This window comes from Streptosporangium sp. NPDC001559, assembly GCF_042893955.1.
Lineage (GTDB): Bacteria > Actinomycetota > Actinomycetes > Streptosporangiales > Streptosporangiaceae > Streptosporangium.
In genome coordinates this window covers 227,506-456,253 of sequence record NZ_JBIAVG010000002.1, presented here as the reverse complement: position 1 = coordinate 456,253, position 228,748 = coordinate 227,506, and the positions used below count along the sequence as shown (strand labels likewise).

At 71.4% G+C, this 228,748-nt stretch carries 192 protein-coding genes, 2 tRNA genes and 2 riboswitches (2 of these 196 running past the window's edge); of the genes, 90 read left to right on the top strand and 104 right to left on the bottom strand.

Annotated features, from left to right (window positions below; all coding sequences use genetic code 11):
- The 6 genes from ACFYY8_RS06070 to ACFYY8_RS06045 all read right to left on the bottom strand — a co-directional run.
- Positions 1-315, bottom strand: the 5' portion of a protein-coding gene (locus ACFYY8_RS06070; protein WP_390037646.1) for an STM4011 family radical SAM protein. 582 nt of this gene lie to the left of the window's left edge; only the first 315 of its 897 coding nucleotides appear in the window; its start codon is at positions 313-315; its stop codon lies beyond the left edge, outside the window.
- Positions 316-456: 141 nt separating this feature from the next.
- Positions 457-1,776 (bottom strand): STM4012 family radical SAM protein, encoded by a 1,320-nt coding sequence (locus tag ACFYY8_RS06065; protein ID WP_390037644.1) that lies wholly within the window; start codon positions 1,774-1,776, stop codon positions 457-459.
- Positions 1,773-2,576 carry an STM4013/SEN3800 family hydrolase gene (locus tag ACFYY8_RS06060; RefSeq protein ID WP_390037642.1) on the bottom strand — a complete coding sequence of 268 codons (804 nt, stop codon included), beginning with the start codon at positions 2,574-2,576 and terminating at the stop codon, positions 1,773-1,775. The genes ACFYY8_RS06065 and ACFYY8_RS06060 overlap by 4 nt, the downstream gene beginning before the upstream one ends.
- A 1-nt stretch (position 2,577) precedes the next feature.
- Positions 2,578-3,681 (bottom strand): STM4014 family protein, encoded by a 1,104-nt coding sequence (locus ACFYY8_RS06055; protein WP_390037640.1) that lies wholly within the window; start codon positions 3,679-3,681, stop codon positions 2,578-2,580.
- Positions 3,678-4,637, bottom strand: coding sequence for an STM4015 family protein (locus ACFYY8_RS06050; RefSeq protein ID WP_390037638.1), 960 nt, complete (start codon positions 4,635-4,637; stop codon positions 3,678-3,680). The genes ACFYY8_RS06055 and ACFYY8_RS06050 overlap by 4 nt, the downstream gene beginning before the upstream one ends.
- 161 nt (positions 4,638-4,798) lie before the next feature.
- Entirely contained in the window at positions 4,799-5,755 is a 957-nt protein-coding gene (locus tag ACFYY8_RS06045) for an STM4015 family protein (protein WP_390037636.1), read from the bottom strand.
- Between the two features lie 116 nt (positions 5,756-5,871).
- Between ACFYY8_RS06045 and ACFYY8_RS06040 the strand changes: the two genes are divergently transcribed.
- A complete protein-coding gene (locus tag ACFYY8_RS06040; RefSeq protein ID WP_390037634.1) occupies positions 5,872-7,305 on the top strand; it encodes an MFS transporter in 1,434 nt (477 codons plus the stop codon).
- Positions 7,306-7,324: 19 nt separating this feature from the next.
- Here the strand turns inward: ACFYY8_RS06040 and ACFYY8_RS06035 are convergent, their stop codons facing one another.
- The 4 genes from ACFYY8_RS06035 to ACFYY8_RS06020 form a co-directional block, all read right to left on the bottom strand.
- Positions 7,325-8,554, bottom strand: coding sequence for a cytochrome P450 (locus ACFYY8_RS06035; RefSeq protein WP_390037632.1), 1,230 nt, complete (start codon positions 8,552-8,554; stop codon positions 7,325-7,327).
- 94 nt (positions 8,555-8,648) lie between these two features.
- Positions 8,649-9,158, bottom strand: a complete 510-nt coding sequence (locus ACFYY8_RS06030) for a hypothetical protein (RefSeq protein WP_390037629.1) — start codon at positions 9,156-9,158, stop codon at positions 8,649-8,651.
- Between the two features lie 41 nt (positions 9,159-9,199).
- Complete coding sequence (locus ACFYY8_RS06025; RefSeq protein ID WP_390037627.1) at positions 9,200-10,768, bottom strand: alkaline phosphatase D family protein; 1,569 nt, start codon at positions 10,766-10,768, stop codon at positions 9,200-9,202.
- Between the two features lie 142 nt (positions 10,769-10,910).
- The gene (locus ACFYY8_RS06020) at positions 10,911-11,747 is read right to left on the bottom strand and encodes a hypothetical protein (protein ID WP_390037625.1); all 837 of its coding nucleotides are present in this window, start codon (positions 11,745-11,747) and stop codon (positions 10,911-10,913) included.
- A 204-nt stretch (positions 11,748-11,951) separates the two neighbouring features.
- On the opposite strand from ACFYY8_RS06020, the gene arfB reads away from it, so the two are divergent.
- Positions 11,952-12,374: an alternative ribosome rescue aminoacyl-tRNA hydrolase ArfB gene (gene arfB / locus ACFYY8_RS06015; protein ID WP_390037623.1), complete on the top strand. Its 423-nt coding sequence runs from the start codon at positions 11,952-11,954 to the stop codon at positions 12,372-12,374.
- A 31-nt stretch (positions 12,375-12,405) separates the two neighbouring features.
- Entirely contained in the window at positions 12,406-12,855 is a 450-nt protein-coding gene (locus tag ACFYY8_RS06010; RefSeq protein WP_390037621.1) for an NUDIX domain-containing protein, read from the top strand.
- A gap of 68 nt (positions 12,856-12,923) precedes the next feature.
- Here the strand turns inward: ACFYY8_RS06010 and tsaD are convergent, their stop codons facing one another.
- Positions 12,924-13,943: a tRNA (adenosine(37)-N6)-threonylcarbamoyltransferase complex transferase subunit TsaD gene (tsaD, locus tag ACFYY8_RS06005; RefSeq protein ID WP_390037619.1), complete on the bottom strand. Its 1,020-nt coding sequence runs from the start codon at positions 13,941-13,943 to the stop codon at positions 12,924-12,926.
- Positions 13,944-14,106: 163 nt separating this feature from the next.
- Here tsaD and ACFYY8_RS06000 point away from each other — a divergent pair, with 163 nt between their 5' ends.
- Positions 14,107-15,165, top strand: a complete 1,059-nt coding sequence (locus ACFYY8_RS06000) for an enoyl-CoA hydratase/isomerase family protein (RefSeq protein WP_390037617.1) — start codon at positions 14,107-14,109, stop codon at positions 15,163-15,165.
- Positions 15,166-15,172: 7 nt separating this feature from the next.
- Here the strand turns inward: ACFYY8_RS06000 and ACFYY8_RS05995 are convergent, their stop codons facing one another.
- Positions 15,173-15,958, bottom strand: coding sequence for a (2Fe-2S)-binding protein (locus ACFYY8_RS05995; RefSeq protein WP_390037615.1), 786 nt, complete (start codon positions 15,956-15,958; stop codon positions 15,173-15,175).
- A 63-nt stretch (positions 15,959-16,021) separates the two neighbouring features.
- A riboswitch (cobalamin riboswitch) is annotated at positions 16,022-16,146 on the bottom strand.
- A 125-nt stretch (positions 16,147-16,271) separates the two neighbouring features.
- Between ACFYY8_RS05995 and cobF the strand changes: the two genes are divergently transcribed.
- Positions 16,272-17,036, top strand: coding sequence for a precorrin-6A synthase (deacetylating) (gene cobF, locus ACFYY8_RS05990; protein WP_390037613.1), 765 nt, complete (start codon positions 16,272-16,274; stop codon positions 17,034-17,036).
- Here the strand turns inward: cobF and ACFYY8_RS05985 are convergent.
- Positions 17,006-17,467 (bottom strand): hypothetical protein, encoded by a 462-nt coding sequence (locus ACFYY8_RS05985; protein WP_390037611.1) that lies wholly within the window; start codon positions 17,465-17,467, stop codon positions 17,006-17,008. The two genes, cobF and ACFYY8_RS05985, sit on opposite strands and share 31 nt — an antisense overlap.
- Positions 17,468-18,146: 679 nt before the next feature.
- On the opposite strand from ACFYY8_RS05985, the gene crcB (ACFYY8_RS05980) reads away from it, so the two are divergent.
- The 6 genes from crcB (ACFYY8_RS05980) (at position 18,147) to ACFYY8_RS05955 (ending at position 22,733) form a co-directional block, all read left to right on the top strand.
- Entirely contained in the window at positions 18,147-18,626 is a 480-nt protein-coding gene (crcB, locus tag ACFYY8_RS05980) for a fluoride efflux transporter CrcB (protein ID WP_390037609.1), read from the top strand.
- A 2-nt stretch (positions 18,627-18,628) separates the two neighbouring features.
- Positions 18,629-18,979, top strand: coding sequence for a DUF190 domain-containing protein (locus ACFYY8_RS05975; protein ID WP_390037607.1), 351 nt, complete (start codon positions 18,629-18,631; stop codon positions 18,977-18,979).
- A 48-nt stretch (positions 18,980-19,027) separates the two neighbouring features.
- Positions 19,028-19,402, top strand: a complete 375-nt coding sequence (crcB, locus tag ACFYY8_RS05970; RefSeq protein WP_390037605.1) for a fluoride efflux transporter CrcB — start codon at positions 19,028-19,030, stop codon at positions 19,400-19,402.
- A gap of 235 nt (positions 19,403-19,637) precedes the next feature.
- On the top strand, positions 19,638-19,868 hold the full coding sequence (locus ACFYY8_RS05965) for a hypothetical protein (RefSeq protein WP_390037603.1): 231 nt from the start codon (positions 19,638-19,640) through the stop codon (positions 19,866-19,868).
- Positions 19,869-19,940: 72 nt separating this feature from the next.
- Positions 19,941-20,762, top strand: a complete 822-nt coding sequence (locus ACFYY8_RS05960; RefSeq protein WP_390037601.1) for a hypothetical protein — start codon at positions 19,941-19,943, stop codon at positions 20,760-20,762.
- Positions 20,763-21,278: 516 nt separating this feature from the next.
- Complete coding sequence (locus tag ACFYY8_RS05955; protein ID WP_390037599.1) at positions 21,279-22,733, top strand: alpha/beta hydrolase family protein; 1,455 nt, start codon at positions 21,279-21,281, stop codon at positions 22,731-22,733.
- Positions 22,734-22,863: 130 nt separating this feature from the next.
- On the opposite strand, the gene ACFYY8_RS05950 is transcribed toward ACFYY8_RS05955, so the two are convergent.
- Positions 22,864-23,496 (bottom strand): CoA transferase subunit B, encoded by a 633-nt coding sequence (locus ACFYY8_RS05950; RefSeq protein WP_390037597.1) that lies wholly within the window; start codon positions 23,494-23,496, stop codon positions 22,864-22,866.
- A gap of 16 nt (positions 23,497-23,512) precedes the next feature.
- Entirely contained in the window at positions 23,513-24,262 is a 750-nt protein-coding gene (locus tag ACFYY8_RS05945; RefSeq protein ID WP_390037595.1) for a CoA transferase subunit A, read from the bottom strand.
- Between the two features lie 131 nt (positions 24,263-24,393).
- On the opposite strand from ACFYY8_RS05945, the gene ACFYY8_RS05940 reads away from it, so the two are divergent.
- On the top strand, positions 24,394-25,872 hold the full coding sequence (locus ACFYY8_RS05940; protein ID WP_390037593.1) for an IclR family transcriptional regulator C-terminal domain-containing protein: 1,479 nt from the start codon (positions 24,394-24,396) through the stop codon (positions 25,870-25,872).
- A 10-nt stretch (positions 25,873-25,882) separates the two neighbouring features.
- Here ACFYY8_RS05940 and ACFYY8_RS05935 read toward each other — a convergent pair whose 3' ends face one another.
- Both ACFYY8_RS05935 and ACFYY8_RS05930 read right to left on the bottom strand, forming a co-directional pair.
- Complete coding sequence (locus ACFYY8_RS05935; RefSeq protein WP_390037591.1) at positions 25,883-26,554, bottom strand: response regulator; 672 nt, start codon at positions 26,552-26,554, stop codon at positions 25,883-25,885.
- Positions 26,551-27,726 carry a sensor histidine kinase gene (locus ACFYY8_RS05930; RefSeq protein WP_390037589.1) on the bottom strand — a complete coding sequence of 392 codons (1,176 nt, stop codon included), beginning with the start codon at positions 27,724-27,726 and terminating at the stop codon, positions 26,551-26,553. Before ACFYY8_RS05930 ends, ACFYY8_RS05935 begins: the two co-directional genes overlap by 4 nt.
- A gap of 173 nt (positions 27,727-27,899) precedes the next feature.
- On the opposite strand from ACFYY8_RS05930, the gene ACFYY8_RS05925 reads away from it, so the two are divergent.
- The 3 genes from ACFYY8_RS05925 (at position 27,900) to ACFYY8_RS05915 (ending at position 31,281) form a co-directional block, all read left to right on the top strand.
- Positions 27,900-29,165, top strand: coding sequence for an alpha/beta hydrolase family protein (locus tag ACFYY8_RS05925; RefSeq protein ID WP_390037587.1), 1,266 nt, complete (start codon positions 27,900-27,902; stop codon positions 29,163-29,165).
- Positions 29,166-29,389: 224 nt separating this feature from the next.
- A complete protein-coding gene (locus tag ACFYY8_RS05920; protein ID WP_390037585.1) occupies positions 29,390-30,640 on the top strand; it encodes a sensor histidine kinase in 1,251 nt (416 codons plus the stop codon).
- Positions 30,628-31,281: a response regulator gene (locus ACFYY8_RS05915; protein WP_390037583.1), complete on the top strand. Its 654-nt coding sequence runs from the start codon at positions 30,628-30,630 to the stop codon at positions 31,279-31,281. Before ACFYY8_RS05920 ends, ACFYY8_RS05915 begins: the two co-directional genes overlap by 13 nt.
- A 2-nt stretch (positions 31,282-31,283) precedes the next feature.
- Here the strand turns inward: ACFYY8_RS05915 and ACFYY8_RS05910 are convergent, their stop codons facing one another.
- Positions 31,284-32,174 carry a hypothetical protein gene (locus tag ACFYY8_RS05910; protein WP_390037581.1) on the bottom strand — a complete coding sequence of 297 codons (891 nt, stop codon included), beginning with the start codon at positions 32,172-32,174 and terminating at the stop codon, positions 31,284-31,286.
- Between the two features lie 2 nt (positions 32,175-32,176).
- The gene (locus ACFYY8_RS05905) at positions 32,177-34,753 is read right to left on the bottom strand and encodes a DUF6493 family protein (protein WP_390037579.1); all 2,577 of its coding nucleotides are present in this window, start codon (positions 34,751-34,753) and stop codon (positions 32,177-32,179) included.
- A 581-nt stretch (positions 34,754-35,334) separates the two neighbouring features.
- On the opposite strand from ACFYY8_RS05905, the gene ACFYY8_RS05900 reads away from it, so the two are divergent.
- From ACFYY8_RS05900 to ACFYY8_RS05855, 10 genes are all read left to right on the top strand, one after another.
- A complete protein-coding gene (locus tag ACFYY8_RS05900; RefSeq protein WP_390037577.1) occupies positions 35,335-35,808 on the top strand; it encodes a hypothetical protein in 474 nt (157 codons plus the stop codon).
- Between the two features lie 398 nt (positions 35,809-36,206).
- The gene (locus tag ACFYY8_RS05895) at positions 36,207-36,791 is read left to right on the top strand and encodes a carbonic anhydrase (protein WP_390037575.1); all 585 of its coding nucleotides are present in this window, start codon (positions 36,207-36,209) and stop codon (positions 36,789-36,791) included.
- An 11-nt stretch (positions 36,792-36,802) separates the two neighbouring features.
- The gene (locus tag ACFYY8_RS05890) at positions 36,803-38,272 is read left to right on the top strand and encodes a SulP family inorganic anion transporter (RefSeq protein ID WP_390037573.1); all 1,470 of its coding nucleotides are present in this window, start codon (positions 36,803-36,805) and stop codon (positions 38,270-38,272) included.
- A gap of 245 nt (positions 38,273-38,517) precedes the next feature.
- Positions 38,518-39,033, top strand: coding sequence for a lytic polysaccharide monooxygenase auxiliary activity family 9 protein (locus ACFYY8_RS05885; RefSeq protein WP_390037571.1), 516 nt, complete (start codon positions 38,518-38,520; stop codon positions 39,031-39,033).
- A 291-nt stretch (positions 39,034-39,324) separates the two neighbouring features.
- Positions 39,325-43,020 carry a nitrate reductase subunit alpha gene (locus ACFYY8_RS05880; protein WP_390037569.1) on the top strand — a complete coding sequence of 1,232 codons (3,696 nt, stop codon included), beginning with the start codon at positions 39,325-39,327 and terminating at the stop codon, positions 43,018-43,020.
- Complete coding sequence (gene narH / locus ACFYY8_RS05875) at positions 43,020-44,633, top strand: nitrate reductase subunit beta (RefSeq protein WP_390037567.1); 1,614 nt, start codon at positions 43,020-43,022, stop codon at positions 44,631-44,633. Before ACFYY8_RS05880 ends, narH begins: the two co-directional genes overlap by 1 nt.
- Positions 44,630-45,259: a nitrate reductase molybdenum cofactor assembly chaperone gene (narJ, locus tag ACFYY8_RS05870; protein WP_390037565.1), complete on the top strand. Its 630-nt coding sequence runs from the start codon at positions 44,630-44,632 to the stop codon at positions 45,257-45,259. Before narH ends, narJ begins: the two co-directional genes overlap by 4 nt.
- Positions 45,256-46,008, top strand: coding sequence for a respiratory nitrate reductase subunit gamma (gene narI, locus ACFYY8_RS05865; protein WP_390037563.1), 753 nt, complete (start codon positions 45,256-45,258; stop codon positions 46,006-46,008). Before narJ ends, narI begins: the two co-directional genes overlap by 4 nt.
- A gap of 40 nt (positions 46,009-46,048) precedes the next feature.
- Entirely contained in the window at positions 46,049-47,068 is a 1,020-nt protein-coding gene (locus ACFYY8_RS05860) for a tellurite resistance/C4-dicarboxylate transporter family protein (RefSeq protein WP_390037561.1), read from the top strand.
- A gap of 261 nt (positions 47,069-47,329) precedes the next feature.
- Positions 47,330-48,820, top strand: coding sequence for an alpha/beta fold hydrolase (locus ACFYY8_RS05855; RefSeq protein ID WP_390037559.1), 1,491 nt, complete (start codon positions 47,330-47,332; stop codon positions 48,818-48,820).
- A gap of 30 nt (positions 48,821-48,850) precedes the next feature.
- On the opposite strand, the gene ACFYY8_RS05850 is transcribed toward ACFYY8_RS05855, so the two are convergent.
- Both ACFYY8_RS05850 and ACFYY8_RS05845 read right to left on the bottom strand, forming a co-directional pair.
- Positions 48,851-49,090, bottom strand: a complete 240-nt coding sequence (locus ACFYY8_RS05850; RefSeq protein WP_390037557.1) for a hypothetical protein — start codon at positions 49,088-49,090, stop codon at positions 48,851-48,853.
- 85 nt (positions 49,091-49,175) lie between these two features.
- Positions 49,176-49,730, bottom strand: coding sequence for a hypothetical protein (locus ACFYY8_RS05845; protein ID WP_390037555.1), 555 nt, complete (start codon positions 49,728-49,730; stop codon positions 49,176-49,178).
- A 229-nt stretch (positions 49,731-49,959) separates the two neighbouring features.
- Here ACFYY8_RS05845 and ACFYY8_RS05840 point away from each other — a divergent pair, with 229 nt between their 5' ends.
- Together ACFYY8_RS05840 and ftsH are read left to right on the top strand one after the other, a co-directional pair.
- On the top strand, positions 49,960-50,556 hold the full coding sequence (locus tag ACFYY8_RS05840) for a CBS domain-containing protein (protein ID WP_390038015.1): 597 nt from the start codon (positions 49,960-49,962) through the stop codon (positions 50,554-50,556).
- 81 nt (positions 50,557-50,637) lie between these two features.
- A complete protein-coding gene (gene ftsH / locus ACFYY8_RS05835; RefSeq protein ID WP_390037553.1) occupies positions 50,638-52,569 on the top strand; it encodes an ATP-dependent zinc metalloprotease FtsH in 1,932 nt (643 codons plus the stop codon).
- Between the two features lie 69 nt (positions 52,570-52,638).
- On the opposite strand, the gene ACFYY8_RS05830 is transcribed toward ftsH, so the two are convergent.
- Positions 52,639-53,076 carry an Hsp20/alpha crystallin family protein gene (locus tag ACFYY8_RS05830; protein ID WP_390037551.1) on the bottom strand — a complete coding sequence of 146 codons (438 nt, stop codon included), beginning with the start codon at positions 53,074-53,076 and terminating at the stop codon, positions 52,639-52,641.
- 105 nt (positions 53,077-53,181) lie between these two features.
- Positions 53,182-55,533 (bottom strand): phosphoketolase, encoded by a 2,352-nt coding sequence (locus tag ACFYY8_RS05825; protein WP_390037549.1) that lies wholly within the window; start codon positions 55,531-55,533, stop codon positions 53,182-53,184.
- A 182-nt stretch (positions 55,534-55,715) separates the two neighbouring features.
- Between ACFYY8_RS05825 and ACFYY8_RS05820 the strand changes: the two genes are divergently transcribed.
- Positions 55,716-56,174, top strand: coding sequence for a pyridoxamine 5'-phosphate oxidase family protein (locus tag ACFYY8_RS05820; protein ID WP_390037547.1), 459 nt, complete (start codon positions 55,716-55,718; stop codon positions 56,172-56,174).
- A gap of 44 nt (positions 56,175-56,218) precedes the next feature.
- On the opposite strand, the gene ACFYY8_RS05815 is transcribed toward ACFYY8_RS05820, so the two are convergent.
- From ACFYY8_RS05815 to ACFYY8_RS05760, 12 genes are all read right to left on the bottom strand, one after another.
- Positions 56,219-56,686 (bottom strand): PaaI family thioesterase, encoded by a 468-nt coding sequence (locus tag ACFYY8_RS05815; protein WP_390037545.1) that lies wholly within the window; start codon positions 56,684-56,686, stop codon positions 56,219-56,221.
- Positions 56,683-58,359, bottom strand: coding sequence for a polyketide synthase (locus ACFYY8_RS05810; protein WP_390037543.1), 1,677 nt, complete (start codon positions 58,357-58,359; stop codon positions 56,683-56,685). The genes ACFYY8_RS05815 and ACFYY8_RS05810 overlap by 4 nt, the downstream gene beginning before the upstream one ends.
- Before the next feature lie 2 nt (positions 58,360-58,361).
- Positions 58,362-59,447: a branched-chain amino acid aminotransferase gene (locus ACFYY8_RS05805; RefSeq protein ID WP_390037541.1), complete on the bottom strand. Its 1,086-nt coding sequence runs from the start codon at positions 59,445-59,447 to the stop codon at positions 58,362-58,364.
- 24 nt (positions 59,448-59,471) lie between these two features.
- Positions 59,472-60,716 carry a beta-ketoacyl-[acyl-carrier-protein] synthase family protein gene (locus ACFYY8_RS05800; RefSeq protein ID WP_390037539.1) on the bottom strand — a complete coding sequence of 415 codons (1,245 nt, stop codon included), beginning with the start codon at positions 60,714-60,716 and terminating at the stop codon, positions 59,472-59,474.
- On the bottom strand, positions 60,709-62,787 hold the full coding sequence (locus tag ACFYY8_RS05795) for an FAD-dependent oxidoreductase (RefSeq protein WP_390037537.1): 2,079 nt from the start codon (positions 62,785-62,787) through the stop codon (positions 60,709-60,711). Before ACFYY8_RS05795 ends, ACFYY8_RS05800 begins: the two co-directional genes overlap by 8 nt.
- Positions 62,780-63,583 (bottom strand): SDR family oxidoreductase, encoded by an 804-nt coding sequence (locus tag ACFYY8_RS05790; protein ID WP_390037535.1) that lies wholly within the window; start codon positions 63,581-63,583, stop codon positions 62,780-62,782. Before ACFYY8_RS05790 ends, ACFYY8_RS05795 begins: the two co-directional genes overlap by 8 nt.
- On the bottom strand, positions 63,580-64,725 hold the full coding sequence (locus ACFYY8_RS05785) for an acyl-CoA dehydrogenase family protein (protein ID WP_390037533.1): 1,146 nt from the start codon (positions 64,723-64,725) through the stop codon (positions 63,580-63,582). The genes ACFYY8_RS05790 and ACFYY8_RS05785 overlap by 4 nt, the downstream gene beginning before the upstream one ends.
- On the bottom strand, positions 64,725-67,697 hold the full coding sequence (aroA, locus tag ACFYY8_RS05780; protein WP_390037531.1) for a 3-phosphoshikimate 1-carboxyvinyltransferase: 2,973 nt from the start codon (positions 67,695-67,697) through the stop codon (positions 64,725-64,727). Before aroA ends, ACFYY8_RS05785 begins: the two co-directional genes overlap by 1 nt.
- Positions 67,698-67,773: 76 nt before the next feature.
- Positions 67,774-68,592: an enoyl-ACP reductase FabI gene (fabI, locus tag ACFYY8_RS05775; RefSeq protein WP_362916858.1), complete on the bottom strand. Its 819-nt coding sequence runs from the start codon at positions 68,590-68,592 to the stop codon at positions 67,774-67,776.
- 64 nt (positions 68,593-68,656) lie between these two features.
- Positions 68,657-68,932, bottom strand: a complete 276-nt coding sequence (locus ACFYY8_RS05770; RefSeq protein WP_390037528.1) for an acyl carrier protein — start codon at positions 68,930-68,932, stop codon at positions 68,657-68,659.
- Between the two features lie 36 nt (positions 68,933-68,968).
- The gene (locus ACFYY8_RS05765) at positions 68,969-70,117 is read right to left on the bottom strand and encodes a radical SAM protein (RefSeq protein ID WP_390037526.1); all 1,149 of its coding nucleotides are present in this window, start codon (positions 70,115-70,117) and stop codon (positions 68,969-68,971) included.
- 2 nt (positions 70,118-70,119) lie between these two features.
- Positions 70,120-70,767: a Phenylacetic acid catabolic protein gene (locus tag ACFYY8_RS05760; RefSeq protein ID WP_390037524.1), complete on the bottom strand. Its 648-nt coding sequence runs from the start codon at positions 70,765-70,767 to the stop codon at positions 70,120-70,122.
- A 973-nt stretch (positions 70,768-71,740) separates the two neighbouring features.
- Between ACFYY8_RS05760 and ACFYY8_RS05755 the strand changes: the two genes are divergently transcribed.
- Positions 71,741-73,627 (top strand): AMP-binding protein, encoded by a 1,887-nt coding sequence (locus tag ACFYY8_RS05755; protein WP_390037522.1) that lies wholly within the window; start codon positions 71,741-71,743, stop codon positions 73,625-73,627.
- Here the strand turns inward: ACFYY8_RS05755 and metE are convergent.
- The gene (gene metE / locus ACFYY8_RS05750) at positions 73,608-75,908 is read right to left on the bottom strand and encodes a 5-methyltetrahydropteroyltriglutamate--homocysteine S-methyltransferase (protein ID WP_390037520.1); all 2,301 of its coding nucleotides are present in this window, start codon (positions 75,906-75,908) and stop codon (positions 73,608-73,610) included. The two genes, ACFYY8_RS05755 and metE, sit on opposite strands and share 20 nt — an antisense overlap.
- A gap of 146 nt (positions 75,909-76,054) precedes the next feature.
- Positions 76,055-76,230: riboswitch (cobalamin riboswitch) on the bottom strand.
- Between the two features lie 386 nt (positions 76,231-76,616).
- Between metE and ACFYY8_RS05745 the strand changes: the two genes are divergently transcribed.
- On the top strand, positions 76,617-77,045 hold the full coding sequence (locus tag ACFYY8_RS05745; RefSeq protein ID WP_390037518.1) for a hypothetical protein: 429 nt from the start codon (positions 76,617-76,619) through the stop codon (positions 77,043-77,045).
- 143 nt (positions 77,046-77,188) lie between these two features.
- On the opposite strand, the gene ACFYY8_RS05740 is transcribed toward ACFYY8_RS05745, so the two are convergent.
- Positions 77,189-77,386, bottom strand: a complete 198-nt coding sequence (locus tag ACFYY8_RS05740) for a hypothetical protein (RefSeq protein WP_390037516.1) — start codon at positions 77,384-77,386, stop codon at positions 77,189-77,191.
- A gap of 219 nt (positions 77,387-77,605) precedes the next feature.
- Here ACFYY8_RS05740 and ACFYY8_RS05735 point away from each other — a divergent pair, with 219 nt between their 5' ends.
- The 3 genes from ACFYY8_RS05735 (at position 77,606) to ACFYY8_RS05725 (ending at position 79,836) form a co-directional block, all read left to right on the top strand.
- Positions 77,606-78,454, top strand: coding sequence for a YncE family protein (locus ACFYY8_RS05735; RefSeq protein WP_390037514.1), 849 nt, complete (start codon positions 77,606-77,608; stop codon positions 78,452-78,454).
- A 159-nt stretch (positions 78,455-78,613) separates the two neighbouring features.
- Positions 78,614-79,255 (top strand): hypothetical protein, encoded by a 642-nt coding sequence (locus ACFYY8_RS05730; protein ID WP_390037512.1) that lies wholly within the window; start codon positions 78,614-78,616, stop codon positions 79,253-79,255.
- Positions 79,256-79,578: 323 nt separating this feature from the next.
- Positions 79,579-79,836, top strand: a complete 258-nt coding sequence (locus tag ACFYY8_RS05725; protein WP_390037510.1) for a dsRBD fold-containing protein — start codon at positions 79,579-79,581, stop codon at positions 79,834-79,836.
- A 67-nt stretch (positions 79,837-79,903) separates the two neighbouring features.
- On the opposite strand, the gene ACFYY8_RS05720 is transcribed toward ACFYY8_RS05725, so the two are convergent.
- Positions 79,904-80,338, bottom strand: coding sequence for a CBS domain-containing protein (locus ACFYY8_RS05720; protein ID WP_390037508.1), 435 nt, complete (start codon positions 80,336-80,338; stop codon positions 79,904-79,906).
- A 146-nt stretch (positions 80,339-80,484) separates the two neighbouring features.
- Here ACFYY8_RS05720 and ACFYY8_RS05715 point away from each other — a divergent pair, with 146 nt between their 5' ends.
- Complete coding sequence (locus ACFYY8_RS05715) at positions 80,485-81,042, top strand: hypothetical protein (protein WP_390037506.1); 558 nt, start codon at positions 80,485-80,487, stop codon at positions 81,040-81,042.
- Positions 81,043-81,563: 521 nt separating this feature from the next.
- Entirely contained in the window at positions 81,564-82,208 is a 645-nt protein-coding gene (locus ACFYY8_RS05710) for a sigma-70 family RNA polymerase sigma factor (protein ID WP_390037504.1), read from the top strand.
- Positions 82,209-82,291: 83 nt separating this feature from the next.
- Here the strand turns inward: ACFYY8_RS05710 and ACFYY8_RS05705 are convergent, their stop codons facing one another.
- From ACFYY8_RS05705 to ACFYY8_RS05685, 5 genes are all read right to left on the bottom strand, one after another.
- Positions 82,292-82,873 (bottom strand): hypothetical protein, encoded by a 582-nt coding sequence (locus tag ACFYY8_RS05705; protein ID WP_390037502.1) that lies wholly within the window; start codon positions 82,871-82,873, stop codon positions 82,292-82,294.
- A complete protein-coding gene (locus tag ACFYY8_RS05700; RefSeq protein WP_390037500.1) occupies positions 82,870-83,475 on the bottom strand; it encodes a hypothetical protein in 606 nt (201 codons plus the stop codon). The genes ACFYY8_RS05705 and ACFYY8_RS05700 overlap by 4 nt, the downstream gene beginning before the upstream one ends.
- Before the next feature lie 511 nt (positions 83,476-83,986).
- A complete protein-coding gene (locus ACFYY8_RS05695; protein WP_390037498.1) occupies positions 83,987-85,006 on the bottom strand; it encodes a zinc-binding dehydrogenase in 1,020 nt (339 codons plus the stop codon).
- A complete protein-coding gene (locus ACFYY8_RS05690) occupies positions 85,003-86,004 on the bottom strand; it encodes a Gfo/Idh/MocA family protein (RefSeq protein WP_390037496.1) in 1,002 nt (333 codons plus the stop codon). The genes ACFYY8_RS05695 and ACFYY8_RS05690 overlap by 4 nt, the downstream gene beginning before the upstream one ends.
- Positions 86,001-86,624: a polysaccharide deacetylase family protein gene (locus tag ACFYY8_RS05685; RefSeq protein ID WP_390037494.1), complete on the bottom strand. Its 624-nt coding sequence runs from the start codon at positions 86,622-86,624 to the stop codon at positions 86,001-86,003. Before ACFYY8_RS05685 ends, ACFYY8_RS05690 begins: the two co-directional genes overlap by 4 nt.
- A 124-nt stretch (positions 86,625-86,748) precedes the next feature.
- Between ACFYY8_RS05685 and ACFYY8_RS05680 the strand changes: the two genes are divergently transcribed.
- From ACFYY8_RS05680 to ACFYY8_RS05665, 4 genes are read left to right on the top strand one after another with little or no spacing between them, the layout of a single operon-like run.
- Positions 86,749-87,507: a GntR family transcriptional regulator gene (locus ACFYY8_RS05680; protein ID WP_390037492.1), complete on the top strand. Its 759-nt coding sequence runs from the start codon at positions 86,749-86,751 to the stop codon at positions 87,505-87,507.
- A gap of 10 nt (positions 87,508-87,517) precedes the next feature.
- Positions 87,518-88,891: an ABC transporter substrate-binding protein gene (locus tag ACFYY8_RS05675; RefSeq protein WP_390037490.1), complete on the top strand. Its 1,374-nt coding sequence runs from the start codon at positions 87,518-87,520 to the stop codon at positions 88,889-88,891.
- Positions 88,888-89,814, top strand: coding sequence for a carbohydrate ABC transporter permease (locus ACFYY8_RS05670; protein WP_390037487.1), 927 nt, complete (start codon positions 88,888-88,890; stop codon positions 89,812-89,814). Before ACFYY8_RS05675 ends, ACFYY8_RS05670 begins: the two co-directional genes overlap by 4 nt.
- 4 nt (positions 89,815-89,818) lie before the next feature.
- Complete coding sequence (locus ACFYY8_RS05665; RefSeq protein ID WP_390037485.1) at positions 89,819-90,850, top strand: carbohydrate ABC transporter permease; 1,032 nt, start codon at positions 89,819-89,821, stop codon at positions 90,848-90,850.
- Here ACFYY8_RS05665 and ACFYY8_RS05660 read toward each other — a convergent pair.
- The 12 genes from ACFYY8_RS05660 to ACFYY8_RS05605 all read right to left on the bottom strand — a co-directional run bounded on the left by ACFYY8_RS05660 (position 90,742) and on the right by ACFYY8_RS05605 (position 117,374).
- Positions 90,742-91,668, bottom strand: a complete 927-nt coding sequence (locus tag ACFYY8_RS05660) for a class I SAM-dependent DNA methyltransferase (protein ID WP_390037483.1) — start codon at positions 91,666-91,668, stop codon at positions 90,742-90,744. The two genes, ACFYY8_RS05665 and ACFYY8_RS05660, sit on opposite strands and share 109 nt — an antisense overlap.
- Before the next feature lie 165 nt (positions 91,669-91,833).
- The gene (locus ACFYY8_RS05655; RefSeq protein WP_390037481.1) at positions 91,834-92,073 is read right to left on the bottom strand and encodes a zinc ribbon domain-containing protein; all 240 of its coding nucleotides are present in this window, start codon (positions 92,071-92,073) and stop codon (positions 91,834-91,836) included.
- Positions 92,064-93,014 carry an RNA-guided endonuclease InsQ/TnpB family protein gene (locus ACFYY8_RS05650; RefSeq protein ID WP_390037479.1) on the bottom strand — a complete coding sequence of 317 codons (951 nt, stop codon included), beginning with the start codon at positions 93,012-93,014 and terminating at the stop codon, positions 92,064-92,066. Before ACFYY8_RS05650 ends, ACFYY8_RS05655 begins: the two co-directional genes overlap by 10 nt.
- A 329-nt stretch (positions 93,015-93,343) precedes the next feature.
- Positions 93,344-94,399, bottom strand: coding sequence for a FecCD family ABC transporter permease (locus tag ACFYY8_RS05645; protein ID WP_390037477.1), 1,056 nt, complete (start codon positions 94,397-94,399; stop codon positions 93,344-93,346).
- Positions 94,396-95,460, bottom strand: a complete 1,065-nt coding sequence (locus ACFYY8_RS05640) for a FecCD family ABC transporter permease (protein WP_390037475.1) — start codon at positions 95,458-95,460, stop codon at positions 94,396-94,398. The genes ACFYY8_RS05645 and ACFYY8_RS05640 overlap by 4 nt, the downstream gene beginning before the upstream one ends.
- A gap of 132 nt (positions 95,461-95,592) precedes the next feature.
- Positions 95,593-96,561: an ABC transporter substrate-binding protein gene (locus ACFYY8_RS05635; RefSeq protein WP_390037473.1), complete on the bottom strand. Its 969-nt coding sequence runs from the start codon at positions 96,559-96,561 to the stop codon at positions 95,593-95,595.
- Positions 96,562-96,670: 109 nt separating this feature from the next.
- Positions 96,671-98,347, bottom strand: coding sequence for an ABC transporter ATP-binding protein (locus tag ACFYY8_RS05630; protein ID WP_390037471.1), 1,677 nt, complete (start codon positions 98,345-98,347; stop codon positions 96,671-96,673).
- Complete coding sequence (locus ACFYY8_RS05625; RefSeq protein ID WP_390037469.1) at positions 98,340-99,995, bottom strand: ABC transporter ATP-binding protein; 1,656 nt, start codon at positions 99,993-99,995, stop codon at positions 98,340-98,342. Before ACFYY8_RS05625 ends, ACFYY8_RS05630 begins: the two co-directional genes overlap by 8 nt.
- Before the next feature lie 2 nt (positions 99,996-99,997).
- The gene (locus tag ACFYY8_RS05620; RefSeq protein WP_352009151.1) at positions 99,998-100,207 is read right to left on the bottom strand and encodes an MbtH family protein; all 210 of its coding nucleotides are present in this window, start codon (positions 100,205-100,207) and stop codon (positions 99,998-100,000) included.
- Entirely contained in the window at positions 100,204-115,659 is a 15,456-nt protein-coding gene (locus tag ACFYY8_RS05615) for an amino acid adenylation domain-containing protein (RefSeq protein WP_390037467.1), read from the bottom strand. Before ACFYY8_RS05615 ends, ACFYY8_RS05620 begins: the two co-directional genes overlap by 4 nt.
- An 86-nt stretch (positions 115,660-115,745) precedes the next feature.
- Positions 115,746-115,988: a phosphopantetheine-binding protein gene (locus ACFYY8_RS05610; protein ID WP_390037465.1), complete on the bottom strand. Its 243-nt coding sequence runs from the start codon at positions 115,986-115,988 to the stop codon at positions 115,746-115,748.
- A 45-nt stretch (positions 115,989-116,033) separates the two neighbouring features.
- A complete protein-coding gene (locus ACFYY8_RS05605) occupies positions 116,034-117,374 on the bottom strand; it encodes a lysine N(6)-hydroxylase/L-ornithine N(5)-oxygenase family protein (protein ID WP_390037463.1) in 1,341 nt (446 codons plus the stop codon).
- Positions 117,375-117,630: 256 nt separating this feature from the next.
- On the opposite strand from ACFYY8_RS05605, the gene ACFYY8_RS05600 reads away from it, so the two are divergent.
- Genes ACFYY8_RS05600 through ACFYY8_RS05585 form a run of 4 tightly spaced genes read left to right on the top strand, consistent with a single transcriptional unit; the run spans position 117,631 to position 121,822 of the window.
- A complete protein-coding gene (locus tag ACFYY8_RS05600; protein WP_390037461.1) occupies positions 117,631-118,380 on the top strand; it encodes a 2,3-dihydro-2,3-dihydroxybenzoate dehydrogenase in 750 nt (249 codons plus the stop codon).
- 21 nt (positions 118,381-118,401) lie between these two features.
- Positions 118,402-119,550: an isochorismate synthase gene (locus tag ACFYY8_RS05595; protein ID WP_390037459.1), complete on the top strand. Its 1,149-nt coding sequence runs from the start codon at positions 118,402-118,404 to the stop codon at positions 119,548-119,550.
- Positions 119,551-119,561: 11 nt separating this feature from the next.
- Positions 119,562-121,142 (top strand): (2,3-dihydroxybenzoyl)adenylate synthase, encoded by a 1,581-nt coding sequence (locus tag ACFYY8_RS05590; RefSeq protein WP_390037457.1) that lies wholly within the window; start codon positions 119,562-119,564, stop codon positions 121,140-121,142.
- A gap of 20 nt (positions 121,143-121,162) precedes the next feature.
- The gene (locus tag ACFYY8_RS05585; protein ID WP_390037455.1) at positions 121,163-121,822 is read left to right on the top strand and encodes an isochorismatase family protein; all 660 of its coding nucleotides are present in this window, start codon (positions 121,163-121,165) and stop codon (positions 121,820-121,822) included.
- 75 nt (positions 121,823-121,897) lie between these two features.
- Here ACFYY8_RS05585 and ACFYY8_RS05580 read toward each other — a convergent pair whose 3' ends face one another.
- The 4 genes from ACFYY8_RS05580 to ACFYY8_RS05565 form a co-directional block, all read right to left on the bottom strand.
- On the bottom strand, positions 121,898-122,701 hold the full coding sequence (locus ACFYY8_RS05580; RefSeq protein WP_390037453.1) for a DUF1028 domain-containing protein: 804 nt from the start codon (positions 122,699-122,701) through the stop codon (positions 121,898-121,900).
- Positions 122,702-122,801: 100 nt separating this feature from the next.
- On the bottom strand, positions 122,802-123,455 hold the full coding sequence (locus ACFYY8_RS05575; protein ID WP_390037451.1) for a hypothetical protein: 654 nt from the start codon (positions 123,453-123,455) through the stop codon (positions 122,802-122,804).
- Between the two features lie 461 nt (positions 123,456-123,916).
- Entirely contained in the window at positions 123,917-124,468 is a 552-nt protein-coding gene (locus tag ACFYY8_RS05570; RefSeq protein ID WP_390037449.1) for a hypothetical protein, read from the bottom strand.
- A gap of 78 nt (positions 124,469-124,546) precedes the next feature.
- On the bottom strand, positions 124,547-125,299 hold the full coding sequence (locus tag ACFYY8_RS05565) for a lysophospholipid acyltransferase family protein (protein WP_362771649.1): 753 nt from the start codon (positions 125,297-125,299) through the stop codon (positions 124,547-124,549).
- 107 nt (positions 125,300-125,406) lie between these two features.
- Here ACFYY8_RS05565 and dhaK point away from each other — a divergent pair, with 107 nt between their 5' ends.
- The 3 genes from dhaK to ACFYY8_RS05550 are packed head-to-tail and all read left to right on the top strand — an operon-like array spanning position 125,407 to position 127,458.
- Positions 125,407-126,399: a dihydroxyacetone kinase subunit DhaK gene (dhaK, locus tag ACFYY8_RS05560; protein ID WP_390037447.1), complete on the top strand. Its 993-nt coding sequence runs from the start codon at positions 125,407-125,409 to the stop codon at positions 126,397-126,399.
- Positions 126,399-127,079: a dihydroxyacetone kinase subunit DhaL gene (gene dhaL / locus ACFYY8_RS05555; protein WP_390037445.1), complete on the top strand. Its 681-nt coding sequence runs from the start codon at positions 126,399-126,401 to the stop codon at positions 127,077-127,079. The genes dhaK and dhaL overlap by 1 nt, the downstream gene beginning before the upstream one ends.
- Before the next feature lie 7 nt (positions 127,080-127,086).
- A complete protein-coding gene (locus ACFYY8_RS05550) occupies positions 127,087-127,458 on the top strand; it encodes a PTS-dependent dihydroxyacetone kinase phosphotransferase subunit DhaM (RefSeq protein ID WP_390037443.1) in 372 nt (123 codons plus the stop codon).
- A 101-nt stretch (positions 127,459-127,559) separates the two neighbouring features.
- On the opposite strand, the gene ACFYY8_RS05545 is transcribed toward ACFYY8_RS05550, so the two are convergent.
- The 4 genes from ACFYY8_RS05545 to ACFYY8_RS05530 all read right to left on the bottom strand — a co-directional run bounded on the left by ACFYY8_RS05545 (position 127,560) and on the right by ACFYY8_RS05530 (position 129,952).
- Positions 127,560-128,051 carry a hypothetical protein gene (locus ACFYY8_RS05545; protein ID WP_390037441.1) on the bottom strand — a complete coding sequence of 164 codons (492 nt, stop codon included), beginning with the start codon at positions 128,049-128,051 and terminating at the stop codon, positions 127,560-127,562.
- A gap of 127 nt (positions 128,052-128,178) precedes the next feature.
- The gene (gene mltG, locus ACFYY8_RS05540; protein WP_390037439.1) at positions 128,179-129,123 is read right to left on the bottom strand and encodes an endolytic transglycosylase MltG; all 945 of its coding nucleotides are present in this window, start codon (positions 129,121-129,123) and stop codon (positions 128,179-128,181) included.
- Positions 129,120-129,632, bottom strand: coding sequence for a SigE family RNA polymerase sigma factor (locus ACFYY8_RS05535; RefSeq protein ID WP_390037437.1), 513 nt, complete (start codon positions 129,630-129,632; stop codon positions 129,120-129,122). The genes mltG and ACFYY8_RS05535 overlap by 4 nt, the downstream gene beginning before the upstream one ends.
- A gap of 77 nt (positions 129,633-129,709) precedes the next feature.
- Positions 129,710-129,952 (bottom strand): hypothetical protein, encoded by a 243-nt coding sequence (locus tag ACFYY8_RS05530; RefSeq protein WP_390037435.1) that lies wholly within the window; start codon positions 129,950-129,952, stop codon positions 129,710-129,712.
- Positions 129,953-130,048: 96 nt separating this feature from the next.
- Here ACFYY8_RS05530 and ACFYY8_RS05525 point away from each other — a divergent pair, with 96 nt between their 5' ends.
- From ACFYY8_RS05525 to lanL, 3 genes are all read left to right on the top strand, one after another.
- Entirely contained in the window at positions 130,049-130,621 is a 573-nt protein-coding gene (locus tag ACFYY8_RS05525) for a TetR family transcriptional regulator (RefSeq protein WP_390037433.1), read from the top strand.
- A gap of 514 nt (positions 130,622-131,135) precedes the next feature.
- Positions 131,136-133,934 carry a BTAD domain-containing putative transcriptional regulator gene (locus tag ACFYY8_RS05520; protein ID WP_390037431.1) on the top strand — a complete coding sequence of 933 codons (2,799 nt, stop codon included), beginning with the start codon at positions 131,136-131,138 and terminating at the stop codon, positions 133,932-133,934.
- Positions 133,935-134,034: 100 nt separating this feature from the next.
- The gene (lanL, locus tag ACFYY8_RS05515; RefSeq protein ID WP_390037429.1) at positions 134,035-136,656 is read left to right on the top strand and encodes a class IV lanthionine synthetase LanL; all 2,622 of its coding nucleotides are present in this window, start codon (positions 134,035-134,037) and stop codon (positions 136,654-136,656) included.
- Positions 136,657-137,028: 372 nt separating this feature from the next.
- Here lanL and ACFYY8_RS05510 read toward each other — a convergent pair.
- A tRNA-Pro gene (locus ACFYY8_RS05510) sits at positions 137,029-137,105 on the bottom strand.
- Between the two features lie 124 nt (positions 137,106-137,229).
- Between ACFYY8_RS05510 and ACFYY8_RS05505 the strand changes: the two genes are divergently transcribed.
- The gene (locus ACFYY8_RS05505) at positions 137,230-137,706 is read left to right on the top strand and encodes an RrF2 family transcriptional regulator (protein ID WP_390037427.1); all 477 of its coding nucleotides are present in this window, start codon (positions 137,230-137,232) and stop codon (positions 137,704-137,706) included.
- Between the two features lie 73 nt (positions 137,707-137,779).
- Positions 137,780-138,967: an MFS transporter gene (locus ACFYY8_RS05500; RefSeq protein WP_390037426.1), complete on the top strand. Its 1,188-nt coding sequence runs from the start codon at positions 137,780-137,782 to the stop codon at positions 138,965-138,967.
- A 233-nt stretch (positions 138,968-139,200) separates the two neighbouring features.
- On the opposite strand, the gene ACFYY8_RS05495 is transcribed toward ACFYY8_RS05500, so the two are convergent.
- The gene (locus ACFYY8_RS05495; RefSeq protein ID WP_390037424.1) at positions 139,201-141,117 is read right to left on the bottom strand and encodes a BTAD domain-containing putative transcriptional regulator; all 1,917 of its coding nucleotides are present in this window, start codon (positions 141,115-141,117) and stop codon (positions 139,201-139,203) included.
- A gap of 178 nt (positions 141,118-141,295) precedes the next feature.
- On the opposite strand from ACFYY8_RS05495, the gene ACFYY8_RS05490 reads away from it, so the two are divergent.
- From ACFYY8_RS05490 to ACFYY8_RS05410, 17 genes are all read left to right on the top strand, one after another.
- Positions 141,296-142,807 (top strand): amino acid adenylation domain-containing protein, encoded by a 1,512-nt coding sequence (locus ACFYY8_RS05490; protein ID WP_390037422.1) that lies wholly within the window; start codon positions 141,296-141,298, stop codon positions 142,805-142,807.
- A gap of 7 nt (positions 142,808-142,814) precedes the next feature.
- Positions 142,815-143,042: a phosphopantetheine-binding protein gene (locus ACFYY8_RS05485; protein WP_390037420.1), complete on the top strand. Its 228-nt coding sequence runs from the start codon at positions 142,815-142,817 to the stop codon at positions 143,040-143,042.
- Positions 143,039-144,385: a flavin monoamine oxidase family protein gene (locus ACFYY8_RS05480; RefSeq protein WP_390037418.1), complete on the top strand. Its 1,347-nt coding sequence runs from the start codon at positions 143,039-143,041 to the stop codon at positions 144,383-144,385. The genes ACFYY8_RS05485 and ACFYY8_RS05480 overlap by 4 nt, the downstream gene beginning before the upstream one ends.
- Positions 144,378-146,078 carry a class I adenylate-forming enzyme family protein gene (locus ACFYY8_RS05475; RefSeq protein ID WP_390037416.1) on the top strand — a complete coding sequence of 567 codons (1,701 nt, stop codon included), beginning with the start codon at positions 144,378-144,380 and terminating at the stop codon, positions 146,076-146,078. The genes ACFYY8_RS05480 and ACFYY8_RS05475 overlap by 8 nt, the downstream gene beginning before the upstream one ends.
- A gap of 8 nt (positions 146,079-146,086) precedes the next feature.
- Complete coding sequence (locus ACFYY8_RS05470; protein WP_390037414.1) at positions 146,087-147,457, top strand: KamA family radical SAM protein; 1,371 nt, start codon at positions 146,087-146,089, stop codon at positions 147,455-147,457.
- Positions 147,454-148,467 (top strand): RimK family alpha-L-glutamate ligase, encoded by a 1,014-nt coding sequence (locus ACFYY8_RS05465; RefSeq protein ID WP_390037412.1) that lies wholly within the window; start codon positions 147,454-147,456, stop codon positions 148,465-148,467. Before ACFYY8_RS05470 ends, ACFYY8_RS05465 begins: the two co-directional genes overlap by 4 nt.
- Positions 148,468-148,471: 4 nt before the next feature.
- Complete coding sequence (locus ACFYY8_RS05460) at positions 148,472-149,701, top strand: AMP-binding protein (protein ID WP_390037410.1); 1,230 nt, start codon at positions 148,472-148,474, stop codon at positions 149,699-149,701.
- On the top strand, positions 149,698-150,972 hold the full coding sequence (locus ACFYY8_RS05455) for an MFS transporter (protein WP_390037408.1): 1,275 nt from the start codon (positions 149,698-149,700) through the stop codon (positions 150,970-150,972). The genes ACFYY8_RS05460 and ACFYY8_RS05455 overlap by 4 nt, the downstream gene beginning before the upstream one ends.
- Entirely contained in the window at positions 150,969-151,844 is an 876-nt protein-coding gene (locus ACFYY8_RS05450) for an SDR family NAD(P)-dependent oxidoreductase (protein ID WP_390037406.1), read from the top strand. Before ACFYY8_RS05455 ends, ACFYY8_RS05450 begins: the two co-directional genes overlap by 4 nt.
- Positions 151,841-152,266, top strand: a complete 426-nt coding sequence (paaI, locus tag ACFYY8_RS05445) for a hydroxyphenylacetyl-CoA thioesterase PaaI (RefSeq protein ID WP_390037404.1) — start codon at positions 151,841-151,843, stop codon at positions 152,264-152,266. Before ACFYY8_RS05450 ends, paaI begins: the two co-directional genes overlap by 4 nt.
- On the top strand, positions 152,266-154,383 hold the full coding sequence (locus ACFYY8_RS05440; RefSeq protein ID WP_390037402.1) for a molybdopterin oxidoreductase family protein: 2,118 nt from the start codon (positions 152,266-152,268) through the stop codon (positions 154,381-154,383). Before paaI ends, ACFYY8_RS05440 begins: the two co-directional genes overlap by 1 nt.
- Entirely contained in the window at positions 154,380-155,828 is a 1,449-nt protein-coding gene (locus ACFYY8_RS05435; RefSeq protein ID WP_390037400.1) for an FAD-dependent oxidoreductase, read from the top strand. The genes ACFYY8_RS05440 and ACFYY8_RS05435 overlap by 4 nt, the downstream gene beginning before the upstream one ends.
- Positions 155,825-157,174 carry an MFS transporter gene (locus tag ACFYY8_RS05430; RefSeq protein ID WP_390037398.1) on the top strand — a complete coding sequence of 450 codons (1,350 nt, stop codon included), beginning with the start codon at positions 155,825-155,827 and terminating at the stop codon, positions 157,172-157,174. The genes ACFYY8_RS05435 and ACFYY8_RS05430 overlap by 4 nt, the downstream gene beginning before the upstream one ends.
- Before the next feature lie 25 nt (positions 157,175-157,199).
- Positions 157,200-158,456 (top strand): hypothetical protein, encoded by a 1,257-nt coding sequence (locus ACFYY8_RS05425; RefSeq protein WP_390037396.1) that lies wholly within the window; start codon positions 157,200-157,202, stop codon positions 158,454-158,456.
- 544 nt (positions 158,457-159,000) lie between these two features.
- Positions 159,001-159,498 (top strand): cupin domain-containing protein, encoded by a 498-nt coding sequence (locus tag ACFYY8_RS05420; RefSeq protein ID WP_390037394.1) that lies wholly within the window; start codon positions 159,001-159,003, stop codon positions 159,496-159,498.
- A gap of 27 nt (positions 159,499-159,525) precedes the next feature.
- The gene (locus ACFYY8_RS05415; RefSeq protein WP_390037392.1) at positions 159,526-160,344 is read left to right on the top strand and encodes an MFS transporter; all 819 of its coding nucleotides are present in this window, start codon (positions 159,526-159,528) and stop codon (positions 160,342-160,344) included.
- Positions 160,345-160,355: 11 nt separating this feature from the next.
- A complete protein-coding gene (locus ACFYY8_RS05410; RefSeq protein ID WP_390037390.1) occupies positions 160,356-160,724 on the top strand; it encodes a hypothetical protein in 369 nt (122 codons plus the stop codon).
- Between the two features lie 66 nt (positions 160,725-160,790).
- On the opposite strand, the gene ACFYY8_RS05405 is transcribed toward ACFYY8_RS05410, so the two are convergent.
- Both ACFYY8_RS05405 and ACFYY8_RS05400 read right to left on the bottom strand, forming a co-directional pair.
- Entirely contained in the window at positions 160,791-161,714 is a 924-nt protein-coding gene (locus ACFYY8_RS05405) for a PLP-dependent aminotransferase family protein (RefSeq protein ID WP_390038013.1), read from the bottom strand.
- A 43-nt stretch (positions 161,715-161,757) separates the two neighbouring features.
- Positions 161,758-162,051: a GntR family transcriptional regulator gene (locus tag ACFYY8_RS05400; RefSeq protein WP_390038011.1), complete on the bottom strand. Its 294-nt coding sequence runs from the start codon at positions 162,049-162,051 to the stop codon at positions 161,758-161,760.
- A gap of 191 nt (positions 162,052-162,242) precedes the next feature.
- On the opposite strand from ACFYY8_RS05400, the gene ACFYY8_RS05395 reads away from it, so the two are divergent.
- Positions 162,243-162,701, top strand: a complete 459-nt coding sequence (locus ACFYY8_RS05395; RefSeq protein ID WP_390037388.1) for a carboxymuconolactone decarboxylase family protein — start codon at positions 162,243-162,245, stop codon at positions 162,699-162,701.
- Positions 162,698-163,120: a VOC family protein gene (locus ACFYY8_RS05390; RefSeq protein WP_390037386.1), complete on the top strand. Its 423-nt coding sequence runs from the start codon at positions 162,698-162,700 to the stop codon at positions 163,118-163,120. The genes ACFYY8_RS05395 and ACFYY8_RS05390 overlap by 4 nt, the downstream gene beginning before the upstream one ends.
- 215 nt (positions 163,121-163,335) lie before the next feature.
- Here ACFYY8_RS05390 and ACFYY8_RS05385 read toward each other — a convergent pair whose 3' ends face one another.
- Positions 163,336-163,476 carry a hypothetical protein gene (locus ACFYY8_RS05385; RefSeq protein WP_390037384.1) on the bottom strand — a complete coding sequence of 47 codons (141 nt, stop codon included), beginning with the start codon at positions 163,474-163,476 and terminating at the stop codon, positions 163,336-163,338.
- A gap of 956 nt (positions 163,477-164,432) precedes the next feature.
- Here ACFYY8_RS05385 and ACFYY8_RS05380 point away from each other — a divergent pair.
- Entirely contained in the window at positions 164,433-165,113 is a 681-nt protein-coding gene (locus ACFYY8_RS05380) for a hypothetical protein (protein ID WP_390037382.1), read from the top strand.
- 452 nt (positions 165,114-165,565) lie between these two features.
- Here ACFYY8_RS05380 and ACFYY8_RS05375 read toward each other — a convergent pair whose 3' ends face one another.
- A complete protein-coding gene (locus tag ACFYY8_RS05375) occupies positions 165,566-166,144 on the bottom strand; it encodes a hypothetical protein (RefSeq protein WP_390037380.1) in 579 nt (192 codons plus the stop codon).
- Positions 166,145-166,928: 784 nt separating this feature from the next.
- Between ACFYY8_RS05375 and ACFYY8_RS05370 the strand changes: the two genes are divergently transcribed.
- Positions 166,929-167,159 (top strand): hypothetical protein, encoded by a 231-nt coding sequence (locus tag ACFYY8_RS05370; protein WP_390037378.1) that lies wholly within the window; start codon positions 166,929-166,931, stop codon positions 167,157-167,159.
- Positions 167,120-167,485 (top strand): hypothetical protein, encoded by a 366-nt coding sequence (locus ACFYY8_RS05365; protein WP_390037376.1) that lies wholly within the window; start codon positions 167,120-167,122, stop codon positions 167,483-167,485. The genes ACFYY8_RS05370 and ACFYY8_RS05365 overlap by 40 nt, the downstream gene beginning before the upstream one ends.
- Positions 167,486-168,470: 985 nt before the next feature.
- Here ACFYY8_RS05365 and ACFYY8_RS05360 read toward each other — a convergent pair.
- Entirely contained in the window at positions 168,471-168,725 is a 255-nt protein-coding gene (locus ACFYY8_RS05360; protein WP_184714345.1) for a Smr/MutS family protein, read from the bottom strand.
- 269 nt (positions 168,726-168,994) lie between these two features.
- Here ACFYY8_RS05360 and ACFYY8_RS05355 point away from each other — a divergent pair, with 269 nt between their 5' ends.
- The gene (locus ACFYY8_RS05355) at positions 168,995-172,339 is read left to right on the top strand and encodes a S8 family serine peptidase (RefSeq protein ID WP_390037374.1); all 3,345 of its coding nucleotides are present in this window, start codon (positions 168,995-168,997) and stop codon (positions 172,337-172,339) included.
- Between the two features lie 42 nt (positions 172,340-172,381).
- Here the strand turns inward: ACFYY8_RS05355 and ACFYY8_RS05350 are convergent, their stop codons facing one another.
- Complete coding sequence (locus ACFYY8_RS05350) at positions 172,382-172,810, bottom strand: CBS domain-containing protein (RefSeq protein WP_390037372.1); 429 nt, start codon at positions 172,808-172,810, stop codon at positions 172,382-172,384.
- A gap of 176 nt (positions 172,811-172,986) precedes the next feature.
- Here ACFYY8_RS05350 and ACFYY8_RS05345 point away from each other — a divergent pair, with 176 nt between their 5' ends.
- A complete protein-coding gene (locus ACFYY8_RS05345; protein ID WP_390037370.1) occupies positions 172,987-174,405 on the top strand; it encodes an aminopeptidase P family protein in 1,419 nt (472 codons plus the stop codon).
- A gap of 78 nt (positions 174,406-174,483) precedes the next feature.
- Positions 174,484-175,161 carry a 4'-phosphopantetheinyl transferase superfamily protein gene (locus ACFYY8_RS05340; protein WP_390037368.1) on the top strand — a complete coding sequence of 226 codons (678 nt, stop codon included), beginning with the start codon at positions 174,484-174,486 and terminating at the stop codon, positions 175,159-175,161.
- Here the strand turns inward: ACFYY8_RS05340 and ACFYY8_RS05335 are convergent.
- On the bottom strand, positions 175,078-176,043 hold the full coding sequence (locus ACFYY8_RS05335; protein ID WP_390037366.1) for a cation diffusion facilitator family transporter: 966 nt from the start codon (positions 176,041-176,043) through the stop codon (positions 175,078-175,080). The genes ACFYY8_RS05340 and ACFYY8_RS05335 overlap by 84 nt on opposite strands.
- 128 nt (positions 176,044-176,171) lie before the next feature.
- Here ACFYY8_RS05335 and ACFYY8_RS05330 point away from each other — a divergent pair, with 128 nt between their 5' ends.
- Positions 176,172-176,762, top strand: coding sequence for a malonic semialdehyde reductase (locus ACFYY8_RS05330; protein ID WP_390037364.1), 591 nt, complete (start codon positions 176,172-176,174; stop codon positions 176,760-176,762).
- 177 nt (positions 176,763-176,939) lie between these two features.
- On the opposite strand, the gene ACFYY8_RS05325 is transcribed toward ACFYY8_RS05330, so the two are convergent.
- The gene (locus ACFYY8_RS05325; RefSeq protein ID WP_390037362.1) at positions 176,940-178,040 is read right to left on the bottom strand and encodes an RNA-guided endonuclease InsQ/TnpB family protein; all 1,101 of its coding nucleotides are present in this window, start codon (positions 178,038-178,040) and stop codon (positions 176,940-176,942) included.
- Between the two features lie 86 nt (positions 178,041-178,126).
- On the opposite strand from ACFYY8_RS05325, the gene ACFYY8_RS05320 reads away from it, so the two are divergent.
- Positions 178,127-178,591, top strand: a complete 465-nt coding sequence (locus ACFYY8_RS05320; RefSeq protein WP_390037360.1) for a MarR family winged helix-turn-helix transcriptional regulator — start codon at positions 178,127-178,129, stop codon at positions 178,589-178,591.
- A gap of 41 nt (positions 178,592-178,632) precedes the next feature.
- Here the strand turns inward: ACFYY8_RS05320 and der are convergent, their stop codons facing one another.
- From der to ACFYY8_RS05265, 11 genes are all read right to left on the bottom strand, one after another.
- Positions 178,633-180,057: a ribosome biogenesis GTPase Der gene (der, locus tag ACFYY8_RS05315; protein WP_390037358.1), complete on the bottom strand. Its 1,425-nt coding sequence runs from the start codon at positions 180,055-180,057 to the stop codon at positions 178,633-178,635.
- Positions 180,054-180,689, bottom strand: coding sequence for a (d)CMP kinase (gene cmk / locus ACFYY8_RS05310; protein ID WP_390038009.1), 636 nt, complete (start codon positions 180,687-180,689; stop codon positions 180,054-180,056). Before cmk ends, der begins: the two co-directional genes overlap by 4 nt.
- 136 nt (positions 180,690-180,825) lie before the next feature.
- Complete coding sequence (locus ACFYY8_RS05305) at positions 180,826-181,914, bottom strand: prephenate dehydrogenase (protein ID WP_390037356.1); 1,089 nt, start codon at positions 181,912-181,914, stop codon at positions 180,826-180,828.
- 27 nt (positions 181,915-181,941) lie between these two features.
- On the bottom strand, positions 181,942-182,301 hold the full coding sequence (gene aroH, locus ACFYY8_RS05300; protein WP_352009101.1) for a chorismate mutase: 360 nt from the start codon (positions 182,299-182,301) through the stop codon (positions 181,942-181,944).
- A gap of 56 nt (positions 182,302-182,357) precedes the next feature.
- Entirely contained in the window at positions 182,358-183,074 is a 717-nt protein-coding gene (locus ACFYY8_RS05295) for a pseudouridine synthase (RefSeq protein WP_352009100.1), read from the bottom strand.
- 1,094 nt (positions 183,075-184,168) lie between these two features.
- Positions 184,169-184,729: an SMC-Scp complex subunit ScpB gene (gene scpB / locus ACFYY8_RS05290; protein ID WP_390037353.1), complete on the bottom strand. Its 561-nt coding sequence runs from the start codon at positions 184,727-184,729 to the stop codon at positions 184,169-184,171.
- Positions 184,719-185,546, bottom strand: coding sequence for a segregation and condensation protein A (locus ACFYY8_RS05285; RefSeq protein ID WP_390037351.1), 828 nt, complete (start codon positions 185,544-185,546; stop codon positions 184,719-184,721). The genes scpB and ACFYY8_RS05285 overlap by 11 nt, the downstream gene beginning before the upstream one ends.
- A gap of 49 nt (positions 185,547-185,595) precedes the next feature.
- Positions 185,596-186,537, bottom strand: a complete 942-nt coding sequence (locus ACFYY8_RS05280) for a ParA family protein (protein WP_390037349.1) — start codon at positions 186,535-186,537, stop codon at positions 185,596-185,598.
- Between the two features lie 99 nt (positions 186,538-186,636).
- Entirely contained in the window at positions 186,637-187,578 is a 942-nt protein-coding gene (locus ACFYY8_RS05275) for a site-specific tyrosine recombinase XerD (protein ID WP_390037347.1), read from the bottom strand.
- Entirely contained in the window at positions 187,575-188,216 is a 642-nt protein-coding gene (locus tag ACFYY8_RS05270) for an NUDIX domain-containing protein (protein WP_390037345.1), read from the bottom strand. The genes ACFYY8_RS05275 and ACFYY8_RS05270 overlap by 4 nt, the downstream gene beginning before the upstream one ends.
- On the bottom strand, positions 188,213-189,883 hold the full coding sequence (locus ACFYY8_RS05265; protein ID WP_390037343.1) for a CTP synthase: 1,671 nt from the start codon (positions 189,881-189,883) through the stop codon (positions 188,213-188,215). The genes ACFYY8_RS05270 and ACFYY8_RS05265 overlap by 4 nt, the downstream gene beginning before the upstream one ends.
- A 156-nt stretch (positions 189,884-190,039) precedes the next feature.
- Between ACFYY8_RS05265 and ACFYY8_RS05260 the strand changes: the two genes are divergently transcribed.
- The 4 genes from ACFYY8_RS05260 (at position 190,040) to ACFYY8_RS05245 (ending at position 193,651) form a co-directional block, all read left to right on the top strand.
- Positions 190,040-190,753, top strand: coding sequence for an acyltransferase (locus tag ACFYY8_RS05260; RefSeq protein WP_390037341.1), 714 nt, complete (start codon positions 190,040-190,042; stop codon positions 190,751-190,753).
- A 230-nt stretch (positions 190,754-190,983) separates the two neighbouring features.
- Positions 190,984-192,132, top strand: coding sequence for a ScyD/ScyE family protein (locus ACFYY8_RS05255; protein ID WP_390037339.1), 1,149 nt, complete (start codon positions 190,984-190,986; stop codon positions 192,130-192,132).
- A 134-nt stretch (positions 192,133-192,266) separates the two neighbouring features.
- Positions 192,267-192,857: a DUF4126 domain-containing protein gene (locus tag ACFYY8_RS05250; protein WP_390037337.1), complete on the top strand. Its 591-nt coding sequence runs from the start codon at positions 192,267-192,269 to the stop codon at positions 192,855-192,857.
- Between the two features lie 167 nt (positions 192,858-193,024).
- Complete coding sequence (locus tag ACFYY8_RS05245) at positions 193,025-193,651, top strand: hypothetical protein (protein WP_390037335.1); 627 nt, start codon at positions 193,025-193,027, stop codon at positions 193,649-193,651.
- Between the two features lie 64 nt (positions 193,652-193,715).
- Here ACFYY8_RS05245 and uvrB read toward each other — a convergent pair whose 3' ends face one another.
- Entirely contained in the window at positions 193,716-195,827 is a 2,112-nt protein-coding gene (uvrB, locus tag ACFYY8_RS05240) for an excinuclease ABC subunit UvrB (protein WP_390037333.1), read from the bottom strand.
- A gap of 189 nt (positions 195,828-196,016) precedes the next feature.
- Here uvrB and ACFYY8_RS05235 point away from each other — a divergent pair, with 189 nt between their 5' ends.
- Genes ACFYY8_RS05235 through ACFYY8_RS05225 form a run of 3 tightly spaced genes read left to right on the top strand, consistent with a single transcriptional unit; the run spans position 196,017 to position 199,725 of the window.
- Entirely contained in the window at positions 196,017-197,660 is a 1,644-nt protein-coding gene (locus ACFYY8_RS05235) for an SPFH domain-containing protein (RefSeq protein WP_390037331.1), read from the top strand.
- A gap of 2 nt (positions 197,661-197,662) precedes the next feature.
- On the top strand, positions 197,663-198,925 hold the full coding sequence (locus tag ACFYY8_RS05230; protein WP_390037329.1) for an SPFH domain-containing protein: 1,263 nt from the start codon (positions 197,663-197,665) through the stop codon (positions 198,923-198,925).
- A gap of 44 nt (positions 198,926-198,969) precedes the next feature.
- Positions 198,970-199,725: a sporulation protein gene (locus ACFYY8_RS05225; protein WP_390037327.1), complete on the top strand. Its 756-nt coding sequence runs from the start codon at positions 198,970-198,972 to the stop codon at positions 199,723-199,725.
- Positions 199,726-199,828: 103 nt separating this feature from the next.
- Here ACFYY8_RS05225 and ACFYY8_RS05220 read toward each other — a convergent pair whose 3' ends face one another.
- From ACFYY8_RS05220 to polA, 6 genes are all read right to left on the bottom strand, one after another.
- On the bottom strand, positions 199,829-200,698 hold the full coding sequence (locus ACFYY8_RS05220; protein WP_390037325.1) for a PIG-L family deacetylase: 870 nt from the start codon (positions 200,696-200,698) through the stop codon (positions 199,829-199,831).
- Positions 200,699-201,097: 399 nt separating this feature from the next.
- Positions 201,098-201,697: a dephospho-CoA kinase gene (gene coaE, locus ACFYY8_RS05215; RefSeq protein WP_390037323.1), complete on the bottom strand. Its 600-nt coding sequence runs from the start codon at positions 201,695-201,697 to the stop codon at positions 201,098-201,100.
- Positions 201,698-201,717: 20 nt separating this feature from the next.
- Positions 201,718-202,167 carry a GNAT family N-acetyltransferase gene (locus ACFYY8_RS05210; RefSeq protein WP_390038007.1) on the bottom strand — a complete coding sequence of 150 codons (450 nt, stop codon included), beginning with the start codon at positions 202,165-202,167 and terminating at the stop codon, positions 201,718-201,720.
- A gap of 168 nt (positions 202,168-202,335) precedes the next feature.
- Positions 202,336-203,817: a 30S ribosomal protein S1 gene (gene rpsA / locus ACFYY8_RS05205; RefSeq protein WP_352009083.1), complete on the bottom strand. Its 1,482-nt coding sequence runs from the start codon at positions 203,815-203,817 to the stop codon at positions 202,336-202,338.
- Between the two features lie 217 nt (positions 203,818-204,034).
- Complete coding sequence (locus ACFYY8_RS05200) at positions 204,035-205,183, bottom strand: polysaccharide deacetylase family protein (RefSeq protein WP_390037320.1); 1,149 nt, start codon at positions 205,181-205,183, stop codon at positions 204,035-204,037.
- Between the two features lie 187 nt (positions 205,184-205,370).
- A complete protein-coding gene (gene polA / locus ACFYY8_RS05195; RefSeq protein WP_390037318.1) occupies positions 205,371-208,070 on the bottom strand; it encodes a DNA polymerase I in 2,700 nt (899 codons plus the stop codon).
- A 68-nt stretch (positions 208,071-208,138) separates the two neighbouring features.
- Between polA and ACFYY8_RS05190 the strand changes: the two genes are divergently transcribed.
- On the top strand, positions 208,139-208,558 hold the full coding sequence (locus ACFYY8_RS05190; protein WP_390037316.1) for a PaaI family thioesterase: 420 nt from the start codon (positions 208,139-208,141) through the stop codon (positions 208,556-208,558).
- Positions 208,559-208,788: 230 nt separating this feature from the next.
- Here the strand turns inward: ACFYY8_RS05190 and ACFYY8_RS05185 are convergent, their stop codons facing one another.
- Genes ACFYY8_RS05185 through ACFYY8_RS05175 form a run of 3 tightly spaced genes read right to left on the bottom strand, consistent with a single transcriptional unit; the run spans position 208,789 to position 211,268 of the window.
- Complete coding sequence (locus ACFYY8_RS05185; protein ID WP_390037314.1) at positions 208,789-209,574, bottom strand: amino acid ABC transporter ATP-binding protein; 786 nt, start codon at positions 209,572-209,574, stop codon at positions 208,789-208,791.
- Positions 209,571-210,422, bottom strand: a complete 852-nt coding sequence (locus tag ACFYY8_RS05180; protein ID WP_390037312.1) for an amino acid ABC transporter permease — start codon at positions 210,420-210,422, stop codon at positions 209,571-209,573. Before ACFYY8_RS05180 ends, ACFYY8_RS05185 begins: the two co-directional genes overlap by 4 nt.
- Positions 210,423-210,425: 3 nt before the next feature.
- A complete protein-coding gene (locus ACFYY8_RS05175) occupies positions 210,426-211,268 on the bottom strand; it encodes an ABC transporter substrate-binding protein (RefSeq protein ID WP_390037310.1) in 843 nt (280 codons plus the stop codon).
- A 342-nt stretch (positions 211,269-211,610) separates the two neighbouring features.
- Between ACFYY8_RS05175 and ACFYY8_RS05170 the strand changes: the two genes are divergently transcribed.
- Positions 211,611-212,162: a DUF4352 domain-containing protein gene (locus ACFYY8_RS05170; RefSeq protein WP_390037308.1), complete on the top strand. Its 552-nt coding sequence runs from the start codon at positions 211,611-211,613 to the stop codon at positions 212,160-212,162.
- 49 nt (positions 212,163-212,211) lie between these two features.
- On the opposite strand, the gene ACFYY8_RS05165 is transcribed toward ACFYY8_RS05170, so the two are convergent.
- The 6 genes from ACFYY8_RS05165 to ACFYY8_RS05140 all read right to left on the bottom strand — a co-directional run bounded on the left by ACFYY8_RS05165 (position 212,212) and on the right by ACFYY8_RS05140 (position 218,120).
- Positions 212,212-212,931 (bottom strand): ABC transporter ATP-binding protein, encoded by a 720-nt coding sequence (locus ACFYY8_RS05165; protein ID WP_390037306.1) that lies wholly within the window; start codon positions 212,929-212,931, stop codon positions 212,212-212,214.
- A complete protein-coding gene (locus ACFYY8_RS05160; RefSeq protein WP_362771583.1) occupies positions 212,921-213,733 on the bottom strand; it encodes an ABC transporter ATP-binding protein in 813 nt (270 codons plus the stop codon). Before ACFYY8_RS05160 ends, ACFYY8_RS05165 begins: the two co-directional genes overlap by 11 nt.
- A complete protein-coding gene (locus tag ACFYY8_RS05155) occupies positions 213,730-214,875 on the bottom strand; it encodes a branched-chain amino acid ABC transporter permease (RefSeq protein ID WP_390037304.1) in 1,146 nt (381 codons plus the stop codon). Before ACFYY8_RS05155 ends, ACFYY8_RS05160 begins: the two co-directional genes overlap by 4 nt.
- A complete protein-coding gene (locus ACFYY8_RS05150) occupies positions 214,872-215,840 on the bottom strand; it encodes a branched-chain amino acid ABC transporter permease (protein ID WP_352009072.1) in 969 nt (322 codons plus the stop codon). The genes ACFYY8_RS05155 and ACFYY8_RS05150 overlap by 4 nt, the downstream gene beginning before the upstream one ends.
- 160 nt (positions 215,841-216,000) lie before the next feature.
- On the bottom strand, positions 216,001-217,164 hold the full coding sequence (locus tag ACFYY8_RS05145) for a branched-chain amino acid ABC transporter substrate-binding protein (RefSeq protein ID WP_390038005.1): 1,164 nt from the start codon (positions 217,162-217,164) through the stop codon (positions 216,001-216,003).
- Positions 217,165-217,538: 374 nt separating this feature from the next.
- Positions 217,539-218,120 carry a response regulator gene (locus ACFYY8_RS05140; protein ID WP_352009462.1) on the bottom strand — a complete coding sequence of 194 codons (582 nt, stop codon included), beginning with the start codon at positions 218,118-218,120 and terminating at the stop codon, positions 217,539-217,541.
- A 131-nt stretch (positions 218,121-218,251) separates the two neighbouring features.
- Here ACFYY8_RS05140 and ACFYY8_RS05135 point away from each other — a divergent pair.
- The 3 genes from ACFYY8_RS05135 to ACFYY8_RS05125 all read left to right on the top strand — a co-directional run bounded on the left by ACFYY8_RS05135 (position 218,252) and on the right by ACFYY8_RS05125 (position 219,822).
- A tRNA-Leu gene (locus ACFYY8_RS05135) sits at positions 218,252-218,334 on the top strand.
- A 52-nt stretch (positions 218,335-218,386) separates the two neighbouring features.
- Positions 218,387-219,070, top strand: coding sequence for a helix-turn-helix domain-containing protein (locus ACFYY8_RS05130; protein ID WP_390037302.1), 684 nt, complete (start codon positions 218,387-218,389; stop codon positions 219,068-219,070).
- Positions 219,071-219,252: 182 nt separating this feature from the next.
- Entirely contained in the window at positions 219,253-219,822 is a 570-nt protein-coding gene (locus tag ACFYY8_RS05125) for a GNAT family N-acetyltransferase (protein ID WP_390037300.1), read from the top strand.
- A gap of 71 nt (positions 219,823-219,893) precedes the next feature.
- Here ACFYY8_RS05125 and pyk read toward each other — a convergent pair whose 3' ends face one another.
- The 4 genes from pyk to gltB form a co-directional block, all read right to left on the bottom strand.
- Positions 219,894-221,324, bottom strand: a complete 1,431-nt coding sequence (gene pyk, locus ACFYY8_RS05120; protein ID WP_352009069.1) for a pyruvate kinase — start codon at positions 221,322-221,324, stop codon at positions 219,894-219,896.
- Positions 221,325-221,800: 476 nt separating this feature from the next.
- Positions 221,801-223,453: a S8 family serine peptidase gene (locus ACFYY8_RS05115; protein WP_390037298.1), complete on the bottom strand. Its 1,653-nt coding sequence runs from the start codon at positions 223,451-223,453 to the stop codon at positions 221,801-221,803.
- A 118-nt stretch (positions 223,454-223,571) separates the two neighbouring features.
- Positions 223,572-225,050: a glutamate synthase subunit beta gene (locus tag ACFYY8_RS05110; protein ID WP_390037296.1), complete on the bottom strand. Its 1,479-nt coding sequence runs from the start codon at positions 225,048-225,050 to the stop codon at positions 223,572-223,574.
- 14 nt (positions 225,051-225,064) lie between these two features.
- Positions 225,065-228,748, bottom strand: the 3' portion of a protein-coding gene (gltB, locus tag ACFYY8_RS05105; RefSeq protein WP_390037294.1) for a glutamate synthase large subunit. 822 nt of this gene lie beyond the right edge of the window; 3,684 of the gene's 4,506 nt are visible here — the last part of the coding sequence; its start codon lies beyond the right edge, outside the window; it ends in the stop codon at positions 225,065-225,067.

The window sequence follows — 228,748 nt, the reverse complement described above, 5'->3', positions numbered from 1 at the left end:
GTTGGTCTGGATGGCGACCCTGCGGACGTGCGGGAGACGGCTCAGCTCGACCATCGCCCGGCGGTACCACGAGCGGACCAGTCCCTCCCCCCAGGGGGTGAACAGCACCGAGACGGGGTGGCCGCACTCCGCCGTCCAGGCCGTGAACCGTTCGAGCGCCGCCCGGTCCTGCCGTAGCCGTTCCGGGTTGTCGCGGCGCTTGGCGAAGGGGCAGTAGGGGCAGTCGTAGTCGCAGCTGGACAGCGGTCCCCGGTACAGGATCGTCAGGTGGCCCGGCTCGTGCTCGCCGCCCGGGGGGTTCACGCTCGTGTCCACGGGGTCGTCTCCCTTCCCGCCGGGAAGGACGCGTCCGGCGCCTCCCGTGCCCACGGGTTCGTCTCTTCTTCCGTCCGGGGTCCGGTTCGGGGCCCCGGCCTGGACGACCCCGCCATAAGCGGATTTTTCATGAAAAAATCGTCATCGCTGCTCGTATTCGGACATCAGCGCACGCACCGGCGCGGAGAACAGCCACGGGCCGATCGCGTCGGAGTGGGCCAGCCCCTCCGGGGTCAGCCGCAGCCGGCGCCCCTCGGGATCGCCGAGCCAGCCTCTGCCCGCCAGGACCTCCAGCTCACCGGAGAAGTCCGCCGTCGCCTCGGTGCCGAAGCGCCCCAGGTAGGCGTCCAGGTCCAGTCCCTCCGTCCGCGGCAGCGACTGCAGGAGGTGACGGCGGCGCCGTTCCGCCTCGTCCAGGTGGAAGCCGACGTTGGCGAAGGCGAACTCCCCCGCGGGCAGCCGTACGTAGTCGTCGATGATCCCGCGCACCTGGCGGGCGGCCACCGCGTACTCGTGGGAGTAGTGCAGGCCCTCGGTGTAGGAGCGGGCCCCGCAGCCGAGGCCGACCATGCCGTCGTTCTGGCAGCTGTACTCGGTCAGGCCGCCGGAGCCGGGCAGCTGGAACATCCGCATCGACACCTGTTCGTACCCGGCGGCGAGCAGATGGTCGCGGCCCTGGCGGTAGAGGCCGAGCCGGTGGTCGTCCCAGTCGCGCGCGCGGCGGCCGAGCCCGGTCAGCGGGCGGACGTACAGCGGATACAGGTAGATCTCCTCGGGCCGCCAGGCCAGCGCCGCGTCCAGCGAGTGGCGCCAGGTCTCCTCGGTCTGCCCGTCGATCCCGTAGATCAGGTCGATGTTGAGCGCCTTGAACCCGGTGTCCCTGATCCGGCCGAGCGCCGCCTCGACCTCCGCCCGCCGCTGCGGCCTGACCGCCGCGCGGGCCTCCGCGTCGAGGAAGCTCTGCACCCCGATGGAGATCCGGGTGGTGCCCCGCTCGGCCAGGACGGCGAGCCGGTCGGCCGTGGCCGTCGCGGGCGAGGTCTCCACGGAGAGCGGCACGGCCCGCAGGTCGGCACCCGTGATCCGCTCGGTGAGGTCGAACAGCCGGGTCAGCTCGGCCGCGCTCAGGTAGGTCGGCGTGCCTCCCCCGACGGCCGCGAGCACGAACTCCGGCCCGTCCAGGGCGTCCCGTACGGCCCGCGCCTGGCGTTCCAGCGCGTCGAGGTAGGCGGTGACGAGCTCCTCGGGGGCGCCGGTCCTGGTGAACAGGTTGCAGAACCCGCAGCGCATCTCACAGAACGGGATGTGCAGATAGAGGAAGAGGCTCCCCGTCGGTTCCCGCGCCCACACCTGGCGCAGCGTGGGCCGGGGGTCCAGCGGCCGGTAGGCCGTCTTGTGCGGATACGCGTAGACGTATCCCTGGTAGGGGCCCGCCTCGAGACCCGGCTGTACGGCCGTCACCACTGTCCCCTCTCCAGGACGAACTCCCCGTAGGGCACGGTCCAGACGACCTCGTGGCCGACCCGGTGCCCGATGTGACCGTCCTCCCCGTAGGCGGTGCCGTGGTCGGAGCAGACGATCGCGAAGGCCGGGCGCCTGGCGCTCATCAGCGCGAACAGCCCGCCGATGTGCCGGTCGACGTACTCAAGCGCGGCGGCGTGGCTGCGCGGGTCGTCGCCGTGCCCGCGGGTGGCGCCGGGCAGGTGGTACCAGTTCGGCTGGTGCAGCGCGGAGACGTTGACGAACAGGAACACCGGCCCGTCCACCCGGGCGACCGCCCGCTCCGCGCACGCGATCTGCGCCTCGAACGAGGTCGGCGAGGTCACCCCGAACTCCGGCTCCCAGTGGCTCTCGGCGAACAGGCCGGGCAGCGTGGAGCCGAGCGGGGTCAGCTTGTTGAAGAAGCCGACTCCTCCGACGCAGATCGTGTGGTAGCCCGCCGCGGCCAGCCCGGTGGGCAGGTCGGGGGCGTCGAACGTCCAGGTGCCCGTCGCCGTCGTCTCACTGCCGGGGAACGTCGCGGCGAACAGCCGGGGATGCGGTCCGGGGGCCGCCGGGGTCGGCAGGAACCCGGCGAGGATCGCGGCGTGCGCGGCGTAGGTGAAGCTTCCCGGGCTGTGGCGCCGTTCCCACCGGCCGCCGGGCAGGGCCCGCGCCAGGTTCGGCAGCCGTCCCGCCGCCAGCGCCTCCCGCGCCACGTCGTATCTGAGCGTGTCGAGCGTCACCAGCAGCAGGTCGTGGCCGCCCACGATCTCGTTCATGTCACGCACCGGCGCCGACCCCCGCGGGGACGTGACGGCGCAGGACGGCCGCGACCTGGGCCTGGTAGGTGTCCAGCCCCTCGGCACCGGTGCCGGGCAGGCCGGTGAGCCCGGGCAGCAGGTCGCCGAAGGCGTTGACCTCGGCCACCGCGACGTCACTCCAGCCGGTGCCGACCATGACGTCCACCCCGGTGGACAGGCTGCCGGGGAAGCACGCCGCCGCCCGCGCGCAGACGTCCACAAGCCGTGACCAGCCCTCGGGCCCCATCCCGGCCCGCACCGCGCCGAGATCGCCGCGTTCCCCGCCGAGGTGCAGGTTCGTCATGGGCGTACGGCTGGCGCGCACCACCGCGTGGGTCGGCGTGCCGTCGACCGTGACCACCCGCAGGTCGATCGCCCTTCCGCCGAGCGTGGCCTTGGGGAACCACCTCTCGACGTGCAGGCCGTCCGGGGCCAGCAGACCGACGATCGCCGCCACGTCGCGCTCGTCGTCGTAGGAGCGCACCCGCAGCGAGTTGTACAGCGAGCCGCCGGCCAGTTCGGCCGACGTGACCGCCCTGATCCGCCCCGGGGCGACCTGCAGGGCGACGACGCCGGAGGCCGAGGAGCCGTGGGCGGGTTTGACGAACACCCGGTTCCATCCGGCCTCGGTCATCCGCTCGCGCAGTTCGGCGTAGCCGCCGACGGGTCCCGTCAGCGCGGGCGGCACCGGGACCCCGGCCGCCGACAGCCTCGCGTGGCAGAGCCGCTTGTCGAACATCACCGCGATCTCACCGGGGTCGGCGAGCAGCCCGGCGCCCGGGGTGTCCGCCACGGCCCGGCGGACGCGTTCGACCCCGGCGGTGAGGGCGGCGTACCAGGCGGCCCCGCCGCCCACCCTGGACGGTTCCCCGGGGCCGCGCAGCAGCGCGTCGGCGACGGCGTCCTCGCCGGGGGACTCGATCCGCACGAGTGTGCCCGGTTCGAACCGGATCGCCCGGTCGCTCCCGAGCACCTGGGTCCACGGCGTGACCCGGGGCTCGGGCAGGCCGTGGGCGGCGCAGGCACGCGCGAACAGGGTGACCCGGCGTTCCCCCGGGGTACCGACGACCGTCAGCGAGGTCACTCGGAGACCGCCACGTAGCGCCACTCGTCGTCGGGCTCCTCCTGCTCCGACAGGTCGACCTCGACGCCGGAGCCGGCGAAGGCCTCCTTGACCCTGGCGACCATGGGGTCGGTGAGGTAGTGGTGGTACAGGTCCAGGCGCCTCAGGTGGGTCAGCGGCTGGCCGGACAGCAGCGCCTCGGCGCCCTCGTCGCCGAGGGAGCCCATCGACAGCGCCAGCGTCTCCAGGCGGGCCACGACCGGCGCGGAGGCCACCGCCGCCGCGATCTCGTCCTGGATCTCACTGTTCTGCAGGCCGAGGTGGCGCAGGGCGGGCAGCCGTTCGCCGCTCAGGATGCCCGCCATGTCGGCCAGGGTCGCGTCCCCGCCGTACTCGTCCACGCCGAGCCAGAGCTCCAGGTGCTCCAGGGCGGGGAAGGTGCTCTCGGCGACCCCGCGGACCACTCTCGCGGGCAGGCCGCCCGACTCGACGGTGAGGTCCTTGAGGTGCTCGTGCCTGACCGGGCTCAGCCCGAGACCGGAGCCGCCGCGCACCTCCAGCCGTTCCAGCAGCGGGAAGGCGGTCAGCAGCGGGGTGACGTCGCTCTGCTGGATCCAGGAGATCTCGGCCTCCTCCCTGGAGATCGCGCCGAGGTACAGCGTACGCAGGGCGGGCAGGCGCGCGGCGTGCTCGGTCAGCAGCCGCACCGCCTCACTGGAGTCGCTCTCGTAGGCGTTCCCCCAGTTGCCGATGATGAGGACGGCGACCTTCGTCGTGTCGACCACACGGAGGAAGCGCAGGAAGAGCTCCTCGAACTTCTCGCGCCCTCCGTCCCAGTCCACGCCGATCCGCCAGGCCGCCGCCTCCGGGGCGGGCGGCTTCCGCGGCTCGTCGTCACTCTCGGGCGCGTGCACGATGGGCAGACCGGCGTAGGTGCCCTTCCCGAGCGAGTCGTCGGCGTGGTCGGGGTAGTCCATTACAGGGCTCCTGTCAGGCGAAATACGGCAGACCACTTCCTACCAGAGATCGCCGACACTTCATGTTCCGTCTCCATCCCCACGGACGGAGAGGACGCATCCCGATTTCTAGGCAAAACACCCCGAAACGGTCAAATATGTTCTCATCCGCACGAACAAGGTCACTCGGTGACCGCCACGTAGCGCCATCCCTCGTCCGGCATCAGCTGACCCGAGAGGTCGACCTCGACACCCGCCAGGGCGGCCCCGACCTTGGCGACCATGGGGTCGGTGAGGTGATGGTGGTGCAGGTCGAGACGCCTCAGATGGGTCAGTGGCTGGCCGGACAGCAACGCCTCCGCCCCGTCGTCGCCGAGGGAGCCCATCGACAGCGCCAGCGTCTCCAGGCGGGCCACGACCGGCGCGGAGGCCACCGCCGCCGCGATCTGGTCCTGGATCTCACTGTCCTGCAGGCCCAGGTGCCGCAGGGCGGGCAGCCGTTCACCGCTCAGGATCACCCTGAGGTCCGCCACGGTCGCGTCGCCGCCGTAGTTGCTCACGCCGAGCCAGAGCTCCAGGTATTCGAGCGCGGGCAGATCGCTGTCGCCGACCCCGCGGACCACGGACGCGGGAAGCCCTCCGGTCTCGAACCTGAGCACCCTGAGGTTCTCGTGCCTGACCGGCGGGAACAGCAGCCCCTCGCCGCCGCGCACCTCCAGCCGCTCCAGCAGCGGGAAGGCCGCCAGCAGCGGGGTGACGTCGCTCTGCTGGATCCAGGAGATCTCGCACTCCTCGTACGACATGGCCCCGAGGAACAGGGAGCGGAGGGCGGGGAAGCGGTCCGCGTGCTCCGTCAGCAGACCGACGATCTTGGAGGAGTCGTCCTCGTAGGACTCCCCCCAGCTGCCGACGATGAGCGCGGAGACCCCGGTCGTGTCGACGACGTCGACGAAGTGCCGGAAGTCGAGTTCGAGGTCGCCCTCGTCCCAGTCAAGGCCTATCCGCCAGGCCGCCGCCTCCGGGGCGGGCAGTCCCTGCACGTCCCCGTCGTCGCTCCCGGGCGCCTGCACGATGGGCAGACCGGCGTAAACGCCCTCCCGGAGCGCGGTGACGGCGTCGTTGAACTCGGCGTGGTCCATTCCAGGGGCTCCTGTCCGGCGAAATATGGCAGACCATTTCCTACCAGAGCTTGCCGACATTTCATGCCCTGCCAGATAAATCCTGACAAAACAGGCGGTGGTCCATCATGGAGGGTATGGACAACGGCCATATCCGGTTCGGTTCGGCCACGGGCCGCTGGGTTCTGCTCACCACCGTGCTCGGCTCGGGGATGGCCATGCTGGACGGCACGGTCGTCAACGTGGCGCTGCCCGCGCTCGGCGCCGCCCTCGGGGCCGACATGGCGGGGCTGCAGTGGACGGTCAACGCCTACACGCTGACCCTCGCGGGGCTGATCCTGCTGGGCGGCTCGCTCGGCGACCGGTACGGCAGGCGCAGGATCTTCCTGATCGGCGTCGTCTGGTTCGCCGCCGCCTCCGCCCTGTGCGGCCTCGCACCGAACATCGAGACGCTGATCGCCGCCCGCGCCCTGCAGGGGGCCGGCGGAGCGTTGCTCACCCCGGGCTCGCTGGCCATCATCCAGGCCTCCTTCGACCGTGAGGACCGGCCCAGGGCCATCGGGGCCTGGTCGGGGCTCGGCGGGGTCGCCGCGGCCGTCGGGCCGCTGCTGGGCGGCTGGCTGGTCGAGACGGCCGGGTGGCGCTGGGTGTTCCTGCTCAACCTGCCGCTGGCCGCGCTGGTGATCGCGGTCGCCGTACGGCACGTGCCGGAGAGCAGGGACACCGAGGCGACCGGCCGCTTCGACGTCGCGGGCGCCGCGCTGGCCGCCTTCTCCCTGGCCGGGATCACCTACGGGCTGATCGGCCTTCAGGTGGTGCCGCTGGTCGCGGGCGCGGTGCTCGGCGCGGTGTTCGTCTGGCTGGAGATCAGGCGCTCGCCCGCCGCGCTCGTCCCGGTCGGCCTCTTCTCCTCGAAGGAGTTCACCGCGGTGAACGTGGTCACGCTGATCATGTACGCCGCGATGGGCGTGGTGTTCTTCCTCCTGGTCGTCCAGTTGCAGGTCTCCTCGGGCTTCTCCCCGGTGCTCGCCGGATCGGCGATGATCCCGATCACCCTGCTGATGCTGCTGCTGTCGGCCGGGGCGGGTGAGCTGGCCAAACGGATCGGCCCGAGGATCCCGATGTCGGCGGGCATCCTGGTCTGCGCCGCCGCCCTGGTGCTGATGTCCCGGATCGGCGAGGGCACGCCGTACGCGACGGGGGTGCTGCTTCCCGTCTCCCTGTTCGGCCTGGGCCTGTCCGCGGCGGTCGCCCCGCTCACCGCCACGGTGCTGGCCACCGCGGACGAGCGCTACGCGGGTGTGGCCAGCGGCGTCAACAACGCCGTGGCCAGGACCGGGGGGCTGCTGGCGGTGGCCGCGATCCCACCTCTGGCCGGGCTGACCGGTGAGGCCTTCCACTCCCCCGCGGTCTTCACCGCCGGATTCCGCGTCACGATGCTGGTCGCCGCGGCGATGATGGCCGCCGCGTCCGTGACCACCTTCCTCACCATCAGACGCAACGTCCTGGCCACCGCCCCGGCCCCCCACCCGAGCTGCCCGGTCGAGGCCCCCCAGCTCGGCGACAGGTGAGAGCCCTCAAGAAGGTGCCTCAGAACGTGAAGGCCTGGGTGCGGACGCTGTTGTCGAAGTTGGAGGGGAGGAGTTCGGGCTCGCCGACGGAGCGGACGTCCGGCAGGCGGGTGAGCAGTTCGCGGAACATGGTCCTGATCTCCTGACGGGCCAGGTTGGCGCCCAGGCAGAAGTGCGGCCCCGGGCCGCCGAAGCCGACGTGGCCCTTGGTCTCGCGGGTGATGTCGAAGCGGTCGGGGTCGGGGAAGACCTCCTCGTCGCGGTTGGCCGAACCGTAGAACAGCACGACCTTGTCCCCGGCCTTCAGGTGCAGGCCGCGCAGGTCGTGGTCCTGGGTGACGGTGCGGCGGAACTGCATGATGGGCGAGACATAACGGACCATCTCCTCGATCGCCCCGCCGATGTGGGCGTCGAAGTCCTCGGTCAGCAGGCGGCGCTGCTCGGGGTTGTCGGTGAGCAGCTTGACGCCGTGCGCCATGGTGTTGCGGGCCGTCTCGTTGCCCGCGACCAGCAGCAGCGCGAAGAACGAGCCCAGCTCGCGGTCGGTGAGACGTTCCCCGTCCACGTTGGCGGTGACCAGGGCGGAGACCAGGTCGCCCTCGGGCGTCGTGGCGCGCCGCCTGCCCAGCTGGATCACCATGCGCTGCAGGGCGAGAAGCGCCAGCATGTTCTGCCCGGCCATCCTGAGCGTCTGGGGCAGGCTGGGCCGTACCCCGGTGTAGGCGGTCGAGACGTCGACGTGCCGGTGGACCCGCTCCCGCATCTCGTCGGGGATGCCCATCATGTCGCAGATGACGTGGATGGGCAGCCGGGCGGCGACCTGCCGGACGAAGTCGCCGGGGCCCTCGGAGATCACGTCGTCGACGATCCCGGCGCACGCCCTGTCGATGCCGTCCTGCAGCCCGGCGAGCATCTTGGGGCTGAACGCCCGCGAGACGATGCGGCGCAGGCGGGCGTGCCGGGGGTCGTCCATGTTCACCATGGACTCGCCGAACACGTGCTTGACCCAGCCGGGCGGCTCGGGGTTGGTCACCGCGGGCTCGCTGGAGAAGACCTTGGCGTTGCGGCTGGCCTCGACCACGTCCGCGTGCCGTACCAGGGCGTAGAAGCCCTTGCCCGAGCGCAGCAGCGGCACCCGCCGTTCCGGGAAGAACACCGGCCGGTCCAGCTCTCGCAGCCGTGCGAACGCCTCGTTGCGCTCCTTGATCGGGCGGCGCCAGAACCCCAGGTCGGCCAGATCGATGTCCATGACCCAATCCTGGCACGCCCGTGACCCGCCCCGCCCGGCGCCGCCGGATGCCGGAGATCCGCCGGTGGCGGACCTCCGGTCGGCTGTCAGGAGGTCAGAGGACCTTCGACTTCGCGTTGAGGTGGCTGCGGATCTCCTTGGCGAGCCGCTTGGCGGAGACATTCGGGTTGTCGGTCACGGCCGCGCCGAACCGCGCCACGGCAGTGCCCCTGCGTGAACCGACCCATCCCCTGAGCTTGATGGTCGTCGCGTCGCCCTTGTCGAGGGAGGAGATCAGGCACAGTACGGACCGCCGCTTGACGGAGCACTTCACGCTGCGCGGCTTCGAGATCACCCTGACCGTGCGGAAGTGCGTGGAGAAGTCACCGACGAGCGCCACGTAGTGCTGGCCCCTGACCCGCTTGTTGCGCACCTTGACGGTGTAGGTGAGGTTTCCGCCCCGGTAGGCGTACTTGGGGAAGGAGACCTCGTACCGGAAGGGGGCCGAGGCCGCGGCAGGCCGGGCCTCGGCCGCCGCCGCGGTCGAGGGCTGGACGAGAAGGGCACCGCCGAGGGCGGCGGCGAGGGCCGCGGCGGCGAGCCTCCTGGGGAGAAGATCACTCATATGCCGCATCATCTAACAACTTTCAGGAATTCCCCATATTTTTACAGCAGGGTGGAGTGTCCGGCGGGGACGGTGAACCGGGCGCCCGTCTTGGCCGGGGCGCCGCGGCGGCTGATGTAGTCCAGCGTGCGGAAGTCGGCCTGCAGCTCCTCCTGGGTGATCCGGCAGACGATGTAGCCGCGCCGCTGGTCGAGATAGGAGATGTGCGGGTTCTCCGCGATCGTCTCGGCCACCCTGGCTTTGTCCCGGTAACCGTCCCCGTCGCTGGCGATCGAGGAGGTGACCAGTTCGACCCCGACCTTGGGCGAGTCGGGATCGTCGAAGTCGAGCATGAGGTCTGCCGCGTGGTGCATGTGCATGTCACCGGTCAGCACGACCGGGTTGGCGGCGCCCGAGTCGCGGAAGCCGGTCAGCAGGCGGGTGCGCTCGGCGGCGTAGCCGTCCCAGGAGTCCATGTTGACCTCGATGCCCGGCCCGGCCCGGTAGTCGCGCTGGGCCATCAGGATCTGCTGGGCGACCAGGTTCCAGCGCGCCCGGGAGGAGGCGAGCCCGTCCAGCAGCCAGCGCCGCTGGTCCTCCCCGAGCAGGGTGCGCCGGGTCGCGAGCCGGTCGTCGCATCCGGCCCTGAGCCCGTCCTCGCACGCCTGGTCGTCGCGGAACTGCCGGGTGTCGAGCAGGTGGAAGCGGGCCAGCGGCCCCCAGTCGACCCGCCGGTGGATCCGGATCGAACCGCCGTTGGGCACACTCGTCCCGCGCAGCGGCATGTTCTCGTAGTAGGCCTGGAACGCGTTGGCCCTGCGGCGGGCGAACTCGGGGTCCCCGGTGCTGGAGACCTTCCCCGCCCAGTTGTTCTCGACCTCGTGGTCGTCGAAGGCGACCAGCCACGGCGCGACCGCGTGCGCGGCCCGCAGGTCGGCGTCGCTCTTGTACTGCGCGTGCCGCGTCCGGTAGTCGGCCAGCGTGGCGCACTTGCCCGCGGTGTGCTCGCGTACGGCGCCGCCCATCGCGGTGTAGCCCTGGGGGGCGTACTCGTACATGTAGTCGCCCAGGTGGACGACCAGGTCGGGCTCCTGCTCGGCCAACCTGCGGTAGGCCGTGTAGTAGCCGTGCTCGTAGTGGGCGCAGGCGGCCACGGCCAGCGTCAGCGGGGACGGCGCCGCCTCGGCCGCCGGGGCGGTCCGGGTACGGCCCGCGGGCGAGAGGTGTCCCTCCGCGCGGAAGCGGTAGAAGTACTCCCGGCCGGGTTCGAGCCCGTCCAGCTCGACGTGGACGCTGTGCGCCCGTTCCCGCCGGGCGGTCTCCACGCCGCTCCGCAGCACCCTGGTGAAGTTCTCGTCGGCGGCCACCTGCCACTCGACCTCGACGTCCCTGGCCGGCATCCCGCCCAGCCCCTGCGGGCCGAGCGGGTCGGGGGCGAGCCTGGTCCACAGCACGACCCCGTCCGGCGACGGGTCACCCGAGGCGATCCCCAGGGTGAACGGGTCGCGGCGGAGGGTTCGCGAGGTCGTCCGGTTCCCGGTCGGCGTCAGCCCCGCCCCGGTGAGCAACAGGCCGCCCACACCCGTGGCGGCGACGGAAAGGAACACCCTGCGTGACGGTGTCTGCTCCACGCGACCAGTGCAACCCGCCCATCTTTCCCCGCCGTGGCCTGCGGTTCACGGTGGGATGAACAACCGTTGCACAGGCAAGGGCCTTACCCACCGTCATTGAACACCCGTCTACCCCCGGGCGACGGTCCGGTGAAGGGACGGGTCACTGGAGGTAAGGCTTGAGGTGTTCGTTGAGCGCGCCGCACCCCAGGTAGTTGCGCACGCTGTGGAAGTCGATCCAGTCGAGGTTCACCAGCGTCTCCTGGTCGACGCCGGTGAACATCCTGCGCAGTTCGGCGGGGATCGCCACGATGTCGTCCTTGTCGGCGACGTTGACCCAGCGCCTGACCGACGGCGGCTTCCTGCCCTGACCGTTGATCGGGGCGGGCAGCAGGCGTTCGAAGATCACATTTTGCATGCCGAGCGGGCTGCCGAGGGTGAGCAGCAGGTCGATCTCCAGGTCGGGGTTCGACCACAGCGTCTCGTAGGCCACCACGCTGCCGAGCGAGTGGGCGATGACCACCTTCGGCTGGTTGCGCCCGATCGTCTGCGCCACCGCCGCGCGCGCCTTCTCCCTGGCCTGGCCCCCTGCCGTCATGTAGGCGGCGACCTCGGGGCAGAAGAGTCCCGCGACGTCGGCCGCGTTGGCCTGCAGGCGGTCCAGCAGCCAGCCCGTCACCGCGTGCAGCGCGCCGGTCAGCCCCTCCCCCACCGTGGCGAACTGCTTCGCCCAGGCGACGAAGACCTCCTGGGAGGGGGCGTCCATGGCGCGGACCGCGCGCACGGACGGCTCCTGGGGTCGCTCACCCAGCAGGTGCGCGTAGTAGGCGATGTCGGTGACGTAGCGCTCCTGGGCGTACGGCACGCCGCCCGTCAGCCCCTTGTGCAGGTAGCGGTCCCATTTCTCACGTACGGCCCCGGCCGCGCCCTCGGCCGAGTTACCCGCGTCGCGGTAGTAGTGGTACTTGCCTATCCCATGCACGCCGACGATCTTGTCCACGCGCCCCCGCCTCTCGTACGGATCTCCACGGTGCGGCCCCCTGGGTTTCCCCGGAGTCACTGTGGCGGAAGGCGCACCGCCCGACAAGACCGGATCACCCGGCCCTTCCCATCCGGACAGGGGGATAAATCGCTTGATCAGGGAGTTCGTGCCATGGATATCCTGGGATCACAGCCCATGAGATTCCGAAGGAGCAGTCCTCCCATGTCCGATCCGCTTGAGATCAGCGGCTCGCTCTCCATCCCCGAGGCCGAGCTCCGCTGGCGATTCTCCCGCTCCTCGGGGCCGGGCGGGCAGGGGGTCAACACCACCGACAGCCGGGTCGAGCTGAGCTTCGACCTGGCCGCGACCGAGGCTCTGCCGCCGCCGCTCAGGGAGCGCGCGCTCGACCGTCTCGGTCCCCGGCTGGTCGACGGCGTCATCACCGTCGTCGCCTCGGAGTTCCGTTCCCAGCTGCGCAACCGCGAGGCGGCGCGGGACCGGTTGGCCCGGCTGCTGCGGGAGGCCGTGGCCCCGCCGCCGAAGCGGCGCCGTCCGACCAAGCCGAGCAGGGGCTCCGTCGAGCGGCGGATCACCGCCAAGAAGCACCGCTCCGACCTCAAACGGCTACGCCGGGGCGACTTCTGAGCGCCTGAACGGGCGATGGCAGAATGGGCCGATGCCCCTCGTCCCCAGCGTCCGCGCGGTGATCCTCGACGGCGACCGGCTCGTGCTGTTCCGGCGCACGGTTCCCGGACAGGACCTCTACTGGTCGATCCCCGGCGGCCACGTCGAACCGCAGGACGCCTCCCTTGAGCACACCCTCCACCGCGAGGTGCTTGAGGAGCTGGGCGCGGTCGTCTCCGACGTCACCCCGCTGACCACCCTTGAGTGCGTGCGCGACGACGGCGTCAAGATCCAGCACGTGTACGGCTGCCGCCTGGTCTCGATGGACCTCGCCCTGCGCTGCGGCCCCGAGTTCTCCGACCCCGCCAGGGGCGTCTACGAGGTCGTACGGCTGCCGCTCGACCCCGCGGAGATCAGGGCCGTCAACATCGTCCCGCCGGAGCTCGGCGCCTATCTCGCCGCCGAGATCGCCTACCTCGCCGCCGAGATCAAAGCCCGCTGAGAGCGTGGCGATCGCTCCACCGGCCTTCGCCTGCCCGCTCCTCCCGCGCCGGGGCGGCGTCCGAAACGTCAGCCGCGTGTGTGGGCCCGGCTCAGCGGGGCCGAGGGGTCGGCCGCCAGGTGCCGTGAGGAGGGCGGGGCTCCCGCGGCGACCAGGAGGTCCCCGACGGCGGCGATCATCGCGCCGTTGTCTGTGCACAACCCCGGGGGCGGGATCCGCAGCGTGAGGCCCGCCGCGTGGCAGCGCTCCGCGGCGAGTTCGCGCAGCCTCCGGTTCGCGGCGACCCCGCCGACGATCACGAGGGTGTCCACTCCGGCGTCCAGGCAGGCCTCGACGGCCTTGCGGGTCAGCACGTCGGCCACCGCCTCCTGGAAGGAGGCCGCGACGTCGGGCACGGCGAGGGAGTCGCCCGCCCGCGCCACATGCCTGGCGACGGCGCTCTTGAGCCCGGAGAAGGAGAAGTCGTGGCCGTCGCCGAGCATCGCCCGGGGGAAGGCGACCGCCCCGGGGTCGCCGTCGCGGGCGGCCTCGGCGACGGCGGGGCCGCCGGGGTAGGCGAGCCCGAGGAGCCTGGCGACCTTGTCGAACGCCTCGCCCGCGGCGTCGTCACGGGTGTCGCCGAGGTGGACGACCGGGTCGCGGGCCAGGTCGCCGAGCAGGAGCAGCGAGGTGTGCCCGCCGGAGACGATCAGCGCGACCGAGCGCGGCGGCAGCGGGCCGTGTTCCAGGGTGTCGGCGGCCACGTGCCCGGCCAGGTGGTGCACGCCGTACAGGGGGAGGTCCCAGGCCAGCGCGTAGGCCTTGGCGGCGGCGATCCCGGTCTGCAGCGCGGTGGCCAGGCCGGGCCCCGAGGTGACCGCGACCGCGTCGATCTCGGACGGGCCGACCCCGGCCCGCTCGAAGGCGGCCCGCACGCAGGGGACGAGTGACTCCAGGTGGGCGCGGGCGGCGATCTCCGGCACCACCCCGCCGAAGCGCGCGTGCTCCTCCATCGAGGAGGACAGCGCGGCGCCGAGGAGCCTCCCGCCGGAGACGATGCCGACGCCGGTCTCGTCACACGAGGTCTCGATCCCCAGGACGACCGCCATGCCACCCCCTTATTGCAAATAATTCGCAACTACAAATAATAGGCATCAAGACTCTCCCTGGCGAACGCCGTACGCTCTGGATTTAGTAGGACGTCCGACTACATTGAGGAGCGAACGAGATCATGTGCGTCGTCGTCACCCGCGGGCTCGTGGGGGCCGCCCGATGAACCTCCAGCCGGACGCCGAGGTCGTGACCCTGGTCACCGGACGCCTCGGGCAGATCATCCTCAACCGGCCCCGCGCCCTGAACGCCCTGAACCACGACATGATCCGCCGGATCGGCACCACCCTGCGGGCCTGGGCCTGCGACGACGCCGTCTCCGCCGTGCTCGTCAGGGGGGCGGGCGAGCGTGGCCTGTGCGCCGGAGGCGACATCCGCGCCATCCACGAGGACGTCAGGACCGGGGGCGGGGCCTCGCCGGCGTTCTGGCGGGACGAGTACCGCCTCAACGCCCTCATCGCCCGGTACGGCAAGCCGTACGTGGCCCTGATGGACGGCATCGTCATGGGCGGCGGGGTGGGCGTCTCCGCGCACGGCGGTGTGCGGATCGTCACCGAACGCACCACCCTGGCCATGCCGGAGACCACGATCGGCTTCCTGACCGACGTGGGAGGCACCTACCTGCTGTCGCGGGCACCCGGCGAGCTCGGCACCCACATGGCGCTGACCTCGGCGGCGATCGGGGCGGGCGACGCCGTCGCCTGCGGGCTCGCCGACCACTTCGTCCCCTCTGCGGATCTCGACGCCCTCACCACCGAGCTGGCCTCGGGGGACGTGGCAGGGGTCGTCGCCGCCTTCGCCCGCCCGGTGCCGCCCGGGAAGCTGACCGGCGAACGCGGATGGATCGACGCCTGTTACTCCGCCGGGACGGTCGAGGAGATCGTGGAGCGGCTGCTCGGCGACGGCGCCGAGGAGGCGAAGCGGGCGGCGGAGCTGGTCTCGGCCAGGTCGCCGACCGCGCTGAAGGTCACCCTGCGCGCCCTGCGCCTGGCCCGGGGGCTGGGCTCCCTTGAGGAGGCTCTCGACCAGGAGTACCGCGTCGCCTGCGCGATGCCGTCCGCGCCCGACCTGGTCGAGGGCATCCGCGCCCAGGTGATCGACAAGGACCGCTCCCCCCGCTGGTCCCCCGCCCGTCTCGAAGAGGTGAGCGAGCAGGACGTGGACCGCTTCTTCGCGCCCCTGGGCGAACACGAACTCGGACTCTCCGCGGAACCGGGATGACGGCCGTTCAGGCGGATCGTTCCCGGCTTCCCGTACGGCTTCTCGCGCGGCCGGCGAGCAGGACGCAGTCGCCGCACTTGCCGCCGCCGGGCAGCCGGTAGTACAGGCAGCAGCTGCGCCGGGTGAAGACCGGTCGCCCGGGGACGGGTTCGGCCAGCTCACCGGTGTTCCGCAGCAGCCCCGTCCCCAGCAGTTCCCGGCCGAGCGTGACGGCCCTCGTGGCCAGATCGGGGCGCCGGCCCGCGAGGACGCACACGGCTCCCGCCAGGGCCGAGGCGGCGTTGCCCCACAGCAGGCCCGGCGCGATCCCGACGACCTCCCGTACGGCCAGCGCCAGCGGTTCGAGCAGCCCGGTCACCACGCCGCGGTACATCGGCCCGGCGGCCTCGGCCGGGCCGGGGACACGCCGCCCCGCAGGCCGTACGGCGCGCAGCGGCAGCGGCCCGGCGGGGGCCGGGTACCAGTGCAGCCGGGCGGGGGCCAGGTCGAGGAGCAGGTCGTGGGCGGCCACGGCCCCGACGACCGGCGACCACAGACGGGCCGCGAGCCCCTGGAACTGGATGGAGGCCGCCACCCGTGGCTGGTCGGTGCCCAGGCGCACGGCGACCTCGGCGACGCGCCGTTCCAGCAGGGCGCGGTCGGTGAGCAGGTCGGTGAGCGGCCGCCAGCCCGGCTCCGCCTCGCCCTCGTCGAGTTCGAAGTAGCCGCCGACCGAGGACACCTCGGCCATCGCCGCCGAGACGGCCTCCGGGGCGGCGGGCGCGATCACGGGGGCGGGCCGGACGGGGGGCATGACGAATCACCGATCCTCTCCCGGGGAGGTCCGCCCCGGCCTGGTCTGAGGAGGCGACCACGTGAGTCTCCGGCTCCCGGCCGGAGCTCGTCGTGATCCCTCCGTCCACGACTCGCTCGCCGATCGCGGTACCGATCAGGTGCCGATCACGGTGGCGGGACCGCGCCGGACTCGTACCGGCTTCCTCTGGCCGCCGTCGCCCGCGGCGGCATCATCTCACAGGGGGCGGAGACTTCTCTGTGCTCCGGGTGCCGACCTCCCGCGGACCGGCCCGGCGGGACCCGCCCACCGCGGGGAGGGCAGACTCTTCCCCGTGAAGCGAATCCTCATCATCGGCATCGGCGCGGGCGACCCCGACCATCTCACCCTCCAGGCGGTCAAGGCCATCGGCCGGGCCGACGCCTTCCTGCTGGTGGACAAGGGAGAGGTCAAACACGACCTGGCCGATCTGCGCCGGGACATGATCGAGGCGCACGGGCGGCGGCCGTACCGGGTGGTGGAGGCCCGTGACCCGGAGCGGGACAGGACCACCCCCGCCTACGCCTCGGCCGTCGAGACGTGGCGTTCGCGGCGCGCCGACCTGTACGAGGCGTTCGTCCGCGACGAGCTCGGCGAGGACGAGACCGGGGCGATCCTCGTCTGGGGCGACCCCGGCCTCTACGACAGCACGCTCGCCGGGATCGAGGAGGTCACCGAGCGGGGGACGGTCGTCTTCGACCACGAGGTCGTCCCGGGCATCACCAGCGTCTCCGCGCTGACCGCCAGGCACCGTACCAACCTGAACCGGGTCGGCCGCCCGGTGCACATCACCACCGGCCGCCGCCTGGCGCAGGAGGGGCCGACGGCCGACGACGTCCTCGTCATGCTCGACGCGCACTGCGCCTTCGCCGACCTGGGGGACCGGGCGGAGGAGTTCCACATCTACTGGGGCGCCTACCTGGGCACCCCGGACGAGATCCTGGTCTCCGGGCCGGTGACCGAGGTGACCGGGCGCATCCGTGACCTGCGCGCGCAGGCCCGCGAACGCAAGGGCTGGATCATGGACACCTACCTGCTCAGGCGCCTGCCCCCGGCGTGAGACTCAGCTCCCGGCCGCCCGCCCCGTACCCGTACGGCCCGCGCGCCACTCGTGGGCCGGCAGCCAGACGAGTTGACGCGTTCAGCCCCCTTCAGGATGGTCTCGACCTGGTCGAGCACGTCGATCGAGGTGCCGTACCGGTCGGCGGTGGCGTAGGTGACCGGCAGCACCTTGCCGTTCTTGGCGGCCTCGACCTGGGAGGGCGGCAGTTCCATCGGGTTGTTCCCGTCGATCGCGCTGGTGCCGACCGGTAGCACGCCGAAGTCGAGCAGGGCGCCGGTGGCATAGGAGATCGAGACGATGCGCTCGACGTCGCCGGGAACGGTGATCTTCCCGTTGGTCGCCTCGACGACCCGGTCCGCGGCGGCGGGGGCTCTCCCTGCCCTGAGGGATCGGACGCGACGCCGGGGGTGCCGGAGCCGGAACCGCACGCGGTCAGGGCGGCGAGCGTGAGGAAGGACAGGCTCATGGCCAGACGGCGACGCAACGGGGCCGGAAACATACCACTCCCCATTTAGGCAAGCCTTGCCTAACCGACAAATGGAACATTCGACCCATCGGATGCGAATCTTGCCGAAAAGCGCCCTAGGTTCACGATTTTTCATGACAAATGGGCCAGCGGTATGAACCAGATCACAGATCGCCACCTTGACAGGGCACGCCGAAATCCAAAAACTGAGCTTAGGCTTACCTAAGTTATGAGGCTCGCCGCCGCCCGGACGTGGGCCCCGGGCACGGCGTCCGCCGCATCGTGGTCTCGACGCTACGGGAGACCACGATGCGGTCGGGGCCCAACGTGCCGGCCCCGAGGAGTCCCGTTCGCCGCCCGGACGGGAGGCCGGACAGGGTTCGGGCACGGCGGACCTGAACCTTGGTTCGGGGCGAGGGGGCGTCCGAGGGGAGATCCGGGGCGGGTTAGGCTGTGCGGGAACCCTCGTGCCGGCTCGCCGAGCCCGGCCGGGGCGTCTCACGGCGGTGGGGCCCGCCGTACCCGAACCGCGGCGCGCGCGCCGCCAACGGTCCCTGCTCGTGACAGCTCGCGTCCTGAACCCGGGGCGCACGCCACGTGTGGGGAGGATCATGCGCCCGGATGAGGTGGGGCCCGCAACGGTGACCGAGCCCGTCGACCCAGACGTCGATCTCACCGACGTACGGCGTCGCCGCCAGGCACGCCGCTCGCAGCTGCGCGTGCTCGCCGCGGTCGCCGCCGGAGGCTCGACCGGCGCGGCGGCCCGTTACGGGGCGTCACTGCTGTGGCCGACCCCGCCCGCGGCCTTCCCGTGGACCACGCTGGGCGTCAACGCCCTCGGCTGCCTGGTGATCGGCGTCTTCCTCGTGACGCTGACCGAGGCCTGGACCGCCCCCGTCTGGGTGCGGCCGTTCTTCGCGACCGGCGTGCTCGGTGGGTTCACCACCTTCTCCACCTACTGCGTGGACATCGAACGCCTGGTCACGGCCGGACGGCCCGGTCCGGCGCTGGCCTACATGGTCGTCACGGTCGTGGTCGCCATGGCCTCGGTGACGGCCGGGGCTCGGATCACCCGCCTGCTCCTGGCGGCGGTGAGACGGAAGGCAGGGAGAACACGATGATCATGTCTGGGCGAGGGCTGAGACTGACCGTCTTCCTCGACGACACCGACACCTGGCACCACCGTCCGATGTACACCGAGATCGTGCACCGCGCCCACGCCGCCGGGCTGGCCGGGGCGTCGGTCTTCCACGGCCTTGAGGGCTTCGGCGCCACGCAGGTCGTGCACACCACCCGGCTGCTGTCGATGGCCGACGACCTGCCGGTCGCCGTGGTGATCATCGACACCGAGGAGGCCGTCCGCGCCTTCCTGCCCCAGCTCGACGACCTGCTCATCGAGGGCGTGGCCGTACTCGACCAGGTCGAGATCGTCCACCATCGCGGCGGGCGGGCCACACAGCGAGAAGCACAGTGAGGAGCACTGTGGAGGCACGGCGAGGAGCACTGCGAGGAGGGGGAAACGGTGAACTGGCTGCTGGTGCTGGCCGGCGCCGCCGTCGGCGCGCCGCTGCGTTATCTGACCGACCGGATGGTCCAGGCCCGGCATGACACGGTCTTCCCGTGGGGGACCTTCACCGTCAACGTGTCCGGTTCCCTCGTCCTCGGCCTGCTGGCCGGGGCCGCGCTGTCCGGCGCGGTGGGCACGGAGATCCAGTTGCTGGTGGGGACCGGGTTCTGCGGGGCGCTGACCACCTACTCGACGTTCTCCTACGAGACGCTGCAGCTGGCCGAGAACGGCGCGCGTTTCTACGCGGTGGCCAACGTCGTCGCCTCGGTGATCGCGGGTCTCGGCGCCGTTTTCGTCGGCATGACCCTCGCCCGGGTCCTCTTCGCCTGACGCCCGGTCCTCCCACCTCCCCTTCACCGGTCTCCGCCGGCCTTCACGGACGGACTCCCCGGCGGAGACGCCTCCGCCGTGCCACGTGTCCGCCCCCGGGCGGTCCGGCCGCGGGTAAAGAAAGAGGCCTTCTTCCTGGATTAAGGAAGAACAGCCCTTTTTCTCATCGTTACCTCTGTGAGCTGCGGGTATGACGCGGCGTATACACAAGGTTCCGACTTTTGGGGTAGTTCATATGTTCGCGGTGCTCGTCGCGGTACTCGCGGGAGCCTTCATCTCGGCCCTGCTGGTCGTGGTCGTCCTGTCGGCGACCAGGGGCAGCCGGGCCAGGCGCCCTCAGCGGTCCGTCTCCACAGGACCTCACCGGCATGCGAACCGTGTCCTCTCCCCACTTGGCCTCGCCTACCTCCTGCAGCGCGGCCACCGGCGCTCAAGGACCCGCGCGGCCGGGCCCGGCACAGGATGACGGACTCCGAGACGCGTTCGTGATCAAGGTCGGTCAAGATCTTCCTTCCACACCCCTGTGAAAGGAAGTCCTGTGAAACGACTCGTCACGGGCATCGCCGCGACCACGGTCACCGCCTCCCTGATCACCGCCCCGGCGGCCTCAGCTCAGGTGACGGCGCCCTCGGACCCGGTCAAGGCGCTGCAGAGCCGTATCGCCCCGGGCAAAGGGGTGAGGTTCACCGACGTCGCCACCCTGGTCTCCTTCGTCGGCAGGACGCCCTTCCTACGACGCACCGGCTCCTTCCGGTACGGCAAGACAGGGGTCGTCGCCTCCGACGTCACGGCCAGTCGCAGCACCGACAAGGACCTCGGGACGGCGTCCTTCCCGCTGAGCATGCTCCCCAGGCCCGAACGGACGATCAGGGTCGGCACCACCAGCTACTACTCCGGCGGCATCTGGGCCCCCTCGAAGGGCAAGGCCTGGGTCGGGTACCCACACGGTCCGAACGCGGGCTTCAGCGGCTGGTACGGCCAGCTGGTGAACGTCGCCGAACCCGCGACCCTGAAGGCCCTGCTCGCCAAGGGCGAGAAGACCGGGAACACCTACTCGGGCACGATCAGCTTCGGCGCGCTGAACAAGGTCTCCCCCTGGATTCGGTACTCCCACCTGTCCCCGATGTCCGGGGCGGAGAAGAAGGCCGTGCTGCGCTTCACCCTCACCTTGGGCCCCGACCGGCTCCCCCGGCGGCTGGTCACCGTCTACCCGAGGTCGACCCACCTCAACGACCGAGGCGACGTCCAGGACAGAAGGCTCAGCGTCGAGACCCGCTACACCGGCTGGGGAGGCCGGGTGACGGTCAAGGCTCCTCCGGCGAGCACGGTCGACAGCGTGGGCGAGCGCAAGCGCCGTTAGGTGTGATCTCCCGACTGTGTCTCTTTGCGCCGCCTTCGGCATCGCGGGCTGTGTCTCCTTGCTCCGCCTGCGGCGTCGCGGGGCTTGGGCGCCTTCGGGTCGGTGCTTTCCCTCGTCACTGTGCCTCTTTGCGCCGCCTGCGGCGTCGCGGGCCTGGGCGCCTCCGAGTCGGCGCTTTCCCTCGTCACTCCGTCGCTGCGCTCCTGCGTTCCTCAGTCCAAGCACCGACGGCGCCCAAGCCGAAACCCCTCACGCCTGACGTTCATCGCCGTATGTGAGGGGCTGGACGTCCTCTCCTGATGACTCACCTGCGCGTGCCGCCTGGAACCGGCCGGCCTTCTCCGTCACGGTGCGTGACCAATCGGTTGGCAGTGGTGCGACGTCGGCTGAGCGGCCGTTCGCCTGGTGTTTGAGACCGCGGTCGCACGGGCGAGACGCCGGGTGCGACCCCGGTCGCATGTGATGGGAGCCTTGGGGTCGATGTGGCGCCGTGTGCCCCGCTCCGAGAATGGCCGGGTGACCGAGATCATCGCGGGGCTGTACGTGTCCCCGCTGGAACTTCTTTCCCTGCTGGGCGCCGTCGCGCTGGTGGTGGCGCGCTGGCTTCCCCCCGCCGCCCGCCCACGCGTCACGATCGCCGCGGGAGCGGTCTTCGTGCTGTCCGCGATCGCACTGGGTGTGGCGGGGATCCGCTGGCAGATGCTGCCGGTGCTGGCGGGGGCCGCCGGGGCGCTTCCCTTCGCCCTCGCTCCCCTGCTGGGACGTCGTACCGGCCGGTCGGCGTGGCGGGCCCGCTGGTGGCTGGCGTTGCCGGGGTCGACGGTCTGCGCCGTCCTGATCGCCGGGGGTCCGGTGGCCGCCTGGGCCTTCCCGGTGCCCGTGTTCCCCGAGCCGTCAGGCCGTTTCGCGGTCGGCACCCGGGTGGCGCAGTGGACCGACCCGCACCGCCCCGAGAGCTTCACCGCCGATCCGAACGACCGGCGCACGGTCGTGGTCCAGCTCTGGTATCCCGCGCGGAGGAGCCCCGCGGGCGCGCGGCGGGCCCAGTACCTCGGACGCACCGAGCAGGAGGCACGCGTCGTCTCCGGCGCCCTCGCCCGCCAGGTCGGCCTGCCCGGCTTCCTGATCGACGGCGTCCCGCGTGCCCGCTCCCGGTCGGTCCTCGACGCCCCGGTGGCCGGTGGGAGCGAACGGTTCCCGGTCGTGCTGTTCTCTCCCGGGTCGGGCGGGGTGCGCACCCAGAACACCGCCTGGGCCGAGGAACTGGCCAGCCACGGCTACGTGGTCGCCACCCTCGACCACCCGTACGACTCCGCCGCCGTCGTCCTCGCCGACGGCCGGACGATTCACACCAGGACCGCCTCCACCGGGGACCGGGACAAGGACGACAGGCTGGCGGCCGACTGGACGGCCGTCCGGGCCGCCGACCTCGGCTTCGTCCTCACACAGCTGGAGCGACTGGATCGAGGTGAGATCACCGACCCGCTGGCCGGCCGCCTGGACACCGGCCGGGCCGCGGTCACCGGCCACTCCATGGGTGGTGCCGCCGCTCTGTGGGCGGCCCGGCAGGACCGCCGGTTCGACGCCGTCATCGATCTGGACGGCTACCCCCACGGCCCCACCTCCCCCGCTCTCCACCAGCCGGCTCTCGCGCTCACCCAGGCCGTCACCCCGGGAACCGATCCGCGTTACCTCCCCCGCCTCACCGAGGCCCTCAAGTCCGGCACCGTGACGAACTACCGGCTCACCGTCCCCGGCGCCGCGCACCTCACCTTCATGGACGGCCCCCTGTACCTGCCGCCTGTGCCGTCGATCGTCGGCTCCCTGGGCCGCGCCGAGAGCCCGCGCGTCGTCGCCGCGGCCACCCTCGCCTTCCTCGACACCACCCTGCGGCACGAACCCGGTGACCTGGCCCGCGACCTGTCGGCCTACGGCGACCTCAGCGTCCACCACCCGGACAGCGGCCGTTGACCACCCGAGGAACGCCCGCGCGGGCGGCCGGCCGGTCCGACACGGATCCGGCCTATGTGCCGGTCTGTCTCATCACGGCCAGGCGCTGCGGGCGCAGGCCGAGCCTCAGGACGGTCGATGACGAGCCCCGTCAGTCACCCACGATGTCGGCGTCCGTGCGGCTTCGCAGTTCTTCGACGCTCACGCCGGGGGCGGTCTCGACGAGCCCCAGTCCTTCGGGGGTGACGTCGAGGACGCCGAGGTCGGTGATGATCCGGTTGACGCACGCCCTGCCGGTGAGCGGCAGCGAGCATCGCCGTACGAGCTTCGGGGAGCCGTCCTTGGCGGTGTGATCCATGATCACGATGACCTTGCGGACGCCGTGGACCAGGTCCATCGCCCCGCCCATGCCCTTGACCAGTCTGCCGGGGACCATCCAGTTGGCCAGGTCGCCGCCTTCGGAGACCTGCATCGCCCCCAGCACCGCCACGTCGATGTGGCCGCCGCGGATCATGCCGAACGACAGCGCGGAGTCGAAGAACGACGCGCCCGGCCGTACGGTGACCGTCTCCTTGCCCGCGTTGATCAGGTCCGGGTCCACCTCGTCCTCGGCGGGGTAGGGGCCGACGCCCAGGATGCCGTTCTCCGAGTGCAGGACGACCTCGACGTCCGGCGGCAGGAAGGAGGGGATGCGGGTGGGCAGGCCGATGCCGAGGTTGACGTGGTCGCCGTCGCGCAGTTCGGCCGCCGCCCGCGCGACCATCTCGTCACGGCTCCAGCTCATCGGGACTCCTCGAAGGTCATGACGTGGTCCGCTTCTCGACGGCCTTGTCCGCCGCCTGCTCGGGGGTGAGCGCCAGCACGCGCTGGACGAACACGCCCGGCAGGTGGACCTCGTCGGGGTCGAGCTCGGTCAGCTCCTCGACCTCGGCGACGGTGACACGCCCGGCCATCGCGGCCAGCGGGTTGAAGTTCCTGGCGGCCTTGCTGAAGACCAGGTTGCCGTGCCTGTCCCCCTTCGCCGCCCTGACCAGCGCGAAGTCGGTGGTGATGCCCCGTTCGAGCACGTACGGCCTGCCGTCGAACTCACGGACCTCCTTGGGCGGCGAGGCGACGGCGACCGAGCCGTCGGGGGCGTGGCGCAGCGGCAGGCCGCCGTCCGCGACCGGGGTGCCGACGCCCGCCGGGGTGTAGAAGGCCGGGATGCCGCTGCCGCCCGCGCGCAGCCGTTCGGCCAGGCTGCCCTGCGGGGTCAGTTCGACCTCGATGTCACCGGCGAGGTACTGCCGGGCGAACTCCTTGTTCTCGCCGATGTAGGAGGCGGTCACCCGGGCGATGCGCCGGGCGGCCAGCAGGAGGCCGAGGCCGCCGCCGTCCACCCCGCAGTTGTTCGACACCACGGACACGCCGGTCACCCCGGTGTCGTAGAGGGCCTGGATCAGCACGTTCGGGATGCCGCTGAGGCCGAAGCCACCGACCGCGAACGACGCCCCGTCGCCGACCCCGGCCAGCGCGTCCGCCGCCGTGGCGACCACCTTGTCTCTCCGCACGTGTGTTCCACCCGCCCGAGATGTTCGTTGAGTGAACTTTAGTTCACTATTGTTGTGTCGAGTATGCGGTCCTGAGTAGTTCCTGTCAAAGTGCCTGCGACGGACGAGAAGGGACCGAGAAGGGACACCGAATGGAACCGGCCGGAACCCTGGAGCGGGGGCTGGGCGTGCTGCGCGCGCTCGCCACCGAGCCGTGGCGGCGGACACGCGCGACCGACCTGGTCCGCGCCACCGGCCTGGCCAGGTCGACGGTCGACCGTGTCCTGGCGACCCTCGTCCACCTGGGCTACCTCAGGGCGGAGGAGCGCGAGGTGCTGCTCGCCCCGCGCCTGATGGAGCTGGGCGAGGCCTACCTCGTCTGCGCGGGCCTGCGTGAGGTCCTCGCCCCGCACGCCGAACGGCTCGCCACCGAGCTGGACGAGTCGGTCTCGCTGGCCGTGCCCGACGGGGACGGGGTGCGTTTCTTCGGGCAGTTCACCCGGCGGCGCGCCGTCTCGGTCGCCTTCCGGGTCGGGGACCTGCTGCCCGCGGACCGCTGCGCGGCGGGCCTGGCCCTCATCGATGACGAGGGCACGCCGTGGGCCGAGGACGACCAGCTCGTCGAACCCGGTCTGATCGCGGTCGCGGTCCCCGTCAGGGACGCCGCGGGTACGGCGCTCTGCGCGCTGAGCGTGGTCAGCCACACCAGCAGGCACACCATGGCCGGGCTGCGCGCCCACGCGGTGGCCAGGCTGCGTGAGACGGCCGCCCGGATGGAGGCCGCGCTGGCCGCCGTCCCGCCGCCCGCCCGTCCCGTGCCGCCTCCCCCCGCCGTGGACGTCTCGCGCCCGGCGAAGGAGGCGCTGGGGGCGGCCTACCTGCAGTCACTCGCCCGTGGCCTGGCCGTGCTCGTGGCGCTCGGCACGGTCCCCGGCGGACTGTCCCCCGCCGACGTCGCCAGGGTGACCGGTCTGCCGAGGGCCACCGTGGGACGGGCGTTGCAGACCTTGGAGCGGCTGGGATACGCCCGCGCCGAGGGCTCCCGTTCCATCCTGCTGCCCCGGGTCCTGGAGCTCGGATACGCCCACCTCTCGGGACTCTCCTTCGGCGAGATCGTCCAGCCGCACCTGGCGGACCTGGCCGCCGGGATCCACGAGTCGACGTCGGTCGCGGTGCTCGACGGCGACGACGTCGTCTACGTGGCACGGGTGCCCACCACGAAGATCATGCGGGTGGACATCGTCGTCGGCACCCGCTTCCCCGCGTACGCCACGTCGATGGGCCGGGTGCTCCTGGCGGACCTGCCCCGGGAACGGCTGGCCTCGATCGCCCTGCGCCCGCTGACCCGGGACACGGTCACCTCCCCTGCCGAGTTCGCGGCCGCCGTACGGCGCGCGGCCGTGGACGGCTACGCCGTGGTCGACCAGGAGCTCGAGGAGGGGGTGCGGTCCATCGCCGTCCCGGTGCGCGGCCGGGACGGCCGGGTCGTCGCCGCCGTCAACGTCGCCACCCACGTCGACCGCGCCACCCCTGCCGCCCTGGTCGAGAAGGTCCTGCCCGCGCTCGTCGAGACCGCGGCCAGGATGTCGGCCGACCTGGCCTGCGCCCGGGTGACGCCGCCGGAGCGCTGACCGGTGGCCGTCAGTCGTGGAGGGTCGTGGGGCGCACGACGCCGCTCTCGTAGGCGAAGACCACGACCTGGGCGCGGCTGCGCAGCCCGAGTTTCAGCAGGACGTGGCTGAGGTGCGTCTTCACGGTGGCCTCGGCCAGATTCAGCGCCGCGGCGGCCTCGGCGTTGGACAGTCCGCGCGCCACCTGGACCAGCACCTCGTACTCGCGGGAGGTCAGCCGCGCCAGCCGCTCGTCGCGTTCGGCCACGGACGGTGTGAGCTGGGGGGCGAACCTCTCAAGCAGGCGGCGGGTGACCCTCGGGGACAGCGCGGCCTCCCCCGCCGCCACGTCGCGGATCGCGCCGAGCAGCTCGGCGGGCCGGGTGTTCTTCGGCAGGAAGCCGGCCGCCCCGGCCTTCAGTCCTGCGAAGGCGTACTCGTCCAGGTCGAAGGTGGTCAGGATGAGCACGCGTGAGCGTGGGCAGTCCCTGACGATCCTCCGGGTGGCCTCGATCCCGTCGAGGCCGGGCATGCGCACGTCCATCAGCACCACGTCGGGGCGCAGCCGCCGGGTCATCCTGACGGCCTCCTCGCCCTCGCCCGCCTCCCCGGCCACCTCCATGTCCGGCTCGGCCTCGAACACCATCCGGAAGGCCATCCGCAGCAGCGACTCGTCGTCGGCGATCAGCAACCGGATCGTCACGGTCTTCTCTCCCCTGTCAGGTTCAGCCCTGCCGCCACCCGCCAGCCGCCGCCGGGCACCGGACCCGCGTGCAGGGTCCCGTCGTAGGCGGCGACCCGTTCGCGCATCCCGGCCAGGCCCCGCCCCGGCGTCCCGTCCGCCGCCCGTCCGGGGTGGCCGTCGTCGACGATCTCCACCTCGGCGCGCCGAGGCGTCAGCCGGACGCGGACCTCGGCCGTCGCGCCGGGCGCGTGTCTGAGCGTGTTCGTCAGCGCCTCCTGGGTCAGCCGGTAGACGGTGAGCTGGGCGGCGGCGGGGATCGTCCCGGGGTCTCCGGCGACCCGCAGGCTGGTCGGCAGCCCGGCCGCGCGCATCCGGTCGGCCAGAGGGCCCAGCTGGTCGATCCCGGGCGCCGGGTGGCGCGAGGCGTCCGCCTGCTCGGCGGGGCCGGGTTCACCCGTGCCGGGTTCGCCGGCGCCGAGAGAGCGGCGCATGTCCTCAAGCGCCTGCCTTCCGATGCCGGCGATCCGCTCCATCGCGTCGGCCGCCCGCTCCGGCGCGCGGTGCCGTACGTGGGCGGCGCCGTCGGCCAGCGCCACCATGACCGACAGGTTGTGGGTGACGATGTCGTGCATGTCGCGGGTCATCCTGGCGCGTTCCTCGGCGACCGCGAGCCTGGCCCGCTGCTCACGGTCGTGTTCCAGCGAGGCGACGTACGCCCGCCGGGCCCGCGCCCACAGACCCGTGGTGACGGCGACGGCGGCCATCGCGGTCAGCGCGGCCACCGAGAACGGGAACTGGCCCGGCGGCGCCCACCGAGCCGCGGCCAGCACCACCCCGGCCTCCAGGGCGAGGGCCGCCGGGAGCGCCCACCGCCACGGACGGTGGGCGGTGACCGTGTAGAGGGCGACCAGCAATGCGACGTCGGCGGGAAGCTGCACGCCGGCGACCCACTGGATCGCGGCGGCGGCGCCGACCGCGCAGAAGACCGTCAGCGGCGCGCGGCGCCGCCACAGCAGCGGCGCCGTCAGGGCCACCTGGAGCAGCAGCGTCCCCGGCTCTCCCCGGGACAGCACCTGGCCGGGTCCGAGCGTGACGAGAAAGATCACAGCGGCCGGCAGCGCGTCGGCGGCCAGGGACGGCCATCGGATCGGCTCCGTGGCGCAGGCCACCGGGCGGTCGCCTCGTTTCATGCCGCTCACCCTACTTGTCCTGCGAGTTCGCCCCCCATCCTTCTCAGGGAGGAGCGTCCGGGCACCTCAGCCGGAAGTCGTAGGCGTGGATCAGCCGTATGCCGCTGGCCCGGGGCCGTGCCCCGCTGCCAGCCTCGTCGGCGCAGGCATCCACCGCTCGTAAGGAGTCCCACATGTCCTTCGGCACGATCACCTCGGCGGTCGCCGGTCTGGCGCTGACCGCGGTCGCCGCGGCTCCCCTCGCCGCGCCCTTCTCTGGGCCCCTCTCTGGGCCCGTCACCGCCTCCGTCGTCCCTGCCGCGCACGCCTCGGCCGGGGCCCCCGTCACGATGAGGCTGCCCGCGCCCGGCGGGCCGTACCCCGTCGGCACCTTCGCCGTGCGCCTGGTCGATCGGTCCCGCCCCGACCCGCTGGTCAGGTCGAAGCCCTACCGGGAGCTGATGGTCAGCCTGTGGTACCCGGCCAGGGACACCGGCGGGAACCCGCGCACGGCCCCGCACATGGCTCCTCTGGCCGCGGCCGACTGGGACCGGCACTCCGCGCCGCCCATGGGCGTTCCGGCGGGCGCGGTGGACTGGGCCGCCACCCCGACCCACGCCCGCCCCGGCGCGCCGGTCGACCGCGGCGCGGGCAGGCTGCCCGTCGTGCTCTTCGGTTCCGGGGACGGCGGACCGCGCACCCTCGGCACCGCCCTGGTCGAGGACCTGGCCTCCCGCGGCTATCTGGTCGTCACCGTCGACCACACCTACGAGGCCGACCAGGTGGAGTTCCCCGGCGGGCGGGTCGTGCGCGCGCTGCCGCTGCCCTCGAAGCTGACCCCGCGCGTCATCGCCAAGCTGCTCGACCGGCACTCGCGGGCCCGTCTGGCGGACATGCGGTTCGTCCTCGGCCGGATCGCCGCCCTGGGACGCGGCGACTCCCTCGGCGCGGGGGAGCCCGCCGGGCTGCGCGGCGCCCCCGACCTGTCCCGGGTGGGGGCGCTCGGCCAGTCCCTCGGCGGGTCGGTCGCGGCGCAGCTCGTCCACGACGACCCGCGCGTGGACGCGGGCGTCAACCTCGACGGCGGCTACGTCGGCGGGGTCGCGGACGACGGCGTCGCCAAACCGTTCATGCAGCTGGCGGCCGAGGCGCACACCCGGGCGAGCGAACCGAGCTGGAAGTCCTTCTGGAGCGCCTCGACCGGCTGGAAGCGGGAGCTTCGGTTCAAAGGGGCGGCGCACGGCTCGTTCACCGACCTGCAGGCACTGCTGCCGAAGATCGCGGAGACGGTGCCGAAGGTGCCCGTCGCCGACTTCGTCGGCACCATCGACCCGGTCCGGTCCGTCGCGGCCCAGCGGGCCTACGTCGCGGCCTTCTTCGACCTGCACCTGCGGAGGAAGGCGACCACCCTGTTCGAGGCCCCCGACGCCCGCTTCCCCGAGGTCTCCCTCATCCCCTGACCCGTCGTCCGGGGAACCGGTGCGACAGAGCCCCGGCCGCCGTGACGGGCTGGTTAAATCATGACATGTAGGTTCGCAAGATCCCGGTGACGGATCACCGGGCGTGGCCGAAGAGACGGGACGAGAAGGCGGACGAGGATATGACGGGCCGTGCTGGCGCCCGGTGACCCGGCGACGGCCCACCCGAGCCGTGTCCCGGCGGGCCGTGCTCCAGGAGGCGTCCCGTGACGGCCCGCCGCACGCGCCTGGAAGGTCTGATCGCCCGGTCCCGCGTCACCGTCGACGCGCTCGATCATCTCGTCGGCGGGGTGGGGACCGGGATCCTGGCGTTGACCGCGCTGCTCTGGCTCACCGTGGTCGCGCTGCTGTGCCTGGTCGGGGCCGGGCTGCCGGTGGCCCCCGTCGCGCTGCGCGGACTGCGCGTCGTCGCCGACCGGGAACGGGTCCGGCTTTCGCAGCGGGATCCCGAGCTGGTCGGTCCCGGGCCGCCGCCCCCTGGGCTGCGCGCCGCCCTGGCCGACCCGGGCGTCCGGGGAGAGCTGGGCTGGGTCGTCTGCCACTCGACGCTGGGGTTGCTGACCGGTGTGGTCGCCATGTCGCTGCCGCTCGCCGCGGTGCGCGACCTCACCTTCCCGCTGTGGTGGCGGCTGCTGCCGCCGGGCGAGGCGGAGGACGCGGCGTTGAACCTCTGGCGGGTCGACGACCAGCGCAGCGCGCTGGCGGTGTGCGGGTTCGCCGTCGGCTGGACCGCGCTCTCGTTGCTGGTCATCCCGGGCCTGGAGCGGCTGCAGTCCTGGCCCGGGCGGCGGCTGCTGAGCGCGCGTCCCGGCGGCGACCTCGCCCTGCGGGTCGCGCACCTCACCGCGACCCGGGCCGCGGCGCTGGACGCGCACGCCGCCGAGTTGCGGCGGATCGAGCGTTCCCTGCACGACGGCACCCAGAACCGGATCGTGGCCGTCACCGTCCTGCTCGGCGCCGCCCGCCGGGCGGTGGCCCGCGACCCCGCGAGCGCCGGGGAGATCCTCGAACGCGCCCAGGGCGCCGCCGAGCAGGCCCTGGCCGAGCTGCGCGCCGTGGTGCGCACCATCCTGCCGCCGGTCCTTGAGGACAGGAGCCTGGCCGACGCCCTGTCCGGGCTCGCCGCCGCCTGCCCGGTGCCCTGTACGGTCACCGCCGACCTGCCGGGCAGATGCGCTGCCTCGGTCGAGGCCACCGCCTACTTCACGGTGGCCGAGGCGCTGACCAACGTCGCCAGGCACAGCGGGGCAGGCCGTGTCTCCGTCGACCTGAGCCTGCGGCGGGACCGGCTGCTCGTCCAGATCACCGACGACGGTCACGGCGGCGCCGACGAGCACGCCGGGTCCGGGATCGTCGGCATCCGCCGCCGGGCCGAGGCCCACGACGGGACGTTCATGATGACCAGCCCCCCGGGGGGACCGACCACGCTGAAGGTGAGCCTGCCATGCGGATCGTGATCGCCGAGGACGACCCCCTGCTGCGCGAGGGCCTCGCGCTGCTGCTGCGCGCCGAGTCGCTCGACGTGGTGGCCGCCGTGGACGGCCCGAAGGCCTTCCTCGACGCCGTCGACACCCACGAGCCGGACGTGGCCGTCGTCGACGTGCGCATGCCGCCGACCCACACCGACGAGGGCATCGTCGCCGCCGTCGAGGCCAGGCGCCGCAGGCCGGACCTGGCCGTGCTGGTGCTGTCGGCCTACGTCGAGCAGGCCTTCGCCACCGACCTGCTGATCCACGGCAGCGCCCGCCTCGGCTATCTGCTCAAGGAGCGGGTGGGACGGGTCGAGGAGTTCATGGCCGCCCTGCGCCGCGTGGCGGGCGGCGGGACGGCCATCGACCCGGAGGTGGTCGCGCAGCTGCTGTCGCACACCCGCCCCGGCAGGCGGCTCGACCGGCTCAGCCCGCGTGAGCTGGACGTGCTGGCGCTCATGGCGGAGGGGCTGGGCAACACGGCCATCGCCGAGCGACTGGTGGTCACCGAGGGCGCGGTGCACAAGCACATCCGCAACATCTTCGCCAAGCTGGACCTGGCGCCGAGCGACCGCACCGACCGGCGGGTGGCCGCGGTGCTGCAGTATCTGGAGCGGGGGGCGCCCTGAGGTCACAGGCCGGTGAGCTCCGGCGCCCGGGTGACGGCCCGCAGGATGCCGGACAGGGCGGCGCGCATCTCGCCGACGGTCTCCTGGGGCAGGTCGAGGCTGATCTCGAAGACGGTCTCGGTCTCCAGGGTGTCGGCCGTCCTCGGGGACAGCTCGAACCGGAGCACCCGGCCGTCCAGCGTGACCGCGCGCAGCCCCTCGCCGCTGCCGCGCATGCCGTGGCGCGCCATCCAGAAGGTGTCCCGGTGCCGGGAGACCAGCAGGTGCCCGGCCTGCCGGTCCCCGGGACGCTCCCGGAGGAAGACCGTCGGCTGGCCGTACTCCCAGGTGTGCTCGAAGGAGCGGGCGGTCATGGTGGCCTCGGGGAGGTAGGACAGCTCTCCGGTGACCGGCAGGGAGGGCGGCGGGGGCTCACCGGGGCTCCGGCGCTCGTGGTCGCCGCCGTAGGCGACGGCGAGCCCGAGGGGCGCGGCGGTCGGCAGCGCGGCCAGCAGCCAGTCCGGCGGTTCGTCGCGGGGGAACAGGGTCAGCTCCGTCAGCGCCGCCGTCGCGGGCACCCGCTCGAACGGCCGGGTCCGGGAGTCGACGTGGCCGGTGTAGCCCCTGCCGCGCGGGGAGAAGGACAGCTCGCAGGTGAACCAGGTGCCCTCCCCCGCCCGGTGTGACAGCTCACGCAGCCGCCGGAACGGCACCGCGAGGTCTTCGGCGAGACCTTCGACGGTGATCTCGCGGCCGTCGCGCAGGACGGTGGTCCGCGTGCGCGTGCCGACCTGGGCGTGCCGGGCGGTGAGCCGCGACCAGCCGGGCTCCGCGGCGGCGCGGACGAGGTCGCCGACGGCCGCCCGCATGCCGTGCCCCTCCTCGTGACGGGAGCGCCAGTATCCGGATTCCATGATCATCCTTTCTTGGCGGTGCCGCCGGTGAGCAGGTCGTGCAGCGCGCGGACCTCGCGGAGCAGCCCGCTGCCGCCCTTGCGGGCCGCCATGTCGCGCACCTGGGGGATCTCGCCGCGCGCGCCGCACCACCCGGCGACCGTGGCGGCGAGCATGACGAACCCGGCCAGCCCGTTGCGCGGACGCTCGCCGGGGGCGGGGAGCAGCGTGGGCAGCGCGGCGGCGGCGATCCGCCACACGCTCTCGTGGGCGCCCCGCCTGGCCGCCGTGTCGAGCGCGGCGGCCACGTCGGTCACCCTGACCTCGCCCACGGCCACCAGGAACCCGATCTGACGGCCGATCTCACCGGTGGGCAGCCCGTCCCGGGCGGCGGCCTCGACGAGCGCGTCGACCGCCTCCGGCGCCCGTGGGTCGGCGAGGAAGCGGGCGAGCACCGCGGAGAACGCCGCCCCGGCGGGCCCCTCCGCCCTGACGAGGTCGCGGATCTGCTCCGGTCCTGCGGCCGGGACGCCCCAGGAGCGCCTGAGCGTGTAGGGCACGAGGTGCGCGGCGGCCACCTCGCGGTGCGAGGGCAGGGTCGAGGGCCACCAGCCGGAGTGCCCGGCACCGGCGCCGTGCCTGGGGGCGCGGAACATCAGGTCGACCAGCGGCAGGCCGGTCGGCGGGGCGGTGATCACCGGGACCGGGCGCGTGCCGTCCCGCCCGACCTCGTTCTCCGTCGTCCAGCCGAGGTCGACCTCGACCTCGGCGACGGCCCCGGAGCCGGCCCCGGGGCGGATCCACTCGGCGAGGATCGCGCCCGCGGCCGACGTCAGCCGGGCCGCCCGCTCCGCCGCCTCGGGATCGGGGACGCGCGGCAGCCGCAGCAGCGCCTGTTGCAGGTCGGCGGCGAGCGGCCTCGCCCCTGCCGCCTCGACGACCTCCATCCGCCTGACCAGCTCGGCCGCCGCCACGTGCCCGGTTTCGTGGGTCGGCGTGGCCAGCAGCGCCGGCGGCAGGGTGTCCTCCTCAACCGCGCGCAGGACCTCGGCCGCGCGGTGCAGCAGGAGAACGTACGGGGCGGCCAGATCCTTCGGCGGCATGAGGGTCCGCCAGACGCCCCGGCCCGAGCCGGACGTGCTCAGCGAACGGACGGCGCCCCAGAACCACTGGTCCGTCCGCTCCCAGGTCTCCTCCCGGTACGGCCAGGCGGGCTCGCCGAGCAGCCAGGGGCGCAGCGCGGCCGTCAGCCCCGCCCGGTCGCGGACGGCGAGGGTGACGAACCCGGCCAGCAGCCGTTCCCATGACTGCCAGGAGTCGTCCCGCCGCTCCAGCAGCTCGGCCAGCTCATCGGCCGAGGCGGGCGGGGGCGGCAGGGTGTGGGAACGTTCCCCGGGCTCGGGCAGCGGCGGCGGAGCGAACACGGGCCCGGGGCGCGGAGCCGTACCGGTGCCGTGGCCTTCCTCGAAGGCGGCGGCGGCCCGGTCGGCGAGGTGGGGGGCGAGCAGGGCCGCCGACTCGCGCACGCGGGCGCGCCCCTCCTCGCCCATGGCGTCCGCGTGCGCGAGGGCCAGCTCGACGGCCCTGGCCTGGAGCTCCACGGACTCCGCGGCGAAGGCCCGGGCCAGTGGCGCGGCCGCCACCCCGGCCAGGGCGGGGTCGCGCCGCACGGAACGGTCGAGCCATGACAGTCCGGCGCGCACCAGGACGCGTTCCTGGCGGAACAGCAGGCAGTCCCACGCCTCGGCGAGGTCGTCCGCGGTGAGATCGTGTCCGCGCAGGCGCCGTACGGCCAGCGTGGCGACCGGGCCCGGGGAGACGGCCAGCAGGCGCAGGTAGTCGCGCGCGCGGGAGGCGACCTCCTCGGGCGAGGGGTCGAGCGCCTCGTGCAGGTGGACGAAGAAGCGCAGGTCGGTGGCGGTTCCGCCGAGCAGGAAGCGGCGCAGGCAGCCCTCGACCAGGGTCTCGCGCCGCACCCGGCCCGTCTCCGCCAGCCCGGACAGGGCGGCCAGCCAGCCCCTGTCCGGCTCCTTCTCGCCCCGCAGGGCCCGGCCTGCCCCCTGGGCCTCGAACAGCCGGGGCAGCAGGTGGCCGAGCAGCGGGTCGGCGGCCAGGCGCGAGGGCCTGCGGCTCACCCAGCCCGCGACCAGCGGGTCGTGCGGCGGAGGCTCGACGCCGGTCTCGCGCAACAGGGTCAGGGCGAGTGTCATGCCCCGGTCGTCGGGGGTGCGGGTGCGCGACGCGAGCCGCCGGGCCAGGTCGGCGCGCCAGGCGGCGGGGCGGTCGGCGATCACCGCCAGGACGAGGTGCACGTCGTTGTCGGGACCCGCCCACTGCGGGGCGAAGTCGCGCCGGTACAGCCAGGACGCGACGGCCGCGGCGCCGCCGAGGGTGCCCGCGCCCGCGACCCGCAGCGCGGTGCCGTGGCGGACCAGGGAGTCGTCCCACCGGTCGGAGCGGCCCCGCAGTTCCTTCAGCAGGCCGGGCAGCCGGGCCGCGACCTCCTTGCGGGCCTCGGCACCCAGCGTCGTGATCCGCCCGGCGAGCCGGTCGGCGCGTCTTTCCTCGATCAGTTTCCTGACCTCGTCCCAGTGCTCCACGGCTGGGGACACTAGCCAGCGCCGCCGACACTTTCGACCCTCACCGGCACGCCGGGAACGGCCCCGGCCCGCGGGGTGTCCCGGGAAGCGTCTGACAAAAACACCAAATACCCCTTTACACGCTTCCCCCTTGATAGGGACCTAAAAGGCCATAAGTGCTGGTTAATCGCTATATACCTGCGCCTTTTTGGGGTGGTATATCGTGTGATTTCCGTCACACGACACCCGCCGCACCGAGGAAAGAGGCGCCGGACGGCGGGAAACGCCATGGAAATGGGCGACGGCAAAGAGGGAACGGCCGTCACCCACCGGGGAAACATGGCATCCTCCCGGCGGGGCCCGAACCCCGGAGAGGCCGTATAGATGAGCAGACCTCGTCTTTTATCCCGGACAGCCCTTCGCTTCTCCACCCTGATCCCGCTTTGCGCGCACATCCCGGACATTCATAGTTATGCCCAGCGTAACCAGCCGGTCACGGAATTATGCCCACGATGAATCGTGGGAACGGCCCGTTCTTTCGATTAGCATTTGTGGTGAAAGTCGTCTCAGCGGCGATAACGCTAATGTCATGGAGGTTTGTCGTGGCGCGTCACGTGCCGGCCTGGATCATGGCCGTGGTGACCGCCTTCCTGTTGACGAACGTCGTCGTCGCTCCTGACGGCGACCGCAGGACGGCGCCGCCGAGCGCCGTCTCCGCCTTCATGACGATCTTCACCTCGGGCGGCACGGGTGGCACGGCGCGGACCGTCAGGGCCGCCTCCGCCTCCGCCCCCGGAGCCTCGGCGACTCCGAGAGGCCCGGGCCGGGAGGCGGAGCCGAACCCCGACCACGGCGGCACCGACCTGCCCACCCGTGGCTGCCGCCACCAGGCGCCCGCGCGGTGGGCGGGCGGGCCGCAGTGCCTGTCCCCGCTGCGCGGCCCGGGTCAGCACACGACGACGGCGCTCCCTTCCGCGGAGACGTCGGCGCGGTCTCTCTCACGTCCCGGAGCCGGGCGGCGCGAAACGGCCGTCGCGGCTCCCTCACAGTCCCGGCTGCAGGTGTTCCGCTGCTGACAGGGCCCGCCGTCTCCCAGGCGCCCGCCTCGACCTCCTTCCCCGCCACCGCCCCGCTGGACGGGCGGACATGTGAGGTGCGAGCCGGGGCCGCGTGAGACGGCGCCGCGGTGCGACGCGCACCGCTCAATCCCCCCTGCGAGGAAGGCGGTAACCGCCCCTCGCCCGTCCTCCCCCGCCGCCCTCCGCGCCTGACCGGCCGGAGCGCGTCGCGGGAGCGAGCCCGGCCCTCCCCCAGGCCGGGCGAGTGAGCCGGCCCACGGGCCCGCGCCGCCGGTCGCGAGCACCGGACGTCCGCGTGTCCCGCGTGCCTTCGGGCACGCCCGGCTCCCCGGTCCTCACGACCACCTCCGCTTCACCGACGTGTCCGAAGCAACGACTGTCCGAAGGGCTTTCGCATGCACGCATTCATCGAGCACGCCCGTTCCTTCCCCGCCCGCGCCGCCGTCGCCGGGGAGCGGCTCGACCGGCACGCCGCCGGTCAGGCCCCGCTCGCGCTCTTCATCACCTGCTCCGACTCCCGTGTCGTCCCGTCCCTGATCACCGGCGCGCGCCCGGGTGAGCTGTTCGAGCTGCGCACCGCGGGCGGCATCGTGCCCCGCTATGACCTCGACCGCCCCTCCGGCGAGGCCGCCACCGTCGAGTTCGCGGTCGAGGCCCTGGACATCGGCGACATCGTGGTCTGCGGTCACTCGCACTGCGCCGCGGTCGGCGCCGTGGTCCGCCGCGACGACCTGGCCGCCGTCCCCGCCATGGGCGGCTGGCTGGCCCACGCCGCCGACTCCCTCGGCGACGAGCGGACCGACCTCGGGTCGGCGACGAAGCAGCACATCCTGACCCAGCTGGACCGGCTGCACGCCTACCCCGCCGTGCGGCGGCGGATCGAGGAGGGCCGGATGCGGCTGCACGGCTGGTTCTACGAGGTGCACACGGGCATGGTGTTCGCCCACCGTCCCGGCCACGACACGTTCCTGCCCCTGTGACGGTGACCACCATGCTGAGAACCTCGACCCTGCGTGGCGACGTCGCCGCCTCCGTCGTCGTCTTCCTCGTCGCCCTGCCGCTGTGCGTCGGCGTCGCCGTCGCCTCGGGCGTGCCCGCCGAGCTCGGGCTGATCACCGGCATCGTCGGCGGCCTGGTCACCGGACTGCTGCCCGGCAGCAGTCTGCAGGTCAGCGGCCCGGCCGCGGGCCTGACCGTCCTGGTCTTCGAGGCCGTACGGCTCTACGGCCTGCCCGCCCTCGGCACGCTCGTCCTGGCGGCAGGGCTCCTGCAGCTGCTGCTCGGGGCGCTGCGGTTCGGCCGCTGGTTCCGCGCCATCTCCATCGCCGTCGTCGAGGGGATGCTCGCCGGGATCGGGCTGACCATCATCGCCGGGCAGCTGTACGCGATGGCCGGCGTCTCCGCCCCCGGCTCCGGTCTCGGCAAGCTGGCGGGCCTGCCCGCGCTGGCCGCGAGTTCCCTCACCTCACCGAATGTCCTGGCCGCCGTCGCCGTCGGCACGGGCACCGTCTTACTGCTGGCGCTGTGGCCGCGGCTGCCCGCGCGGGCCCGGATGGTCCCCGCGCCGCTCGCCGCGGTCGCGCTGGCCACCGCCGCCGTCGCGTTCCTCGGCCTGCCGGTGGCCAGGCTGGAGGTGAACGGCCTGCTCGGCGCGATCAGGCCACCCGGCCTCGACGATCTGGCACCGCTCGCCGAGATCGGCTTCCTCGGCACCGTCGTGGCGTTCACCCTGATCTCCTCGGCCGAGAGCCTGTTCAGCGCGGCGGCCGTCGACCGCATGCACGACGGCCCCCGCACCGACTACGACAAGGAGCTCATGGCCCAGGGAGTGGGCAACACCGTCTGCGGGGCGCTCGGCGCGCTGCCGATGACGGCGGTGATCGTGCGCAGTTCGGCCAACGTGCGGGCGGGCGCGCGGACCAAGGTGTCCCGCGTGCTGCACGGGCTGTGGCTGCTGCTGTTCGCCGCCCTGCTGCCCGCGGCGCTTGAGGTCATCCCGCTGGCCGCGCTCGCGGGCGTCCTGGTGCACACCGGCTGGAAGCTCATCCCGACCGCGCAGCTGCTCTCGCTGTGGCGGCGGCACCGGGGCGAGGCGGTGATCCTGGTGTGCACCGCGGTCGCGGTCGTCGCCCTCAACCTGTTCGAGGGGGTGCTGATCGGGTTGCTCATGGCGGTGGTCAAGACCGCCTGGGAGACCTCGCACATCCATCTGGAGGTGGACGAGGAGACCCAGGACGGGCCGATCAGGGTCACGCTCAGCGGCAACGCCACCTTCCTGCGGCTGCCCAAGATGCTCGACACCCTGGAGGCGCTGCCTCGCGACCGGCACATCGAGCTGGAACTGTCCGGGTTGCGGCATCTGGACCACGCCTGCCGTACGGCGCTGACCTCGTGGGCCGCCGGGCACAACCGGGAGGGAACCCCCGCGGTCTCGGTGCCCCCGGTCCTGACCGGCACCTGACAGGACGACGCGCGGAATGGTGCCGGACGCCGGCTCAACGGGTCGGGCACCATTCCCGAATCGGCCGCCGGAAGGTCCGGCGGATACGCAACAAGCAAAATTAACTGACAAGAATCTTAACAGTTAGGTACGGATCGAGTTATGCTGCCGACGACGTCACCGCCCCTGGTGACGCCGTACACCCCCCAACGGCACCGACGGCGCGCGCCACAACCCCCCGGGCGCGTCGGCTGAAAGGAGCCCCCATGAGCATCAGGCAGCGCCTGATCACCGCCCTGTCCGTGCTGCTGGCCGTACCGCTGACGGTGGTCCTCACCACCGCGGCCCCGGCCAGCGCCCACGGCTGGATCACCTCCCCGCCCAGCAGGCAGGACATGTGCGCCAGCAGGCGCGTCAGCGGATGCGGCGGACTCGAGTACGAGCCGCAGAGCGTCGAGGCCCCCAAGGGTTCGAGGCTGTGCAGCGGCGGCAGCGGATGGCGTGTCCTTGACAACGAGGGCAAGGGCTGGCCCACGACGGCCGTCTCCAGCACGGTCACCTTCCAGTGGCGGCTGACCGCCGCGCACCGCACCAGCACCTGGCAGTACTACGTCGACGGCGCCCTGTTCAAGACCTTCAACCAGGGCAACACCCAGCCGCCGTCGAACATCTCGCACACCATCAGCGGGCTTCCCGGCGGCCGCCACAAGATCCTGGCCGTCTGGAACGTCGCCGACACCGTGAACGCCTTCTACAACTGCGTCGACGTCCAGGTCCGCTAGCCCGGATCCGGCCCGTGGGAGGGCGTGCGCCCCGCCCTCCCGTTTCCCCGATCGCGTTCTCCACACCCGGTTCTCCTCAACGAGGCCGCCAATTCTCCCGACGGAGAACGCAAAACACTGCCACGGGAATCAGCCGGGGAGCTCCCCGGAGAACCGGCGTTTCCCCTGGTCAACAGCCACAATCCAAACATTTCCCCTTAAATCCATTAAAGCAATTTAATCGCCATATTTCACCCAAAGAATCAAGCGGTATTGCCTTTCCGGCATACCGTATTAAATCGGGGTGATCTTATGGCAGAACCGGCGGCTTCCTCGCCTCCACCGCCCGGCGGCAAGCCCGCCGAGGCGCTGCTGCGCGCCGCGCAGTTCTTCACCACGGGCACGCCCTCGCGGGATCGGCACGACCTGTACCACGTCGACGGGCGGGGCGCCGAGGAGTTCTACCGCGAGCGCTGGCGCCACGACAAGGTGGTGCGCTCGACCCACGGGGTGAACTGCACCGGATCGTGCTCCTGGAAGGTCTACGTCAAGGACGGGATCATCACCTGGGAGACCCAGCAGACCGACTACCCCTCGACCGGGACGGACTCCCCCGAGTACGAGCCACGCGGCTGCCCGAGGGGCGCGGCGTTCTCCTGGTACACCTACTCCCCCTCCCGGGTGCGCCACCCGTACGTGCGGGGGCCCCTGCTGGAGATGTGGCGGCAGGAGCGTGAGCGGCTCGGCGACCCGGTCCTGGCCTGGGCGGAGATCACCGGCGACCCCGAACGGGCCGCCCGGTACAAGCAGGCGCGGGGCAAGGGCGGGTTCGTCCGCTCGACCTGGCCCGAGGTGAGCGAGCTGATCGCCGCCGCCCACGTGCACACCATCAAGGAGTACGGCCCTGACCGGGTGGCGGGCTTCTCCCCCATCCCGGGGATGTCGCTGGTGTCCTACACGGCCGGGACGCGCTTCCTCTCGCTGATCGGCGGCACCATCCTGTCGTTCTACGACTGGTACGCCGACCTGCCGATCGCCTCACCACAGGTCTTCGGCGACCAGACGGACGTGCCCGAGTCCGGCGACTGGTGGAACTCCTCCTACCTGATGGTCTGGGGGACGAACCTGCCCATCACCCGCACCCCGGACGCGCACTTCATGACCGAGGCGCGTTACCGGGGGCAGAAGGTCGTCGTGGTCTCCCCCGACTACTCCGACCACACCAAGTTCGCCGACGACTGGCTGGCGGCCCGTCCCGGCACCGACGGCGCGCTGGCCATGGCCATGGGGCACGTCGTGCTCTCGGAGTTCTTCCGCGACCGCCAGGTGCCCTACTTCACCGACTACGTCAAGTCCTACACCGACCTGCCGCTGCTGGTGACGCTGACCGAACGCGGTGACGCCCACGTGCCCGGCCGTTTCCTGACCGCGGCCGACATCGGCGAGACCGGTGAGGGCGCCGCGCACAAGCAGGTGCTGCTCGACGCGGCGGACGGCGCGCCGAAGGTGCCCAACGGCTCGCTCGGCTTCCGCTTCGGCGAGGCGGGCAAGGGCCGCTGGAACCTCGGCCTGGACGGGGTCGACCCCCTGCTGACCCTGTACGGCAGGCACACCGACGCGCTCGCCGTCGACCTGCCCCGCTTCGACGCCGGGGCGACCGAGGGCGGCACGAGCGTGCGCCGGGGGGTTCCGGTGACGCGGGTCGGCGGCCACCTGGTCACGACGGTCTTCGACCTGGTGATGGCGCACTACGCCGTACGACGCGACGGCCTGCCCGGTCGGTGGCCCACGGGCTACGACGACCCCGAGCCGTTCACCCCCGCCTGGCAGGAGGCGATCACCTCGGTGCCCGCCGTCGCGGCGACCCGGGTGGCCAGGGAGTTCGCCCGCAACGCCGAGGTCTCCCGGGGCCGGTCGATGATCTGCATGGGCGGTGGCACCAACCAGTGGTGCAACTCCGACCAGACCTACCGGGCCTTCCTCACGCTGATCATGCTGTGCGGCTGCCAGGGGGTCAACGGCGGCGGCTGGGCCCACTACGTCGGGCAGGAGAAGATCCGCCCGCTCACCGGCTGGTCGCAGCTCGCCTTCGCGCTCGACTGGCAGCGGCCCGCCCGGCAGACGGCCGCGACGCCGTACTGGTACCTGCACACCGACCAGTGGCGCTACGAGCTGTTCGGCGCGGGAGAGCTGTCCAGCCCGCTCGGGCCCGGGCTGTTCGAGGGCCGCTCCTTCGCCGACTGCGTCGTGCAGGCCCAGCGGCTCGGCTGGACCTCCGCGGCCCCCGCCTTCGACCGCAACCCGCTCGACCTCGCCGACGAGGCCGTACGGGCGGGACGACCCGTCGCCGACCACGTCGTGGCGGAACTGAAGGCGGGACGGCTGCGCTTCGCCGCCGAGGACCCCGACGACCCGCGCAACTTCCCGCGTGTCCTGATCGCCTGGCGGGCCAACCTGTTCGGCTCCTCGGGCAAGGGCATGGAGTACTTCATGCGGCACCTGCTCGGCACCGTCGACGCGGTCAGGGCGGAGGAGTCGCCGCCCGCCGTACGGCCCGCGGAGGTGACCTGGCGCGCGGAGGCGCCGCGCGGCAAGCTCGACCTGCTCGTCACGATCGACTTCCGGATGACCGGCACCTGCACCTACTCGGACGTGGTGCTGCCCGCGGCGACCTGGTACGAGAAGTACGACCTGTCCACCACGGACATGCATCCGTTCATCCACTCCTTCAACCCGGCCATCGCCCCGCCCTGGGAGGCGCGCAGCGACTTCGAGGCGTTCATGACGATCGCCGAGGAGGTGTCCCGGCTCGGTGCCGTGCACCTGGGCACCCGCACCGACGTGGTGGCCTCGCCGCTGACCCATGACACCCCGGACGAGCTGGCCCAGCCCGGCGGCAGGGTGCTCGACTGGAAGGCGGGGCAGTGCGAGCCCGTGCCGGGTATGACGATGCCGAAGCTGGTCACGATCGAACGGGACTACGGCGCCATAGCCGGCAAGATGGCGGCGCTCGGCCCGCTCGTCGACACCCTCGGCACCGCGTGCAAGGGCATCTCCTGGGTGCCCTCGGCCGCCGTCGGTCAGCTCGGGCGCGACAACGGCCTGGTGCGCGGCGGGCCCGGCGACGGCCGTCCCTCGCTGGCACGCGACGTGAACATGGCCGAGGCCATCATGGCGCTCTCCTGCAGCACCAACGGGCAGGTCGGCGTCCAGGGGTGGCGGGCGCTGGGCGAGCGCACCGGGGTGAGCTTCGCCGACCTGGCCGAGGAGAACGCGGGCCGGCGGATCAGCTTCACCGACACCCAGGTCCAGCCCAGGACCGTGTTCGCCTCCCCCGAGTGGTCCGGCCTGGAGAACGGCGGGCGGCGCTACTCGCCGTTCACGATGAACGTCGAGCGCCGCAAACCGTGGCACACGCTGACCGGGCGCATGCACTTCCTCCTCGACCACGACTGGCTCGCCGAGTACGGCGAGATGCTGCCGAACTACCGTCCGCCGCTCAACTACGCCCGGCTGTTCGGCTCCCAGGGGCTGGGCGAGGACGGCCGCCCCGAGGTGACGGTGCGCTACCTCACCCCGCACTCCAAGTGGTCGATCCACTCCGAGTACCAGGACAACCTGCACATGCTGCGGCTGTTCCGCGGCGGCCCGGTCATCTGGATGAGCCGTCAGGACGCCGAGCGGATCGGGGTCGCCGACAACGACTGGATCGAGGCCTACAACCGCAACGGCGTGGTCGCCTGCCGCGCCGTGGTCACCCACCGGATGCCGGAGGGGACGGTCTTCATGTACCACGCCAAGGACCGCAACCTGATGACCCCCCACTCGGAGATCTCCGGCGAGCCCGGAGGCGCGGACAACTCGCTGACCAGGGTGATCGTCAAGCCCACCCACATGATCGGCGGGTACGGCCAGCTCACGTTCGCCTTCAACTACTACGGCCCGTCGGGGTTCCAGCGGGACGAGTTCGTCGTCATTCGCAGGCGGTCACAGGAGGTGCGGTTCTGATGCGCGTCATGGCGCAGGTCGCGATGGTGATGAACCTCGACAAGTGCATCGGCTGTCACACCTGCTCGGTCACCTGCAAGCAGGTCTGGACCAACCGGCCGGGCCTGGAGTACGTCTACTTCAACAACGTCGAGACCAAGCCGGGGGTCGGCTACCCCAGACGTTACGAGGACCAGCGGCAGTGGCGGGGCGGCTGGAAACTGGACGGCAGGGGGCGGCTCACGCTCAGGGCGGGCGGCAGGCTGCGCCGCCTGCTGGAGATGTTCTACAACCCCGACCTGCCCTCGATCGACGACTACGGCGAGCCGTGGACCTACGACTACCGCACCGTCATCGACGCGCCGCTGGGCACGGTCAACCCCAGCGCGCACTCCGTCTCCACCCTCACCGGCGAGGACATGCGCATCCGGTGGGGCAGCAACTTCGACGACGACCTGGCGGGCGCGCCCGAGCACGCTCCGGGGGACCCGGACCTCGAAGGGCTCCAGGAGCGGGTGCGGATGGAGTTCGAGCAGGTCTTCATGTTCTACCTGCCGCGCATCTGCGAGCACTGCCTGAACCCCTCGTGCGTGGCCTCGTGCCCGTCGGGGGCGATGTACAAGCGGCAGGAGGACGGCATCGTCCTGGTCGACCAGAACCGGTGCCGGGGCTGGCGGTTCTGCGTCTCCGGCTGCCCGTACAAGAAGGTGTACTTCAACTACAAGACCGGCAAGGCCGAGAAGTGCACGTTCTGCTTCCCCAGGATCGAGTCGGGCCAGCCCACGATCTGCTCGGAGACGTGCGTGGGACGGCTGCGCTATCTCGGGCTGCTGCTCTACGACGCCGACGCGGTGCTCGCCGCGGCCTCGACACCGGACCCGCAGGACCTCTACGAGGCGCAGCTGTCGGTGTTCCTCGACCCGGGTGACCCGCACGTCAGGGCGGAGGCCGCGCGCTGCGGCATCCCGGACGACTGGATCGAGGCGGCCGTGCGCTCCCCGGTGCACGCGCTGGCCGTCCGGCACCGGGTGGCGCTGCCGCTGCATCCGGAGTTCCGCACGCTGCCCATGGTCTGGTACATCCCGCCGTTGTCGCCGGTCGCCGACGTCGCGCACGCCGAGGGCTACGACCCGGCCGACCCCGACCGGGTCTTCGCCGCCATCGACGCGCTGCGGGTGCCCGTCGAGTATCTGGCCAACCTCTTCACCGCCGGCAGGACGGAGACCGTGCGCCTGGTGCTGCGCAGGCTCGCCGCGGTCAGGGCGGTCATGCGGGCCGTACAGCTCGGCAGGGACCCCGGGGAGGAGGTGCCGCACTCGGTCGGCATGACCCCCGACGACGTGGACGACCTGTACCGGCTGCTGGCGATCGCCAAGTACGAGGACCGCTACGTCATCCCGCAGGTCCACGCCGAGGAGGCCGGGGCGCTGACCGCCCAGCACCAGGAGCTGTTCTGCAGCCTCGACGGTGAGGGCGGGCCCGGCATGGGCGGCCACGGACCGCCTTCCGCCCCGGCCGGGGAACCGCCCGTCTTCCGCGGGCAGGACGGCCGGATGCACGCCAACCTGCTCGGCTGGGACGGCACCGGCGACCCGTCGCGGCTGTTCCCCGGGGCTCAGGGGGAGGCGACGTGAACGCGGCCGAGACGGCGTGCAAGCTGGCCTCGGTGCTGCTGCAGTACCCGCGACCGGCCCTGTTCGAGGGGGCCGACCGGCTCGACGAGGCCGCCCGTGCCACGCCGAGGGCCGCGCGGGCGGGGTTCGCCGCCTTCCTGGCCTGGCTGCGGACCGAACCGCCCGGTGAGGTGGTCGGGCACTACGTGGAGACCTTCGACCTGCGTCACCGCTGCGCCCTCTACCTGAGTTACCACCGGCACGGCGACACGCGCGGGCGCGGGATGGCGATGCTCGCCTACAAGGCCGCCTACCGGCGGGCGGGGCTGCTGCCCTGCGAGGAGGAACTGCCCGACTTCCTGCCGCTCGTGCTCGAGTTCGCCGCCCTCCACCCGGAGGGGATGGAGTTGCTGCGCCGCCGCCGCACCGACCTCGACCTGCTCAGGCGGTCGCTCGAGGCGGCGGGCACGCCGTACACGCATGTCGTCGAGGCGGTCTGCGCGCTGCTTCCCGGGCTGCGGCGCGCGGAGCTGAGGGCGGTGCGGGCGCTGTGGGAGAGCGGCCCGCCCAGTGAGGAGGTCGGGCTCGAACCGTTCGCGCCCCCGGAGTACCTCTCCGGCCTGGCCGGTGGACAGGAGGGCCGTTGAACGGCGTCGGCGCCCTGGACGTGTTCTGGTGGGTCGTGCTGCCCTACGTGGCGATGACCGTCTTCGTGGTCGGCCACGTGTGGCGGTGGCGCTACGACAGGTTCGGCTGGGACTGCTACTCGACCGAGCTCCTTGAGCACCGGCTGCTCAAATGGGGGGCGCCGCTGTTCCACTACGGGGCGTTCGCCGCGATCCTCGGGCACGTCATGGGCATTCTCGTCCCGGCCTCCTTCACCCAGGCCCTCGGGATCCCGGAGGAGGTCTACCGGTGGTTCTCCGCGGTCGGCGGCGGGCTGGCCGCGGTCGTGGTGGTGGTCGGCATCGTGATCCTCGCCAGTCGCAGGATGCTCGTCCGGCGGGTCAGGGCCACGACGGCGAAGGTCGACTACGTCGCCCTGGTGCTGCTGCTGGTCATCGTGATCACCGGGGTCGTGCCCACCATCTGGTGGAACCTGCTGGGGCCGGGATACAACTACCGGCTCACCGTGGCCCCGTGGTTCCGCGGCCTGTTCACCGGCTCGCCCGACGTCGCCGCCGTGGCGAACGCGCCCGCGGTCTACCGGCTGCACGCGACGGCCGCCTGGGTCCTGTGGGCGGTCTGGCCGTTCAGCCGCCTGGTCCACGCCTGGAGCTTCCCGTTGTGGTACCTGTGGCGGCCGTTCGTGGTCTACCGCAGCCGCGGGGTCATCCTGCCGCCCGAGCCCGGTACGGCGGGCCGCAGATGGCGCAGGATCGGCGGACCCACCTGAGATGCGCCTGCCGTCCCCGGGGGACGTACGGTGGGCCGCGGTGCGAAACCTGGAGCCCGCCTACTTCGCCATGGTGATGGCGACGGGCATCATCTCGGTCGACACGCGCGCCATGGGACTGAAGGCGCTCTCGGCCGTCCTGCTCTGGGTGGGGATCGCGGGTTACGCCGTGCTGCTGGTCCTGTCAGGGTGGCGGCTGCTCGGCTGCCGGGCGGAGACGGCCCGCGACCTGGGCGACCCGGCGAAGGCCTTCGGTTTCTTCACCTTCGTCGCCGCGACCGACCTGCTCGGCACCCGGATCGCGATGGACGGCCGTCTCGGGGTCGCGACGGTGTTCCTCGTCGTCGGCGCGCTCAGCTGGCTCGTCCTGGCCTATCTCGTTCCCTGGGCGAGCGTGCTGCGGCACGAGAGCGTCAAGGCCCTGGCGCGGGCCAACGGGACCTGGTTCGTCTGGGTCGTCGGCGGGCAGTCCGTCGCGATCCTCGCCGCGACGCTCGAACGCGCCGGGGCCGGTCCCCGGGACGCCCTGGCGCTGTTCGCCGTGGTGGTCTGGTCGATCTCCATGTGGCTCTATCTGCTGGTCGGCGTCGTCGTGTGCTTCCGGCTGATGCTGTTCGAGATGGACGCCGACGAGCTGAACCCGCCCTACTGGGTCGCGATGGGCGCCAACGCGATCAGCGTCGTCGCGGCGGCGAAGATCGCGGGCATGCGGGAGGCGCCCGCCGCCGAGGTGGTCCGCGACTTCGCCCTGCACGTGGGCGTGGTCTTCTGGGGGTTCGCGACCTGGGTCTTCCTCGCCCTGCTCCTGGCGGGCTGGTGGCGGCACGTACGGCGCGGCGTCCCGCTGCGCTACGGGCCAGGGTTGTGGAGCCTGGTCTTCCCCCTGGGCACCTACGCCGCCGCCTCCCACGGTCTGGGAGAGGCGACCGGTCTCGGCCTCGTGGCGGCCTTCGGCGACGTCGAGGTGTGGTTCGGGCTGCTGGCCTGGGTTCTCACGTTCTGCGCGATGGCGGTCCACCTGGCCCGCGCCGCCCGCTCGCTGACCCGTTCCTCCGGTTGACCTGAGAGCCACCCGACGACCACCCATTGTGTGGATATATCACCTTCAAATGCGATTTATCGCGCATGGCGGTAATGGTCGGTAACATGCCAGAAGATCAACAAGAGACAGCTGTCAACGGCCCCGCTGCGGCCCGGGATCGCCCCCACGGTCCGGGGGCCGGCATCCGGTGAGCCTCCGATGCGGCCACGCGCGGCACGGCCAAGACCGATCCCCCGCCGCGCGAACGGCTTGATCTGCCAATCGACGATTGGAGCAACGTTGCGGAGAGGACTCTCCAAACTCGCCGTCGTCCTCGTGGCGGTGGCGGCCCTGTGCCCCGCCATGACGGCCCTGTGCCCCCTCACGACGGCCGAGGCGGCCGACACCACCGGAAGGAACGGCATCACCTGGGGTCCGTGCGAGGAGGACCCGGCCGTCGAGTGCGGCACGCTGACCGTCCCGATCGACTGGTCGAAACCGTACGGAGACACACTCGACCTGGCCCTCGCCCGGCGCAGGGCCACCGACCCCTCGGCCAGGATCGGCTCCCTGCTGACCAACCCCGGCGGACCCGGCGGGTCGGGCGTGAGCGACGTCCTGCGCGCCCCCAGCTTCAGCGAGGAGATCCGGCGGCGCTTCGACGTCGTCGGCTACGACCCCCGAGGCGTCGCCCGCAGCAACGCGGTGGTCTGCTCGGCGTCGGTGTACAACCGGATGCCGGACCCGATCATGAAGAGCCAGGCCGACTACGACAGGTGGATCGCCTACAACAGGACGCTGCGCGCGGACTGCAGGCAGCGCACCGGCCCCGTGTACGACCACGTCGACTCGGCCGACGTGGCGCGTGACATGGACGCCATCCGCGCCGCCCTCGGGGAGAGCAAGCTCACCTCCTACGGGGTCTCCTACGGCACGCTCGCCCAGCAGATGTACGCCGAGCTCTTCCCGCGGCGGGTCCGGGCCATGGTGCTGGACAGCAACATGGACCACAGTCTCGGCGTCAGGGCGTTCCAGGAGACCGAGGCGGCCGGCGTCGAGGACGCCTTCGACGAGTTCGTCGCCTGGTGCGACCGGGACACCTCCTGCGCGCTGAACGGACGCGACGTCCGGCAGGTGTGGCAGGGGCTGATCGCCAAGGCCCAGCGCGGGGAGCTCTACTACCCCGGCGTCACCGACCGCCCGCTGAGCGCCCACAACCTCCTCTGGCTCGGTGTGGTGCTCAACGAGGGACCCGCCTGGCAGCTGCTGGCCCAGGTGATCCTCGCCCTGGACGGCGGCCCCGTGCCGTCCGACCTGCCGCCGCCGCCCGGCAACGGGCCCGTGGGCGGGGAACTCGCCGAACTGCCGACCGCGATCCTCTGTGAGGACTACGACCTGTCGGTGCGGAGCTACGCGGAGTACGAGCGGGTGCTGCGCGGCGCCAACCGTCTCGCCCCCGACATGCGCTACAACCCGATGCCGATGGGGGACATGCCCATCTGCCAGGGCCATCCCGTCAACAACCCGCAGCACCGGCTCCGGTACACGGGCACCGCGCCGCTGCTGCTCGCCAACTCCCTGCACGACCCCGACACGCCGTACACGTGGTCGGCCAACGCGGCCCGCCAGCTCGGCCCCAAGGCCGTGCTGCTCACCTACGAGGGCTGGGGGCACGGCGTCTACGGCATGACCGAGTGCACCACGAAGGCCATGGACGACTACCTGATCTCACTGACCGTGCCGTCGCGGGGCCTGCGCTGCCCCGCGACGGACGACGGCGAACGACAGTAGGAACGGGCCGCGGGAGGAGGACCCGGCCGCTCAGGCCCCGTGGTTCCTCCTCCTGCGGCCGAGCAGGAGATAGAGCAGCGGACCGAACGGCTGCACGAGCAGGACCGGCCACCACAGCCGCCTGTCGCCCCTGACCCGCTCGGCGGGCGACCACCACAGGTGTGCGGCGGCGGTCGCGGTGAGGGACAGCTCGGCCGACGCCAGGACCAGGATCGCGGCGCGCCGCCGCTTCGTCAGGTCCCGCCACCGCTTCCGCTGGACGCGCTTCATCACGGACTCCTCACATGGCAGGGCGCCCACCCCCGATGGGCGGGCGCCGTATCGTCAACAAGACGTTCTCACCTCGGAAACGGGCTCACCTCAGCAGGGGCAGGGCGCGAACCAGCGGCGTACGGCCCCACCACGCGCCGATGCCCAGGGTGTCGCCCGCGTCGGCCAGGGCCAGGGCGACCAGGACGACCGAGTAGACCAGATGGTCGTCCACGAACGGGTTGGTGGCCAGGGGCAGCTCCGCCGCCCACATCAGCGTCAGCATCAGTGTGCCCGCGACCGCGGCGACGCGGACGCCCGCTCCGAGGATCAGGGCGGCGCCGACGCCGAGCAGGCCCAGCATGAACAGCCAGTCGACCCAGCCCTGACCGGCCAGGCCGGAGAACAGGCCGCCGAGGGCGTTGTCCCCGGTGCCCTTGAGGAAGCCCGTCGTGGGGCTGCCGCCGGAGACCCAGGCGTTCTTGGCCGGGGTGGCGAGGCCCCAGCCGAAGGCCTTGTCCAGGAAGGCCCACAGGAAGATCCAGCCGATGGCGATCCGCGCGACGGCCAGGGCGTAACCGGCCGCCGGGCGCCCGCCGGGCGCGGCTGCGGGGACGGGGACGGGGACGGGGGTGACGCGCCGTCCTTCGGTGATGGCCATGGCCGTTCCTCTCTCGGGGGTGTCTCCATCACACCGGTTCCCGCCCCCGCCGAGCAGAGCCGTACGGCTCGCGACCGGCGGGACCTTCGGCCTCCGTTCCGCCGCACTCGGCCCCTCCCCGGGCGGAGGCCCGGGTGAGGACCTCCGCCTCTACCGTCCCGCCGGTGCGCGGGCTGGGATGGCGGTGAGGACACATGACCGCGGGAGCGACGAGAGGCGGGTGACGACCATGCTGGTCCGGGAGGTGATGACCACGGACGTGGTCACGGTCGGCCCCTCCGATCCGGTACGGCGGGCGGTGCGCGTCCTGTACGGGCACGACGTCACCGCGGCGCCCGTGCTGGACGGCGACGGCCGCCTGGCAGGGGTCGTCAGCGAGATGGACCTGCTGCGCGGTGAGTTCGAGCGCGACCCCCGCTCCAGCGCCAGGATCGTGCTCGGGCACTCGGCGCCCGCGCCGTACACGGTCGCCGACGTCATGACCTCCGAGGTCACGACCGTGACGGAGACGACCGACGTCACCACGGCGATCGACCTGATGATCTGCAGGCGGGTCAAGAGCCTGCCGGTGACCAGGGGGGATCGGGTGGTCGGCATGCTCAGCCGCCGGGACCTGCTCGCCCTGCTGGCCCGCCCCGACGAGGACATCCGCGCCGACGTGCTGACCGCGCTGCGCGAACGATACCCCGATGGGCCGTCCTGGGAGGTCACGGTGCGTGACGGGATGGTCGAGCTGCGCGGCCGTCACGCCGCGAGCGCGGACGACGTCGCCGACCTGCTCGCCCGTACCGTCCCCGGGGTGGTCAGGGTCAGGCACCTGGGCTGATTCGGGTCTTTCGGCCCTGCCGGGACCTGTCTCGCGGCCGGAGACTGACCCTAAGGGGGGAGCCGACATGGAGGCCTGCGGATGATCACCCCGATGCGGCTGTTCGGCCGGCACCTGACGGGCAAGGCGAACCCGGGTCCCTCGAAGGACCCGCCGCCTCCCGCGACGCCGCCCTCCGGTGGCTGGCGGAGCTGGCTGCTGCCGATCGGCACACTGATCGTTCTGGTCTGGCTGCTGGTCCCGCTGCTGCTCGGGGGGAACCCGCCCACGCCGTACTCCTACAGCGACCTGCTGACCAGGGTGGACGCCGGGCAGGTCAAGACCGTCTCGATCGACGACCAGGGCGCGGTCACCGGCGCCCTGAAGGACGGCACGAGGTTCACCAGCCAGATCCCCACCGCGCCCAACTCCGCCCAGCTGGAGAACCGGCTGCGCGCCAAGGACGTCCAGACCACGGCGACCCAGTCGGGAGGCTCCCTCTGGTCGGCCCTGATCGGATTCCTGCCGCTGCTGCTGCTCATCGGCCTGTTCGCCTGGACGGGACGGCAGGCGCAGCAGTCCCTCTCCGGCGGCATCGGCGGGTTCGGCGGCTTCGGCCGCTCCAAGGCGAAGATCATCGAGGCGGAGCGCCCGACCACCAGGTTCTCCGACGTCGCCGGGTACGACGGCGTCAAGCAGGAGATCAGCGAGATGATCGACTTCCTGCGGGCCCCCGAGCGGTACGCCGCCGCGGGCGCCAAGCCGCCCCGGGGCGTGATCATGGTCGGACCGCCGGGAACCGGCAAGACGCTCATCGCCAGGGCCGTCGCCGGTGAGGCGGAGGTGCCGTTCCTGTCGGTCACCGGTTCGGGGTTCGTGGAGATGTTCGTCGGCGTCGGCGCCTCCCGGGTCCGCGACCTGTTCGACGAGGCGCGCAAGCGCGCCCCCTCGATCGTGTTCATCGACGAGATCGACGCGATCGGGGGCCGCCGGGGCTCGGGGACGGTGACCGGGGGCAACGACGAGCGTGAGCAGACCCTCAACCAGCTGCTCGCGGAGATGGACGGCTTCGACCAGGGCAGCGGGATCGTCGTCCTGGCCGCGACCAACCGGCCGGAGACCCTCGACCCGGCCCTGCTGCGGCCGGGGCGCTTCGACCGACAGGTGACCGTGCCGTTGCCCAACCAGGCCGAGCGGGCGGCGATCCTGACCGTCCACTCGACGGGCAAGCACCTCGCCCCGGACGCCGACCTCGGGGTCGTCGCCCGCGCCACCCCCGGCTTCTCCGGCGCCGACCTGGCCAACCTCGTCAACGAGGCCGCGATCAACGCGGTCAGGGCGGGCCGTACCACCATCACCCCCGGCGACCTCGGCGCGGCGCGTGACCGGGTGCTGCTCGGCCGCAGGGACACCTCCAACGCCCTGCTGCCCCAGGAGCGGCACGCGGTCGCCGTCCACGAGTCGGGGCACGCCCTGCTCGCGGCGCTGTGCGAGCACGCCGACCCGGTCGCCAAGGTGACGATCCTGCCCGCGGGCATGACCCTCGGTGTCACCGAGCAGCTTCCCGAGGCCGAACGGCACCTCTACGGCGAGAGCTACCTGGCCGACCTGCTGGCCGTACGGCTCGGCGGCAGGGCGGCCGAACTGGTCGTCTTCGGTGAGGGTTCGACCGGCGCGGCCAACGACCTGGCGGGCGCGACCCAGATCGCCACCCGCATGGTGCGCGACTTCGGCCTCTCCCCGGCCCTCGGCCCCGTCGGCTACTCCTCGTCGAGCCCCCAGTACCTGGGTGAGGAGGCCGAGGTCCTGGCGCGCAGGCCGTACTCGGAGCGGACCCAGCAGGTCATCGACGAGGAGGTGGCCCGCCTGCTCGCCGGGGCGGAGCGGCGCGCGGTCGGCCTGCTGCGCACCCACCGCGGTGCCCTTGACCGGCTGGCGGCGATACTGCTCGAACAGGAGACCGTCGACGGCGAGGTCGTCGGGGGTGTGCTGCGCGCGGAGCGCGTGGCGGGCCCGCACGCCCGGGCCTCGTGAAACCCGCCCGGGTCCCGCCGCGCCCGGCGGAGGTGAGGCGTCCGGTGCCCTCCCCCGCCTCTCGCGCGGTCAGCTCTTCTTCTGCTGCCGTGTCTGGGACTCGACGGGGATGCGCTTGCCCTCCCGCTCGCGCCCGGCGCGTCTGACGCTGACCTCCAGGATCCCCTTGTCGTAGGTGGCCTTGATGTCGTTCTCGTCGGCCCCCGGCGGCAGGCTCACCGAGCGGGTGAAGGAGCCGTAGCTGAACTCCGACCTGTGCTGGTCGCGGTGCTCGTCGCGCCGTTCCGCGTGTACGGTCAGGACCCCGTTCGACACCGTGATCTCCACGTCCTTGCCCGGGTCGATCCCCGGCAGCTCGGCCCGCAGGACGTAGCGGTCGTCCTTGACGTAGTCCTCGAACTTGATGGGCTGTGCCGCGGGCGGCCGCAGCGCCGCGAAGGGAAGCTCAAGCCAGTCGAACAGCTCCGGAACGAGGCCTCTCTGCTCACGACGCATCGGTGCGCTCATGGGTTCCTCCCTGTTGTGGGTTCCATCCCCCTTTCTCATTTCCCGACATAGGTGGACACAGCGGAAAAAATCCCTAAAGCAATGGTCTTTCTGGATATTTACGGCTCAGTACGGCCAGGCCCAGTCACGCACCTCCGGCAGGTCCTCCCCGTACTCCCGCGTGTGGGCCCGCGCCCGCAGCCGGGTGTCGGCCATCCGCTGGCGCAGCCACGCGGCCCTGACCGCCAGCCCGGGGACCCGGTCGATCACGTCCATCACCAGGTGGTAGCGGTCGATGTCGTTGAGCATCGCCATGTCGAACGGAGTGGTCGTCGTGCCCTCCTCCTTGTAGCCCCGCACGTGCAGTCCGGCGTGGTTGGTACGCCGGTAGGTGAGCCGGTGGATCAGCCAGGGGTAACCGTGGAAGTTGAAGATCACCGGTTTGTCCGGGGTGAACAGCGCGTCGAACTCCGCGTCCGGCATCCCGTGCGGGTGCTCCGACGGCTGCTGCAGGCGCATCAGGTCGACCACGTTGACCACCCGGACCCTCAGCTCGGGCAGGTGCTCGCGCAGCAGCGCCGCCGCGGCCAGCGTCTCCAGGGTCGGCACGTCCCCGGCGCAGGCCAGCACCACGTCCGGCCCGGCCTCGACGGCCGTGTCCTGCTGGGGCCGGTGCTCCGTGCCCGCCCACTCCAGGATGCCCAGCCCCCTGGTGCAGTGCGCGACCGCCTCGTCCATGGGGAACAGGTCGAGCACCGGCTGTTTGCCCGCCACGACCACGTTCACGTAGTCCCGCGAGCGCAGGCAGTGGTCGGCGACCGACAGCAGCGTGTTGGCGTCCGGCGGCAGATAGACCCGCACCACCTCGGCCTTCTTGTTCACCACCACGTCGAGGAAGCCCGGGTCCTGGTGGCTGAACCCGTTGTGGTCCTGACGCCACACGTGCGAGGACAGCAGGTAGTTCAGCGACGCGACCGGCGCCCGCCAGCCGATCTTCCTGGACGACTCAAGCCACTTGGCGTGCTGGTTGAACATGGCGTCCACGATGTGGATGAACGCCTCGTAGCAGTTGAAGAGGCCGTGCCTGCCGGTCAGCAGATACCCTTCGAGCCAGCCCTGGCACAGGTGCTCGCTGAGCACCTCCATCACGCGTCCGCCGGGGGCCAGGTGCTCGTCCGTCGGCAGGATCTCGGCCTCCCAGGCCTTGGCCGTGGTCTCGAACACCGCCGACAGCCGGTTGGAGGCGGTCTCGTCCGGCCCGAGCAGCCGGAAGTTCTCCGGGTTGGCGGCGATCACGTCGCGCAGCCACCCGCCGAGCACCCGGGTCGGCTCGGACGACTCGACGGCCGGGGACTTGACCTGCGCCGCGTAGTCACGGAAGTCGGGCAGCGTCAGCGGGCGCAGCAGCACACCGCCGTTGGCGTGCGGGCTGGCGCTCATCCGCCGCTCGCCCTCCGGCACGGTGACGGTGATCTCGGCCACCGGACGGCCCAGCTCGTCGAACAGCTCCTCCGGCCGGTAGGAGCGCATCCACTCCTCAAGCATCGCCCGGTGCCCGGCGTCGTCGCGGACCGCGGCCAGCGGCACCTGGTGCGCCCGCCACGTGCCCTCGACCGGCAGGCCGTCCACGACCGCGGGCCCGGTCCATCCCTTCGGGGAGCGCAGCACGATCATCGGCAGCCTGCCGCCCCGGTCCTCCTTGTAGGCGGCGATCTCGTCGAACACCGTCTCCATGGTCACGGCCATCAGCTCGTGCATGGCGGCCGGGTCGTCCCCGGAGACCAGGTGCGGGCGGTAGCCGTACCCCTCGAGCAGCTTGACCAGGTCGCTCTCGGGGATCCTGGCCAGGACCGTGGGGTTGGCGATCTTGTAGCCGTTCAGGTGCAGGATCGGCAGCACCACCCCGTCACGGACGGGATCGGTGAACTTGTTGGAGTGCCAGCTCGCGGCGAGCGGGCCGGTCTCGGCCTCGCCGTCCCCGATCACACAGGCCACCACCAGGTCCGGGTTGTCGAACGCCGCGCCGTGGGCGTGGGCCAGGCTGTAGCCGAGCTCACCGCCCTCGTGGATCGAGCCGGGGGTCTCCGGGGCGACGTGGCTGGGGATGCCGCCGGGGAAGGAGAACTGGCGGAACAGCCGCCGCATCCCGGCCTCGTCACGGGTGACGGCCGGGTAGCGCTCGGTGTAGGCGCCCTCAAGCCAGGCGTGGGCCACCGCCGCCGGCCCCCCGTGCCCGGGACCGGCGATGTAGATCATGTCCTGGTCCCTGCCGGTGATGATCCGGTTGAGGTGGGCGAAGCAGAAGTTCAGGCCGGGGGTCGTGCCCCAGTGCCCGAGCAGCCGGGGTTTGATGTGCTCCGGAGCCAGTGGCTCGGTCAGCAGGGGGTTGTCCAGCAGGTAGATCTGCCCGACCGACAGATAGTTCGCCGCCCGCCAGTACATGTCGACTTCCCGCAGCGTGTCCATGTCCATGAGCATTTCCGTCCTTCACGTGGTCGGCCAGGGACCTTGGTCCCCTCTTGCGCCCTCTTCCGTACCGCGCCCCTACCCCGTCATCCGGGCCGTACGGCACCGTTCCCGGGACCTTCGGCCCTCGTACCGTCCCGGCCCCCACGGTGCGATGGGTTCGGACACCGTCCGCCTCTCACCGGGAGACCCCCATGACCGAACGCACGACGACACCGGACGACCTGGACCGCGGGCCGGACAGGCGGCGTGAGGAGCCGGACAGGCTCGGCCCCGAGGAGTGCATGCGGCTGATCGCCCCCGGCGGCGTCGGCAGGGTGGCCTTCGACGAGCCCGAGGGACCGGCCGTCCTGCCGGTCAACTACGCGGTGCACAACGGCGTGGTCGTCTTCCGCACCGCCTTCGGCGGCCCGCTCGACGACGGGCTGCGCACCGGTGTGCGGGGCGCCGAGTTCAAGGTGGCCTTCGAGGTCGACCGGATCGACGAGACGGCCAGGGAGGGCTGGAGCGTGCTCATCCGGGGCGCCGCCCACCACGTCGAGGCCGGTGAGGAGCCCTCCTCGGACGTCGAGCCCTGGGCGGGCGGCGACCGCGGGCTGTACGTCACGATCACCCCGGCCGAGATCAGCGGGCGCCGCGTCCGGCACGGCTGACCCGGCCCGCCTTCCACGTCAGGGGCCGCCGCGGCGGCCGCACCTCAGGGGCCGGGGCTGAGCACCTGGCGGGAGGGCAGTGCGAACTGCATGGTCGTCACGGCGACCAGCCCGCCCTCGGCGTCGCTGATCCGCCCGTTCGCCACCGCCGTCCGGCGGCCCAGTCTGACCACCTCGACGACGACCGTGAGCGGACCGGGCTCCGCCGCTTCGAGCAGGCTGACGCTGCCGTGCGTCAGCACCCCGGTCAGCACCCTGCCCGCGTAGGCGTTTATCGCCAGGAAGGACGACAGGTCGGCCGCCTTGAAGATCGCCGGGCCGGACAGGGTGCCGCCCGGCCTGCACTCCAGTCCCTCCGGTCCCGCCGTGACGACCACCCGGTACGGCGAGACCTCGCTCACCCACAGCCCGGAGTCCGGCCAGAACTCCGTGACCAGCCCGCGCACCTCGTCGAGTGAGAGACGCGGGCTCAGGGGCGCGTGCTCCCCCACTCGTTCCTGTGACGGTGTCATGCCTGTCCCCTGTCCCTCTCGACGACGTGCCGGACGTGCTGCCAGGGATAGGACGGCAGCGACGCGACGACGCGCGCGGCGTCCGGGGCGGGCCACGGCGGCGGCTCGTCCTCGGCGAGCGGGCGCACGGCCGGATGGTCGAGGCCGTGCGCGAGCGCCTCGGCGGCCTCGCACGCCGCCGCCGCCGAGTCCGCGCCGATCCACACCGTGCGGGCGTGGCGTGTCCTGCCGTGGGTCGCGGTGTGGGCGAAGGCCGGGTAGCCGTCCTCCGCGAGCCCCGCCAGGTGCTTGCCGTACCGTCCGGCGAGTTCCCCGAGCGCGGCCGGGGTGCGGGCGGAGATCGTGAACCCGGGCACGGGACCGGTGTCCCGGGCGGGGACCGGTTCGGGGGCGGGTGCCGCGGAGAGCACCGCGTAGGCGTTGGTTCCGCTCATGCCGTACGAGCAGACCGAGGCCCGCCCGCCCGCCTCGGGGCCCCAGGGCAGGGCCCGTCCCGGGATGACCACGCCGGTCCCCGCCAGGTCGATGCGCGGGTTGAGCGTCTCGAAGCCCGCCTGCGGGGGGATCAGCCGGTTCTCCAGGCACAGGACGGCCTTGACCAGCCCCATCACTCCGGCGGCGGACTCGGTGTGGCCGAGGTTGGCCTTGACCGAGCCGACGTGGAGGACTCCTCCGCCGGTGCGCAGCGCGGTGGTCACGGCCCGCATCTCGACCGGGTCGCCGAGCTGGGTTCCGGTGCCGTGCGCCTCGTGGTAGCCGATGTCCGCGCCGGTCAGGCCGATCCTGGCCAGCAGCGACCCGATGAGCCTGGCCTGGGAGTCGCCGTTGGGGGCGGTGAAGGTGGCCGAGCGGCCGTCCTGGTTGATCGCGCTGCCGTCGATCACCGCGTGGACGCGGTCACGGTCGCGGAGCGCGTCGTCCAGCCGTTTGAGGACGACCGCCCCGCACGCCTCACCGCGCACGAACCCGTTCGCGGCCGCGTCGAACGGCCGGGAGACACCGTCCGGGGACAGCGCCCCGGTCCTGCCGACCTCCCGGGTCGTGCGGGGGGACAGGACCAGGTTGACCCCGGCGGCGACGGCCAGGTCGCAGTCGCCCGCGGTGAGGGCCCGGCAGGCGGTGTGGATCGCGACGAGGGAGGAGGAGCAGGCGGTGTCCATGGCGACGGCGGGGCCGCCCAGGCCCAGCGTGTGCGCGATCCGCCCGGCGGAGAAGCTGTGCCCGTTGCCGACCGTCCAGTACGAGTTGGGCTCCCCTGACAGCCAGTGCCGGTAGTCCTGGCCGGTTATGCCCACGAACACACCGGTCGCCTCCGCCCCGGCGCCCGGCGGTGTGCCCGCGTCCTCGAACGCCTCCCAGACGACTTCGAGCAACAGCCTGTGCTGGGGGTCCACCGTGCGGGCCTCACGCGGCGACATGCCGAAGAACCGTGCGTCGAAATCGAAGGGATTGTCCAGGTAACCACCCCGGGTCACCACGTCATCCCATTCGGTGCCGAAGGCCTCGCGACGGTCGGCCGGTAAGTCACCGGTCAGGTCGCGGGCCCGAACAATGGCGTCCCAATATGACGCGGTGTCCGTCACCCCACCCGGCGCGCGTATTCCGATCCCGATGACGGCGACACGCCCTGACGGCGTATTCTCCGTTTCCCGGTCCGATAAGGCGGACGCCACCGTTAAATCACCCGGCGAAGCCAGTTGCGGGTGTCGGGGGCCAGGCCGTACTGAATGTTCAGAATGTGATTCCTCATACTCGTCGTCACTTCACCGGGAACGCCGCCGCCGACGGTCTGCTCGTATTCTCTTCCCTTGAATCCGAGAATCGGATTGATGACCGCGGCGGTTCCCGAGGCGAACAGCTCGGTGATCGCCCCGCTCGCGCAGCCCTCACGCAGCTCGGCCAGGCTGACCTGCCGCTGCGTCGGCTTCAGGCCGTGCTCGTCGGCCAGTTCGAGCACGCTGTTCCTGGTGACGCCGTCGAGGATCGTGCCCAGGCCCGGCGTGACCAGCTCCCCGTCCGCGGTGACCAGGAAGAGGTTCATCGTGCCCGACTCCTCCAGGTAGCGCTCCTCGTCGTCACTGAGGTAGAGCACCTGGTCGCAGCCCTGCTCCTGGGCCTCGACCTGGGCGGCGAGGCTGGAGGCGTAGTTGCCGCCGCACTTGGCGGCGCCGGTGCCGCCCTTGCCCGCCCGCGCGTAGTTCTCGCTGACCCACAGCTTGACGCCGCTGAGACCGGAGGAGAAGTAGGAGGCGGCGGGGCAGGCGATGACACCGTAGGTGACGTGCGCGGCCGGGCGCACCCCGAGGAAGGCCTCGGAGCCGAACATGAACGGCCGGAGGTACAGGCTCCGCCCGCCCTCGTACGGCGGCACCCACGCCTCGTCCGCGCGCACCAGCGCCTCGACGCTCGCCACGAAGAGCTCCTCGGACAGCACGGGGAGGGCCAGTCTCCTGGCCGAGTTCACGAAACGGCGCGCGTTCAGGTCGGGCCGGAAGAGCCAGATGCTCCCGTCGTCGTGCCTGAATGCCTTTAGGCCCTCGAAAATCTCCTGTGCGTAATGCAGGACGGCCGCGCCCGGGTGCATTGGAATTGGTTCGAGAGCGGTTACCCGAAAGTCATGCCAGCCGGTCTCCCTCGTCCACGTCGCGGAGGCCATGTGGTCGGTGAAGAAACGGCCGAAACCCGGAGCAGCGAGGATTTCCTCCCGCTCGGCCGCGGGAAGGGGATGTGTTGTGCGAAGGAGCTGGAAACCATCGTTCATGAATGCCTCCTGTCGGGTGTCGACTTATTCTAGGCCGCTGAACACGGCCACGCAGTTCTGCCCCCCGAACCCGAAGGCGTTGGTGGCCGCGACGCGGACCGGTGTCCGCCGCGCGGCGCCTGGCACGTAGTCGAGGTCGCAGGCGGGGTCGGGCACCTCCAGGTTGATGGTCGGCGGCACGACCCCGTCGCGGATCGCCATCGCGCACACCATCGCCCCCAGGGAACCCGCCGCCCCGATGAGGTGGCCGACCATCGACTTGGGGGCGCTGACGGCGACCCGGTCCGCGGCCGAGCCGAGTGCCGTACGGATGGCCCTGGTCTCGGTCGCGTCGTTGGCCGCGGTCGAGGTGCCGTGCGCGCAGACGTAGTCGAGGTCCCCCGGCTGGACCCCCGCGCGCCGCAGCGCCTGGCCGATCGCCTCCGCCGCGTGCCCGCCGTACGGGTCGGGCGCGCTGATGTGGAAGGCGTCGCAGGTCAGCGCCCCGCCCGCGACGGCGGCGTACGGTGTGACCCCGCGTCCGGCGGCGTGCTCGGCCGACTCGACGACCATGATCACCGCCCCCTCCCCGAACACGAACCCGTCCCGGTCGGCGGAGAAGGGCCTGCTGGCGCCCCGAGGGTCGTCGTTGCGCTCCGACATCGCGCCCATGCCGACCAGGCCCGCGAACATCACCGGGGTGATCGCGGCGTCCGTCCCCCCGCAGACGACCGCGTCCGCCTCACCGGAGAGGATGAGGCGCCGCGCGTCGAGCAGGGCGTACAGGCCGCTGGCGCAGGCCAGCGCGCTGGCGTTGACCGGGCCGTGCGCGCCGAGGTCGATGGCCGTCTCGCAGGCGGGCATGTTCGTCAGCGAGGACGGGACGAAGTAGCTGTTGGGCGTGACCGGCGAGGAGGACAGCAACCCCCTGGTCGCCGTCTCGACCGTGTCGAACCCGGCGACGGCGGCGTTGACCACCACCCCGACCCTGGCGGCGTTGTCCTGGCCGATCTCCAGTTTCGCGTCGGCGACGGCCTCGCGCGCCGCGGCGACCGCGAACTGGGAGAAGCGGGCCGAGCGGCGAACCCGTTTGGCGTCGAGGTAGGCGGCCGGGTCGAAGCCCTTGACCTCCGCCGCGATCCTGGTCGGCAGCCCGCTCGCGTCGAACGCGGTGACGGGACCGACGCCGGAGCGCCCGGCCAGCAGGTTGCGCCAGGTCTCCTCCCTGCCGATGCCGACCGGGGTGACCGCGCCGATCCCGGTTATCACCACCTCGTGCCCGTTACCCATTGACAGTCCCTCCACGGTTTCCCGGACCGGCGGGCTCAAGCGCGCCCGGTCCCCGCTCGTCGAACTCGGCCGCGGCGGCGAACCCCTCGGCGAAGGCCCGCACCGCGTCGAGCCCTTCGGCGTCTCTCGCCCCACCGGCGAGGCGGTGCCACACCCCGGCGTCCCCGGCGAGCGCGGGGACCGCCCGGTCGGCGACCTGGCCCGCGGCGACGACGACCGTCTCGGCCTCGACGAGCCGTTCGGCGGCGTCCGGCCCGGCGATCCACACCCCGGCCCGGGTGATCCGCAGACAGGCCGTCTCGCGCAGGACGCGCACGCCCTGTTCGCGCAGCTCCGCCAGCACCGTCCACCGGGTCGACCTGCCGGTGCGCCCGGCGGTGCGGGCGCCGCGCTGCACGAGGGTGACCTCGGTCCGCGCGGTGACCGGCACGGGACCGGCGGCCAGGCCGTGACGGCGCAGGAAGCGCTCGTCCTCCCCCAGCGGGCCGTGGCCTCTGCTGAGGAGGTGGGCCAGGTCGGCGGCGACGCCGCCACCGCCGATGATCGCGACCCGCCCTTCCAGGCCCTCCCGGGAAAGGCGGGCGAACGCCTCGGGGTAGGTGAGCACGTTCGGCAGGTCGGCGCCGGGGACGTCCACCCGGCGGGGGCGGGTGCCGCTGGCGACGATCACGCCGTCGTGGGAGCGCAGCAGGCCGAGGTCGGCGGCGCCGATCGCGTGGCCGAGGTGGACGCGGACGCCGAGCCGGGCCAGTTCCGCGGCGAAGTAGGCGATCGTCTCGCCGTAGTCGGCCTTGCCCGGCACCTCACGCGCCATGCGGAACTGACCGCCGAGGGCGTCTGCCGCCTCGTAGAGCTCGACCCGGTGCCCGGCCAGCGCCGCCCTCCTGGCCGCCTGCAGCCCGGCGGGCCCGCCGCCGACGACCGCGACGGCGCGGGACCGTACCGGGCGGACGGACCACCGGGGGACGGACTCCCGGCCCGCCCTGGGGTTGACCATGCACGACACCTCACGCTCGGTCAGCGAGTGGTCGATGCACGCCTGGTTGCAGGCCAGGCAGACGTTCACCGGCCGGCCCCGCCGCGCGGCGGCGACCAGACCGGCGTCGGCGAGGAAGGGTCGGGCCATGGAGACCAGGTCGACGGGGGTCCCCGCGAGGATCGCCTCCGCGGTCTCCAGACGGTTCACCCGGTTGCCCGCGATGACCGGAAGGTCGCCGACGGCCTCCTTCACCCGGACGGCGAACGGCGTCCACACCCCGGGCGGCACGACGGCCTGCACACTGGGCACCGGCGACTCGTGCCAGCCGACGCCGACGTTGAGCGCGTCCGCCCCGGCCGCGGCGAGCGCTCGGGCGAAGGCCAGGACGTCCTCCTGCGGGGTGCCGCCGTCCATCAGGTCGATCCCGGTGAAGCGGACGACGACCGGGAAGTCCTCCCCCACTGCCGTGCGGACCGCCCGGGTCACCTCGGCACCGAAACGCCCGCGCCGTACGGCGTCGCCGCCCCACTCGTCGTCGCGGAGGTTGGTGAGCGGCGAGAGGAACTGGTCGACCAGGTACCCCTCGGACCCCATCACCTCGACGGCGTCGAACCCGAGGTCACGCGCGAGGGCGGCGCCGCGTGCGAAGTCCTCGACGGCCCCGAGGACCCGCTCCGGGGTCATGGCGTACGGCTCGCGCCCCGAGAAGCGGCTGTGCACGGCGGACGGCGCGACCGGCGGCGGCCCGGAGGGCGCGGGCCGCGCGTAACGGCCCGCGTGGAACAGCTGCAGCGCGATCAGGCCGCCCTCCTGGTGCACCCGCCGGGTGACCCGCCGCAGCCGGACGTGGAAGGCGGCGTCGCCGAGCACGCCGTACCCGGGGCCTCCCGCGCCCTCGGCGCTCACCGCCGCGCCGCCGGTGACCATCAGTCCGGCGCCGCCCCTGGCCCGTTCGGCGTAGAACGCGGCCAGCGCGGCGCCGCCGTCGTCGCGCGCCTCGAAGCCGAGGTGCATCGCGCCCATGACGACGCGGTGCGGGAGTTCGAGCCGCCCGATCCGCCCCGGGGACAGGACGTGCCGCAGGTCAGTCATCCCAGGCCAGCGGGGGCGTCAGGTCCTCGTGGAAGGGCGGCGCGATCACCGACAGGCCGCCGTCGACCACGAGGGTCTGCCCGGTGACGTACTCGGAGGCGGGCGAGAGCAGGAACGCGACGCAGTCGGCGACCTCCCGCGCGGTTCCCATCCGCGCCTTGGGGATCTTGGACAGCACTCCGGGCAGCGGCGCCATACCGGGGATGTTGTAGAAGTACTCCGAGGAGTCGGACTCGATGATGCCGCCGTTGACCGCGTTGACGTTGACGCCCTTCGGCGCGAACTCCACCGCCATGTAGCGCACCCACGCCTCGATCGCCGCCTTGGCCGCGCCGAGGTTGGCGTAGGTCGGGTAGGCGCGGATGCTGCCGTAGCTGGACAGCGCGACGATCCGCCCGCCGCCGGTCATCAGCCGTACGGCGTGCTGCGCGCCGAGCACGAAGGAGCGCACGTTCATCGCGTAGGAGCGGTCGAGGTGGTGCTGCCTGAGGTCGGCGATGTTCTTGAACGCGCTGGCCGCCGCGTTGCACACGAAGTGGTCCAGCCTGCCGAAGGTCTCGCCGACCGTGCCGAAGAGCCTGTCGATCTCCTCCGGCTGCTCGACGTCGGCCCGCACGGCCAGCGCCCTGCCGCCCGCCTGCTCGATCTCCTTGCAGGTCTGCTCGGCCAGGGCGGTGTTCTTCTTGTAGTTGACCACGACGGTCGCGCCGCCGGCGGCGAGCGTGAGCGCCAGGGCCCTCCCGATGCCGCGCGAGCTTCCCGTGATCACAGCGATCTTGTCCTGATAAATGCTCAATTTCCCGCCTTCAGCACGTCCCTGGCGATCACGGTCTTCTGGATCTCGTTGGTGCCCTCCTCGAACCGCTGGGCCCGGGCGTCCCGGTAGACCCGTTCGATGGGGCTCGACTCCCAGTACCCGATGCCGCCGTGCACCTGCAGCGCCTTGTCGGTGACCCTGGTCAGCATGTCGACCGCGGTGAGCTTGGCCATCGACGACAGCGTGCCCGCCCGTTCGTCGCCGTCCTCCCACCGGCGGGCCGCGTACAGGGTGAGCTGGCGGGCCGCCTCGATGTCGGCGGCGTTCTCGGCGAGGGCGAACGCGATCGCCTGCCGGGCGGCGAGGGGTTTGCCGAAGGTATGACGTTCCCGCGCGTGCTCGGCCGCCAGTTCCTGCGCCCTCCTCGCCAGCCCGACGCAGGTCGTCGCGACCGCGATCCTGCTGGGGGTGAGGAATCCGCCGAGCGCGACCTCCAGGCCCTGGCCCTCCTCGCCGAGCCGGTTGGCGACCGGGACCGGCGTGCGGTCGAAGGTCAGCCTGGCGTGGTCGGTGCCGCGCACGCCCATGGTGTCCGGCATGGCCTCGACCGTCACGCCCGGCGCCCCGCGCTCGACCAGCAGCGCGACCGTGCCCTCCTTGCCCGCGGTGCCCTCAAGGCGCGCGAACAGCAGCCAGTAGTCGCAGCTCACCCCGAAGGTGATCAGATGCTTCCTGCCGGACAGGAAGTAGGTGTCCCCCTGCCTGGTCACACCGGCGCGCAGGTCGGCTCCGGTTCCCGCGTCCGGTTCGGTCAGCGTGAAGGCGACCCTGATGTCCCCGGCGATCTGCGGCAGCACGAACTCCTTGCGCTGCTCGTCGGTGGCGAAACGGTCCATGGACCGCCACACGCCGTTGCACACGTGCACGATCATCCGCACCGAGGCGTGCGACATGGAGATCAGTTCGAGGACCTCCAGGTAGCGGGAGAAGGGGACGCCGTGCCCGCCGTACTCCACCGGCGCGGCCAGGCGCAGGAAGCCGCGTTCGCGCAGGTCCTCCCAGAGCCGCGCGGGGACGGCGCGGGTCCGTTCGATCTCGGCCGCGTACTCCTCGCCCGGGCCGCGGACGAACGCCTCGGCCTCCCTGAGCAACGCCGGGAAGGCGCTCTCACCGCTCCACATCACCCATGCACCTCACTGTCGACACCGTCCAGCTGTCTCGCCCGTTCGCGCAGCAGGAACTTCTGCACCTTGCCCGCGGGGTTGCGGGGCAGTTCCCCGACGAGTTCAAGGCGTTCCGGCCAGTACTGCTTGGCCACCCGGCGTTCGTCGAGGAAGCGCCGCATCTCGTCGAGGTCCATCTCGCCGGTCGCCACGACGTAGGCGCAGGCCCGTTCGCCGAGCCGTTCGTCGGGCATCGCGACGATCGCCACGTCGCCGATCGCCGGGTGGGTGTGCAGCAGCTGCTCGATCTCGGCGACGGGCACCTTCTCCCCGCCCCGGTTGATCACGTCCTTGACCCGCCCGGTGATCCGGACGAACCCGGCCTCGTCGATCACGGCGAGGTCGCCGCTGCGGTACCACCCGTCGGGGGTCATGGCCTGCGCGGTCTGCTCCGGCTCGTCGAGGTAACCCTCGAACAGGCATCTGCCGGTGACCTCGAAGTTGCCCTCCTGGCCGGGGCCGAGGACCTCGCCCGCGTCGTCGGTGACCCGGACGCGCACCCCGGTCAGGGCCCGTCCGTCGGTCCCCCACACCAGGGCCTCCTCGTCACCGGGCGCCGACAGGGTGCCCAGACCGGTCTCGGTCGTGCCCCACGCGCCGCACACCGCGGCGCCCAGCGCCCGGGTGGCCCGCTCCGCCAGCGCGCGCGGGACCGCGGCGCCGGTCGCCACGAAGATCCGCAGTGCCTCCGGGCGTCGTCCGGTCTCCTCGACCGCGCCCAGCAGGTCGCCGAGGAACGGGGTCGCCGCCTGGGTGAAGGTGCACTCCCAGCGGCGCAGCGCGTCCAGCGCGGCCCGGCCGTCCCAGACGGGTTGCAGGACCTGCGGGACGCCCAGCGCCATCGCCAGCCACATGCCGTAGAGGAACCCGGTCTGGTGGGCCAGCGGGGAGGGGACGAAGACCCGGTCCTGCCGGGTGAGGCCCAGGTGCCTGACCTCCATCATGGCGGCCCTGGTCAGCGCGTCCATCCGGTGCAGCACCCCCTTGGGCGTGCCGGAGGTGCCCGAGGTGAACAGCAGCTGTGCCAGCGCGGTCGGCGCGGGCCCGCGCGCGTCGATCGCGGCGCGGTCCGGGGAACGCCCGGCCGTCGCCTCCTCGAAGCGGTGCCACCCGGTCGTGCCCGTGCCGTACGGCAGGGGCCCCTCGCCACCGGCCACCACGACGTGGTCGAGCCGTGGCGCGTCCGGCAGCGCGAGCAGCCCGGCGACCTCGGCGGCGTGGTCGCGCCCCCGGAACCGCTCCGCGACGACGAGGACCCTCGCCCGGGAGGCGCCCAGCATGAAGGACATCTCCCGCTCGCGGAAGATCGGCATGAGCGGGCAGCACAGCGCCCCGACGCGGGCCGTCGCCAGGGCCAGGACGGGGAACTCCGCCCAGTTCGGCAGCTGCCAGGCGACCGGCTCGCCCGGTTCGACACCGAGGTCGAGCAGCAGCGCGGCGGCGGCGTCGGCGCGCTCGTCGAGCTCCCGCCAGGTGAGGACGCGCTCCCCGCGACCCTCCGAGGCGGTCTCGACCACGGCGACGTCGTCCGGCCGCTCCCCTGCCCTGCGGCGCACGAGCGCGCCGACGGTCGTGGCGGCCGTCCTGCCGGGATCGACCCGCGGAGTCCGTGTCTCCCGGGGCCCCCGATCCGGGGCCTGCACCGACATGGACATGCCGATCGTGTTCATCTCGTTGAGGAAGCGGGGGTAGGAGATCCGGTAGGCGTTGGGGTAGGTCAGCCTGCTCTCCCCGTCGGCCCTCGACGCGGCCACCGCCAGCGCCATCAGCACCCGGTGGTCGTTGAAGGAGGACAGGTCGGCCGCGGCGAGGCCCTCCACCCCGTGGCAGACCAGCCGTTCGCCGCGCAGCCCGAGCCGCGCCCCCATCCGGTTGAGCTGCAGCATCGCGGTCACCCGGTCGGACTCCTTGAGCCGCACGTGGGCCACGTTCTCCAGCACCGAGGTGCCCTCGGCGTGGCAGGCGAGGGCGCTCAGCACCGGCAGCGCGTCCGGGACCGTGCGGCAGTCGACCGTGACGGGGGAAAGGCGCAGCCCGTCGTGGCGCACCCGCACGAAGCCGCTGTCCGGGTCGCGGAGCAACGGCACCCCCATGCGGGTGAGGATGTCCAGCAGGTCCGCCTCCGGGTGGTCGGTCTCCGCGGCGCTCGTCGTGCGCAGGCCGCGCAGCAGCACGTCCGACGGGTGCAGCGCGGTGGCCGCGATCCCGAAGGCGGCCGAGCCGATGTCCGGCGGCAGGGTGACCGTCGCGGGACGAGCCCGCTGGCCCGGTTCGACGGCGAAGGCGCGGCCGTCGTCGCCGACCTCGACGGTCAGGCCGAAGGTCCGCATCATCGACACGGTCAGGTCCACGTAGGAGCGTTCGTTGAACGGCCCGGTGACCTCGATGAGGCTGGGGCCCGTCGCGAAGGGCGCCAGGAGCAGCAGGCCGGAGATCCACTGCGACAGCGTGCCCGGAACGCTCACCCGCCCTCCCGAGGGGCGGTGCGGCAGGACCGAGATGGGCGGGCAGCCCGTCGGCGCCTCGACGGTCACGCCGAGCGCGGCGAGCGCGTCGAGCAGCGGCCTGATCGGCCTGCGCCGGAAGTAGCGCTGTCCGGTGATCGTGACGGGCGCCTCGGCCAGGCAGGCCAGCGGGGTCAGGAAGTACAGGGTGGTGCCCGAGCTGCCGACCGAGACCACGCCGTCCCTCGGCCGGTACGGCCCGCCCTCGACGACGAAGGTGTCCCCCTCCGCCCTGATGGACGTGCCGAGGCTCCGCAGCGCGGCGACGGTGTGCCGGACGTGCCCGGCGTCGGTCAGGCCGTGGATGCGGCTGGTCCCCGGCGCCAGGGAGGCCAGGATGAGGGCGCGGTGCGCGTGGTACTTCGAGACCGGGATGTCCAGCTCCCCGGTGAGCGGTCCGGCCGTTCCCTTGACGAGGAGACGCATGCCGACCTCCTTCAACCAGTCGTGGCGGCCGACGCCCCGCGACCGGTCGTCGGTGGCTTCGGCCCGTGCGCGGCGCTCACCGCCGTCCAGAGGGGGCCGCGGGGTCGGGGACGCCGACGCCGCCGGTCACCGCGTGCATGCCGCCGTCGGCGTACAGCACCTGGCCGGTCGTGTACCTGGCGAGGTCGGAGAGCAGGAACAGCACCGCGCCGACCACCCGCGACGGGTCGTTGCGGTCCCAGCCGAGCGGCGCCCACCGCTCGTAGTGGTCGGCCAGCCGCCCGAAGCTGCTCACCCCCGAGGCCGAGACGGTCTCGACCGGGCCCGCGGCGACCAGGTTCACCCGGATTCCCGACGGGCCGAGATAGAGGGCCAGATACTGGGCGACGGACTCAAGGGCCGTCTTGTAGACGCCCATCCAGTCGTAGCCGGGCAGCGCCCTGCCGGTGTCCACGGTCATCCCGGCGATCGCGCCGCCGTTCTCCGCCCGCGCGAGCACGGGGGCCAGGGCCTGGGCGAGCTGCTGCAGGGAGTAGGCGGAGACGCGGAAACCGTCGAGCGCGCTGGCCGCCGGGGTGGTCAGGAAACCGGAGCCGAGCGCGTCGGCGGGCGCGTGGGCGACGCTGTGCAGCACACCGTCGAGGCGGTCCCACTCCGCGGCCTCCTCGGCGACCGCCTGGAAGTGCGTGTCGTCGGTCATGTCCAGTTCGAGGACGTCCGCGGGCGACGGCAGCAGGGCCGCCGCCTTGCGGGTGACGCGCAGGGCACGCCCGAAGGAGGTGAGCACGACGTCCGCGCCCTGCGCCTGCAGCGCGGCGGCGACGTGCCAGGCGATGGACTCCTCGTTGAGCACTCCGGTGATGAGGTACTTCCTGCCCGTGAAAAGTCCGGACACCTGCATGTCTCCGTTCGGGGTTCTCGTTCTCCTGCGCGCCGCCGGTGTCCTCACCCGGTGACGGTCACCCCGCCTCGGCGGCCTCCTGTACGGCCGCGGCCCGCTCGGAGACGACGCGGTCGACCAGCTGGCCGAGCGTGATCCCGACCAGGTCGCGGCGCGGGATCACGACGCCGTAGTCGCGTTTGATCGACGTCATCAGGTCGGCGACGTCCAGGGAGTCGATGTCCAGCTCGTCGAACCTGGCGTCGGCGTTGAGCGCGTCCTCCTCGACCCCGAGGTCGACGAGCTCCTTGTTGATGAAGTCCCGGATGGCGGACGGGGCGGCCTCACTCGTCATGCCTGTCTTTCCCTTCTGTCTCTCACTGGGCCTGTCTCACTCGGCGGATGCGGATGCGGTACGGCGCGCGAAGTTCGGCGAGTGACGCTGCGACCAGTACCACTGCCGCCAGTAGGCCTCGGCCAGGCCGATCCACGTCTCCAGCCGCTCGGGGCTGTCCAGGAACCGGTTGAGGCTGACGACCAGCCAGGTGTAGACGGCCTGGCTGTCGCGGCAGCCGCCGCAGTCTCCCGAGGTGCAGCAGAACTGCAGCGTCTTGTAGTCGGCGCCGTAGACCGCGAACCCGTCGATGACCGGGTGGCCGTTGCCGACCCGCGCGGCGTGCTCGGGCAGTTCGACGCTGATGCTCGGGCAGACGTCGTAGCCGAACCGGCCTCCCCAGTGGGTGCGTCCGGTGATGAGGGTCTCGATGAAGTAGGGGTGGGAGACCACGGTCTCCGGGAACAGCTCCTTGACCCGCAGCGCCTCGGCCAGGGTTCTCTTCTCGTTCTCGATGCGCAGCGGATGGTCCGTGCCGTGCGCGCTGTAGAAGTTGAAGGTGACCTGGTTGCCGTTGTCGGCGATGGCCCGCACGGTCGGTTCGACGTAGCTCAGACCGTCCTCCGACAGCGCGAAGACGAACGTCACACGCGGGTCGTCCCGGTAGTGCCCGAGCGCCTTGTCGAAGAGGCCGGTGAACGTCGAGCCGTTGGGCCGGTGCGCGCGCAGGTCGTCGTCGAGCGGACCGCCGCCGAAGAGACTGATCGCGACGGCGACGTTCTCGAAGCCCTCCCTCGGCAGCGGGCGCAGCCCGTTGGTCGAGATGGTGATGTACGGCAGCAGCTCGACGAACGGCTGGACCCGGTTCAGCACCAGGGTCGGCTCGCCGCCGATCAGCGTGGCCTGGGTCACCCCCGAGGCGTCGAGCCGTTCGACGAACGCCCTGATCAGGCCGATGTCGGAGGTCTCGGGCACGGCGGCGTCGAAGCCGCCCTCGAAGTACCAGCACCCCTTGCAGCGGATGTTGCAGGTGGTGGTCAGGTGGACCTCGCAGGCGCGGACCCGGCGTCCCATCTCACGGATGGCCTGGACGCGTTCCGCGAGGTCCGGCCGGCCGGCGAGCAGTTCGCGCAGCCGTACCTTGGCGGCGCGCCGTTCCGGCTCCGGAGGGTTGTAGGGGGCGAGGGTGAGCGGAACCGTGGCCATGGTCAGCCCGCCTGGGTCGTCGGTACGCGCAACCCGAGGTTGATCGCGCGGGCCGAGACGGTCTTGACCCACTGGTCACGGGCCTCGGCGTTCGTGGTCTGACGCAGGCCGTACCTGATGGCCAGTTCGGCGCGTTTGGAGTTGGGGTTGCCGAAGACGCCGATGAAGGTGGGCCACAGCCGGTCGAGCGCGACCTGCAGCTGCTGTCTGCCCTCCTCGGTGGTGGCGAGGTTCCTGCACACCCGGGCGCCGTGGGCGATGTGCACCTTCTCGTCGAGGATGATGGTGCGCACCGCCTCCGCCCACGGTTTGTAGCTGCTCTCGGCGAACTCGCGGATCATCAGCAGCGCCGCCTCCTCGCCGATGTAGGAGAACACGCCCCGCTCGGCCCAGGTGGTGCAGGTGTGCAGTCCCTGGTCGGCGAACAGGTTGCGCTCGTCGAGCGACTGCTGCTCCATGTAGGTGGTGTCGACGCCGATCTCGGCGAGGATCCGCTTTCCGATCTTGTAGTGGTCGTACTCCTCGACCGCGCGTTCGGCGCAGACCTGGCGTTCCTCCGCGTTCGGCGCCAGCGGGAGGAAGACCATGGTGTAGTCGTCGCCGCCGGACAGCTCACCCTCTGTGTTGATCATGACCTGGCTGATCAGCATCTTCTGATAGTCGTCCGGCGCACGATGGAATTCTTCGGGTGTTCGCACCACAAGCAATTCGTCGTCCAGAACCGCGACTTTCCGGGTCACCGTCACCCTCCAATGCCGAAACAGGCCTGATGCTTTCTCCAGAAAAAGTACGCGAGCGGTAATTCTTATGACGCAGGAAACCGAACCGGCCAGCCGGTGTCCTCGCGGTCAACGGCCATAAAATTCTCTTACAGGCCTTTAGTCGGAGGAATGCTAACACACGGTCAAGACCGATACCAGGGAGCATCCATAACCGTCGCACGGTGCTCGATCCGTCACGGAATTCCGAATTCCATCCGGCCACTCTGGTAACACACGTTTCACAGGTAACACAAAAAAGTGCGGGATTCCGGGCCCCCTGGTTTCGGACGGTTTTTTATTCCAATATTCGGCTCCACCGTTTCCGGTTCGCCCGGGACCGGAATTCCCGCCCTGCGGATCCGGGCCCGGCGGGCGTCGGGTACGGCGGGGCGTCAGGCGCAGCGGCAGGCGCGCGATCGGGTTCGCCGGAACGGAGGAGGCCGGCGCAGGCGGGATAAGGATCCGCCATGATCTCCTGTGAGAGGGGGTCGAAATCGCCGTCGAGCGGCGCCGTGGTCATTACCCCTCCCTCCAGGACGGAAATGGTCCCCGTACCGACCGGCGCCCCTGCTCTCCGGGTGTCCCCGACCCGGCGGATTCCCTGCGGGCAGAAAGAAACGACAACCCGAATCGGCGCCGCGGGAACCGTTCCGTCGTTGACAGCAGGCTGTTTCGGGCGCATTCTCCGAGGGCGGTGCGACACCGCCGCGAAGAACCGCCGCGCATGATCCCGGTTATCCGCGGATCATCGCGACGCCGCTTCTGACCGTCCGTGGGGCGACGGATGAATATCACCGCGGGAGAGAAAAGGGGACCGGCGCGGCGGCAGAACGGTCCGTGAATTGAACGGAGGCGTTCTTCGGTGACCACGACCGATCTTGAGACGCGGGTGACCTCCATCTGCGCCGAGGCCCTGGACCGTTCCCGTCTCGGTCCCGACGACGACCTCATGGAAGCCGGGATGGACTCACTGATCGCCGTGGAGATCGTGACGCGCCTCGAACGGTCCTTCGGCGCGGACGTCGTCGACGTCATCTTCGAGACGCCCACGGTCAGCCACCTGTGCGCCGCCGTACGGCGTGCCCTGCGGGAGGGGCCACGGAGCGTCACCCTGCCCGGGCCCGCCCCACCGGCCGCGGCCGGGCCGCCGCCCCCCACGGCGACGACCCTGCTCGGCCTCGTCACCTCGGCCGCCGCCAGGTACGGCGAGCGCCCCTACCTGCTGCCCGTCGAGCCGGAGAGCCGCGTCTTCTCCTTCGCGGACGTCCTGACCTTCACCAGGGGATGCACGACCCTGTTCGAGGAGCGCGGCGTCCCCGCCGGGGCGCGGGTGGCGACGGTCATGCACAACTCGTCGCTGGCGGCGCTGCTTTTCCTCGGCGTCGTCGCCTCGGGGCGGGTGCTGGTGCCGCTGAACCCGAAGGCGGGCGCCGCCGAACTCGAAACGCTCCTGGCGCACTGCGGGCCCGCGCTCGTCTTCGGCCGGGAGGCCACGGCCGTGAAGCTGCGGCGGCGCCCGGAGTGGGTCGGCACCGACGACGAGGAGTCCCTGCTGACCGGCCTGCTCGCGCGGGGTGAGGCATACGGCAGGCGGCCGATCCTCTCCGGCGGCGACGGCGCGGCCGACGCCGAGATCGTCTACACCTCCGGCTCCGCGGGCACCCCGAAGGGGGTCGTCCTGTCGCACCGGAGCCTGCTGTCGGGCTCCCGGTCCCTGGCCGGGTGGGCACGGGCGGGCCAGGACGACGTCTTCCTCAACGTGGGCCCGCTCTTCCACGCCGGCGGGCAGGTCTTCCCGACGCTGACCCCGCTGTGGTGCGGCGGCCGTACCGTGTGCGTGCGCTCGGAGGCGGCGATGGCGCGGTTCTGGACCTACGTCGACCGCTACGAGCCAACGTGGACGCTTGTGGTCAACGCCTACCTCGCCCACCTGGTCGAACGGCCGGAACGACCGGTCACCGGCCGGTTGAAGGGAGTCCTGGCCGGAGGCTCTCCCCTCGCCGTCGAGCTGATCCGCCGCTTCGAGGCCACCTTCGGCCTGCCCGTCCACCAGGTGTACGGCATGACCGAGACGGCCTCGATCACCACGGTCGAACCACGCGGGAGAAAGAGCGGCGACCCCAGGAGCGCCGGGCTGCCCCTGGACTGCTCCCGGGTCCGCGTGGTCGGCAGGGACGGGCAGGACGTCGCGACCGGTGAGAGCGGCGAGGTGCTGCTGAGCGGGGACAACGTGTTCACCCGCTACCAGGACTCCCCCGGCCTCACCGGGGAGCGGATCGACGACGGCTGGATACGCACCGGCGACCTGGGGCGCCTCGACGAGCGCGGGGAGCTGTCGATCGTCGACCGCCTCGACAGCATGGTCATCGTCAACGGCGAGAACCTCTACCCCGCCGAGGTCGAGAGCGTCGTCCCGCACCTCGAAGGCGTCGAGGACGCCGTCCTGGTGGCGCTGCCGCACCCGGTGACGGGGGTCGAGCCGGTGCTCGTCTACACGCTGCTGCCCGGTGCCGTCGCCCGCGTCGACGGCTGGCGCGCGACGTTGCTGAGGTTCGTCAGCACCTTCAAGGTGCCGCGCAGGTTCGTCCCCGTCGAGGACCTGGGCCTGGACGCCTTCCCGCGGACCCCGCTGGGCAAGATCGTGCGGCCTGAGGTGCGGCGGCTCGCGGCCGAACGCCTGTCGTGGCCGGGGAGCCTCCGGGCCCGGCGCACCGGGCCCGGAGGAGGGGTCAGCCCGCCTCCGCCCTGACCACCCGGGCCGCGGCGACCATGTTGTCCAGGGAGACACGGACCTCGCCCCAGCCACGGGTCTTCAGGCCGCAGTCGGGGTTGACCCACAGCCGCCCGGCCGGAATGCCGCCGAGTCCCTTGCGCAGCAGGGCGGCGACCTCCTCGGCGTCCGGCACCCTCGGGGAGTGGATGTCGTAGACGCCCGGCCCCACCTCGCGGGGATACCCGGCCCCGGCCAGCTCGTCGGCGACCCGCATGTGGGAGCGGGCGGCCTCCAGGCTGATCACGTCGGCGTCGAGGTCGTCGATGGCGGCCAGGATCTCACCGAACTCGGCGTAGCACATGTGGGTGTGGATCTGGGTGTCCGCCCGCACCCCGCTCGTGGCCAGGCGGAAGGCCTCCGTCGCCCAGGCCAGGTAGGCGGGCCGGTCGGCCGCGCGCAGCGGCAGTGTCTCCCGCAGCGCGGGCTCGTCCACCTGGATGACGGCGATGCCCGAGGCCTCCAGGTCGGCGACCTCGTCGCGCAGGGCGAGGGCGACCTGGCGGGCGGTCTCGGCCTGCGGCTGGTCGTCGCGGACGAAGGACCAGGCGAGCATGGTGACCGGGCCGGTCAGCATGCCCTTGACCGGGCGCCCCGTCTGGGACTGGGCGTAGGTCGTCCAGCGCAGTGTCATCGGCCCGGGGCGGGAGACGTCCCCGGCCAGGATCGGCGGGCGCACGTAGCGGGTGCCGTACGACTGCACCCAGCCGTGCTGGGTGGCCAGGTAGCCGTTGAGCCGCTCGGCGAAGTACTGGACCATGTCGTTGCGTTCCGGCTCGCCGTGCACCAGGACGTCGATGCCCGCCCGTTCCTGGAAGACCAGGACCGAGCGGATCTCCGAGGCGATCAGCTCGTCGTAGGCGTCCTGGTCGATCCGCCCGGCGCGCAGGTCGGCGCGGGCCGCCCGCAGCTGTCCGGTCTGCGGGAAGGAGCCGATGGTGGTCGTGGGCAGGTCCGGCAGGCCGAGGCGGGCGCGCTGGGCCGCCGCCCGCTCGCCGTACGGCTGGGGCCTGCGGGTGTCGGCGGGGACGACGGCGGCGGCGCGGGCCCTGACCTCGGGGTCGTGGGTGAGCGCGGAGGCCTCGCGTGAGGCCAGGTCGTCCCGGTTGGCGGCCAGCCGCCCGGCGATGGCGCCGGTTCCCTCGCTGAGCCCGGTGGCCAGGGTGACGACCTCGGCGACCTTCTGCCTGGCGAAGGCGAGCCAGCGGCCGACCCGCGGGTCGAGCCCGTGTTCGAGACCGAGGTCGATGGGGACGTGCAGCAGCGAGCAGGAGGGGGCGACGTCCACCCGGCCGGCCAGGCCGAGCAGGGTGGCCAGGGTCGCCAGCGACCCGCCCAGGTCGTTGATCCACACGTTGCGGCCGTCCACGACACCGGCGATCAGACGCTTGCCGGGCAGGCCGCCCGCGCGGGCCAGGTCCTCCAGGTTGGCCGCGGCCGGGCCGGTGAAGTCGAGCCCCAGGCCCTCGATCGGCGCCCTGGCCAGGACCGGCAGCGCGTCGCCGAGCCGGTCGAAGTAACCGGCGACGAGAACCTTCGGCCGGTCGGTCAGGGCGCCGAGCTCACGGTAGGCGTGGGCTGCGGCGTCGAGCACCGCCCGGTCGCGGTCCTGCGCCAGCGCGGGCTCGTCGAACTGCACCCACTCGGCACCGGCCGCGCGCAGGGCGGCGAGCACCTCGGCGTAGACGGGCAGCAGCCGGTCGAGCAGACCGATCGGTTCGAAGGCCGGGTCGGCGCCGGGGGCGGGCTTGGCCAGCAGCAGGTAGGTGACGGGGCCGACGAGCACGGGGCGCGCGGTGTGCCCGAGCGCGACGGCCTCGCGCAGTTCGCCGACCTGTTTGGCCGGGTCCGCGGCGAAGACGGTGTCAGGCCCCAGCTCCGGCACCAGGTAGTGGTAGTTGGTGTCGAACCACTTGGTCATCTCCAGCGGGGCGACGTCCTGGGTGCCCCGGGCCATGGCGAAGTATCCCGCCAGGGGGCCTTCTGCCGCCACGACGGCGCGATGGCGCGGGGGGACGGCGCCGACCATGACGGTGGTGTCGAGGACGTGGTCGTACAGCGAGAAGTCGCCGGTCGGCACCTCCCGCACCCCCGCCTCCGTCAGGTGCCGCCAGTTGCCGGCGCGCAGCCCGGCCGCGACGTCCAGCAGGTCACGCTCGGTCACCCGGCCCGCCCAGTGGCCCTCGATCGCCTTCTTCAGCTCACGGTCCGGCCCCTGACGGGGGTAGCCGTACACGGTGGGGGAGGAAGTCTCGGTCACGGAACTCTCCTTCGCGAGTCACGAAAGGACGCCGGTGCCCCGAGGAGAGAAGCGAAGGAGAAGCGGGCGCACCAGGCCCGTCCCATGCCGCCGACCCACCCGCGAGGTCACCGAGGTCACCGCGTGCGTGGTCGCACGCGGGCAGTGGCAGGTCTTCGGACTCGCGGGCACGTCCGGGCCGTTGTCTCGCCCTGACACCTAGTGGCCGTCGCTTCCCTGACCCGATCTGCCGGATCCAGTGCGTTTGACGGCGGTCGTTCCCACTCACCGCTGCGGGGCAGTCCCGGAGTCACACCGGGTTCCCTCTTACGACGCGTCTGCCTGGCGGGCAGGGCGAACCGACTGCGTCCCCAACCCTACGCGCATCCGGTGGCGGAGCGACAACCATATTCGGGCCCGCCGGCGGGTTCGCGGGATCGTTCTCCTGTCGCCCCGGGCCGCCTGAAACCGTACGGGGGAATTCGCGGGTCACGGGAAAATCTCCGCCCCCCGCTTTCGCGACTCAACAACCGTGACCTAAGGCCCCATTTCCTACAATTTCCGAAAGAAAAGGGCAGGCTATATTAGACCCGGCAAACCCCCCAGCCATCGGAGTTAACCATGTATCGGACTAAAGGGTCACATCTCCATCAAGGGCGTATACCAAGCTCCCTAACCGATGTCAAGTCGCGAGTCGCCGCCATTCTCCGCCGTCGTTTCCCGGTCATCATGCGAGGAACACTTGGCCTGGTGTTCCTGTGGTTCGGCGTGCTGAAGGTGGCGAACGTCAGCCCGGTCAGCGCCCTGGTCGCCGACACCCTGTCCTTCGTGCCGCTGCCCGCGTCGTTCGTGGTGCCCGCCCTGGGCGTGTTCGAGGTCGCGGTGGCCCTGGCGCTGTTCACCGGCCGGTGGCTGCGCCCGTTCCTGCCCGTGCTCCTGCTCCATCTCGTCGGCACGTTCCTGGTCCTGGCGCTCCATCCGGGTGTCGCGTTCAAGGACGGAAACCCGCTCATGCTCACCATGGAGGGCGAGTTCGTCGTCAAGAACATCGTCCTGATCGCCGGGACATTGGTCGTCGCCGCGACCCTTCCCCGGCGTGAGGGCCACGAGGAACAGCGGGAGGAGCCCCGCCTGCCGGTTTCCACCACCTCACGTTAGAGAGCTCACGGCGGCCCCATCGCGGGCTCGCGGAGAACGAATGCCGGGAAACGGGAAACGGGATCGCCCCGTTTCCCGTTTTCACAAGGGCACGACGCCCCGCCTGGTACTCCGGTGACACTTCGGGATCTTGAGGGGTCGGGTCACACCCCGGCGAGGAGTCCGGCAGGCACCGGCAGCCCGTTCGGCATCCATGACTCCACGGTGGCGCGGCACTCCTTTTCGTGCCCGTCCAGGTGCTCAAGCAGCGCCGCGAACCGCTCACCGACCGGGCTGGACCGCACGGCCCTGGGCACGGACGCCGGCGGCCGGCCGCCGGTCTTCCTGCAGCGCAGGGTCATCCCGTCCAGCGCCTGGCTCGTGGCCGCGGACGGCGCGGACTCACGCGAGGGGAATCGTCATGGCGACGACCATGTCGGCGGGCACCGACAATCGTCCCGGTCTCCAACCCCGGAGGGTGCTTGATCACGGTTTGGTGTCGCGCGACCGAATGATCTTGACGCGAGAGCACCCATGAGACGTTATTAGAACATATTTTCCCATCCCGGCAGGAGGCTCTCGTGCCCCCATCCCTGGTTCGCCGATTAGCCGCTTACTGCGGCGCCGCCGGCCTGATCACCGGCCTGCTCACCGTCACGGCCCCCGCCGCCTCGGCGGCCGGCACCACCACCGACCTCGGGGTCACCGACTCCTCCGCCGCCGACCTGGCCGTCGGCGGCGGCCGGGTGTTCGTTCCGGCCGGCGACCGCGTCATCGTGGCCGGCACTGACGGAAACCTCACCGGCGGTGTCGTCACCGGCCTGCCCGGCGTCCAAGAACTGGCCGTGAACGCGGACGGCACCCGCCTGTACGCGGCTCTCACCGGCTCGAACGAGGTCGCCGAGATCGACACCGCGAGCCTCGCCGTCACCCGCCGGATCGACCTGTCGGCCCACCCCTGCCCGTCCACCCTGGCGTTGCTGGGCGAGCGGTTGTGGGTGGGGCACGGATGCGACAACGGCCCCGGCGGCGTCGTCGGCCTGGATCTCAGCGCGAGCGCCCCGGCGCCCGTGGCGGTCGGGGGCGAGCACCCGCGGCCTCCCGTGCTCGCGGCCGCCGGCGACACGCTCGTGGTCGGCCAGACCGCCCTGCACCACGCCGACATGCTGGTCTACGACCTCGGCGACGGCGCCCCCGCGCTGCGCGGCACGATCGACGGCGAGGAGTGGCGCCTCGACTCCCTGCGCGACCTCACCCTGAGCTCCGACGGCGGCACCCTGTTCAGCGCGGCCGACACCCCCGGTCACTTCACCAGGTACGACACCAGGACCCTGGCGGCGACCGGCACCTACGGCGACGGCTGGGACGGGTACCCGTCCGCCGTGGCGCTCGGCTCGGGCGGCGCGTACGTCGCGGCCGGACGCCAGTGAGGCAGCACCGACCTCACCCTCTACGACGCGGCGACGGGCGCGGAGCTGTTCGCGGCCGACCAGCCGGACGCCGAACTGCTCCCGGACGGCGTCGCGTTCTCCGGCACGGACGTCTTCGCACTGCTGCGCAGCTCCACGGACCGGCTGCTGCTGTGGCGGGTGACGGGCGTCGCGCTACCGGCCACCAAGCTCACGGTGGCGGCCCCCGCGGACGCGTACGCCGGCTCGCCGATCACCGTCGAGGGACGGCTCACCCGCGCCGACGGCGAGGCGCTCGGGCTCAAGCCGCTCACGGTGATCCAGTACCTGCCCGGCTGGAGGAAACTGCCGATCACCGGCGTGACGACGCGGCAGGACGGCACGTTCACCTTCCAGGACACGCCCGTCTTCGAGCTGCCGCCGTACATCGGCGAGGTGATCTACTGGGTGTTCTGGGACGGCGACGACGGCCACCGCAGCAGCAGCGCCTCCGTCACCGTGACGGTCAAGCGCGAAGCCACGCTCACCCTGACAGGGCCGCAGTCCGGCGTCGCCGGCACGGCCGTGGACCTGAGCGGCGTCCTGGCGGCGGGCGACAGGCCGCCCTCTCCGGGGTCCACGCTCACCGTGCAGCGCACCCTGTACGTCAAGGGCACCAGCGGTAAGACCGTCAAGCTCCCGCCGGTGAGGGTGAACGCCGACGGCACGTACACGTTCACCGACACGCCCGCCAACGCCGGCAGGTACAGCTACCTCGCGAGCTATGCGGGGGACGGCGGGACCGGACCGGCCCAGGCCACCCATCAGATCATCGTCAAGTGACCCGACGACCCCATCCCTTTGACCTTGCCCGAGATCCGCCGACCGCTGACGGCACTCGTCCTGACCACGCGCCGCTCCATCACGAACATCCTGCGCCGGCCGGATTGGCGCCGCCGGCACCGGGCCACTGCCCGACGCTGCCACTACCAGCGCGGATCCGAGCAACGATCGCGAAGCGCCACTGGAGTACTAGGGGAGCCCGTCCCCCAAGGGCGGGACCTTCGTCCCTGATGGTCACGCCGTACGGCTCCGACAATGGAGGTGACGGCTTCGCGCCCGGAGGGCGGGCGCCGCCACCGTCACGAAGAACGGGGGTTCAGATCATGCGATCCAAGCAGTGGGACGTACGGGTCTCCATCACCGAGGACGGCGACGAGACCTTCGCCAGGGCGGTCCTGCCCGTCGCGGGCGCCGGGGAACTGGCCGGGATCGGCCGGGCGCGCCGCAACCCGTCCGACGATCCGGTGGCCGAGATCGGTGACGAGCTCGCCGCCGCCAGGGCGCTGGCCGACCTGTCCGGCAGGCTGATGAGCGTCACCTCGGCGGACATCGCCCAGCTGACCGGCCCGACCTCGTGGTGAGGGAGCCCGGCGCACGGACCGGCCCGCCCGCCGTCACCCTCACGGGCTCCGGCGGGCGGGCCCCGGTTCACCGCCGTCCGTAGACCTGGTGGACGAACTCGGCGAGCCTGTCGTCGGGCAGGCCCTTGGCCAGGTCGGCCTCACTGATCATGCCGACGATGCGGTGGTTCTCGATCACGGGCAGACGCTTGATCCGGTGCCGTTCCATCATGGTCAGCGCCTCGTCGACGCTGCCTTCGACGTCGATCCAGATCAGCCCCTGGGCGAGCTCGCTCGCCGTCGTCTCGTCGAGGTTCCCGCCCTCTGCGCAGCACTTGATCACGATGTCGCGGTCGGTGATGATCCCCTTGAGCCGGTCGTCGTCCCCGCAGACCGGCAGCGCGCCCACGTCCAGGTCGCGCATCATCCGCGCGGCCGTACGCAGACTGTCGTGTTCACCGACGCACCGTGCGTCCGGGTGCATCAGGTCCCGGACCGTCCTGCCTGTCTCCGTTCTCGTCATCGTCACCCCTCCTGACGGTAGGTTTGTGGGCCTCTATAGCCCTATGCCCGATAAATCTGGATTCAGTGGGGCGATTCCGGAGAGAAAGGCTGTGATCCACGATCACGGCCTTCTCGGCGGGCCACCCGGATGTCAGGATGTCGGGTGTGACCCTCGCGGCGTCGGCGCTTCGCGTGCCACGTGCCATCGTCTTCGCGACGCTGTGCACCGTGGTCTCCGCGGGCGGCCACGCCCTGGCCGGAGGCGGTCTCGTCCCTCCGTTCCTGGGGGTCCTCGGCGTCGTCGTCTCCTTCTGCGTCGCCTACCCGCTCGGCGGTCGTGAACGCGGTCCCGAGGTGGTGCTCACGGCCACGGGCGGCGTGCAGCTCCTGCTGCACGAGCTGTTCAGCCGGGCCGCGCACGGGCCGCACACCACGATCCTCGGCGACCACGGCCATCCCACCTCCGGCATGACCGCGGTCCACCTGGCCGTCGCGCTGGGCACCGGCTGGTGGCTGTACCGCGGTGAGAGCGCGGTGTGGCTGATGATCCGCCTGTACGGCCGCCGCCTGCCGGTGATCCGGCTGCTCCTCACCGTCCCCGCCGAGGTGGTCGCCCCTGTCCGGCGGCCGGTGACCACCCACGAGGCCACGCCGTACGGCGGGCGGGACGTCCTTCCCGCGGTACGGCGCCGCGGCCCGCCCCTGCCCGCCCTCGCCGGCTGAGCCCCCACGGCCCCGGGCGTCCTCCCCGCCCTCACAACCGGAGGTCCTCCCGCCCTTCCATGACCGGCGCGCTCCCCGCTCCTGCGTGATCGGGCGTTTCCCGACCTTCCGGGGCCGGACGGCCTCCTGGGTCCTCCGTGGTCAGGTGCTCTCCCCGGTCGCCTTCCCCGGCCCCGTGACCAAGTGGCCCCGCTTCCCTCACCCGAGCCGGGGTACCGACGCCGCCGCCGAGCCCGTCCACGGCCCGGCCCGCGCGTCACAGCCGGGTGCGGGGCGCCCCGCGCGTCACGCCCGGGCGTGTTCCGGCTCCTCGTAGCCGGGCGCACGCCCCGCCCCCGCGTCCGGGGTGCTTCCCGCCGCGCCTGGACGTGTCCGGGCGGCTCACCGTGCCCGGACCCGTCCGCCCCCGCCTCTGGCATGCCCTTTCACCCGGCCGGATCCCCCTCAAGCCGTCGATCGACCCGCCCGGCGAGCACGTCCTGACGCCCGCGGCCCGTCTCGACCAGCATCGAAGGAACCCCATGCCTCCTGCCGTACCCGCCGCCTCCCCCGCCCCCCTCGGCTTGTCCGAGTCCTCCGCCGCCTCCGGCCCTTCTGTCGCCTCCGTTTCCTCCGGGCTCCCCGACGAGCAGGTGACGGCGCTCGCGCTGGCCGCCCGTGCGGGGACGCCCGACACCGTCGAGGCCTTCGCCCGCGCCGTCTACCCGGACGTCCTGCGGTTCGTCGCCCATCTGGCCGGGACGCACGCGGCCGAGGACCTGACGCAGGAGACCTTCGTACGGGCCCTGCTCGCCCTGCCCCGTTTCGCGGGTCGCTCCTCCGCCCGGACCTGGCTGCTGTCCATCGCCCGGCGGGTCGTCATCGACCGCTTCCGGTCCGCGGCCCGCCGCCCGCTCCTCGCCGACCTCACGGACTGGCAGTCGGCGGCCGAGCGCCGTCAGCCCCTCGGGCTCCCCGGACGTGAGGACGGAGTCGCCCTGGCCGACCTGCTGTCCAGGGTGCCGCGTGAACGCCGCGAGGCCTTCGTGCTGACCCAGCTGGTCGGGGTGCCGTACGGCGAGGCCGCCGAACTGATCGGCTGCCCGGTCGGCACCGTACGCTCCCGCGTCGCCCGCGCCAGATCCCAGCTGATCGCCTCCCTGACCGCCGCCGACCGGGCCGCCTGACCCCGGCCCCGAACGCAGGCCGACCTCACCGACCCGGCCGGAACCCGTACCATCCGGGCGCCACCGGGATCGGTTCGTCGAATTCAGTCCGTCAGAGGGAGCTGAACCAGCAGCCCTCGCGAGGAGAAGAGGTCACGGTCGAGAAAACGGCCGGCGACTCTTCCCATGATGGTCAGATACTCCTCCAGCCGCCCATCCGTAGAATCGAGGTCATACAGCAGGTCGTCCCAGTGGACGCGGTATTCCTCCTCGTCGTAGACGGTGCCCGTGCTCACCCCGTCACGCGTGTAGAAGAGCTCTTCGATTTCTTCTATGCCGCTGATGCACGAGACGTCGAAAACACGCTGTCCGTCAAGGCTGAGCGGATCCGAATCCGGCATCCAACCGTCCAGATAAACGACCAGGGACCAGCCGGGGGCGAGCCGGACGATCCAGGCTCGCCGCGGCTTCCTGCCCCCGGGGTCGGGCGAGCTCACGGCGGCCCGCACGTCGCACGCGACTGTCGTCTCCGTTGCGACTCGCAGCCGCCGGGCCACCTCGTGAACGTCCTCGACGCTGACCCAGTTGGCCATGAAGGAGTCATGGAGTCCGTATTCCTTCAGGACGCGCAGTTGGTTTTCGGCGGGGAGGGGGTTCATGGAGGGTTTCCGGTTCGGGAGCGTCACCGGGATTCCTCCCAGGTCCCCTCGGGAATGCGGTAGAGGGTCCGGATCGACGTGAACCATTCCCGGTCGACGAACCGCCCTGTTATCCGTCCCATCATGCACAGACAGCGGTCAAATACCTCGGCGTCGCTCATGGCACCGTGGAGCTCCAGTCCGCTCGTGTACGCCTCGAATTCAGGGACCTCTGTCCATCCTCCCCGCGAGGAGGGAGGGAACACCTCTCCGATGTATTCACCATCGCGGGTGTAGAGCAATTTACCCGGGTCGGCCACTTCTACGAAGAACGCTTCGAGAACGCGGCGTCTCCCCGCGCTCAGCGCTTCCATCGCCTTCGGCGGCACCGTCACACCACTCAGAGTGAGAACGGTGGACCAGCCCGGCGAGTGCTCTCCCACCCAGACGATCAATGTGTTCGGGTCGGTTTCATATGATCGCATGGCCGTTTCGAAGTCACACGGCGTGCCCGAATCCGGATCGACGCGCAGGCGCCGGGCGATCTCATCGACGTCTTCGGTGTCCACCCATTGGCAGCTGAACCACTCACCCAGCTCATGCTCGACCAGCAGGTCCCACTGGCTTTTCTCAGGGAAGGCGTGAAGCATGTCATGCATTATTTCCGGATTCACCAGCGCCCCGACCCGGAGACCTGAGGTACGGCCGGACCGATCCGCCGGTCGGCACGGCGGTGCGACCGCAGACGGATGCCGGGGAAGAGTCCGCGGACCGGGGCGTCCTGGACGGCGGACCACACATATGCCGGCGTGTTCTGCTCTGTCGTCACGCAGCCGGCCTGACGGCCGTGATCGCCGGGCCGAGTGTTCCGCGGCGACCAGAGGGCCCGGTGCGCCGCGCGCGTCGCCCGGACCATGGTCATGCCGCCCCACCGCGAGGGCGGGCAGCTGCAGTACTCGGCGCCGCCGCACCCCGAGCAGATCGACGGCACGCTCGCGCCGTTGCCGGACTCCGGTTCCTCACCGCGAGAGGAGCCGGAGCCTTCCTGGAGAGCCCGCCGACGATCTCCAGCCGTTCCCGATCGGCCGGCTGCCGTGCCGTGCGGCGAAGCCTCGATCGGCTGCGGCGTCTACGTGCCGCCGACGACCGCGATCTCGACGGTCACCGTTCCTCCTTGACGTCGGTCCAGTCGAAGCAGAGCGCCCCGGCCGGAGCTCCGCCGTCTCGCAGGCGCGCGTAGACGGACTCCGCGTCCACGGGGGACACCCGCTCGGAGATCATTCCGGCGGTCCTGAACGTTCCCGAGGCGAGGCGGCGGAAGTACAGCTCGGTCACCGCGTCACGGTTGAGCGGACCCGCCGACGGGTCGTCGGAGACGAGGTCGGCGTGCGCCCCGAGAATGGTCAGCGAGTTGCTGACCACACCGGGACCGAGCATCTGCCGGGACGGCGTGGGCGTGTCACCGAGCAGGACGACCCGGCCCAGTGTGCGAGCCAGCCGTACCGCCTGGGAGAGCACGGCGGGGTTGCCGGTGACGTCGAAGACCACGTCGGCGAACCGGCCACCGGTCAGATCGGCGACGGCGGCGAGAGCACCGGCCGCAGTGGCCGCGAGCAGGTCGCTCGCCCCGCTCGTCCGCGCCAGGTCGAGCCGCCTGGCGTCGGTGTCGACGGCGACGACGCGGGAGGCTCCGTGCGCGACCGCGTACTGGACGACCAGCTGACCCACCGGGCCGAGCCCCAGGACCACGACGGTCTCGCCCAGGGTGATCGCGGCTCTGGCGGCGCCCGCCGCCGCGGTGACGACGAGGGGGACCCACACCGCCTCCTCGTCCGTCACGCCACCGGGCAGCGGCCGGGCCTCACGCTCGGTGAGGGTGACCAACTCCTGGTGGGGCGCGTAGCTCTGCACACGGTCGCCGGGCCGCAGCGTCGTGACGCCCTCGCCGACCGCCTCCACGACCCCGGCCATGCTGTACCCGGGCCGGAACGGGTGACGCACCCACTCCTCCCAGTTGGTGCCCGGGTCGAACTCCCCGCGCAGGCAGGCCAGTTCGGTGCCGGGGCTGATCAGCGACAGCGTGGTACGGCACAGCACCTCGCCGGGGCCCGGAGGGGCGACGTCCTCATGCGCCACCCGCACCTCGCCCGGACCCGGGAACTCCACGAACAACGACCTCATCGGTCCCTCCCAAGATGTACGGTCCGCCCGTGGGCGGCGCTCTGGTACGCCGCTTCGATGATCCGCATCGAGGTGACGCCGTGCGGTGCGCCGGGCACGGGGTCGGCCCCGGCCAGAGTGTCCAGGAACGCACGCATCTGGGCGTCGTATCTGCGCTGGAGTGCCGCCTCGGTGAGCTCGCCGGGAAACGTCTCCGCGCTCGGCTCCCCGGCCCGTACCAGCGTGCCGGGGAAGGTCTGCGCGTACGCCTCGGTGCCGGACACGCGCACGCTCCCCGTCGGGCCCGGCGTGTGCGGATGCCACCAGCCCGCCTCCACGCCGGAGGTGACCCCGTTGTCCCAGACGATCGTGAGGATCGCGGTGTCGTCGACCGGCAAGTCACGGTAGTGCGTCCCGCAGTGCGCGCTCACGCTGACGGGCTGGGGGTCGCCGAGGATGTGGCGGGTGACGTCGACGGCGTGGACGCCGAGGTCCATGAGCGCGCCGCCGCCCGCCAGCGCCGGGTCGGTGAACCAGCCCTCGGGGCCGAACCCGGCGTGGACGGCGTAGGCGGTGGTGTGGACGGGCCTGCCGAGCGTCCCGTCGCGCACCAGGTCGCGCAGCCAGCCGACCTGCTCGTCGAAACGCAGGCAGTGGGCGAGCATCACCCGGGCACGCGGACTTTCCGCGGCGGCGACGGCGAGGGATTCGGCGACGCTCAGCGCCATCGGCTTCTCCAGCAGCACCGAGACCCCGGCCCGCAGCGCCTTGACCGCCTGCTCTGCGTGCAGGGAGTTGGGCGTGGCCACGATGAGGCCGTCCACGTCGCCGTCCGCCAGGAGACGGTCGAGGTCGAGGTAGCGGCGGGCGATGCCGTACCGCTGTGCCAGGGCGTCGAGGGACTCCGGCCGGTGGTTGACCGCGGCGACCAGGTCGGCGCCGGCACCGGCGACGGCGCGTGCGTGATAGTCGGCGATGTAGCCGGTCCCGGCGATGGCCAGGCGCGGTGGGCGGTTCATGCGAGTTCGTCCATGCGAACGAGGCGGGCACCGGCCGCGCGCAGACCGTCGATGACCAGCGGCAGGGCGCGGCCGGTGGCCTTGGTCCACGGATGGAGCAGCACCACGGCGCCGTCGCCGTGCGCGACGGCCTCCTCGACGACCAGGCGGGCGACGCCCGGCCCGGTGGCCTTGCCGCGCCAGTCGAACGGGTCCACGTGCCAGCTCGTCTCCCGGTAGCCGAGCCGGTCCAGCGCGGACCGGATCGCCGGGTCCTCGCTGCCGTCGCCGAACGGGCAGCGGAACCAGGGGCTCGGGTCGTGGCCGGTGGCGCGGCGGATGGCGCGTTCGGCGAGCCGTACGTCCTGGTCGAAGGCCTTGGGCGACAGCCAGCTCATCGGCGCGTGGTGGTGGGAGTGGTTGCCGATCAGGTGACCGTGGGCGGCCAGATCCTTGGCCAGCGCGGGGTTCGCCTGGGCCCAGCGTCCCTGGATGAACATGGTCCCCACGGCCTCGCGCTCGGTGAGCGTTTCGAGCACGTGGCGGGTGCCGTCCGGGTGGGCGGGATGGTCGCCGTGCTCGACGTCGAAGGTCAGCGCCACTCGCCAGGGCGCCGGTTGGGTTCGGGGTGACTCCGTCACGCCTTCTACCTGCCTCTGATTCGGGGGGTGCCGCCTTGACAGAGGTAGCGGCCGTGATCAGTATTGCTGACAACATTATAAGCAATCAACCGCTCGGCAGATTTCGGAAGGAAGCGAACTCCCGATGGCCCGCTATCGGCTCGAGGCCGGTCCGATCCCCCTCCACCACCAGGTCTACCTGGACCTGAGCGCCGCGCTCGACGAGGGGGAATGGCAGGCGGGAGACCGTCTGCCGCCGGAGAGAGAGCTGGCCCGCCGCTACGGATGCAGCCTCATCCCGGTACGGCGGGCCCTGGCCGAACTGGCCCGCGAGGGCCGTCTGGAGCGCACCCGCGGGCGCGGCACGTTCGTCCAGCACTCCCGGCTCGAGGTCGACCTGGGCACCAGCCAGAGCTTCGCCGACCTGATGAACATGCACGGCCTGGACCCGGACACCAGACTGGTCGCCTCCGGGATCGAGATGCCGGGAGAGATGGTCGCCGCCGCGCTGGCCCTGGCCCCCGGCGCGCAGGTCATCTACCTCGAACGTCTGCGCATCGCCAACGGTGAGCCGCTCATCCTGGAGCAGGTCTACCTACCGGCCGGCCGCTTCGCCGGGCTGCTCGACCACGATCTTGAGCGCAACTCCCTCTACAGCCTGCTCGGCGCGCACTACGGCGCCAGGATCGTGCGCGCCCGCGAGGTCATCGAGCCGGTACGGCTGCGCGCCCACGAGGCCCGGCTGCTCGACCAGCCCGTGGAGCGCCCCGCCATGCTCGTCGAGGGGGTCGCCTTCGGCCCCGGCGACGAGCCCATCGAGTTCACCCGCAGTTACGTGAGAGGCGACAGAGCCCGCCTCTCTTTTGAGCTCTCCATCACCCGCCCCCCGGACCCCCCAGCCTAGGGAGAGACACATGAATCGGTTATGGCACACCCTGGCCGCGATCTTATTGGCCACGACGCTGGCCGCCTGCGGAGCGGACGCCCCTCCCGGCGGTGACGACGCCGCCGTCGAACTGCGTTGGTACTGCTGCCTCGGCACCGGTGAGCAGGCCGAACAGGTCAAGGCCCAGCAGAAGGTGATCGAGAGGTTCAACGCCTCCCAGCGCCGGATCAAGGTCAAGCTCGAGGTCGTCACCTACGACTCCGCCCGCGACACACTCGCCACCCAGCTCGCCTCGGGCAACGTACCCGACCTCGCCGGTCCCGTGGGGGTCGGCGGCGCCGCCGCCTTCCACGGCCAGTGGCTCGACCTGGCCCCGCTCATCAAGTCCAGCGGCTTCGACCTCAGCCCGTACGCCAAGGGCAGCGCCGACCTCTACCGGATCGGCTCCGTGCAGGAGGGCATCCCGTTCGCGATCTACCCCTCGACCCTGTACTACAAGGCCGACATGTTCGAGGAGGCCGGCCTGGCCGAGCCGCCGCACAAGTACGGCGAGAAGTACACCTGGCCCGACGGCCGCCAGAGCGAGTGGAACTACGACACGCTCAGGGAGCTGGCCCTCAAGCTCACCGTCGACAAGAACGGCAAGGACGCGACCCAGGAGGGCTTCGACCCCGGCCAGATCGTGCAGTACGGCTTCGAACCGGCCCGTGACGACCTGCGCTACCAGGGCGCCGCCTTCGCCGCCGGATCACTGGACACGGGCGACGGCAAGACCGTGAAGATCCCCGACGCCTGGGCCGACTCCTGGCGCTTCTTCTACGACGGCATGTGGAAGGACCGGTTCATCATGACCGGCCCCGTCTTCCAGACCGAGCAGTTCAACGGGGACGGTGCCGCCTTCTTCTCCGGGCACGTCGCGATGAGCGTCAACTTCCTGTGGTCCACCTACGGCGTGGCGGGCGCGGGCGACGACTGGGACCTGGCCGCGATGCCCTCCTACAAGGGCAGGACCACCTCACCCACCAGCGCGGACACCTTCCGGATCCTGGCCGGCAGCAAGCACCCCGCCGAGGCCTTCGAGTTCCTGAGCTACCTGGTCGGCCCGGCCTCCCAGGAACTGCTCTCCTCGTACGGCGCGATGCCCGCCCGCACCGCCGACCAGGACGCCTTCTTCGCCAAGCTGGCCGGGCAGTTCCCCAACAAGGTCGACTGGCAGGTCGCCAAGGACAGCGTGGCGTTCGCCGACAACCCCCACTCGGAGTCGTACACGCCCAAGTACAACCAGACGCTCACCATCCTCGGCACCTACAGGAGCCGCTGGATGACCCAGGGCGGGCTCGACATGGACGCCCAGCTCAAGGCGATGCGCGAGGAGATCCAGGACGTGTGGAACCGCTCATGAGGGGCGAGACCGCATCCTGGGTGACGTCCCGGGTGGCCCGCAGGGAGGCCCGGTACGGACTCCTGTTCGTCCTTCCGTGGATCATCGGGTTCCTCGCGTTCACGGCGGTTCCGATGGCGGCCACGTTCGTCTTCACCTTCCTCAACATCTCGCTGTCCGAGCGGGAGCCGCTCATGTTCGTCGGCCTGGCGAACTACCAGCGGCTCTTCGCCGACCAGCAGGCGTGGGCCTCGCTGTGGGTGACCGCCCGCTTCGCCCTGCTCTGGCTGCCGCTGGTCGTCGTCCTGCCGTTCCTGCTCGCGGTCGCGGTCAACAGCAGGTACGTGCGCGGCACCGGGCTGTTGCGGGTGCTGTTGTTCATGCCGTACGTGGTGCCGTTCGTGGCCAGCGCGCTGATCTGGCAGAACATGCTGGTCGACGACGGATGGATCAACACCGCGCTGCGCCGGCTCGGCGTCGGCGGCGCGCCGAGCTGGCTGAGCGACCCCACCTGGGTGATCCCCGGGCTCGTCATGATCGGCCTGTGGGGGCTCGGCTCGGGCATCATCATCAACCTGGCGGGGCTGCGCGGCATCCCCACCGAGTTGTACGACGCCGCCCGGCTCGACGGCGCCGGATGGTGGCGCCAGCTGTGGCACGTGACGGTCCCGATGATGTCGCCGGTGATCTTCTACACGATGATCCTCGCGGTCGTCGAGGTCATGCAGTACTTCCTCATCCCGCTGGTGCTCTTCGACGGCAGCGGCGACCCCGGCGGCGCGACCCGCTTCTTCAATCTCTACCTGTACCAGACCTTCTTCACCTATCAGGAGATGTCCTACGGCTCGACGCTGGCGTGGCTGCTGTTCGTCATCACCCTTGTCGTGACCCTGGTGCTGTTCCGGCTGTCCAGGCACTGGGTCCACTACACGAGTGAGAGGTGACCCGGTGACCCCGTACGCCGCCCGCCGCATCCGGACGGCGCTGATGACGATCGTGATGTTCGGCATCGTCGTGGCGTTCCTGTCGCCTCTCGTCCAGATGACGCTGTCGTCGCTGAAGAGCGAGCGGCAGGTCAGCCAGGCGCACGCGCCGCTGCTGCCGTCCGACCCGCGCACCTTCACCCACGAGGGCCGGCAGTACGACGTGTACCGGGTGCCGGTCGACGGCGCGGTCCGCGAACTCGCCCTGGTGAAGAAGGGGCGCGCCGAGAGCGAGTTCCTCGACCCGGCGGCTCCCGAGAAGGGAACCGTCGTCTGGCGCGGCTCCTGGCGCACCCTCGAACCCAGCTGGGTCCTGGCGCCGCAGTGGTCGAACTACGCCGCGGTCTGGAGGCTGATCGACTTCCCCCGGCTGCTGCTCAACACCATCACGCTGGCGGTGATCAGCACGATCGGGACCGTTCTGTCGTGCACGCTGGTCGCCTACGGCTTCGCCCGGTTCCGCTTCCCCGGCCGCGGACCGCTGTTCACCCTGCTCATCGCCACGATCTTCCTGCCCACGGCGGTGACGCTGATCCCGACGTACACCATCTTCGTGCAGATCGGCTGGGTCGGCACCTGGCTGCCGCTGCTCGTGCCGACCTTCTTCGCCAACGCCTACAGCGTCTTCCTGCTGAGGCAGTACTTCCTGACCATCCCGCGTGAGATGGACGAGGCGGCCTCGATCGACGGTGCCGGACCGCTGCGCACGTTGCGTTCGGTGATCGTGCCGCAGGCGTGGCCGGCGATCACCGCCGTCATCCTGTTCAACTTCGTCTACACCTGGAACGACTACTTCACCCCGCTCGTCTACCTTTCCGGACGACCCGAGCTCCAGCCGCTGCAGGTGGGCCTGGCCGCCTTCAACGGCCTGTACTCGACGAAACCCGCCTACATCCAGGCCGGCGCCATGATGACGATCGCCGTTCCGGTGATCCTCTTCATCTGTTTCCAGCGCACGTTCGTGCGCGGCATCATGAGCACCGGGGTGGAGAAGTGACCGTGGCGGCCGAGGGCCGGACAGGCGGACCGGCGGGGTTCAGCCGAGGCGGCGGGCCACGTACAGGATCCGGTCGTGGCCTTCCTCGTCGGCCGGTTCCCACGCCGAGGTCTCCACCAGCCCTCGGGTGGCGACGACGCGCAGTCCGGCCCGTTCGGCCGCCCGGCGTACCGTCCGGTCGGAGTGGTGCCGCTGCACGTGCCGCATCGAGACCCGCCGCCAGGTCGTGCCCGACCGCTCGAACAGGTCGAACCGGGTGACCACCACCGCGTCGGCCTCGATGGGCGGGGACTCCGCGAACCACGCCACGTACCGGTCCCCCGGTCGACGACCGTGGGGGCGCCGAACACACGCCGGTAGTAACCGACGGTGTTCATGTCGAAGACCAGCACCCCGCCCTCGGTGAGCTGGTCGCGCGCGGCCGCCATCGCCTGGCACAGCTGGTCCTCGGAGGTCAGGTAGGTCATCGACACGTCCACGCAGGTGACCGCGTCGAAGCCGGTCAGTCCCGGCGGGGGTCGCTGCAGCCGTCCCACCAGGAACCGGATCCCCTCGGCTCCGGGGCGGCGCCGGGCCGCGGCCACCATCGCCGGGGACAGGTCGTAGCCGGTCACCTCGAAGCCCCGCTCGCGGAAGGCCACACTGCTGCGACCGGTTCCGCAGCCCGCGTCCAGCAGCCGCCGTCCGCCGGGGCCGTACCGGTCCACCATCTCGACGTAGCGCGCCACCAGCCCGGCGGTGTCCGTCCGCGCGTTCAGCTCGTCGTAGCGGGGCGCGATGCCCTCGTACGCCGACAGCGTCTCGTCCACGTGCGGCACGCGCGCGCCTCCTGTGAGCCGGGGACCGCACCGGACCGTCGGGCCCGGCGCGGCCGGTGGGGGATCTACCAAACACGCCACGCCTGCCGGTTGACCCGGCGTCCGGTAACCCGGCGCATCAGCTTCCTCGTGACTCCTCCGTTCCCTGAAGGGAGCGGCTTCTCGCTAAACCGCTCGCGCGGCCCGGCGAAGGGCAAGCCCTGCCCTCAAGATGTTGACCGCCGCGTTCACGTCGGCGTGCGCGGTGTGACCGCACGCCGTACAGGCGAACTCGGCCTGGGTGAGGCGGTTCTCCTTCGCGCGGTGCCCGCAGGCGGCGCAGGTGCGGGAGGTGTGGGCGGGGTTCACCGCGATCAGCTCTCGACCGGCACTTTCAGCCTTGTACGACAGAATCGTCAGGAACACCCCCCCGCGTCCAGAATGCTCCGGTTCAACCCGGACTTGGCCGCGACGTTCCGGCCGGGCCTCTCAACTGTGCCCGCGGCCGAGCGGGTCATGTTCGCGATCCGCAGGTCCTCGTGCACGATCACGTCGTAAGTGCGGACCAGGGCGAGCGCGGCCTTGTGCCCGTGGTCGAGGCGCTGACGGCGGACCTTGCCGTGCAGGGCGGCGACACGGGCGACCGCCTTATGGCGCCGCCGCGAGCCGCGCTTCTTACGGGCCAGGGCCCGCTGCGCGTCCGCGAGACGATCGGCGGTCGCGGCCAGATGGCGCGGGTTGGCGACGTGCTCGCCGCCGGAGGTGGTCACCAGCGACGCGACGCCCAAATCGATGCCGACCGCCGCACCTGTGGCGGGAAGCGGTTCGGCGGGCACGTCGTCGCACGACAGCACCACATACCAGCGGCCGCCCTCCCGTTTGACGCCGATCGTCTTCACCCGGCCCTTGACCGGCCGGTGCCGGTGCGCCCGGACATGCCCGACACCCTGAAGGCGCACGAACGCCGCGGTGGGGTGCTCGGGCTGGGAGCCCCACCGGCAGCCGTCACCGTCCCTGGGCCACTCCACCGTGTCGAACCGGCCCCGACCCTTGAACCGCGGGAAACCGGGCGTGCGGCCCGCTTTGACGCGGTCGAAGAACGCGGCGAACGCCCTGTCGAGCCGTCGAAGGGTAGCCTGCTGGGAGGAGAACGACCACCGGCCCTGCCCACCGGTGTCGTCGGCCCGGATGTGCTTCAGATCGGCCGACTGCTCGCCGTAGCGGATCGTGACGCCCGCCTTGCGGTAAGCGGTGCGGCGGTGCTCCAGAGCGGCGTTGTACAGCGTGCGGTGGTCTTCCAGGCACGCCGCCGGCGCGATCTCCTGGTGACGAGTGGGGCGCAACAGGAACTTAAACGACCTGCGCACACCCCACCCCCATCACGTTCGGCAACGACACCGTCACGGTATCGACCGGCACCGACAAAACCAGGAAACAGACCAGGCGGGTCGATGCACGCTCGGGCCTTGCCGGCCCTCCCGCTCCCGATTCCCCCGTCACCTGAAGGCGACGGCCCCTCGGGAGAATCTGATGAAGTCGCGGAGCGGCCACATTTCCCATCCGCCCCCGGAAAACACCGGAAAATGTCGGAAAGCGCCGGGGAACCGGCCGCGCGGGTGACTTCTGTGAAGGAACCTGTACGGCCCGCGCGGCGGACCCCCAGCCCTGGCGCGGGCCGTACAGGAGACCCGGCCGGTCAGCGTTTGCGCCAGCCGGAGACGAGGACCCAGACCAGGTAGACACCGCCGAGGGAGCCGGTCATCACCCCGACGGGAAGCTGGGTCGGGGCCAGCAGGCGCTGGGCGGCCATGTCCCCGGCGACCAGCAGCAGTGCGCCCATGAGGCCCGACAGGACCAGGACGGGGGCGGCGGACCTGGCGAGCCTGCGGGCCAGCTGGGGGGCGGCGAGCGCGACGAACGGGATGGGCCCCGAGGCGACCGTCGCCACGGCGGTGAGGGCGACCCCGAGCAGCATGAGCCAGAGCCGGGAGCTCTCCACCCGCACGCCCAGGGCGGTCGCCAGTTCGTCGCCGAGCTCCATCAGCTTCAGCCGCCTGCCGACGGCCAGCGTGACGGGGACGAGGACCAGGAGCGTGCCGACCAGCAGGTTCACATGGCCCCAGCCGCGCCCGTTGAGGTTGCCGGTCATCCAGGTCGCCGCGACGTGGGCGTCGGCGAACTCGGCGCGGGCGATCAGATAGATGTTGGTCGCCACCAGTCCCCCGTTGACGGCGATGCCGACCAGGATCAGCCGGTAGCCCTGCACCCCGTCCCTGAAGGCGAGGAGGTACACGACGAGGGAGGTCAGCAGGCCCCCGGCCAGGGCGCCGCCCGCGACGGCGACCATCCCCCCGCCGAGCACGATGATCTGGATGAGCGCGCCGGTCGCGGCGCCCGTGGTGAAACCGACGATGTCGGGGCTGCCCAGCGGGTTGCGGGTGAGGCTCTGGAAGACCGCGCCCGCCAGGCCGAGGGCCGCGCCGACGAGCAGTCCGGTCAGCACGCGCGGCAGCCTGAGCGTCTCGACGACGAACATGTGGGCGCGCTGGCCGTTGCCCGCCAGGGCGCGCAGCACGTCCGCGGGGGCGATCGGGTACTGCCCGGTCCCGATGGCCAGGACGGTCAGCGTGATCACGGCCGCCGCGAGCACGACCCCGATCAGCAGGACCCGGAGGCCGACGCGGAAGGAGGCGCGACGCCCGGGGAGGGTGACCGTGAATCCGGGGCGCCTCGTGGTGTTGAGCGCGTTCACAGCTGGGCGATCCTCCTGCGGCGGACGAGGGCGAGAAAGACCGGCATGCCGACGAAGGCGGTGACCACCCCGGCCTCCAGCTCCGCGGGCCACAGCACCAGACGGCCCACGATGTCGGACACCAGCAGCAGCACGGGGCCGAGCAGCACCGAGTACAGCAGCACCCAGCGGTTGTCCTGGCCGACCGCCAGCCGGGCGGCCTGCGCCACGACCAGGCCGACGAACCCGATGGGCCCGACGGCCGCGGTCGCCGCGCCGCACAGCAGGGTGACGGCGATGACACCGAGCACCCGGGTACGGCCCGGCCGTACTCCCAGGGCGCGCCCCGCGTCGTCGCCGAGCGCGAGCGCGTTCAGGGAGTTGCCCAGCGACATCGCCACGATCAGGCCGACGACCATGAAGGGGACCGTCCTGGTCACGACCGTCATGTCGTGGCCGCTGAGGGCTCCGGTCCCCCAGTAGCGGTACTGCTTGAAGGCCTCGGGGTCGGTCAGCGCGATCGCCTGGGTCGCCGAGGCCAGGGCGGCGCTGACCGCCGTCCCGGCCAGGGCGAGCCGTACGGGGGTGGCGCCGGAGCGCCCGCTTGAGCCGATGAGGTAGACGACGACCGCGGCGGCGGCCGAGCCCGCGAAGGAGAACCAGACGAGGCCCCCCAGGTCCTGCAGCCCGAACAGGCCGATGGCCGCCGCGATGGCGATGACCGCGCCCGCCTCGACGCCCAGGATGCCGGGGTCGGCCAGCGGGTTGCGGGTCAGCGCCTGCATGAGCGCGCCCGCCAGGGCCAGGGAGGCGCCCACCCCGATCCCGAGCAGGGTCCTGGGGACGCGCAGGTCGTGGATGACGTGGGCCGCGTCCGAGTTGTCCGGGTGCAGCAGGAGCCTGACGACGTCTCCGGCCGGAATGGCCTTCGAGCCGATGGCCAGGCTCGCGAGCACCGCCAGGCCCAGCAGCAGGAAGGCCAGCAGCGCGCCCGCGGAGCGCAGCGCCGTGCCGCGCGCCCGGCCTCCCTTCGGCCTGACCGGCGGGGGTGCCAGGAGTCCGACGCCCTCCCCGGCGGTCATGACGGCGCCTTCCCCGATCGCGGCGGACGGGCGGCCGTCGCGGTGCGGGTCACCGATGGTAAGGGGAGGTCCACTCGGTCCTCTTCCTCCTTGTGAACGCTCCGGTGAACGTCCTCGTGAACTGACGGTCGCCTAGGCGAGCTTGGCGAGGATGGCCTCAAGCTGGCCGACGATCTCCAGGACGCCCTTGTAGCTGTACTGGTAGCCGTACTTGATCGGGTAGACGTGCCCCTCCTTCGCGGCGGGCAGCAGCTTCCACGAGCCCTGGTCGAGCAGCTTCTGTGTCGCGGGGTCGACGCCGCCGTCGGGCTGCGCGCCGTACAGCAGGACGGAGGTGTCCTTGAAGCGGGAGATCTGCTCGTAGGAGAGCCGGACGCCGCGGTTGGCGCGCTCGTCGGTCGCGACCTTGGAGAACTTCAGGCCGGTCTCCTCCATGAACAGGCCGGGCCAGGAGACCGGGGAGTTGGCGACGAAGCCCTCGGGGCCGCCCTCGACGTAGTCCCAGGTGGTCTTCTCCAGGACGGCGGAGTACTTGGACTTGATCTCGGCGATCTTCGCCTCGTACTCGGCGATCTTCCCGGCCATCGCGTCCTTCTTGCCCAGCGCGTCGGCGATCTCGGGCAGGGCCTTGCGGACGTCGGCCGGGTTCTCCGTCACGAAGAAGGCGGTCGGCGCGATGGCGCTGAGCTTGTCGTAGCCGAAGTCCTCCTCCCTTCGCTGGGTGCTGACGATGAGGTCGGGCTGGAGCTGGGCGAGCTGCTCGTAGTTGATCGACGTCTCGTCGGTCCCGATGACGGGGATGGCCTTGACCTTCGCCCAGTCCTCGGGCGAGTAGTCGCTCTCGGCCTCCTGGAGGACCGCGATGGGGGTGATGCCCAGTTCGAGGACGGCCGCGGTGGTGTTGAGCAGGGAGACGACCCGCTTGGGCTCCGCGGGGACCTGGACGGCACCGTGGACGGTCTGGACGGTCCTGGTGGCGGCGGGCGCCCCCGAGGGGTCGCTCGCCGAGCCCGCGGAGGGGGCAGAGGAGGGACCGCACGCGGTGGTCACGGCGACCAGCCCGGCGGTGAGGAGGCCGAGAACGGCCCTGGTGAGATGCATCCCGCGTCTCCTGGATCACTATTGTTAGGTAAGGCAAACCTAAGTAAAGAGTCAGGTTTCCTTCACGTCAAGTCGGGGCCGCCCGTCACCCGGGCACGGGCGGCCCCGGTCAGTTCTCGTACCGGGGGTCGAGCGCGCCCGCGCGCAGCCCGACCAGCCGTGGCAGCAGCTCGATGGTCGCGGGACGGTGGGCGATGACGATGAGCGCGCGCTCGTCGCGCAGCCGGGCGAGCGCCGTCTCCAGGCTGCGGGCGGTGACCGGGTCGACGTCCGCGGTCGCCTCGTCGAGGATGAGCACGGCCGGGTCGGCGAGCACGGCCCTGACCAGCCCGAGGATCTGCCTCTCCCCCGCCGACAGGTCCCCGGCGGGGGTGTCCAGCCCTCGGGGCAGCCCGCGGAGGAACGCGCCGATCCCCAGGGTCTCGAAGGCCGCCTCCATCTCGGCGCGTCCCGGCTCGCCCCTGGCGAGGGCGAGGTTGTCGGCGACCGAGCCGGAGACCATGTGGACCTCCTGCGGCACGAGCGCGATGCGTCTGCGCACCTCCTCCGGCGAGGCCTCGCCGAGATCGACGCCGCCGAAGGTGACCCGCCCAGAGTCAGGGCGGTAGAGGCCGCTGAGGAGTTTGGACAGGGTCGTCTTGCCCGATCCGGTCTCCCCGACGAGCCCGGCGTGGGCGTTCTCGGCGAAACGCACCGAGACCCCGCGCAGCACCTCGGTCTCGTCCTCGTAGCGGAAGGTGACCTCCTCGGCCAGCAGCTCCCCCCTGGCGGGCAGCGGCCGGTTCCCGCCCGGCTCGGGGGCGCCCGCGGACAGCAGGTCGAGCAGGCGGGCCAGCCCGGCCCTCACGGTCTGCATCTCCCCCGCGAGCTGGGACAGGTCGCCGAACCCCTCGAACAGGTTGCGTCCGGCCAGCACGAAGACGACCGCGGTGGAGACGCTCAGATGCCCTCCGGCGGCCAGCCAGGCGCCGAAGGCGAGGAGCACGGCCATCGCCGCCCCCTCGACCAGGGTGATCGCGCCGATCCGGTTCTCCACCACGACCGTGCGGCGCTGGGTGAGGAGGGCGGCCAGGTTGTCCCGGTCGAAACGGGCCATCCAGGCGGGCATGCCGCCCGCGGAGCGCAGCTCCTCACGCGCGTCGAGGGTCTCGGCGAAGGTGCCCGCCATGGTCGCCTCCGCCCCGGCGTGCGCGCCGAACGCCGGACCGGCGTCCTTGGCGAACCAGCGGGTGATCAGCAGCGCCGGAGGCAGGAAGACCGCGACGACCACGAGGGTCAGCGGCCAGGAGTAACCGAGCAGCACGACGGCGGTGAAGGCCAGCGTCGCGGTGACGCCGAGCAGGTTCGGCAGCGCGGTGCGGACGAACATGGCCAGCTCGGCGATCTCCCCGGTGGCGCGCTGCAGCAGCGAGCCGTCGCGGTGCGCCTCGATGAAGCGCAGCGGCGCCCCGGCGAGCCGTTCCGCGGCGCGCTCGCGCAGTTCCCTGGCGACCCGCTCTCCCGCGTCGGCCAGGGTGGTCGCGGCGAACCTGGCCAGCAGCGCCTGCGCGACGACGAGCCCGGCCAGCAGCGCGACGGCCGTGAGCAGCCGGTCGCGGTCGCCTTCGGTCAGCGCCTCGACGGCCAGGCCGATGAACGGCGCCAGGGCGACCAGCGCGGCGCTCTCGGCCAGGCTGAGCAGCAGCGCGAGCAGGATCCTGCCCGAGTGCGGCCGCAGGTACGGCCAGGCGCGGCGCAGCAGCCTCCTGGTGGACGGCTCGTCGGACAGCATGACGACCTCAGCCATGGGAGACCTCCGCTCCGGTGAGGTCGAGCACGCGGTCGGCGGCGTCCGCGACCGCGGCCCTGTGGGTCACGAAGACGACGGCGGTCCGCGGCGACCAGCGGCGCAGCCGATCCAGGACGTGCGCCTCCGTCGTCTCGTCGAGGGCGGAGGTGACGTCGTCGAGCAGCAGCACGGCCGGGCGGCCGAGCAGGGCGCGGGCGAGGGCGAGCCGTTTCACCTGGCCGCCGGACAGGGCCCCGCCGCGCTCGCCGACCTCCGCGTCGAGGGGCAGGTCGATGGCCGCGGTGTGGCAGGCGGCGCGCAGGTCGTCCTCGTCCAGGTCACGGCCGAGCCGCAGGTTGTCGGCGACGGTCCCGGAGACCAGCACGGGCCGCTGGGAGACCAGGACCAGACTCGCGGCCACCTCGTCGGGGTCGGCGGCGCGCAGGTCGAGGCCGCCGTAGGAGACGGTCCCCTCCGAGGGGTCGGCGCGACGGCACAGCAGCCGCAGCAGCGTCGACTTGCCCGAGCCGCTCGGCCCGGTCACGGCCAGCAGTTCCCCCGGCTTCACCGAAAGCGACAGCGGGCCGAGCACCCGCCGCCCGTCGCGGACGACCGTCACGTCCTCGCAGGCGAGAACGGCGTCCGCGGGCAGCGGGAGGGGGTCGGCCGGCCGGTCGAGCGCCGGGCGCAGCGCGAGGACCTCGGCGATGCGGCGGGCGGCGACGACGGCCTGGCCCCGGTCGGCGAAGCGTTCGACGGCCACGCCGACGGCCAGGGTGAGCGTGACCATCCACGTGGTGAACGCGACGAGGCCGCCGACGGTGAGGTCTCCGGAGAGCACCGCCATGCCGCCGAAGCCGATTCCGGCGACCACCGCCAGGCGGGGGATCATCGGCCCGAGCGCCGACCAGGTCGCCGAGATCCGGGCGGCGCGCATGGTCGTCTCCGTGACGCGGGCGCTGTGCGCGCGGTGCCTGCCGAGCAGGACGTCGGCGCCGCCGAGGCCGCGCAGCGCGCCGCCGACGGTCAGCAGGTCCGCGACGGCGTCGGCGCGGGAGGCGTGCGCGTCGGACAACTCGGCGAGCGCGGGCTCGAACCTGCGGGAGAACACCACGTTGACCAGGATCAACGGCGGGATCATGGCGAGCGTCACGTAGAGCAGGACGGGTTCGAGCGTGGCCAGTGCGGGCAGCACGACCGCGAACGTGGTGGCGATGACCGCCCAGGTGGTCAGGCCGTGCACCCAGATGCGCACCAGGTCCACGTCCCGGGTCACGCTCATGGCCAGGTCGCCCCGGCCGCCCCGCCCGGCCAGGTCGTCGTCGCCGAGCGCGGCGACGTGCCGGACCAGGCGGTGCCGCAGGGTGACGCCCGCCCGGGCGTCCGCCAGGTTCGCCCACCACTGCCAGCCCGCGAGCCCGGCCCACTGGACCGCGGCGGCGACCAGGACGGCCAGCGCCCAGGTGATCGTGGTACCGACGTCGGAGCGGGAGATGCCGTCGTCGACGGCGCGCTGCACGCACCAGGGGATGGCCAGCAGCGCGACCTGCCTGACGACGGCCGAGACGACGGCGGCGGCCAGGGTGCGCCGCTGCGCCAGCAGGCACTGGCGCAGCAGCGAGGAAGGCCGGGGTGGCCGGGGTGAGGAGGGATCGGAGAGCGGCAAGCTCAGCCGCCCATCTCGGCGACGAGGCTCTTCGGGCGCATGTCGGTCCAGTTGGCCTCGACGTAGGCCAGGCAGTCGGCGCGGGAGGCCGGGCCGTGGACGCTCTCCCAGCCGCCGGGCACGTCGGCGAAGGCGGGCCACAGCGAGTGCTGCCCCTCGGCGTTCACCAGCACCAGGTAGCGGGCGTCGGCGTCTTCGAAGGGATTGGTCATCGGGGGTTCTCCTGTGCTGGTCTCGTGGTCTGGATCTCGTTGAGCGCGCGGTTCACGATGGGGCCGATCACGGTGAGCGCCCTGGGGGTGAGCAGTTCCGCGTGGGTGAAGTCCACGTCGTGGTTGACGATCGTCCCGTCCACGTGGGCGGCCCACTGCAGGTGGTCACCGGTCTCCACCCGGTCCTTGGTCGCGGTGACGACGAGCAGGTCGCCGTCGTAGCGGGCGTAGTCCGCGCCGAGCAGCAGGTCCATGCAGGCGCGGTGGACGGTCGCGATGGCCCGTACCGTGGCGTCGTCGAAGTCGGCGAGCACGCCCGCCGACTCGCGCAGCCCCTGCAGGAACTCCTCGGTCTCGGCCCGGCTGAGCTCGTCCAGCTCCTGCGGGGTACGGCTCGGCTCCTCCTCTGCGTCCATCGGGAAGGTGTCGAGCACACCGAGGAAGGCGACCTCCTGCCCCCGCTCGCGCAACGCCGTGGCGATCGCGTAGGCGACCTGCCCGCCGAAGGACCAGCCGAACAGGTGGTACGGCCCGGCGGGCTGGACGGCGGCGATCCGGTCGGCGTAGGCCCGGCCCAGGTCGCGGATGGTCTCCGGGGCGAAGTCCTCCCCGGTCAGCTGGGGCGCCTGGATGCCGTACAGGGGCCTGCGCGGGTCGAGGTGGGGCAGCAGCCCGCCGTACAGCCAGGCGAACCCGGCGGGCGGGTGCGCGCAGAACAGCGGCGGCAGGTCGCCCGAGGCGCGCAGCGGCAGGATCACGTCGAATCCGCCCGGCGCTCCCCCGGCCAGCCGTACGGCCAGCTCCGCCGGGGTCGGGGCGGCCATGACGGTGGCCAGCTTGAGCGGCGTGCCGAGCTCCGCCCTGATCCTGGCGGCCAGCCGCATGGCCAGCAGCGAGTGGCCGCCGAGTTCGAAGAAGCTGTCGTCGACGCCGACCCTGGGCAGGCCGAGCACCTCGGCGAAGACCCGGCACAGGGCGGCCTCGCGTTCGTCGCGCGGCTCGCGGGAGGAGACGGCGGCGGCGAAGTCCGGGGCGGGCAGCGCCTTGCGGTCGAGCTTGCCGTTGATGGTCAGCGGCAGCTCGTCGAGGGTGACGAACGCCGAGGGCACCATGTAGCCGGGCAGCAGTTCCCGCAGGGACGCCGCCAGGTCGCCGGGGCCGTCCCCCGAGGGCACGACGTAGGCGACCAGGCGGGTGACCGGGCCCGGCTGGGCGACGACCGCCACCTGGCCGACTCCGGGTTCGGCGGCGATGACGGCCTCGATCTCGCCGGGTTCGACCCGGAAGCCGCGGATCTTCAGCTGGTCGTCGGCCCTGCCGAGGAAGTCGAGGTTGCCGTCGCCGCGCCAGCGCACGACGTCGCCGGTGCGGTACATGCGCTCGCCGTCCTGGAAGGGGTCGGCGACGAAGCGCTCCGCGGTGAGGCCGGGCCGGTTCAGGTAACCGCGGGCCAGGCCGATCCCGGAGACGTACAGCTCGCCCGCGACGCCGACGGGGACCGGGCGCAGCCGGTCGTCCAGCACGTAGACGCGGGTGTTCCAGATCGGGCGGCCGACGATGGGGGTGACGCTGTCTCCGGTGCCGCCGCCGAGGGTGTTGATGGTGTACTCGGTCGGACCGTACAGGTTGTAGCCGAGTGTCCCCTCCGTGGCGCGCAGCGTCTCCCACAGGGCGTGGCCGACGGCCTCGCCGCCGAGCAGCACCAGCGGCGGGACGTGCCCTTCGAGCAGGCCGTGTTCGACGAGCTGCTGGGCGTAGGACGGGGTGACGTTGACGACATCGACGAGGTGCTCGGCGCAGTAGGCGGTGAGCGACTGCGCGTCGCGGCGCATCTCCTCGTCCAGGACGTGCACCTCGTGCCCCTCGACGAGCCACAGCAGTTCCTCCCACGACATGTCGAAGGAGAAGGAGACGGTGTGCGCGATCCGCAGCCGCCGTCCCGCCGAGGCCACGACCGGGTCGAAGATCTCGCTGCGGTGGTTGAACTGCATGTTGGTCAGGCCCGCGTACGGCACGACGACGCCCTTCGGCCTCCCGGTCGAGCCCGAGGTGTAGATGACGTACGCCGGGTGGCTCAGCGGGAACTCCAGGCCCAGGTCGTCACCGGGCAGCCCGTCCAGGCCGTCCAGGTCCCCGGGGCGCAGCACGCACACCGGCCCGGCGTCGTCGATCATGTGCTCGATCCGGTCGGCCGGGTAGTCCAGGTCGAGCGGCAGGTAGGCGGCACCGGTCTTGAGCACCGCGAACAGCGCGGCGACCATGTCGGCCGAACGCGGCAGCGCGAGCCCGACGATCCGCTCCGGCCCGGCGCCCCGCCCGACCAGCATCCTGGCGATGCGGTTGGCGCGGGCGTTGAGCTCGGCGTAGGTGTGGCGTTCCCTGCCGAAGACCAGCGCGACGGCGCCGGGGGTGCGCGCGGCCTGTTCCTCCAGGAGGCGGGCCACGGTCTTGTCCGGCAGCGGGTGATCCGTGGCGTTCCATTCCTGGAGCACCAGCCGGCGTTCGTCCGGCCCGAGCGGGTCGAGGCGGCCGACGGGCGTCGTCAGGTCCCCGGCGATCTGTTCGAGCAGGCGGGTGAAGCGGGCGAGCATCGCCTCGGCGAGCGGCCGGTCGAACACGTCGGGCCGGTAGGCCAGCGACACCTTGAGCCGTTCGTCCGGGGTGACGACGAGGGTCAGCGGGTAGTGGGTGCCGTCCACGCTGTCCATCTCGGCGATGCCGTACGAGGCGGTGACGCGCAGGCGTTCCTCCTCGTCGTCGCCGAAGTTGCGCAGCACGTACAGGGTGTCGAAGAGCTGACCGAGTCCCGCCGCCCGCTGGATCTCGCCGAGCCCGAGGTGTTCGTGGGCCAGTACGGCGGAGCGGCCGCGCTGCAGGCGGGTGAGCAGGTCCAGGAGGGTCTCGTCGGCGTCGAGGGTGATCCGCACGGGGACGGTGTTGAGGAACAGGCCGATGGTCGACTCGACGCCGGGGATCTCGGCGGGCCGTCCTGAGACGGTGCTGCCGAACACGACGTCGGAGCGGCCGGTGACCCCGGCCAGGACCATGCCCCAGGCGGCGGTCAGCAGGGTGCTGAGCGTCAGGCCGTGCCGTCTGGCCTGGGCGACCAGGCTAGGCCCGAACCCGTCGGGCAGTTCGGCCAGCACGGCGTCGGGCACGACCGCGGTCAGCTCGCCCCCGGTGGGGGCCAGCAGCGTCGGCTCGGCGAGCCCGGCCAGGGCCTGCTTCCAGGCCTCGAACGCGGCGCCGGTGTCCTGCCGCGACAGCCAGGCCAGGTAGTCCCGGTAGGGGGTGACCCGTTCGGGCTCGCGGCCGTCGTACAGGTCGAACAGCTCCCGCAGGAACAGCCCCTCCGACCAGCCGTCCCACAGGATGTGGTGGTGGATCATGACCAGCAGGTGGTGGTCGGGGGCCAGCCTGACCAGGGTGAAGCGCACCAGCGGCGGCCTGGTCAGGTCGAAGCGCCTGGCGCGGTCCTCGGTCAGGATCCGCGCGACCGCGTCCCGCTGCGCCGGGTCGGTGAGGAAGCCGAGGTCGATGCCCTCCGCCCGCGCCTCCTGCCCGGTGAGGGGCCGCCCGGTGAGACCGGTCAGGTCGATCTCGGTCAGCGGCAGCTCGGCCGTCCTAGGCACGAACTGGACGGCCCGGTCGAGGCCGTCGTATCTGAATCCGGCCAGCAGGTTGGGGTGGCGGGCGGTCAGCCGCCGCCAGGCCTCGCGCAGCCGTCCGGCGTCCATCGGGCGGCGCAGTTCGAGGAAGTTCTGCACGGTGTAGACGTCGAGCGCGCCCTCGTCCACGGTGGCGTGGAAGAGCAGGCCCTCCTGCAGCGGCGCGAGCGGCAGCACCTCGGCCGTACCGGGGGGCAGTTCGTCGATCTGCGCCTGGGTGAGGGAGACCAGCGGCAGGTCGGAGGGGGTCAGCGCGTCGTCGAGGGCGCCGGGGGCGCCGAGTTCGGCCAGCGCCGCCTCCCAGCGACCGGCCAGACCGGCCAGTTGCGCGCCGTCGAGGACGGCCGAGGTCCAGGTGACCCGCAACGTCGGCCCCTCGGGCCTGTCCTGGGTGACGGCGTCCACCTCGAGCCCGTACGGCGAGGCGCCGGTCCCGATCTCGGGGAGCGTCTCGTCGGCGATGCCCCAGTCCTCGGCGCCGCCGACGCCGAACCTGCCCAGGTAGTTGAACAGGATCTCCGGGCGGGGCGCGGCGGCGAGCACGGCGGCCGTCTGCGGGTTGAGGTGGCGCAGCAGGCCGTAGCCGAGGCCGCCGTCGGGCACCGCCGCCAGCTGTTCCCTGACCCGCTTGAACGCCGCGACCGTGCCGGCTGGGCTCCCGGGGTTCCCGGAGGTCCCGGCGTCGAGACGCACCGGGTGGACGGCGGTGAGCCAGCCCGCGGTGCGCGACAGGTCGAGTTCGGCGTGTTCGCGGCCGTGGCCCTCCAGTTCGACCAGGGCCGGGCCGTCGCCGGGCAGGGCCAGGGCGAGCGCGGTGAGCAGCAGCGCGTTCATCCCGCCCCTGGCCGAAAGCAGGCTCCGGGTGAGCGCGGTGTCCAGGACGGTCTCGTGCGTGGCGGGCTCCGTACCGGACACCCGGGACACCGGGGGCACCTGGGACGCCGCCGCGAGGCGGGTGGCGCCGGGGGCGACGGCAGCCAGCCAGTGGTCGAGTTCGGCGAGCCGCCCGGGGGTGTGCGCCTCCTCACTCAGCCGCCGTGACCAGCGGCGCAGGGAGACGGGGACGGGGGCGGGGTCGCGGCCCTCGACGGCGGCGGCCAGGTCGGGCAGCAGGAGGCGCCAGGAGACGCCGTCGACGACGAGGTGGTGGGCGACGACGAGCAGGCGTCCCGGTTCCTCGCCGAGGTCGAACCAGACGACCTGGACGACCGCGCCGGTCGCCGGGTCGAGCCGTCCGACGGCGGCGCGGTACTCGGCTTCGAGGCCGGCCAGTCCGGTGACCCGGCGCACCTCGAAGGGGGCCGCCTCCGGGGTGATCTCCGCCGACCAGATCGCGGGGTGCGGCCTGGTCAGGCGCAGCCGCAGCGCGTCGTGGCGGCGGGCGAGGGCGTCGAAGGCTGCGGTGATCCGCTCGACGCCGAGCGCGGGCGGCACCCGCAGCAGCCTGGCCTGGTGCACGTCCTCGATCGGGACGCCCTGTTCGCGCAGCCAGTGCATGACGGGCAGCAGCGGCAGCGGGCCGCCCGCGTCCTCCTCGGGTTCCGCGGGCGTCACGGCGGCGGGCTCCGCCGCCGTGGCGACGGCCGCGAGCCCGGCGACGGTCGGGTGTTCGAAGACGTCCTTGGCGGTGATCGTCAGCCCGGCGGCGCGGGCCCTGGCGACCAGGGTGATGGACATGATGCTGTCGCCGCCGAGGCCGAAGAAGTCCTCGTCGACGCCGACCGCGCCCAGGCCGAGCACCTCGGCGAAGGCGGCGGCCATGGCCTCCTCGCCCGGCCTGGCGGGCTTCGCGGCGGCGGGCGCCTCGGGCGCGGCGGGGACGGGCAGCGCGCGGCGGTCGAGCTTGCCGTTGACGGAAAGCGGCAGCGCGTCGATCGGCACGATCACCGAGGGCACGAGCTGGCCGGGGACACACGAGGCCAGTTCGGCGCGGAGCGCGGCCGGGTCGAGCGCGCCGTCTGGGGCACCGTTCGGGGCACCTTCTGAGGCGCCTTCCGGGGCGCCGACGACGTAGCCGATCAGACGGCCCTCGACGGCGGCCGCGGCGGCCTGCCGTACGCCGGGAAGGGCGCGCAGCGCGGCCTCGACCTCGCCCAGCTCGATCCGCTGCCCGCGGATCTTCACCTGGTCGTCGGTGCGGCCGAGGAACTCGACGGTGCCGTCGGGGCGCCGGCGGGCCAGGTCCCCGGTGCGGTACATGCGCTCGCCGTGCCCGGACGGGTCGGCGACGAACCGTTCCGCGGTCAGGCCCGGCCGGTTGAGGTAGCCGCGGGCGAGCTGGACGCCCGACAGGTACAGCTCGCCGGGGACGCCGACCGGCACCGGGCGCAGCGCGGCGTCGAGCACGTGGACGCCGGTGTTCCACACCGGGCGGCCGATCGGGACCGTGGCGGCGCCGGGGTCGCCGGTGTACTCCTGGTAGGTGACGTCCACGGCGGCCTCGGTCGGGCCGTACAGGTTGTGCAGCCCGGCGCCGAGCGCCCTCCTGAAGTCGGCGGCCAGGTCGGCGGGCAGCGCCTCGCCGGAGCAGACGACGTGGCGCAGGCTCACGCAGCCGGGCACGCCGGGGTCGGTCAGGAAGGCCCGCAGCATGGACGGCACGAAGTGGGCGACCGTGACGGACCGCTCCCGGATGAGCCGGACGAGCCTGGCGGGGTCGCGGTGGTCGCCGGGCGCGGCCAGGACCACGGCGGCGCCCTCGCAGAGCGCCCAGAAGAACTCCCACACCGACACGTCGAACCCGGCGGGGGTCTTCTGCAGCACCCGGTCGTCCGGGGTGAGGCCGTACTCGGCCTGCATCCAGGCCAGGCGGTTGACGATCGCCCGGTGCTCGACCACCACGCCCTTCGGCCGTCCCGTCGAGCCGGAGGTGTAGATCACGTAGGCCGGGCCGCCGGGGGCCGAGGCGTCGGGGAAGGGCCGGTCCCCGCCCTCACGGGGAACGTCCTCCAAGGTCAGCAACCGGACGGGGCGGGCGTCGTCGAGCATCAGCTCACGCCGCCGCGCCGGGTAGTCGGGGTCGATCGGCAGGTAGGCCGCCCCGGTCTTCAGCACGGCCAGCAGCGCGACCATCAGCTCCGCCGAGCGGGGGACGGAGATCGCGACGATCGTCTCGGGCCCGGCGCCGTCCTCGGCGAGTTCCCAGGCCAGCCGGTCGGCGCGCCGCTCCAGCTCGGCGTAGCTCACGGACTCCTCGGGGGCGGCCACGGCCAGGGCGTCCGGGGTACGGCGGGCCTGGGCCGTGATGCGGCGGCTGAGCGTGCCGGAGGGCACCTCGCGGGCGGTGTCGTTCCACTCGCCGGTGATCCGGCCGCGTTCCGCGGGGGACAGCACGTCGACCGCGCCGACGGTCAGCGCCGGGTCGGCCAGCACCTGGCGCAGCACGTGGACGAGCCGGTCGCCGAGCAGTCCGGCGGTCGCGTCGTCGAACAGGTCGCGGGCGTAGATGATCGACAGGTGTGTGGTCTCGCCGTCGTCCACGGCGTTGAAGGCCAGGTCGAAGCGGGCGTGGACGCTCAGGTCTGGTTCGAGCTCGCCGAGGGCGACGGCGGGTTCCGCCCGGTGGTACTGGGTCATGACCTGGAACAGCGGGTGCCTGGCCAGTGACCTGGTGGGGGCGACGATGTCGACGAGCCGCTCGAACGGCAGGTCCTGGTGGGCGAGCGCGGCCAGTTCCGTCTGGCGCACCCGGCCGAGCAGCGTGTCGAACGACGGGTCTCCCGACAGGTCGGCGCGCAGCACGAGCGTGTTGACGAACAGGCCCATGACGTCGTCGAGGGCCTCGTCGGGGCGGCCCGCCACGGGTACGCCGAGCGGGATGTCGTCCCCGCCGCCGAGCCTGCCCAGCAGGAGGGCGACGGCGGCCTGCAGCACCATGAAGGGGGTCGCGCCGCCGCGCCCGGCCAGCGCCGCGACGCCCCGGTGGACGTCGTCGGGCAGGCGAAGCCGTACGGTCGCGCCCCGGTGGGTCGGGGTGTGCGGCCTGGGCCGGTCGTAGGGCAGCGCCAGCTCGTCGGGGATGCCCGCCAGCGCCTCCCGCCAGTGGCGTTCGTCCTCCTCGGTGGGGACGTCCCGGCGCCAGAGGGTGTGGTCGGCGTACTGCAGGACGTCGGGCCACTCCGGTTCCCGCCCGGCCAGTCTGGCCTCGTAGGCGCTCGCCAGGTCACGCAGGAACACCCCCTCCGACCACTGGTCGCTGGCGATGTGGTGGAAGACGGCCGACAGGACGAGCCGTCCGTCGCCGAGGGTGAACAGCGTCCCGCGCAGCGGTGGCTCGGCGGGCAGGTCGAAGCCGTACTCCTCGGCCTCGGCGAGGTCGTCCGCCAGCCGTTCCGCCGTGCTCGCCACGGTCGTCAGCGGCGGCCGGACGTCCAGGACCACCTGGTACGGCGTGCCTTCGGCGTCCGGGTATACGGTGCGCAGGATCTCGTGGCGGCCGGTCACGTCGTGCCAGGCGGCGCGCAGCGCGGCGGCGTCGGCGCCCAGCGTCAGGTGCAGGCGCAGCGGGATGTTGTAGACCGGGCTCGGGCCTTCGAGGTGGTGCAGGAACCACAGGCGGCGCTGGGCGGCCGAGAGCGGCACCCGTTCCGGGCGCGGCATGCGGGTGAGCGGCGCGCGGGCGGCGCCGCCGAGCCTGGGCATGAGCCTGGCGACGGTGCGCGCCTCGAACAGGTCCCTGATCGCCAGGCCGGTGTCCAGGGCGCGCCGGATGCGGTTGACGGCGCGGGCGGCCAGCAGCGAGTGGCCACCGAGGGCGAAGAAGTCGTCGTCGGCGCCGATCGCGGGCACACCGAGCAGGTCGGCGAGCACGCCGCGGACGAGTTCCTCCCGTTCGTCCCTGGCCGCGCGTCCCGCCGTACGGCTCACCCCGGGGGCGGGCAGGGCTGCGCGGTCGAGTTTGCCGTGGACGTTCATCGGCAGCGCGTCGAGGGGGACGACGGCGGGGACCATGTAGGCGGGCAGGCCGAGCGCGCCGGGGTCGACCGGCCCGTCGGCGACGACGTAGGCGACGAGCCGGTCGTCCCTGACGATCACGGCGGCGCGGGAGACCCCGGGCTGCGCGGTGAGCGCGGCCTCGACCTCGCCCAGCTCGATCCGGTAGCCGCGTACCTTCACCTGGTCGTCGGTGCGGCCGAGGAACTCCAGGGTGCCGTCGGCCCGCCAGCGGGCCAGATCCCCGGTGCGGTACATGCGCTCGCCGTACCTGAGGGGGTCGGCGACGAACCGTTCCGCGGTCAGGCCCGGCCGGTTCAGGTAGCCGCGGGCCAGACCGGCCCCGGCGATGTACAGCTCGCCGGCGACACCCGGCGGCACCGGGCGCAGCCTGCGGTCGAGCACGTAGACGCGGGTGTTGGCGATGGGCCGTCCGACGACCGGGGTGGGGCTCTCGGCGAGGTCGGCGCCGAGGGTGTCCACGGTGTCCTCGGTCGGGCCGTAGTAGTTGTGCGCGAGCACGCCGGGGGTCTCACGCAGGCGGCGCCACAGCGCGTCGGGCACGGCCTCGCCGCCGAGCAGCACGAGCACGGGCCGGTGCTCACCGTCGAGCAGACCGCAGTCGAGCAGCTGCTCGGCGAAGGTCGGGGTGACGTCGAGGGTGTCGATGCGCCGTTCGGCGACCAGCGCGACGGTCGCCTCGGCGTCGCGGCGGGTCTCCTCGTCGAAGACGTGCAGCTCGTGGCCGCACAGCAGCCACAGCAGCTGCTCCCAGGAGGAGTCGAAGGAGAAGGACGCGGTGTGCGCGGCGCGCAGCCTCCGCCCGCCCGCCGCCTCGACCGCCCTGGCGAAGACGGTGTCACGGTGGTCGCGGTAGAGGTTCATCAGGCCGTGGTGGGCGATCTGCACGCCCTTGGGGCGTCCGGTCGAGCCGGAGGTGTAGATGACGAAGGCCTGCTGCGCGGGATCGCGTTCGACGACGGGGTCGGTCTCCGGGCCGTCGTCGGTCTCCGGGAGCTTGGTCAGGACCAGCACGGGGCGGGCGTCGGCGAGCATGAGCCGCCGCCGTTCCTCCGGGTAGTCGAGGTCGATCGGCAGGTAGGCGGCCCCGGTCTTCAGTACGGCGAGCAGCGCGACGACCAGGTCGGCCGAGCGGGGCAGCGCGAGCGCGACCAGTGTCTCCCGCCCGGCGCCGAGCCCGGTCAGGGCGTGCGCGAGCCGGTTGACGCGCCGGTTGAGCTGGTCGAAGGTCAGGACGGTCGTGCCGGAGACCACCGCGGTCGCGTCCGGGGTCGCGGCGACCTGCGCCTCGAAGACGTCCACGACGGTTCCCGCGGGGATCTCCGCCTCGGTGGCGATCCAGTCGCCGAGGACGCTCTCGCGTTCGATCAGCACGTCGATCTCGCCGACGGCGACCTCCGCGGTGAGCTGCGCGAGCACCCGGGCGAAACGGGCGGCCACGGCCTGGGCCTCGTCGTCGCCGAACGCGTCCGGCCGGTACTCCAGGACGAACCGGGGGCCGCCGCCGTCGGGGCCGAGCACCGGGTTTCCCGAGGGCAGCACGAGCAGCGTCAGCGGGTAGTGCGTGTGGCCCCGGTTGCCGGCGCCGGTCACGGTGACCTCGCCGCCGGGCACGCCCTGCCCGGCCGGGTAGTTCTCGAAGACGAGCAGCGTGTCGAAGAGCGTCCCGGCTCCGGCGAGGGCCTGGATCTCGGCCAGGCCGAGGTACTGGTGGTCGAGCAGCCTGGCCTGTTCCGCCTGGAGTCTGGTGAGCGCGGCGAGCGCCGCCTCCTCCGGATCGAGCCGCACCCGGACGGGGACGGTGTTGCTGAACAGGCCGATCATGTTCTCCACGCCGTCGAGGTCGGCGGGACGGCCGGAGACGGTCGCGCCGAAGACGACGTCGTCGCGTCCGGTGAGCACGCCGAGCAGGATCGCCCAGGCCCCCTGGACGACGGTGTTGAGGGTCAGGCCGTGCCGCCTGGCGAACACGCCGAGCCGCTCACCCGCGGCGGCGGGCAGCTCGACGGCCACCTCACGCGGCGGGACGGGGGTTCGCGCGGGTTCGGCGCCTCCGACCAGGGTCGGTTCGACCGGCCCGGCCAGCGCCTCGCGCCAGGCCGCGGCGTCGGCCTCGGTGTCCCTGCGGCCCAGCCAGGCCAGGTAGTCCCGGTACGGCGGTGCCGGCTCGGCGGTGCCCGAGACCAGTTCGCGCACGATGAGCGGGGTCGACCAGCCGTCGGCGACGATGTGGTGGCCGGTCAGCAGCAGCCGGTGGCGGTCCTGGCCGAGCCGTACGAGCAGGCAGCGCAGCAGCGGCGAGCGGGTGAGGTCGAAGCGGTGGGCCAGTTCGGCGCGTTCGACCTCGTCGAGGCGTTCCGGCTCGCCGGACAGGTCGAGCTCCCGCCAGGACAGCTCCGCCCGGGCCGGGATGACCTGGACGGGCCGGTCGAAGCCGTCGGACAGGAAGACCGCGCGCAGGCTGTCGTGCCGGGCGAGCAGCCGTTCCATCCGCCCGCGCAGCCCGTCGACCGGCCCTTCGAGGTCGAGGTGGGTCAGCGAGGTGTAGACGTCGAGTTCGTCGGCGCTGGCGTGGAAGAGCAGGCCCTCCTGCAGCGGTGAGAGCGGCAGCACGTCGGCGGCGTCCCCGGGCAGGCGGTCGACCTCCCGCTGGGTGAGGGCGACCAGCGGCAGGTCGGACGGGACGAGCGCGTCGGGCGTCGCGGCCAGTTCGTCGAGGGCGGCGTCCCAGCGCGCGCCGAGGTCGTCCAGGTCGAGCACGCCGGGCGGGCTCGACAGGTGGACGGCCAGCGAGGGCCCCTGCGGTGTCTCGTGCAGGAAGGCGTTGACCTCAAGGGCGTACGGCGTGGGCATGGCGGGGTCGTCGGAGGCGGTGAAGGCGGCGCCCGCGGCGAAACGGCCGAGGTAGTTGAACAGGATCTGCGGCTGCGGCAGCCCGTCGAGCAGTCCGCGCAGGTGGCGCAGGACGCCGTAGCCGAGTCCGCCGCCGGGCACCGACCTGACGGCCTCCTTCACCCTCCTGAGGGTGTCGGCCGGGGTCCCGGCTCCGTCGAGACGGACGCGGACGGGGTGTTCGACGGTGAACCAGCCGACGGTGCGCGACAGGTCGAGGTCGTCGATCAGGTCACGGCCGTGTCCCTCGGTCTGCACCAACAGTTCGTCCCCGCCGACGGCCCTGGCCAGGACGGCCAGCAGCAGTTCGTCCACCCCTGCGCGGCAGCGGGCCGCGGCGGCCAGCAGCGGCGCCGTACGGCCCGGCGGCACGGTGACGACGGAGCGCGCGGCGGTGCCGACGGTGTCACCGGGTCCCGGCCTGCGCGCGCCGAGCCTCGGTCCCGGCCGGTCGAGAACCCCGGTCCAATAAGGCAGTTCGCCGGAGACGTCCAGGCCTGCCACGGTGGCCGCCCAGGTGCGCAGCGAGGTGCCGACCGGTTCGAGCGGCCGTCCTTCGAGGGCGGCCCGCAGGTCGGGCAGCAGGACACGCCAGGAGACGCCGTCCACGACGAGGTGGTGGACGGCGACGGTGAGCCGTCCCGGTTCGTGGGTGAAGGCGACCATGCGGCCCGCCTCCGGGTCGAGGTCGTCCCCGGGGTCGGCGGCCGTACCGACGACGTCGGCGGCGGCGACCGCGCCGGGGGGCCGGACGTCGAGGGTCCAGTCGGGGTTGAGGCGGGCGCGCAGCGCGTCGTGGTGGTCGAGCAGGGTCTGCACCGCCTGAAGCACCCGCTCGCCGGTGACCCCCTCGGGAAGGTCCACGGAGGCCGTGTGCCTGAACGCCGTGACCGAGCCGCCGAGGTCGCGCAGCCAGGCGACGATGGGCGTGAGCGGGACGGTCCCCACACCGTCGTCGGGACGGGCCTGCCGTACGGCTCCCGCGACGGCGGCCAGACCGGCGACGGTCCTCAGTTCGAAGACCTGGCGGGGCGTCACCGCGAGCCCGGCCTTGCGGGCGCGCCCGCAGACCTGGATGGAGGTGATGCTGTCGCCGCCCAGCTCGAAGAAGTTGTCGTCGATGCCGATCTCGGGCAGGCCGAGGACCTCGGCGAAGATCCCGCAGAGCGTCTCCTCCGTCGCGTCGCGCGGCGGGCGGCCCGTGGCGGTGAACTCGGGGGCGGGCAGGGCGCGCCGGTCGAGCTTGCCGTGCCCGGTCAGCGGCAGGGCGGCGAGCACGACGACGGCGGCGGGCACCATGTAGCCGGGCAGCCGGGCGGCCAGCGTGCCCCGCACCCGGGCGGCCTCAAGGCCGTCGCCGACGACGTAGCCGGTCAGCAGCCCGCCGCGCACGGCGGCCGCGGCCTGGGTGACGCCGGGCACGGCCGCCAGCGCGGCCTCCACCTCGCCCAGCTCGACCCGGTGGCCGCGGATCTTGATCTGGTCATCGGTACGGCCGTGGAACTCCAGGGTGCCGTCGGGGCGCCAGCGGGCCATGTCGCCAGTGCGGTACATCCGCCCGCCCTGCTGGAAGGGGTCGGCGACGAACCGTTCCGCGGTCAGGCCGGGCCGGTTCAGGTAGCCGCGGGCCAGGCCGCCGCCCGCGACGTACAGCTCCCCGGTCACGCCGGGCGGCACCGGGACGAGGCGGGCGTCGAGCACGTAGGCCCTGGCTCCGCCGACGGGACGGCCGACGACCGGTTCCTCACTGTCGTCGAGCCAGGCCCACAGGGCGTCCACGGTGAACTCGGTCGGGCCGTACAGGTTGTGCGCGCGCACGCCGGGGGCCTCGCGCAGCCGCCGCCACAGCGCGGGCGGCACGGCCTCCCCGCCGAGCAGCACGAGCCCGGGGTGTCCCGGCCGGTCGAGCGTGCCGGCGTCGGCCAGTTGCAGGCAGAACGACGGGGAGACGTCGATGACGTCGACCCCGGTGAAGGAGGCGGGGTCACGCCGTTCGTGCTCGTCGAGGACGACCAGTTCGTGCCCGGAGACCATCCACAGGAACGGCCCCCACGCCGAGTCGAAGGAGAAGGCGTAGGAGTGCGCGACCTTCCTGCGGGGTCCGGCGTGCAGGGTGACGCGGTGGTGTTCCCACAGGTTGGCGAGGGTGGCGTGGGTGACGGCGACGGCCTTGGGCAGGCCGGTCGAGCCGGAGGTGTAGAGCACGTACGCCAGCGAGGCGGGCCGTACGGTCACCTCGGGGAGGGTCCCCGCCCCTGCTTCCGTCTCGGCTTCGGCGAGCGTCTCCGGGGTGACCACGAGCACCGGGTCGGCGTCGGCCAGCAGGAAGGCGCGCCGTTCCTCCGGCAGGTCGGTGGGGAGCACCAGGTGGGCGGCGCCGGACTTGAGGGCGGCGAGCTGGGCGACGATCATGCCGGTGCCACGGGGCAGTTCGAGGGCGACGGTCCGCTCGGGGGCCGCTCCCCCGCCGAGCAGCAGCGCGGCCAGCCGGTCGGAGCGGGCGTCGAGCTCGGCGAAGCTGAGACCGTTCCCGGAGCCGGACAGGTCGCGGACCGCGACCGCCTCCGGCGTCCTGCGGGCCTGGGCGCGGAACGCCTCGGCGAGGGTCGCGCCGGTGACGGGCGTTCCTGTGGCGTTCCAGCCGTCGACGACGAGGTCGCGTTCCGCCGGGGTGATCAGCGGCAGTTCCGCGACCGGCGTTCCCGGCGCCGCGGCCAGGGCGTCGGCGAAGGCGAGGAAGCGCCGCAGGTGCGCCCTGAGGGTCTCGGGCGTGCACCTGCCGGGGTTGCCGTCGAGTTCGACGACCAGGACGTCGTCGGGGGTCTTGTAGAAGGAGAACTCCAGGTCGTCGACGGGGCCCGCGGCGAGGTTGCGGGTGACGCCGTCGACCCCGGCGAAGGAGAGCTCGTAGTCGAAGGCCTTGACGTTGACCGAGGGGCCGTACAGCCTGCGTCCCGAGCCGACCAGGTCGAGGTCGCGCTGCAGGTCCTCGCCCCGGTAGTGCTGGTGGGCCCGGACGGCGACGATCTCGGCGGCGGCCTGGCGGACGAGGCCGGTGAGCGTCGTCTCCGCCTCGTGGACGAGCCTGACCGGCAGGACGTTGACCGTCATGCCCGGCACGCGCATCGACGCCACGCCGAACCGTCCGGCGAACGGCATGCCCAGGACGACGTCCGCGGCTCCGGTCATCCGCCAGGTGTAGGCGGCGGCGACGGCGGTCACCGCGTCGGCCCAGGTCCCGCCCGCCTCCTTGGCGACGGCGAGCAGGGCCTGGCCGGGGAACTCGGCCCGCTCGCGCAGGAAGCCGTACGTGGAGGTCCCCGAGGTGATCTCCGCGACCTCCGGCCGGTCGGCGAGGTGTTCGCGCCACCAGTCGCGGTCCTGTTCGCGCCCGCCTGAGGTCCGGTAGTCGACCTCCTGGCCGACGACCGCCCCCAGCCGCCCGAACGGGCTGTCCCCGTACGGCCTGCCTGCGGCCAGCGCCGTGTAGATCTGCGCGACCCGCCCGGCCAGCAGGGCGAAGCTGTAGCCGTCCATGAGGATGTGGTGGAAACGCTGGTACCAGAGGTAACGCTGCGGGCCGACCTCGTAGAGGGTCTCGGCGACCAGCGGCCCGGTCAGGATGTCGACCGGGGCCGCGAGGTCGGCCCGCATGGCGCGCAGCGCCTCCTCGGGGTCGCAGCGGACGACGCCGAAGTCCCAGTCCGCGGCCTCGCCGATCACCTGCCACGGCCCGTCGGGGCCGTCCACGATCCGCACGTTCAGGGCCTGCGTCTCGCCGACCCCGATCCGTACGGCCTCGCCGAACAGGTCCAGGTCGAGGGGTCCGCACAGCTCGACGTACTGGCCGACGTTGAAGCTCGGGTCGGCGGGGTCGAGGCGCTGGGCGTACCAGACGCCCAGCTGCGCGCCGGTCAGCGCGAGCACGTCCGCGGGCAAGGGGAACCTCTTTCTCGGATCTCGTCTTTCCATGGCGGATCCCGGGCGCCTTCGGCCCGGCCCGCCGAACGTGGTTCAGGCCCGGCTCACCGGCCGCCGTCCTCCATGCGGTCGCTGATGAGCCGCCACCAGGCGGCGACGGTCGGCTGTTCGGCCAGTTCGATGAAGGTGGTGCTGACGCCCGCCGCGCGCCAGCGTTCGACGAGGCTCATCACGCGGATCGAGTCGAGTCCTCGGTCGAGGAGGTTCTCGTCGTCGGAGATCTCGGCCGACTGCTCGGACAGGACGTCGGCGACGTCCTCCCGGACGCGCTCGTGGCTCAGCGGCATGGGGTGACCGTTGCTTTCTCGTCGGGTGGTCGGGGGGCGGACTGTCTAGCCGAGGGCGGCCACGGACGCGGAGTCCACGCCGGGCAGGCCGCTCGCGCGGGGACCGCCCGCGATCGAGCGGACGATGTCCCCCGCCCTGACGGCCACGTTGGACAGCAGGGAGGACGACAGGCCGTGGGCGTACTCGGTGCCGCCCTGCAGGTAGATCCCGGCCTTGACGGACGGGTCGGTGAACACGCGGTAGTCGGCGCCGACCAGCAGCCGCCCCTGGTCGTCGAGGCGGCAGTGCCCGGCCAGGTCGCCGAGCAGTTCGGCCGGGTCGACGGGGCGGTAGCCGGTGGCGAAGACCACGGCGTCGCAGTCGAGAACGGTGCTCGTGCCGGTCGCCAGGTGGTCGACGTGCACGCGTACGCCGTCGGTGACCTCGTCCAAGCCCGCGACGCGGGAGACGTTGAGGATGCGCAGCCGTTCCCTGCCGACGACCTTCTCCTGGTAGGCGCGCCGGTAGAGCTCCTCGATGAGTTCGAGGTCGACGACCGAGTAGTTGGTGTTGGCGTGGTAGTCCAGCAGGGATCGCCTGACGTCCTCGGGGGCGGCGTGGAACTCGTCCACGGCCTCGGCGTCGAAGATCCGGTTGGCGAACGGGCTGTCGTCCGCGGGGCTGTAGCCGTACCGGGTGAAGATCGAGCAGACCTCGGCCTCCGGGTAGGTCCGGTGCAGGTGGTCGGTGACCTCCGCGGCGCTCTGTCCCGCGCCGACGACGGCGAAGCGCCGCCGGGTGAGCGGAGGCAGCCCGGCCAGCCGGGTCAGCAGGTCGGCGTTGTGCCAGACGCGCTCGGACAGGCGCACGCCCTTGGGCAGCCGGGGCCGCAGGCCCGGGGCGAGCACCAGGTTGCGGGTGCGGCCGAGGACCTCGCCGTCGTCACCGAGGACCTCGATCCGTCCGGCGTCGCCGTGGGCGTCCCACACGGGCCGGGCACCGCGCACCGTGGTGCCGTAGGTGACCTGGTGGGCGAACAGCGCGGCGACCCACTCCAGGTAGTCGTTGAACTCGACGCGGGTCGGGAACAGCGTCTTGTGGTTGACGAAGTCGGCCAGCCTGCCCTTGGCGTGCAGGTAGAACAGGAAGCCGTACTCGCTGGCGGGGTTGCGGAGGGTCGCGAGGTCCTTGAGGAAGGAGACCTGCAGCGTCGCCCCTTCGATGAGCATTCCCGGGTGCCAGCCGAAGCGCTCACGGCGTTCGAAGAACGCCGCCTCCAGAGCCGTTCCCGTCGTGCCGTGCTCTCGCAACGCCACGGCCAGGGCGAGGTTGGCCGGACCGAATCCGACGCCGACCAGGTCGAGTGGCCGCCGAGACCGTGATCTCTCCGCGGGGGATTCCGACATTCCGCTCCTCGTGTCTGGGCATGGCTGAGCCCCCCTCAGAAAAAGGGCATGCGTAATGGAAGGGCCCAAAATCCACCTAAAGTACTTAGGTAAGTCTTACCTAAGATCTATCCAGTCAAGACGGACGTCAAGGGGCAATCCAGTGTGAACCAGATCACACCAGTCGATCTCTTGACAGATCTTGTCGAGACGTGGAAGGTAAAGTTAGGCTTACCTAAGTTTAGGCTTACCTAAGTTGACCAGTGAGGGCAGAGCGATGAACGAGCCCGGCCTCTCGGGTGCCGTAGCACTCGTGACGGGTGCCGCACGAGGTATCGGAGCGGCCGTGACGACCGCGCTCGCCCGCGCGGGGGCCGTCGTCGCCGGGGTCGACCTCCTTCCCGAACCCTGGGAGGACCGGGACGAGAAGGTGACCCGGCTGGTCGCCGACGTCACCGACCCCGCACGGATGGAGACGGTCGTCGATGAGGTCGAGGACCTCCTCGGCCCGATCGGCGTCCTGGTCAACGTGGCGGGCATCCTGCGCACCGGCGCGGTGACGGACTTCGGCGAGGACGACTGGAACCGGGTGTTCGCGGTGAACGCCTCGGGCGTCTTCCACGTCTCCAGGGCCGTCGCACGCAGGATGGTCCCCCGCCGTTCCGGAACGATCATCACCGTGGCGTCGAACGCGGGCGGCGTGCCCCGGATGGGGATGGCGGCCTACGCGGCCTCCAAGGCCGCCTCCGCCATGTTCACCCGCTGCCTCGGGCTCGAACTCGCCGAGCACGGCATCCGCTGCAACGTGGTCTCCCCCGGTTCGACGGAGACCGTGATGCAGGCCGGGCTCGACCGGCGCTCCGTGCTCGAGGGCGATCCCGCCACCTTCAGGGTCGGCATCCCGCTCGGCCGGGTCGCCGACCCCGCCGACATCGCGGACGCCGTGACCTTCCTCGCCTCCGACCGCGCGCGGCACATCACCATGCAGGACCTGTACGTGGACGGCGGCGCCACGCTGCGAGCCTGACTTCTGTAGGAAAGGCTAGTTTTGAGCATCGCATACGAGGCGGTCACCGCCTCCGAGCTGCTGCGCGGGTACCGTCCCGGGCTCTCCTCCCTCTTCTCCTCCCCTCAGCACACGCTGCTGGGCCAGGGGTGCGCCGACGTGGTGCCCCCCGCGGCGACGCTGCGCGAGCTGGCGGGCCGCGTGCGGGAGCGGGCGGGCCTCGTCATGGGCGCCATCCCGTTCGACGAGCCGGGTGCGGCGCACCTCGTCGCGCCGGAGCGGGCCCGGTGGGCCGACCCCTTCGTCCCCTGTGACCCGCCGGAGGCCGAACCGGGGCAGCCGTGGCGGATCGTCGCGGTCCCCAGCCCGGCCGACCACCGCAAGGGGGTACGGCGTGCCTTGGACCTGCTGGAGCGGGGCGCCCTGGAAAAGATCGTCCTGGCCCGGTCCCTGGAGCTGACCCGCCCCGAGCCGGTGGACGTCGTGACGATGGTGCGCCGCCTGGCGGGCCGCGACCCGCACGGCCACATCTTCGCGGTGCCGCTGCCCGGTGACAGGACCCTGGTCGGCGCGAGCCCCGAGCTGCTGGTCTCCCGTACCGGACCGGCCGTGGTGGCCAACCCCCTGGCGGGGTCGGCGCCGCGCAGCGCCGACCCGCAGGAGGACCGCCGCCGCGCGGCGGCCCTGCTCTGCTCGGCCAAGGACCAGCGGGAGCACGCCGTCGTCGTCGAGGCGGTCGCCGACGCGCTCGCTCCGCACTGCCGCGCGCTCAGCGTGCCCGCCGAGCCCTCACTCGTCTGCACGGCCACCATGTGGCACCTGTCGACCAGGGTCACCGGCCGCCTGACCGACCCGGCGACGACCTCACTCGACCTGGCCGTCGCGCTGCACCCCACCCCGGCCGTCTGCGGCACGCCCACCGGGGCGGCCCGCGCCGCCATCGCCGACATCGAGCCGTTCGACCGCGGCTTCTACACCGGCATGGTCGGCTGGTGCGACGCCTCGGGCGACGGCGAGTGGGCCGTCACCATCCGCTGCGCCGAGGTGTCGCGGACCGGGGTCCGCCTGTTCGCGGGCGGCGGCATCGTCGCGGGCTCGGTCCCCGAGGCCGAACTCGACGAGACCTCCGCGAAGTTCCGCACCCTCCTGCACGCCCTCGGTCTCGGCGCGCAGGCCTCAACCCACGATTGACGGGAACCACGATGAGCGTTGTGCCGTACCCGCCGGAGTTCGCCGAGCGGTACCGCGCCGCCGGATACTGGCGCGGCGAGACATTCGGCGGTCTGCTCCGCGAACGGGCCGCGGCGCACGGCGACCGCGTCGCCCTGGTCGGCGGTGGCGAGCGGGTGACCTACCGCGAACTGGACGAGCGCGCCGACGGGCTGACGACGGGCCTGCTCGGCCTCGGGATCGGCCCCGGTGACCGGGTCGTCGTCCAGCTCCCCAACCGGATCTCCTTCTACGAGGTCTGCTTCGCGCTGTTCCGGATCGGGGCACTGCCGGTGTTCGCGCTCCCGGCCCACCGGTCCTCGGAGATCTCCTACTTCTGCGAGTTCACCGAGGCCGCGGCGTACGTCATCCCCGACGTCCACGACGGCTTCGACCACCGGCGGCTCGCCGAGGGGCTGAAGGTGCCGCACGTGATCGTGGACGGCGACCCCGGTGGGCACGTCGCCCTGGACTCCCTGCGCGCGGACCCCGCGGACGGCGCGGACCCCGCGGACGTCCCCGGCCCCGCCCCCTCCGACGTGGCCTTCCTGCAGCTGTCCGGCGGCAGCACCGGGCTGCCCAAGCTCATCCCCCGCACCCACGACGACTACGTCTACAGCTTCCGCGCCAGCGCCGAGATCTGCGGGCTCGACGAGACGAGCGTCTACCTGTGCGCGCTGCCCGCCGGGCACAACTTTCCGATGAGCTCCCCCGGGGTCTTCGGCACCCTGTACGCCGGGGGACGCGCGGTGCTGGCCCCCCATCCGGGGCCGGACACCTGTTTCCCGCTGATCGAGGCGGAGGGTGTGACGATCACCGGGCTGGTGCCGCCGCTGGCGCTGCTGTGGGTCGAGGCCGCCCGCCGCGCCGAGCACGACCTGTCGAGCCTGCGCGTACTGCAGGTCGGCGGGGCGAAGCTGAGTGAGGAGGCGGCGCGCAGGGTGAGCCCCGCCCTCGGCTGCGCCCTGCAGCAGGTCTTCGGGATGGCCGAGGGACTGGTCAACTACACCCGCTTCGACGACCCCGAGGAGGTCGTCGTCACCACGCAGGGCAGGCCGATCTCACCCGACGACGAGATCCTGATCGTCGACGACTCCGGCTCCCCGGTCGCCCCCGGGGAGACCGGTCACCTGCTCACCCGCGGGCCGTACACGATCCGCGGCTACTACCGCGCCGAGGAGCACAACGCGACCGCCTTCACCCCTGACGGCTTCTACCGGACCGGCGACATCGTACGGCGGACGCCGACCGGCCACCTCGTCGTCGAGGGGCGGGCGAAGGACCAGATCAACCGGGGCGGCGAGAAGATCGCGGCCGAGGAGGTCGAGAACCACCTGCTCGCCCACCCGGCCGTGCACGACGTGTCGGTCGTGGCGATCCCCGACGCCTACCTCGGCGAACGGTCCTGCGCCCACGTCGTGACCCGCTCCCCCGTCGGCGTGCCCGAGCTGAAGGCCTTCCTGCGGGAGCGGGGCCTCGCCGACTACAAGATCCCCGACCGGATCGAGTTCACCGAGACGCTGCCGACGACCGCCGTCGGCAAGGTCAGCAAGGTCAGGCTCAGAACCCGTTGACGACCGAAGAAAGGAACGACGTGGCCATTCCCGCCATCGCCCCCTATCCCATGCCGGGAGAGGAGGGGCTGCCCGAGAACCGGGTGGAGTGGACGCCGGACCCACGGCGTGCGCTACTGCTCGTGCACGACATGCAGAACTACTTCGTCAGCGCGTTCACCCAGGGGGCGTCGCCGATGTCCGACCTGGTGGCGAACGTCTCCGCGCTCCGCGAGACCGCCGGGCGGCTCGGTGTCCCCGTCGTCTACTCGGCCCAGCCCGGCGGGCAGACCCGCACGCAGCGCGGCCTGCTGCAGGACTTCTGGGGGGCGGGGATCGGCCCCGAGCCCGGCGCCCAGGAGATCATCCCGGCCCTGGCCCCGGGTCCCGACGACGTCCACCTCGTGAAGTGGCGCTACAGCGCCTTCCACCGCACCCGCCTGCGCGAGCTGATGGCGGAGACCGGCAGGGACCAGCTCGTCGTCACCGGGATCTACGCCCACATCGGCTGCCTGATGACCGCCTGCGACGCGTTCATGAGCGACACGCAGGTCTTCTTCGTCGCCGACGCCGTCGCCGACTTCTCCGCCGAGCACCACGGGATGGCCCTGACCTACGCCGCCGAGCGGTGCGCGATGGTCCTGACCACCCGGAGTCTGAACGAGCGGCTCACCGCCGCGGCCACCATGGTGGCCCGCTGATCCCGTACGGCACCGCCGTCAGGGTGTCCCGGCGTGGGACGCCCTGACGGTCTCGTCCTCAGCGGGCCGGGCGTCTCAGGCCTCTCCCCTGAGGCGGGCCAGGACGATCGGGTCGATCCTGCCCTCGACCAGCCTGCCCTCCAGGTTCTCGACCCCGGCCCACTGGTCGAGGGTGTCGTGTCCCAGCTCCTTCAGGCGGGCCTCGATCTCCTCGGCCAGCTCTCCCCGGATCTCCAGCAGGCTCTCCGGGTCGGGCCTGCCGAACAGCAGTTCGTGGACGTCCAGCAGCCTGCGCAGCTCGGTCACCGGGTCGGGGTGGTCGTCGACGCGCAGGTCGCAGGCGACGTCGCCCGAGCCCGCGTAGCCCGCGCCCGCCTCGACCACGTAGACCGCCGCGCTCTGCCTGCCCCTGCTGTCGCCGCCGGCGGCGTCGCCCGCGGCCAGCGCGGCCACCAGCCGTTCGGCGAGGGGCAGTTCCGCGGCGGCCAGCCAGGCCGCCTCCATCTCCCGGACCACCTCGGGGCCGGTGAGGATGTTGCCCTGGATGGCGTAGCCGTCACCGCTGACCCCGCCCGCCCAGGCGGGGCACTCCTCCCCGGTGAAGGTGGCGCCGGGGCCGTCGGCTCCGACCACGCCGAGCTGACGCTGGTCCCGCCCGGGGTCGGAGGCGACCAGTCCGGCCACCGCGTCCTCGGCCCGCACGCCGGTGCGCAGCAGCGCCAGTCCCTGCGTCCGGAAGGCGACGTTGGCCCACGCCTGGGTCGCCAGCGCTCCGGCGCCCGCCTCCGCGGCGGGCACGATCGCCCCGGCCGCCAGGAACTTGCTCGCCACGGCGACCCCGTAGGCGTCACCGGCCCTTGCCACGATCGAAAACGTCACGCGCCGACCGTACCGGGACAAAACGGCGAGGTCCATATCACCCCTGTACGGCCCCGCCTCCATGGAAGGGCCGCCGTCCTGGCACGGTCCATCCGCGAACTCAACGCTTGATCGCGATCAGGGCCTTCACCAGACCGGCCATCCACTCGTAGTGGATCTCCGAGTCCGGGAAGTAGTGCCGCATCTCGGTCTTGCTGAGCAGTTCGATCTCGGCCACCGAGCGCACCGCGCTCGCCCGGTCCGCCGGGCGGGTGTGCACCAGGGGCCAGCGTCGTACGGTCGCCGCCCGCACCGCCATCGGCATGAACTGCAGCCCCGGGAAGACGTAGTGCGGCTCGACGGGGAAGTAGCGGTAGGGCGTCTGCACCCAGTGCCGGTCGGCCAGGTCGTAGACGGCCTCGGCGAAGCTCTCCCGCCTGGCGTGGCCGCCGACGTGCTCGATGACCGCGTTCGAGAAGACCAGGTCGTAGCGGCCGTGGGTGGCGGCGCGCAGATCACAGGCGTCGCCGTTCTCCACGGTCACCCACGGGGGCAGCTCGGCGGGCGGGGTGGAGAGGTTGACGATGTGCACACGCGCGGGCTTGACCGGCGAGCGGAGCCAGGCGCTGGCCGTACCGCCCAGGTCGATGACCGTCATGTCGCTCACATCGGGGAAGACCCGCGCCAGCCACTGCCAGCGGCGCGCGCGGGCCTTGGCGCCCAGGGAATCGGGAGCGTCCACGAACCTGCTACGCAGGGCGGTCAAACGGCTCATCGGGCATCCATTCTCGGAGTCGAGCAATACACCGGACAGCAGAGTCAGATTTCCTGAACGTTCGCGATGTCTCGCCGTCGTCAGCCGACGGCCCCCGATTCCCCGTTCGCGAGACAGCAGGGAGATACCCCTTGATTCTCATGAACTTCAGGAAGTTTTCCATAGAGGGGATATCCGTCGTTAGTGCATCGTTATAGTGCGCGATCAAGTGACACGCGTGACTCATGAGGCATATAGCGAAATATCACATTTGACCGGATGTATCGGCTGGACATCTCGCCCAAAAATGCCAATCACCCCCTCCTTGCCATCCCGAACAGAAACCTCCCTCCAGGCGCCACCCCTGCTCTCAAGTCGCAAAATTTACGACTATTCGGCCGGTTCTTAATGAGAAACCAGGAACGGTCCAAACATCGTGGCCAATGCCATACGGATCAGGCCCCTCGTAATACCTCGAAGCATCACGAATAGGCAGCGACCACGCCGACGACGAGACCGGCCAGAGAGACGGCCGTGAGCAGGCATCCAACGGCCACGGCCGGGCGCCGGCCACGCCGTACCCGCAGGACGTACAGCAGCGCGTACGGCAGGAAGCCCAGTACCCCGACGCCGAGGAAGGGCAGGGTGAGGGCGGCCAGGACACCCGAGGTGCCGGCCGGAACCGCGCGGTCGCCCTCCGGGGTGAGCCGGGCGCGCCTGACGTCACCGACCGTCGAGTCGGGCGAGGCGGCGACCCGCACCGTCTCACCGGTACGGTCCAGGACGAAGTCGCCCCGGCAGTCGTAACGCCCCTTCCCCAGGGGCGCGCACGAGACGACCGTCAGGGTTCCCGGGGAGCCGATCCTCCCCGTGGCGAGCTTGAGATCCTCGACCGCGAAGACGAAGGGCGCCAGGCCGAGCGCCGCCCAGAGGATCATCAGCACGGCCATCCCCACCGGCCCGGGAGTACGGCCCGGCCCCGGCGAGGGGGCGGGCTGGAAGGCTTCGGCGAGGTTGTCGAACACGTCATTCATGGGATCAGCGTGGACCACACCGCTTGTGGCCCACCTGACACCGGCTTGCGGGCTTCCCCGGGCTCGCGGGGCGGGCCTTCAGGACAGGTCGTCGCCCTGCCTCGCCTGCGCCTCCGCGGCGTCCAGCTTGGCGGCCTCCTCCGGGGTCGGGGCACCGCCACCGAGGTGGCTGGGCTGCCACCACGCGCCCGGCGGGATCTCCGGATAGGTCCGCTGCGCCCGGTCGAGCAGCTCGGCCATCCGCCTGCGCAGCTCGGCGGTGACCGCGTCGTAGTCGTCGCCGCGCTTGGGCTCCAGCGGTTCGCCGACCAGGACCGTGATCGGCACGTGCCGCTGCAGCAGCCTCCTGGGCCGCCCCTTGGTCCACAGCCGCTGGGTGCCCCACAGGGCCATCGGGATCAGCGGCACCTTCGCGCCGACGGCCATCCTGACCGCGCCGTTCTTGATCTCCTTGACCGTGAAGGACCGGCTGATCGTGGCCTCGGCGAACACCCCGACGACCTCCCCCGACTTGAGCGCCTTCAGCGACGCGCCGAACGCGGCGGCGCCCGCGGCCCTGTCCACCGGGATGTGGTGCATGCCGCGCATCAGCGGACCCGAGATTCGGTGGTCGAAGACATCCTTCTTCGCCATGAAGCGAACCAGACGCTCGGCGGGCAGGGCCGCCAGGCCCGCGAAGATGAAGTCCAGATAGCTGATGTGGTTGCTGGCGAGCACCGCGCCGCCGGTCCGCGGAATCCGCTCCGCGCCCTCAACATGGATCTTGAGGTCCAGCGCGCGGAACAGGGTCTTCGCCAGCGCGATGACCGGGGGGTACACGATCTCAGCCATGGCTGAACCGTACCTCAGTCCTCCCCCTCCCCCGGTACCCCCGGCCCCGCCGAGAGCTTCGCCCCGCCGCGCTTGCCACGACACGGGAGCGGGAAGAGCTAAGGAATGTGAAGAAGCTCATCAACAGCGCCGAAACGGTCGTCACGGACGCGCTGCGCGGGCTGGCGGCCGCCCACCCCGACCTGAGGGTCGACCCCGGCGGCCGGATCGTCTCCCGTGCCTGCGGTCCCACCCCGGGCAAGGTCGGGCTGATCTCCGGCGGCGGCTCCGGCCACGAGCCGCTGCACGCGGGCTTCGTCGGGTACGGCATGCTCGACGCGGCCTGTCCCGGTGAGATCTTCACCTCCCCGGTGCCCGACCAGATGGTCACCGCGACCGCCGCGGCGAACGGCGGCGCGGGTGTGCTCTACGTCGTGAAGAACTACACCGGCGACGTCCTGAACTTCGAACTGGCCGCCGACCTGTGCGCCGAGGAGGGCGTCGAGATCGCCCGCGTGCTCGTCGACGACGACGTGGCCGTGCGCGACTCCCCGAACACCGCGGGCCGCAGGGGCACCGGCGCGACCGTCTTCGTGGAGAAGATCGCCGGAGCCGCCGCGGAGGGCGGCGCGCCGTTGGCCGAGGTCGCACGGGTGGCCCAGGAGGTCAACGCCAGGAGCCGCTCCTTCGGCATCGCGCTGGACGCCTGCACGACCCCCGCCTCGGGCAGACCGACCTTCGAACTGGGCGAGACCGAGATCGAGCTGGGCGTCGGCATCCACGGCGAGCCCGGACGCTCACGCGCCGCCATGGGCGACGCCCGGGAACTGGCGGCCGTGGCACTCGACGCCGTCGACGAGGACATGCCGCTCTCCGGCGACGTCCTGGTCATGGTGAACGGCCTGGGCGGCACGCCGCTCATCGAGCTCCACATCGTCTTCGCTGAGATCGCCGAGCGGTTGTCCGGCAGGGGCGCCCGGGTGGCGCGCAGCCTGGTCGGCGACTACGTCACCAGCCTCGACATGCGGGGCTTCTCCGTCACGGCCTGTCTGCTGAGCGAGGACCTCACCCGCCTGTGGGACGCCCCGGTCCAGACCCCCGCCCTGCGCTGGGGCCGCTGATGGACACCGCCCTCCTCACCCGGTGGATCACCGGGATCGCCGAGACGGTGCACGCGAACCGGGAACGGCTCACCGAGCTGGACGCCGCGATCGGCGACGCAGACCACGGCGTCAACCTCGACCGGGGCTTCGGCGCCGCCGTACAGGCGCTGGCCGAGGAGCCACCGGCCAGCCCCGGCGCCCTGCTCCGCCTGGTGGGCGGCACGCTGATCCGCAGGGTCGGCGGCGCCTCCGGCCCCCTGTACGGCACGGCGTTCCGGGAGGCGGGCAGGCACCTCGGCTCTCTCGGCGACTCCCCCGAGGTGTCCCCCGCCGAACTGGCCCGCGCGCTCAGGGCCGGACTCGACGGCGTCACGCGGCTGGGGTCGGCGGCGGAGGGCGACAAGACCATGGTGGACGCGCTCGCCCCGGCCGTCAGGGCACTTGAGTCGGCCACCACATCGGCCACCGAATCGGCCGTCGCCGGAACCGTCGCCGGGGCCGGAGGGCGGAAGGCGTTCGAGGCGGCGGCCTCGGCCGCCCTCGCGGGAGCGGAGGCCACGGTCCCGATGGTGGCCCGCAAGGGCAGGGCCAGCTATCTCGGCTCTCGCAGCGCGGGCCACGAGGACCCCGGCGCCGCCTCCTGCGCGCTCGTGTTCGCCGCCCTGCTCTCGGCCGTGAACGATCCCGGGCAGAGGTAGGGCGCCGATGGTGGGCATCGTCCTCGTCTCCCACAGCGGGCCGCTCGCCTCGGAGGTCGCGGCGCTGGCCGCCCAGATCTGCGGCGTCGCCGTACCCCTGGCTCCCGCGGGGGGAACGTCCGACGGCGGCCTGGGCAACAGCGCCGACCTGGTGGCCGCGGCGATCTCCCGGGTCGACCAGGGGGACGGGGTGATCCTGATCCCCGACCTCGGCGGCTCGGTCCTGACCGCCCGCCTCTTCGAGGCCCCGGGCGTCGTGGTCGCCGACGTGCCGTTCGTCGAGGGCGCCGTCGCGGCGGTCGTCTCAGCGAGCACGGGGGCGTCCCTGCGGACCGTGCTGGCCTCGGCGGAGGAGTCCAGAACCTTCCGCAAGCTCTGAGGCCGGGCGACGGCCCGCCCGGGACGTCGGGCTCGGCCGTCCGGTGAGGTCCCAGGTGGGGGGTCGGGACCTCACCGGACGCGCCTCGCGAGTCCGCCGGGCTACTTGACGAGCTTGCCGAGCGCCCCTTCGTACTCCTGGGCGTCCATCGGCATCAGCTCCTTCGAGACCCGCACCACGACCGGGCCCTTCACGTAGCTGTACTCGGCGAGTGTCGGGACCTTCGCCGCGCTCTCCTTCAGCAGGTTGGCGCGCACCTCCGCGTCTCCGGCCGTGGCGAAGACCTCGACGCTGCCGCCGAGGCCCACGTCACCCTGCTTGGCCCCGGGGACCTTGGCGGCGTCGACCCGCTGGTCGGTGAAGGAGGCCTTGGAGGTGTAACCGTTCGGCTTCCCGAGCAACTTGTTCGGGTCGTTGGAGGCGGTGTAGGTCACCGTGAGGGACACGGGCAGTCCCTGTTTGGCCAGCGCCTCGACCATCTGGGTGGCGTCCATGGTGGTGGTCGGGGCGCTCACGCAACCCGCGAGGGTGAAGATCAGCAACCCGGCGGAGATCGCCGTACCCGTTCGTCGCTTCTGGGGGGTTTTGAACATACCCCTTTCTTCGTTTGGAGCGCTCTCCTCATTACACGAACGACATCATCGGTTCCATACCGTGTCCTTCCCCGGGAGAGGGCCCCGCCCTGGAGCCCCTCGGGAGAGCGCTCCCCCGGCCTGTGGCTCACCCGGCCCTCCTGAGGTTCCTGCGGTACTCCTCGGCCAGTTTGAGGAACTCGGCTTCGGAGGAGGCGAACTTCGTGACGCCTCTCTTCGGGTCGGTCGTCACGAAGTAGAGCCAGGGCCCCGCGGCCGGCTTCAGGGCGGCCGCCATGGCGTCGGCGCCCGGGTTGCAGATGGGACCGGGCGGCAGGCCCCGGCGCGCGTAGGTGTTGTACGGCGAACGGCTCCTGAGATCCTCCTGCGAGGCCTTGGCGCCGTACTTGCCCAGGCCGTACAGAACCGTGCTGTCCAGCTGCAGCCTCAGCCCGGGCGTGTGGTTCAGCCGGTTGTGGACGACCCGCGCGATCTTCGGCATGTCGCGTTTGTCGGCCGACTCGGCCTGGACGATGCTGGCGATGATCAGGATCTCCAGCGGCGTACGGCCGGCGCGCCTGGCCCCGTCCACCAGATCGCTGTCCCCGGCCACGCGGTCGAAGCGCGTCACCATCGCGGCGAGGATCTCGCCGGGGCCCGACGTGGGCGAGACCTCGTAGGTTCCGGGGAAGGCGAATCCCTCCAGCGCGCCCCTGGCGTAGGACGGCAGGCCGAGCGCCCCGCCGTCCTTGGCCGCCCGCTCGAACTCCGCCCGCGGTCTGCCGGTGGCGGCCGACAGCCGCTCCAGGACCTGCGAGAGCCGTAGCCCCTCCCGCACGGTCAGGGTGATCCGTCCCCGCCCGGCCTCCACGGACGCCGTGCCCTGCCCTGCGACGCCCCGGGAGGAGGACAGGCCCTGGGCCGCGAGCGCGGATCCGACCGCCATCACGGTCACGGCCGCCGCCGCCACCAGGGCGAGTCCGCGCCGGCGGGGTCGCCCCCGCCCGGCCTGGACGAACCGGCCCGGTGGGGGCGGCTGCTCCTCGTGGGCCATGTCGGAAAGGGTCTCGCGCAGCAGATCCTCGATGTTCATCCGAACTCCCTCACCGTGCTCAGTTCAGGCGCGGCCGCCTTCAGACGCTCCAGCGACCGGTAGATCTGGCTGCGCACCGACCCCACCCTGACGCCGAGCAGCCGTGCGATCTCGGTCTCGGACAGGTCCTCGAAGTAGCGCAGCACGAGTATGGTCCGCTGCCGGGGGGTCAGCCGGGCGAGAGCCTCGCGCATCACCAGGCGGAGATCCGCCGCCTCCGCGTGCCCGTCGCCGATCCGTTCGGGCAGCCACCCGGTGGGCACCTCCGCGATGCGGGAACGGCGCCGCCACCGGCTCACCTGCTCGTGGTACATGACGCGGCGGACATAACCCTCGATGGCCGCGGTGTCCCGCAGGCCGCGCCATCTCGCCGCCGTCTTCGCCAGCGCCGACTGCACCAGGTCCTCAGCGGCGTGCCGGTCGCCGGTCAGCAGGTAGGCGGTACGGAACAGCGCCCCCGATCGATCGACGACGAACTCCCTGAAGTTCGCCTCAAATCCTGGATCCACCCGTCCTCCTCGCGATGTCACCGGACAAGGACGCGGGCGGGGCGCCGATCTATGCCGGCGGGGCCGGATCGCCCGGTCTAGGCGTCGTCCGAGGCGGTCAGGCGGTGGCTCCGGCGAAGGCGGGCGTGGACGCGCAGGAGATTGGGGACGAGGGCGTACACCACGGCGGGGACCACGATCGCGGTGAGCACCAGGGTGCGCAACGGCAGCGGCAACGGCGCGAGGACGGGTCCGATCACGACCTGGACCAGCATGATCATCGCGTAGACCGACAGCCAGGTGATCGCGGCGCGGTGGTGCACGGAGGGGACAGCGGACATGACGGTGCCTTTCGCTACACATTTCCAACTCGCTGGTTGGATATTGCCACGACCAACTCCAACTGTCCAGTTGGAGTTTCGGCTATGCTGGTCACCATGGCGTGGAACACGGAGAGGACGCGGCAGCTCCTGCTGGACGCGGCCGTACAGGAGTTCGCCCAGCACGGCCCCGAGGCCGCCCGGCTGGATCGGGTCGCCGCCGCCGCGGGCGTCAACAAGGAACGCATCTACCAGTACTTCGGCAACAAGGAGCAGTTGTTCGCCGCCGTGCTGACCTCGGCGCTGGAACGGCTGGCCGAGGCGGTGCCACTGGACGAGCACCTGGCAGGCGACCTGCCGGAGTACGCCGGGCGCGTCTACGACTACCACCGTGAGCATCCACAGCTCATCCGCCTGCTGCACTGGGAGGGCCTGCACCGCGGCGACGGACCCATCGCGGCCGAGGAACAGCGCGGTGCCCACTACGCCGCGAAACTGGCCGCGCTGACCGCCGGCCAGAAGGCGGGCGCCCTGAACCCGGACCTCGCGGCCAGGGAACTGCTCTACGCCGTGGTCGCCCTGGCCGGCTGGTGGTACGCCACCCCGCAGCTCGCCCGCATGATCATGGCGGAGGGCACGGAGACCGCCCGGGACACCCTCGTCCGCCTGGTCGCCAAGCTGGCCGGCTGAGGCGGACGTCGTCCTCCCGGTCTCCGAGTCGTTCGCGGGTGCGGCAGGGACTCCTCCCGCACGACGAGGGGTCCCGTCCCGGGCACCGCGGCCGCCGTGCGGGCCATTTCATGTCTCCAGGCGCCGACGCGAAAGCGGGTCGGTCCACACCGCCCTTCGCCGTCGTCCCAGACAGAGGATCGGCCCTCTCACAGAGACCTTGTCGCCCTTAACAACCCGCCGCGAATCGGCCTCACCGGTTTCCTTGCGCGAGAGACCTGTCACCTACAGCGATGACCAACGGTTCGCTGAAACCCACAGGGAGCCGATTCACCGGACTCGTTACGCCGAATATCCCAAATCTCGACGCCGTACGGCGCCTTCCTGACAGGTCGCGGACTCACCGCCCGGGAATCCGGAGGCACCGGCGGCAGGTCAAATCCAGAAGACGCGCGCCGCCCCCATCCGAAGAGACCCTGCCGGTTAAAAAGGGATTTACCCCTTTAATCCCCAGCTGAGCTGCTATATGGGAGGAATGCGTTTTCAGCTGCTCGGCCCTGTTCGCGGCTGGGACGGTGAGTGCGAGCTCGACCTCGGCTCCCCCCAGCAGCGTCTGACGCTCGCGGCCCTGCTCATGGCGGAGGGGCGGGGGCTGACCGCCGAACGGCTGGTGGAGATCCTCTGGGGGGAGGAGCCGCCCAAGACCTCCGTGGAGACGGTGCGCACCTACCTGTCACGGCTGCGCACGGTGCTGGGCAAGGACGTGATCCGGTCCTCACCCGGTGGTTACGCCTGCGCCGTACCCCACGATCTGGAGACGTTCTCCACACTGACCGGGCGGGCGGCGGACGCCTCGCCTGAGCAGGCGCGTGAGCTGCTGGCGCGGGCTCTTGGCCTGTGGCGCGGGGAACCGCTGGCCGGACTGCCGGGGACCTGGGCCACAGGGCAGCGTGTCCGGCTGACCGAGCTGCGGCTGTCGGCGCTGGGCTCCTACGCCGAGGCGGGACTGGCCCTGGGCGAGGACCAGGCCGTGGTGCGCGAGCTCACCGAGGCGGTGGCGGCGCACCCGGCCCAGGAGGGGCTCGCCGCCCTGCTCATGCGGGCCCTGTACCGGTCGGGGCGGCAGGCGGAGGCCATCGGCGTCTACACCGGTCTGCGAACCTTTCTGGCCGAGCAGTTCGGCGTCGGCCCGACTCCCGAGCTCGCGGCGCTGTACCAGCGGATCATCTCCGGTGACCCGGCCCTCGTCCCGCCCAGCGCGACTCCCGCCCAGCGCGGGGCCTGCCCGACGCCCCGCCAGCTCCCGCCCGACCTGGCCGACTTCACCGGGCGCCGTGAGCAGATCGAGACCATGCTCCGGTGTCTGTCCTCGCAGGCGGAGGCCGCGACGGCCGTGCTCACGCTGTCAGGGCAGGGCGGTGTCGGCAAGACCGCGCTGGCCCTGCACGTGGCCCACGCCGTCCACGATCTCTTCCCGGACGGGCAGCTCTTCGTGAACCTGCGGGGCGCCGGGGCCGATCCGGTCGCCCCCGAGGCCGCGCTCGGCGGGTTCCTTCGCGCGCTCGGGCAGAACGATCCGCCGAGCGGGCCGGGCGAGCAGAGCGCGCTCTACCGGTCGCTGCTGGCGGACCGGCGGGTCCTGGTGGTGCTGGACGACGCCTCCGACGCCGCCCAGATCCGGCCGCTGCTGCCGGGCGGAAAGGGATGCGCCGTGCTGGTGACCAGCCGTACGGTCCTGACCGACGTGTCCGGCGCGTGCCACCTGCACCTGGACCCCCTGGCCCCCGGCGAGGCGCTGGCGCTGTTCACCGGCATCGTGGGCGCGTCGCGCGTGGAACCGGAACGTGACAGCGCCGCCGAGGTCGTGACCGCCTGCGGTTACCTGCCGCTGGCCGTACGCATCGCCGCCGCCCGGCTGACGGCGCGCTCGGCATGGACGGTCACCTCCCTGTGGGCCCGGCTCATGGACCACCGGCGGCGGTTACGCGAACTGCGCGCGGGCGGGCTGGACGTCGAGGCGGCCTTCGACCTGTCGTACATGGGACTCACCGACGACCAGGCCAGGGCGTTCCGCCTGCTGGCCGGGCTCAACATCCCCTGCTTCCCGCTGGAGACCGCGGCGGCGGTCCTCGGTGTTCCCGGGCCGGACGCCGAGGAGATCCTGGAGAGCCTGGTCGATCTGAACATGCTCACCTCCGGCGAGCTGGGCCGCTACCGCTACCACGACCTGCTGCGCCTGTACGGCAGGCAGCGCGCCAGTCCGGAGGAGGCCGCGCGGGCGCTGACCCGCTGCCTGGGCCACCTGCTCGCCTCCGCCACGAACGCCGCCGGGGTCCTCACCCCGGGCGACGGGCCGGGAGCCCGTCCCGGGATGTTCGACGTGCCGGGCGTCGTCTTCGGCTCTCCGGCCGAGGCGCAGGCGTGGCAACGCCGGGAGGCGGCCGCCGTGGCCGGTGTGCTGACGCAGGCGGCGGTCCAGGGTGAGGCGTGGCAGATCAGGCTCGCCTCCGACGTCGCCGTCCTGCTGGGCGACCTGGTCGACTCCCGGCGCCTCGTCAGTGAGTTCCAGTCGGCCTTCACCGCACTGGCGCGGGCGGCGTCGGCGGCGGGCGACCGCTGGGCCGAGGGCCGCGCCAGGGCGATGCTGTCGCGCATGCACCGGGGAAGCGAGGCGGACGCCGAAGTACGGGCCGCCATCGGACTGGCCAGGAAGGTGGGGGACGTCCACACCCTCGCCGACGCGCTGGCGGGCGCGGCGGCCAGCGCGCTCGTCCACGGCCGGGGCGACGAGGCGGTCGGGCTCGCCGGGGAGGCTGCCGTCATCGCCCGCCGCCACGGGCTGCGTTCCCTCGAGGCGGACGCCCTGGAGATCCTGGCCGTCGCCCACCGGCGCACGGGCGCGCTCGATGAGGCGCTGACCTCGGCGTCGGAGTCGCTGCGGCTCCACCGGGAGCTGGGCAACCGGCGGGGAGCGGGCGTCGCGATGCGGACGCTGGGCATGGCCTACCGCGCGCTCGGCCGGTTGGCCGAGTCGATCGACGTTCTCGACCAGGCGGTCGCCGAGCTGGACGGGACCCACTGGCCCGAGCAGATCCTGCTGGCCCACCTGTCGCTGGCCGAGTCGCTGCGGCTGGCCGGGCGGCTCGCCGAGGCCCGCGGGCGCGCCGGGTACGCCCTGCGCCTGGCGACGGAGGCCGAGCTGGACTACCAGCGCGCCCAGTGCCTGGACGTCATCGCCCGCGTCCTGCTGGACATGGGCGAGCGCGAGGCCGCGGACGTCCGCGCCGCCGAGAGCCTGGCCATCAAGGAGCGGCTGGGGCTGCCCACCGGATGACCCCGTCGATCGTGGCGCGTATACGTTCTGTCTATCTTTCGTCGACGGCCGCCTGAGACATTCCTCATCGTGAACACGGGGTGCGGAGGGGGACGCGACGATGACGGGGACAGGCGATGACGGTCTTCTGGCGATTCTGCGGGCCGAGTTGGGGACCGGGGCCGAGGCGGCGTCGTGGGAGACCAGGGCTGGGGATTTCTGGTTCCACGTCGAGCCTCTCGCCTGCCGTCACCGCGTGCAGGGCTGGAAGCTGCACCTGTCCGCGGTGCCCGGCAACGCGGAGGAGGTCCTGCGGCGCGCGGCCCGGGTGCTGCTGCCTCTGCGGGTGCCGTTCAAGTTCGTAGGCACCGTCGAGCGGTTGCGGCGCTCCCTCTCCCGCGACCACCGGCGGGCCGAAGGAGGCAAGTTCCTCACCGTCTACCCGGCCGGCGACGAACAGTGCGCCGAACTCGCCGAGGCGCTCCACCTGGCGACCGAGGGACTGTCCGGTCCCGGCATCCTGTCCGACCGTCCGTACCGTGAGGGCGGCCTGGTCCACTACCGTTACGGCGGTTTCGCCGCCCTGCGCGACCTGGACGACCACGGTCTGTGGCGGGACGTGCTGGTCGCCCCTGACGGCTCCCTGACTCCCGACGACCGCCTGCCCTGGTTCGCGCCTCCGCCGTGGGCGCGGGACCCGTTCCCGCCCTCCGAACAGGAACAGGAACAGACGGGTGACGGTGAACTGCTGCTCGCGGGCCGCTACCGGGTGACGGGGGCGGTACGGCACTCCAACAAGGGCGGCGTCTACCGCGCCGAGGACACCCGGCGCGACGGGGCGCCCGTGGTGATCAAGCAGGGGCGCCCCTGGTTCGAAGCCGATGAGGACGGCAGGGACGTGCGTGACCTGCTGCGCAACGAGGAGGCCGTCCTTCGGCACCTCGCTCCGACCGGGGTGGTGCCCGGCCTCGTCGGCACCTACGAGGTGGACGGCCACCTGTTCCTGGTCCAGGAGGAGGTGGCGGGCACCAGCCTGCGCGCGCTCGCCGCCCCCGCCGACCTCGCCGACTCCTCGGCACCGCCGCCGCTGGACCGCGAGCGGGTGCTGGAGCTGGCGGGAAGCCTGCTGGACCTGGTGTCCGTCGTGCACAAGGCGGGAGTGGTCGTGCGCGACCTGTCCCCGGCCAACGTCATCGTGCGGCCCGACGGGCGGATGGCCCTCGTCGACCTGGAGGCCGCGGTGCTGCCCGGCGGGGTGGCGGGCAGGCTCGCCACCCCCGGCTACGCCGCGCCCGAACAGCGCGCCTCGGCCGCCGATCCCGCCGCCGACCGCTACGGCGTGGGCGCGCTCATCGCCCTGCTGTGCCTGCGGCAGGAGCCCCTGGTGCCGCCCGGCGGCGACGTGACGGTCTGGGTCAGATACGCCGCCCGGCACTTCCCCGTGGCCGGGGAACTCGCCGAAGCCGTCGAGGGGCTGATGCGCGAGCGGCCGGAGGAGCGGTGGGAACTGGAGCGGGCCCGCGCGTTCCTCGACGGGCTTCCCGCCACGCCCTGCCACGCGGCCTCCCTGTTTCCCGCGGCCGGCCGTGACGGCCTCATCCAGGGGTCGCTCGCCTTCCTGCTGGACTCGATGGACCCCGACGGCACCGCCCTGTGGCCGGCGAACGTCATCTCGGGCGGCCTCGACCCGTGCACCGTCCAGTTCGGGGCCGCCGGAGGCACCGGTGTCCTGGTCCAGGTCTGGGAGCGCGCCGAGCGGAGCGAGCGGCTCGACACCGCGCTGTGGGAGGCCTCGCGCTGGTACGACAGGAATCTGGACACCCGGCCCGGCCGCAGGGTGCTGCCCGGCCTGTACGCGGGGCACGCGGGACCGTGCCTGGCCGCCTACGAGACCGCGCTGGCGGTCAACGACGACGTGACCGCCCGCCGGGCCCTCGCCATGGCGCGCCGGCTGCCGGTGCGCTGGGCCACACCCGACGTCTTCCACGGTACGGCGGGGGCGGGGCTCGCCCTGGTGCGCCTGCACGAGTTGAGCGGCGCCGAGGACCTCGCCGAACGGTGGCGGGCCTGCGCCGACGGCGTCCTCCTCCAGGCTCGGGAGGCCGAGGGTGGCGGGTTGTGGTGGCCGGATGCGGGGTCGGACTCCATCGGCCCGTACTACGGTTTCGCCCACGGCTGCGCCGGAATCGGCACCTTCCTCCTCGCGGCGGGCGTCGCCTCCGGAGAGGACGCCTACACGGACGCGGCCCGTCGTACCGGCGACCTGTTGGTGCGCGCGGCCGTACGTGAGGACGGGGCGGCCTGGTGGGGCGAGGGGCCGGGACGCGCGGAGCGGCGGCTGGCGCACTGGTGCCACGGCTCGTCGGGGATCGGCACGTTCCTGCTGCGGCTGTGGCTGGCCACCGATCACGTCCCGTACCGCGAGCTGGCCGAGGAGGCCGCCGCCGCGGTGCATACGGCGGCGCCCATCGCTCCGCTGGGGGCCTGTCACGGCATCAGCGGGGACGGGCAGTTCCTGCTCGACCTCGCCGACGCCCTGTTCGACCCGATCTATTACAGATGGGCCGGTGAGCTGGCCGACATGCTGACCGTACGGGCCGGTCTGGCCGGCGGCCTGCCGGTGGCCGTCGGCGACTGCTGGGAGCGTCCTTACGCCGACCACGCCACCGGGGTCGCCGGGGCGCTGTCCTTCCTCGTCCGGCAGCGGTACGGCGGGCCGCGCCCCTGGCTTCCGGCCCGCTGAGCCGTCCCGCCCCATGAACTCCCGCGCGCCGACCGGCCGTGGGCCTCTCCCGCCGCCCGGCGGGGGCTTCGCCAGAACCACAGAGGGGATTCACATGACCAACTCCCAGCTGCTCGACGCCCTGAACCGCCTGCCCCAGGAGAAGAGTGCGGTGCTGTGCCGATTCATCCCGCCCACCCGCCCGTGGACCATCTGACCCACCCGAACACCTGAACCGGCGCCAGGGCGCGGCACCCGTCCCAGGGAGCCGCGCCCTGCGCGCATGCGCGGGAGCACGGCCTTCTTGCGGAGTGCCGGTCCCTCAGTTAGTGCCTCAGCACGCGAAAAAGGTGCCTCTCATATGAGAGACACCCTCGCTGACCAGCGAAAACCTGGTCGGGACGACAGGATTTGAACCTGCGACCCCTTGACCCCCAGTCAAGTGCGCTACCAAGCTGCGCTACGTCCCGGCTGTCGGCCCTACGGCTAGACATCAGGTAGCTTACCGTAGATCAAGAGCGCGTACGCCCGAGCCTCCCGACGGACGGCCAGTGCGGAATCGGGAGATTAATCGGTACATGTAATATCCCGATTATGTTGATGGGTGAGGGCGTCGAGTGGGGTCTGCACTGCTGCCTGGCCCTGGCGTGGCTGGGAGATCAGGCGCCGGTGTCGACGGGGCGGCTGGCCGAGGTGTTCGAGCTGCCACCCGAGTATCTGAAGAAGCGTCTCCAGCCGCTGGTGCGCGCGGGGATCCTGGCCTCCTCGCCGGGGCCGCGCGGCGGCTACTCGCTGGCGCGGGCACCTGAGGAGATCAGCCTCATGGACGTGGTGGCCGCGATCGAGGAACGGCAGGACGCGTTCCGTTGCACCGAGATCCGGCGGCGCGGCGCCGGAGCGGAGGCCCCGGCTTCCGAGTTCGCCCGCCCGTGCGGGGTCGCGCAGGCGATGCGCAGGGCGGAGCTCGCGTGGCGGCGGGAGCTGGCCGCGCAGACCCTGGCGGACCTCATCGCGGTGAGTCCCGCGGCGGCCCCGGCGCGGGTGCGCCGGTTCTGCCAGACCCTTTCCTGACCCCGGCCCTGCCGCACGAGGAGATCCATCGCGCCCGGCCGGTCGGCCGGGCTTCATTGAAAGGTGAATCGGGATGTCCAATGTCTCGATATCGCGACCGGCCGCCCTCGGCGGCCTGGGCCGGACGTGGGTGCTGGCTCTGGGGACGTTCGCGGTGGGCACGGACGCGTTCGTCCTGGCCGGGTTCCTGCCGGACGTCGCCGCCTCGCTGCGCGTGTCGACGGAGGGCGCGGGGCAGGCGGTGACGGTGTTCGCCGCGGCCTACGCGCTCTCGGCGCCGGTGGTCGCGACCGTGACCGCGCGGCTGCCGCGCCGGGCGCTGCTGGTGGCGGCGCTGGTGCTGCTGGCGGTGGCGAACTCGGGTTCCGCGCTGGCGCCGGACCTGCCGTCGCTGCTGGTCACCCGGGTGCTCGCGGCGGTCGGCGCGGCGGCCTACACCCCGACCGCAGGGGCGGTCTCGGCGGCGTTGGTCCGTCCCGAGCTGAGGGCCAGGGCGCTGGCCGTGGTCGTCGGCGGCCTGACGGTGGCGACCGCGCTGGGCGTGCCGCTCGGCGGCGCGATCGGCGCGGTGATGGGCTGGCGGGCCGCCCTGGGCCTGGTGGCGGCGTTGTGCCTGGTGACCGCGCTGGCCGCGGGCGCGCTGACGCCGTCCCTTCCCGGAGGTGTCCCGGTGCCGCTGCGGACCAGGCTGGCGGCGCTGCGCCGGCCGGGGGTCGCCACGGTGCTGCCGCTGACCGCCCTGGGCATGGCCGCCGCCTACACCGCCTACGCCTTCGCCGTCCCGGCACTGGGCGCCCTGGGCGTCACCGGCCCCGGCGCCGTGTGGACACTGTCCGCCTACGGCCTCGGCGCCGTCGCGGGGAACCTGGCCGCCGGTTTCGCCGCCGACCGGATCGGCCCGGTCAGGACGCTGACCACCGGCTACGCGCTGATGGCCGTGACCATGGCCGCCTTCGCGCTGCTGGCCGTGGCGGGCGTGCGGGCACCCGTCGCGGTCACCCTGCTGGCCGTCACGTGGGGCGCGGCGAGCTGGTGCCAGACCCCGCCGCAGCAGTACCGGCTGATCGAGGCCGCGACGGCTCAGGCGCCGCTGCTGGTGGCGCTGAACTCCTCGGCGATCTATCTCGGCATCAGCGTGGGAACGGCGGTCGGCGGGCTGACGATGCCGGCCGGGACGGGGACGACGTTCGTCGTCGCGACGGCGCTGGCGCTGACCGCGCTCGCCTGGCTGGCCGTGACCGCCGGGCTCACCCGTCGATGAGGAACGCGACCCGCTCCGGGGGCCGCCCCTCTCGCCGTCGTGTCTCGCCGTCGTGAACAGGACGCGTGACCGACGCCCGCCGGCACCGGTGATCGGTCACGGACACAGAGGGATCGGTCTCTTCGACCGCCACGAGATCGACGCGCTCGCGACGCCCCCTGGCTCCAAGGACTCCGTCGCCCGCTGGTACGAACTTCTCGACCGCACCCGAACGACGACGCCCGGCCCGGCTCTCAGGGGACGGCGGCCATGGGTATCGGTACGGCCTCCGTGAGGCAGGCCTCCTCGCCCGCCTCACGGACGGCGCGCAGATACCAGGTCAGCAGGGCGTCCAGGGCGCGGGCGCGCTCGGGTTCGGGGTCCTCGGCCCAGGCACGTTCGAGGGCGTACTCGCGGACCAGGTCGTGGAGGGCGTAGCGGCCCGGTTCGGTCTCCTCGACGAGCCCCGCGGCGGCGAGGCCGTACAGCAGGCGGTCGGCCTCGCCGGGGCGCGTGCCCGCGAGCGCGGCGGCCGCCTCGGCGGTGAAGACGGGCCCCGGGACCATGCCGAGCAGCCGGAACAGGCGCCGGGCGGGTGGGTCGAGGTGGCGGTAGGAGCTGTCGAGCGCGCCGCGCGCGATCTCACGCGCCTCCCCGCCGGCGGGCACGGACAGCCTGGCGCCGGCGAGCCTGCGGGCCCGGCCCGCCGTCTCCCCCACGGGCCCGCCCGCGACGTCGGCCGCGGCGACGCGCAGCGCCAGCGGCAGGTAGCCGCAGGCCCTGGCCAGTTCCCCGGCCGCCTCCGGTTCGGCGGACAGCCGTTCGCCGCCCGGGAGTTTGCCGAACAGGGTGACCGCCTCGTCCGAAGCGAGCACGCCGAGCGGGACCGGGACCGCGCCGTCCCTGGCGACGAGGCCCGCCAGGTGTTCCCTGCTGGTGACCAGTGTCGCGCAGCGCCTGCCGCCGGGCAGGAGGGGACGGACCTGCTCCACGCTGTCCGCGTTGTCCAGCACGACCAGCACCCTGCGGTCGGCGAGCAGGCTGCGGTAGACCGCGCCCGCCTCCTCCACGGTGCCGGGGACCCGCTCGGCGGGAACGCCCAGCGCGCGCAGGAACCGTCCGAGGACCTCGATCGGACGCAGCGGCCGTCGCGGTGAGTGACCGTGCAGGTCGACGTAGAGCTGCCCGTCGGGGAAACGGGAGCGGGTCCGGTGCGCCCAGTGGACGGCCAGGGCGGTCTTCCCGACACCGCCCGTACCGGTCACCAGCGAGATCGCCACCGTGTCGCCACCGGTCACGACCGAGTCCAGCAGGGTCAGTTCGGCGGCGCGGCCGGTGAACTGGCCGGGTTCCGCGGGCAGCTGGGCGGGGACCGCGTCCGCCTCGACGGACGGGAGAAGAACGGTCCCGGCCCCGCGTACGGTGCCGCGCAGGATCGTCTGGTGTAGTTGCCGCAGCTCGGGGCCGGGGTCGAGGCCGAGTTCCTCGACGAGACGGCGCCTGGTGCGTTCGTATCGCTCCAAGGCGTCGGCCCTGCGGCCCGCCCGGCACAGCGCCAGCATGAGCAGGCCGACCAGGCCCTCCCTGAAGGGGTGCTCGGCCACGAGCGCGATCAGTTCGGGGATCAGCACCGTGGCACGGCCCGCTCGCGCCTCGGCGTTCAGGCACTCCTCGGTGGCGGCCAGCCGTTCCTCGGTGAGGGTCTCGCGCAGCCCGTCGAGCAGTTCGCCTCCGGAGACCCCGGCCAGAGGCTCCCCCCGCCACAGCGCGATGGCGCGCCGCAGGGCGACGGCCTGCGCCTCGTCGGTGTCGAGAGAGCGTGCCCTGGTGACCGAAATCCGGAACTCGTGGACGTCCACCTGTTCGGCCGCGAGTTCGAGCAGGTAGCCCTGCGGCGCGTAGGCGATCGTGACACCCATCCCGGCGAGGGCCGGCCGCAGCCGTGAGACGTATCCCTGGACCAGTCCCCGCGCCCCCGCCGGCACCCGCTCCCCCCATAAACCTCTGATCAGCCGTTCCATCGGGACCGTACGGCCCGCCTCCAGTGCGAGCAGGGCCAGCACCGCCCGCTGCCGCGGCGGGCCGAGGGGGACCTCCCGGCATTCGCAGCGCGCCCGGACCGCTCCGAGCAGCCCGATTTTCAGAACGTGCCCCAGGCACCTTTCTGACATTTCGCTCTCCGTCTGTCACATCGTTGTCACAGGCAGCCATGCGAGAAACACGAGATGTAGTCCAGCCGAAATCCAGGCCGCATCAAGTCCACATCCAGTGCTCCTCGACAGCATGAACGCGATCCCCCGAATTCACTGCAAAACACCATTTGGCGTGTTAACTCAGAAAGAGGCAAGAGTGCCTTATTCGCATCCCGACGTGATAAGGGCGTTCGCGGACGCGGCCGAACGGTATCCGGAACGGCTCGCGACGGCGGACAACGGCCACCCCCTCACCTACGCCGAGTTCGCCGCGTGGGTCCGCGCGACGGCCGGGCGGCTCGGTCCCCGCCCCGGGACGGTCGGGGTGGTCGCCTCGCACTCGGCGGCGACCGTGGCCGCCCTGCTCGGCGTCCTGGCCGCGGGCGGCACATACTGCCCCGTCGACCCGGCGCACCCGGAGCCAAGACGGCGGGCGCTGCTGGCGGCGAGCGGATGCCGCCTGCTGCTCACCCCCGACCCCGACGCGCCCACACCGCCGGGAGTGCGCGCGCTCGCCCTTCCCTCCCCCGGCGAGGCCGTACCCGGGGCCGTGCCCGAGACGGGAGACGCCGACGACCCGGCGTACGTCCTGTTCACCTCCGGCTCAACGGGGGCGCCGAAGCCCGTGGTGACCCCGCGCGGGGCCGTCTCCACCGTGACCGGTGAGCTGCGGACCCTGTTCGGACTGACCCCCGAGGACCGGGTGCTGCAGTTCGCGTCGCCGAACTGGGACACCTGCCTGGAGGAGATCCTGCCCGCGCTCACCACGGGGGCGGCGCTGGTCTTCGACGAGCGGGCCCACTCGGGCTCCTTCCCCCGGCTGCTACGGATGATCGAGACCGAGCGGATCACCCTGCTCGACCTCCCCTCGGCGTTCTGGCACGAACTGGTGCGCCACCTGACCGAGGAGCGGGCCGTGCTGCCGGCCTCCGTGCGGACGGTCGTCATCGGCGGGGAGGCCGTCAGCCCCGTACGGCTGGCCGACTGGTGCGCGCTCGGCACCGATGGGATCCGGCTGGTCAACACCTACGGGTGCACGGAGACCACGCTCATCACCCATGCCGTCGACCTGCACGGCCCGCTCGCGCCCCGCAGGGACCGGCCGTGGACGGCGGGGGAACGGGTCCCGATCGGGCGCCCCCTGCCCCACGTCCGCCAGCACGTCACCGGGGACGGCGAGCTGCTCGTCGGCGGCCCCTCGCTGGCACTCGGCTACCGCGACCTGCCCGAGGCGACCGCGGAGCGGTTCGCCGAGGCGGACCTGGGCGAGGGCCCCGAGCGCTGCTTCCACACCGGCGACCGGGTGAGCCGGGCCGAGGACGGGGCGCTCGTCCACGAGGGACGGCTCGACCACGAGCTCAAGGTCCGTGGCGTCCGGGTCGATCCGGGCGAGGTGGAGGCCCAGATCTCCGGCCACCCGAGGGTGGGCGCGGTGGCGGTCGCGGGCGCGACCGTCGCCGACCACACGACGCTCGCCGCCTACGTCGTGCCCCGCTCGCCCGCCGACGCCCCGACTCTCGCCGGGGACGTCCTGAACTATCTGCGCGACCGGGTGCCCGGTCATCTGGTGCCCAGCCGGATCACCGTCGTTCCCGAACTCGCCTATACGGCCAGCGGAAAGGTCGATCGAGCGGGTTCGCACCGGCGATACGCGTCCTCAGCCAATTGAAGGAGCAATGCATTCCATGAACGTAGACGCCGTCTCCGACATATTCCGGCGCGTGCTGGAAAATGATGATGTAAGGGCCGATTCTGACTTTTTCGTCATGGGCGGAGACTCACTACTCGCCACCCGTGTGCTGAGCGCGGTCGCCCGGTCCTGGGGGGTCGAGCTGGACTTCGACGACTTCATGACCGCCCCGACGCCGGACGCCCTGGCCAAGAAGATCGCGAGCATGGCGTGAGCGTCGTCGTGGTCGGGGCGGGCCTGGCCGGGCTCACCGCCGCGACCGACCTGGCCGCGCGGGGCGTCGAGGTCACCGTGGTCGAGGCGCGCGAACGGGTCGGCGGCCGTGTCCACGGCGTCGAGGCCGCCCCCGGCAGCTGGGTCGACGCGGGCGCCGCCTACCTGGGTGAACGGCACACCGCGCTGACCGCCCTGATGGCGGAGGTGGGCCTTCGGACCACGCCGACCGCCATGACCGGCGACAGCCGCTTCGCGCTCGGCGACGACGGCGACGGCCGTACCAGACCCGGACGGTTCCCTCCGTTGTCGGCGGTCGCGCTCGGCGAGCTGTTCGACGCGCTGGACGAGCTGACCCGCGCGGTGCGCGCCGACGCGCCCTGGCTGTCGGCGGACGCCGTACGGCTGGACGCGACGACCGCGGACGAGTGGGCGCGTGAGCACCTGCGCCACCCCGACGCGCGGCTGTTCTTCCCGCTGTTCCTCGGGGAGATGATGGCCGCCGACCCTCGGGACGTCTCGGTCCTGCACATGGGGTTCTACCTGTGCTCGGGCGGCGGGGTCCGCTATCTCAACGCCTTCGCCGGCGGCGCGCAGGAGGACCGCGTCGCCGGTGGCGCGCACCGGCTGTGCGAACTGCTGGCCGGACGGCTCGGCGACCGGGTACGGCTCGGCGAGCCGGTGCGCGCCGTCCACCAGGACGACGAGGGCGTGACCGTGACGACCGCGGCCGGTTCGCTGCGGGCCCGCGCCGTGGTGGTCGCGGTGCCGCCGTCGCTCGCCGACGCCGTCGACCACCACCCCGCGCTGCCGGTCCCCCGCTCCGGCGGGCGTACGGCGCCCGGCTGCGCGGTCAAGGTGCACCTGGTCTATCCAAGCCCGGCCTGGCGCGAACGGGGCCTGTCCGGCTGGTCGGTCAACGCGCGCGGGCCGCTGCTGTCCACGGTCGACGACTCGCCGCCCGACGGCGCGATCGGCGTGCTGACCGGGTTCGTGACCGGCAGGGAGGCGCACGACTTCGCCCGGCTGTCCCCCGGTGAGCAGCGTGCGCGGACGTTCGAGCAGGCCGCGCGGCTGTTCCCCGGGCTGCCGGAGCCGACCGGCTTCCACGTGACCGACTGGGTCAACGAGGACTACAGCCGGGGGTGCTACGCGGCCCTGTTCGGCCCCGGGGACTGGACACGGCTCGGCCCGCACCTGGTCACCCCGCACGGACGGGTGCACTGGGCCGGCACCGAGACGAGCACGGAGTTCTTCGGCCTGATGGAGGGCGCCATCCGGTCGGGTCACCGCGTCGCCGCGGAAGTGATCACGACTTACGAGAGGAGAGACGAGCATGTCTGAGACCACCTCGATCACCCCCCTGGAGGTCCGGCGGAGGCTGATGACCGAGCCGGGACTCGGCGCGGGCAACTTCCTGGACCACGCCCTGGCCGCCAACCCCAACCGGGACGTCCCCTTCGTCTACAGCCACCACGACGACCACCTCGGCCGGGTCGTGCTGCGCGGTCACAGCCTGACCGACCTGGCGGCGCTGCGGGACCGCTACGCCGGGTGGTACCGGGCCAACGGCGTACGGCCCGGCGAGCCGGTCGGCGTCGTGGTCGGCGAGGGGCTCGAACCCCTCATCCACTTCCTGGCGCTCACCTCCCTCGGCGCCGTCCCGGCGATGGTCAACGACGCCATGCGGCCCGACATCATGGCCGGCTACCTCAGTCGTGTGGGGGCCGTCGGCGTCGTCGCCGACGACACGACCCGGCTGCAGGCCTCCTACCGGAACAACCCGCGGGAGCGGCCCCGGTTCGTCGCGCCGTCCTCCGAGGTGCGAGCCCACGACGCGAGCCTTGACACGTCGGACGGCGAGCCCTACCGGCACGCCCCGGACGACGTCGTCGGGCTGATCCACTCCTCCGGCACCACCGGCGTCCCCAAGTCGACGATCCTGGGTCACCTGCAGTTCTGGGACGGCAAACAGCCGAGGATGGTGCGTTTCCCCGCCGAGCCGTACGACAGGCTGATGTCGCTCATGCCGCACACCCACGCGGGCGGGCTGAGCTACTTCCTCACCGCGGTGCTGCTCGGGCTGCCGACCGTCGTCATGTCGGACTGGCGGCGCGTGGCCGTCGAACCGGTCATGGAGGCCTTCCAGCCGACCATGCTGGCCTCCTTCCCCAGGACCTTCGTCGAACTGGCCACCGGCGACCTGCCGGTCAAGGGCGCCGCCAAGGTGCACTCCTGGTTCAACACCGGCGACAGCGCGCACCACGGGCACATCAGGCGCCTGGTACGGCTCGGCGAACGGCCCGCGGGCCTGATCAAGCCGTGGCTGCTGCCCGGCGGGGCCGCCTCCGACGGGCCGCTGCCCGGTTCCCAGTTCGTCGACGGCCTCGGCTCCTCGGAGATGGGGATGGCGCTGTTCGGCCAGGTCACCACGCCGGAGACCCCGAGGAACGACCGCTGCGTCGGCAAGGCGCAGGAGGCCGTGACCCGCGCGGCGGTGCTGGACGAGGACGGCGAGGAGGTGCCCGACGGCACCGTCGGCCTGCTGGCGGTCATCACCCCCTCCAGGACCCCCGGCTACTGGAACGACCCGAAGCTGACCGGAAGCTTCGAGCTCAACGGCTACTGGCTGACCGGGGACGTGGCCCGCAGGGACGGCGAGGGCAACTTCTACCACCTCGACCGGACCATGGACGTCATCGACACCGTGGACGGCCCCGTCTACAGCCTGCCGGTCGAGGAGATCCTCATCGCCGACTGCGCCGACCTCGTCCAGGACTGCTCGGTCATCGGCGTGCCGGGACGGCCAGGCGAGGGGCAGCGCCCGATCGCCGTGGTCGTCCCCCAGGCCGAGGCCGGGAACGTCACCGCCGACGAGGTGCGGGAACGCGCCAACAAGGCCCTCGCGGAGGCGGGCCTGGCCACGCTCGCCGCGGTGGTCGTCGCACGGGACGAGGCGGACGTACCGCTCGGCCCGACCGGCAAGGTGCTCAAGCGCGAACTGCGCACCCGGCACGCGACGCTGCTGGCCGGGTGATCCTCCGCATGAACGGCGAGGCCTCCCCCGGGCCGTACGTCTACACGCGGCGGCCCCTCGTGGAACCCGACTGGCGGCGGCTGCCCGGCTGGCGCGGCGTCGGCGACGACCTGTGGCGCGACGCCCAGTGGCAGCGCGCCCACTGCGTGAAGAACGCCGCGCAGCTGCGCGCGGTCGTCGGCGACCTGCTCCAGGAGTCCTTCTACGCCGACCTGGCCGCCGACGCGCAACGGTTCGCGACCATGTCGACGCTGCTCACACCGCAGCTGCTCAACGTGATGGCTCCGGACGCCGTGGCCGGCCCCGCCTCCTTCACCGAGGCGTTCCTGGCCGACCCGGTCCGCCGCTACATGCTGCCGGTCTGCTCCGACCGCCACCCCGAGTGGCCGAGCCACCCGCTCGCGCGGCGCGACTCGCTGCACGAGGCGGAGATGTGGGCCGTGGAGGGCCTGACCCACCGCTACCCGACCAAGGTGCTGGCCGAGTTGCTGTCCACCTGCCCGCAGTACTGCGGGCACTGCACCCGGATGGACCTGGTCGGCACCTCGACCCCGCAGGTCGTCAAGGCCAGCCTCTCCCTCAGGCCGGTCGACCGGCAGGAGCTGATGCTGGACTACCTCAAGCGCACCCCCGGTGTGCGGGACGTGGTGGTCTCCGGCGGTGACGTGGCCAACGTGCCCTGGCCCCGGCTTGAGGCGTTCCTGCTGCGGCTGCTCGAACTGGAGTCCGTACGGGACATCCGGCTGGCGACCAAGGCACTGGTCGGCCTGCCACAGCACTGGCTGCGGCCGGACGTGGTCGAGGGAGTCGGCCGGGTGTCCGCCGTCGCCCGCGCCCGCGGGGTGAACCTGGCCGTGCACACCCACGCCAACCACGTGCGCTCGGTGACGCCGCTGGTGGCCGAGGCGGCCCGCGCCCTCCTCGACGCGGGCGTGCGGGACGTGCGCAACCAGGGCGTGCTGCTGCGCGGGGTGAACGCCACCCAGGCCGACCTGCTCGACCTGTGCTTCGCCCTGCAGGGCGAGGCGGGCATCCTGCCGTACTACTTCTACCTCTGCGACATGATCCCCAACGCCGAGCACTGGCGGACGCCGCTGCACCAGGCGCAGCGGCTCCAGGAGTCCCTCATGGGCTACCTGCCCGGCTACGCGACGCCGCGGATCGTGTGCGACGTGCCGTACGTCGGCAAACGCTGGGTGCACCAGGCCGCCGAGTACGACCGGGAACGCGGCGTCTCCCACTGGACCGGCAACCACGGGGTCGGCCCCGGCCGGGACGAACCCTCCGGCCCGGGGGACCGCTTCCCCTTCTACGACCCGATCGACACCTTGCCCGAGCCGGGCCGCCTCTGGTGGACCCGAGGAGAGGGACGACGATGACCCCGCCCCCCGAGAGCACGCTGCGCCGTATGTGCTGGATCTTCCCCGACCGGGAGTCGTCCAGGACCGGCGCCATGTGGCGCCACTACTTCTGGGACATGTACGCCGAGGTGGCCGAGGAGCTCGGCCTGACCTGGACCAGGCACTCCCCCGAGGCGGTGACCGTGGACGGCCTCGAACCCGGCAAGCCGCGTGTCTACGTGGACGACGAGCTCGTCACCCCGCAGGACACGCTCTTCATCACCGCGCTGTACTCGCTGCCCTACCAGGACATGGACGTGTTCAACCAGTACGGCCTGTACGCCGTGCTCGAACAGGCCGGCTTCTACCTGCCGTTCCCGCCGTGGCTGTCCCCGATCGCCAACGACAAGCTGGCCACCGTCCTGCACCTGCACGACTCCCCCATCCCGCCGATCCCCACGATCCGCGTCGGCAGCGGACGGGACGTGGGCAAACACCTGTACGAGGTGGCGCTGGACGGCCTCACCTACCCGGCCATCGTCAAGCCCGCCGGGTGGTGCGGCGGCGGCGGGGTCAACCTGGCCCGCGGCCCCGAGGACGTCAGGGGCCTGGCCAGCCTGGCGCAGGGCGGCGACACCACCCTCGTGCTCCAGCCCTACCTCGGCGACGGCACCGTCGACTACCGGGTCTACGTCGTGGACGGCAGGCCGTACGCGGTGCTGAAGCGGACCCCGGAGGCCGGGTCGCCGGTCGCCAACGCCAGCCGGGGCGGCGCGATGGAGTTCGCGCCCGTCCCGCCCGAACTGGCGGAGGCGACGGCCTACTTCCACCGCAAACTGCCCATCCCGTTCTTCTGCGTCGACTTCCTCCACGACGGTGAGCGGTTCTGGTTCTCCGAGCTCGAACCCGACGGGGTGATCGCCCCCGACTTCGGCGACCCGGGCCGGGCGGTGCAGCGGGACGTCACCCGGGCGCGCTGGACGGCCTACCGGGACGCCCACGCCCGCTGGATGACGCGGGACTCCTCGACGACCCACGAAAGCCGGTGACGACATGACCGAATCGTTCTCCCTGCCGCCGGAGGCCGCCGAGCCCCGCCTCGACGTCGCGCGGCGCTCCCTGGAACGGCTCAGGGACGTGCCCGCGCTGGCGCCGCGCTACGCCGGCCACGGCAAGGTGCTCACCCTCGACGACCTCGCCGCGCTGCCCCCGCTGGTCAAGGACGACCTCAACGTGGCCCTGGCGCACCTGAGGCCCCGGGCGGAGCACGGCGCGACCTGGCTCTTCCAGAGCGGCGGCAGCACCGGAGAGCCCAAGGTCGGCCACGCCCCGACCGGGTTCTACATGCGCGGCGTCCACGAGCAGTGGCGACCGCTCGGGCGTGACGACGTCTTCGTCAACGGCTGGGGCGCGGGCCGGATGTGGGGCGCCCACTTCCTGGCCGCCGCCTTCGCCGACCTGTCCGGCTGCGAGGTCATCGCGCTCGGCTCGGTCTCCGCGCCGGAGTACGGCGACTGGCTGTCGTTCTTCGCCGCCAGGGGCGTGACCGCGTTCGGCGGCACCCCGAGTGTGCTGCGGCTGTGGTTCGCGCACGCCAGGCAGGCCGGAATCCGCCTGCCCGCGCTGCGCAAGGTGCTCTGGCTCGGCGAGGCCTGGCACCCGCAGCTCGACGAGGACCTCGCCGAGGTCGCTCCGGACGCGCGCCGCTGGGGCATGTTCGGCAGCACCGAGACCTGGGTCGCGGGCACCAACACCCCCGACTGCCCGGCGGACGTCTTCCACCTGCTGCCCGAACAGCTCGTCCACGTGGACCAGGACGAACTGCTGGACTTCACCACCCTCGACCCGGACATGCTCAACCCGGTGCTGCGCTACCGGACCGGCGACGCCGGACGGTTCACGACGTGCGAGTGCGGCAGGCCCGACCGGGCGCTGCGCATCCTGGGCCGCCGCGACTCGGTGGTCCAGGTGCGCGGACTCGGGCTCCACGTGGACGACGTCGTCGCGCGGGCGGAACGGGAGCCCGGCGTCCTGCGGGCGCAGGTCCTGGTCAACGAGCGGCGGGGCCGCGTCGCCTCCGTCGAGGTGCTGCTGCTCACCGCCCCGAACGCGCCCGAAGGCCTGGCCGTACGGCTGCGCGAGGACCTCATGTCCTCGACCTTCACCATCAGCACCGCCTTCCAGCACGACCCGGGGTCCTTCCGGGTCACGGTCGCCGACACGCTGGTCGGCAACGAACGCACCGGCAAGACCGCCTCCTTCGTGGTGCGGGAGGAGCCGTGAGGTCGAAGACCTCCCTCGGCCGGGAGTTCAACCTGTTCTGGGGCGGCCAGACGATCAGCCTTGTCGGTGACCGCATCACGGTGTTCGTCGTGCCCACCCTGATGATCTTCGCGTTGCACGCCTCGCCGTTCGAGGTCGGCGTGGTCGCCATGGCGCAGTACCTCGGCATCCCCCTGCTCGGGCCGGTCGCGGGCGTGCTCGTCGACCGCTGGGACCGGCGCCTGACCCTGCTGGCCTGCGACATCGTACGGCTGGCCGCCGTGGCGGCCATGCCCATCACCTACTGGCTCGGAGTGCTGTCCACCCCGGTGCTGTTCGTCTGCGTGGCGCTGGTCAGCGGGGCGACGATCTTCTTCAACGTCGGCTACCTCGTCGCGGTGCCCACCACCGTCCCCGAGGACAAGCTGGTCAGGGCCTACTCCCGGCTTGAGGGCAGCAGGACCGTCTCCGAGGTCGCGGGCCCGTCGATCGCCGCCGGCCTCTACCACGCGCTCGGGGTGGCCGCGCTGCTCGTCGACGCCGCCAGCTACCTGGTCTCGGCCGCCTGCTTCCGCGCCATGCGGCCCTGGGGGACCGGAACCGTCCAGCACGGCTCCATCCGGTCACGGCTGGTCCTGGGATTCCGGCTCAACTGGACCGACCCGGTGCTGCGCCGGGTGGTGATCGCCGCGGTGACGCTGAACTCGGGCGGCCCCATCTTCGTCACGGTGCTGCCGGTACTGGCCTACCAGGGCCTCGGCGTCCCGGTCGGCGTGTTCGGGGCGGCGATGTCGGCCGCGGCGGTGGGCGCGGTCCTCGGCGCGCTCGTCGCCCCCAGGATCGGCGCCCGGCTCGGCCTCGGCCGTACGCTGGCCTGGGCGCTCCTGCTGCACTGCCTGGTCGGCCTGGGCATCCTCGCCACACCCGCGCTGCCCGCCGCACCCGTCATCGGGGTGACGTTCGGCTGCTACGGCTTCTTCATGTCGTGCATCAACGTCTGCAGCGCCCCGATCCGTCAGTCACGGATGACGGCCGACAACCAGGGCGTCACACACGCGGCCTTCCGCACCGCGACGTGGGGGGTCATCCCGCTGGCCGCGCTCGTGGGCGGCCTGGCGGTCACCCTGCTCACCGGCGACCTGGGCGTGCTCAACGCGGCCAAGGCCGTCATGGTCGGCGGCACGCTGCTGGCCGCGCTCTCCTTCGTGCCCGCCTCCGGCGTCCAGGCGCTGCTCGACCGGGCCGCCGCCGAACAGCAGGAGGAGCCTCAGCTGTCCGGGAGCGCGTCGTGACGCCCCGGCGCGGAGTCCTGCTGGTCACGGGAACCTCCTCGGGCATCGGCCTTGCGACCGCGGTGACCGCGGCGCGGGCCGGGTTCACCGTGGTCGCCACGATGCGCGACCCCGGCCGGGCGGACGAGCTGCGCGAGGCGGCGGACCAGGCCGGGGTCACCCTGGACGTGCGGCGCCTCGACGTCACCGACGCCGGCTCCGTCGACACCTGCCTGCGGGAGGTACGGCTGGCCCACGGGCGCCTCGACGCGCTGGTCAACAACGCCGGGATCTCCAACTTCGACCCCACCATGGAGATGTCCACCCTGGATGCGCTGCGGGCCAACCTGGAGGTGAACTTCTTCGGCGTCGTCGCCGTCAGCCGGGTCGCGATGCCGCTGCTGCGCGCCAGCCGGGGCCGCCTGCTGACCGTCGGCAGCGTGCACGGCGTCGTCGGACAGCCCTTCAACGAGGCCTACGCGGCGGCCAAGGCGGCCGTCGAGGGCTTCATGGAGAGCCTGGCCCCGGTCGCCGCCCGGCACGGGGTCCACGTCGGCGTGGTCGTGCCCGGCTTCGTGCCCGGCACCCGGTTCGGGATCTTCCCCGGCGTCAACAGGGAGACCGTCCGCGCCGCCTCGGGACCGTACGCGGAGACCTTCTCCGACTATCTGGCCTGGGTGACCGGCCAGGGGTGGGAGGGGGCGGGCCAGTCCCGCTGGGAGGTGGCCGAGGTCGTGGTGCGTGCGCTGACCGCCGAGGCGCCGCCGTTCCGCATCCCCACCAGCGACTGGGTCACCGCCTACCTGTCGCACAAACTCGCCGACCCGGACGGCTCCGCCGTACGGAAACTGGCCGGGACCTGGGTCTCCGGCTCCGACGGGGAGGCCCGGTGAACGGCGGGGCCAACGGTGGGGACGACGGCGAGGGCCGTACCGGAGACGCCGTGTGCCGCTCCCTGGGCGTCACCGTCGAGGAGGTCGCCGTGGGAAGGGCCCGGCTGCGGATGCGGATCTCCGAGGACATGCTGAACGGCCACGGCCTGGCCCACGGCGGCTACCTGTTCCTGCTGGCCGACGCCGCCTTCGCCTACGCGGGCAACGCCCGCGGCCCGGTCACGCTGGCGCAGAGCGCGCAGATCACGTTCCTGCGCCCGGCCGAGGCCGGTGAGGAACTGCTCGCCGAGGCCGTCGAACGCGCCAGGTACGGCAGGCAGGGCGTCTACGACGTGACCGTGCGGCGCCCCTGCGGCGAGATCGTCGCGGAGTTCCGCGGCCAGAGCGTGACGGTCTCCGGCAGGCCCGGTGGAGTGTCGTGATGAGCGCGAGCACCGGGACGCACTGCCCCTACTGCGCGTTGCAGTGCGGGATGGCCCTGACCCCTCGCCCGCCGGCGGGCGCGCGGGTCGGCCCCAGGGACTTCCCGGTGAACGAGGGTGCCCTGTGCCAGAAGGGGTGGACGGCGGCGGCGCTGCTCGACACCCCCGACCGGCTCACCCACCCGCTCGTCCGCCTCCGCAGGGACGAGCCGCTCCGGCCCGCGACCTGGCCGGAGGCCCTCGACCTGATCGCCGGACGGCTGCGGGAACTGCGTGAACGGCACGGGCCGGACGCGGTCGCCGTCTTCGGCGGTGGCGGCCTCACCAACGAGAAGGCCTACCTGCTCGGCAAGTTCGCCAGGGTCGCCCTGCGCACCTCGCAGATCGACTACAACGGCCGGTTCTGCATGTCGTCGGCCGCGGCGGCGGGCATCCGGGCCTTCGGCCTCGACCGGGGGCTGCCGTTCCCGGTCGCCGACCTGCGGGAGGCGGAGGCGGTCATGCTGGTCGGGGCCAACGTCGCCGAGACGATGCCGCCGTTCCTCCGGCATCTGCGCCGGGCCAGGGACCATGGCGGTCTCGTCGTGGTCGACCCCCGGCGCACCGCGACGGCCGAACTGGCCTCGCTACACCTGGCGCCCAGGCCGGGCACGGACCTGGCGCTGGCGCTCGGCATGCTGCACGCGGCGGTCACCGGGGGGCACCTGCGGCACGACTACGTCGGCGCGCGGACCGGCGGGTTCGCCGAGGCGTGGCGCGTCGCCGCGCGCTGGCGTCCCGAGGAGGCCGAACGGGTCACCGGGGTCGCGGGCGCCGACCAGCGGGCCGCCGTCGAACTGCTCGCCGGAGCTCGTAACGCCTACGTTCTGACCGGCAGGGGAACCGAACAGCACTCCAACGGCGTGGACGCCGTCTCCGGCTGGATCAACCTGGCACTCGCCCTCGGGCTGCCGGGCCGTACGGGCTCCGGCTACGGCTGCCTGACCGGGCAGGGCAACGGGCAGGGTGGCCGTGAGCACGGGCAGAAGGCCGACCAGCTGCCGGGTTACCGGCGCCTCGACGACGAGGCGGCGCGGCGGCACGTGGCCTCCGTGTGGGGCGTCGCCCCCGAGGAGCTTCCCGGTCCCGGCCGCTCCGCCTACGAGCTGCTGGACGCGCTGGGCACCTCGACCGGGCCGAGGGCTCTGCTGCTGTTCGGCAGCAACCCCGTGGTCTCGGCGCCCCACGCCGCGCACGTGACACGCAGGCTCGCCGCCCTCGACCTGCTGGTCGTCGCCGACGTCGTCCCGTCGGAGACCGCGCTGCTGGCCGACGTGGTGCTGCCGGTCACCCAGTGGGCCGAGGAGGAGGGCACGATGACGAACCTGGAGGGGCGGGTACTGCTGCGGCGCAGGGCCGTACCTCCCCCCGAGGGGGTCCGCGGAGACCTGACCGTCCTGCGGGAGCTCGCCGTACGGCTCGGGCAGCCCGCCGAGCGCTTCCCCGACGATCCCGAGGAGGTGTTCGCGGAACTCGCCCTGGCCTCCCGCGGCGGCGCGGCGGACTACTCGGGGCTCAGCCACCGGCGGCTGCGAGCCGGCGAGACGCCGCACTGGCCCTGCCCGAAACCCGGCCATCCGGGAACGCCCCGCCTGTTCCTGGACGGCTTCGCCCACCCCGACCACCGGGCGCGCTTCACGCCCGTCGAGCACCGGGAACCCGCCGAGTCCCCCGACGCCGTCTACCCGCTGGTCGCCACGACCGGCCGGACGCTCGCGCACTACCAGTCCGGCGCGCAGACCCGCCGGGTCGCCGAACTGGTCAGGGCGGCGCCCGCGCCGTATGTGGAGGTGCATCCCGACACGGCCCGGCGGGCCGGGCTGGCCGACGGCGACCTGGCCCGTGTCGTCTCACGGCGGGGCGCGGTCGAGGCCGAGGTGCGCTGCACGCCGGGGATCAGGCCGGACACGGTGTTCGTGCCGTTCCACTTCCCCGGCGCGGGCCGGGCCAACCTGATCAGCAACCCGGCGCTCGACCCGGTCAGCGGGATGCCGGAGTTCAAGGCGTGCGCGGTACGGCTCGCCCCCGCCCGTGAATCCTCCGCCCGTGAGACCCCCGCCCACGAGGAGGGGTCGTGAGTCCCCGCAGGGTGGTGGTCATCGGTTACGGCATGGCCGGAGCGCGCCTGGCCGAGCTGGTCAGGGAACGCGACCCACGGGGCGAGCTGGTCGAGCTGACCGTCGTGGGTGCCGAGTCCCATCCCGCCTACAACCGGGTGCTGCTGCCCGGCGTGCTGGACGGCACGATGACCGCCGACGGCATCGCCCTGCACGGACGGAAGTGGGCACGGGACAACCGGGTCCGGCTGCTGCTCGGGGCCGTCGCCGTACGGCTGGACCGGGCGGCGCGCGTGGTCCACCTCGCGGACGGCCGTCCGATCGGCTACGACGCCCTGGTGCTGGCGACCGGCAGCAGGCCGTGGCTGCCGCCGGTCGGCGGGCTGACCGGCGAGCGAGGTGAGCCCGCGCGGGGCGTGGCCACCCTGCGCGGCCTGGACGACTGCGCGCGAATCGCGGCCGGGACCGGCCCCGGAGTCTCCGTCGCCGTGCTCGGCGGCGGGGTGCTCGGCGTGGAGACCGCGCTCGCGCTGGGCAGGCGCGGCGCCGGGGTCACGCTGATCCATCCCGCGCCCCACCTGATGGAACGCCACCTGGACCCGACAGCCGGGATGATCCTGGCCCGGCTGTGCCACGCGGCGGGAGTACGGGTCGTGACCGGCCTGGCCGCGGTCAGGCACTACCCGGACGAGGGCGTCAAGCTGGAGGACGGCGCGTTCGTCCCCGCCGCGCTGACGGTGGTGACCACCGGGGTGCGCCCCGAGACGGACCTGGCCGTCGCCGCCGGGCTGGGCTCGGCGGAGGGCGTTCCGGTCGACGACCGGCTGCGCACCGCCGACCCGTACGTCCACGCCGTCGGCGACTGCGCCCGGACCGGTGACGCGCCGTCCGGCCTGCTGCGGCCCGCCTGGGATCAGGCGGCGGTGCTGGCCGACCTGCTCACCGGCGCCGGCCCCACGGCACGCTACCGCGCGAGCCCTCCGGTCACCCGGCTACGCGCCGGGAACGTCGACCTCACCGTCTTCGGCACCTCGCACCTCGGGCTGGACAGCCGGGAGGCCGAGGTGCTCGGCTACGCCGACCCCGCCAGAGGGACCTACGCCAAGCTGACGCTCGACGGCGACCGGGTGACCGGGGCGATCGTGCTCGGGCTGCCCGGCGTCGGGGCGACGCTGACCCAGCTGTACGACACCGGGCGGCCCGCACCCGCCGACCGGCTCGCCCTGCTGCTCGGACGAACGCCGCCACCGGCCGTCGATGACGACCCCGCCCGCCTGCCCGGCTCCACGGTGATCTGCCGGTGCAACTCGGTGACCAAGGACGACCTGACCCGCGCGGCCCGCGCCACAGGCGGCGGCGTGACCGCGCTGGTCCGCGCGACCAGGGCGGGCACGGGGTGCGGTGACTGCCTGCCAAAAGTACGACGCCTCGCCGATCCACACGAGACAACAGGAACCCCGACATGAACGACAGACGCCCCAAGACCCGCAGAACCGGACGCTGGATCGACCACTGGGAACCGGAGGACCCCGGCTTCTGGGCGGCGACCGGACGCCGCATCGCCACCAGGAACCTCCTGTTCTCCATCGTCGTCGAGCACCTCGGCTTCACGGTGTGGCTGCTGTGGAGCGCCGTCGTCGTCCTGCTGCCCGCCGCGGGCTTCCCCTTCGACGTCGACCAGCTCTTCTGGCTGGTCGCGGTGCCCAACCTGGTGGGCTCCGCACTGCGACTGCCGTACACCTTCGCGGTCTCGGCCTTCGGCGGGCGCAACTGGAACGTGGCCAGCGCGCTACTGCTGCTCGTCCCCGCCGGGCTGCTGACCTGGATGGTCTCCGACCCGCGCACGCCGTACTGGATGTTCCTCGTGGCCGCGGCCACGGCCGGGCTCGGCGGCGGGAACTTCGCCTCCTCCATGGCCAACGTCTCCTACTTCTACCCGGAACGGAGTAAGGGCTTCGCGCTGGGCGTGAACGCGGCGGGCGGCAACCTCGGGGTGGCCGTGGTGCAGCTGACGGTCCCGCTCGTCGCGGCCTTCGGCCTGGCCAACGCCGGTGCGGTGTGGGTGGTGCCGATCCTGGCGGCGGCCCTGTGCGCCTACCTGTTCATGGACAACCTGGCCGTGGTGAGGGCCGACTTCGCCTCGCAGAGCAGTGCCTTCCGCCGTGGACACACATGGGTCATGTCCTTCCTCTACATCGGCACCTTCGGCTCCTTCATCGGCTACTCGGCGGCGTTCCCACTGCTGGTCAAGGCGACCTTCCCCGAGGCCGCGGCCACCTACTCCGCCTTCCTCGGCGCCCTGGTCGGCTCACTGGCCCGCCCCCTCGGCGGCTGGCTGGCCGACCGTCACGGCGGGGCCAGGGTCACCGCGTGGTCCTTCACCGCCATGGCCGCCGGCGCCGCCGGTGCCCTCGCCGGACTCGGCACGCGCAGCTTCCCGCTCTTCCTCGGCGCGTTCATGGTGCTCTTCGTCGCCTCGGGGACGGGCAACGGCTCCACCTACCGCATGATCCCGGCGATCTTCACCGCCCAGGCGGAACGTGACGTCGCCGACGGCGTGGAACGCGAGCAGGCCCGGCTGCGCGCCAAGCGGGAGGCCGCGGCCGCCATCGGCATCGCCTCCGCGGTCGGCGCCTTCGGCGGCTTCCTCATCCCGCGCGGTTTCGCCGTCTCCCTCTCACGGACCGGCTCCGTGGACGTCGCGCTCTACCTGTTCCTGGCCGCCTACGGCGTGTTCCTGGCCACGAACTGGTGGTTCTACCGTCGCCGGGTGCTGGCCGGGATCCCCAGCCTGGCCCACGCCCTGATCTGAACCCCTCTCCCGGAAGGAGCGGCACATGCCCGCCAAACCACTGCGAGACCTGATCGACTTCGCCCGGCGCAACTCCCCCTTCTACGCCGACCTCTACCGTGACGTACCGCACGGCACCGAGGACCTCAGCCTGCTGCCGATCATCGACCAGACGGCCTTCTGGGCCGCGAACACCTGGCCGGACAACCGGCTGCTGACCGGGCCGCTGACCGACGCCGGGGTCTACACCTCCGGCGGCACGACCGGCGCGCCGAAGTTCTCCCCGTGGACCCGTACCGAGCACACCGACTCGGTCAGCTCCTTCGGGGCGGGCATGGTCAGGTCGGGTCTGAGACCCGGCCACCGGGTGGCGAACCTGTTCTTCGCCGGCGAACTGTACGGAGGGTTCCTCTACATCGACAACGCCCTCTACCACGCCCCGGTCGAGAACGTCCGGCTGCCCGTCGCGGGCTCCGCGCCGGACGACTACATCGCCGACCTGATCGCGGCCTTCGACGTCGAGGTGCTGGCGGGCCCGCCGATGAAGCTCAGCGGGGTCGCCGACGCGATGAACGCCAGGGGGCTGACGGCCGAGTCGGTCGAACTGCTGCTGTTCGGCGGCGACCTCCTCTTCGACGACCTGCGCCCGCACCTGGCCAAGGCCTTCCCCCGGGCGGTGATCGCCTCGCTCGGGTACGCCTCCGTCGACGCCGGGCTGGTCGGCGCCCCGGTCATCGGTGACGACGTGCGGGTGCACGAGGCCTTTCCCAACAGGACGCTGGTCGAGCTGGTCGACGAGGTGACCGGCGAGCCGATCACCACCCCCGGCGTGCCCGGCCGGGTGCTCGTCACCAACCTGTTCCGGACCCTGATGCCGATCATCCGCTACCCGGTCGGCGACCGGGCCGAGTGGATCGACGACGAGTGCCGCCGATTCCGGCTGGTCGGCAGGACGACGGAGGGCGCCAGGGTGGCGATGGTGACGATGCGCACCGAGGACGTCCGCGAGGTGGTCGTCGCGGCCGACACCGACCGGGTGCTGGCCGGGATGCAGCTGGTACAGCGCCGCTGGGACAACAAGGACGGCCTGGTGCTCCGTCTGGCCTACACCGAGGAACCGTCCGAGGCCCTGACCAGGCACTTCATCGAGGCCGTGCACGAGGCCCGCCCGATGTACCCCGAGTACGCGGCCAAGGGGTTCGTCCACCCTCTGAGCATCGAGTGGGTACGGCCCGCGGACCTGGCCACCAACCCCAGAACCGGCAAGCTGATCCCCCTGGTCGACGAACGTCCCCACGCCTGACGATCTCCGATCGGGCCCCGGTGTCTCCGACGCCGGGGCCTCCCCTTTACAACGTAGATCAAAAATTGAGGACCCGGGACCGCACAGGCCGGGACAGGGCCACCGTACGAGGCGTCCGGCACGGAATCTTCCCGCCGGCCGTACGACGAAGATCACCTGGCCGTGGACGCCTCGGCCCCCGCCACCCGACGTCCCCGCGAGGCGGACCGGGTCCGCTTGCGCCCGAAGTGACACCCCGCCTCGATCACCTCCGCCCCGTACGCCGGACCCGCTGTTCGACCGTCGTCACCGGTCCGCAGACGGCCCGGCGTCCGAGAAGGACGTCCCCGCACGGGGGTGGTCCCGGCGTGTTCGTGCCCGACCCGCGCCCAGAACGGCTCCGTCGAGCTCCCCCTCCGCAGGGTCCGCACAGAGAGACCGGATGTAGATTGACCCATGTTTTCATAGCCAAAATGAACCATGTGATGGGTCTTTTCGGGTCCTAGATTCGGTTGTGCCGCCACGGAGAAACGTTCCTGCGGCATCACCGAACATCGGAGAGATCATGACCTTCGCCACCGCTGACCAGCCCGTTCTCGTCCGGTCCCTTGAGGCCGAGGCCCTGCGGGACGGCGCGAGCAGCCTGATCACCCTGCTCGCCGACTCCGGGGGAACCGGCGGTGCGCTGACCGCCAACAAGGCGACGTTCCTGAAGGGGTCGCCGGGTGCGCCCGCGCATTTCCACACCCGGGCCACGGAGATGTTCCACGTCCTGCGCGGTTCGATGCGGATCCTGCTGAACGACACGGTCGTGACCCTCGGCCAGGGCGACTTCCTCACCGTTCCGCCGACCGTCCCGCACGCGTTCGCCCCGTCGGTGGGGTCCGAGGCCGAGATGCTCGTCGTCTTCACGCCCGGGATGGACCGGTTCGACTACTACCGGCTGCTTGAGCGCGTCCACCGCGGCGAAGCCTCCGTCCAGGAGATCCGCGACAGCTCCGAGCGCTTCGACAACCACTACTTCGACAGCCCCGTCTGGCAGCGGGAACTCGCCCAGCGCTGAAGTCCCTCCGCGAAGAAGGACTCCATCATGACCGCTCTGACCGCACCCGGTGTCGCGGCCCGCCGACGACCGGGCCTCACCCTGGCACTGCTGGCGTTCGCACAGCTGATCATCTCGATCGACTACAACGTCGTGTACGTGGCGCTGCCCGAGATCGGCTCGGGTCTCGGCTTCTCCACCCAGAGCCTGCAGTGGGTGATCAGCGCCTACGCGGTGGCCTTCGGCGGCTTCCTCCTGCTCGGTGGGGGGGGGAGCGACCTGTTCGGGCCACGCCGGATGTTCGCGTCGGGGCTCTGGCCGTACGCCGTGGCGTCCCTGCTCGGTGGCCTCGCCACCGGGCCGGGCCTGCTCATCACCGCCCGTGCCGTCCAGGGCGTCGGAGGGGCGCTGCTGTTCCCCGCGACGCTGACGCTGGTTTCGACCTGCTTCCCCGAGGGGCCGGAGCGCAACCGGGCGTTCGCCGTCTGGGGCACCGCGGGCGGCAGCGGCATGATCCTCGGCTCGCTGCTCGGCGGCGTGCTGACCCAGACGTTCGGCTGGACCTCGGTCTTCTTCGTGAACGTTCCGCCGGCGGTGGTCGCAGCCGTGCTGGCCCTCCCGCTCGTCGCGCCCGACGCCACCCGCATGACGAGCCGGTCGTTCGACCTGGCGGGCGCCCTGACCTCCACCGCCGGCATCACCGCGATCGTCTTCGCTCTCGTCCAGGGACCGGAGTCGGGTGGACCTCGTGGGAGGTCCTGGGCGCTGCGCTCGTCGGCGCCCTGCTGCTGCCGGCGTTCGCCGTCGTCGAACGCCGCAGCGCCGACCCGCTGCTGCCGCACCGCCTGCTGCGCGACCGCGACCTGACGACCGGCACCGTGATCGCGTTCCTGTACATGGCGGCGTTCGGGACCCTGTTGTACTTCCTGACGGTCTACTTCCAAAGCGTCCACGGCTACGGCGCGATGCGCACCGGCCTCGCCTTTCTCGTCCCGATGCTCGCCATCGCCGCGGGTTCCCAGGCAGCGGGCCGCCTCGCCACCCGCCACGGCCTGCGCCCGGTCCTTCTCGGCTCCCTCGCCATAGGCGCCGCGATCGTCGCCATCGTCGCCGTCGCCAACTCGGGTCTTCCCGCAGCCCCCTCCCCCGGTGCCGTCATCGACGGCCTCCAGGCCGCCATCGCCATCGCCGTCGCGGGCATCGCCCTCACCGCCCTCGTGGCTCTCCGTCTCCGCAGACCTCGCTGAGATCCCGGCCGCCGCCCTGTCCTCGGACGGGGCCTTCGCCGTTCCGCACGGGCGGGACCCGGCGGGTCAGGGGGCGGGTGGAAGGATCTCGCAGAGGGCGGCGAGGGCGGCGGCGTAGGCGTGGTCGGACGGGGTCGCGTAGCCGACGACGAGGCCCTCGAGGTGGACGGGGGTGTCGGGGTGACGGAATCCGGCCAGGCCGTCCAGGGATACGCCGCGCCAGGCGGCGGCCCTCAAGGTGGAGGCCTCGGTGCCGTGCGGCAGGCGCAGGACCGCGTGCAGGCCCGCGGCGATGCCGGCCACCTCGATGTGCGGAGCCTGGCCGGCGAGGGCCTCCACCAGACGGTTACGGCGTTCGCGGTAACGCTGGCGCATGTGGCGGATGTGCCGGTCATAGGCGCCGGAGACGATCAGGTCGGCGAACGTGAGCTGGTCCACGACGCTGGTCCAGCGTTCGCGCTGGCCCTTCACCGCCAGGACCGGGTCGACCAGGCGTTCGGGGAGCACCATCCAGCCGAGCCGGAGGGCGGGCGAGATGCTCTTGCTCGTCGAGCCGACGTACAGGACGTGCTCGGGATCGAGTGCCTGGACCGCGCCCACCGGTTCCCGGTCGTACCGGAACTCGCCGTCGTAGTCGTCCTCGATCATGACGCCGCCGCGCTCGCGCGCCCAGTCGACGGCGGCGTTGCGACGTGCCGGGGTGAGCGGACCACCGATGGGGAACTGGTGGGCGGGGGTGAGCAGCACGGAGCGGACGCCCCGCTGCCCGGCCAGATCCTCGGTTCTGGTGCCGTGGTCGTCCAAGCCGAGCGGCACCGTCCGGACCCTGTCGGCGGCCAGCAGGAAACGGTGGAACGCCAGCCCGTACGCTTCGACGGCCAGCGGGCCGCGCAGCACGCCGCCACCGAACAGCAGGCGTAGCGCGTCGGCGAAACCGGCGCAGATCACGATGCGTTCCGGGACGGCCCGCACCCCACGGGCACGGGCCAGATAGTCGACGAGCGCGGTGCGCAGCTCGATCCGCCCCTGGGGATCACCCGGCCCGAACGCGTCGTTCGGCGCGGCGGGTCGAGGCGGACCAGGCGTTCCGGGGGAACGACGACGCGTCCGGCTGCCCCTGCGACAGGTTGTGCGCCGGAGCGGCGGGCACAGCCCGCGGCCTCCTCGGCACCCGCGCCGCCTTCGCGGGAGCCGCGCGTTCGGCGACCCGGGTGCCCGAGCCCTGCCGCGCGGTCAGCCAGCCCTCGGCGACCAGTTCGGCGTAGGTGTCGGCGACCGTGTTCCTGGCGATTCCGAGATCGGCCGCGAGCGACCGATAAGGAGGCAGCCGCGCCCCCGGGGCGAGCCGCCCGTCCTGGATCGCCGCCCGCAGCGCCCGCCCGAGAGCGGCTCGCCGCGATCCGGTTCCATCCAGCTCAAGATGCAGGTCAGAACCGATGCGCTCCGCAGAATTGACCCATGATTCCGACAGTGGAATGCACCTCCTGAGCGGTCTATCAACTCCCTAGGTTAGTGCGCATGACGGACACCGCGCCCCGCCTCAACTTCGCCGCCGCCCCGAAGGCGTTCAGATCCCTGATCGGCTTCGACGCCGCCGCCCGCGACGGCCTCGACCCCGCCCTGGTCGAGCTGATCCAGATCCGTTCCTCCCAGCTCAACGGCTGCGCCTACTGCCTGCGCATGCACGTCACCGACGCCCGCAAGGCCGGTGAGGACGACCTTCGTCTCCACATGATCGGGGTCTGGCGCGAGGCGAAGCACTTCTTCTCCTCCAGGGAACAGGCCGCGCTGGCCCTGACCGAAGCGGTCACCCTGATCGCCGACGCCGGCGTCCCCGACGAGGTCTACGCCGAAGCCGCCGCCCAGTTCGAAGAGGCCGAGCTGGCCCACGTGCTCGCCGTCGTCTTCGCCGTCAACACCTGGAACCGCGTCGCCATCACCACCGCCAAGATCGCCGGAACGGACGTGCGCCGATGACGATCGACGCCTCCATCCGGATCCGCATCGCGCGCCCCTCCCGCGACCTGGCCGCCGCCGAGACCTTCTACGTCCAAGGCCTGGGCCTGACCGTCCTGTGGCGTACCGTCGAACACGTCCCCGGCGAACACGACCTTCTCATGGTCGGACCCGCGGGCGGCGCCTGGCACCTCGAACTCACCCGCGACCCCGACGTCCCGCTGGAGCCCACCCCCACGGTCGACGACCTCCTCGTCCTCTACCTGGCCGCCTCCGTCGACCAGGCCCTGCTCGACCGGCTCCTGTCCGCGGGAGGCGTCCGCGTTCCCGCCCACAACCCCTACTGGGACGCCCACGGCGTCACCCTCACCGACCCTGACGGCTACCGCCTCGTCCTCAGCACCCGCTCCTGGAACCCCGGCACGGTCTCGCGACGGTGAACCCTTTTCGTCCTCGGGTGGTCCGCGCGCCTCCGTGCCTTTGGAGGACGGCGACGGCCTCGCGGAGGTGACCGGTCTTGCCGGGGCCGCGGCGTAGCTTGAGAATCCTCCAGCTCTTCAGCCGGGCGTCCGCGTCTTCGCCGAGTCCGCGTAGGCGGGCACGGCGATGCCTGCCGGAGAGGTACGGCCGGTCGGCGGCGATCCGGCCGATGTGGTCAGATGCCGTCCAGCCCGAGGTGGCGCAGACCGTCCTGCCTGGCCCGGCGCAGCGCCCGGCCAGGCACGGCCCAGCGCCCGAGGAGAATCATCCCCTCGTGTTCGGGGATCGCGAGACGGCTCTGCGAGACATACCGCATCCGGCGGGACCGCCCCCGCGTGTGGGGGACATTGCTGACCTGCGACTCCATCCCTCAGACCTGCCGAATTCATCCAGTTGAAGCGGAAGCGAAACGTCTCCGGCAAGGAGTGCAGAACACCAACCGACTATGTCCCTGACCAGCATGAATGCGTAAACGTCCCCGTTCATCGCCCCGCTTGGTCCACAACTGGTCCACGGATGAGGACGGTTCAGTGAGCACCGCGTGCGATCCCGACAAGTTGCGCCCCTTTTCGGTGTGAAGCAACTACGCCTCATCGCCCTCACCCTTGATAGCCTGATCGGCTGGTCTCTTACTCCGCCGTCCAGTCTTAGCTGGACGCCCCACGTACCCGAGGAGTGTGCGCTGATGCCACCCAAGGTTGCCATCAGCTATCTGGGGCCAATGCCCTCACAGAGGCTTGATCTACGTGATCGCCACTCGTTCATCCCCTGCTTCAGGGTGGAGATAGCAGGCGAGCAAGTGTTTCGGGTACACACCGAACTGTCGGGTCAGGGATCCGACCTAGCTATCACACGCTTGGAAGCGACAGGCGTAGTGCCCCTAACACCTGATCAGGCGCACGACACCTTGAACGATGCGTTGCTTCTGTATACCGTACGCCGCCTAGAGCCTCTGGCAGCTGAGTGGGCCAGCACCGGCACAAGACCACCACAGCCAGGCGACGTTTGGCACCTAAATTCCGAAGACGTGCCGCAGCTCCTGGCGTTGGCTAGAGATAAAAGCTGCCACTATCAAGTACGGTTGAAGCGCGATCTCTTCTGCATAGCCGCTAGCAGCAAAGATTCCACACTTACAAACATCATTATTAACAACCGCCAGGCAGCACCAACGAGCAAGCCGCTATGTCAGGATGCAACCTCCCCGAAACAGATTACATCTGCTCGCACTTAATGCACCCAAGAGTATCGGGCAAGAGCACTATGGGCGGAATCATGGAACGTCGAGCCATGACCGCTATGTGTGACGAAGGGCATACAGACAGGGTTAACATCATCAGCAAGTGTCATGCCGGTGGTCACGACTGCTGGCAGCGCCTCGTGGAAATCGAAGAGCCTGCCGTTATCCTTGTGCCACCGTTGGAGCTTGCCGAAGCATTCGATGTGCTAGATGCGGCTTGGCGGCTGGCATTCGACCAGAAGAAGAAGTCGCTGCTGGCACTGAGTACAGTGGCGACGCCAGCTGCTTTGTCGCTTCCCTGCGCTACACGTGCCGAGTTCGAGGCGCGCATCAGTGACTTGGCTGACCTGATCGATCGCATCAAGGTAGATGACGCACTGCTGCGGCCACGGTCGAAGGACGAAGAAGAGCGGGACGAAGATCTACTAAAGGGAAGCCTCAACCGCATGCTTGACTGCTTGCACTACAGACTGCCCGCTCTGCAACATGCAGCCATAAATAGGGCTATACGAACGCTGCGTACTGTCCGTCAGGCCCGCAATGCGGAACAGCATGGCATCACCGAAGGCGGCGGGTTGACGGCCAAGCTGCGTGATCTCGGTATTTATGACGCGCCGCCAAATTGGAGCGGCGCGTGGGATGTAGTACGGGCCCGGACGGCCGAGGCCCTGACCACCCTTCGGCACGAGTTGATGGCGTATGTCAACACACCGTAAGTCAGACCGGAGATTATGAGACACGGATAAAAATGCCTGTGATCATGCCTTCCGCCTGTGAGGATGCTCACATTTGGACGTTACCGAAGGAGACTTTGGCACGTATTCGGCACAGCGACGCTCCCTGGCGCTTCCCATTCGCTAGGGGATCCGTACCGCAGGGCCGCCAGGCCCGAGGAACGGAAGCCGCGCAGCAGCGCTTGAACTGTGAGTGTCTCGTTCGGTAGGCCACGACAAAAGACAAGATGTGGATCGCAAGCGGGCTGGTCGCGCTCGGAGCATGGGGCAGTAGCCAACTTGCATACGGCTGGCAAGATCGCCAGTGTGTGCTGGGGTAGCCGGGCCGGGCAATGTCCAGATTCGGGATCTACGATCCGGCGAGGCATAGGCACGAAGGGGTAGCGCCCTATCAGTGAGTGGAGCGCCGCCCCTTCATGTGTTGGGCGAGCCGTTCAGGGTGCCTTCGCCAGAAGGGTCAGCCACACGGCGATGCCGAAGTCACCACGCACCGTCGACCGGTTCCCTGCCTCGGCGGCGAACCCGTACTTCTGGGCGAGGCTGTGGACCGAGGATCCGTCCACGCTCCCGCCGAAGACCCGGATTGCGTCAGCAAAGGTCGCAGCCGGAAAATAGATCCGACCGAACCAGGAAGACCGAGCCTCGGCGATCTCTAGCACAGCGGCTTCGTGCTCTGCAACGATGCCATCGATGGTTTCAGTGGTGACGGAGCCGAGCCCAGTGTCGAGGTCCTTACCCCGCAGCGCCAGCAGGGTTGCCCCCACAATATGGTTGGTGATCTGACCGGTACGATCCGTACGCCGAAACGTCGAGAACGACGTGCCGCGCTGGTAGATGAGGTGCGCCACCTCGGGCGCGATATCGAGCGCACTTGCTACTGCGGTGAGATCCGACCGATTAACCGGGAAAATGAAGCCGCAGTAGGCATCGCGTGTGGCATCGACCTTGTGATGCAGTTGGTCGGCACGTCCGTCGAACAAGGCATCGACCGCAGAACGATCAATAGTGGTCAAGTCGTTGTTTCCTCTCACGACGGGCCGCCTGGCATGCGCGGATCGAGACAGGAGCTCGTCGGTTCGAACCTTCGGCAAGCCGGGCGTTCACCCGTGCTATGACGCGCGTTCACGGATCGACATAGATCTTGCCGAGGACGGCGCCCCCAAGGGAACGTCCTCGAACGGCTCGGCCTCGACAATGAGGGTGGCCATCGGAGATCGCGATCCGCGAGCTATGCCCGGAATCTTCTTCGATCAGCATTCCGGTCGTAGCGACATGGCGCCGTCCGCGATTCCGAGCACATCCACCACTCCCCAGCCGCTTCACACCCAAAGCGACGGTCTGAGTTGTTGTCATTACTTTCCGTAGTCTAGGTGCTGATAGTGCGCCCGGGTCCGATCGACTCGGTAAAACTCATGTACTGCTTAAGGAAACAGAATCGCTATGCGGTCCGTTCGCACGCGAACTGACGATTTCTTTCCGAGCTTAGAAAAGATCTCTGGGTCTGAAAGCTATCGGCTTGCCTGGCGCCGGCAAGGCAGCGTCGTCAAGCTCCTGGTGACCCGATCGACATGGGTTAGTCGGCCGCACCCGAGACGGGAGCGGCACAGCGCGGCGGTGAAGACTATCGGGTCATGCCAGACGCGATCTTGTCATCACTGGTTCACCCTGAACGACTCACAGACGGCCCAGTTCCTAAAAAGGATCATCCCCACGTGCACGGGGAGCAGGCTGGCCTGCGACTCTATCGCCCAGATCTACCAAATTCATTCGGTTGAAGCGAAAGGATAACGTCAAATCATGACGGAGAGCCGAACGGTCGCGTCGACCGCGCACACCAAAGCCTCCCTTCACCGCCGCAAGCACCTTGACCACGCTCACGAAGGCGTGCAGCGCGATCAACCTCAGCGCGTCGAAGGCGAACTGATCCGGCTCGAAGAGGATGCGGTCTACCGGCTGGCCTCGCCGGTCGTGGTACGCATCGGCCGGCGGTGGCGTACGCCGACGATGCCCGGAAAGAAGTCGCTGTAGCCCGCTGGCTGACTGAGGAAACTTCCCAACTACTCGTGCGCTCCTCTTCGATCAGCCCGTCATCCGTGGATGGGCGGGTCGTCACCTTCTGGAAGTCCATCTCCGACAAGGAGGACTACGGGACCCCCATCGAAGTGGGGAGGCTACTCTCCCGACTCCATGCGATGGAGGCGCCAACAGATCTACGCCTTCCTCCTCTCCGCCCCTTCGCCCGAGCGGAGCGCCGGATCGCGGAAAACGACTGGTTCAGCCCCGAGGACTCCGCCTTCATGCGCGCACAGCTGGTGAAGCTTCAAGAGGACTACGCAGCCCTGGCGTTTGGCTGAGCGAGTTGGAGAGTGCTCTCCTACCGTCGCCTCATCTTCGCGAGCGTGTCCGCCGTTTTCACCGCGGCCGTCGATGACGGCTTGCTACCTAAGAATCCGTGCAGCGCACGCTCGGTGCGAGCACCCTCTCCCGCACGTGGTCGCATTCGGCCTTGGACGGCGGAGCGTGTCTTCACTGTCCGGACGAACCTGTCTGAGCGCTACCAGGCCGTGGCCGACCTTGGCGGAGGTTGCGGGCTGCGGCAAGGAGAGATCTTCGGCCTTCCTCTTGAGGCGGTGGATTTCGACGCAGGCTGGGTGCACGTGGGTCGCCAGGTGAAGTTCATCAACGGCCGTCTGATCTTCGCTCCTCCCAAACGGAGAAGGAGCGTGACGTACCCCTCTCAGAGAGGGTGACTGACGCGCTCAAGGCCACATGGATCGTTTTCCACCCATCGCCGTCACGTTGCCTTGGCGCACTCTCGGCGGCCCGGCCGTCACGAAGACGCTGTTCCTCTCCCGGGAGAACGGCGGTCGGGAGAACGGCGGTGCGGTCAGGCGGAACAACTTCGACGCCTACGTTTGGAAGCCCGCTCTCGTGGCCGCTGGCGTCATCCCGGAGCCGAAGAAGGGGGGAATGACACCAGGCGACCCGAGAGCACGGTATGCCTGCCCTGAGGCACTTCTACGCTTCAGTGCCGCTGGATGGCGGGGAGAACATCAAGGCTCTGAGCCAGTACCTCGGTCACAGCGATCCGGGCTTCGCCCTCAGGGTCCACACACCTGCTGCCGAGCGGTGAGGGACGGACCGGGCCGTCGCGCTGCGGTCCGACGGCCCGCAGACGGCCCAGGGTCGGTAGGAGTACCTCGGGCCAGCGGTTCGACGCCACCGGCCCGCGCTCTCCGCTGTTGGGAAAAGCCCTTCTGAGCCGGGCTTACGACGCCGAACATCGACAGCTCAGCTCGAACGTGCCAGCCCGGCGACGTTCACAGCCCACTGTCCGGTCTACTTGTGGCGGAAGTAGACGAACAGGCGGCCGTGGTTCTTGGAGTCCTTGTCGATGCGGTGGTAGAGGGCCTTGATCTCCTTCTGCTCGAGGAAACGCAGGACCTTCTTCTTGAGCTGACCTGACCCCTTGCCGGGGATGATCTCGACCTCGGTCGCCCGCTTCCTGATGGCCTCGTCGATGATGTCCCGCAGTGCCCGGTCGATCTCGCCGCCGCGGTTGAAGATCGGGTGGAGGTCCAGCTTCAGTTTCACGGTTCCAGCCTCTCATCGCACGTGCTCGCGGACGAGCCCACCCGGGACCGGGCCAGCTATCCCGATGATTGCCGAAATTTCCGTATCTAGGCAAACAAAGGGGCTCTAGCTAGGCTCCCATTCATGATCAGCCGCCCATATCGGGCGGTAGTTCCCTCGTCACCCAGCGGGGAGAGCCGAGGCCTCCTCAACCGCGCCCGGACGCGGCGGGTGACCGAGCGCCTCCTGGCGGTGTGACACGCTCACGCGTCCCCCAAGGAGGTCCCCAGTTGTCAAGCACGTCCCCCTCGCCACGGACCCGGCGCCTGGTCGCGGCCGTCGCGGGCGCCGGGCTCGTCGCGATCATGATTCCGCCCGCCCACGCGGACCCGGCTCCCTCCCCTGCCGGCCAGGGGAAGTGGACGGTGACCCCGCTGACCGGCGGCGAGCCGATGCAGGGTGCCAGGTCCGAGACCGGCAGGATCGCCAGGAGCGACCAGGCGCTGCTGCGCTCCACCTCCGACGCGACCGTCAACGTGATGGTCAAGCTCGACTACGACTCCTACGCCGCCTACCGGGGCGGGCTCGACGGCCTGCCCGCGACGAGCCCCGCCGAGACGGGAAGGGCCCTCGACGTCCGCGGCGCCGAGGCCAGGAAGTACACCGGGCACATCGAGCGGGTCGAGGACGACTTCCTGACCGCGCTGGCCAGGGAGGTCCCCGGCGCCGAGGCCGGACAGCGGCTGCGGACCGTCTACGGCGGGATCGCGCTGCGCATCCCGGCCGGCAAGGCGGCCCTGGTCGCCCGGCTCCCCGGGGTCGCCGCCGTGCAGGAGGACAAACCGGAGCGGCTCCTGACCGACTCGAGCGCCTCCTTCATCGGGGCGCCCACGGTCTACGGCAGGCTCGGCGGCGTCTCCTCCTCGGGCAAGGGCGTCGTCGTCGGCGTCCTCGACTCCGGCGCCTGGCCGGAACACCCCCAGTTCGCCGACCCCGGCACGCTGCCCGCGGTGCCCCCGACCAAGGACGGGACCCCGCGTGTCTGCGCCTTCGGCGACAACCCGCTGACCCCGCGGACCGACCCGTTCGCCTGCAACCGCAAGCTGATCGGCGGCGCGCCCTTCCTGGAGACCTACAACTCCGCCTATCCGGGGGAGACGTACCCGGACAGTGCCCGTGACTCCAACGGCCACGGCACGCACACCGCGACCACCGCCGCGGGCGGCCCGGTCTCCGGCGCCACCCTGCTCGGTGTCGACCGGGGCCCGCTGCACGGCGTCGCCCCCGCCGCGCACGTGTCGGTCTACAAGGTCTGCGGGCAGCAGGGCTGCTTCCCCTCCGACGCCGCTCAGGCCGTCGGCCGGGCGATCCTCGACGGCGTCCAGGTGATCAACTACTCCGTCTCGGGCGGCGCCTCCCCCTACAGCGACCCGGTCGAGCTGGCCTTCCTCGACGCCTACGCGGCGGGAGTTTTCGTCGCGGCCTCCGCGGGCAACACGGGGCCGAAGGCGGGGACCGTCAACCACGCCGGCCCGTGGGTGACCACGGTCGCGGCCTCGACGCAGAACCGTACGTTCCAGTCGGCGATCACGCTGGCGGGCGCGAGCGGGGCGAGCGCGACGCTGAAGGGCCTGTCCGTCACGACGGGCGTCGCCTCCCCGCTGCCGGTGGTGCTCGCCTCCGCGGCGCCGTACTCGAACGCCTCCTGCTCGGCGCCCGCGCCCGCGGGCCTGTTCACCGGGAAGATCGTCGCCTGTGACAGCGCGGGTGACCGGATTCTCAAGGGCCACAACGTACGGCAGGGCGGCGCCGCGGGCCTGATCGTCTACGACGCCAGGCCGCTTGACCCGATGGTCGACAACCACTGGCTCCCGGCGATCCACCTCGGCAAGCCGGAGGCCGACACGATGCTGACCTTCCTGTCCGCGAACCCGGGCGCGACCGCGACGTTCACCCAGGGCGCCAAGGCCGCCGCGCAGGGCGACGTGACGACCTCCTTCTCCTCGCGCGGCCCCGGCGGCGACTTCCTCAAGCCCGACGTCGGCGCGCCCGGCCTGCACATCCTGGCCGGGCAGACGCCGGTCCTGGAAAGCCCGTCCGGCGGCCCGCCCGGCAACCTGTACCAGGTCATGTCGGGCTCCTCGATGGCGGCACCGCACGTGGCGGGCGCGGCGGCCCTGCTGTTCGCGCTGCACCCGGACTGGACTCCGGGACAGGTCAAGTCGGCCCTGGTGACCACGGCGAAGACCACGGTCACCAAGCAGGACCGCCTCACCCCGGCCGACCCCTTCGACGTCGGCGGCGGCCGTGTCGACCTGACCAGGGCGGGCGATCCCGGCCTGACCCTGAGCGAGAGCGCACGGAACTTCGCCGCCTCGGCGGCCGACGAGCTGAACCGCGTCGACCTGAACCTGCCCTCGGTGAACGCCCCGGTCATGCCGGGTGTCCTCACGGTCAGGCGGACGGTCACCAACGTCACGAACAGGACCCTCCTCTACCGGGCCACCGGCACGACGGTGAACGGGGCGAGCGTCACGGTGCTGCCGCCGATCCTCAGCGTCGGGCCGGGCAGGAGCGCGAAGATCAGCGTCGTGATCGCCGCGCCCGAGCTGCCGGACGGGCAGTACTTCGGCCGGGTGGACCTCAAGGAGATCGGCGGCAGCCGTGACCTGCACCTTCCCGTGGCGTTCCTCCGCAGGCAGGGGGCCGTCCCGGTCGAGCAGAACTGCGCGCCCTCGGTCATCCGGCGTGGCACCGAGGAGGCGACCTGCACGGTCACCGTGCGCAACGACACCTTCGAGAAGACCGAGGTGACGGCGGTCAGCACGCTGGACGGCAAACTCAGGCTGAACGGCGTGACCGGCGCCGTCAAGATCGGTTCGCAGCTGGCGACGACCAGGGCGACCCTGGCCCCCAGGAAGCCCGACAGGCCGGACGTCGCGCCCGGCACCGGGCCCGCGCCGTACCTCCCGCTGGACGCCTTCGGGGTCAAGCCGACGCCGATCGGCGACGAGCAGGCGCTGAACTTCACCGTCCCGGCGTTCACCTACGCGGGCAGGACCTACACCAGGATCGGCGTCGTCTCCAACGGCTACACGGTCGCGGGCGGCACCTCGGATCCGGCCGACATCAGTCCCGTCCCGCAGTCGCCGCCCGACCCGGCGGCGCCGAACAACGTGATCGCCCCCTACTGGACCGATCTGGACGGCACCGACGCGCCCGGCGTCTACGTCGGCACGCTGGCCGACGGCCCCAGCAAGTGGCTGGTGATCGAGTGGCGGCTCAAGGTCCGCGGAACCTCGGACACCAAGGTGTTCCAGCAGTGGGTCGGGCTCAACGGCACCGAGGACATCACCTACACCTACGATCCGGACAGGCTGCCCGGCACCCCGTCCGGGGACCTGGGCCTGACCGTGGGCGCGGAGAACGCCGACGGTACGGCGGGCGGCCGGATCTCGGGACCGCCCACCGGGGATCTGCGGGTCACCAGTGTGCCCGGGGCCCCGGGCGGAAGCCTGACCTACACGTTGAAGGTCAGGGGGGTCAGCCCGGGAACCGGGACGGTGACGACGGGCACCTCGACGCCGCAGGTCAAGGGCCTGACCGTCGAGACCGGCAAGGTGACCGTGCGATAGCGGTCCGGGTGGGGTCCGCACGGGGACCCCACCCGGAGAGGGTCAGCGGTGGAGGTAGTCGACGAGGTGGGCCCGCTCGGTCTCCAGCGTCTCGATGGAGCTCTTGACCACGTCGCCGATGCTGACGATTCCGATGAGCCGCCTGTCGGTGACCACCGGGACGTGCCGGATGCGGTGTGTCGTCATGGTCTGGCGCAGGTCGTCGGCGTTGGCGTCCGGCGAGCAGGTGCGGACCTCGGTGGTCATGATGGAGGAGACCGGGGCTCCCAGCACACCGGGCCCGTGCTCGTGCAGCCGCCGTACGATGTCACGTTCGGACACGATGCCGACGATCGAGAAACCGTCCTCGGACACCACCGCGGCGCCGATGTTGTGCTCGGCGAGCAGCCCGAGCAGGTCTGTTACCGTCGCGTCGGGACGGATGGTCGTCACCACGGAGCCCTTGGCCTGCAGAATCTTCCCAATCAGCATGGAAACCACCTCGGTTCGGCGTGGCTGGGGTATCCCTGGGTTTTGCCCTGGCCGAGCGCGCCCTAAGCATGGGCCGGGCGGCTCTCGCGACCGTTATGTCACACACGGTGGTGAGATGCGCGCCCCGCCACAGATTAGTAACGTGTGAAATACCACAATCTCACCACGGGGAAACGATGACCGACAAGCTCAACACCGGCAGCCACGACCTACCGGTCTCCGAGGCCCTCGCCGCGTTCATGGGCACGGGCTGGGCCGACACCCACCGGGACGACCTGGCCGCGCTGCCGCAGGCCGCCTACACCGCCAAGCGCCGTGCCGCACTGGCCACGCGCTTCCCGGGCGAGCGGCTGGTCATCCCGTCCGGCACGCTCAAGGTACGCAGCAACGACACCGACTACCGGTTCAGGGCGCACAGCGCCTTCGCCTACCTGACCGGGGACCAGGAGCCGGACGACGTCCTGGTCGTCGAGCCCTCGGGGGCCGCGACCCTGTTCCTGCGTCCTCGTTCGCCGCGCTCGGCCCCGGGACGGGCCGGGCAGGAGTTCTACCGCGACCGCCGCTACGGCGAGTTCTGGGTCGGCAGGCGCCCCGACCTGGCGGAGGCCGAGTCGCTCTACCTGATCGACTGCGCGCCGATCGATCGCCTCGGCGAAGCGCTCGCCGGGCCCGCCAGGGTGCTGCGCGGGGTCGACGCCTCCGTCGACACCCTGGTCTTCCCGCACGAGGGCGACGCGGAGCTTGAGACGTTCCTGTCCGAGATGCGGCTGATCAAGGACGAGTGGGAGGTCGCCGAGCTCCAGTTCTCCGTCGAGGCGACCGTCCGCGGCTTCGAGGACGTGGTCAGGGCGCTCCCCCAGGCGATGCGGCACCGGCGCGGCGAGCGCTACCTGGAGGGGGTCTTCGGGCTCCGCTCCCGTCTCGAGGGCAACGCCGTCGGCTACGACAGCATCGTGGCCTCCGGCGCGCACGCGTGCGTCCTGCACTGGATCCGCAACGACGGCGCCCTGAACGGCGACGACCTGCTCCTGCTGGACGCCGGCGTCGAGACCGACGCCCTCTACACCGCCGACATCACCAGGACTCTGCCGCTCTCCGGACGCTTCAGCCCGGTTCAGCGGCAGGTCTACGAGCTGGTCCTCCAGGCGCAGGACGCGGCGATCTCCACCCTGCGCCCCGGCGCCAGGTTCCGTGACTTCCACATGGCGGCCATGCGGGTCATCGCCGAGGGGCTGCACGACTGGGGAGTGCTGAAGATCGGCGCCGACGAGGCCCTGGAACCCGACAGCGGCCTGTACCGCCGTTACACGCTGTGCAGCAGCGGCCACATGCTCGGTATCGATCTGCACGACTGCGCCAAGGCCCGTGCCGAGACCTACCTGGACGGCGTGCTCGCGGAGGGGCAGGTGCTCACCGTCGAGCCGGGCCTCTACCTCCAGCCCGACGACCTGACCCTGCCTCCCGAGCTGCGCGGCATCGGTGTGCGCATCGAGGACGACCTCGTCATCACCGCCGACGGCGCCCGCCTGATGTCCTCCGGGCTGCCCCGCCGTCCGGACGAGATCGAGGAGTGGATGGCCGGACTCCTCCCCTGACCCACGGCACCCACGGCCCACCGTCCGGGCGACCGCGGTAGGCGTGAAGATCCACAAAACAGGCTCTACTCTGGGCGGATGTCCGATTGCCTGGTGCTGGCCGGTCCGACCGACGAGATCTACTCCCCCGCCGCGCTGGACCTGCTCACCGAGGTGGAGCGGGAGCGTGCGGCGCGCTTCCTCAAGGAGGCCCACCGCCGCGACTTCGTGGCCGCCCACCTCCTGGTACGGCGCTGCGCCGCCCGGGTGACCGGTGTGCCCGAGGAGGGGCTGACGCTGCTGCAGCACTGCGACCGCTGCGGCCCGGGGCACGGCAGGCCGTCCCTGGCGGAGTTCCCCGAGCTCGGCGTCAGCCTCTCCCACACCGAGGGATACGTGTGCGCGGCGGCGGGCCCGGGGCGGATCGGCGTCGACGCCGAACGGGTGCCCGACGGCCCGTTCGAGGAGGCCCTGGCGGCACAGGCGCTGTCCCCCGCAGAAAGGGTCCTGGTCGCCGACAACGAGGCGCTGATCCGCCTGTGGGTCCGCAAGGAGGCCCTCATCAAGCGCGGGGAGCTCGCCCTTGACGGCCTGCGCTCGGCCGACCTCTCCGCGCTTCCCCTCGACGACGTCGGGGACGGGCGACGGCGCCTGGAGTGGGAGGGCAGGCACCTGCTGGAGTGGCGCACCGCCTCAGGCGTCGCGGTCAGCGTCGTCACCGACCGCCCGGCCACGCTTGGCCTGTTCTCCGGGGGTCGGGTCGAGGAAGACCTGTGAGATGGCCGGGAAGCGTTCGGCCAGCGTGCGCTCGACCCGGTCCGCGGCGCGTTCGAGCGCGCCCGCCGTGCTCTCGTCGACGAAGTCCACCCGGGCGGCGACCATGATCTCGTCGGGACCCAGCATCATGGTCAGCAGCTCGACCACCGCCTCGACCTCTGGCATCGCGAGCAGTTCGGCCCTGATCTCCCGCTCGATCCGCGCCGGTGCCGCCTGGCCGATCAGCAGGGAGGCGTTGGCGCGGATGAGGTTGAGCGCCACGCCCAGGAGCAGCAGGCCGATCACCACGGAGGCGGCGCCGTCCCACAGGGAGGATCCGGTCACCTGGTAGCCGAGCAGCCCGGCGGCGGCGATCAGCAGGCCGACCAGTGCGGCGGCGTCCTCGAAGACGACGGCCTTGAGCGCGGTGTCCGGGGTCCTGGCGACGTAGCGCCCCGGACTGACCCGCAGCCTCCTGGCCTGCCCGCGCACCTGTGACAGGGCCTTGAGCAGGGAGATCCCCTCGACGAGGAACGCGATCGCCAGGACCAGGTAGGAGAGCCTCAGGTCGGCCAGTTCCTCGCCGTGGGCGATCTCGTGAACGCCATGGGTGATCGAGAACCCGGCGCCGCCGATGAGGGTGGCGAAGGCGGCCATGAGCGCCCAGAAGAAGCCCGCCATGCCGTACCCGAAGGGGTGGCGGACGTCCGCGGGGCGTCCGGCCCTGCGTACCGCGATGAACAGCAGGACCTCGGTGACCGTGTCCGCGGCCGAGTGCGCGGCCTCGGACAGCATCGCCGAGGAGCCGCTGACCAGACCCGCGACCAGTTTGGCCAGGGCGATGGCGAGGTTGGCCAGCCCCGCGACGATCACCGTGCCGAGGCTCTCCTGCTTGTCCTCCACGCTTCGCCTCCTCCCCGCCGTCCGGCCGTGACGCACGTCTCCTGCCCACCTCGGAATAGTTGAATCTTCACCTATGTTGTCGGCAGAGAACGCTAGAAACCGTGCATATAACCCATAAGGGGTGAAACATGTCGCTCGTGCTCTCTCCCGAGGCCCAGGACCTGCTCTTCCGTGAGGCCCGTACGGCCAACACCTTCACCACGGAACCGGTGAGCGAAGAACAGGTGCGAGCGATCTACGACCTGGTCAAGTACGCCCCGACCGCGATGAACCAGCAGCCGCTGCGAGTCGTCCTGGTCCGCTCACCGCAGGCCCGGGAACGCCTGGTCCGCCTGATGGCGCCGGGCAACCAGGCCAAGACCGCCGCCGCCCCGCTGGTCGCCATCCTGGCCGCCGACCTCGACTTCCACGAGGAACTGCCCAAGGTCTTCCCGCACCGGCCGCAGGCCAGGGACGTCTTCGCCGCCGACGAGGCGCTGCGCTCCCGCACCGCGACGTTCAACGCGGCGCTGCAGGTCGGCTACTTCATCCTGGGGGTGCGCGCGGCAGGTCTCGCCGCGGGCCCGATGGCGGGCTACGACGCCGCCGGCGTCGACAAGGAGTTCCTCGACGAGGCCCACACCGTGCTGGCGGTCGTCAACATCGGCAGGCCCGGCCCGGACGCCTGGTTCGACCGCCTTCCCCGCCTGACCTACGAGGAGGTCGTAACCACCGTCTGAGGTAAGTTCTGCTCTATGAGCCAGGAGCGATCACGGCACGGCGGGCGAAACGGCCAACCCGTGGCGGCCTCCAGCACGACGAGCGAGGAACGGGTGATAGCAGCAGTCAGCTTCTCGGCCTTGAAGGGTCGAGCTTGCAGTTCCTTACCGCGCATGGGGTGCACAGGTCAGGCCGCGTTAGGCAGCGTGACTCACTGCCCGGCCGTCAGCACCGCGCGAGGCGATGTTGATGGCCGCGTTGTGGTCGGCGGGGCCGGCGAACCCGCAGCCGACACACCGGAAATCGTCCCGGGTGGGGCGGTTCCGCTTGTCGAGGTGACCGCACCGGTGGCAGGTCCACGACCTGTTACGCGGGTCTACCAGCCGGAGGGGAACCCCGGCGATGGCGGCCTTGTAGGTGATGAACGCACGGAGCTGGTGGAAGCCCCACGAGTGCAGGTCGGCACGCCGCGCCTTCGTAACCGTGACCTGGTCGCGGATGCCTTCAAGGTCTTCGAGGGCGATACCCGCGCGGGTGTCTTCGGCTTTGCCGACCAGATGCTTGGAGATCACATGGTTGACGTCCCGGGCGAACCGGGCTTCCTTACGCCGTCGCGCCTTGAGCAGGCGTTTCGCGGACTTGGTGCCCCTGGCCTGGAGACGTGCGCGAAGCCGGGCCTCGCGCCGCCGTACCGCGCGCACGCCCTTGCCCGTGTGGGCTTCGCCGGTGGAATCGGTGGCCAGGTTCACGATCCCGAGGTCCACGCCCAGCCAGGAGTCGGGCTCCTCGCCACACGGGGGTTCGGGGACGTCGATCACCACGGCGAGGAAGAACATCCCGTCGCGGTGGAGCAGGTCGGCCTGGCCGCGCATGGTCGTCCCCGTGGTGGCCGGCCATCGACCCTGGTAGATCACGGGGACGATGATCCGGCCGGTCAGGGTGAGGATGCTGACGCGGTCGCGGCCTTTCCACGACAAGATGCGCTGGTCGTAGGCGACCGCCCCCAACTCCCGGAACACGGGCTTGACGGCCTTGTCCCGCTTGTACGCCTCGCACGCCTTGGCGATCGATCGGATGGCCATCTGCGCCGACAGGCCGAACTCGTGCCGCAAGCCGGCGTAGACGAGCTTCTGTACCGCCATTTTGTTCGCGGTGCGGCGGGCGAAGGCGACCTCGGCGGCCCGGCCGGCGGCGGCGTTGCATGCCCGCATCGTCGCCAGCAGCGCCTCGGCCTGTCCGGCGCTCGGCGCGAGCTTCAACATCTCCGTCACCAACAAACCATTGACGGTATCACTCAATGTCTACGGAAGGATCAAAACGTGCGGGACCGCTCCGTGCTTCCTCTTGGCTCTAAAGGGCCGGGCTTCCGCGCTGTAGGCGTTCGGTGAACGACGAAGAGCCCCGCTGGCTCTCCACGATGGAACAGCGGGCCTGGCGTGCTCATCTGGCCGCGCACAAACTACTTGAGCACCGCCTCGATCGTGACCTGCAGACCTTCGGGCTCTCGGTGAACGACTACGAGATCCTGGTCAACCTCTCGGAGAGCCCGGGCCACCGGATGCGCATGAGCGACCTCGCCGACGCCACGATCCAGTCCCGCAGCCGCCTGTCCCATCAGATCTCCCGGATGGAGGCGGCCGGACTGGTGGCCAGGGAGACCTGCGTCGACGACAGGCGCGGCACCTTCGCGGTGCTCACCGAGCACGGCTGGGCCACGATCCAGCAGGTCGCCCCGCATCACGTGGCCAGCGTACGGCAGCATTTCATCGACCTGCTGACCGACGACCAGTTGCGGGAGCTCGAAGCCGCCTACAGCCCGGTCGTGACCCACCTCAAGAGCCTGCGCTGAGTTCGTTCACCGGGTACGGCGCGCCGTACCCGGTGAACGGGTCACTTCTTCTTCTGGCCCTGCCGCTTCTCTCTGATCTTCATCGTGACCTCGATCGGGGAGCCCGCGAAGCCGAACTCCTCACGGATCCTGCGCTCGATGAACCGGCGGTAGGTCTCCTCAAGGAAGCCGGAGGTGAACAGCACGAACCTGGGCGGCTCGGTCGTCGCCTGGGTGGCGAAGAGGATCTTGGGCTGCTTGCCGCCCCTGACCGGGGGCGGGGTCGCCGCGACCAGCTCGGTGAGGAAGGCGTTGAGGCGGGCGGTCGGCACCCGGGTCGACCAGGACTCCAGCGCCTTCTCCAGGACGGGGACGAGCCTGTCCACGTGCCAGCCGGTCTTGGCGGAGATGTTGACCCGCAGCGCCCACGGAACGCGGACGAGCTGACGGTCGATCTCCTTCTCCAGGTAGTAGCGGCGGTCCTCGTCGAGCAGGTCCCATTTGTTGAACGCCACGACCATGGCCCGCCCCGACTCGATCACCAGGGAGATGATCCGCAGGTCCTGCTCGGTCAGCGTCTCACTGGCGTCGATGAGCACGACCGCGATCTCGGAGCGCTCCAGGGCCGACCTGGTGCGCATGCTGGCGTAGAAGTCGGCGCCCTTCAGCTCGCGGTCACGCCTGCGGATGCCCGCGGTGTCCACGAAGCGCCAGGTCTTGCCGCCCAGCTGGATCAGCTCGTCGACCGGGTCACGGGTGGTGCCCGCCATCGGGTCGACCAGGACGCGCTCCTCCCCCGCCAGCTTGTTCAGCAGCGAGGACTTGCCCACGTTCGGCTTGCCGAGCAGGGCCACCCTGCGCGGCCCGCGCTCCTCGCCGAAACGCTGCGGCGGCGTCTCGGGCAGGCTGTCGAGGACCACGTCGAGCAGGTCACCGCTCGACCGGCCGTGCAGGGCCGAGACCGGATAGGGCTCGCCCAGGCCGAGGGACCACAGTCCGGCGGCCTCAAGCTCCATCTGCTGGTTGTCGACCTTGTTCGCGGCGAGGATCACCGGCTTGCCCGAGGAGCGCAGCACGTGCCCGACGATCTCGTCGGCGTCGGTCACGCCGACCGTCGCGTCGACCACGAACAGGATCACGTCGGCCAGCTCCGCGGCCACCTGCGCCTGCTCGGCGATCCTCAGCGCCATGCCGGTCGCGTCCGGGTCCCAGCCGCCGGTGTCGACGACCGTGAAGCGCCGTCCACGCCAGGTGGCGTCGTAGGTGACCCGGTCCCGGGTCACGCCCGGCACGTCCTCCACGACCGCCTCACGGCGGCCGATGATCCGGTTGACCAGCGTGGACTTGCCCACATTGGGACGACCGACCACGGCGACGACCGGCTGAGGACCGGCGTCCCGCCAGTCCTCCTCTGAGCCTTCCCCGGTACCTGAATCGACCGGCCCCGCGTCGATCCAGCCGCTGTCTTCTTCGAATTCCCCTGTCACGTCTTTTCCTTAATCAAACGCAGGATCTCGGCGACGACCTCGTCGAGGTTGAGCGCCGTTGTGTCGAGTTCGACGGCGTCGGCCGCCATCGCGAGCGGGTCCGCCTTGCGTGTGGAGTCCAGGTTGTCGCGCCTGGCCATCGCGGCCTTCTGGGCCTGCACCGTGGTGCCCGCCAGCTCCGCCGTACGGCGCAGCGCCCTGGCGTCGGCGCTCGCGGTCAGATAGATCTTGACCGGGGCGTCCGGGGCGACGACCGTGCCGATGTCACGGCCCTCGACGACGATGCCGCCCTCGCCGATGATCTCGCGCTGCTCGGCCACCAGCCTGCGCCGCACCTCGGGCACCGCGCTGACCGCGGAGACAGCCGCGGTGACCTCGGAGGTGCGGATGGGAGCCGCCACGTCGGCGCCGTCCACGGCGACCGAGGGGGCGTCCGGGTCGGTACCGAGCGTCAGCACCGGGCCGAGCGCCCTGGCGGCGATCGCCTCCTGGTCGGAGAGATCGACGCCCTGCTGGAGCATCCACCATGTGATCGCCCGGTACATCGCCCCGGTGTCGAGATAACGCAGCCCGAGCGCCCGCGCGACCCCGCGCGACGCGCTCGACTTGCCCGACCCCGAAGGACCGTCCATCGCGACGACCAGTCCGGTCACGACGCCTCTCCCTTGCAGCCCGCTTCAGTTGTCCGTACGAGGCTACCGGGAACGGCGAGGTGATCGCGCATCGGACGGCTCACGGCCCGCCGTGAACGGGCCGTGAGGACCGGTTCTAGGGGAGCTGCCAGCCGCCGGCCCGCAGCGCCTCCGACAGGGCCGGTACGGCCTCCGGCTGGACCTGCAGTTCGGCGGCGCCCAGGGGCAGCCCCGGGGTGTGCTCAAGACGGACGTCCTCGATGTTGACACCCGCCGCCTCGGCCACCTGGAACAGCCGGGCCAGCTCTCCGGGACGGTCGCCGATGACGACCTGGACGCTCGCGTAGGAACGCGCGGGACCGCCGTGCTTGCCGGGAATCCTGGTCGTGCCCACCACACCGCGGCGCAGCAGGCCGGTGACGCCGTCCATGCCGGCGTTCCCGTCCGCCGGGGCGGCGGCGGCGCGCAGCGCGGCGGCCGCGGTGGCCAGGTCGTCCGCGATCGCCTCGAGCACATCGGCGACCGGTAGCGCGTTGCCCGACAGGATGCCGGTCCACAGCGCCGGGTCCCCCGCCGCGATGCGGGTGACGTCACGGACCCCCTGACCGGCCAGGCCAAGCGCGGTCCCGGAGGCCTCGGCGAGCCTGGCGGCCACCGCGGAGGCGGCCACGTGCGGGGCGTGCGAGACGACCGCGACGGCCCTGTCGTGCTCGTCCGCGCCGACCTCGACGGCCTCGCCGCCGCAGAGCTTGATCAGGCCGCGCAGGACCTCGACCGCGTCGGGTGAGGTCTCCTCCGTCGGGCACAGCGCCCACGGCCTCCCCAGGAACAGGTCGGCCCTGGCCGCCGCCGGGCCCGAGCGCTCCCTGCCCGCCAGGGGGTGCCCCGGCGCGTAGGTGCTCAGGTCGCAGCCGAGCGCCGCCGCCCCCTCGATCGGCAGCCGCTTGACACTGGCCACGTCGGTGTAGAAGCGTGCCGCGCCCTCCCGCTGCAGACGGGCGATCTGGTCGGCGACGAGGTGCGGCGGGACCGCGACGACCGCGAGCCCGACCCGCCGCCCGTCCCACTCGACGCCCGCGCCGAGCTCCCGCGCCAGCCGTACGGCTCCCGCGTCGCGGTCGGCCAGGTGGACGGGGACGTCGTGGCCGCGCAGGGCGAGGGCGACCGAGGTACCGATCAGGCCCGTGCCGACGACGAGGACGCTCTCAAGGCCGTTCACACGCATTCCTCCGGCGTGATGCTTGGACAGGGGTCACTGGGCGATGTCGACCCGCAGGGCCGCCGCGCCGTGCAGGTAGACATGGTGGATCTCCTGACGCGGCCGGTCGGTCTCCACGTGCGCCATCAGCCGTACGACACGGGGCAGCGCGCCCGGGACGTCGATCTCCGAGGCGCAGATCAACGGGACGTCGTGAAAGCCGAGCTTGCGTGCCGCCAGGGCGGGGAACTCGGCGTTCAGGTCGGGCGTCGCGGTGAAGATCACACTGATCACGTCGTCGGTGGTGAGCCTGTTGCGTCCCATCACCTCCGTGACCAGCTCGGTCACCCCGGCCAGGATCGCGTCCCTGTCGTTCGCGTCGACCTGGACCGCCCCGCGGATCGCCCGCACCATCGTCGCTCCTTCGTGTCCTGAACGTGTACGTGTCGGGGAAGGTTACCGGCCTCGGGTCACAGACCCACGGCGGCGTAGAGTTCCCCGACCTCCTTGAGGGTCAGCGCGCGGATCGTCCCCGGCTTGAGCCTGCCGAGCTTGACCGGGCCGAACTCGATGCGGGCCAGGTCGATGACCGGGTGCCCGACCTCCTCCAGCATGCGGCGGACGATGTGCTTGCGTCCCTCGTGCAGGACGATCTCCACCAGGGCCTGCTGGCCGTGCTCCTGGACGATGCTGAAGGAGTCGGCCTTGGCGATGCCGTCCTCAAGCTCCACGCCCTTCTTCAGGCGGTGGCCCAGGTCGCGCTCGATCCTGCCCGGCACCTTCGCCCAGTACTTCTTCTGCACGCCGTAGCTGGGGTGGGTGAGCCGGTTGGCCAGTTCCCCGTCGTTGGTGAGCAGGATGAGGCCCTCGGTCTCGGTGTCGAGACGGCCCACGTGGAACAGCCGCTCGGTGCGGTCGGCCACGTAGTCGGCCAGCGAGGGGCGGCCGTCGGGGTCGGACATGGTGCTGACGACGCCGAGCGGCTTGTTGATGGCGAGGTAGACGAGGTCGGGCATCGTCGGCAGACGCTTGCCGTCCACGTGGATGACCTGCTTGGCGGGGTCGACCCTGGCGCCGAAGCGGCGGACGGTCTGGCCGTCGACCGTCACCCTGCCCGCGCCGATCATCTCCTCGCACGCCCTGCGGCTGGCGACGCCCGCCTGGGCGAGGACCTTCTGCAGCCGCACTCCGCCGGGGACCTCGGTGGTGTCGCGCTCGTCGACGTAGTCGGAGTCGTAGAAGTCGAAGTCGCGCTTGGGCTGGCGGGCGGTCTTGAACCGGTCGTTCTCGATCCCTCCGGGCCGCAGAGCGGGCTTCTGGCCCTGCCGGTCCTTCGCCGAGGCGCCTCGGGCGGGCGCGGGACGGCGCTCGCCGTAGGAGTCGGCCCGGCCGCCGCCGATCGTACGGACCTCCGCGCCACGGCCGGTCTTGCCGTAACGGCCTCGGGAGCCGCCACCGCGGTTCTCCCTCGGGCCGCCCTCCGGCCTGCCGTACCGGCCGCGCGAGCCACCGCGCTCGTCGGACTGGAACCCGCCACGGTCATCACCGCGCGGACCCTCAGAGCGGAAGCCACCCCGATCGTCACGACGCGGCCTGTCGGCACGGAATCCGCCACGGTCCTCGGAACGGAACCCGCCACGGTCATCACGACGCGGACCCTCGGAACGGAAGCCACTCCGATCATCGCGACGCGGACCCTCGGAACGGAACCCACCCCGGTCATCACGACGCGGACCCTCAGAGCGGAACCCGCCACGGTCATCACGACGCGGACCCTCAGAGCGGAAGCCACCCCGGTCATCACGACGCGGCCTGTCGGCACGGAATCCGCCACGGTCCTCGGAACGGAACCCGCCACGATCATCACGACGCGGACCCTCGGAACGGAAGCCACTCCGATCGTCACGACGCGGACCCTCAGAGCGGAACCCACCCCGGTCGTCACGACGCGGGGAATCCTGCCGGAAACCGCCCTCCGGCCTGCCGTACCCGCCACGTGACCCGCCGCGCTCCGCGCGGAAGCCGCCACGGTCCTCGGAGCGGAAGCCACCCCGATCGTCACGACGCGGGCCCTCGGAACGGGACCCGCCGCGATCGGCGCGGAAACCGCCGCGATCGTCGCTCCGGGGGCCGCCTCGGGAGGCTCCTCGGGAGGCGTCCGGGCGGAAGCCGCCCTGCGATCCGCCTCTGGAGTCGCCGCTCCCGCGGTAGCCGCCACCGCGCGGGGCGCCGCCACGGCCTCGACCGCGTCCATCACCGGACGGGGTACCACGCCTGCTGTTCACTGCTTCTGCTCCTCTAGGTTTTCCACGTCGTCTGGCAGGAAGGGCGCGAGTTCCGGAAGCTCTTCGAGCTCCCGGAGGCCCATCCGCTCAAGGAAATATGAAGTCGTCCGGTAGAGCAACGCCTGCCCCTCCGGATCGGTGCCGGCCTCCTCGACCAGCCCCCTGGCCACCAGCGTGCGCATGACGCCGTCGCTGTTGACCCCTCGGATGGCCGCCACCCTGGCCCGGCTGACCGGCTGGCGGTAGGCGACCACGGCCAGCGTCTCAAGCGCCGCCTGGGTGAGCCGCGCCTGCTGGCCGTCACGAACGAACCGTTCGACGAGGGCCGCGCATCCGGCCCGCGTGTAGAACCGCCAGCCGCCCGCGACCTCTCTCAGGTCAAAACCCCGGCCCTGGGCCGTGTATTCCGCCGCCAGCGCCTGAAGCGCGGCGGAGACCTCGGGAACGGGCCGTTCCAGCACCTGTGCGAGGGTCGTCTCGGCGACCGGTTCGTCGACCACGAGCAGGATCGCCTCAAGCCCGGCGCGCAGGCCGGGGCCGGACGCCTCATCGGTCATCGGAGGGCTCCTTACCCGCGCTCGCGTCGTAGTCGTCGGCGACGGTCACGTCACCGTCGTCACTGCCGGTCCAGGTCACATGCAGCTCACCGAGGGGCTCGACCTGCTCGAAGGAGACCGCCGCCTCCCGGTAGAGCTCCAGGACGGCCAGGAAACGAGCGACAACCTCGAAGGTGCCCGTGCAGTCGGAGGTGAGAGCGCGGAAGGTCGCCCGGCGCATGCGCCGCAGCCGCTGGACAAGGATAGCCGCCTGTTCGCGGACATTGGCGAGCGGTTGGTAGATGTGGGCGACGGAGACCGAGGGGGGAACCCTGGGTGCGAAGGCGCGCCGGGCCAGCTCCGCCAGCCGTTCCGGGCCGACTCCGAGGACCAGCGTGGGCAGCAGGTTGGCGAACCTCGCCTCCATCGGCACGATCCTGGGGAAGCGCAGGGCCTCCTCCGCCATCCGGGAGGAGAAGACCTTCACGACCTCCTTGTAGGCGCGGTACTGCAGGAGGCGGGCGAACAGCAGGTCCCTGGCCTCGAGGAGCGCGAGGTCCTCCTCGTCGTCGACCTCTCCCGAGGGCAGCAGCCTCGCCGCCTTGAGGTCGAGCAGGGTCGCGGCGACGAGCAGAAAGTGACTCGTCTGGTCGAGGTCCCATTCGGGGCCCCTGGCCCGGATGTGGGCGATGAACTCGTCGGTGACCTTGCTGAGCGAGACCTCGGTGATGTCCAGCTTGTGCTTGGAGATCAGGCCGAGCAGCAGGTCGAAGGGACCCTCGAAGACCTCCAGGTGCACTCTGAAGGTGTCGTCGGCCGTCTGTGACTGCTCGGTCATCCCGACATTGTCCCGCACCGGGATCCCGGTCACCGCGGGTGAGGGGTGGTTACTCGGCGTTCCACCTGGCGAGGACCTCGCGGGCCAGCTCCCGGTAGGCGCTCGCGCCGAGCGAGGAGGGGTCGAAGCTGGTGATGGGCTCTCCGGCGACGGTGGCGTCGGGGAAGCGGACCGTCCGGTTGATCACCGTGTGGTAGACCTTCTCGTCGAACGCCTCGACCACCCGGGCGAGCACCTCACGGCCGTGCAGGGTGCGCGCGTCGTACATGGTGGCGAGCAGGCCCTCGATGACCAGGTCCTCGTTGATGCGCTGCTGGACCTTGATGATGGTGTCCATCAGCAGTGCGACACCGCGCAGGGCGAAGAACTCGCACTCCAGCGGCACCATGACGCCGTGCGCGCAGGCCAGCGCGTTGATCGTGAGCAGGCCCAGGGACGGCTGGCAGTCGATCAGGCAGACGTCGTACTCGGGCAGCAGGGGCTTGATCACCCTGCCGAGCACCTGCTCGCGGGCGACCTCGGTGACGAGCTGGACCTCGGCCGCCGACAGGTCGATGTTGCTCGGCAGCAGGTCCATGCCCTCGACGCCGGTCTCCATCAGCACTTCCCTGGCGGTGATCTGCGGCTCCATGAGGAGGTTGTAGACCGTCAGGTCGAGCTGGTGGGGGTTGATGCCGAGGCCTACGGACAGGGCGCCCTGCGGGTCGAAGTCGACCAGCAGCACCCTCAGCCCGGCCTCGGCCAGCGCCGCGCCCAGGTTGATGGTCGTGGTCGTCTTGCCGACGCCGCCCTTCTGGTTGACCATGGCCACGACGCGCGCCGGTCCGTGCACCGTACGAGGGGATGGGTCGGGGAACACCGGGCGGGGCCGCCCGGTGGGGCCGAGAACGCCTCCGCTCCGAGGGGTGCCGGTGGTCTTGGTGTCCCCCCATGGATTCTCGGGGTTTCCGGGGGCCGTCCCCCGGCCAGAACCGTCGGTGGTCACAGTCACCAGTCGAACCTCCCTGACGGCCTCGAACCGGACCGTCCGGACGGACACTATGGCGTCAACACGTATGCGGCAAGGCGGCACGCCCGGACACGACAAAGGTCAATGCCGCACGCGCGGATGCGCGGCGGCACAGGCCTCACGGAGTTTGTCGACCGTGACCAGGGTGTACACCTGGGTGGTGGTCACCGAGGCGTGGCCGAGTAGTTCCTGAACCACCCTAACGTCCGCGCCCCCGTCCAGGAGGTGTGTTGCGAACGAATGTCGCAAGATATGGGGTGAGATTCCCGCCAGCCCTCCGCGTTCGGCCGCCGCCTGCAACACCTCCCAGGCTCCCTGCCGGGTGAGCCTTCCGCCTCTGGCGTTGAGGAAGAGCCCCGAACCGCCCCTGCCGTGGGCGGCGATGCCGGGACGGGCGCGGGTGAGGTAGACCCTGAGCGCCTCCCTGGCGAAACGGCCGAGTGGCACCAAACGGGAGTGCCCGCCCTTGCCCCGCAACCTCACCCGCTGGCTGGCCGGGCTCAGGTCGACGTCCTCGACCGCGAGCCCGACCGCCTCGGAGATGCGGGCGCCCGTGCCGTACAGCAGTTCGAGCAGCGCCCGGTTGCGCATGGTGAGCGGCGCCCCCTCCGGGCCCGAGGCGGCGATCAGGCGCTCGACCTCGTCCACGCTGATCGCCTTGGGCAGGCGCCTGAGCTGGCGTGGCGGACGCACCCTGCGGGTGGGGTCGTGGTCGCAGACTCCCTGACGCAGGGCGAAGCGGTGCAGACCCCGCACCGAGGAGACCGCGCGCGCCGTCGAGCTGGCCACGAGCGCCCGATGCTCCTCGTCGCCCTCCCGCAGCGCGGTGAGGAAGGCGGCGACGTCGGCCTCCGCGACCTCGCCGAAGGTGGCGCGGCCGCGGTTCCTCAGGTGCTCCAGGTATCGAAGGAGGTCACGACGATAGGAGGTCAGGGTGTTGGCCGCCAGGCCCCGTTCCATCGCCAGATGGGCGAGGTAGCTGGCCAGGACGACCTCCGTCTCGCTCAGGGCTCCTCCTGTCATGCCTCCGGTGCGTCGGCGGGCCGCAGCGAGGCGAAAGCATCCGCCGAAGCGGCGTATGCGGCGAGAATACCGGCCACGGCTTGGGAATTGTGGATCATTCCCGCCAGGGCACGGCGAACCGCGTCGGACAGGGGGATCCAGACCACCGGCATGTCGGACTCCTCGTGTCGTCCGACGAAGTCGAGCTCCCCCTCGGGGATGAGGCTGAGGTCTCTGGCCAGGAAGATCCTGGTCCGCTCCCCCGTCATCCCGGGCGAGGTGAAGGCGTCGACCAGAGTGTGCCAGGTCCGCGCCCGGTAGCCCGCCTCCTCGGCCAGTTCCCTGGCCGCCGCCTCCCGCAGCGGCTCGTCCTCGACGTCCCGCAGTCCCGCGGGCAGCTCCCACAGCAGGTGCCCGGCCGCGTGGCGGTACTGCCTGAGCAGCAGCACACGGTCCTGGTCGTCGAGCGCGAGCACCGCGACGGAGCCGGGATGGAGCGCGTAGTCGCGGTTGACGACCTCTCCGTCCGGCATGACGACGGCGTCGGTCACCACGGTGATGACGCGCCCGCTGAAGTGCCTGACCGAGGAGACGACCTTCCACTCCTCGGGGACGTCCACGACATCCCCGGGGTTCAGGGCCTTGACGGTGCCGCTCACTTGCTCCTGCCCGCCTTGGCCGCGGTGCCGCGGATGTCGGCGTAGGTCAGGGCCGCCCCGATCAGGCCCTTAAACAGCGGGTGTGGGCGGGTGGGGCGGGAACGGAACTCGGGGTGCGCCTGGGTGCCGATGAAGAACGGGTGCACGTCGACGGGAAGCTCGGCGTACTCCACGAGGCGGCCGTCCGGCGAGAGACCGGAGAAGACCATGCCGATCTTCTCAAGCTGCTCGCGGTAGGAGTTGTTGACCTCGTAGCGGTGCCGGTGGCGCTCCTCGACCTTGGCCATGCCGTACAGCTGGCGGGCCAGGGAGCCCTCGGAGAGCTTGGCGGGGTACAGGCCGAGGCGCATGGTGCCGCCCATGTCGCGCTCGCCGGAGACGACGTCCTCCTGGTCGGCCATGGTCGAGATGACCGGGTGGGTGGTCTCGGGGTCGAACTCGGTGCTGCCCGCGTCCTCGACGTCCGCGAGGTTGCGGGCGGCCTCGATGACCATGCACTGCATGCCCAGGCAGATGCCGAGCAGCGGGATCTTGGTCTCCCTCGCGTGCCGTACGGCGCCCAGCTTGCCCTCGATGCCGCGCACGCCGAATCCGCCGGGGATCAGCACGCCGTCGACGCCGTCGAGCTCACGGGCCGCGCCCTCGGGGGTCTCGCAGTCGTCGCTCTTGACCCAGCGGATGTTGACGCGGGCGTCGTTGGCGAAGCCGCCCGCGCGCAGCGCCTCGGTGACCGACAGGTAGGCGTCCGGCAGGTCGATGTACTTGCCGACGAGGGCGATCGTGACCTCCTTCGCCGGGCGGTGCACCCGGCGAAGGAGCTGCTCCCACTCCTTCCAGTCGACGTCGCGGAAGGGCAGGCCGAGGCGGCGCACCACGTAGGCGTCCAGACCCTCGGAGTGCAGCACCCTGGGGATGTCGTAGATGCTCGACGCGTCGACGGCGGAGACGACCGCGTCCTCGTCGACGTCGCACATGAGGCTGATCTTGCGCTTGAGGGAGTTGGTGATCGGCCGGTCGGAGCGGCACACGATCGCGTCGGGCTGGATGCCGATGCTGCGCAGCGCGGCGACCGAGTGCTGCGTCGGCTTGGTCTTCAGCTCGCCGCTCGGCCCGATGTACGGCAGCAGCGACACGTGCAGGAAGAAGACGTTGTCCCGGCCCACCTCGTGGCGGACCTGGCGGACCGCCTCAAGGAAGGGCAGCGACTCGATGTCGCCGACGGTGCCGCCGACCTCGGTGATGACCACGTCGACGTCGGGGCCCGCCATGGCCCGGATGCGGTCCTTGATCTCGTTGGTGATGTGCGGAATGACCTGGACGGTGTCGCCGAGGTACTCGCCGCGGCGCTCCTTGGCGATGACGTTGGAGTAGACCTGGCCGGTGGTGACGTTGGCGGAGCCGTGCAGCTCGGTGTCGAGGAAGCGCTCGTAGTGGCCGACGTCGAGGTCGGTCTCGGCACCGTCGTCGGTCACGAAGACCTCGCCGTGCTGGAACGGGTTCATCGTCCCGGGGTCCACGTTGAGGTAGGGGTCGAGCTTCTGCATGGTGACCCGCAGGCCCCGCAGCTTCAGGAGGCGGCCGAGGCTGGAGGCCGTCAGTCCCTTGCCGAGGCTGGAGGCGACGCCGCCGGTGACGAACAGATGCTTGGTGTGTGCGGCGCTGCGCAAGGAGTCTCCCGTGGTCGTCATAGATCAGTCGGCGCGTCCTGCTGACGGCCTACATGTCCACGGGCTCTCAGAATATCAAACGGTTCCCGTGATCGGCCCGTACATCCCCTGACCCGCATTTCGCCGTCATATGACCTGACGGTACCTTGGGCCGCTATGTCACTTCGTGGTGTGGTACGGCGTGCCATGGGCAGCCTTGTGCACCGTGTCTGGTCCGCGGTCCGCGCCGTGGGCGCGGTGAGCGCCGCCAGCCCCGCGGGCTACCGCTTCCGCCACATCGGTGAGGGCGCGTGCCTGGCCTTCCCCATGGGGGCCGTCTTCGGCGAGGCCTGGATCGAGATCGGCGCCCGCACCCTGGTCGGCGAGCGGGTGTCGATCTCCGCGGGCATGGGCCCCGGGGTCGACCTCGGCCCCGCCTCGATCGTGCGGATCGGCGAGAACTGCTCGATCGGCAGGGGCGGCCACATCGTGGGGCACCAGTCGATCGACATCGGCGACCACGTCTTCACCGGCCCCTACGTGTACATCACCGACCAGAACCACGTCTACGACGACCCGGAGACGCCGATCGGCCGTCAGTGGCCGCGCAACAACCCGGTGGTCATCGGTTCGGGCTCCTGGCTCGGCACCGGCGTGATCATCCTGCCGGGGACCAGGATCGGCAGGCAGTGCGTGGTCGCGGGCGGTGCCGTGGTCCGCGGCGAGTTCCCCGACCACAGTGTGATCGCCGGGGTGCCCGCGCGGGTCGTGCGCCACCACGTGCCGGGGCGGGGGTGGTTGCCGCCCCATCCGGACGGCGCCTCGGGTGGCCGTACCGAGACCGCGCCCGCGGACCGGGTCCTCGGCGCGCCGGCCGCGCCGGCGGGCTAGACACCGCCGTGACCCCCGCGCCCGAGGCCGGTCCGTCGGCCGTCGGCTGAGAAGCATCGGCGGGGTCGTCCGCCGGGAGACGGAGAGACGGTCACCCGCCCGGGGGAAATCGCCGCGGAGCAGGGTGGATTGTGGCGGTTTTTCCTTGTGAGCGGTCTGAAGAAGCTCATAGCTTTCCGGGTGTTCGCCCCCGCTTGACGGATATGGCGGGGATCGTGGAGGGGATTGCGTTGAGCGGAGTTCGTATCGGCCGCAGGCTGCTCGCTGCTGCCACAGGAGGAGTCGCGGCGTTGGCCGTGACGGCCGGTCCGGTGACGGCGGCACGGGCGGACGGCGGCGCGCCCGAGGTCGTCGCCAAGGGCCTCGACAGCCCGCGCGGAATCTCCTTCGGTCCCGGCGGTGCCCTCTACATCGCCGAGTCCGGCCACGGCGGCAAGGTCAAGTGCGCCATGACTCCCGCCAAGAAGGCGGAGAAGATGTGCTTCGGCCTGACCGGGCGGATCAGCGTCCTGAAGGACGGCAAGACCTCCGTACTGGTCGACGGCCTGCCCTCTGCCGCCAGCGGCCCGTTCGCCCTCGGCCCGCACGACGTGGCGTTCACCCCCAAGGGCGACCTGCTGGTGACCATCGGTTTCTCCGGCGACACCGCCTTCCGTGCCAAGCTCGGCCCCAAGGCCAGGACCCTGGGCACGCTGCTGACCCTCTCCACCAAGGGCAGGCGGCTGTCCTTCGCCGACCTGGCCGCCCACGAGACCAGGCACAACCCGGACCGCAAGGACAAGGGCAGCGCCGTGGACTCCTACCCCTTCGGCCTCGCCCCGCTGCCCGGCGGCGGCGCGCTGGTCACGGACACCGGCGGCAACTCCGTGCTGCGGGTCGACCGCAAGGGCAGGGTCAGCACCGAGGCGGTCCTGCACGCCAGGTCCGTCGCCGCTCCCCCGGCGCTCAAGATGCCCAAGGGCAGCAAGATCCCGATGCAGTCGGTGCCGATGGGCATCGCCAAGGGCCCCGACGGCGCCTACTACGTCGCCGAGCACGGCGGATTCCCCAACCCCGAGGGGGCGGCCCGGGTCCTCCGTCTCAAGGACGGCAAGGTCACCACCGCCGCACGCGGCTTCACCACGGTCGCCGACGTGACCTTCGACGCCAAGGGGCGGCTGATCGTCCTGGGATCCGCCGGACCGCTTCCCGCCAACGGCATGAGCAAGACCACCGTCTACCGCGTCGAGGGTGACGGCACCCGTACCGAGCTTCTCAAGCCCGGCACGCTGACCACCCCCCTCGGCGTGGCCGTAGGCCCCGACGGCGCCGTCTACGTGGCCGACAAGGCCATGGCGCCCGGCAAGGGCGAAATCCTCCGGATCCCCGTTTCGGAGTAGCCCGCGGGAACAGGCGGGGGCGTGTCCATCACGGGCGCGCCCCCGCCGCCGTTTCGCCCGGCGCCGTGACCCGGCGGGATCCACCGGTGCCCCGAGGACGTTGAATGGGAGGACCGAGACACCACGGAGGCACGATGCTCGCGGCACTGACAGGCCTTGGACTCTCCACCGCGGCGGGGCTGAACGCCTACATACCGCTGCTGGTCGTCGGCCTGCTCGCCAACCTCACCGACCAGGTGCGGTTGCAGCCGGAGTTCGCCTGGCTGGCCAACGGCTGGGTGCTCGCGATCGTCGGCGTGCTGCTGGTCGCCGAGTTCGTCCTCGACAAGGTCCCGGTGGTCGACAGCGTCAACGACATGATCCAGACCGTGGTCCGCCCGCTGTCCGGCGGCGTGGTCTTCAGCGCGACCGAGGCCGCGGCCCGGCTCGACGGCTCCGACTGGATGGCCCACAACCCCTGGGCAGGCTGGGTGCTCGGTATCGGCGTCGCGCTCGCGGTGCACGTGATGAAGGCGACCGCCAGGCCGGTGGTCAACGCCACGACCGCCGGGGTCGGGGCACCGGTGGTGAGCACGATGGAGGACGCGGGGTCTCTCGCCGTGTCCCTGGTCGCGATCTTCCTCCCGATCCTGGTCGTGGTCGCGGTGGCCGTGCTCGCGGTGTTCGCCTGGTGGACCGTCCGCCGGGTACGGCGCCGCCGCGCCCTGCGGCGAAGTCCCGCCTGAACCCCGGCTCCCCGGGACGGACACCGGCGGGGAGCGCGGCGAGGCCCCGTCCGGCCTCGCCCATTCGGCGGCCCGCGCTCATGGGCACCGAGCCCCGCGCACGTCGCGAACCCCCGTGTACACGGGCAGGCGGGCTATGCTCGAAACACCTGTTCCCCCGCCGGGAGGTGATCAAGATCACCACTTTCCTCACCATCGTGCTGGTGCTCATGGTGCTGTTCCTTCTCGCCGGGGGTGTGGGCGTCTACCTCCTGGTCAAGCTCGGCAAGAAGGCCACGAAGAAGGCCAGGAAGGTGACCGAGCGGGTGGCCTCCCAGGTGGCGGCGATGGACCCGGGCCAGGCCGGTGAGACCGAGCGGATGCGCCTGGACCTGCGCAAGGAGGTCTCCCTGACCCGGCAGGCCGTCGACCAGGCGCTCCAGGCCGGATGGGGGCTGGGTGACCTGCCGCGGCTGGTGGCCGAGATCGGCGTGCACGCCGACCAGCTGGACGGCCAGCTCGCGCTCTACGCCCGGCACAGCCGGAGCTCCGCCTACGTCGACCACGCCTCCCTCGGCCGCCTGCGCGAGCACCACGCCAAGCTGACCACGTCGTGCGCCAGAATCCGCGCGGACCTGCTCAACGACCAGATGACGCACTCCGCGAACGGCATCGACGACATCCGGGACCGGACCGACCTGGAGATCGAGGCGCGCCGCCGCGCTCCCGACCCCCTGGACGAGATCGACGAGCTCTACCGGCGCACCGCGGTGCCCCGTTTCCCCGACGACGACCGCCGCTCAGATCACCGCTGAGAGGGTCCGCCCAGGCGGGCGGGGCCGTACGCGCCGGCACCCGCCCGTGTTCCGGCGGGCCGGGTCAGGAGACCCCCGCCTCGCGCATGTCGCGGACCTCCCGCTTGAGCTCCTTGATCTCGTCACGCAGCCTGGCGGCCACCTCGAACTGCAGGTCGGCCGCCGCCTGGTGCATCTGCTCGGTGAGCGACTCGACCAGGGCCTCAAGCTGCGCCCTGGGCATCTCCCCCGCGATCGCCCTGGCGTGCTGACCGGCCTGCTTGACCGCGAAGCCGGGGACCGGGGCCTTGCCGCGCGACTGCTGACGACCGCTGCCCCCGAGGAGCTGGGCGGTGTCGGCGTCCTCCCGGTTGAGGGAGTCGAGGATGTCGGCGATCTTCTTGCGGAGCGGCTGGGGGTCGATGCCGTTGGCCTCGTTGTAGGCCGTCTGCTTGGCCCTGCGCCGGTTGGTCTCCTCGATCGCCCGCTCCATGGAGGGGGTGATCCGGTCGGCGTACATGTGGACCTGACCGGAGACGTTACGGGCCGCGCGGCCGATGGTCTGGATCAGCGAGGTCTCCGAGCGCAGGAAGCCCTCCTTGTCGGCGTCGAGGATGGCCACCAGGGAGACCTCCGGCAGGTCCAGGCCCTCACGGAGCAGGTTGATGCCGACCAGCACGTCGTACTCGCCCAGCCGCAGCTCGCGCAGCAGCTCGATGCGGCGCAGCGTGTCGACCTCGCTGTGCAGGTAGCGGACCCTGATGCCCAGCTCGAGCAGGTAGTCGGTGAGGTCCTCCGACATCTTCTTGGTCAGCGTGGTGACCAGGACGCGCTCGTCCTTCTCCGCGCGGGTTCTGATCTCGTGGACCAGGTCGTCGATCTGCGACTTCGTGGGCTTGACGACCACCTCGGGGTCCACCAGGCCGGTCGGCCTGATCACCTGCTCGACGACGTCGCCGCCGGAGCGGCCCAGCTCGTAGGAGCCGGGCGTCGCCGAGAGGTAGACCGTCTGGTCGATCCGCTCAAGGAACTCCTCCCACTTCAGCGGGCGGTTGTCCAGGGCGGAGGGCAGCCGGAAGCCGTGCTCGACGAGCGTGCGCTTACGGGAGGCGTCCCCCTCGTACATGGCGCCGATCTGCGGGACCGTCTGGTGCGACTCGTCCAGCACCAGCAGGAAGTCCTCGGGGAAGTAGTCGAGCAGGGTGTTCGGCGCGCTGCCCGGGGAGCGGCCGTCCATGTGCCGCGAGTAGTTCTCGATGCCGGAGCAGGTGCCGATCTGGCGCATCATCTCCAGGTCGTAGGTGGTGCGCATGCGCAGCCGCTGGGCCTCAAGGAGCTTGCCCTGTCGCTCCATCCGCTGCAGGCTCTCGGCCAGTTCGGCCTCGATGTCCCGCACGGCCCGTTCCATCCGCTCGGGACCCGCCACGTAGTGGGAGGCGGGGAAGATGTAGAGCTCCTCGTCCTCGGTGATCACCTCACCCGTCAGCGGGTGCATGGTGGAGAGCTTCTCGATCTCGTCGCCGAACATCTCGATCCGTACGGCGAGCTCCTCGTACTTCGGGATGATCTCGATCGTGTCGCCCCGCACCCGGAAGGTGCCGCGGGTGAAGGCCAGGTCGTTGCGGGTGTAGTGCATGTCGACCAGGCGCCGCAGCAGCGTGTCGCGCTCGATCTCCTGGCCGACCTTCAGCGCGGTCATCCGGTCGACGTACTCCTGGGGGGTGCCCAGGCCGTAGATGCACGAGACCGAGGCGACCACGACCGTGTCGCGGCGGGTCAGCAGCGAGTTGGTCGCGGAGTGGCGCAGCCGTTCGACCTCCTCGTTGATGGAGGAGTCCTTCTCGATGTAGGTGTCGCTCTGCGGGACGTACGCCTCCGGCTGGTAGTAGTCGTAGTAGGAGACGAAGTACTCGACCGCGTTGTTGGGCAGCATCCCCCGCAGCTCGTTGGCGAACTGCGCGGCGAGCGTCTTGTTGGGCTGGATGACCAGGGTCGGCCGCTGCAGCCGCTCGATCAGCCAGGCGACCGTGGCCGTCTTGCCCGTGCCCGTCGCGCCCAGCAGGACGGTGTCCTTGTCACCCGCCCTCACCCGCCGCTCAAGCTCGGCGATCGCGGTCGGCTGGTCGCCGGATGGGGTCATGTCGGTGACGACCTCGAAGGGGGCCACCTTGCGCTGCAAATCTGTTACCGGCCTCACCTCACCCACTGTAGGACGCCCCACCGACATTCCCGCCTCCTCTCCGGGAGCCCCGTACGGCACGGCGTTCAGCATCCGTTCAATCGGCTGTCAAGCCATCCGCAAGCCACATGTTCTTTACTGGCATCCCTGCAGGCAATCACAAAGCGTGATATATCGGGCTTTCGAACAAGGACCCACGGAGGTGTGATGTCGCGGCCAAAAGAGGCCATCCAGGCGGCGGTCGCGGCCGCCCAGGCGTACGGCCAGGGCGGAGACCTGCGCCAGATCGCCGGGCAGGTCGCAGGCCAGCTCACCGGGCAGGTGACGGGACAGGCCGGGGAACGGGGCTTCACGCTCAACCCCACCGACTTCCTCGCCGCGCGTGAACAGGGCGCGTCCGTCGGCACGCTGATCGAAGCCCGCAGCGCCTCGCTGAACGAGGCAGGGGAGATCGTCAACCGCAGCTTCAGCGGCAGCGGCCAGAACGGCGAGACGGTCCACGTGATCTCCCCCGTGGTGATCCCCAAGAGCACCACGGCACGGGTCGTCGTCCCTCTGGTCGTCCTGGCGGGACTCGGCCTGATCGGCCTGATCGCCAACGGCCTGCCCGAGGGCGCGCGGGTGCTGTTCGGCCCGCACTACTGGGCCGTCCTGGTGCTGGCCGCGGCGTTCCTGTGGTGGCGGCGCAGCGTCGTCATGGTCCCCGAGGGCTGCAAGGCGCTGATCACCAAGTTCGGCAAGCTCGTCCAGATCGCCGAACCCGGGCGGGTGACGCTGTTCAACCCGTGGAAGCGGGTCAGCTACATCGTCAACACCACCCGTGAGTACCCCTTCAACGCCCCCATCCGCGAGGCCCCGACCCAGCAGGGCGTCAAGGCGAGCGTCGACCTCTTCCTGCAGTTCCGGATCGAGGACCCGGCCGAGTTCATCTTCGTCCTCGGCTCGGTCGGCGGCTTCCAGGCCAAGCTGCAGAACGCGATCAGCGAGGTGACCCGCTCCCTCATCTACGCCCAGCGCGCCGAGGACATCTACGACCTGGTCGGCGAGAGCACCCTGGGCATGCTGGACAACCTCAACCAGCAGTTCCTGCCCGCCGTACGGCTCACCGACGTGAACATCACCCACGCCGAGCCCTCCAGCCAGGAGTACCGGATGGACCTGGCGGCGCCGGAGATGATCAGGGTCGCCAAGGAGGCCTACACCTACGAGTACGAACTGCAGCTGCGCAAGGAGCAGAACGAGGGCGACCTGGTCAAGGAGCTCGCCGGGCTGCAGGAGCAGCTCTCGGCCATCCACGCGGAGATCGCGGGCTACCAGGCCAGGATGGACACCGCGCTCGAACGCGCCTCGAACCAGGCCAAGGCCCAGGCGGGCCAGCGGCTGGTCGAGGCCGAGTCGACGGCGAAGGCCAACGCGGCGCTGCTTGAGGCCCAGGCGCTGGACATCAGGGCGCTGAGCGCGGCGCAGGCGCCGGAGATCCTGGACCACCGCTTCCAGCAGGACCTGCTCGACAGGCTCGAATCCGTCGCCGCCCACCTGCCCCGCGTGGTGCAGGTCGGTGAGACGACGGACATCGACCTGCTCGCCCTGGCCGGCCAGCTCGTCGGCGGCGGGGAGGCCCGGCTGTTCTCCGAGGCGGACACCGCCGCGATCCGGGCACGGATCACCGAGATCAGCCGCCGTGTCGAGGACCGCGAGGCCGAGATCACCGCCCTGCTCAGCCAGGACGCGGGCCAGGAGACCGGTCAGAGCGCCGACCAGGCCGCCGGCCGGGAGACCGCCCAGGTCGCCGATGGGGAGCCCGCGCACGCCCCGCACGCCGTACCGCCCGCCGCGCAGGAAGACGCCTGAAGATGAGCAGAGAGTTCTCCAAGATCAAGGAATCGCTGGCCTCCTGGTCGGAGATCCGCCAGCTGCTGCGCGGCGGCGAGTCCGGCCAGATCGTCCCAGTGGTGATCCCCAAGGACCGCAGGGGCTTCGCCTGGGTCGCGCTGCTGATGTTCGCGCTCTACCTCGTGGGCACCGCGCTGCTCGGCGGTGGCGGCGTCCTGTCCGCCCTGGCCGCCCTGGGCGCGGTGTTCTTCCTGCTGACCGCCCTGGTCTGGCTGTGGCGCAGGGCCATCGTCGAGATCGAGGAGGGCACGACCGGCGTGCGCAGCCGGTGGGGGGCCATCGTCGGCACCCTGCCCCCCGGCCGTCACTACCTGTGGCTGCCCTGGGACCGGGTCGACGCGGTCGTGGACACCTCGACCGAGATCCCCTACTCGGCGCCGATCGCGGCCTGCCCGACCGCGGAGAACGTGCCGCTGAAGTCGATCGAGTTCTTCCTGAAGTTCCGCATCGTCGATCCGGTCGCCTTCGTCAGGACGATCGGGGCGGGCAACTTCGACCTCGTGCTCAGCAGCGCCGTGCAGGACGCCATCCGCCAGCGCAGCCGCAAGGTCCACACCGAGCGGGCCTACGACCTGCGCGGCTCCGACGTGGGAGACATGCAGGAGCTGTTGACCCGCCAGCTCGGCAGGTACGGCGTGCGCATCACCGGCGCGAACATCCCCGACGTGCAGCTGCCCGACCAGTACCAGCAGCACCTGGCGACCCGGGAGAAGGTCGCCAAGGAGCTGTCGGCCTTCGAGCGCGAGTGGGAGCTGACCCGCAAGCGCCGCATCGACACCCTGCTCATGGAGATCGAGCGGGCCAAGAAGACCAGGGACGCCCGTATCGTCGAGGTCAGGGCCGCCGCCAACACCGCCCGCAAGGACGTCGCCCGCATGCTGGAGGAGCACGAGACGCAGGCCCAGCGGGTGCGCTGGGAGATCGAGGCCAGGGGCAGGGCCGAGCTGACCTCGGCGGAGAACGAGGCCAAGGGGCTGCGCAGGCTCGCCGACTCCTACCGCGACAACCGCGCCGTGCTCCAGTACGAGCTGGCCCGCCGCCGTCTCGACGTGGGCGCCAAGCTCGCCGAGAACGCCCCCCGCCCGATCGTCGTGCGCACCGGCGGCGCCTCAGGCGAGACCTCCCCACTGGCCACCCTGCTCCTCGCCCAGCTCCTGCCGCAGCTCAGTGCGGACGGCGGCGCGGGGAACGGCCAGGTCAAACCGTCCGTTGAACCCAACTGAAACATCTCAACCCCGGGAGTCCCCCAATGGTGTTCCGTAAACTCATGGCTGCCTTCGGCGCCGGCGTCGAGGTCGACACGGTGCTGCTGAACTCCAACGTCCGCCCCGGCGAGACCCTGCGCGGACAGGTCAACTTCCGCGGCGGCGGCTCCGACTACCGGGTGGAGGGCATCTTCATCGACTTCACCGCGGTCGTCGAGGTCGAGAGCGGCGACAACGAGTACAAGACCACCTACAGCTTCCTGCGCCAGCAGATCACCGGTTCCTTCCACCTGGCCGCGGGCGCGCCGCAGTCGGCCCCGTTCGAGATCCCCGTCCCGTGGGAGACCCCGATCAGCGCCATCGGCGGCCACCCGCTGCGCGGCATGCAGCTCGGCGTCTCCACCGAGCTGTCCCTGGCCGGGGCGCTGGACAAGGGCGACCTCGACGCGCTGTTCGTCAACCCGCTGCCCGCCCAGGACCACGTGCTCGGCGCGCTCGACAACATGGGCTTCCGCTTCAAGAAGGCCGACCTGGAGCGCGGCACGCTGCACGGCTCCCGGATGCCGTTCTTCCAGGAGATCGAGTACTACGTCGGCCCCGAGTACTCCCGGCACTTCAGCGAGCTCGAACTGACCTTCATCGCGGGCCCGCGGGCGGTGGACGTCATCCTGGAGGCCGACAAGCGCGGCGGCTTCCTGACCTCGAGCCACGACACCTACAACCGGTTCACGGTCCACTACGACGACCACCCCGGCCAGGTGGAGCAGTCGCTGCGCGCGGGCCTGCACTCGATGGCCCAGCGCCGCGGCTGGTTCTGACCCGCCGCTCACGGCTGCGCCCCGGCGGCCGCCTCCCGCCGACCGGGGCCGCTCCCCCGTCCCCCACGCCCCCCGGGCGCGCGACCCCTCGCCGTGACGTCCCTCACGGCGAGGCCGCGCCGGGACCGCGGTACATCCGCCGGAGCCAGGCGTCGTAGCGGCGGCCCGAGCCCGCCCGGTAGTCGTGTCCCCGGTAGACGGCGAAGGCCTCGCGTTTGATCTCGTGCTCGGCGGGGGTGAGGTTGGGGGGCAGGGGCAGCGTGGTGTAGCCCCGGTAGGCGACCACCCTGACGCCCGGCGGGGCGGCCGCCGCCGCGAACCTCGCGGCGGCGATGTGGTCGGGATGGTCGGCGACACCCGGCGGCGGGTCCGGATCGAGGGTGTTCAGCACCGACGGCCGGAAGACCCGCATCAGCCCGCGGAGCGCCTCCAGGACGTCGGAGCGGGACAGGCAGACGGCGGGCCTGGTGAAGGGGCGCACGCAGCTCAGGTCCCCTGAGGCGGCCCACAGGCGGCTCAGGGCGCCACTCCCGCCGTCCGCCCTGGGGTCGCCGCCGTCGGGCAGTCCGGCGAAGACGAGCCGGACCTGCGGCCGGTCCGCCAGCGTGTCCACCTCGGCCCGGATCCCGCCCACGGTCATCAGGTTTCGCCGCCACCGGTCACGGACCCCGGCGATCCAGGCGTAGGCGGCCCTGACCCCCCGTTGCCTGTCGATGCTGTACCGCCTGGGCGGGTGCCCGTCGCTCACCCCCGCCACTCCCTCCCCCGCCGTGAGATAGACGGTGACGGTGCTCGCGCCACGCGCGACCAGCCTCAGCAGGTCGGGGCTCATGAAGAGCAGGTCGTCGTCCGGGTGGGCGGCGATCTGGAGGTGGAGGCCTTCGGGTGTCCCGCCGGACATCAGGCTTCCCGGCCCGGGCGGGCCGGGGCTCGGCGACAGCAACGGCGCGAGGAGAAGAACGACGGCCGTCACGGCCGCCATGATCCCGCCCACGCCTCGAACGCCCCGCACGTCGCCCCCCGCCGCCGATGAAAGTAACTCGACGGTAGAGGAGCGGATCCCTCGGCCACCTGAGCCGATTGGACGATTTACGGCATGGCGTCCTCATCCAAGAGGCTCGTCCCTTCTCGTCCCATAGGCGGAGCCCAGCCGTACGGTTTCAGGACCTGTTCCGCGGATCTTCGCCGTGGCGGGGATCGTCCAGGTGGATGCCCCGCGAGGCGGAGGAGCTATGACGGGGTCATGAGCGACAGGTTCTCCCCCGGGGCCCCGCGGCGAACGCGGAGCGTTTTCGTGGGACGGGCGACAACGCGGCGAGGGGCCGCCTGAACGACCGCGGCAGGCGGCAAGACCCACAAAACAGGTCCTGGCTCAGGCCTTCGCGCGTGCGGCCAGATCGGCCCAGAGAGCCTCCACCCGGGCCTCCAACTCCTCCAGGGACCCCTCGTTGGGCACCACGATGTCGGCGGCCCTCAACCGCTCCTCACGGCTCGCCTGGGCGGCGATCCTGGCCCTGACGTCGGCCTCGGTCATGCCGCGCAGCGTGAGCAGCCGTCCGGCGCGTGTCTCGTCGGCCGCGTCGACGACCACGACCACGTCGTACATCGGGGCGAGGTCGTTCTCGACCAGCAGCGGCACGTCGTAGACGACGATGGCGTCCTCGTCCGCCTGGCTCTGCAATTCGGCGACCCGCTCCCCGACCAGCGGGTGCACGACGGCGTTGAGGGAGGCCAGTTTCTCGGAGTCGGCGAAGACGATCGAGCCGAGCCGTCCCCGGTCGAGCGAGCCGTCCTCGCGCAGGACGTCGGGCCCGAAGATCGCGACGATCCGTTCCAGCCCCTCGGTTCCCGGCTCGACCACCTCACGGGCGATCATGTCGGCGTCGATCACCATGGCGCCCCTGGCGGCCAGGCGCCGTGACACCTCGCTCTTGCCGGAACCGATCCCTCCGGTGAGCCCCACCTTCAACATGGTCCGCAGAATACGCGCCGCTACCGCTGCCTGCGCAGGTGGACCAGGGTCAGATGGTCGCTCATCCGCTCCCGGTGGGTCTCACGGTAGCCGCGCCGGCGGTAGAGCCGCAGGTTGCCCTCCGACAGGTGCCCGGTGAACAGGTCGAACGCCAGGGCGGAGTCCATCTCCCCGTGAAGGGCGTCCAGCAGGGCGCCGCCGACGCCGCCGCCCTGCAGGTCGGGCGCGACCACCAGGCGGCCGACCAGACAGGTGGTGCCGGACATCCGCCCGCGAACCGCCCCGGCGATCCGTCCTTCCCGCCTGGCGACGAGCACGACACCCGCCCGTATCGCCCGCTCGACCTGCTCTGCCGACTCGACCAGAGGCGGGATGAACGGGTCGCCGTAGAGCTGGGCCTCGCTCACGTACGCGGCCCGCTGGACCGTGAGGATCTCTCCCGCGTCCGCGGGGACCGCCCGCCCGATCATGGTCACCCGCCAACCCTAGCGTGGCCGGCGACGGGCGAACCCGGCCCCCGGCACGGGACGGGACGGGAGCGTGCCCTGGGCGGACCGGCGACGGGCACGAAAAAGGGCCCCGCCTGAGCGGGGCCCTTCCTCGGATCTTCAGATCGCCACATCAACCACTGGAAGAGGTCAGCTCTGACCGCCCGCGAGCTTCTCCCGCAGGGCGGCGAGAGCCTCGTCGGAGGCAAGAGCGCCCGCCGCCGGAGCGGAGGAGCTCGAACCGGAGGCCGGGGTCTCGCCCGAGTAGGAGGTGGGGGCTGCCTCGCCCGCCTCCGCCTCGGCCTTGCGGGCCTCCTCGATCTGACGCTTGTGCGCCTCGAAGCGGGTCTGGGCCTCGGCGTACTGCCGCTCCCACTCCTCGCGCTGACGGTCGAAGCCCTCGAGCCACTCGCCGGTCTCGGAGTCGAAGCCCTCGGGGTAGATGTAGTTGCCCGAGTCGTCGTAGGTCGCCGCCATGCCGTACAGCGTGGGGTCGAACTCGACGTCGGCGCCCAGCGCGCTCTCGTTGGCCTGCTTGAGCGACAGCGAGATCCTGCGGCGGTCGAGGTCGATGTCGATGATCTTCACGAAGATCTCGTCGCCGACCTGGACGACCTGCTCGGGGATCTCGACGTGGCGCTCGGCCAGCTCGGAGATGTGGACCAGGCCCTCGATGCCCTCCTCGACGCGGACGAACGCGCCGAACGGCACCAGCTTGGTGACGCGGCCCGGCACGACCTGGCCGATCTGGTGGGTGCGGGCGAACTGCTGCCAGGGGTCCTCCTGCGTCGCCTTGAGCGACAGCGAGACCCGCTCGCGCTCCATGTCGACGTCGAGAACCTCGACGGTGACCTCCTGGCCGACCTCGACGACCTCGGAGGGGTGGTCGATGTGCTTCCAGGACAGCTCGGAGACGTGAACCAGTCCGTCGACGCCACCGAGGTCCACGAAGGCACCGAAGTTGACGATCGAGGACACGACGCCCTTGCGGACCTGGCCCTTCTGGAGGGTGTTGAGGAACGTCTGGCGAACCTCGGACTGGGTCTGCTCCAGCCAGGCACGGCGGGACAGGACCACGTTGTTGCGGTTCTTGTCCAGCTCGATGATCTTGGCCTCGAGCTCACGGCCCACGTAGGGCTGCAGGTCGCGGACCCGGCGCATCTCGACCAGCGAGGCGGGAAGGAAGCCCCGCAGGCCGATGTCGAGGATCAGGCCGCCCTTGACGACCTCGATGACGGTGCCGGTGACGATGCCGTCCTCGTCCTTGATCTTCTCGATCGTGCCCCAGGCGCGCTCGTACTGGGCGCGCTTCTTGGACAGGATGAGACGGCCTTCCTTGTCCTCCTTCTGGAGAACAAGGGCCTCGACGTGCTCGCCAACCTCGACGACGTCCGCCGGGTCGACATCATGCTTGATCGAGAGCTCACGCGAGGGGATGACGCCCTCGGTCTTGTAGCCGATGTCGAGCAAAACTTCGTCTCGATCGACCTTGACGACGGTGCCCTCGACGATGTCGCCGTCGTTGAAGTACTTGATGGTCAGGTCGATCGCTGCGAGGAACTCTTCCTCGGAGCCGATGTCGTTGACCGCTACCTGCGGGGTGCTCGAGGTGGCCTCAGTGCTGCTCGTCATGTGTGGAATTGCTCCGAACGCGGACAGATGTCGATGTGGCGAACACGCGGCAGGCCTCTTATCGTTCAGCCGGGAATCCACCGGCCTGATCGAGCGCGAGCCCACTCGGTCCGAGACACACGCGAGCCCACAGCGCAGCGATCAGCATATGAGAACAGACGAGCCTGGTCAATCCGGTAGCACGACACACCTATGGCGAAGCCATGGCTCGACGCCGTCAGTAGGCATTGATCCGCTGCTTCCACTGCGGGCTGATATTACCCCGAAGTTCCCGTGGAACGGAGATGCGTTCGGGATCTCCATCGGCCGTGTACCGCTTGCCCGGGTGCTTGTTGAGCCACTCCAGCCAGTACTGCGAACACCACTTACGGCATTCGCCCTTCTTGCCGTTGCTCTGGACCCGCTGGATCGCCCGCCAGTCGTAGTCCTTGGTGAACGGCGACACCGACGGCTGCGCGCCGGCCAGGAAGACGCCCTTGAAGGCGAAGGAGGTGCCGTCCCACTTGCCCTTCTGGACGGTCGACCGCTTGCGCGGCATGGCGCCGAACGGCAGCGCCAGGGTGTCCGGGGTGCCCGCGCCGTACTTGGCCAGCATCCGCTGGACGCGGACGATCTGCTCGGCGGCCCGCTTCTTCGACAGGCCCGGCAGGTAGGGGTGGTCCCAGGTGTGGTTGGCCACCTCGAAGCCGTGCGAGGTCAGCCACCGCACCGCGTTCTCCTGGGCATGCGCGTCCCGCAACCCGAAGGGCTGATGATTTACCCAAAATGTCGCGACAGGCCGGAAATCTGGGTATTTCTTAGCCACCTGATAGATGATTCCGACCGCGGTGTCCTTGAGCGGCACGCCCGCCTTGTCGAGCGCGAAGTGGCTCGGGTGACCGTCGTCGAAGGTCAGCACGACCGGGTGCTTGCCCGCCGGAACACGGATGTCACCGGTGACGAACTCATGCGCGGTGATCGGCACGTAGCCGTCCCTGGCCAGCCGCTCCATCTCCTGGCGCACCTGGGCCGGGGTCCGGTCGATGGAGGCCAGCCGCTTCTTCAGGATGCGGTGGTACATCAGCACCGGGACCATTCCCGCCTCGTTGGCCTTGACCTGCCGGGCGAACTCCGGCGAGGCCACCACCGGCGGCGGCAGCTCGGCGGAGGGCAGAGCGACCGCGGGCGAGGGACCGGGCGACGGCGGCGGGGAGGGGGTCTGGGCGGGTGGCGTCGTCGGCGGTGTGCTGAGCGGCGTCGCCGTACCCGCCAGTGAGACGGAGGTCGGCGCCGCCTCAGGGCGCACCAGGAGCACCACCACCGCGGTGATCACAACCACCACGTTGGCGAGCATGATGATCTGCGTCAGTGGCGCTGAACTCCGCACAAAACTCCCGTACCCATCGAGATCTCGACTGGATTACCACCCTAGAACAGACTCGGGCAGGCCGGGCAAACAACCAATGATCTACCTGGTCACCACTGGGTGTCCGCACGGGAACCACATCGTGACGGCACCCGCCCCGCGGAACGTCGCGGGGCGGGTGCGGAGGATCGAGCCGGGAAGGCGGCCCTCAGTGGCCCGCGTCCTCCCAGGTGCGGCCGACCCCGACGGAGACCTCGAGGGGGACGCGCAGCGAGTAGGCCGCGTTCATCCGGTCGACGACCAGCTCACGCAGGGTCTCCAGCTCTCCCGGCGCCACCTCGAACACCAGCTCGTCGTGGACCTGGAGCAGCATCCGCGAACGCAGAGCGGCCTCCTTGACCGCGTCGTGCACACCGAGCATCGCGACCTTGATGATGTCGGCCGCCGACCCCTGGATCGGCGCGTTGAGCGCCATCCGCTCGGCCATCTCCCTGCGCTGCCTGTTGTCGCTGTTGAGGTCGGGCAGGTAGCGGCGGCGGCCCATGATGGTCTCGGTGTAACCGTCCTGCCTGGCCTGGACGACGATCGCGTTGAGGAAGTCGCGGACGCCGCCGAACTCCTCGAAGTACTCGTCCTTGAGGGCCCTGGCCTCCTGCACCGGGATGCCGAGCTGCCCGGAGAGCCCGAAGTCGGACAGTCCGTAGGCGAGGCCGTAGTTCATCGCCTTGATCTTGGCCCGCATCTCACCGGTGACCTGCTGGGGCTCGATGTCGAAGACCCGCGCGGCGGTCGCCTGGTGGAAGTCGTGCCCGGACTCGAAGGCCGCGATCAGCGACGCGTCGCCGGACAGGTGGGCCATGATCCGCAGCTCGATCTGGCTGTAGTCGGCGGTCAGCAGGGTCTCGTAGCCCTGGCCGACCACGAAGCCCTGCCGGATCCTGCGGCCCTCGGCGGTGCGGATCGGGATGTTCTGCAGGTTGGGCTTCTCCGAGCTGAGCCGCCCGGTGGCCGCCATGATCTGGTTGAACGTGGTGTGGATCCGGCCGTCGTCGGCGATCTCCTTGATCAGTCCCTCGACCGTGACGCGCAGCTTGGCCTGGTCGCGGTGCCTGAGCATGATGGCCGGCAGCTCGTGGTCGGTCTGCGTGGCCAGCCAGGCCAGCTGCTCGGCGTCCGTGCTGTAGCCGGTCTTGATCTTCTTGGTCTTGGGCAGCCCGAGCTTGACGAACAGGATCTCCTGGAGCTGCTTGGGCGAGCCCAGGTTGAACTGCTCCCCGACGGCGGCGTGCGCGGCGTCGACGGCCTGCTTGACCGCGGCGCCGAACTCGGCCTCCAGCCCGCTGAGGTAGGGACCGTCCGCGGCGATCCCGGCTCGTTCGAGCTCGGCCAGGACCGTCACCAGGGGCAGCTCGACGTCGCCCATCAGGTGGGTGCCGCCCCGTGGTTCGAGGAAGTCCTCAAGGGCGTCGGCCAGCTCCCGCACGGCCATGGCCCGCAGCCCGAGGTCGTGGGCGGCGTCGGTCTCCTGGTCGTCGAATAGGCTGGCCTGGCCGCTGTTGTCCTCTTCCCCGCGCAACTCCCGGCTCAGGTAGACCCGGACGAGGTCCTCAAGCGGGAACGAGCGCTGGCCGGGCATCGCCAGGTAGGCCGCCAGCGCCGTGTCACTGGTCAGCCCGCGCAGGTCCATCCCCTGGGCCCACAGCGCCAGGATCAGCCCCTTGGCGTCGTGCACCGCCTTCGGCCGCGACTCGTCGCACAGCCACTCGCGCAGCGCCGCCTCGTCGGCCTCGGTGAGCGTCGTCTGGTCGATGAAGGCCGCGCCGCGCCCGCCGTCGCCGGGCGCGGCGATCGCGACGCTGTCGACCCGTCCGGTGCCACTGCCGTGGGAGCCCCGGAAGGCCAGGCCCGCCCTGCCCTCCGGCATGGCCCGCAGCCACGGCCCGACCTCGTCCGGCCCGAGCACGACCGTCTCGACCTCGAAGCCCTCGCCCGGCTCCGGCTCGGCCGAGGAGAGGGTCTTGAACAGCCGGTCGCGCAGCTCGCCCCTGAACTCCAGCGTGTCGAGGATCTTGTCGATCTCGGCGCGCTCGCCCTGGCCGACCGTCAGCGCCGTGACCTCGGCTTCGAGCGGGACGTCCCGGGTGAGCTGGGTGAGACGGCGGTTCAGCAGGACCTGGTCGAGGTGGTCGCGCAGTTTGTCCCCGACCTTGCCCTTGACCTCGTCGACCCGGTTGACCAGTTCCTCCAGCGAGCCGAACTCGCGGATCCACTTGGCCGCGGTCTTCTCGCCGACACCGGGGATGTTCCTGAGGTTGTCGCTGCTGTCGCCCCTGATGGCCGCGAAGTCGGGATACTGGGTGGGGGTGAGCTCGTACTTCTCCAGCACGGCCTCGGGCGTGAACCTGGTCATGTTGCTGATGCCGACCCTGGTCATCAGCACCGTGATGCGCTCGTCGACCAGCTGGAGCGCGTCGCGGTCACCGGTGACGACCAGCACGTTCATGTCCTGCGCGGCGGCGCGGGTGGCGAGCGTGGCGATCAGGTCGTCGGCCTCGTATCCGGCCAGCGACAGGTACGGCACGCGCAGGGCGTCGAGCATCTCGTGGATCAGGCTCATCTGGCTGCGGAAGCTGTCCGGGGCCGCGCTGCGGTTGGCCTTGTACTCCGGGTACTCCGTATGCCGGAACGTCGGCTCTGACCGGTCGAAGCAGACCGCCACGTGCGTGGGCCGCTCGTCACGGAGCACGTTGACCAGCATCGAGGTGAACCCGAAGACGGCGTTGGTCGTCTGCCCCGTCGTGGTGGAGAAGTTCTCCTCGGGCAGGGCGTAGAAAGCCCGGTATGCCAGGGAGTGTCCATCCAGCAGCAGCAGACACGGACGCGAGGGGGTCGCTTCGTTCTTCGGCACAGGGGAAGCCTAGTCTCCTGATACGACAGAAAACGCTGGTCCCGCGACAAGGAGACGCCCCCTTGACCATGACAGACCCACAGGAAGTCGCCCGGATCCTCGAGGAGACCCTCGGCGGCACCGGTGGCGCGCTCGTCGAGCGGATGGGCATCGAGCTGACCGGGGCCTCTCCCGAGCGGGTCACGGGCCGCATGCCCGTCGAGGGCAACACCCAGCCGTACGGCCTGCTGCACGGCGGCGCCTCATGTGTGCTGGCCGAGACCCTGGGCTCGATCGGGGCGGCCCTGCACGCGGGCCAGGGGCGTGTCGCGGTCGGCATCGAGATCAGCGCCACCCACCACCGCGCCGTCAGCTCCGGCCACGTCACCGGCGTCGCGACCAGGGTGCACGGCGGCAGGAGCGTGGCGACCTACGAGATCGAGATCACCGACGAGCGGGGCCGCAGGGTGTGCAGCTCACGCCTGACCTGCATGCTGCGCGACGCCTGAACGGGAACTCACCGGTTTTCGATCATTACCCGACCTCCCCTTTTTGCACTCTTGCCACAGGAGTCGCTACGGTGGGTGACATCGATGCCCGTGGGGGAGCCGAGTAGAAAACGCGCAGGGTCGGGGAAGTCCTGCGCGGCGCCAAAGGCTCTCCCCGGGCTCGTGTTCGCTCGGCCCCGTACGGCCCGCCCCGGGCCCTTCCGGGGGCTCGGGCCGTACGGGAACGAGGGTCACACGTCGGTGTGCGTGGGGTCGAGCACCCGGCGCAGGAAGCTCCTGGTCCGTTCGTACCGGGGTGAGCCGATCACCTGGTCCGGGGGGCCGTCCTCGACGATCACGCCTCCGTCCATGAAGACCACGCGGTCGGCCACGTCCCTGGCGAAGGCCATCTCGTGGGTGACCACGAGCATCGTCATGCCCTCCTCGGCCAGCTTGCGCATGACCGTGAGCACGTCGCCGACCAGCTCCGGGTCGAGCGCGGAGGTCGGCTCGTCGAAGAGCATCAGCGCGGGGTTCATGGCCAGCGCCCTGGCGATGGCCACCCGCTGCTGCTGCCCGCCGGACAGCTGGGCCGGGTAGAAGGCCGCCTTCTCCAGGACCCCGACCTTCGCCAGGTGCTCCCTGGCGATCCGCTCGGCCTCGGCCGCGCCCCGCCTGAGCACCCGCCGCTGGGCGATCATCACGTTCTGCAGCACGGTCATGTGCGGGAAGAGGTTGAACTGCTGGAAGACCATGCCGACACGGCGGCGGGCCGCGTCGATGTCGACGTCGGGGTCGGTCAGTTCGACGCCTTCGAGCACGACCCTGCCCGAGGTCGGCTGCTCCAGCAGGTTCACGCAGCGCAGCAGCGTCGACTTGCCCGACCCGGAGGGGCCGATGACGCACACCACCTGGCCGGGGTCGACGGCGAAGTCGATCCCCCTGAGCACCTCCAGCCTGCCGAAGCGCTTGTGCAGGTCCCTGATCTCGACCGCGTGCGCCACGGAGGCGGCCGCCTGGGTCGTCGGCTCGGTCATCGCCGTCCCCTCCCCTGCCGCCTCTCCAGCCGGTTCGCGAGGTAACCCAGCGGGATCGTGACGAACAGATACGTGATGCCGACGACCAGGATGGGCGTGGCGTTGGCGTGTGTGGAGGCCAGGTCGTTGCCGAACTTGGTGAGCTCGACGTACTCGCTGGTCACGCCGAGGAACAGAACCAGTGAGGAGTCCTTGAGCAGGGACACGAACTGGTTGGTCGTCGGCGGGATGACGATCCGCACGGCCTGCGGGATGACGATGCTGACCGTGGCGCGGGTGTGGGACATGCCCAGCGAGCGCGCCGCCTCCATCTGTCCCTTGGGGACGGCCTGCAGGCCCGCGCGCAGCGTCTCGGCCATGTAGGCGGACCCGACGACCGTCAGGCCCAGGATGCCCTGCCCGTAGGTGTCGCCGGGCACCTGGAAGCCGGGCAGCGCCTGTGGCAGGAACAGGATGAGCAGGAAGATGAGCAGCGCGGGCAGGCCCCGGAAGACCTCGATGTAGGCGATCGCGAGCCATCGGTACGGCAGCACCGACGACATCCTCATCAGGGCCAGCAGCAGACCGAACAGGAAGGCGAAGACGAAACCGCCGACCGAGTAGATGATCGTGTTCTTCAGCGCGACCGTGATCACCCCGGGCCACGCCTCGGCGGCGATCTCCGGCTTGGCGAAGTTCTGCGCCAGACTGTTCCAGTCGATGCGCAGGACGAGGAACACGGCCACGGCGACCAGCACGGCGTACTGGACGGCCCGGCTGACGCGCTGTCTCTTTCGCGGACTGAGCCGGGTCCTGCGGGCGCGCCCCGCCGGACCCGGTTTCTCAGCCGTCGTTGACTGGTCGGTCATGGATCAGCCGAGCTCTCCGGGCTTCTTACCGAACCACTTGACGTAGAGCTTCTCGTAGGTTCCGTCCGCCTTGGCCGTGGTGATCGCCTCGTCGATGGCCTTGAGCAGCGCCGGGTCGGCGCCCTTCTTCAGGCCGATGCCGTACTGCTCACCGGTGTCCAGGCTGGCGAGCAGCTCGAACTTGTCGGCGATCTCCGGCTTCTTCAGCCAGGCCAGCACGACCGGCAGGTCCTGGACGATCACGTCGACCTGGCCGGACTGCAGGCCGAGCAGCTCCTTGGGCGAGTCCGCGAACTCCTTGGGGTCGAAGCCGTTCTTCCTGACGTACTCCAGGCCCGTGGTGGAGGCCTGCGCGCCCAGGCGCAGGTTCTTCGCCTTGACCTCGTCGAGGGTCTTGATGCCGACGCCCTTCTTGCCGAGCAGCGCCTGGGTCGCGTCGAAGTACGGAACGGAGAAGTCGATGTTGGCCTTGCGCTCGGGCGTGATGGTCATGCCCGCCGCCGCCACGTCGCACTTGCCCGCGGCCATCGCCGCGCCGCTCTTGATGACGGCGAAGTCGATGTCGACGACGTCCTGGGTCAGGCCGAGCTTCTTGGCCGCCAGGTCGACGATGTCGATGTCGAAGCCGACGGTCTTGTCCCCTTCCTTGAACTCGAAGGGCTCGTAGGGAAGGTTCGTGCAGGTGGTCAGCTTGCCCGGGTGGACCACCTTCACGCCGCCCTCGGAGGGGGCGCTCGCGGAGGAACCTCCAGTGCTCTCGGTACCGCAGGCCGCGAGGCCGAACGTGCCGGCGACCACCACCGCTCCCGCCGCGAGCACGCGACGGGAAACAAAACTCAGGCCCACAAGGCCTCCTTCGGTCAGAGTCACATCGTGGACAGTTACCTCCGGGTAATACTGCCCACCCGTACGGACGTATGGATCACCGCTACAACACGATTCGGACAACAACCCCTTTCGGCGCCACCATGATCGGTATCATGCCCCACCAGGCCCTTGACGCCTTCGGACGCCGAGTGGTCAACACTGCCACCCAACACGGTCCGGGACCGGAAATCATCCAGCCCCAAAACGGTGCAAATATTCTATCTTCGCACTTCAGGTGGGGTAAAGGCCGTTACGGAACTCCCCGAATCCACGGGGAAAGGGCATTGAGGAACGGCCCACGCCTCGGTTACCTTGCCCGGTGTGCGCAACCTCCCAAAGCCGTTGACCGGTGCCGTCCTGGCCACCGCGCTCCTCACCGCGTGCTCGGGGCAGCCCTCCGCGGCCCCCTCTCCCTCACCTACCCCCACCTACCAGCTGACGCCCCGCCCGGTACGGCCCGGCGAGCGCCCGATCACCGCCGCGCCCGTGACGGACGGCGACACCCGCTTCCAGGTGATCGGCCTGCAGACCGGCCTGAGCGAGTTCGTCGGCAGCCACGGCGAATGGCAGGCCAAGGGCCAGTACGTGGTCGTGCGGATCGTCGCCGAGAACCCGGGCCGCACCAACTCCCGCTTCGTCGCCGGCCGCCAGCGGCTCCTCACCGCCGACGGCACGGCCCACGCCGTCGACAGGTTCGCCCAGGCCATCAAACGCCAGCCGGACACCCTCCCGCTCGGCGCCGAGGTCAGGATCGAGATGGACCTGTGGTTCGACGTCCCCAAGGACGCGAAGGTCACCGGCGTCCGCCTGCACGGCGACCCGCCCCTCGGCGTCGGAGGCACCACCCAGGGCGCGACCGTCCCCCTGGGCTAGGCCGGGCACGTCCTCGCCGCACGCGTGCGGCGAGGACGTGAACCCCTTCCTAGGCCTCGTGCCCGAGACCACCGCCCAGATAGGCGGCCTGCACGTCGGGGTCGTTGAGCAGGTCGGCGGCGAGCGCGCTCTTGACCACCTTGCCGGTCTCCAGGACGTAGGCCCGGTGCGCCAGCTTCAGCGCCTGCTGGGCGTTCTGCTCGACCAGCAGCACCGTGGTCCCGCGGCGGTTGATCTCCTCGATGATCGAGAAGATCTGCTGCACCATCAGCGGCGCCAGCCCCATCGACGGCTCGTCGAGCAGCAGCACCTTCGGCTTGGCCATCAGCGCGCGCCCGATGGCCAGCATCTGCTGCTCGCCGCCGGACATCGTGCCGCCCATCTGCGTCCTGCGCTCGGCGAGCCTCGGGAACAGCTCGTAGACCTCGGCCAGGTCCGCGTCGAAGTCACCGGAACGGGTGTAGGCGCCCATGAGCAGGTTGTCGTGCACCGTCATACCGGGGAAGACCCCCCGGCCCTCAGGCGCCTGCCCCAGGCCCGCCAGGACCCTCTTGTGACCCGGCATCTTGCTGATGTCCCGGCCGTCGAAGACGACGCTCCCCGACGTCAGGCCGCGCAGACCGGAGATCGTCTTCAGGGTCGTGGTCTTGCCCGCCCCGTTCGCGCCGATGAGCGTGACGATCTCGCCCTCGTTCACCTCGACGGAGATGCCCTTGAGCGCCGCGATCTTTCCGTAGTGGACGTGGATGTCCTTGACCTCAAGAAGCATCTGCGGGAGCCCCCAAATACGCCTCGATGACCCGGGGGTCGCTCCGCACCTCGTCCGGCAGGCCGTCGGCGATCTTCTGGCCGAAGTCCAGCACCGCGATACGGTCGCTGATGCCCATGATGAGGCTCATGTCGTGTTCGATGATGAGAATCGTCCGCCCCGCGTCACGGATGTCGCGGATCAGCTGCTGCAGGGCGACCTTCTCCGCCGGGTTCATACCGGCGGCGGGCTCGTCGAGCAGCAACAACTTCGGGTTGGTCGCCAGCGCGCGGGCGATCTCCAGCCTGCGCTGGTCACCGTAGGGCAGGTTCTTGGCGTGGTCGTTCGCCCGGTGCGAGATGCCGACGAAGTCGAGCAGCTCCATCGCCAGCGCGCGCCCCTCACGCTCCGCCCTGCGGTGCGCGGGAAGCCCGAGCGCCACGCTCAGCATGCCCGAACGATGGTGCGCGTCCGCGCCCACCATGACGTTCTCCACAGCCGTCATGTTGTGGAACAGCCGGATGTTCTGGAACGTACGGGCGACGCCCCGCTTGGTGATCCTGAAGCGCTTGACACCGCTGATCCGCTCGCCCTGGAAGAGGACCTGCCCCTCCGTCGGCTGGTAGACCCCGGTCACCACGTTGAAGACCGTGGTCTTGCCCGCGCCGTTCGGACCGATGAGAGCGAAGATCTCCCCCTCGCCGATGGTCAGATCGACCTCGCGCAGCGCCGTGACGCCGCCGAACCGCATGACAAGACCCTGCAGCTCCAGCATCGCTCGGCCACCGCGCCCACCGGCCGTCCCGCTCACCTCGGTGCTCATCGGGAGGCCACCTCCTCACCATGCGACTCGGGACCGGACACCTCTGCGCCGAGGCTTCCCATCCCGCCCGATCCCTCTTGCAGCTCCGCCTTGCGTTGACGCGAGGGCAGCAACCCCTCCGGCCGGAAGATCATCAGAGCGACCAGCACCGCGCCGAAGATCAGCATGCGGTAGTCCTGCAGGCCACGGAAGCGCTCGGGCAGCCACGCCACGACGAACGCGCCGAGGATGACACCCGGCAGGTTGCCCGCGCCGCCCATGACCACCGCGGCCAGGATCGTCGCGGACAGCAGGAACTGGAAGTCGTTCGGGTTGATCGAAATGGCCTTGGCCGCCCACAGCACGCCCATCGCGCCGCCGATCGAGGCGCCGATCGCGAAGGCGAGCATCTTGAAGCGGAACGTCGGCACACCCATGACCTCGGCCGCGTCCTCGTCCTCACGGATCGCCGCCCAGGCCCGTCCGACCCGGCTCTTCTCCCAGCGCTTCACCAGGATGATCACGACGACCGCGAGCGCGACCAGCAGGTAGTAGTAGGGCCGCGGGTCGAGCACGCCGTACTTGAAGATCGCCACGTCACCGATCATGATGTCGGGGAAGCTCGGCGGGTGCGGGATGCCGCGGACGCCGTTCGGGCCGCCGATCGCGTCGGTGTTACGCGCCGTGATCCGGATGATCTCACCGAAACCCAGCGTGACGATCGCGAGATAGTCGCCGCGAAGCCGCAGCGTCGGAGCGCCCAGCGTGATGCCCGACAGCGCGCACAGCCCGATGCCGACCACCAGGATCAGCCAGAAGTTCCAGCCGAGCCTGGTGCCGATCAACGCCATCGCGTAACCGCCGACCGCGTAGAACGCGACGAACCCCAGGTCGAGCAGGCCCGCCTGACCGACGACCACGTTGAGCCCGATGGCCAGCACCACATAGGTGCCGATCGGGAAGAACAGGATGCTCGCCCAGTCCGTGTAGGGCGACATGAACGAGCCGATGCTCTCCGAGGGCAACAGCAGCGCCCCGACGATCAGGAGAACGTAGACGACCCAGCGCTGCCAGCCCGGCGTGTTCAGCCAGCGCTCGTGTACGGCGTCGCCGTACTGGCTGAGCCTATGACGGAAGTCTGCCAGTGAATTCTTCTGGTTCATGCGCGCGCCTGCTGGAGTGATTCACCGAGGATTCCGGTGGGGCGGAACATCAGGACCAAGACGAGGATGCTGAAGGAGATCACGTGCTTCCAGTCGGAGCCCGCGAAGATCGCCCCGTAGTTCTCCACGAGGCCGAGCACCACACCGCCCACCAGAGCACCGCGCAGGTTGCCGATGCCACCCAGGACCGCCGCGGTGAACGCCTTGATCCCGAAGAGGAAGCCGATGTAGTAGTACGTGTTCTCGTACGAGATCAGATACAGCGCCCCGGCCACACCGGCCATGCCGCCGCCGATCAGGAACGTCATCCGGACGATCTTGTTGATGTCGACGCCCATGAGGACCGCCGCCTCCGGATCCTGCGCGGTGGCGCGGATACCACGGCCGATCTTCGTACGGTTGACGAGGGCGTCAAGGGCGATCATCATGCCGACCGCCGCCACGATCACCAGCACCTGGTCCGCCCGGACCGAGTGACCGAAGATCGAGAAAAGCTCGTTCCGCTCCATCAACCGGGGAAGGCCCATCTGAATGCGGCCTTGCTGCGGGCGGTTGAAGACGTTCGGAATCACCAGGAGCGCGAACAGCTCCTGCAGGAAGATCGAGGCACCGATGGCCGAGATGAGCGCCGCGAGGCGGGAGGCCCCACGCTTGCGCAGCGGCCGGTACGCGATCCGCTCCAGCGCCACCGCGGTTCCCGCGGAGGCGAGCATCCCGGCCACGACCATCAGCAGGATCACCCCGGCCAGCGCGATGCCGGTCAGAGGTGAACTTATGCCGAACACGAACGGGACGAACATCGCGCCGAAGGTCCCGATCATGAACACTTCCGAGTGCGCGAAGTTGATCAGACGCAGCACGCCGTACACCATGGTGTAACCGAGCGCTATCAGGGCGTAGATCGAACCGAAGGCCAGGCCGTCGATTGTGGCCGGCCAGAACTGATTGATGAAGTCATTGAGCACTAGGGTTTACCACTTCTAGCGGGGGTCGCCTGCACTGCCGGTAGCACACCGCTTCCAGCAGAACCTCGTGGACTCTGGTGGAAGTACACAGAAAGCGGGACCGCGCTTCGGCGATCCCGCTCCCCGTGCGCCAACTACCTTCTCTTCTCGCGGTCCGTCCCTAGCCCAGCTTGGCCTCGGTGGCCTTGCCCAGCAGCGTGATGGCGCCGCCCTTGACCTGGTAGATGTAGATGTCCTTGGCGACGACCTCACCGTTGTCGCCGAACTTCACCTGCTTGGAGACACCGGCCAGGTCAACGGTCTTGATGAACTCGTTGATCTTGTCGGTGGTGGTGTTGCCCGCCTTGACCGCCTCGACGAAGACGGACGCGGCGTCGTAACCCTCAGAGGCGTAGATCGCCGGGTCGGCGTTGAACTTCGCCTTGTAAGAGTCGGCGAAGCTCTTCACCTTCGGGTCGGTGACGTCGGGGGTGGCGATGTAGCAGGGGCAGCCGACGAGGGCGCCCTCGGCGTTCTGCGCGCCGGCGCCGTCGATGAGGCCCTTGTCCAGCGAACCGTCGCCGGAGAAGAACTTCGCGTCCTTCACGCCCTTGTCACGAAGCTGCTTGAGCAGGTTGCCGCCCGCGGCGTAGTAACCGCCGAAGAAGATCGCGTCAGGCTTGGCCGCCGCGACCTTGTTCACCACCGAGGAGAAGTCACTCTCGGCCGGGTCGAGCGAGTCGTTGGTCAGCTTCACGCCCTTGGTGCCGAGCTGCGTACGGACCGCGTCGGCCAGCGGCTTGCCGTACTCCGACTTGTCGTCGATGACGAAGACGTTCTTCGCACCCGCCGCACCCGCGATGAAGTCCGCGATACCGGGACCCTGAACACCGTCGTTCGGCAGCACACGGTGCCAGAACTTCCAGCCGTTCTCCGCGAGCTTGGCGTTCGTCGCCGAGGCCGTGATGCTCGGAATACCCGCCTCTTCGAGCACCGGCGCGACCTGCGCGGACTCACCGGAGAACGCCGGGCCGATCAGGCCGGCGACCTTGTCGCTCTTGATGGCCTGCTGCGCCAGCGCGACGGCCTTGGAGGCGTCACCCTGGCTGTCGTACTTGACCAGCTCGATCTTCACAGCCGGGTTCGTCTTGTTGTACTCGTCGACGACGAGGTTCGCGCCGTTCCACGGCGGAATGACGATACCCGCGTTGGCGCCGGTCAGGTCACCCATGAAACCGATTTTGACGGTCCCGGCAGCGGGGGCGGCGGAACTGGAGCCACCGTCCGACTGCGGGGTCCCAGAGCCACTGTTACCACAAGCAGCGAGACCGAGGGTGAGCGCCACACCGGCAGCGAGCACTCCACCGAGGCGAGCAGTCTTGGGCCGCAAGGTTGCCTTCCTTTCGCCCGACCCCTCATAGGGAGCGGGTTCACAGATGCCCTCCCTGACGGAGTGGCCAGGGGGTTGTGTCGGTTAGTACAGCCAGCGGATGTCACGGGTCGATACAGGACAGGCCACCGTAACTATTTCGTTATTACACCGATTCTTTTCAGCTATAACTGACAAAAGTCATGGTCACCACGCGCATCACCACCCTCACATAGATCACTTCGAAGATGCAAAAGCCCGCGTCAGACCGGGGTCACCGGAGCCGCGCGGGCTTAACAAACAGGAAACCTTCCTAAAGGAAGCGGGGCCTCCCCACCGGGCCCAACCCCTCACTCCCCCGGCGCACCCCCGGCCCCGGACACCCCGTCGACCACGATCTGCGCCACCTGACGCATGCTCAACCGGCGATCCATCGACGCCTTCTGAATCCACCGGAACGCCTGCGGCTCACTCCACCCGTGCTCCGACATCAACAGGCCCTTCGCCCGCTCCACCAGCTTGCGCGTCTCCAGCCGATCAGAGAGCGACCCCACCTCCCGCTCGAGCGCCACGATCTCCTCGTGCCTGCTGACCGCCATCTCGATCGCGGGCACCAGATCCGACTTCGTGAACGGCTTCACCAAATACGCCATGGCCCCGGCATCCCGCGCCCGCTCCACCAGATCACGCTGAGAGAAGGCCGTGAGAATCAGACACGGGGCGATCCGCCGCGACACGATCTGCTCGGCGGCCGAGATGCCGTCCAGGATGGGCATCTTCACATCCAGGATCACCAGATCGGGCCGGTGCTCGGCGGCCAGCGCGACCGCGGCCTCCCCGTCTCCGGCCTCCGCGACGACGGCGTACCCGTCCTCCTCCAGCATCTCCTTCAGGTCGAGGCGGATCAGAGCCTCGTCTTCCGCGATCACCACTCGCCGCTGCGTACTCACGAGCAAGAGAGTACCGATGTCCGCTAGATTAGAACCACGCCGGTGTCCACAGCTGATCCAGTTCTGGGTAAGCTCACCACCGGCACACAATCCGGACAAGTCCGGAAATATAAGCCGGAATGGTGAAATGGCATACACGGACGCCTCAAAAGCGTCTGCTCGAAAGGGCGTGCGGGTTCGAGTCCCGCTTCCGGCACACATTCAGTGACCGACCTGAAACTGTCGGTGCCCGATGGCATGGTCGTCCCATGCACTCCCGTGAAACCGTTGAGCGCGCTCTGCGGCTCTCCTCCCAAGGGCTCATCGACCGCGAAGTGGCCCGGCTCTGCGGCGTGTCGCTCGGCGCTGTCCAGAAGTGGCGCACCGGAGCACGCAGATCCCAACCCGAAGGAGATCTGCGCCACTTCCACTCCTGCCCCCTGTGCCACGGACGGGCGCTGGACCACCGTGCCTACGCCCACCTGCTCGGGCTCTACCTCGGCGACGGTCACATCCTGTTGTGCGGAAGAGGCGTCTACCAACTCTCACTGGCATGTTGCGACGACTGGCCAGGCCTGACCGAGGAGGCCGCGTCCGTCATGGCGGAGGTCATACCGACCTCATCGGTCAGCCGTCGCCGGCTCAGAGGGTGCACAGAGGTCAAGAGTTACTCCAAGCACTGGGTCTGTCTGTTTCCCCAGCATGGTCCCGGCCGAAAACACGACCGCGAAATCGTCCTGGACGAGTGGCAACGCAAGATCGTCGAAGAGTGCCCGGGCCTCTTCGTCCGGGGACTGATGCACTCCGACGGTTATCGCGGAACGAACCGGATACGTCGTCACTTCAACGGCGCCGACCACTGGTATGAGTACCCCCGTTACCTTTTCAAGAACGAGTCGCATGACATCCTCAACCTGTGCGGCCAGGCCCTCGACATGCTCGGGGTCGCCTGATGCTCGGGGTCGCCTGGAGTCGTCCCAAGCGGAACACCGTTTCCATCGCCCGCCGGGAGGCCGTCGAGCGGCTGGACGAGTTCGTCGGCCCGAAGCACTGACGGTCCGCGTGGGCGACTTGCCGCTGAGGGGAGGCATCGGGAAGAGTCGGCGGTTCCGGCCCTTCGATCTGAGAGGCAGACATGACTGGTGGTGTCGTCCCGGGGGAGCTCCGCCTGAGCGGGCACGGCCTGGTGTTGCGGGAGTGGGAGGACGATGACCTGGAGACGATGGTCGGCCTGTTCGACGATCCCGAGGTGGCCTACTGGACGCCCCTGGTCTCCCCGTTCGACCTGGAGGCCGCCCGGCTCTATCTGAAGCGCGCGCGGGAGCGTCGGGCGGCGGGGCAGGCCGTCCAGCTGGCCATCACAGAGGGCTCGGGGGGCTCGGGGGGCTCGGGGGGCTCGGGGGCGGCGCTGGGTGAGGTGCTGCTGATGTGGAGCGAGCCCGGTTCGGGGGTCGCGGAGATCGGTTACAGCGTGGGTGCGGCCCATCGGGGGCGTGGGCTGGCGGTGCGGGCGGTGCGGGTCATGACGGAGTTCGCCCGGGGCACGTTGGGGATCGACCGGTTGCTGCTGGAGATCGAGAAGGAGAACGCGGCGAGCGCGGCGGTGGCGGGCGCGGCGGGTTACTCCCTGACGGAGGCGCCGCCGATTCCCGGTGAGGAGAAGGGCAGGAGGTTGTTCCTGCGGACGTGGGAGTACGACGGTTGACCCACCGTCGGCTCACGACGCCGGTACGGCGGGCGTCGAGGCGCCGGCCGTACCGGGTGGGTGTGGGTTGGTCAGGCGGGGTGGGAGACGGCCGCGCCGATGGTGTGGACGCGCAGGGCGTTGGTCGAGCCCGCGGTGCCGGGAGGGGACCCGGCGACGATGACGACCTTGTCGCCCTTCTCCAGGCGGGCGTTGGCGAGCAGGGAGGCCTCGACCTGGCGGACCATGTCGTCGGTGTGGTGGACGAAGGGCACCTCGAAGGTCTCCACGCCCCAGGTGAGAGCCAGCTGGTTGCGGACGTGGGGGGCGGAGGTGAAGGCGAGCAGCGGGATGGGCGAGCGGTAGCGGGCCAGGCGGCGGGCGGTCTCGCCGGACATGGTGAAGGCGACGAGGGCCTTGGCTCCGACGATGGCGCCGACCTCGGCCGCGGCGCGGGCGATGGCGCCTCCGGTGGTCTCGGGCAGCCGGTCGAGGCTGTGCGTGGCGTGCAGGGAGGTCTTCTCCGCGGCGACCGCGATGCGGCTCATGGTCTGGACGGTCTCGATGGGGTAGTTGCCGACGGAGGTCTCGCCGGAGAGCATGACGGCGTCGGCTCCCTCCATGACGGCGTAGGCGACGTCGGAGGCCTCCGCGCGGGTCGGGCGGGGGGCGGAGATCATGGAGTCGAGCATCTGGGTGGCGACGATGACCGGCCGGGCCTTCTCGTGGCAGAGCTGGATGGCGCGTTTCTGGACGATCGGCACCTCTTCGAGGGGTAGTTCGACGCCGAGGTCGCCGCGGGCGACCATGATGCCGTCGAAGGCCTCGATGATCTCGGGGAGCCGTTCGACCGCCTGGGGCTTCTCGATCTTGGCGAGCAGCGGGAGGCGGACGGCTTCCTGTTCCATGATGTTGCGGACGACGTCGGCGTCCGAGGGGCGCCGGACGAAGGACAGGGCGATGAGGTCGAAGCCGGTGCGCAGGGCCCAGCGGAGGTCGGCCTCGTCCTTGTCGGTGAGGGCGGGGGCGCTGACGTTGACGCCGGGCAGGTTGAGGCCCTTGTTGTCGGAGATCATGCCGCCGATGATCACGCGGGTGGTCACGCGGGGGCCGTCGATGCGGGTGACCTCCAGGTGGACGCGTCCGTCGTCGACGAGGATGCTGTCACCGGGGCGGACGTCCTTGTGGAGGCCGAGGTAGGTGGTCGAGACCTGTTCGCGGTCGCCGGGGACGTCCTCGGTGGTGATGGTGAAGACGTCTCCGAAGCCGAGGCGGACGGGGCCCTCCTCGAACTTTCCGACGCGGATCTTGGGGCCCTGCAGGTCGGCGAGCACGCCCACGCCGCGGCCGAGTTCGGCGGCGGCCTCCCTCACCCTGTCGTATACCTCTTTGTGCAGTTCCTGGCTGCCGTGGCTGAGGTTGAAACGAGCCACGTCCATGCCTGCGGCGATGAGTTCGCGGAGGCGTTCCGGGGAGGAGGTGGCGGGGCCGAGGGTACAGACGATTTTTGCGCGACGAGTCACGGGTCCCACCCTAATTGGTACAGACCACTTGGTCGTTACGTTGACCGGAGCGGGGGTGAAAAACTCGATGACATCGTGTCACCGATGCGAACCCGGATGTTCCCGTTGAACGCCTGTGGGATGCCGGGGGGTGTTGAGGCGGCGGCCCGGAGTCGTGGCCTGTGAACGCGGGTGAGGACGACGGTGGCCGAGGGGTCTCCGGGCGCGGCGGTGTCGTACGGCCGGGCGTTGGGCCGGCCGGGCGTGGCGGTCTCCGTCCGGTCGGCGGGATGAGCCCGTCAGGCTTCTTCGGGGCGTCCGATCGGTGGTGGGGCGGTCCGGCCGGGGCGCGGGCGGTGCCGTACGTCGTCGTGATGGCCGGTGACAACGCCGTGGGTCAGGCAGCCGGCCTCACGGGCTGGGGCGGGCGCCGCTCCGCCCCAGACCAGGCGTCCTTGCGGGCGTCACCGGCCTGTGCGGGTGCGACGCCCGGAACGTCAGGGGGCGATGGCCGCGGCCTTGGCGGCGTCGACGATGCCGTGGCCGTAGAAGCCGTTGCGGGCCTTGGAGCCCTGGCAGGTGTGGGCGGCCTCGTCGCCGAAGCCCTGGTAGACGTAGCGGCGGGGTTTCGGGCAGGAGGTGCGGGTCGCGCTGGCGTAGAGCAGCCGTTCGACGTCGGCGGGGCGCATGGTGACGCCGTCCTTGGACGGCTTGCCGAAGCGGCTGATGATCACGGCGGCGACGCCGGTGGCGTGCGGGGCGGCCATGGAGCTGCCGGCGAGGTACTGGTAGTAGGCGCAGGTTCCCGCCTTGCAGTCACGTACGACGGAGCCGCTGCGCGGCTTGCCGTCGGCGTCGATGAGGTGTTCGGCGCGGAGCACGTGTTCCGGGGCCGCCGCCAGGACGGTCCTGGTGATGTCCTGGCCGCTCTCACCGTCGGCGGCGTCACCGCCGGGGGCCGCCAGGTCGGTCTGTTCGAGGCCGTAGTCGGAGTAGGAGGCCTTGCGCTTGGTCGGGCCGACGGCGGAGACCGAGATGACGCCCTTGGACTCGGCGGGGACGCTGAGGCAGGAGTTGTCGATCTTACGGGTGCGCTGCGTGTCGAGGGGGTAGTCGGGGCTGATGAGGTCGGTCTTCGGGTTTCCGAGGTCGGTGGCCTCGTTGCCGATGGCGCTGATCAGGGTGACGCCGTGTGCGCGGGCGTAGTCGAGGGCGCGTTGCATGCCGGTGATGACGCCGCGCTGTTCGAGTTGTTCCGCTTTGGAGTCGCGGGGGTTGGCGGTGCAGTTGAACAGCCACGGGTCGATGTAGTAGCTCATGTTGACCACGTCGATGCCGTTGTCCGCGGCGTAGGTGAGGGCGTCGATGCTGGGTTTGAGGAAGAACACCCCGGAGTCCTGGCCCGCGCGGAGGTTGACGAGGGAGACACCGGGGGCGACGCCCGCGACGCCCAGGCCGTTGATCGGGGAGGCGATGGTGCCGGCCACGTGGGTTCCGTGGCCGTCGTCGTCCCAGTCGACGGGGTCCTTGCAGCCCTTGAACTCGCAGGGGCCGTCGAGTTCCTTCCCGTTGGGGTCCTTGGGGATGTCGGTGACGAAGTTGCGGCTGAGGTCGCGGTTGAAGTTCGGGGCGATGTCGGGGTGTTTGCCGTCGATGCCGGTGTCGATGACGCCGACCAGCACCCGCTTGTCGCCGGGGGCGGTGGCGTGCGATCCGGTGGCGGTCGCGCCGATCATCCCCATGTCCCACTGCCGTCCGGCGAGGGGTTCGCCGCCGCTGAGGGCGATGGTCCTGATGTCGGAGACGTCGGCTCCGGTCGCCGTGGCGGGGACGGAGGCGGCGTGGCCGATCCTGCGGTCGCCGGAGACTCCGGCGACGGAGGGGTCACCGGCGAGGCTCTCCACGAAGCGGGCGGCGGGGCCTCTGGCGACGACGTAGCCGAGTTTGGGTTCGGTGGAGAGCGGGGTTCCCCCGGCCGCCTCGATGGCCTTGACCGCTCCGGTCCGTGCGCCGTCGGCGTAGAAGACGAGGTAGTCGCGCAACGCCCCGCCGCCGGCCGTGGCCTGGTTCGCAGGGGCGGCCGCGGTGAGACTCGCGACCACGGCGACGACGGCTGCCGCCCCGGTCAGGCGTGCGCGCCAGCGGTTCATCGATCCTCCACATCCGTCGGAGCCAGGAGAATCATCCTCAAGCCATCCGACCTGCAAAGCAAACCGATGTTCCCGGTACGGCGGGCGGAGAGCCGTACCGGGAACGCCGGGCCCGTGTTCAGACCAGGGGTCTGGCGGTCGGTGGGATCGCCGTCGGCAGGGCGGTCTGGCCGGTGAGGTAGCGGTCGACGGCCGCGGCGGCGGAGCGGCCCTCGGCGATCGCCCAGACGATCAGCGACTGGCCGCGTCCCATGTCTCCGGCGACGAAGACGCCCTCGGCGGAGGTCATGTAGCCCTTGTCCCTGGCGACGTTGCCTCGGGCGTCGAAGAACTCGCCGTCGGCGGAGTCCGCGAGGTCCTGGAGCAGGCCCGCCTTCTCCGGGCCGACGAAGCCCATGGAGAGGGTGACGAGGTCCGCGGGGATCTCCCGCTCGGTGCCGGGGATCGGCTTGAAGCCGTTCGCGGGGCCTTCGACCTGGACGAGACGCAGTGCCCTGACGTTGCCGTCGGCGTCGCCGACGAACTCGGTGGTCGAGACGGCGTAGACGCGGTCGCCGCCGCCGTCGGCCAGTTCCTCGTGGGCGCTCTCCATCTTGAACAGGATGGGGAAGGTGGGCCAGGGCTGGCTGCCCGGGCGCTCGGCGGGGGGCTGGGGCATGATCTCCAGCTGGGTGACGGAGGCCGCCCCCTGGCGGATCGCGGTGCCGATGCAGTCGGCTCCGGTGTCGCCGCCGCCGATGACCACGACGTGCTTGTCCTTGGCGTCGATCGCCGGGACGGTGTGGTCGCCCTCCTGGACCTTGTTGGCCAGGGGGAGGTACTCCATCGCCTGGTGGACGCCCTTGAGGTCGCGTCCGGCGACCGGCAGGTCCCGCCACAGGGTGGCGCCTCCGGCCAGGACGACGGCGTCGAACTCCGCGCGGAGCTGGGCGGCGGTGACGTCGACGCCGACGTTGACGCCGGTGCGGAACTCGGTGCCCTCGGCCCGCATCTGGGCGAGCCTGCGGTCGATGTGCCGCTTCTCCATCTTGAACTCGGGGATGCCGTAGCGCAGCAGGCCGCCGACGCGGTCGGCGCGTTCGAACACCACCACGTCGTGCCCGGCCCTGGTGAGCTGCTGGGCGGCGGCCAGGCCTGCGGGCCCTGAGCCGACGACGGCGATCTTCCTGCCGGTCCTGGCCGTGGGGGTCTGGGGGGTGACCCAGCCCTCGTCGAAGGCGCGGTCGATGATCTCGACCTCGACGCGCTTGATCGCCACCGGGTCCGAGTTGATGCCGAGCACGCAGGCGGCCTCGCAGGGCGCGGGGCACAGGCGGCCGGTGAACTCGGGGAAGTTGTTGGTGGCGTGCAGGCGTTCGACGGCCTCGCGCCAGTCGTCGCGGTAGACCAGGTCGTTCCACTCGGGGATGAGGTTGCCCAGGGGGCAGCCGTTGTGGCAGAACGGGATGCCGCAGTCCATGCAGCGGGACGCCTGCTTGGTCAGGGCGGGCCTGGGGAAGTCCTGGTAGACCTCCTTCCAGTCGCGGATGCGCACGTCGACCGGGCGGCGGGCGGGCAGCTCGCGTCCGTGAGTGAGGAAACCCTTCGGGTCAGCCATCGGTGTGTACCCCCTTATCCCTGCACCGCGGCCGTCATGACCGCCTCGTCGATGTCTCTGCCCTCGCGCCTGGCGGCCTCGGCCGCGCGCAGCACCCGCTTGTAGTCGGTCGGCATGATCTTGCGGAAGCGGGCCGGGTCCCAGTCGGCCAGGAGTTCCTTGGCGACGGGCGAGCCGGTCTCCGCCAGGTGGGTCTCGACGATCTCCCGCAGTGTGTCGGCGTCGGTCTCGTCCAGGTCCTCGATCTCGACCATCTCGCGGTTGATCCGCGTGGTTTCCGGGTCGAGGAGGTAGGCGACGCCGCCGGACATGCCCGCGGCGAAGTTGCGGCCGGTGGGGCCGAGGACGACGACCCTGCCGCCCGTCATGTACTCGCAGCCGTGGTCGCCGACGCCCTCGACGACGGCGGTCGCCCCGGAGTTCCGTACGCAGAAGCGTTCGCCGACGACGCCGCGGATGTGGGCCTCGCCGGAGGTCGCGCCGTACAGGCCGACGTTTCCGGCGATGATGTGGCCGTCGAGGGGGGCCTCCTCGTGCGGCCTCACGGTGATCCGGCCGCCGGACAGGCCCTTGCCGAGGTAGTCGTTGGCGTCGCCGGTCAGGCGCAGGGTGACGCCCCTGGGCACGAAGGCGCCGAAGGAGTTGCCCGCGGAGCCGGTGAAGCGGACGTCGATGGTGTCGTCGGGCAGGCCCGCTCCGCCGTACCGCTTGGTCACCTCGTGGCCGAGCATGGTGCCGACCGTACGGTTGACGTTGCGGATGGGCAGGTCGAGCGTGACCGGGTCGCCGTTGGCCAGGGCGCCTTCGGCGAGCTGGATCAGGGTGTGGTCGAGGGCTCGTTCCAGGCCGTGGTCCTGTTCGGTGACGCGGCGCAGCGCGGTTCCCTCGGGGAGTTCCGGGCGGTGCAGGATCGGCGTGAGGTCCAGGCCTGAGGCCTTCCAGTGCTGTTCGGCGGGGGCGGTGTCCAGCAGTTCGGCGTGTCCGACGGCTTCGTCGAGGGTTCGGAAGCCGAGGGCGGCGAGGTATTCGCGGATCTCCTCGGCGATGAACTCGAAGAAGTTGACGACGAACTCGGGCTTTCCGCTGAAGCGCTTGCGCAGCTCGGGGTTCTGGGTCGCGACGCCGACCGGGCAGGTGTCCAGGTGGCACACGCGCATCATCACGCAGCCGGAGACGACCAGCGGGGCGGTGGCGAAGCCGTACTCCTCGGCGCCGAGCAGCGCGGCGATGATCACGTCGCGGCCGGTCTTGAGCTGGCCGTCGACCTGCACGACGATGCGGTCGCGCAGCCCGTTGAGCAGCAGCGTCTGCTGGGTCTCGGCCAGGCCGAGCTCCCAGGGGGCGCCCGCGTGCTTGAGGGAGGTGAGCGGGGAGGCGCCGGTGCCGCCGTCGTGGCCGGAGATGAGCACGACGTCGGCGTGGGCCTTGGACACGCCCGCCGCGACCGTGCCGACGCCGACCTCCGCCACGAGCTTGACGTGCACGCGGGCGGCCGGGTTGGCGTTCTTCAGGTCGTGGATGAGCTGGGCGAGGTCCTCGATGGAGTAGATGTCGTGGTGCGGCGGCGGCGAGATGAGGCCGACGCCGGGGGTGGAGTGCCTGGTCTTGGCGATCCAGGGGTAGACCTTGTGGCCGGGCAGCTGGCCGCCCTCGCCGGGCTTGGCGCCCTGGGCCATCTTGATCTGCAGGTCGTCGGCGTTGACGAGGTACTCGGAGGTGACGCCGAAGCGGCCGGAGGCCACCTGCTTGATGGCCGAACGGCGGGCGGGGTCGTGGAGCCGGTCGGGGTCCTCGCCGCCCTCGCCGGTGTTGGACTTGGCGCCGAGGCGGTTCATCGCGACGGCGAGGGTCTCGTGCGCCTCCCTGGAGATGGAGCCGTAGGACATGGCGCCGGTCGAGAAGCGCTTGACGATCTCGCTGACCGGTTCGACCTCGTCGATCGGGACCGGTTCGCGGACTCCCTCGCGGAGGGTGAACAGGCCGCGCAGGGTCATCAGCCGCTCGGCCTGGGAGTCGACGAGGGAGGTGTACTCCTTGAAGATCTCGTAGCGGCGTGAGCGGGTGGCGTGCTGCAGCTTGAAGACGGTCTCGGGGTTGAACAGGTGGGGTTCGCCCTCGCGGCGCCACTGGTACTCGCCGCCGACCTCGAGCCTGCGGTGGGCGTTCTCCGCCCTGGGGTAGGCGCGGGTGTGGCGCAGCGCGGACTCCCTGGCCAGGACGTCGAAGCCGACGCCGCCGAGGCGGGAGGTGGTGCCGGTGAAGCAGGTGCCGATGACGTTCTCGTCGAGGCCGAGCGCCTCGAAGATCTGCGCGCCGGTGTAGGAGGCGACGGTGGACACGCCCATCTTGGACATGACCTTCAGGACGCCCTTGCCGTACGCCTTGATGAGGTTGCGCACGGCCTTGTCGCGCTCGACCTTCAGGACGCCGGAGGCGATCATGTCCTCGACGGTCTCGATGGCGAGGTAGGGGTTGACGGCGCCCGCGCCGTAGCCGATGAGCAGGGCCATGTGGTGGGCCTCACGCGCCTCGCCGGTCTCGATGACCAGGCCGACCCGGGTGCGGGTCTTCTCGGCGATGAGGTGGTGGTGCACCGCGCCGGTGAGCATCAGCGACGGGACGGGCGCGAGGGCGTCGGAGGAGCCCCGGTCGGACAGCACGATGATCCGTGCGCCGCCCTGGATCGCCGCGGAGACCTCGGTGCGGATCTCCTCGATGCGGTGGAGCATGGCCTCGCCGCCGCCGTGGACCTCGTAGAGGCCGGAGACGACGTGCGGGCGGAAGCCGGGCAGCGCGCCTTCGTCGTTGATGTGGATGATCTTGGCGAGCTCGTCGTTGTCGATCACCGGGTAGGGCAGCACGAGCTGGCGGCAGGAGGAGGGCTCGGGGGCGAGCAGGTTGCCCTCGGGGCCGAGCGTGCTGGCCAGGGAGGTGACGAGTTCCTCGCGGATGGCGTCCAGCGGCGGGTTGGTGACCTGTGCGAACAGCTGGCTGAAGTAGTCGAACAGCAGCCTGGGCCGGTCGCTCAGGACCGCCACGGGGGTGTCGGTTCCCATGGAGCCGATGGGCTCGGCGCCTGTGGTCGCCATGGGCGCCAGGATGATCCGCAGCTCCTCCTCGGTGTAGCCGAAGGTCTGCTGCCGCTTGATGAGCGCCTCGTGGGTGGGGATCTCCCGCGAGCGGGCGGGCAGTTCCTCGAAGCGGACCAGGCCCGCGTGCAGCCAGTCGCCGTAGGGCAGTTCGGCGGCGAGCCGGGCCTTGATCTCGTCGTCCTCGATGATCTTTCCGCGGGCGGTGTCGACCAGGAACATCCTGCCGGGCTGCAGGCGGCCCTTGCGGACCACGTCCTGCGCGGGGATGTCCAGGACGCCCGCCTCCGAGGCGAGGACGACGAGGCCGTCGGTGGTCACCCAGAACCGGCCGGGGCGCAGGCCGTTGCGGTCGAGGACCGCGCCGACGAGGGTGCCGTCGGAGAAGGTGATCGAGGCGGGGCCGTCCCAGGCCTCCATGAGGGTGGAGTGGAACTCGTAGAAGGCCCGCCGTGCGGGGTCCATCTCGGTGTTGTTCTCCCACGCCTCGGGGATCATCATCAGCACGGCGTGGGGCAGTTCGCGTCCGGCGAGGTGGAGCAGTTCGAGCGTCTCGTCGAAGGAGGCGGTGTCGGAGCCGTCGGGGTCGCAGACCGGGAACAGCCGTGA

What these genes read in the sequence shown, in the direction of transcription:
- ACFYY8_RS05505 (WP_390037427.1), top strand. Translation starts at nt 137,230, where the DNA reads ATGTTGATGGGTGAGGGCGTCGAGTGGGGTCTGCACTGCTGCCTGGCC.
- ACFYY8_RS05975 (WP_390037607.1), top strand. Translation starts at nt 18,629, where the DNA reads ATGTCTGGGCGAGGGCTGAGACTGACCGTCTTCCTCGACGACACCGAC.
- ACFYY8_RS05795 (WP_390037537.1), bottom strand. Translation starts at nt 62,787, where the DNA reads ATGACTGACCTGCGGCACGTCCTGTCCCCGGGGCGGATCGGGCGGCTC.
- ACFYY8_RS05565 (WP_362771649.1), bottom strand. Translation starts at nt 125,299, where the DNA reads ATGGCTGAGATCGTGTACCCCCCGGTCATCGCGCTGGCGAAGACCCTG.
- ACFYY8_RS05885 (WP_390037571.1), top strand. Translation starts at nt 38,518, where the DNA reads ATGAGCATCAGGCAGCGCCTGATCACCGCCCTGTCCGTGCTGCTGGCC.
- ACFYY8_RS05850 (WP_390037557.1), bottom strand. Translation starts at nt 49,090, where the DNA reads ATGAAGCGCGTCCAGCGGAAGCGGTGGCGGGACCTGACGAAGCGGCGG.
- ACFYY8_RS05940 (WP_390037593.1), top strand. Translation starts at nt 24,394, where the DNA reads ATGGAACCGGCCGGAACCCTGGAGCGGGGGCTGGGCGTGCTGCGCGCG.
- ACFYY8_RS05430 (WP_390037398.1), top strand. Translation starts at nt 155,825, where the DNA reads ATGAACGACAGACGCCCCAAGACCCGCAGAACCGGACGCTGGATCGAC.
- ACFYY8_RS05820 (WP_390037547.1), top strand. Translation starts at nt 55,716, where the DNA reads ATGACCGAACGCACGACGACACCGGACGACCTGGACCGCGGGCCGGAC.
- ACFYY8_RS05745 (WP_390037518.1), top strand. Translation starts at nt 76,617, where the DNA reads ATGCGAGGAACACTTGGCCTGGTGTTCCTGTGGTTCGGCGTGCTGAAG.
- ACFYY8_RS05275 (WP_390037347.1), bottom strand. Translation starts at nt 187,578, where the DNA reads ATGACAGGAGGAGCCCTGAGCGAGACGGAGGTCGTCCTGGCCAGCTAC.
- ACFYY8_RS05440 (WP_390037402.1), top strand. Translation starts at nt 152,266, where the DNA reads ATGAGCGCGAGCACCGGGACGCACTGCCCCTACTGCGCGTTGCAGTGC.
- ACFYY8_RS05260 (WP_390037341.1), top strand. Translation starts at nt 190,040, where the DNA reads ATGTCACTTCGTGGTGTGGTACGGCGTGCCATGGGCAGCCTTGTGCAC.
- ACFYY8_RS06000 (WP_390037617.1), top strand. Translation starts at nt 14,107, where the DNA reads ATGAACCTCCAGCCGGACGCCGAGGTCGTGACCCTGGTCACCGGACGC.
- ACFYY8_RS05190 (WP_390037316.1), top strand. Translation starts at nt 208,139, where the DNA reads ATGACAGACCCACAGGAAGTCGCCCGGATCCTCGAGGAGACCCTCGGC.
- ACFYY8_RS05930 (WP_390037589.1), bottom strand. Translation starts at nt 27,726, where the DNA reads ATGAAACGAGGCGACCGCCCGGTGGCCTGCGCCACGGAGCCGATCCGA.
- ACFYY8_RS05470 (WP_390037414.1), top strand. Translation starts at nt 146,087, where the DNA reads ATGAACGGCGAGGCCTCCCCCGGGCCGTACGTCTACACGCGGCGGCCC.
- ACFYY8_RS05805 (WP_390037541.1), bottom strand. Translation starts at nt 59,447, where the DNA reads ATGAACGATGGTTTCCAGCTCCTTCGCACAACACATCCCCTTCCCGCG.
- ACFYY8_RS05345 (WP_390037370.1), top strand. Translation starts at nt 172,987, where the DNA reads ATGACCGACAAGCTCAACACCGGCAGCCACGACCTACCGGTCTCCGAG.
- ACFYY8_RS05680 (WP_390037492.1), top strand. Translation starts at nt 86,749, where the DNA reads ATGGCCCGCTATCGGCTCGAGGCCGGTCCGATCCCCCTCCACCACCAG.
- ACFYY8_RS05910 (WP_390037581.1), bottom strand. Translation starts at nt 32,174, where the DNA reads ATGGAATCCGGATACTGGCGCTCCCGTCACGAGGAGGGGCACGGCATG.
- ACFYY8_RS05770 (WP_390037528.1), bottom strand. Translation starts at nt 68,932, where the DNA reads ATGACGAGTGAGGCCGCCCCGTCCGCCATCCGGGACTTCATCAACAAG.
- ACFYY8_RS05575 (WP_390037451.1), bottom strand. Translation starts at nt 123,455, where the DNA reads ATGAGCCGTTTGACCGCCCTGCGTAGCAGGTTCGTGGACGCTCCCGAT.
- ACFYY8_RS05880 (WP_390037569.1), top strand. Translation starts at nt 39,325, where the DNA reads ATGGCAGAACCGGCGGCTTCCTCGCCTCCACCGCCCGGCGGCAAGCCC.
- ACFYY8_RS05675 (WP_390037490.1), top strand. Translation starts at nt 87,518, where the DNA reads ATGAATCGGTTATGGCACACCCTGGCCGCGATCTTATTGGCCACGACG.
- ACFYY8_RS05630 (WP_390037471.1), bottom strand. Translation starts at nt 98,347, where the DNA reads ATGGCTGAGGTCGTCATGCTGTCCGACGAGCCGTCCACCAGGAGGCTG.
- ACFYY8_RS05725 (WP_390037510.1), top strand. Translation starts at nt 79,579, where the DNA reads ATGCGATCCAAGCAGTGGGACGTACGGGTCTCCATCACCGAGGACGGC.
- tsaD (WP_390037619.1), bottom strand. Translation starts at nt 13,943, where the DNA reads ATGGCGGTCGTCCTGGGGATCGAGACCTCGTGTGACGAGACCGGCGTC.
- ACFYY8_RS05380 (WP_390037382.1), top strand. Translation starts at nt 164,433, where the DNA reads ATGGAACGTCGAGCCATGACCGCTATGTGTGACGAAGGGCATACAGAC.
- ACFYY8_RS05520 (WP_390037431.1), top strand. Translation starts at nt 131,136, where the DNA reads ATGCGTTTTCAGCTGCTCGGCCCTGTTCGCGGCTGGGACGGTGAGTGC.
- ACFYY8_RS05250 (WP_390037337.1), top strand. Translation starts at nt 192,267, where the DNA reads ATGCTCGCGGCACTGACAGGCCTTGGACTCTCCACCGCGGCGGGGCTG.
- ACFYY8_RS05845 (WP_390037555.1), bottom strand. Translation starts at nt 49,730, where the DNA reads ATGGCCATCACCGAAGGACGGCGCGTCACCCCCGTCCCCGTCCCCGTC.
- ACFYY8_RS05340 (WP_390037368.1), top strand. Translation starts at nt 174,484, where the DNA reads ATGTCCGATTGCCTGGTGCTGGCCGGTCCGACCGACGAGATCTACTCC.
- narH (WP_390037567.1), top strand. Translation starts at nt 43,020, where the DNA reads ATGCGCGTCATGGCGCAGGTCGCGATGGTGATGAACCTCGACAAGTGC.
- ACFYY8_RS05180 (WP_390037312.1), bottom strand. Translation starts at nt 210,422, where the DNA reads ATGACCGACCAGTCAACGACGGCTGAGAAACCGGGTCCGGCGGGGCGC.
- ACFYY8_RS05995 (WP_390037615.1), bottom strand. Translation starts at nt 15,958, where the DNA reads ATGCCCCCCGTCCGGCCCGCCCCCGTGATCGCGCCCGCCGCCCCGGAG.
- ACFYY8_RS05125 (WP_390037300.1), top strand. Translation starts at nt 219,253, where the DNA reads ATGACTGGTGGTGTCGTCCCGGGGGAGCTCCGCCTGAGCGGGCACGGC.
- ACFYY8_RS05610 (WP_390037465.1), bottom strand. Translation starts at nt 115,988, where the DNA reads ATGCCGCTGAGCCACGAGCGCGTCCGGGAGGACGTCGCCGACGTCCTG.
- cmk (WP_390038009.1), bottom strand. Translation starts at nt 180,689, where the DNA reads ATGGACGGTCCTTCGGGGTCGGGCAAGTCGAGCGCGTCGCGCGGGGTC.
- ACFYY8_RS05210 (WP_390038007.1), bottom strand. Translation starts at nt 202,167, where the DNA reads ATGATCGGGCGGGCGGTCCCCGCGGACGCGGGAGAGATCCTCACGGTC.
- ACFYY8_RS06035 (WP_390037632.1), bottom strand. Translation starts at nt 8,554, where the DNA reads ATGGACATCGATCTGGCCGACCTGGGGTTCTGGCGCCGCCCGATCAAG.
- ACFYY8_RS05460 (WP_390037410.1), top strand. Translation starts at nt 148,472, where the DNA reads ATGACCGAATCGTTCTCCCTGCCGCCGGAGGCCGCCGAGCCCCGCCTC.
- ACFYY8_RS05800 (WP_390037539.1), bottom strand. Translation starts at nt 60,716, where the DNA reads ATGGGTAACGGGCACGAGGTGGTGATAACCGGGATCGGCGCGGTCACC.
- ACFYY8_RS06050 (WP_390037638.1), bottom strand. Translation starts at nt 4,637, where the DNA reads ATGGACTACCCCGACCACGCCGACGACTCGCTCGGGAAGGGCACCTAC.
- ACFYY8_RS05670 (WP_390037487.1), top strand. Translation starts at nt 88,888, where the DNA reads ATGAGGGGCGAGACCGCATCCTGGGTGACGTCCCGGGTGGCCCGCAGG.
- ACFYY8_RS06045 (WP_390037636.1), bottom strand. Translation starts at nt 5,755, where the DNA reads ATGGACCACGCCGAGTTCAACGACGCCGTCACCGCGCTCCGGGAGGGC.
- ACFYY8_RS05550 (WP_390037443.1), top strand. Translation starts at nt 127,087, where the DNA reads ATGGTGGGCATCGTCCTCGTCTCCCACAGCGGGCCGCTCGCCTCGGAG.
- ACFYY8_RS05695 (WP_390037498.1), bottom strand. Translation starts at nt 85,006, where the DNA reads ATGAGGTCGTTGTTCGTGGAGTTCCCGGGTCCGGGCGAGGTGCGGGTG.
- ACFYY8_RS05830 (WP_390037551.1), bottom strand. Translation starts at nt 53,076, where the DNA reads ATGAGCGCACCGATGCGTCGTGAGCAGAGAGGCCTCGTTCCGGAGCTG.
- ACFYY8_RS05425 (WP_390037396.1), top strand. Translation starts at nt 157,200, where the DNA reads ATGCCCGCCAAACCACTGCGAGACCTGATCGACTTCGCCCGGCGCAAC.
- dhaL (WP_390037445.1), top strand. Translation starts at nt 126,399, where the DNA reads ATGGACACCGCCCTCCTCACCCGGTGGATCACCGGGATCGCCGAGACG.
- ACFYY8_RS05305 (WP_390037356.1), bottom strand. Translation starts at nt 181,914, where the DNA reads ATGCGTGTGAACGGCCTTGAGAGCGTCCTCGTCGTCGGCACGGGCCTG.
- ACFYY8_RS05570 (WP_390037449.1), bottom strand. Translation starts at nt 124,468, where the DNA reads ATGAATGACGTGTTCGACAACCTCGCCGAAGCCTTCCAGCCCGCCCCC.
- ACFYY8_RS05115 (WP_390037298.1), bottom strand. Translation starts at nt 223,453, where the DNA reads ATGAACCGCTGGCGCGCACGCCTGACCGGGGCGGCAGCCGTCGTCGCC.
- ACFYY8_RS05285 (WP_390037351.1), bottom strand. Translation starts at nt 185,546, where the DNA reads ATGACCGAGCAGTCACAGACGGCCGACGACACCTTCAGAGTGCACCTG.
- ACFYY8_RS05495 (WP_390037424.1), bottom strand. Translation starts at nt 141,117, where the DNA reads ATGTCAGAAAGGTGCCTGGGGCACGTTCTGAAAATCGGGCTGCTCGGA.
- ACFYY8_RS05815 (WP_390037545.1), bottom strand. Translation starts at nt 56,686, where the DNA reads ATGACACCGTCACAGGAACGAGTGGGGGAGCACGCGCCCCTGAGCCCG.
- ACFYY8_RS05485 (WP_390037420.1), top strand. Translation starts at nt 142,815, where the DNA reads ATGCATTCCATGAACGTAGACGCCGTCTCCGACATATTCCGGCGCGTG.
- ACFYY8_RS06040 (WP_390037634.1), top strand. Translation starts at nt 5,872, where the DNA reads ATGGACAACGGCCATATCCGGTTCGGTTCGGCCACGGGCCGCTGGGTT.
- ACFYY8_RS05530 (WP_390037435.1), bottom strand. Translation starts at nt 129,952, where the DNA reads ATGTCCGCTGTCCCCTCCGTGCACCACCGCGCCGCGATCACCTGGCTG.
- scpB (WP_390037353.1), bottom strand. Translation starts at nt 184,729, where the DNA reads ATGACCGATGAGGCGTCCGGCCCCGGCCTGCGCGCCGGGCTTGAGGCG.
- ACFYY8_RS05165 (WP_390037306.1), bottom strand. Translation starts at nt 212,931, where the DNA reads ATGCTTCTTGAGGTCAAGGACATCCACGTCCACTACGGAAAGATCGCG.
- ACFYY8_RS05925 (WP_390037587.1), top strand. Translation starts at nt 27,900, where the DNA reads ATGTCCTTCGGCACGATCACCTCGGCGGTCGCCGGTCTGGCGCTGACC.
- ACFYY8_RS06010 (WP_390037621.1), top strand. Translation starts at nt 12,406, where the DNA reads ATGCCCCTCGTCCCCAGCGTCCGCGCGGTGATCCTCGACGGCGACCGG.
- ACFYY8_RS05720 (WP_390037508.1), bottom strand. Translation starts at nt 80,338, where the DNA reads ATGACGAGAACGGAGACAGGCAGGACGGTCCGGGACCTGATGCACCCG.
- ACFYY8_RS05915 (WP_390037583.1), top strand. Translation starts at nt 30,628, where the DNA reads ATGCGGATCGTGATCGCCGAGGACGACCCCCTGCTGCGCGAGGGCCTC.
- arfB (WP_390037623.1), top strand. Translation starts at nt 11,952, where the DNA reads ATGTCCGATCCGCTTGAGATCAGCGGCTCGCTCTCCATCCCCGAGGCC.
- ACFYY8_RS05635 (WP_390037473.1), bottom strand. Translation starts at nt 96,561, where the DNA reads ATGCATCTCACCAGGGCCGTTCTCGGCCTCCTCACCGCCGGGCTGGTC.
- ACFYY8_RS05235 (WP_390037331.1), top strand. Translation starts at nt 196,017, where the DNA reads ATGTCGCGGCCAAAAGAGGCCATCCAGGCGGCGGTCGCGGCCGCCCAG.
- ACFYY8_RS05350 (WP_390037372.1), bottom strand. Translation starts at nt 172,810, where the DNA reads ATGCTGATTGGGAAGATTCTGCAGGCCAAGGGCTCCGTGGTGACGACC.
- ACFYY8_RS05765 (WP_390037526.1), bottom strand. Translation starts at nt 70,117, where the DNA reads ATGGCCACGGTTCCGCTCACCCTCGCCCCCTACAACCCTCCGGAGCCG.
- ACFYY8_RS05965 (WP_390037603.1), top strand. Translation starts at nt 19,638, where the DNA reads ATGTTCGCGGTGCTCGTCGCGGTACTCGCGGGAGCCTTCATCTCGGCC.
- mltG (WP_390037439.1), bottom strand. Translation starts at nt 129,123, where the DNA reads ATGAACATCGAGGATCTGCTGCGCGAGACCCTTTCCGACATGGCCCAC.
- ACFYY8_RS05370 (WP_390037378.1), top strand. Translation starts at nt 166,929, where the DNA reads ATGACGGAGAGCCGAACGGTCGCGTCGACCGCGCACACCAAAGCCTCC.
- ACFYY8_RS05475 (WP_390037416.1), top strand. Translation starts at nt 144,378, where the DNA reads ATGTCTGAGACCACCTCGATCACCCCCCTGGAGGTCCGGCGGAGGCTG.
- ACFYY8_RS05785 (WP_390037533.1), bottom strand. Translation starts at nt 64,725, where the DNA reads ATGTGGAGCGGTGAGAGCGCCTTCCCGGCGTTGCTCAGGGAGGCCGAG.
- ACFYY8_RS05950 (WP_390037597.1), bottom strand. Translation starts at nt 23,496, where the DNA reads ATGAGCTGGAGCCGTGACGAGATGGTCGCGCGGGCGGCGGCCGAACTG.
- ACFYY8_RS05230 (WP_390037329.1), top strand. Translation starts at nt 197,663, where the DNA reads ATGAGCAGAGAGTTCTCCAAGATCAAGGAATCGCTGGCCTCCTGGTCG.
- ACFYY8_RS05545 (WP_390037441.1), bottom strand. Translation starts at nt 128,051, where the DNA reads ATGTTCAAAACCCCCCAGAAGCGACGAACGGGTACGGCGATCTCCGCC.
- ACFYY8_RS05605 (WP_390037463.1), bottom strand. Translation starts at nt 117,374, where the DNA reads ATGTCGGAATCCCCCGCGGAGAGATCACGGTCTCGGCGGCCACTCGAC.
- ACFYY8_RS05895 (WP_390037575.1), top strand. Translation starts at nt 36,207, where the DNA reads ATGCACGCATTCATCGAGCACGCCCGTTCCTTCCCCGCCCGCGCCGCC.
- ACFYY8_RS05620 (WP_352009151.1), bottom strand. Translation starts at nt 100,207, where the DNA reads ATGACCAATCCCTTCGAAGACGCCGACGCCCGCTACCTGGTGCTGGTG.
- ftsH (WP_390037553.1), top strand. Translation starts at nt 50,638, where the DNA reads ATGATCACCCCGATGCGGCTGTTCGGCCGGCACCTGACGGGCAAGGCG.
- ACFYY8_RS05110 (WP_390037296.1), bottom strand. Translation starts at nt 225,050, where the DNA reads ATGGCTGACCCGAAGGGTTTCCTCACTCACGGACGCGAGCTGCCCGCC.
- lanL (WP_390037429.1), top strand. Translation starts at nt 134,035, where the DNA reads ATGACGGGGACAGGCGATGACGGTCTTCTGGCGATTCTGCGGGCCGAG.
- ACFYY8_RS05330 (WP_390037364.1), top strand. Translation starts at nt 176,172, where the DNA reads ATGTCGCTCGTGCTCTCTCCCGAGGCCCAGGACCTGCTCTTCCGTGAG.
- rpsA (WP_352009083.1), bottom strand. Translation starts at nt 203,817, where the DNA reads ATGACGAGCAGCACTGAGGCCACCTCGAGCACCCCGCAGGTAGCGGTC.
- ACFYY8_RS05185 (WP_390037314.1), bottom strand. Translation starts at nt 209,574, where the DNA reads ATGACCGAGCCGACGACCCAGGCGGCCGCCTCCGTGGCGCACGCGGTC.
- aroH (WP_352009101.1), bottom strand. Translation starts at nt 182,301, where the DNA reads ATGGTGCGGGCGATCCGCGGGGCGGTCCAGGTCGACGCGAACGACAGG.
- ACFYY8_RS05155 (WP_390037304.1), bottom strand. Translation starts at nt 214,875, where the DNA reads ATGAACCAGAAGAATTCACTGGCAGACTTCCGTCATAGGCTCAGCCAG.
- ACFYY8_RS05390 (WP_390037386.1), top strand. Translation starts at nt 162,698, where the DNA reads ATGACGATCGACGCCTCCATCCGGATCCGCATCGCGCGCCCCTCCCGC.
- ACFYY8_RS06060 (WP_390037642.1), bottom strand. Translation starts at nt 2,576, where the DNA reads ATGAACGAGATCGTGGGCGGCCACGACCTGCTGCTGGTGACGCTCGAC.
- ACFYY8_RS05160 (WP_362771583.1), bottom strand. Translation starts at nt 213,733, where the DNA reads ATGAGCACCGAGGTGAGCGGGACGGCCGGTGGGCGCGGTGGCCGAGCG.
- ACFYY8_RS05130 (WP_390037302.1), top strand. Translation starts at nt 218,387, where the DNA reads ATGCACTCCCGTGAAACCGTTGAGCGCGCTCTGCGGCTCTCCTCCCAA.
- ACFYY8_RS05525 (WP_390037433.1), top strand. Translation starts at nt 130,049, where the DNA reads ATGGCGTGGAACACGGAGAGGACGCGGCAGCTCCTGCTGGACGCGGCC.
- ACFYY8_RS05420 (WP_390037394.1), top strand. Translation starts at nt 159,001, where the DNA reads ATGACCTTCGCCACCGCTGACCAGCCCGTTCTCGTCCGGTCCCTTGAG.
- ACFYY8_RS05590 (WP_390037457.1), top strand. Translation starts at nt 119,562, where the DNA reads ATGAGCGTTGTGCCGTACCCGCCGGAGTTCGCCGAGCGGTACCGCGCC.
- ACFYY8_RS05600 (WP_390037461.1), top strand. Translation starts at nt 117,631, where the DNA reads ATGAACGAGCCCGGCCTCTCGGGTGCCGTAGCACTCGTGACGGGTGCC.
- ACFYY8_RS05500 (WP_390037426.1), top strand. Translation starts at nt 137,780, where the DNA reads ATGTCCAATGTCTCGATATCGCGACCGGCCGCCCTCGGCGGCCTGGGC.
- coaE (WP_390037323.1), bottom strand. Translation starts at nt 201,697, where the DNA reads ATGTTGAAGGTGGGGCTCACCGGAGGGATCGGTTCCGGCAAGAGCGAG.
- aroA (WP_390037531.1), bottom strand. Translation starts at nt 67,697, where the DNA reads ATGCGTCTCCTCGTCAAGGGAACGGCCGGACCGCTCACCGGGGAGCTG.
- ACFYY8_RS05385 (WP_390037384.1), bottom strand. Translation starts at nt 163,476, where the DNA reads ATGCGGTATGTCTCGCAGAGCCGTCTCGCGATCCCCGAACACGAGGGG.
- ACFYY8_RS05890 (WP_390037573.1), top strand. Translation starts at nt 36,803, where the DNA reads ATGCTGAGAACCTCGACCCTGCGTGGCGACGTCGCCGCCTCCGTCGTC.
- ACFYY8_RS05395 (WP_390037388.1), top strand. Translation starts at nt 162,243, where the DNA reads ATGACGGACACCGCGCCCCGCCTCAACTTCGCCGCCGCCCCGAAGGCG.
- ACFYY8_RS05465 (WP_390037412.1), top strand. Translation starts at nt 147,454, where the DNA reads ATGACCCCGCCCCCCGAGAGCACGCTGCGCCGTATGTGCTGGATCTTC.
- ACFYY8_RS05415 (WP_390037392.1), top strand. Translation starts at nt 159,526, where the DNA reads ATGACCGCTCTGACCGCACCCGGTGTCGCGGCCCGCCGACGACCGGGC.
- ACFYY8_RS05825 (WP_390037549.1), bottom strand. Translation starts at nt 55,533, where the DNA reads ATGCTCATGGACATGGACACGCTGCGGGAAGTCGACATGTACTGGCGG.
- ACFYY8_RS05690 (WP_390037496.1), bottom strand. Translation starts at nt 86,004, where the DNA reads ATGAACCGCCCACCGCGCCTGGCCATCGCCGGGACCGGCTACATCGCC.
- ACFYY8_RS05700 (WP_390037500.1), bottom strand. Translation starts at nt 83,475, where the DNA reads ATGCTTCACGCCTTCCCTGAGAAAAGCCAGTGGGACCTGCTGGTCGAG.
- ACFYY8_RS05225 (WP_390037327.1), top strand. Translation starts at nt 198,970, where the DNA reads ATGGCTGCCTTCGGCGCCGGCGTCGAGGTCGACACGGTGCTGCTGAAC.
- ACFYY8_RS05840 (WP_390038015.1), top strand. Translation starts at nt 49,960, where the DNA reads ATGCTGGTCCGGGAGGTGATGACCACGGACGTGGTCACGGTCGGCCCC.
- ACFYY8_RS05740 (WP_390037516.1), bottom strand. Translation starts at nt 77,386, where the DNA reads ATGACCCTGCGCTGCAGGAAGACCGGCGGCCGGCCGCCGGCGTCCGTG.
- ACFYY8_RS05640 (WP_390037475.1), bottom strand. Translation starts at nt 95,460, where the DNA reads ATGACCGCCGGGGAGGGCGTCGGACTCCTGGCACCCCCGCCGGTCAGG.
- ACFYY8_RS05710 (WP_390037504.1), top strand. Translation starts at nt 81,564, where the DNA reads ATGCCTCCTGCCGTACCCGCCGCCTCCCCCGCCCCCCTCGGCTTGTCC.
- ACFYY8_RS06030 (WP_390037629.1), bottom strand. Translation starts at nt 9,158, where the DNA reads ATGAGTGATCTTCTCCCCAGGAGGCTCGCCGCCGCGGCCCTCGCCGCC.
- ACFYY8_RS05760 (WP_390037524.1), bottom strand. Translation starts at nt 70,767, where the DNA reads ATGCTGATCAGCCAGGTCATGATCAACACAGAGGGTGAGCTGTCCGGC.